Source organism: Massilia sp. LXY-5, from assembly GCF_059801075.1.
The window spans coordinates 57672-248509 of sequence record NZ_JBNNEH010000008.1; the positions used below are offsets into that span (position 1 = coordinate 57672).

Below are 190838 nucleotides of genomic sequence, written 5' to 3' on the forward strand. Positions count from 1 at the left end.
TCGACACCATCATCAATAGCGCGGAAGACCTCGCTGCTGAAGGACACCCGTGGCACCCGAAGATGCTGGCGAAACGCTTGCATGCCTTATCCGCCCGCCATGCGGCCAATAGCAGCTTGCTAGCCTGCTTACTCGAAGACCAGTTGGACTATGTCGTCAGCGAGGGCGCCACGGTGTTCGGCTTCGCCCCCCTCTACGACGCGATTGCCGAGGGCACGGTTCAGCTGAGCAAGCTCGGGTTATTCGAGGACCCGTTGATGGCGTCCTTTAATCAACCAGCGCAGATCCGCAAGCGTCTCGAGGAAAATCGCGACCTGCGCCGTCGCGTCGAGTTCGTGACCGAAAATTACGCGGAACAAGTCGAGGACAGATTCCGCGAAGAGTTTGGTCCGAAATTTATCCGCCAGCACTTCGTCGACAGCCAAGATTGGGCCACCCTCAGCTATGGGGATTTCAAACAAGAAATCGACACCAATCGGACCCAGTCACTGACCTTGGACAGCGTCGACTGCGCCAACGGTAAGCTCATCGATCGCGCCAAGAGCGCGACCAAGGCCGGCCGCAAAGACTTGAGTGTGCTGGTCGAGCTTCCCGCGGAAGCAAATGAAGCGCTGCTCGACATCAAATTTCTCGCCACGGATGTCCGATTGTCGGAGCTCGACATCTCGCAGTGTTCCATCGACAAAAGTAAAGTCAGCATCAGCGTCGGTCACGGCGGTGGTAAGCGCAGTAGAGTCCAGGTGCGTGCGCCGTTTTCCGGTGAACCCCTGTTCTTTACCCTGACACTGCGTCGGGCCATCCGCGCCGAGAACCACCATTTCCGGTGCCTGTTCTTACGCCAAGGCCTGTACTACGTCGACGGTTTCAAAAACCATTTCCGTGTCGAGCCACATGCCAAACGCATCACGCTGCAGATGGAAGCGAACCGTCTTGCGATTGCCGATGGAGAAGGACCGTGCTTTGCATCGGAAGACCCGCAGGACGTGATCGACAAGGCGGCCTATGCGAGCGTCGACTTTTCGCGCCAGGCGAACGCCTCCGAAAAAATCGGTTTCCAGATCGTCAGCGGCGATCAGCGCCTCAGCTTCAACATTGAAGGCGCTCCGGCCGAGGAATCCGTCACGGTCCCCTTGATCCACGACCGTGATCGCTACAACCGCCTGTTTCATGATGACGAGTACCGCGCGGAATTTGGTGTTGATAGCCAGCGCTTGGTCATCGACAATCGTGAATCCGGCCTCGCTGGTGTGCGGCAGCTTCTGTTGACACGCGAAGCCACAATGGTGGCCGAGCAACTACTGCATTGCTCCAGCAAAGGACGGCTTACACTCGACGACGTGCGCGCGATCGACGCGCCTTTGCACGCCGCTTACGCCGCCTGGTACGCGTATCTCAGCGCACGTCGTACCACCCCGAGCCTGGTGTCCTGGGGCCCGCAGTTTCGGGCACTGACCGCGGCGGTCACCCACGCCTACGAGCAGATTCTGTCGGCCATCCCGCGCGACAAAGTATTGACTGAGGCATATAAGCGCTTGCTGCGCATAGGCATGGTCGAGCACGATGGGAAGGAATTCATGACGCCCTTCCACCCGCTCAACCTGTCCTATCATCTGCAATTGGTCGAGACCATTGTGGCCGACCGGGAAGCCGGGCACAACAGTTTCGCAACGCTGCCGGATGTGACGCGCGAACGCCTGACGGCGGCTGGTTTGATTCCTTTCATCTACGACGGCAGCAACACCGTTTCCCATGTGAGCGCCGTGCGCGAGAACGCATTTTGGCTGGAACTGATTCCACAGAAGGAGTCGAGCTTTACCTACGTGCGCAATCTGGTGCGTGACAAGCTCGGTGAATTCACCCAGGCCTACGCCAGGCTGTTCAGCGCAGGCGCGCGCAGTACCTTGATCCTGAATGTCATCAACATGGGAGCGGCGCGTGAACTGTTCCTGGGACTGACCGATTACTTTAAAAAGTATCGCGATGATGCGTGCGCGATTCATGTGAACTGCTATGACGAGCAGATCCTGTTCAACGAATTCGACGCCTTCGCCGAGTGCGTGTCCTCGCAAGCACTGCGCGACGCCTATCAACTCGGCCGCGGCGGTGTGCATGACGACGCCGACTTGTTGATCGACGTGATCCGCAGTCGTCTCACCTACAGCAAATTCATAACCCCGAAGGAAAACGAAGCGCTGGCCTACGCGCACCTGGCATTTTTCCGCAATAACGCGCCGGTGGATGTGCGCCAGGTCCGCGCGGAAGGTGCCTTGAGTGGCGTGTTGTGCGATGGCTTGATCGCCGGAGAGTCGGCGGAGAACATCGAAAACGCTTATTTTTCTTGTTTCGGCTTACGCAACGTCGACTACACCCCGTTCGAACCGCTGCGCCTAGCGCGCTTGGTGGGCGCGTTGATGCAACCGGCGCGCGAGACGAATAGTCCGTATGTCGGCACTAGCGTGGGACTGGCTGCGAGCACCGAGTTCCGGGAGTTGCTGAGCCGTTCCTACGACAGTGCGTTGTGGACCACGATCATCGACCCCAAGGTCACACTGGACTTCTTCACCTCGCAACGCGACGTCGTGCTGATCCACTATTCGGACCAATACACGAGTTCTGCTGGCTATGACGCGATCACCGTGACCAAGCAAGTCGACTTGTTCCGGCGCTTGCTCGGCAAGGAAAGTCTCCTGTCCGAGTTCAACGCGTTCAATGGCGAGTGGTTGCTGAAAATGCTGACCGCGAGCGAGAACACGCGCAAGGAGCGGCGTGGCATTATCGGCGCCTACAAGTTCGTGCGGTCGTTGTTGATGGATTCGGATATCACCTGGGTACCACTGTCGGTGGCCGAGATGATCCGCGTCTCGGGCAATGTTGGTCTAAAAATGAGCGAAAGCGATTTTTCCCGCAACCTGCAAGGCTATACGCGCGGCGCCATCTCGGACGACGTCTTATTTGTCGGCTTCCGTGACGACAAGATGTACCTGCTGCCGCTCGAAGTCAAAACAGGCGCCCGTCCAAATTATGAAAAGGCACTCGAGCAAGCGCGCGAGCTCAAGCGCTATCTGCGCGACGAAATCCTCGGTATCGACTCCATGGTTGGCAAGCTGTACCGTGGCTTGTTCGTGCGCCAAGTGCTCATGCAAGTGGAGAAATACCGGCTGTATGGCGTGCTCAGCGACGCTGACCTGCAGCATCTCGTGTCGCGCCGCGAATGGTGGCTCAAGGGTGACTATAGCGTAGCGGAGCTGACCGATTACCCGGCTGGCGTGGTGTTGTCGCACCTGGATAGCGAGACCTGCTTTGATCCGAACTACCGGATTGATCGCGACGTCATGTTGATCGACCTGCCAATTGCCTTACTTGATTCGCTCATCGACGCAGGCAGCGCCGAGCAAATCCGCGCACTGCGCACCCAGTGTCATGTCCCGTCTGACTATCTGCTGACAGCGGCCGCCTACAGCGCGCCTGCCGCACCGGTGGCATCAGACCCGGTCGAGCAACCAGTGCATGCGGTCGACGCGCTCCAGGCGGTCGCTGCGGTACCGATCCCTGCTGTAAATGCGCCAGGCGAACATTTGCGGGTGCTGGTCGGCCATCACGCGACGACCCAACAAGCTCTGTACTGGGAACCGACAAATACCGCCCGCTTCATGAACAGCAACTCGGGCATCATTGGGACGATGGGGACCGGCAAGACCCAGTTCACAAAATCGGTGATCACCCAGCTGGTGCGCAACCAATCCCACAACGTGCATGGCGCGCCGATCGGCATGCTGGTCTTCGACTATAAGTCGGACTACGTCGATGACGCCTTTATTGACGCGACCAAGGCAAGGAAATATCAGCTCAGTAAGCTGCCCTACAACCCGTTGAGCCTATTCGGCGATACCCCGATGCTACCGCTGCATACGGCCGCGGGCTTCGCCGAGACGATGACACGCGCCTATGGCTTAGGGCCGAAGCAGCAATTAAAACTCGAAAACCTCATCATCCAGTGCTATGCGAGCGCGGGTATCTATCCTGAGGACAGGGCGAGCTGGGCGAACGCGGCACCAACGATCGAGGACGTGTGGCAGCTGTTCCTAAGCCAAGAGAAGGTTGAAGAAGACTCGCTCTATGCTGCGCTTTCAAAACTTGCACGCTTTAAAATCTTTGAGCCCGACGCCTCCAAGACCGGCAGCTTATACGACTTGATTTCCGGGGTGACCGTTGTCGAACTGGCCGGCTACCCCTCGGAGATCCAAAACTTGGTGGTGGCGCTGACGCTCGACCTGTTCTATGCGCAGATGCAAAAGCGCGGTAAGCCCGGCGTCGTCGGCGACTTCCGTCAGATCACGAAGATGATCCTGGTCGACGAAGCCGACAATTTCATGTCGCAGAACTTCCCTGCGTTGCGCCGTGTACTCAAGGAAGGACGCGAATACGGGGTAGGAGTGATCCTCTCGACGCAGGACATCACGCACTTTAAGACGGCCGAAAACGATTACTCGTCTTACATCTTGAGCTGGACTGTGCACCGCGTATCGCAGATCAAGAACGCCGACGTCAAGGCGCTGTTTAACAAGGACGACAAGGCCGATCAAGAGCAACTGATGGAAGCGATTCGGCGCTTGGACAAGCACTTTAGTCTGTATGTCGATGGCGAAAAGCGTATTCAGAAGATGCGCGACACAACGTTCTGGGAACTCACGCAATAAGCGCGATGCCCAGCTGAGACGCGACCGATCGGCGCATTGGTTGTGGTGTGGGCGACCCGGATGCTACTGCGTTTCGATAGTCGTGGAAGCGGGCATGCGCGCACGCAATGGCTAACGCCATGCCAGCTGTAGCATCGGACGATGACTGCACGTAAAGACATCTTCACTGCAAGCCGAGTCGACCTGGTCTTGATTCTGCTACCGATCACTAGCCACTTTGAGGCGGCGTTGGCACTAGCCGCCAGCGGCGTACCTCTCGAGGTCGCCGCGCGCGTGCTGGCAACACCGGCCGGGCGGCGAGCATTGTTGGCGCAGCAATGTGAGTGCATGCGTGATCACGACGAACGTTGATGGTGCCGTCATGACGTGGCCGCATTCTGACCGCTACGTCCCTGTTCGGCGTTGCCTGCTGTCGCTTCTCGACGTGGTTCTGCACTCAAGCAGGCATCGAATAGATACGGTTCAGATGCTCCAGCCGAGCCCTTGTATCTGGAAGATGCAGAACAATAATGTCAGTCCGTTGCTCACGTCGTTATTGACGCAAGAAGGCGGAGGCCGAAAACACCCAGACGCGCTTGAACACAAGATCTTGCACGCCCTCGATCGAAAACAATGGTTCGTCTAAACCTTGCGGATGCAATGGCGTCCATAGGCATGCGAGTGGACGCACTTCGCCAACATGCGTCGTCTTCATTACTTTGAGGACCTTATCTAACGCGCGCTTATAAAAACGCCCCCTTGCCTCATCCCAATACCGGGAGAACTCGTGTTTCTGGAACGCGGCGAGCGTCACCTCATCGCTATCACTCGACAGCGCTTGACCGCCGCCATAGCCATGGAAAGACCACGACTTCACTTCGGTCTGATACAGGATATGTTGGCCAGTCTCAACGGTTTCTATCCAGGCGTCCAGCCAGTTGCCACCCTCCTTGGCAATGCAGCGTTTATCTAGCACCTTGGCTTCTACGTTTTGGATACGGAAATGTTCGAGAAGAAGCGCTAATCCAAGCTCCTCGCCACCCAGTGTCTTGATGGCTTTTTAATGGCGTCGAACACGCTTGTCAGCATCGTAGAACTCGAGGAGGGCAGAAATACAGATCTGGACGTTCAATTGTTTTCTCCAAGTTTGTCTGTGTGCCGAAGCTGAGCACTTCGCCCGGGCTATTTTGCCTCGGGATGATCGCGCTACATTGCATTGGCGGTCTATGTAAGCGGGTAGGTGAGTAGGACTCGATACCAGCGTTACGCCTTTAGGTCGAGCGCGCCGTTCACGCTTGGTGGGTACACAACACCATTGTTGAGCTGACGGGGCGTGGCTCGAGTTGAGTCGATCGGGCGTAGATTCCCGCGGCTTACCGGCTGAGGACTGGTGGCGCGGTGACAAAACGCGTGAAGCAATAATTGACGTCATGCAGTCTTTTCTCCGCGCGTGTGACCAGCACCGGATCGAACGCCGATATCCATTCGCTCTCGACGATCAGCGCCTCAACCGAGAGGTCGAGGCGTCCGCGTTCCCACAGCTTGATGAAACCGTCGGACACACCCTTTGCAGAGAGCAGCTTGATCACGGTGAGATAGCCGCCCTCGGTTTCGAGCATGCCAAGAAAGTGATTGGGACGATAGCGTATCGCCCGCTCGGCTTCGGCCGCCTTAGCGCGGAGAAAATTCGTCAGGCGGTTGTCTTCGTTCTTTTCCATAGGGGTTCCCGACTAGCTAAGTATCGTAGAGGTGGATGACACATGTTGGTCCACAACTGAACCAAAGGCGTCCACCAATGCCTGCAGTGTCGCGCTGGACAACCCGCTCGTGTCAATGCCGGGATAGGTATGACCATTCGCGGCGGTCGATGGCAGATGGCAGACCGTCAAACCGTGTTGGGCGATCAGCGATTCACAGGCATGCTTCATCGCACGAAGCGTGACATACAAGTGGGCACCTTGCAGCTTGCCAAAGCGCTTGGTTCGGAATGCCTTCTCGAACGCTGGACGCGGATCGTCGATGGTGACCCACTTCGTGGTCGAGGTTAAAACAAAATGTTTATTAGTAAGTATTTCTTCGATATTCATAGCGTTCCACAAGAGGGCAAGCGCGTTGCGATACCCGGCAAAGCGACAAGCATTACACCGTAGCGCTGTCGCGCAACAACAACCACACGCTGTGGACCTGTGCCATCGAAGCCTCAGCGGCAATGCGTAAGGCCTCGGGGTTGTTCAGCAGGTCAAGTGTCGTATGTTCAGGCTCATATAAATCAGCTGACAATGCGCACCGGCGCCACATCGGCCACGCTGGGTGAACCTCGCCATGGATACCCGCTGTCTCCAGCGCTGCCACAACCCGTGCACGTTCACGCGTTTTTTCTGAAGGACAATGCACACCGGTGTACAGCCCAGCTTCGATTTCAATCACACTGACTGCGTGACTAAACCCTGGGATCGAAAAATAGAGTCCGAAGTAATTGCGGTTACGCGCATTGGCCTGATAAAAGCGTTCAATACGCTGGCGTCGTGCAGAAGGCTCCGTCGAGAGAGAATATTCTGTCCGCCATTGCGCCATATCCGGATAATCGCGCTGGGCGATGGTCCACAGCTCGGTCCACATACGCTCCTGAAGTGCTACCAATGCTTGTATGTAAGCGAGGCGGATATCACGCGCTTGTCGCAAGTGGCCCCCAGTCAACAGTACATCTACCAGTTTGTCCATGTAATCCTTCGATTCGAGATTCCCACTGAGGCGGTCGACCACGACTGCGTATTGGGCAATCGTCTCGCGTAAGTGCGGCAGGCGTACCGCGCACTCTTCGGCCCGCCGCAACCATTGGCGGATGTGGTAGTTATAACTAATGTTCTGATAACGCTCTTGCAGCACTTCATCGAGGCCATGCAAGCTATTGTCGGAAGGCTGCGTGCCTTGCAGCGTCAAATACAGCACGAATACTTCATCGTAATGACGGCGTGCCCGGTCCCAATACCGGTACAGCTGGCGCTCCTGATCCGGCGCGTAAATCTTGTTTTCAATAATGACAGCGCGTTTGCGCCCGAATTCGACGAGGATATCGACGCGACCTTCTTCGCTGACGACGCGCGCGTGGCGGCATTCTTCTTCGCTGTCTAGCACGATGCCGACGCTTTGCATAAAGGAGCGAAGCAAGGCGGCGCCCTGGGCGTGCGCGCGTGGGTTGATCAAAAATCCGATCAGCCGGCTATGCAACCGAACCTCATCGTGCTCGATCTGTAATGCTGCAAATACATTGAAACCGTGGTGGCTGGGGAAGTTCGCGCGCAGCAATGCGCATAGATCCAATAACTCTCGATGCGCTTGGGTCATCCGAATGATCCGTCCGTTTTAAAGCAGGGTGTTATGAACTGTTCCGCGGCTAGCGTTCAGCGTTCTTGACGGGATTTATAAGTATCCGGCGCCTTATACCGGGGAGACGACAATGCCGTTAGCGCACAGTTGTTGAAAAATCGGAATTCATCCATTCTACTTGAAGGTGACGATTACTATCCCGGCATTTATGCCTGTTTTAATTTGCAACTCGCTGTCATGCGATCTGCATGGTCAGGCGGGTAAGAAATTTCGGTACGGAGATCGTAGGGGCGCAACGCGACAGATTTTGTCGTCACCTGTCGATGGCGGTGCCAGAAAGCTGGGCGATATGGATGCGAACAACTACCGTGTCCGCATGACTACTCGGCGAGTATCCGCGGCAAGCGTGGCGACTCCTGTACGCCACGCCTTTGCTGCTCTGTTCGAACTGTGTCGGCTGTCCGCAGCGCTAAACGACACGAACTGTCGTTCCATCACGCTAAGCTGGTCTAGATTCTGCTGGTCTCAGACCAACGTAACCACGTGCAGGTATTGTGATGCCGGAACAGGCATCGGCCCGATGGCGTATGTGCCAGCTCTACCCAACTGGTAAGCTCCATGATCGCGTGAAAATCCGCGACCGGAATCTGTTAGCGCTGGAATGGAGCCTATTGATCGCAACATAGGTCGGTCGACATGGGCGCGACTACGTGCACTGTAGCTCAATATTTGATTGTCGCTTATAAAGTCAGAAAGTCGAGCGAAAAACCGGATTTGATTATGGCGAACTTTGAGAACGAGCGTCGGTCTTCCCCCGTGAAAGCGGTCCTCTTTGATGCCTATGGCACGCTTGTTGAGATTGGCGATAGGCGTGCTCCATTCCGGCAGTTGTTACGGATAGGAGAGCAACAGGGACGACAGTCCACTGCCGCAGACGCTGCAATACTCATGACTGCCCCGCTTGGTTTGCTTGATGCCGCCGATCTTCTAGGCATTCGGTTGACCGCTGACGCGGCGGCGCAACTCGCAGCAGATCTAGAGGTTGAAATCGCATCCGTGCGTTTATTCCCGGATGCGCTCGCGACACTTGAGGTCCTCAGGAGAAGTGGCTATCGCGTCGGGTTGTGCTCCAATCTTGCGTCCGACTACGCCAGACCGATTAAAGCCCTGTTGGGTTCTCATCTCGATACCTGCGTCTGGAGCTTCGAGGCAGGCGCGATCAAGCCCGACCCGCGAATCTATCTGCGCAGCTGTCAAGCCTTAGCGTGTGCGCCGGCCGAGGTGCTGATGGTGGGCGATACGCTGGTAGCAGACGTCGAAGGACCGCGCGCATGTGGAATGCAGTCCATTCACTTAAATCGCACGCGCTGCGGCGCTGACGGTGCGCTCGGGTCGCTGACAGCGCTCTTAGATCATCTCGCGACGCGAAGCTGAGACGCTCGGCAAGTTGCGCTGCCTCAAGCGCAGACCACACGATACTCAAGTTAGCTTGGAAAAATCGGCCAAAAACTGCTGTGCTCCCGAGAGGGACTCCACGTGCACCTGCCAGCCATAGGGAGTAGGGCTCGCGCTGCGGGATAGAGCTCAACGAGTTGGCAACACAGCGGAACGGGCGGCCCAGCAAAACGCTCAACTGGGGAACACGCGCGCAGCGATTTCATGAATGTCCCGCATTTATTGGCTGAATCTACAAGCCAAAGCGGGGCGCTGTTTTAACGAAATTTCCACTTTACGAAGTACGAAAGAGTAGCCCTTCACCCTGAAGAGCATCGATAGTGAGCGCGGCAAGACATGCGTGTATCGGTGTTGGTCGTGGGTATCGTAAGGTCTTTCCTCAGCGCGTAATCGATTTCGTTTATGACGTGTTTATGCCGCTGGACGACATTAACGCTTTCGCGGATGATGTTCCTACTGACTACAGGGAGCAATAATGGGACGTCCATCCTTCGCAATTAATCGCATCAGGCTCCGCGCTCTACGCGAGGAAAAAGGGCTAACCCAAGCGGCGCTTACCATCAGAGTCGCCCAACAAATGGACAGACCTGAGACCGCGTCCCTCGTCCGCCACTATCAGCGCATTGAGGAAACTGGAAAGACGAGCGTCGGCTATGCAACGGCGCTGGCAACGGTTCTAGGTGTTTCTATTTCGCTTTTGCAAGGACTCGAGAACCCGGATCCGTATGCCTATCTGCGGTACGTGCAAACGCTCTTGGCGCAGCGATTGGATACGGGCGAGAACCAAGCCCTTGGCGATCTTCTGGCACGGCATGCTAAGCACGATGGAGAAAAAGCCTTGGATTACCTTGCTGAGGACATCGCCGAACATATCGAGCACGTACAACTCGTCAGGAACCCGACCATGATTGCGGAGCTCGTCAACTTGACCCAGCTGTCAGAGAGCGATCTCTTGGCGCCAGCAAACGTCAGAGGCTTCTGGTTCCTCTCGGTGAAGTCGCGCATCATGAATTGTTCCGAGGTGGTCGACGGCGTGCCTTCGGTGAATTACCGGATTGGGGAGGTCATACAGTCGTATCTAGGCACCCACGGCAACGACAGCACGATACGCATGTGGCATGACAGCCCATGGGTGCGTATTGAAATTTGCCGTCCGCGGGTCCACGACCGGATGCTGATCGACATCACGCGTTGCCTGCCGGACGCTACCGGCCTGCGTTGGATCGCTCCCTCTTGGCAGGACGAGTTTTTCTTAGAACCTGCCCTGAGTAGCCATGCCTATTCCAATGCAGATGTGGTTACCGATTTTTCAGGCAGGACTGCACCGACGGATTACGGGCGCTTGCGCTTAGTCGTTGATGAGCATGATGGCACCTATGGAAAAGTGCTTCGTAGAATGGTGGTGGACGGCGGTGTTGGCCAGATGCCGGACTATCTGAAAAAGAATTTTGCTCGAGACTGCTCGACACGGGTTGCGTTTACAAATTGGCTGACTAACGGCCTCAGGACGGCACTCCTTCCCCACCTTGCTGCGCCTCCTGCGCCAGGGTGGCACGTGCGGGTCAACGGGGCGGCCATCGACATTAGCCTCAAAGACGCCCGCGACAGGGGCATCATTTTTGCAGAATTGCGCTACCGCATTGTGCTGGCTGAGGAAACTGGCCCTGGTACATTCGGCATTGTGCCAGTACGAGAAAAAGATCTGGACGAACTAAGACAGAATATCGAAGACTGGTTCGCTGCAAGCGAGGTCGCTGTGACTGAACCGGGCGATCGACCGAATTTCGAAACGATCTAGCATGGCATACCCCGGGCCGTGCCTTTTACAATCCGGGGAATTTCTAAGGAGAGAAACATGACAGCACTCGACAACGCACCAAGCAAAACCGGCAAGCCATCTGGCGGTGGGCGAGGCAACAATTCACCAAAAGGCAAATAAGGTCAGGTGCGGGGCCGCATGCCGCATCGCCGCCCCGCCCCGCACCGCCCACGGGTAACCATTGCCAATCAAATCATTTTTCCCTAGACGGAGCAGTACTAGAGATGGGCACAATCCAGAATTCCGCCGAACCACGGGTCGCAGTGCTTGTTGACTGCGACAACACCAGTCCCGCTATACTGGACTACGTGTTAAAAATCGCATCGCAATTTGGCCGGATTGTACTTCGCCGCGGGTACGGTAATCATACGACGCTGGCAAAAACCTGGCAGGAAGCGTTGGTTGAGAAAGCCTTCACGCCCTGCCTGCAATTCCAATACGCTGCGGGTAAAAACACGTCCGACATTGCTCTCGGACTGGATGCGCTTGAGGCGATGTTTGACGGCCGCATAGATCGGTTTTGTCTTGTCACCAGCGATTCGGACTTTGCATATCTATGCAGAAAACTTCGCGAACGTAGCGCGACGGTCTACATTATCGGTGAGGCGAAGACGCCAGCGGCTCTGAGAAACGCCAGCGACCAGTTCTTCGAGTGGGTACCCGAACCAGCCGAACCGGATCAACAGCAAGGCTTTCGGCCATCGTTGACGGTCGTCGGTCCGCTAGAAAAGACCGTCGTTAGGCGTCGACCCAGATTCGTGGTCGACGCCGTCGCCCTTCTCGCAGGGCCCACCTCCGATGGCAGCGTGCATCTATCTGCGCTGGGCCAGTATTTGAAGCGTACCGATCCCGCCTTTTCGCCGGCCGTGTACGGCTATTCAGGTTTGGTGGACATGCTCAAGACCTACGACCTTCTGGTGCTAACAAAAGCAGAAGGCGGCCACTATACAGTCCAGCTTGCTCCCGCTCACCTGCTCGGAACGGCGTCTTCTATTTGAAGCGCACGCGCACTTAATGTAGCTCATTGACGCCAGCGTTTTAATTAATTGTCGAGTCACCCGGGCCGCCGGAGGATACTCGCAATGAAGTGTGTAGGAACGGACGCAAGCAGGTGTTTGTCTGGGCGTCCGCGCGGCCGTGCTGTGCTGGCTCAGCACGGCCGTATCCCTGCAGAGGCGAGCCCGCGTTGACGTTAGTAGCGCGCCAGTACGCTGGCGCCGAGCAAATCGGATGAAACCCCTAGAGATTGCGGCAAGCGCTTATGTGCTTGGGTAATCATATGTTGGGCAAAGATAGGTGCTTTGCGGTCGTGCAGTTATATTGAGCCTGTGTCTAATCGCGACAACCCGTTCAGCACTGACCGGGAGCGTTGGACAGCTAACCGTCGCTTGTGCGAGCTCCGCCCACGCCGACAGAATTCGCAATTGGGGCTGCCGCAGTCGTGTGAGCGATCCATTCGCGCACGATGCACCTGGCATCTGCTGCAAGCGCGTCAATATCGATTTCTCGAGCACGTGTATAGATCATGTTGCCATAGATTTCGGCAAAAACGCAGAGGGCGGGGGAGAGGACGCCATTCACCGGTGGCGCAGCGATACGCACCTTATTGATCGTTGCTTCCAATTGCTGTATCGAAATGACCTGCACCATGCCTCCACTATCTACGAGTGCGTGTGGTGTGATGGTCTGCCATGATTGTCGATTGCCACCACCGATTCTCTAAGCACCATAGTCAATGTGATTACCTTCACTTTGTTCGAGCTCAAATCTTTTATCTGTACAAGTGTTGGCTGCGCGGTTATTCCTCTCTCAAAGAGAGAGCAAATTCCGTGTGAGTAAATCGCGGTATCGATGCAAACTTGGCGCGTCCTAGTGTTCTAACGACGAGTCTACGCCCCAAAGTGCAAGCTCTTCACGGAGGCTGACGAAGGTAGTGCTGTCCCAAAATTTACCGTACTTGTTGGCGCCCCCAGCGTACGTTGTAAGCCTTTGGCTCCGCTGACGTCGGGTCAGCCCGACTCGACTTGACTTGACTTGCCAAGACAGTGCAGACGGCGCAGTAGCGTGTAAACCCAATGCTCCAAAAGCGTCGCGATAATGTCTAGCGCGATGCTCCTAGCATTGCCGCCATGCGTCCGACCATGTTGCGAATATCATCGATGCGAAGATGCGGCTCGTTTTGCAAAAGTTGCTTGTAAAGCAGCGCGACCCATGGAATCGCATCAACGGCGCGTACCGGTACGGCCACCGCGGCACGCCCGCGCTGGAGCATGCGCACGAAGTAATGTGATTCCTGAACTTCGATGTGCAGTGATTTGTCGTGAGCCCTTCCGTGGCCGTCGAATTTTACGCTGGGAATCAAATTTTCGAAAAGAGCTAACGTAAGATAAGCTTCTTGCACCGTTAGCTGGACGACGATCTTAGCGCGCCAGTCGAACTCTCTGCGCTCGCCACCCGCTAGCAACAACGCCCCTTCGATTTGAACGGTGTACTGGTTACCCACGCGTGTCCGTGCTTCACTTATGCATAGTGCGGCTGCACCCCCAAACACCTTAAATGAATAGTAAGGCGGTTCAGTTAGAGCTGTGCTCGATGCCACGGCAGGAGAGGGCGCTAACGCTTTGAGTCCGATCCCTCGCAGGTACCCGATTGTCTGGCCGCGCTCGGTCGCTTTAGTCGCTCCTGCCTTGATTGCCTCGAATAGCTGTTCGCCGTCGCGTTTTGCGGCGGCGATGACAGTCGATAGATCAAATTGCAATCCCATCCGCTCGACTGATCCGCGTACCGACGGCGCAAGCGCATGCACAACCGCCGCCAAGCTATTACGGCGGGCCGACTCGCCAGCGGCATACCATTTCAGGTCTTCAGCGAATGCCTTGCCTTCCGCAGTTCCAACGAGTTGCTGCAGCTGCCCACTCGTCACAGACGGCAATTTCGCCTCAGCAAGGGTAGTGAGAATGATTGATAGTTTCATAGTTCAGGAACGCGATTGGTGCAAGGAGACGTGTATCGATCGCGAAGCGTTCAAGCGCCGGGCTCAGTATACCTTGAGCTAGTCCGGGGCTGCACCGTTGGCCGAATAGCATAATGCGAATGGGTTCGGCCCAATACGGGACGGTAGCATTCAGGGGAAAAGAGGCAGCAATTCAAGCACCCAAACAAAAACGTAACTAACCCACAGAGAATGCCGAGTACATCTAACCACATCACCGTTCCGGACTCCGGCCGCCTTGCCGACAAGTCTTCTGCACTCTCTTTGCTCTTTTAGCTCTTTATGCTCTCTCAGGAGGGGACCAAATTGGTCGCCAGGGACGGAGGCTTGATATTGGCCGCGGTACTCGAAGGACAGCTTACTTATCGGTCCGGTGTTCCGTTAGTTAGTTACCTTTTTACTGGGTCACTCGCATGGTTCACACCAATATGGGAGCCATAAACTAACACAGCAGCTGAGTAGGAACGGGACCGAGGTGATGGCGAGCAGGTTCAGGGCGCGGTCTGCTCGGCTGGCGCTGACGACGGGTTCGTCAGTCAGCGTAAGCGCGGCCGCGACGGCCAGCGTCGCGTCGTTGCAGCGACATCATCTGTCGCAGGTTGGCTTAAGCTGGCGCTTCATTGGATCGACAGGGAGAATGAATGAACGAAGTATTCATGGCAGGTGACGGGTTCATGTTGGTGTCCGGCGGGCAGAGCGGCGCGGACCGCGCTGGGCTCGACTGGGCAATCGGGCGGGGAATCCGTCACGGCGGTTGGTGCCCGCGCGGACGCAAAACCGAGGATGGGGCGCTGCCTCAGCAGTACCTGCTGAAGGCGACCCCGGGCGCTGGCTACCTCCAGCGCACCGAGTGGAACGTACGCGACAGCGACGCGACATTGATTTTCACACTGACCGACCGTCTCGATGGCGGTTCGAAACGCACCGCCACATTCGCCGACAGCCTGAACAAGCCGTGGCTGCACGTGCGCCCAGGGGTACATCCGAAGTACGTTGCACGCTTTCTGGCGCGCCATGGCGTAAAAACGCTGAACGTGGCCGGCAAACGCGAATCGTCCGCGCCAGGCATCAGTGACCTCGTGCGGCAAGTGCTTTCGCAGGCGGTTACGCCAAATGCAGGCACGCCATAGTCTCCGGAGCGGCCATGACGCATTGCCGTAGGTTGCGTCAGTATCTCGTTGGGTACCCGGCGTAGGAGCACGTTGCCGCTCCTCAGCTCTGCCAGCACTTTCCCGTCGAGGATGAACATGCGTCGAAAGACATTGGCTGGGGTGCGATTCACAGCTTTTCCACTAAAGCGCGATCGCGCGTGGTGGCGCTGAAGTACCGGCCATGGCCAGTTATCCCAGATCACCTGCCGCTACCCATTATGCGTGGAATAACCAGGCTTGGCGGCGCCGGCCATCTTTTTCTCGTACGTGCGGAGCTCGCAGGTCCTCGTCTGTCGCTATGCTAGTTGAACTGCGCAACTGTCAGCGGATTGCCGAACACTGCGCCTGTGTCAACGTAATGCACGTTCCCAAGCGAAATCGGTCTTGGCACAGGCGTGTGCCCGACAAATACCGTAGTCACGCCTGTGACACCGGAATCATCCATTGCGATGATACGCTCACGGCTCGACATGCAGATCTCTCCAACTAGCGGCGCGTCGTCACTGCATAATTCGGAAACCAGCTCTTCCCAGGAAGCGAATGGGCAGTCGCCATGGACAATTCCAACCAGACCTCGCGACGTCTCGATCTCCAGCACGATTGGGAGCAGATCGAAATAGGACGCAACCCGTTTCTGGTGCAGCAGGCCCAGTTGCATGAACCAGGCGCCACCATAGAGCCGATAGTCATCGGGATCGATGTCGCCGGCGAGATAGTCCAGCGCCATCTGCTCGTGATTGCCACGTACAGCGTGAAACCAGGGTCGCGTCAGCCAGTCGATGACCGCCGCCGACTCGGAACCACGGTCGACAAGATCACCCACACTGAACAGGCGATCGACGTTGCAATCGAACTTAAGCCGGTCCAGCTCGACCGAGAGTTTGTTGAAACAACCGTGAACGTCGCCGACCACAAAATCACGACCGAGTCGATTCGCATTGAACCGTCGCACAAAAAAAGTCATATAAAAACCAGGTTTTTCAAAACATTTATCAGACGCAAGTTGCGTTCAGCTGGCTGCGTACCGCCAACGCGTGGGGGCTAGATCGGCCTATCTGACATCTCGCTGACGTAGCGCCTGTCTAATTACCGCCATGAGATGTACGACGGCTCCATGAGCATCTTTCTACGAATACCGGTGACGGACAATTAGCGTGGTTAGCAGGTGCCTGAGGACGATTGAGGGACGTCTGTCCCTCATGGAGTTTGTATGCGAACCACCGTTGTGCCGATTTGGTAGCGCGCACCCAGACCGGGCTAGCGAAAGAATCGTTGTGGATATTAGCGTAGCCAATCCATTGTATCGAGGCGCAGTGAGAATCTGCAAAATCATTTCATGGCTTCTTCGGGGCAACGAGCTTTCATTTTGAGCCGCACTGCGACAACCTGCGTCGCATCAAAGTAGAGGCACTATCAAGAGCCGAGTTAGCGCAGTGGGCGCTACCTTACAAGACTTCTGTTTGGTGATCGGTGCTCGGGAACTACAGGTATCGTGCGCTCCGACTACCGGCGCAGCAGTCTCTATCGAGTACCATGATGACCGCACAAACTCGGACGACCAAAAGCATTCTCTGGTTCACAAGCAGGCAATGGTGGTGTCACATGAAGTCCACGTCTGATAGCCAAATTTACGGAGCAGCTAAATGCGCATCGAACGAGGAGTCGTCGTCGTTGACAGCGTTGACGATGTGCTGTCGCCGCGATATCCGGCGACCTTTAAGGTCTTGCACAGGCAATTCATGAGCGCCTGGCACTTGTTTATGAAAGCAACGCGGCTTCCGCTCTATCAAACGCCGAACGCATCCTGGCTACCAAGGTAATGGATGTACTGGACGCGCTGGCGGTACCGACGGAGAAGGTCGATCGGGCGAACAACCGAAGTGCCTGACCCCTGCGCCCAAGGTAGGTAGCTTGCCCCTTATCTGACCCGTTCCGGGGACGCGCAGCCACGGTTAAATGCCGAGCACGGCTGAAAAAGCATTCGCCGGTGCCAGCGTGTGCGAGAAGCACGGATCAAAAAGGAGGCGAGCCAATGCATCCGATTGGGAACCTGTTCTCAGCTATCGGCTTTCCGTCAATGCAGGGGGAAGCTTCCTCGGCGAACGCCACGCTCGTTTCATTCCAGCTAGGATGTTCCATCAACCAACGAACGAACGCATACAAACGGATTTATGAGCACGATCTTTCCAGACCGCCTGCGTATCGGCGACATAATGTATAGCATCGACACCTATCCACTCGAGGCGTTCCTTGACGCCCTGCCAGCGCGGCCTGAGAAGCGTAGTACGATAAACACACTTAATGGATATGTGGCGACCTGGGAGTGTTTTGAGGGCCGCCTGTACTTAGTTGATATCAGCAGTGAGCGGCATTTACAATTGTTCGCCGAGGCCTCTGGCCCAATCGTTGCCTCCTGGTTCAGCGGCATCGTGTGTGCTTGGCGGGGGGAATGTCGGTTCTCTAACTACCCGGCGCAAAGATTCTGGAATGAACAAGTCATATTCGATATCGTGAATGGGAAGGTGGTACGCGAATGGGTACTCGACCTGCGCGACCTTCCGGATCAGAGCGGCGCTCTCTGAGACAATCCTTGCCGGCCGTTTTGATGAAGGCGAGCCGACATCTTTTTCGATCGCGCTCTCTGCAGGAATCGTCCAGGCTGCTGCATAAAGGTAGGGCCACAGCACCGCCGTGGATGCGACCTCCTTATATCGACACGTTTGGCGTATAGCCAGGCGCCCCTGGACCAATGTCGTTTGTGACACCAAACCGTGGCTTTCTGGATTCTGGCGCGTCTAACGACGCCGCCAAGGCCGAGTGCTCAACACCAAGCTCCGACACGTGATCTCTGGCGAGATCTCATAAATAGACGTGGATGACTACCTGATCGGATATTCTGGAGCGACTTGCTCCGCCCTTGAAAAGAATGTATAGCGACGCTATACGTCGCACTGCACGCTATTCTGATCTTGTTGCAGCCGGATAAGGGCAGTCAACCTGGCGCTACTTGCCTTGCCTGCAACGGTATCTGCAGGCGTTGGGCGTCTCAATACGAACGCGAGGTAGTGCAGTCCAGCGACGACCCGTTGAACGCAACTGATGTTGTCGCAGAGAACTAAATTTGCCCTGATATATTGCGGTGGCTATAGGCCTACAGTACCTTATGCTGATGATCTCACAGTTCCAAATTTGCCTCGGTTTGCAGGTCTTGCGCGAACGTCGGCGCTTATCCGCGCTGGATTTAGCAATCAAAGCGGGGCTTTCCCCCGACGAGGTGAGCCGAATCGAGGCTGGTGAATCTGGGCTGGATTACCTGACGGCAGCCCGTCTGACACAAGTACTTGGGGTAGGTCTTGCCGACATCGCGGTCGCTGCGTATGGGTTGGACCATTCAATGGTGAAGAAACGCTACGAGGAAATGGCTGCACGCTTGCGCGTTTTGCAGCATGACGTGGAGGGAGGGCACAAGTAAATGAACCATCAGCCCGCCGTAACGAGAATATGGGAGGAGGCGGCCGCACCAATGGAATATAGGATCGGCGGCGGCGACCGGGAATGGTTTGATGGCAATCACCCGTGCCTCCGCCATGGCTACACTGCCGCTTTTAATGATAGGCCAACGTGAAGAAAATACTCGAAGTACTGAGTGAAGCGCAGGCCTTCGTAGAGGACATCCGAAAACACGCAGAGGGTCTCGATGGGAACCTTCTTTTGGAAGTCATGACGTTGACCGATGCGGATTTCTCCGAACCAATGGACGGCGAAACGCTCATCGCCACGTTGAGGAATGAGGGATTCCTCTGAGGTCCATACGTGAAAAATGATGCGTCACGATCCGCGCACATACGTAACACTTTCAGACAGGGTGGCTACGATCCCGTCCACCCGCGCCAACGACTACATAACCCGTGCCAACAAATTTAACTCTTCTTCGTCAATGGACGATGCTGCGTCTGATCCCCCGAGCACCCGCTAAAATTGCAGTGAAAAACTTACAGCAGCAGTTACGCGATGCCGACTTCAAGGTGACCACGCGCACGGTGCAGCGCGACCTGATCGACTTGTCGACGGTATTTCCGCTGGTATCGGACGACCGCGAAAAGCCGTACGGCTGGAGTTGGCAGCGTTCGGCACCGAGCTTTGATCTGCCAGGCCTTAGCGTACCGGACGCGCTGACACTGACCCTGGTCGAGCAGCATCTGCGCAACCAGTTGCCACCTACTGCGCTGGACGCCCTGGAACCGCAGTTCCGCTCCGCTGCACGCGTCCTCAACGCTCTGGATGAGTCGGTGACGTCAAAGGCCTGGCTAGGTAAAGTGAGGACAATTGCACCGCTGCAGCCCTTGCAAGCGCCGGCGCTCAATCAAGAATGTCAGCGTACGGTCTACCTTGCCCTGATGAAGGATCTACAACTGAGCCTGCGCTACAAAAAACGCGATTCCGCAGTAGCGACCCATTATCCAGTGGTGCACCCCCTGGCGATTGTCCAACGAGGCGGCATCGTTTATCTGGTGTGCACGTTCGCTGATCATGGTGACGTACGCACGCTGGCCTTGCACCGCGTGCACGAGGCAGCGTTGATCTACGAGGAAGTGAGAAAACCAGGCGACTTCGACGTGGACGCGTTTATCGCGTCCGGCGCGTTCGGCTTCCTGACTGGTCCCCCAATCAAGCTGCGCGCGACCTTCCAGCGCCCTGTTGCCGAGCATCTGTTTGAGACGCCGCTGTCCTCCGATCAGGTACTCGTATCGTGTGAAGACGGGTCGGTCCACCTGACTGCCACTGTCGCCTCTACCCGCACGCTGGTCTATTGGCTCACCGGCTTCGGTGCCGCTGTTGAGGTGCACGGCCCAGCTAAATTGCGCGCCGAACTTAAAAAAGTCGCACTCGGCATGGCCGCAATCTATGGCTAGTGCCCTTTTCGTTCCCGCTATCCTGCGCGTGACCCGATAAGCGCTTCAATAACAGAAAGTACGGCCGGTGCAGACTATTTCCTACTTCGCCTATGGTTCAAATATGTCCGCCAGACGGTTCAAAGCCAGAGTGCAGTCAGCCGAAACGGTCGGCGTTGCCGTGCTGGATGGTTATAAACTGGCTTTTCATAAACCGGGCTCCGACGGCTCCGCTAAGTGCGACGTGATCGAAACCGGGGCAACTAAGGATTGCGTGTACGGCGTCGTGTACGAGATTGACGCCGACGAGCTACCGCTGTTGGACATGGCCGAGGGCAATGGCTTCGCTTATCAGCGGAAAACCGTCAGGGTGGCGGTGGAAGGCGGGTCGCCGGTTTTTGCCGAATGCTACTTCGCAACTGACATCGGTGCTGAGACAGCCCCGTACAGCTGGTACCTGCATCACGTTCTTGCGGGCGCCCGGCAGGAGCGGCTACCGCCGTGGTATGTCGCGCAGATTGCAGCGGTCGCATGTAAGCCTGACCCGGATGCACAGCGAAGTCAGCGTGAGCTGGTCGTTTACGCCGACGAGAGCGCGTAAGGCCTTCACAGGGCACCCATTCTTCGAGAAAGCAGGCATCACTACCTCGTCCTCACTCGAGGCGATTTCCAGAATGCGTTCGGTTCACCGGCGACCCTGGCCTGCCGTGCAGCAGCAGACATGTCGCCGACTCACCAGCGTGGTTATCGTGCGCGTGATGCAGGGCGTGTACGGAGGTTATTCGCGACAGTGCCGAAAACGAAGCATGATTCCCTGCGACGCAAAATGTCGCAGAAAGAAATAAGCTGTTGAGGTTGGCGAGCGCAGCAGTGCAGAAAGTGAGTTCAATATTTCACCGAAATGCGTCGCAAGCACAAAAACGATACAACCGGGACCGGTCGTATCGTTGCGAATCGTTTCAGAGTATCAGGCAGGCGATAGGGCGTGGAATGCAGGCAAGGACGCCTCGGCCCCCTGCTCAGCTCATTATTTAGGGAGAATTAAGTGACTCAAACTGGTGTCATTCATTTTATCCACGGTAAAGAAAGTGGATTGAATGGCAGCCTGCTCACAGCGTTGTCGAACGTCGCGCGTGACGCCCGCCGAGAAGTCACGCGTCTGGATTATGCTCGCACGTTCGATCCCGCCGCGTGCCGGTTCGATTAGCCAAGATGGGTGGCGAAGAATTAGCGGCGCGCACCCATGGGCAACGCCGCGCTGTCCGTAGAGCGGTCGAAGCAAAGCGTTTCGCCGTTTCTAACAAAAACAAATGGAGGTTTCTATGCAGTTGTATCGTGCCGTCCCTCGTAGTAGCTTCGATCCACAGCGCCAACACAAGCGTCACCCCGGGGCACGGCTACCCGCCAATGTGCCGTATTTCGTCGATAATTTGTGGGAATTTACGCGTCCAGACGATAAGCCTTCCCGCCGCAATGCCGTGTACGCAAGCCCAACGGCTGCGTTAGCGTTGGACGGCGCCGCCGGCGTCGGGCGGCCCCAGGATGGCTTCATTGCCTGCCGCGTGGAATGCCTTACACCGCCGAAAACGTTCCAGTTATCGGTCGCCGACGCACGTTATCACCCAGATCTCACGAGCTTGCGACACGCCGTTCACGCTCAGTTGGCAGGACCTGCGCCACTTGCGTTCGAGACCAGACTGGCTCTTGCGCCGCTGTTCCTACCTGGTGTTACGCGTCATGAATTGATGGCAGCGATGGAGAAAGATGCGATCTTGCGCGATTTTGTCGAATCGCTCGCGTCAATCGTCACCTTCTGGAGCGATACGCCAAATATCGCCTCTGGTGAATTGTTCTTCGAGGTAGAAGAGGATAACGCGTACACCTTGCATCCGGTGTGACGGCCCACGGTTACCACCGGCTAAAGACCGCGGCGGCTGACGTCAGCCACTCCCGTTCCTGCCATACGACACATACTCAGGCTTGATCTGCCACGCGGCTAACCGATGAGTCTGCCATCGACTTCGGAGTTTTTCAATGCACCATGTTTTCTTGTTGGGCGATTCAATCTTTGACAACGCTCCCTATGTTCCCAAAAACACTGAAGTGCAAGCTCAGCTGCAAGCACTGCTGGGGGACGAACATCGGGTTATCTTGCTGGCGCGCGATGGTGACGTATTGGTAGACGTCCGGGCGCAGGTCGCGCGTCTTCGTAAAATGTCTGCAGGGTCTGGAACACTGGTTGTAAGCTGCGGCGGCAACGACGTATTAGGGCTCGTCAGCTACATGCAGTCGGGCGTGAAATCTGTGCTCGAGGCCGCGGAAATATTAGCGTCGTGGCAAGCCGAATTTCGCTTTGAATACCGCCGTATGCTCGATGAAGTATCAACCATCGGCCTGCCTGTAGCGATTTCAACGATTTATGACTGCGTGCCGGGGCTCTCGCCCGGCCTACGTACTGCGCTGGCCGTGTTTAACGACGTGATTTTGCGCGAAGCGGTGGCACGCAGACTTCCTGTGCTGGATCTTCGCGTAGTCTGTGATGACCCCGCTGACTACTCTGCGGCGTCACCGATCGAGCCTTCGCAGCAAGGTGGGGGAAAGATCGCTGCGGCCATCGCATTATTGCTACGGTCGCAGGACACGGCGGCGCAACGGACGGTCGTGTTTGGCTCTCCTGCTGCCTGATTTTCTCGTACTCAGCTTCAGTCGCCTGCCAGGGGAGCGCCCTGTATCGCGCTTGCTTTTACCGGTAGCGCATCCGCCGGTGGGCATCAGTTTGCACGATTGCACTGAAAGGCCAAGACCGGGGGTGAGCGAACCTCCGTTCTGGCGATCAACGCCGCGGCCGAGCTAGCTCGGGCGGGTGAGCAGCGCAGACCTGTGCGGCAGGGCGTCTGCAGTCGGTACGCTACAGTGCTCGGCCAGCGTCGCGAAAGTGGTCGAGCTGCTTATCAGCAGCGCGGTCAGAAGATCTCCGCTGACAGCAAGCCAGCTGGACGCCGGCGCTGCCACTCACGAGATCGTGGAAATCGTTTAGCACGCTACGAACATTCTGGCCGAGATAGCGTCGACCGTTCGGGAACTGACCATTGGCATCGACCAGATCAATGGGGTGATGGCCCGGATGGATCAGATCACGCAGTACGTCGCAGCCCTGGTCGACGCACGAGTCCGCGACGGCAGGAAACGCTGATCGGGAAGAATTCTGATCCGGAATTACTCTACTTTAGGATGCCCTTCCGGGGTATTTTTCATTTTGCACGTCAATCGTAGGCTGATGGGGTATCGACGTCGGATCTAACCGGGCAGACGCGGTTATTTTGGTTTGCAGATTGTCGTCGCCAGCGCATTGCTGAAGCTTAGTTTCGCCTGCGTTTTCCAGGCATTCGCCGCTTCGTCGCAGGTTTCCCGGCTCGTGAATTCGGCGGTCACCATGGTGGCAGGCATCGACCGATTCAGGACGAGCGTCAGGATGAGGATGTACACGATAGATCTCCACTGAATGTTTAAAAATTTGGTTCACGCGGCGATCACGGCTGTCCTGTAGCCAAACGCGCGGGAACCGGAAAACCTGGCGGCACTTCTGACGTCGTCACTAGCTGGTGTTGCGCGGCGATGTCTCCACCTTTTCCCATTCGCCGAGCCGAATTTCCCCGGTAACGTAAGTACGGGGGTAAGTACTTGGACCACGTAGTCGGAACTGCGCCGCGCCGAAATGAACGATCTCGAGCGTGCCTTCTTCGCCTGTCGACCGATGTCGAACGCGTTCTCCGCGCGCAAATCCAGTTGCTTCTTCAAGCGCGCACGCCTCGGCGTCAACGATCTGACGGCGTATTTCGTGAAGCTCATCCTCGATGCGCTCCACTCGTTGGTGCAACTGCGTCATCCGCGCATACAGGGGTCTGGCACGGCGCTCCGCCATGGCCTGTTGCTCGGAAGTGATCGCACCAGCGCGGCGAAGTGTCGCCTTGTGCGTCCGGACTTGCTCGACTAAGCGGTCGCTGCTGCCCGGAAAGGTCGGCAACGGTTTCGCATCAAAGGGCGCATCACTGAGCCGTCTGCCATCGACCAGCGTTTCCATGCTCTGCAGGTCTCTCATCAGTTCATTTCTTGACGCCAAGTCAATGGGTAGCGCTTGCCAGTTCCCGCGAGCGTCCATCCCTCCTGTCACATAGGCCGTCAGGCACTCATAATTTTCTTCTGCACTTACACCTCCTCTTCGGCAGACAAGATAGCAATCATCGGCCGCGATAACGCTCGCCTCAGGGACGGTTCCGGGATTGAAAAGGGGCCCGTCATACCGAAGAACCAGGATCCGTTCCTCCCCCACATGCTTGAGGCCGACTATCCGACCATCTTCCCAGAACGTGTCAGCGGGATCAGCCGGTCCTGGCTCACACATGTCGTCGAGGAGAGACGCGCGAATCGCCGGGACCCGAAGTAGCCGCGCAGTAGCGTTCGCTAAGCTGAGGATCGCGCCCGGGTGCGGAGCCGCAAGCGTGTTGCGCGCGAGGTGCAGCACATCCTTTACGATCGGCGCCGCGCCAGCAGCCACGCACGCGGCACTGTCCGGCTCGGCGTGGCAGAGTGCCCAGTAATTGTCGATCTCAGCAAGACGGGAACGCTCGAGGGCGGCGAGCATGCGGTCCGCCTCGCGAAGTGAGAGCCGTGAAAACGTAGGCGGAATCGCTATCGTCCGTGCGGGACAATCCGGTGGATTGTTGTCTGACATAGCGCTCCGTTATCAAAAAAATGTAAGGCCCATCGCTCGACTCCTGTCATGCACGACATCGCTGCCTGCGTCCGATCCGCGGGCGAGCACGACTGATAACATTGCGGACAACGTCTCCGACAAGTGGTCAAAACCAAAGTGGGTGTGCGCTTACCCTCAGTGTTCGCGGGCGAGCGAGCGGCAGCGTCATGCTGGCGGCACTGTAAGGTGGCCGCTCGCGGTCGATGATCAATGCACAAAGCCGATGGCCGAAGACACGGGCGCTTTCAGCTTACATTCCTGTGCCAGTGCATGGACGAAGGCCGTTGCCGAAACGATCGGGCGGAAGCGATGCTGACGCGCGACGGCTGCGAAGTCCCCAGGGGTCACATTGCGCAATGCGCGCAGACCATCGAAGTCGGTTGCGCTGGCTGGCGCCAGCCCGAAGCGCGTGATATACCGTTTGAATAGCAGCGCCGCTTGTTCGGGCAGTAGAAAATCGAAGCACACTTTCAAATCGAACCTGCGCAAGGCGGCGGGATCAAGACCGGCCATGAGGTTAGTCGAGGCGATGAACACGCCAGAAAACGTCTCCATCCGGGTCAACATTTCGTTAACCATCGTCACCTCCCAAGACTGACGCGCATGGGTACGGTCCTGCAAAAAGCTATCGACTTCGTCGATCAGCAGCAGGCCGTTCTCGCTTTCAGCGCGGCGAAACGCGGCGGCGATGTTTTTTTCGCTCTCGCCCACCCACTTTGACATCAACTCGGACGCGGTATAAAGCAAGAGCGGCATTCCCAGTCGTTCGGCGAGCCAGCGACCATATGCCGTTTTTCCGGTACCGGGCGGGCCGTACAGGCACAGTCTGGCGGCACGGTTCGCAGCGAGCCCGTCAGCGAGTTGCAACATATCCGTGTCTGCGTTGAGCAAAGCCGCGTCATACTCGGCCGGCAAACTGGCCGCCTCGCCATGCCGCAGCGGCGCGTGTCCCAAGGCCTCGAGCGACTGGTCGATCAAAAACTCGACAGCGCGGCCGGCCCTGGCGGGATCGAGCCGATCCCCAATGGTGCGCACGACATCGGCTGCGCGGCTCACCACGGCCGGTGCCAGCTGCGGTGACGCGGCGATACGGTGGATCGCGGCATCCTCCAACACGCCGCCGCAGGCCCGACGCACAATCAGTTCACGCTGAGCGCGCGGGGGCACCGGCATTTCAATCACCATATCGAAACGGCGCAGGAAAGCCGGGTCGATTCCTTCAATTGAATTCGACAGCCACAGTGCGGGTACCTGGTTTTGCTCGAGCGTACGGTTGAGCCAGGCTTTGCGCTTCTGCGCTGTGCTCATCCGACCGAAGATCCGGTCGCCATCATTGAACACATCCTCTACTTCATCAAAGAGAATCATGGCATTGCGCTGTCCGAAAAAACTTTGCGCGGCGCGGTACGCGCGCAGGCGCCGCTCGCCCAACACGGGATCGCCGTCGGAATCCTCGCTGGCCACCTCGAACAGTTCGCACTCCAGCACGGCAGCCATGACGCGCGCCAGTTCGCTTTTACCAGTGCCCGGTGCGCCATGCAGGAAGATGTTGACGCCCGCCCGGCCACTGTGCAAGGCCTGCTCCAAATACGGCCTCAACAGCGCCAGTGAGTCTTCGATATGGCCGTAGTCGGCCAGGCCAAGCGACGGTGGCGCACCCGGACTGACAGTGTCCTTCAACAAGGTGAGCGGGTCGGCTTCTCCGCCCAGCAGCAGGTCCGCAAAACTGTCCGAGAGCAGGTCCAATTTACCGCGCAGGTAGCCGCTGCTACCCCGGTCGATCGCCAGCAGACCGGAGCGCGCCAACACTCCCTGCGAGCCGAGCGCGCTTTGCACGCAACGCCGGTCAAGGTCGAGCACGACTGCAAGCGCATCGATCACCTTGAGCGAATTGAGCTGGCCAAGCGTATCGGCGCAATCGTCCAACACACGGTCATGGTGCAGCAGCGCGGCGAACTCCAGGATGCGGCAATCCACTTCGGACAATCCCACCAGCTGCGAAAGCCGTGTCATGTTCGCGCGCAATCCAGGTGGCGGGTCCAACTGGGCGGCCCGTGCCTCGGCCGCGACATGGAGCTCCCGCAAGTGCGTGCGGACCGTAGCATTGTCGAAGTCAAGTTCATCGTTATCCAGCCAGTCACCCATGCCGAGGTGACGCGCCACCCGGTCCTCCGAAAAGCCATTGCGCATGACGAATACCTTGTGACCGGACAAGGGCATCAGCATGCGCAACATCCAGAGCTCGGTAATAGATTCGATCTCCTTGAGGGGGGAAGTAGCGGATGCGGTGCGACGGCGAGTTTTCATGAAGCATCTCCTTAAGAGACACTCATCATAAAGAGAGATGCGACAGCTTATGTCGCAGCGCTGTCGCTTCGACAAGTGGGCATTGTCAGGCACGTAGTCGAGGTGCCCCTCGCAACGCTGTGTGCTCATTCCAAGTCTGAAGGACGGCTGAACCCGGCCGTCGTAGCGAGCTGGCGCCCGACGCTTCCCGAGCAATTGTCAGGAATGCACGACCGTCTCGCCGCTACAACGCAGGTAGGCGCATTTCGAGGTAACCGGGAAGTCTGGGCCGTTTGAGAGACAGTTACATGGACAAACCAAAAGGTATGGGCGATACTTTCCCGCCAGCAACCAAAGCAGCCTCGCGAGCCAGTTCTCCCCTTCATGACCAGCCCTATCATTCTTTGTGCAACGACCCGGTTGGCGCAGACCTTGCGCGCAACGCGGGCCGCCGACGGCGCCACCGTCTGGGACACCCCGCAGGCATTCGTGCTCGAGGCCTGGATCGACGGGCTGGGGGAGGAGGCGATGCTGTCGGGAGCGCTACCGGCGCTGGTGCTGCTTGACGCATTGTCCGAAAAGCTGCTTTGGCAGCAGGTCATCGAGGAAAGTATTGCGCTCGATGACGCGCCGCTGTTCGACGTCGCGGCGATGGCTGTGAAAGCGGCCGATGCCTATGCGGTTGCGACGATCTGGGGGCTCGATAGCGAGCAGAACGCGATGTCGCGTGAAGCGGCGCTCTTCACGCATTGGCGCAAGCTGTTTCGAAGCAGGCTCGATGAGAACGGCTGGACGGTCGCCGTCGATCGCCGCGATGCGGTGCTGCGAGCTCTCGAACAAGGAACACTGCGAGTGCGTTCGCGGGTTGCATTTGCCGGGTTCGATACGCTCCATCCATACCAACGGCGCTTAGCCACCAGCCTGGGCGCTGCGCTGTCTTCTTGCGCCGAAGCCAGGGGAGAGGACTGCCCTTGTACGATCACGACGTTCGAGGACGTCGGCGCCGAGTGTCAAGCGGCCGCGCGCTGGGCCGAACTACAACTGGCGACGAATCCAACGTGGCGCATCGGTATCGTTGTTCCCGACCTGAGCAGCGTGCGTGACCGCCTCGAGTATGAGCTGGAACATGTGCTCGACCCGGGGCTTGCCGCTCCAGGCTTCGCGGAGCATCCACGTCGCTATAATTTTTCGCTTGGCCGCTCGCTGGCCGAGGTGCCGGTCGTCGCTTGCGCGCTGCAACTGCTCGGGTTCGCCAGCGACATGGAGCGAGTTGAGCAGCCGGCGCTGACCTCTTTGCTGCTGAACCCATATTGGTCGAATAGCTTGCACGAGAGCGATGCCCGTGCGGCGCTTGACGCTCATATGCGCAAGCGCTTCAAACGACGTGTCAACGTCGCTCAGCTCATCGAGCAGGCGCAACAGCGCGACAATAAACCCGGACTGCGCTGTCCTGCGGCGCTGCGCCATCTATCGCACCTGTCGCACCATGCCGCCGAATGCGCTAGCCAGGCACATCTTCCCTCGACCTGGGCGCTCCACGTACGCGCCATGCTGCGCGACGCCGGCTGGGCCGGCAGTGGGGGGCAGGGGTGCCGCGCCCTGTCGAGTCACGAATATCAGGCGCGCGAGGCCTGGTCCGAGTTGCTCGACCGCTTTGCCAGCGCCGATCGGCTCATTGGCGAACTGGGGTTCGCGCAGGCTGTGACGCGGCTCCGTACCTTATGCGCCGAACGCGTGTTCCAGCCCCAGACCCGCGGCACCCCGTCTGTCCACGTCGTCGGCGTGCTCGAGAGCACCGGGCTACCGTTCGACGCCGTGTGGGTCATGGGGATGCATGATGGCGCATGGCCGCCGGCGCCGTCCCCGAATCCCCTGATTTCCGTCTCGCTGCAACGAACGCACCGGATTCCGAATTCCTGCGCAGCAGTGCAGTTGGACTACGCGCGCACCGTCCTGCGACGGCTGCGGCGCCAGGCGCCACTCGTGCGCTTTTCGTGCGCATTGATGAACGGCTCGCAGGAATTACGCCACAGCCCGCTCTTCGTCGTGGACACTGAGATGACCGTTAGCTTACCGGTGCCAACCGCGCCGGTGCGGCCATGGAGTGAGGTTCTCGAGTGTCTCGATGACGCGGCCGGCCCGGTACTCGGAGACAGCGAACGCGCGCGTGGCGGCGTGTCGCTGTTGCGTGCCCAGGCGCTGTGTCCGGCCTGGGCCTTTTACCGCTACCGCTTGGGGGCGGCGGCACTGGAGCGGCCGCGAGAGGGACTTGGCGCGCAGGAACGAGGCACCCTCGTCCATGACGCCCTCGAGTGGTTCTGGAACGAGGTCGGTAGCCGACAAGCCCTAGCCGACTTGACTGTCTGCCCGGCCGTGCTGGACGAGCGGATCGCGATGGCGGTGAGCGCCAGCCTGGCCGCTTATGAGGCGCACATGGGGCCGATTCCGGCAGCGTCCCGCGAACTGGAGGTGCTGCGTTTGCACCGGCTACTGCGCGAGTGGCTGGACGCGGAAATGCGGCGCAGCGACTTCGTCGTCGTCGAGTGCGAGCGCGAGGTCAAGCATACAATCGGCCGGGTGGCGCTGACGATGCGGATCGACCGCATCGATCGACAAGATGGTAAGTTGGTGGTCATCGATTACAAGACCGGCATCCCAGGGAGCATCCACAACTGGGCGACGGATCGGATCACCGAGCCACAATTGCCGGTCTATGCGCTTGCCCTGTCGAGTGCGGCGTCGTGCGAACCGATCGGGGCGCTGGTGTTCGGCAAGGTGCATTTGGGAGCGGCGCGCTTTGCAGGTTTAAGCGCCACCGACAAATTCGTCGACCGTGTGCGTGGTATGCACAAGGTCTCCGGTAAGCCGTTCGCCGCTTTCTCCGACTGGGACGCGTTACAAGCGCATTGGCGCACGCGCATTGCGGCCGTAGCCGACGAGTTTGCACGCGGCGTGGCCGGTGTCAGCCTCAGTGACCCCGCCGCGCTCGCCTATTGCGACGTATTGCCGTTGCTACGCTTGCCCGAACGCGAGGCGTACCGTGCGGGCCTGTTCATGCCGCCCCCTGGCCAGGGCATCAACCCATCACGACAGGAATCCTGAGGATGCACAATGCACGCTCGACCTCGGTGCTCGAGGAAGACGCACGCGCGCGTCGCCGCGCGCTCGACCCGGAATCGTTCATCGTCCAGGCACCGGCCGGATCGGGGAAAACCGAACTTCTTACTCAGCGCTTCTTAGCCTTGCTGTCCCGCGTGGACCATCCCGAGGAAGTGCTCGCCTTGACGTTTACGAACAAGGCGGCGGGCGAAATGCGCAGCCGGATCCTGTCCAGCCTGAGTATGGCGGCATCTCGTGTGCGCCCGGGAGACGCGCAGCCGCACCGCCAAACGACCTACGACCTCGCTAGCGCGGTACTCGAGTGCGACCGGGTGCGCGGCTGGGACCTTGCCGGGAATCCCGGGCGCCTGAATATCTTGACCATCGACGCCCTCTGCGGCAGCCTGGTGCGTCAAATGCCTTTTCTTAGCCGGTTCGGCCACCAGCCACAAGTTGAAACTGACGCAGGGCGGTATTACCGGATTGCGGCACAAGCAACACTTGCCCTGGTAGAGGGCGTGGACGCCAACGCACAGTGCGTGCGCGGTGCACTACGCTACTTCCATAACGATGCCAGTACCCTTGGTTCGCTACTGGGGAATATGCTGGCCCAGCGCGATCAGTGGCAACGCGACGGCGCGCAAAGGGAGGACGCGCGCATTCCGGCGACCAAGGGTTTGGAGATGCTGGTATCGGGACTCTTACGCGAAGCACCCACCATGCTCGACGCCCAGGTTCAAGAGCGGATCATGCCCGCGGCGCGCTTCGCCGCGACCACGAATGAGGCGCTCGCCGTGCTCCTCGACTGGAGCGATGCCCTGACCGGGCAGGCCGATGAATTGACGGCGTGGCAGGCACTCGCCTCGCTGCTCTTGACTGACGGCGGCAAGCCGCGTCGCACACTGAAGAAGCCCGACGGTTTTCCAGCGGGGAATGTACAGGCTCAGACACTGTCCCAGGACCTACTCCAACTGATCTATGCCTTACCGGCGGAAGCAATTAGCTACCTACACAACTTGCGCAAGCTGCCGCCGGTAGCGGCGATCGACGACGGCTGGGAGATGGTAGATATCATGGGCCGCGTGCTGGCGCTCGCCGAAGCCCAGCTCTGGCTCGTCTTTCGGGACGCTGGCGTGGTCGACTTCGTCGCGATCGCCCAGCACGCACTGGGTGCGCTTGGAACCGAGGGTGAGCCGACAGACTTGGCGCTGGCGCTCGACCATCGGATCGGACACCTGCTCATCGACGAGTTTCAGGATACTAGCCCAGGTCAGGTGGCGTTGGCCGCGGCCCTGACGCGCGGCTGGGAAGCGGACGATGGACGTACCCTGTTCGTCGTCGGCGACCCCATGCAATCAATTTACCGCTTCCGCAAGGCGGAGGTCGGCCTATTCCTCGACGTGGCGCAGCAAGGCATTGGCGGCATTCGCCTCGCGCATTTGCGTCTGCATCGAAACAATCGTTCCGACCCAGTCATCGTCGACTGGGTAAATGCCGTTTTTCCATCGGTCTTTCCGCATCAAGCGGACGCCCGCGCCGGCGCCGTCAGTTATGCAGCCTGTTCGACGGACCGGGTGCCCTGCGGTCATGCGCGCGTTACCGCCCATCCTTTCGTAGCGGGACAGGATGCCGAAGCGCTCGGCGGCGACGAGGCAAACCGCATCATCGCCATTATCGATGCTACCCGTAGCGCCCGCCCGCAAGCCAGTATTGCGGTCCTGGTCCGGATGCGGCGCCACCTTGACGACCTAGTGGCTGTTATCCGGCAACAGCGTCCGGATTTGCTTTATCAAGCGGTCGAGATCGAGGCCTTATCCAAACAGCAGGTCATCCAAGATTTGCTGTCACTGACCCATGCGTTGTCGCACCGCGCCGACCGCGTGCACTGGCTGGCGATCCTGCGCGCGCCATGGTGCGGACTCACGCTCGACGACCTGCACCGCTTGGCCGGCGACGATCACGACAGCACGATTTGGCAGTTGATGCATGAGGAAGGGCGCTGCGCGGGCCTATCGGCCGACGGGCAGGAACGGCTGCGCCATGTTCGTCAAGTGTTAGAGGAGGCGTTCGCCCATCAGGGGCGGCAAGCGCCATGCCGTTGGGTGGAACAGGTATGGCGTCACCTCGGTGGTGCGCTCTGCCTGCACGGCAGCGCCGACTTACAGGATGCGCACGCCTACTTTGCACTGCTGCTGCAGTGCACACGCTGGGGCACCATCGATGCTGAACTGCTCCTCGAACGCGTCGATAAGCTGTATTCGAGTCCGAACCCAGACGCGGCGGCGCGCGCCGTCCAGCTGATGACGATTCACAAGTCGAAGGGGTTGGAGTTCGATTGCGTCATCGTGCCGGGACTTGGACAGATACCACGGAGACTCGACAGGCGCTTGATGTTATGGGAGCGTCTCGATGTTCCAGCGACAGGAACCTGCATCATTCCGGCCGTGGTGCCGGCAAAGGTCAGCGAGGATGCCGAAGACGGTCCGGAGACCGGGAAGGGCCGCGACCTCATCTATGCGCTGCTGCACGGCATGGAAACTAAGCGTGAGCACCATGAGGCTCAGCGCCTGCTCTACGTGGCGGTGACACGGGCGCGCCACACGCTTCACTTGCTTGGCGCGCTCAAGGAGACGGACGGCGTGTGCGCGCCTGCGAAGGGCAGCCTACTGGCGCTGTTGTGGGGTAGTCCGGCCAAGGAGGCTTTTCTGCAAGACGCCGGATCTGTGGAGCCGGACGCAGCGAGAATGACGGCTGCTGACCAAGATAGATTCACTGCGCCCCTGGTGCGTTTGCGCAGTCCCATCGTCGCCCAACTTGCGCCGCAGTACCGTCACAGCGTGCATGGCACGACCACGGTGGCGAATCCTCAACTCGACGCGGACCGATCTGATATCTCGATCGATGCCGCGACGGGCACGCTGGTGCACCGTTACCTCGAAATGATCGCCAACGACGGTTTAACGGCATGGACACATGCGCGCTGCGCCGGACTGGAACCGGCTTGTGTGGCGTGGTTGCGGGGGCAAGGGTTTTCCGATCCGACTGCCATCGAAGGCGCAGCGCGCGCGGTGCGTGCCTTGAAGACCGTACTGCAGTCGGACAATGGCAGGTGGATTCTGGATGCGCATGGGGACGCGTCTGCGGAAAAGCCGCTGACGAGCTGCCTGGATGGGGCCGATAGACAGGCGAACCACATCATCGACAGGACCTTTGTGGCAGGCGGCGAGCGCTGGATCATCGACTACAAAACCGTACGCTGCGAAGAGGCGTACCCGCGCGCCTACCTGGAGGGACATGCCGAGCAACACTATCGGGAGCAGCTGGAACGCTACGCAAGTTTGTACGCCAATGAGGGCGTGAAGGTGCGCACTGCGATCTTTTATGTATTACAGAACGAGCTGGTCGAGCTTACTGGCAAAAACAGCCTGTCTGACCACTCAATCTAGCAGCCCAAACAAGCATGCGGATTACCGCCACATCACCGCGAATGATGTGCAGCTTGAAGCGTTTCCGTTTAAGCGAGAGCTGTCGCTGGAGGCCTATCTCATCGACAACGAGCGAGTGCTCATTCTGGACGACGATGTTTTCAGTAATGCCGAAGTGATTGACGCAGAAGCACCCGATATTACCGCTGGAGTCACCGGTGGCGTGGTGGTTTTTTTGAGTTGCGAGGCGCGTGCTCAGCCTTCCTTGTACACGACTATGAGGATCGTTATGATGATCGATAAAGTCTTTCAAGCAACATAATCTTAATTCTAAAAAGGTAGGTGTATGGCGCGGTTTGAAGGTGCAAACGCAGTGTATGGAGCGGCCGAGCTGTTTCGTGAACGCTGCCTGGAGCATGATGGTTCGCTGCTAGACGATGGCGCCACAGTGTGGAGTAAAGCCAACCTTGAGGAACTCAAGCGGCGCTTCGTGGATGCGCCGGATACGGGCAGCCGCTCGTTCATGGACAAGTTCCGCGATCAACTGCTCTCGGCGAGCGCACCGGTCAAGCGCCTCGCAGGCGAAGCCTTGGCCGTTTATTTCTTATTTCCGACGAAGGTCAGCGGCGCGCGCAAGCTCGCAGTCGTCAACGAAGTGCTTGGGTGGGCAGGGGAAACGGTCGGGGAGAACAGCGCCCTGATCGCTGCATTCCAAGGCGGCATTGGCGGCGCCGGACAGGGCTATAATACGCGCCGCCCTTACGAGCTAGGGTACTTGGTCGAGCTCGTACTCGCGTGGAAGAGCTTGTCCGCCGAGCAGCAAGGCGACCACCTGGCTGACCCGTGGTTGCTGCGGTCGCTGGCCATTGACGTCGAAAATGGCGCTGCCAAGCAACTCCGACATATGTTGCTACACATGCTGTTTCCAGATTCGTTCGAGCGCATCGGCAGCGCGCGTCAGAAGGCTCAGCTGGCCGATGTCTTCAAGTCACTTGCTGGTGCACAGGACGACCACGAAGACCAGCAACTGCTGACGATTCGGCAGGCGCTCGAGGCAACATACGCTCGCCCCCTGGACTATTACCTCCCGCCCCTGGTCGGGCTCTGGTATGACAGTGAAGACGGAGAAGATGATAGTGAGCCTTCGCTCGAGCTGGTCGAATACAAGCGCCAAATCGTGCTGTATGGTCCACCGGGCACCGGCAAGACCTACAGGGCCAAGCAATTAGCGCATAAGCTGATCCACGCGGCAGCGTTGCGCCGCGACGGTATCGGTCTCTATATCAAGGCCATTCGTGACGTCGAGGCGGCCTACGCATCGAACGTCCACAGGCTGCAGTTGCATCCGGCTTATGGCTATGAGGATTTCGTGCGCGGGTTACATATCAGCGCCGACGGTGCGACCGAATACCGGCCCGGCTACCTGCTGCGCCTGATCGCCGAGATGAACAAGATCCCGCGCACGGAGCGCCTGCCGCATGTGCTGATCCTCGACGAGATGAACCGCACCGACCTGAGCCGCATGTTAGGCGAATGCTTTTCATTGCTTGAGAACCGCGATGAAGTAGTTGAGTTGCCGGGACAGGGCGCGGACGGTTCGACCATGACCTTGAGCATTCCTGATGACCTGTACATCATTGGGACAATGAACCTGATCGATCAGTCGGTCGAGCAACTCGACTTTGCCCTGCGACGCCGTTTTCTGTGGTTTCACTGCGGTTTCAACAGCGATGCGCTCTTAGCGGCGGCCGAAGCAATCTGGCGCGCGCGTTCCCCGCGCATAGACTGGAATAACGTTGCCGACGATTTCGCCGAGCTCGCTGCCGCAGCTGCCAACCTCAACGCCCAGATTCATAAAAGTAACGCACTTGGCCCGCAATACGAAATCGGGCACACCTATTTACTTGACGTCGTCGAGTTCCTGCTTCGTTCCCTGTCAGCCCGCACTAAGGTAATGCTCTGGAATAACAGGGGCGAGCCAACCGAGCCAGTGCGCCGAGTCTGGCGTCTATCGCTGCGCCCATTGCTGGAGCAATACTTAGGCGGGCTTGACACTGCCACCCGCGCCAAGGAATTAACGGACTTGGAAGTCGCGTTTTTGCAGCCGAAGGCGCGGCGGTGAGCCCACCGAAGCTGAGCGCGCGTGATTGCTCGCCGATCAAGACCGTATCGCGCGATGATGGGGAGTGGCTCGGGCGGCTCAAGCGTGCGGTGAATGCGGGCGATCTCGTGGTCGCACTATCGGACCGGCGCGATGACGACGACCCAATCATCGAGTGCGATGGCGACGGTAACTGGCGCGCGGGACGCTATATCGGTTCCGTTGCCTTTGAAGGAGGCACGCTAACGATCCTGCCGCGTCTGGGCATTCCAGTCATTCTCGAGTGGCTAGCCAACATCAACTCGCTCGTGATTACGAAGTCCCCTGGCCGGCTCGGCGAACATGAAAATTTCATGGCACGCTTGCTGGCTGTGGTGTGGGGTAGCGCCTTTGTCGAAGCCGCGCGCCACGGGCTGCCGGCCCTACGCGAAGAAACGCGGACCCAGGGCAGTGTCGTCCGCGGGCGCCTCGATGTCCTCAGTAGCGTCGCCCTGCGCGCGGCTGGTAGTAAAGCAGTGGCGTCAGTGCGAAGTGAGCGCTCGCTCGACCATGCGGTGTCGGAGGTGGTTGTTGCCGCCTACTCTGCCTTGCGCAGGGCACTTGATATGCCCGATCACCAGTGGCTGCCGAGCCGCGCGACTGAGTTGCTACCGCATCTCGTCGCGGTCGCAGGTGCCCATCCCCGTGTGCCGAGTCAAGCAGAACTGGCGCGGGTCCGGTTCACGCCGATTACTGCTGGGTTTGGCCCTTTCGCCGAACTATCTCGCCAGATCGCCACGCATCAGGGCTTGGCCGCCAACGCAAGCAACGACGGCGCCTCGCATGGCGTGCTGCTTGATGTGGCCGAACTGTGGGAACTGCACGTGTTGCACACGCTGCGCAAGAGCTGTACACCATTGAGCGTCAAACATGGTACGCGCGAAGCTGACACAACGGGCAAGATGCTACGCAGCCTGGTGGATGGCAGTTCGCTCGGCACGCTGATTCCGGATGCGCTGTTGTTCGACGGTGATCAGGCACGCGCGGTAATCGACGCCAAATACAAGCGCATACACCTGGGTCCACAACGCGAGGATCTGTACCAGCTTGCGGCCTACCTCGGGCGCTTTTGTGCACCGGGCACGCGGGCGGTGGGTGCGCTTATTTATCCGGCCGACCCCGAGCAGCCCCATTTGGCGAAAGTGGAAGAGATGAGCCCTTGGCGCTTCGACGCCGACAAAAGCATGTGGTTTGTAGCGCTACCGCTATCGAACGACGCAGCGTCGGTACGTTGCGAGCAACTAATGGCGGCTATGCTGGACGACCCGGCAGCAGTCGCACAATAAGGTAAACCTTGGTCCACGTGTCTTTGCTGGATTTGTCAGCATGGTTGACGCAGGAACGCCGGCGGATCGTGCTGACCTCGCTCCAGAGCGCTGGTCTTGATCACCTCTCCGCGGTCATTCGGTCCAAATGGCGCCGATGAAACTCAACCTACATACGGTCATAGATCAGGCGTTATCCTTCATAACGACTGGTCTATGAACTATGTCACTGCGCCTCAGCGTCATTGATCGGATTTTATGAGCCGCGCGACCTTAGGAATATCAGCTCACATTCGACGGCATCCCACATCACAATGCAAGTGCTAGAAAATCTTGCACTGTCTATTGTTGACTCGAGAAAAAGCTGTGAATGCCAAGCAATTGAGTGCTTACTTTACGCACTGCGTACAAAAATTTGTGCATTCAGTCGCTCTTGAGCGTCGAGGAAAAACTGTGGTGCTTCGCTAGCCGTATATTTGTACAGAGTAAGGCCTGCCAACCGGACGTTAGGCAGCCAACTTCGGCTTAACGTAACGAAGGTCCCCAATTTCGGCAAGGATCCCGTGGCCTCGGAGTACGTCCTGTTCTGCCGTCGTTAGAAAGCCGGGCACGTTCAGCACCTGGATAGGGTTCGGCAATGCAGAATAGCGCGCCCAGGGATCGTCGACGTTGGGATGGGAAGAAGCCAAACCGGCCGCGGTCAAGCGCTTGTTTTCTTCCCCGGTGATCACGCACACGAAGCTGGTGTTGACGACGAATTCCTGCGCCTGCTGATACGAGTCGATGTGCATCGCGTGTGCGAGCACGCGGGCGCGCGGGACGACGTGCTCGCACTTTAGCCCGAGTCCGCCTGCACTGCCTTTCTCGCAGACCGCTTCCCACGCGGCGGGAGACCAATATTTGCCGCGACGCCATCCGCCATCGTAGGTAACAGCGTCGGAGATGTACCTGTGGAACACGGAAGTGAGCGCCTTCGTTGTGAATTTCCCGCCACGGCGTTCGTGATCGTGCCAGAGCATCTCAAAGATCTGAAGTGCGGTTTCCACATCCTTTTTTTCTTTGGAGACGCTAAATGGAAATTCTCTGTTCATTGTTCTCTTTCGTGATATTTGGAACTTGCCGTTAATTGCCGAGACTACAGTAGCGCATCGGAGGCTGTCCGCTTGAGTTGAATAGCGTTGCTAGCGCCCGCATAGTACGCGCAAATGAAGAGTGCATCCCTTGTTGCAGAGGATGCTCTCGATCTCTCGCATTCTCACGAAAGCCAACAATGAACTGAATGCCGGTCTACAGCGACTGGAACAATACCGCCGCTGGGAGGTTTGATCAGTTCACTGATCGAAAGGCATTCCTGTCGGCCTACTGTTCTGAACGCGCAGGCCTCAGACAGACCCGGTACAGCGTGTTAGAAAGGCGCTAAACAGCTCGCAGAGCAAGGGGATACGGCTGTTGAGCCGGTGGTCGCCGGGTACTAGGTGCAAACTACAGCCGCGCAGCCTCGCGAAACGGATCGCGTTCTCGCAAGGGATGATCTCGTCCTCCCAGCCATGCACAATCTCGGCATGCGTGGCGAGGATCGCAGGAGCTTGGGTCGGATAGTCGGGCATGTACACAGCGGGGGCGAGCAGAAAGACACCGGCAGCATCGACCCATGTCGATGCTTCCGCCGCAACCCAGCCACCCATGCTCGAGCCCACCAGCAGTAGTGGCTGGTCTACACCACGGCAGGCCTCTCTCAACTGAGCTAGCCGGAGCCCTGGATCGGTTGTATGCGTGTAGTCGAGACTGGCGACCTCCCAGCCGTGCTGCCGCGCTACCTGGGCCAAGGCGGAGATTTTGCTGCCGTTGGGGCCGCTTTCCTTCCCGTGCACGAAATGTACCAATCCTTGTGTCATATCGTTCTCCATTTAGCTGCCCGAGATCGGTCGAGGACAGCAGGTTCGCTTGCCGGTGGCGTCAGTAGTGAGTAGCGTAGCCGCCGGCGTGATGGCGGGAATCTCCATGCCCCGCCTACCCGATAGCGGTGTCGATGCAGCCACCGGGCCGTAACTACCAGGAGTTCGTGCCTCGATTTCCATAACGGGATTGCGCCATTGGAAATAGGCGTCCAGTCTAGCGGTCCAAGCGACAAGCGGCGTCGCAAGACAGCGGTAATGGCCATTTTCCGCGACACGCAGGCTAATGGTGGACAATAGGTCAGCGCTGATGTATTTCTCACTGTTAGCAGGAATATTGCGCGTGCTGCGTGGTGACACGAGACTGTCAAACCTAACAGTTTGGCGGCCAATGTTCGCGCAATGCGGCCGCTCATAGCGTGCGCAACCTATCAAGGTGATGGTAACTGCTGCGTTGCTAATGCTGTGCATTACTGCTGTCGGGCATTGCGCGCGAGAGGCCACACAAGGGACAAGATGCAATGCAGTTCCGTGACGGCAGCTTGCGCGCTTATGACGGCGGCATTGTCGCTCGGGCAGGCAGGGCGCCTTGGCGAAGCTAGGTAGAACGGACGAATCCAGGGCGGTAATCGATGCGATCTTCCAGTATTTGGCGACGGGTCAGCACCTTGAAGCAACGATGGCCATCGAAATCGCCATCGGGATAAGGTCTGAGAAAATTATCGCCGATCAGCTAAAACAACGCTGACCAGGTCGCTCGCGCCAACGTGGGTCCGTTAGAGGACACGAAAGCGTACCCGTGCTTCAAAAGCCCAACCATCAGTGGCTGCCGAACTGCGTCAGTGAGCTGCTCTGCATCTGGTCGCAGTAGCGGGCGCCAATCGCCGGATGCCAAGTAAAATAGAACTGGCGCAGATCCTGCGGACGCCGTTCACGGCTGGTTTTGGCCTTTCGCCGAGCTTTCGCGCCAGATCGCCACACGTCAAGGACTGGCAGGCCAACGCAAGAAGCACAGCGCACCCCATGACGTGCTGCTCGACTTGGACGAGCTGTGGGAGTGACACGTGCTGCACGCGCTACCTACAAGCTGCGCACGGCTCAGCGGAGTCCAGCGGCAAACGTGAAAAAGTTGAGTACTGGCGCTTCGACGTCGGCAACAGTATGTGGTGCGTAGCATCGCTGCTCACAAACGGTGCTGCGGCCGAGCGTTGCGCACAGCCGATGCCGGACTTGTTGGACTGACCCAGCGGCACTCCCACACTCACCTGACTCATTCGTGCAAACACAGTCTGTTTTCACCAACAAAGCTTTCAAGCGTGCTTAGTTAAAGCGGTTCAGGAGCACCGCGGCGGGAGCCAGCAGGCGTCTCTCCGTCGTGATCAATGCCCGGGTCGACTCCTCGCTTTATCACCTCTTCGGTGACGAGCGCGCGGAGTTTTATATGACATTCTGTCTCGCTAGGAAAGGCTTCTTCGAAAGCGCGCAATAGCTCTTGGGCGGTCGGCTCGGCAGCAAGGACGGCGATGTACTCGAGTAAGCCGGAACGATCCATTGTTTGCAATTCGGATTGCAACAGTTTAGTGAACATTTAAGTTTTTCAAAGAATTTGTCTCACCCCTTAGGACGAATCGCGCGTTTCGGGCAGGGTGCTGGTAAGTGGCACCAGCATGTTGCGCTACCTGGGATGACGACAGTGGCCACGTGTACATCTTATTGGAGCGTCCTATCCTAGCACGTCTGTCTGCGACAACTAACTCGAGCGCGCCGCCGTTGAGCCGACAGGGCGTCGGCGTACGCGGCCAAGTTCGTAACTGGTAGCGGCGCAGAGCTATTTAAGAAGGGTGCGATTGTCCCTTAAAGACGCTGTACAACAGGACGGTCCAGCTAAATCTTGACCTGTAAACGTACCGCCACGTGTGTGATATCACGAAGTGCGTGTGTAAAAACACCTGTCTGCGTCACTATGGAAATGCACCCGTTAGGACATACCTGGGCGTCTTTTCCAAGTCAGAACAGCAATTTTTACGTCAAAACGCGTATTTTTTTACTGCTTTTTCCGGCACGACGCGGTTAGCCGACCAAAGACCGCTGTCGTACGACGTCCACAACATCCAATGCGTGTGTGAAAACACGTGTCCGCGTGTGTGATATCACGAAGTAAGATGTCCCCCGCATTTTACGTCAACGTCGGGTCGGTCGATCTTTCGTAGCAATGGCAACTCGTCGCAGACGCTGGCGCTGCACCGGTGGCGACCTAAACTCGATCGAGGGGCAGCAAGCAAGAGCAGAACATGGTGTGACACGTCGTTCGGCGTGTCATTCGACCGGCCGTATGCCAGTCTTTTCCAAAAGCTGACTACTTCCTGGCATGCCGACCGCGAAATGGACGCGACTGCAACTCCGCAGTGCTCAGTAGCCTATCGTTGTGTGCTTTGCGGTTCTTCTTCGAGTAGCAAAGGCGTCGGCCTGAGTCACGGGTGTTTTCTGTAGCCGTGGCCTGTATCCGGCGCGCAGGCCTCAGTACGCCGGCTGAACGACAAGCACCGGCCCAGATGCCGGTCCTTGCTTACGGGATTCCGTAAATAATGTCCTCGACGTAATACTGGTAGTTATTCGAGTTTTTCGCGCTGTCATTCGGTCCTTGGCCGCCAGCGCTTTGGCCTTGTCCACGCCGTAGTGTTCAGGGTGAAGCCCGATCCCGACGATATGGGTTAGCTCGTGAATGATGGTGCCCTGCTGGGAGTCGGTCCCTGTCGTTGGCATCTTAAAGAAGTCGGGTGTCAGGAACATCGCCCCGGGCACCGAGGGGTGCACGGCAGCGACGTCGCTGATTTCCCACTTGAACGCCAGGTCGTTCCGTACAGGACACCAGTAGGCACTAAAGATCGCAGCGCTCAGTGCCCGGTCGTACACTTTCTTGATAGTCCGCGCCAGAGCTGTCGAGGGCGCCGAACCATTTGCTCTGCTTGGCCACCGGCTGGTTCGACACGAAACTCTTCGACGCGGCGACCAGGGATTTTTTTGCCTCGGCCAGGGCCGTCTTGATCGTCGCGGCCTGGGTGGCGGTGCAGGGCACCTTGTGTTCGTTCACGTCGGCAAATGCGGGGCCGACGACGCTCCCAAAGACGAGGCCGGCAACAACGCTCGACGTGGCGCTGCCGCGTATGGGTTTGGTTCTGTTCATGGTTCTCTCCTTGTCGTTATTTTAGGGTTGATGGGCTGTCCACTCGAAGGGCTGCGAGATACCCAGTACCTGTCCGGCGCCGTCGTTCGGGAAAGCGGCCGACTCGCTGTCATTGTCGATCTCGTCGAGGAAGAAATCCTTCGGGAATTCCCGCGCCGTCTTTTCAAAGCCATGGGCGTCGCGCGTCTTGCCGCGCAATACCCGTATGATCCGGACCCTCCCGCTTCCTTTGCCGTATGGGTCGGCCTCGAGCGGATGTAGCGGCCACACAGCCTCCGGCAGGGCGGTGTCGCCGCCAGGGTGGAGAACCGGCAGGGGGTGGACGCGCACGGGCCGCTCGCGCATGAGGTCGAATGCATCGTAGACGTAGCGCGTCACCACGGCGTATAGGCGCTCTTCCACTTGCGCCTCCAGGTCCGGCGCGCCTTCGGCCGACAAGGCGATACTGGTGACTTCTTCACCCTGCGCCAGGCCTTGCAAGCCGAGGAACATGCTCGTGCCATCCTCGCTGCCTTTGGCGCTCAGCTGCGTTACCGGCACGGCCTGCGACAGCTCGCGTTCGGCGCCCGCCTTTTTCTTCACGATCGCCGTAACCGTCACGCGTGACATCACGGCGGCGAACTGCGACCACACCCCCGGGGTAAATTCCGATAGGCGGATCGGCCGCACCACCACCTTCATGGCGTCGCTGCCGTACAGGTAAATGAGCGGCTTCTCGCCTTCCTTGCGCGCCGCGCCGGCCGTCAGCGGGACGCAGATGACCGACAGCCAGGCGTGTACGTGGGCACCGTCGGGACGGGCCGTATTGGGGGGCGGCGTGATGCGCACCCTAACCGAGACGTCCCCCATGGGTGGAAGGGCCTTCCGACCCGGCTGCGGGATCGGAACGGCCTGCTCCGAGATCACCAAGCGCAGCTCGACCTGCGAGCCCGACTCGAGGCCAACCGACCATGGGCTTGCGAGGCCGAGCTGGGTGGAGGCGGCCACCACCAGTCGGGGCGCGTCGGGGTCGCGCCTGTCGATGGCGACCACGACCTCGACACGGTGGGCTTCCGGGGCGCCCGGCGCTTCAAAGGAGACGGCGATGCTGCGGCCGGCACTCTTGGCAGTGGCTGGCACGCTTGCCTCATCCAGTACGTGCAGGAGGGGAAAGTCGACTACCAGGCCTTCGTAAGCGGTCGGGAATTCCTTTGGCGGATCCGGTTCTTCGGCAACTGCCGCCGTCACCGGCGCCGGCGCAGTGGGGGAGGCCAGCACATAGCGCAGCGCCTTGGCTGGATCGAGGACGAGCGTATCTATCAAGGTCAGCGGCAGCCCTGACGCGTCCGCTAGCAGCTCGGGTGTTTCCAGGCGTCGGAAGCGCAGTTTTACCATCGACCAGGGCAGCACGCTGTCGGCCACCGGCGACAGCAGCAGTCCGGCATGGTCAAAGCGGCCCGCCTCGGTGCCCAGGTCGAAGGTGTAACCGACCGGTCCGTCGCAGCGCAAGGCAAGCGGCTTGCCGGCGGCGCCGGCCCCGGTGCGCAGCGGGTCGAACGCGTATTCGGGCCAGTATTTGGCCAACGGATTGCCGGTCTTGCTCGCGTCTGCGCTCCAGTCGGTCGGCAGCTTGTCGACGTCGTCGATTTCCTGTTGCAGTGAGCGCAAGCGATATTCAAGGCGCTTGATCTCGTTGGTAAGATAGGTGATCTCGGCGTCCCTCTTGTTCGCCTCCGCCTCCGCCTCCGCCAGCGCGTCGCGGCAAGCGGTCAGGGACGTGTTGACCTGCTTCTGCAGGGCTTTGAGCTGCTCCGTGTAGCCGCTTACGCCGACCGTCTCGAGGTAGTGTGCATAGGCCGTGGCGGCACCTTCGTACGCGGTTCGAGCCTGCGCCAGCTGCTGTTTGGCGGCATCGATCGCGCCAGCGCCAGGCGCGGCGTCGACACGCTGCAGGCGCGCTAGCCGCGCCATCGCCTCCTCTAGCGCAGTGCGCGCCGTGTCCACCGCGGCCCACGCGTCCTGCAAAGCCTGGCGGGCGACGGCGTCATCGGGAATCCGCTCAATCGCAGGAAACGGATGGCGCGCCACCTCGATCACAGCTTCGATCCCGTCACCCGCATGGAACAGCGGGAACATCGGCTCGTTGAACAGGGCCAGCAAAGGCGGCACTGAACCGTCGACATCGAGCGCCTCGGTGAGTGGAATCACGAGCATCAGGGCCGGGCGCCTGGGCTTACGGATGCCCAACTGCGGATGCGGCACCTCCGGCACGACCAGGGGCATCCAGCGTACTTGATCGTTCTCGCGCGAGGTATGCGAGAAGCGCTGCATGAGTTGCGCCCCGGGCCGCATGGCTGCATAGCGGCTCCTCGCGCGGATGGCGAAACGCCACAGGTTGGCGCCGCCGCGGTAATCGAGGTCGAGGTCCAGGACGACCGGGTCCAGCGTGGGGTCTGGCCGCCGGTCCGCAGTGCCGCCGCGCGGGAATTGTAGAAGGCCGGCGTAGACATGGCTGCGTTGGATCCGAATCTCGGTGATTGGTCCGATGTCATCGGTGCGCCGTCCCAGGAAGGCCGCGTCGACGAACGCGACAGCGTGCTCGTCGATCCCGCGCTGGTCGCCGAAGCGTTTTACTGTGCCAGAACCCAGCTCCGGATGCGGACGGCCGCGCCAGCTCCAGCGTTGCTCGAGCACGGCGATTCGGTTAATCATGCGCAGGGCTTGGTAGCGGGCGACATGGCCTCCCCCTTGCGGCCCCGGAATCCGGCCGGGCAGCAGGCGTAGTGCCGCCGTGTCGCGTGCAACCATGGGCGGGCGGCGCAGCGAAACGTAAAAGGGCAGATGTTCTAGGTAGGAAGTCGGCCTCGGATACAGCTCCGGCATCAGTTCACTGGCAACTTCCAGCGTGAGCACCAGCGGCGCGCCGAGGTGATAACGCTTGCCCTCCAACGTGAGGTCGCGCCAGCCAGCCGCAACGGCCGGTGAGAAGCGCTCGATGCTGCCGACATCCTGCGGGGCGAACACCGGCTGGCTCTCCGGCACGGCGCCATACAGGCGCAATTCGTATACGTGCCCGGGCGCCAGGCGCAGGTTGGCGTCTTTGGCGCCTAGGGCATCCGCTACCGCCACCTTCAGCGAGGTATGCCGCGTCTCCTTGCCTCCGCTGCCGCCAGGGGTGCCGAGCAGTTCACCCTCGGTCCGCAGTATTGGACCGGCCAGGCTGAGCGCTTTGACGACCTCGCGCGTCGGGAACAGCTGCACCAGCTCATAGACAAGTGCTGCGACCGCCGGATCGGCCAGCGTGCGGTCCCTGTCGCCGGCGCCGGCGTCGCTCACGACCCGCGCGGCGTGACTGAGCGCCGCGGCAATCGTGACCTGATCGCCAATGCCATAGTCGCCGATCGGGCCGTTGACCCAGCGGTCGTAGGTGGCCAGTGGAGTGGTCGGACGCGCCAGCTCGAAGGTGGCGCTGTCGGGCCAGACCCGGCCCCGCCCCGCGCCGATGCCGTCCAAGATCGTGATGGTGCGGGTGCGGGCGACCAGTTCCGCCGGATACACGCCGCGATCGCCGTACAGGGTAAAGCTGCCGTTTTCGGGCTTGATTCCCCACTGAACGGAGGGCGGCGAGATATCAACATCGGCGAGCTCCGACTCCAGTTCGATGGCGCAGTCGGTCCAGGTGTCAACAGCTTCAGCGGCATCGAACACGCTTGCCAGCTCGACTTCGTTTGGCTGGTCCTCGGCACATGCGTCCAAACGGCTGACGAGGGCGTGCACCCGCACCTCCTTGCCGATGACCTCGACGCGTAGCGCCAGCTCGGCGCTGTCGGTCAGCGGATCGCGTGCCGCCGCAAGCTCGTCGAATGGGACGGACAGGTTGAGTACAGCCAAGTCGGCCTCCGGATTGCGCTTGCGTACCCGCAGCGCGAGGCTGCCACCCGCGGCAGGATTGATGCCGCCGACGATGAGATGGACGCCGGCCTCGGTCGGATTTTTTATCCCGTGCGGGAAGCCGAGTAGACCGCCGGTCTGCTCCTTGTCCAGGAAAAAGGCGGCAGGACGGCCCTGGCGCAGGGTGATCGGGGTCGGCGTCACCGGCAGTTCGGCGGCCAGCGGCGCCACGCCATCGATCAGTCCCGGCAGAGGCGACATTAGTCGTGGGGCACCGACCGGCACGCTGCGCAGATATTGTTTGCTGCGCAGGACGTCCTTCAACTTGTCTTCGTTGATCGAGAAGCCGCCATGTTTGTCGGCACGCTGCGGTTCCGTGAACCAACTGCAGGGATCCTCGACGCGGGAGCGCAATAGTGGCGGCAGCACACCGCCGTGAGCGATCAGATAGGGAAGGATCTCGTAATGGCGGCCGAAGGTCAGCGGCGGCAGCTTGGGGAAGCCCTTTTTCTTGACAGGGAACAGGTAGGCTTCGGGCCGGCGCGCCACCAGCCGCGCCTGTCCTTGCGGGTCCATCTGCGGGCGCATTTCGGTTTCGGCGACGATGGACTGGCTCTCATAGCGGATCACGGCGTTGCGCACCCCTTGAACTTCGGTTACGACTAGGGGTACCGGGTCGACCTGGGCCCGCTTCCACCAGTCGGGCCGGCCGGAGTGGACCGCGACCGCATTAGGCTCGCCGAGGGCAGCACGGGCATTGTTCGGGCTCGGCTGCGATATGTGCAGGGTGGCCACGTTCAGGCTCCACCACGTCGTCTCGGCATTGCCCCGGCTGTCCTTGCCGTGGCGGCCGATCAGCACGCCCAGACCGGCCAGCCGCGACCACAAGTCCACCGAGTCGTCGAAATCCTGCAGCTGGTCGATCGCGAAGCTGAGCGGCAGGGCATCCTGGGTGATCCGCTGGGCGTCACGGTCGGCTGTGTTCGGCACCAGCTGGCGCGCGAGGCGGGCCACGTCATTCCTGGCCGCCGTTTGCAGCTGCGCGATCAAATCCTTCAGTGCGTGCAAGGCGCTTAGCTGCGCCGTGCTCGGTTCGCCCGAATTGATACGCGCATCGATCTCGTCGATGGTTTCCTTGAACGGCAGCGTGAAGTCCTCGGCGTGCTCGACGTAACGGATAAGGGCGGCGGCCAGGCGCTCGCCTGCCGGCGTGGCCGCAGCCACCTTCTCCTGTTCGTTCATGAGCGCGTTCACCAGCGGCGCCCGCCCGTTCATCAGTGCAGCGACGGCGGGACCGCCGTAGGCGAGCGCCAGGGCGCTGCGCATGGCCTGTCCCTGCGCGACCGCCCCGGCAGCGGCGCGCAAGCGTTCGCGCTCGGATTCCTTCAGCGCGACTGCGAGCTGAAGCGGTACACCGCCGCCCAGGACTTGCGCCACTTCGAGGCAGAGGCGGCCGCTGCGTGCGATCTCGGTGATGTCCAGCGTGTCCGTCAAGTCCTGCCGCTCCTGCTGCTTGATGTAGAAAAAGCTGAAACCAAGTGTGTACTTCTTGGCCTGGGTCCTGTCGGCGCTGACCAGGATGCGCATGCTGAGTACGCAATTGGGCAACTCCGGGCCGATCTGCACCTGCGTGCCGTTCAGATCGAGGATCATCGGTTTCACGCGGAGCGTGAAGGTGGGCGCGACCGATCCGATGGCGGCCGGATGCGCCAGCCTAAATTCCAGGCGCTCGGGCAAAACCATGGTCGGTTCCGGCACACTGAGGGAGAAGGGTAGCTCCAGCGCCTTACCCCAGTCGAGCTGCATCAGGTTCAGCACCCCGGTGCGCTCGGTCTGGGCCGCGGTCTTGTCGCCCTGCCTGACCAGCCGGGTGTGGGTGCCAGCAAATAGGCTGGCGTGTACGCCTGGGCTTTTTTCGCTTGACCTGAGTACGCCCGGCATGGCGGTCCAATGGCCCAGCAGCCAATCGCGGAAGGCTTGCTCCCCATCGACGAGCGGGAGCGTCGCAGGATCATCCAGCGCATCCTGGCGCGGCAACTCGACGCCGCCCAGCAGCGCCAGGCGGGCACGGCCAGCGAGTGCATGTTCGGGCGGCGTTGGCAGGACGGCGTCATCCTCGGCATTGGCGTGGGCAAGCATCATGGGCACGGCGGCGGACCACAGAGCGCTGTTGCTGAGCGCCAGTCCTTCGAGGAAAGCCAGGGCGGGCGCCGGACCGGTCGGCGCGCTGCGCGCGCGTGCAGCGGCGACCCGGGTGTGAAGTCTTAGCAGCAGGCGGCGCAGGCGGTCCTTGCCCTGGTCTTTTTTCTCGTCATCGCGCTCTGGCTTTGGCGGGCGCAGGTCTAGTTCGAGCGCGGCACGGGTCGCGTCCGGCCTGTCCTGCGCGGCTGCGCGGATCACATCGTCCAGCACCGCCATGACCCGCGCTGAAGGATCGATGGTTTCCGCGATCCGCGCCGCCAGCGCCGAATTCCAGTCGCTGCCCTCGAAGGGCGAAGCGCCAGGGCGTATCAGCAAGGTCGATAGGTCGATCAGGCGCTCGCTGTCAGCGTCGGCGATCGCCAGCACCGACATGGGCAGGCTGGGGTGGATTTCGGCCTGTGCGTTGCGTAGCGGCGCAGCCGCCAGATAGTCGAGGGCGTAAGCGCCGTCGGGGTCCGGGCCAGCTGGCAGCGCGCTGGCATCAAACCGGTAAGCAGCGCCATTGCTGCCGGCGAAAGCGGGCAGCGCGAGGAAGCGGGTATGCTCATCCACGTCGACCGCCTCGGCCAGGGTCAGCGCCGTCCATACCTGCATGGCCGCCGGTACCGGGTGGGGCAGCGCGCTCAGGCTCTCGACGAGTCCGTATACGGTACGGCCGCTGATGCGGCCGCCCTGCACCGGCGCCTGCAGCGCCGCCACGCCCACTTCGTTCAGGATGGTGGCCACCTCGCGTGCCATGCGTTCGCCGAAAGGGCCGCGAAGGCCAGGACCGGACGGGGGATCGAAATCGACGGGGGGCACGACCGCCATATCGAAGTCAGTCGCTGCTAGCCGGGTCAGGACGCCGGCTGCGTCGCACTTCCAGATAGTCCAGTTGGCCTTGTCGTGGATGTCCCAACTGCCGCTCACGGCAGCGGGATCGACACGCCAGCGCCAGGGCAGGATCAAATCGCTGTCGGTTTCCTGCGTCGGCTGGCCGGGATCGGGCTCGATCACAGCGCTCACGCGTAGGCCGAGCTGGCGGCGCGTCTTCGTGGCCAGTTCGATGTCCGGCAGGCGGTCCACCTGCACCTTGATTGTCAGTGTCATTCTGCGCTCCGGGTTCGGGTGAGTGGGGCCGCGATGTCAGCAGTAAGCCGCCGCATAGTCTTCCTCCTTTTTCTGTTTTTCGCCGGCGAACACGTATTCCACAAACTGGTCCACTTCGAGCGTGTAGAACATGCTGATCTTGGCGCGTACGGTCAGGGTGCCGGCGCCGACGATCCGTGCACCGTCGTAACTCACCTCGAACAGGAGAGTGATCGATGCGGTGATGAGGCCGCACACGTCGACGTTGCCGCGCACCAGCAGGAAGACCCGCATCAAGGTCGTGCTGCCCTGGTTGGCCCAGGTGAAGGCGACCGAGCAGCCGACTTGCACCCAGACACCGCCGGACACCACACCGAAGGAGAAGCCGATACCGAGCCCGACGACGATGCCGATCTCGAGCGTATAAGTCATCAGGGGTTGTGGCTTGGCCGAGGGGAGGTAGGACAGGCGCTGCAGCATGTAGCCGCCGCCATTGAGGATCCAGACGTTGAGCGTGAAGGGGGCGGTGCGCATGCCGATCGCCATCTCGGACACGATCTCGAACGTCGGCAGGGCGGCCAGCCCGAACATCACGTGCAGAGACAGGTCACTGATCCCGAAGGCGCCGGTCTGGATCGGCGGCAGCACCATGTCGAGGGAGGCCGCAACGCCGGACGGGATACCGCCGCGCACGAAGGGCTCGATGCGCAGCCCGCCCTTCTGGCCCGTGGCGCCCATCAGGTCGGTAATAAACTTGAGTGCCTCGGCCAGTTCGATGCGTTCGGGCTGGATTCGGAAATCGATCTTGCCGCTGTCATCGAAATACAAGCCAGTCTGACGGAAGGTCAGGATGGTCTGGCCGCCGCTGACGATGCGCCAGTCACCGAAGATTTTGCCGTTCATAGCGTTCTTGCTGCCATCCAGGCCCGCTTCCATGTGGGCGGCGGCGGTGAAGCGGGCCGTGTCGATCACGATCTCGACAGGACCGAAGCGCATCAGCGGCACTGCCTTGGTGAACGGTACGTCGATCTCTGCGTCCATGTAGACGCGCATACTCGCCTCATCGACGCGGTGGCGCAGCTTGACCGCCTTCATGTCGTCGAGGTCTGGGAAGCCGACGTCCTTGAGCAGGCCCTTCATGTCGATGCCGGCGATATCGGGGAAGAAGCTCGACAGGGACAGGCCTTTGAGGCTGTCGGGAACCAGCGACTCGGCGATGCTGCTACAAGGCATCCGAACCCCGAAACTGCCGAGCAGTTCGCCGACCGCGCGACCGGCATTTTCCACCGCCGCTATCTGGTCGGCGGTGCGGTTGACCAAGGCGAGAGTCGGGGTCATGTCGATGCCAAGCTTTTTGGTTGCCGCCATCACGAAGCGCACGTCGGTCCGGTTGTAATCGATGCCCTCGCTGGTCCTGGGCGGATCGCCCAGTGCCGTCAGCGCGCGTAGGGTCTTGTCGCCCTTCTGGTAAATCCCGTCGGCGCGACGGGCGAGCTCTTCCAGGTCGGCGCCGCCCGCAATGTCGCGCAGCGACTCTTGCAGGGAGCCCGCAAGCTGGCGCGCGCTTGCCTCCGCCGTCTCGGTGACTTCGGCAGCCGCACGGGCCGCCGCGGCCTTGATCTCGTTGATGGTGGCGGCGCCGCCAGCGATCGCGTCGTTGACCGTTTCCTGGAATTTCTTCTGGTATCCGTCCAGGTCGAGACTGTTGTGCAGCCATTCGTTGAGTTTCTCACCGGCTCCTTGACCGGCCTCGATCAGCTTGTTCGCCAAGCCGTCGAGCTCGGCGCAGCTGCGCGACAGGATCTCGAGTACCGCGGCAAGTGGCGTTTCGATCGCCTGCGCTAGGGTGCGAGCAGAGGTGTCGAGCCGGGAAAGGATGAGCGCGGTCTGTTCACGCAAGGTGTCGCGCCCTTCGCCGACTAGTTTGTCGAGCTCGCCAAGGCCCTTGCGCAGCTCCGTGCGGCTGGTGTCCAGCCCGTCTCTCACGGCTTTGGCCGCATCCTTTAGCGTCTCGGATATCGGCTTATCGGGCGCAGCCTTCTTCAGCTCGGCCCGCAGCTTCTTGATAGGGGCATCAAGGGCATCCAGGGTGGCAAGTGCGTGCAGGACGCTGGCCTGTGCCTTGCTCAAGGCCCCGTCCCATTCCTCGACTTTGTTTTTCAGCCGCGCCACGAGGCCGTCCGGCGCGTCGACGGCCGCAAAGGCCTGGTCGAGCAAGTCCTCAAGCTTGTAACCGAGCGCGTCTATCGCTCGCGCGGCGGACGTGAAGCGCTCTGTTATTGTGACGCCCAGTGCACTGAACGCCTGCATGGCCGTATCAAACCCCGCTCTCAGGGCGTCCAGGGGGGTGAGCTCCGCGCCCAGTTCGAGCGCGCGTATGGCGCGCAGCATGGCGGCCGCCGCGTTGTCGGCGGCCTGTAGTAAACGCCTGGCTTCGGCTGGCAGGCGGCCCTTGTCGACCTTGGCCATCTCGGCCTGCAGCTTGGTGCGGAACTCAACCAGATTGGCGGCAAGCGGCGCGGCCTTTTTTTTCACCTCGGCCGTCAGGACAGGGCCAGCGCCGGCCAGGTCAGCCTGAAACGTTTTGAAGGCGGTCTCCGTAACGGTGAACCGCGTTGGTAGATCGACGTCCGCATTGTCCAGGCCGCCACTGGCGAGCTGCTTGACTGTACCCAGGTTGGCTCGCGTATCGGCACGCCAGGCCTGCACTTCGCGCCGCAATGCTGCCGGTAGTGCGCGGATCCGCTTCTTGAGCCCATCGACCTGCGCCGTCACCTCGCCCGCTGCCGCCTGCCGCAGCCGCTCGACCGTGTGCTCGATCTCCTGGGTGGCTGCGGCGGCTGCTTCGATCACCCGCTTGCGGGTCGCGTCGTTCGCCTGCTCGAGCTCGTTGACGCTGTTGGAAGCCAGGGTGAGCATTGCATCAACGTCGCCGACCTGAGAGGCGGCGACGCTGCCTACTTCGACCAGGACCTTGTCGAGTTCCAGCGAGACTGATTTAACCTCGTCGCCCGCGACAATCACGAGGCGGTTCAGCTGGCCCGCGACCTGAGCCCGCACCTTCGCCTTGAGGTTATCGCAGACGGGATTCGGCGCACGCAGGGCGAGCACGAGCTTTCCGGTGTCGTCGATAATTTTCTTGAGTTCGTCCACTCCCAGGCGCTTGCTGGCCTCGCAGATGATCTCGTTTGCGCGCTGCTGGAGATCGGCGCCCTCCAGCTTGTCGAGCTCGGCGAGGACGCGCCCTACGTGGCGGTCCAGCTCAGCCCGCACAGTGGCCGCCTTGGCCGCCAGGTTGCGCCCGAATTGCTGCACCGGCTCGCTCGCCGTACTGGGCATGGCGGCCGCGCGCGCCACCGTCACGTTGCGCAGGCAGGTCAACGGACCGCCGGCGATGCGCCCGTGTGTCAAGGCCACCAGTTCCCTCGACGGTACCAGGGTCAAAGTAAAGCGTTCGTAGCCGGGGACGACGGGCGGCGCGGGCGGCTGCATGGCATCGTGCAGGTCGGCGCTGTCGGTGCGGCCGGGGGCCACCTGCGGCAAGGGCATGTCGCCGAAGTCGACATCGCGCACGGTTTGCCACGCATCCGTGTCTTCGCCCTCGCCATCGACCACCGAGGTGTAGAAATACAGTTTTTCTGGATCAGCCACCTCGTGCGGGAGAGGCTTGCCCTCGGCATCCGCGAGCAGGAGGCAGACCTGCGGCTTCGGGTAGATGAAGGCGGGATCGTCGGGATTGGCGGCATTGCCCTTGATGCCGAGGAAGGCTGTGTTCCAGAGCGGCACCTTCCAGCCCTCGCGGCGAACGTCGCTGCCCCAGGCGCTGTCGACCCGGATCTTGATCGACTTGAATTCCGCGCCCACGATAAACCCAGCTTCGTGGATGGAGCTGCCGTCTTCCGGGTAACGCCGCACCGGCGCCAGGATCTCGACGTATTCCTCGACCTTACGCAGCAAGGCCCGGCCCAGGTGTTCGTCCTGGCGCATGCCGATCGGCGCCCGGTTATAGAACTGCTTCGACGGCACTACTGTGCGCTCGTAGACGATCACGTGCTTGGCGCGGTGCCACAGGCAGGCGATGCGGCCGATGCGCTCCAGGCGGTAGCGCTGCACCCGTCCCAGCGTGGTCTCGCTCTCGACGATGGACTTGCGGTCGTCGAACAGCGCGCGCTGGGTGCCGAAACCGCCTAGCGCGGTCAGGTAGGCGCCGCGCAGGCTACCGCCGCCGGAGTCTGGACGGCCGTAGACGCGCATCAGGACATTCGCGCTGTCGAAGGCCCAGGCCAGGCCGCCGGGGAAGCTGTCGCGATCGTCCTGGCTAGTCGAAAAGCTCGCGCGCAGCACCTCCGGGTCGATCAGACCAGCGCTGTCGTTGGGGATGGCGCCGGCCAGCGGCCAGCGCAGTGGCGTCGCCAGTCCGCTATTCTGGCCCGGCGCCCTAAGGCGCAAGCTGTGGCTCAGGCCATCGGTCAGGCGCAGGTCCTCGTCTGGACGGTCGCGCCACAGCTTGTCGACCGCAAGCCGACGCTGTTCCGCTGCCAGCACGGCCGTCATGCGTTCCAGGTGCCGCCTCAAGGGGCGCGGGCCGGGCTTGTCCGGCAGCGGCGGCGGCGGCGCGCCAATGGCACCGGCGATCTCAGTGATCCAGAGGCCTTCGCTGCGCACCCTGGTCAACAGGCCGTACAGTAGTTCGAGGCGCAGGTCGAGCACGCGCGACCCGGGCGAGCGCTGGGTGGCATAGCCGAGGATGCGTCGCAGGTTCCAGCCCGGCTCACGAAAAGCTGTATCGTTATAGGTCGGATCGAGCTTGAGCATGGTCATCGTGCCGAAGCGTGCCGCCGCGGGCGTGTCCGGCTGAATATCGCGTGCGGCTCCGGGCAGATCGGCGCGGTTCTTTTCCATGGCCTCGCCCAGCACCTGCGGCGGATAGATCAAGTCGACGATCTGTTTGTCGTCGCGCACGCGCCAGGATTCGCCGCCTTCCCCCGACTGATTCCAGACCGCCACCTCGTTGCTTTGGTAGGTACCCAAGGCGTCGATCGGGTCGTACTCGACCGCCGCTATGCGGAAGGGACTGGGCTCGATGATCAGGACGCGTCGGCGTGCGACCGATTGCTCTACGGCCGAAACGACTGGGTCGTCCCCCGTTTTCTCGGTACTGGCGCGCACCGATAGCACGATCGTGTGGGAACGGTCAGGGCCGACCTGCTCGGTGGCGGCCAGGCTCAGGTTGGCCATGGGAGCGGCCTTGGCGGCGCCGCCCGCCACCGTGTCGGCCACGCGCTCGGGCAGCGGCAGGAGTAGGGGCGTATCGGCGTCGGGCAAGCCGCGTCTGGCCCACGACTGATGGCCGCGCTGCTGGCGCCGTGCTACAACCGGCAGGTCGTCTTCGGCGGCCGCTTCGACGCGTTCGACCGGCAAGCGCATGTGCGCTTCGATCGATATGGGCAGCTCCCTTTCTAGCACATTGGCGGAAGGCCAAAACAGGATGTGGCAGTCCGGAACAATGCCGGTATCTCCGCTGGGGCGCGTCGCGAAGCCGAATTGCAAGGCCTGGACTAGCACCGGCTGTGGGTTCTTCTGTGGGCTTTCAAGATTGTTGTCGTCGAGCGCCCCCGGCGGAAGGCTACCCCGCAGTTCCGTCATCCTCAGGCTGATCCGCGTGCCGAAGGGCAGTTCGTCCCCTATCTCGTCTAGGGCGCTCGCGCTCATCGGGTTCTGGTAGGCAGGCCAGGCACTGCACGCCGCCGCCTCGTCCTCTGCGCCATCGGCCACGACCGATGCGCCCAGCGCGAACTCATAGCACAACACCCGGCGTGCCTCGGTGACCATGCGCGGCATGGTCGCGCGTACCGCTCCCTTGAGCATGGTACGATTGCTCGTGTCCCACAGGTCGTACACAGCGCAAGGGGCTAGTGTGCTAAAGCTCAGTTCGAGTGCGTCCTTGCGGACTCCCAGTGTACGCAGGCCGGGACTGCGGTCCAAAAAGGTGCCAACCAGCTGCCAGGGCACCGACTGAGTGATTGAATACAGCTTCGGAAGCAGACTGAGCGGCTCGCCGTCCTTGACCGACTTCAGACCCGTATGGACTTGTTCGACCGCCGCCGCCAAATGGCCCAGCACGGCTTTAGTGATGTTCAAGTCGGGCGCGTCGGCCGTGTTCGTGCCGATGAAGCGCGCCGTGACAAGGGTGCGGACGGTCCGTTGCGCGCCCAGGTGCAGGTCAATTTCGTCGAGCCGCTGTTCCTGTGCGAGCCGCAGTCCCTTGTTCCGCATGATGCCCACGACTTTGGGGGACATGGGATAGATTCGGCGGAGCGACGGATGCTTGAGGAAGCCTTCGACCAGCTCATCGGAGTACAGGTCTAGCTCGAACCGCCAGCCGATCCGGGTGATAACGGAATTCTTGTCGTTCTCCTTGGCCTCGGCGGCGAGCGCGCGCAGGCCGAAGACCCGGGTGATCTCGACGTCGATGTGCTTCGTCGACGGGGTGCCGTGGGCGAGCAGCAAGGGGAGGTACAAAGCGGCGTCCGCCCGGCCGGGATCAGCGTACTTCAATGTCTTGCGCTGGATTGCGAACTCCAGGATATCGGTTTTCTCGACGCGCAGGCGCGGGGACCGCGTGCCCCCGGCAGACTTGTACGCCTCTAGGGTGCAACGCAGGTCCATGCGGTCAAATTGCATCGCGCGCCAGTTGTCGCCCGAGTGATGCCACATGTCCTTGCGTGGCCCGCCGGTCTTGTCGACCGCCTTGGCCGACATCTCGAACAGCAAGCGGGTGTCGTGGCGGTCGAGCGCCGTTTCCCCGTCCTTGAGCCAGTGGGCATTGACGGCGACTTTGAACTGCAACTGCAGCGACAAGGCGCTGATGGCGCCCGGCCGCGCAGGATCGGACAGGTCGGGGAACAGCACCAGCCGCGAGCCAATGAGTGCGGGCCGTGCCGGTGCGTCGGCGCTGAAGGGCAGCGGCATAGGCGGCGCGCCCTCCGCCGTCTCCGCCTCGACCACGCGCGCGGTGTCAAAGGCAGCGAGCGGCCCTTGCAGGTCTTGTCCGCCGTCACGCGAAAAGAAGAAGACGCGCTCGATGTTGCGCGCCACCAGGGCCGTCCGGATCACGGTCACCTCGGGTGGCAGCCCAGGCGGCAGGGGAGCGAGCTTCGCATTCAGAAAGCTCGGGCTGAAGATGTCGGTGTCGAGAGCGCTTCGCTCGGCCTCGGTCAACGTGCCGTTCTTTTGCTTGCTCGTTGTTCCGAGCAATTCCTGGATCGGGCCGGCGTTCTGTTGCGCCCGTTCGTGCAGGTCGATCCCCGACAGACTCTTCAGCTCACTCATGCGGAGAAAGGCGTAGCGCCAGTCCTTGCCTTCAGCCGGAACGAGCGCTTGCCCCCCGCCCGGCGGCGGGCCGTCGGGCTCGGTTGTCCCAACCACGAGCGCGAATGGATCGCGCGTCCGCGGCCCCGGTTCCATGCAGATGGCGATAAACGCGATGCGCGACTTTGCCATGGTGTTCCCCTTCGCTTGTTGGAGGATGCAGCGGCCCGCGCAGAGCGGGCGGCTAATGCGTGCATGGCCGGCGCGGCTCCGTGCATAGGCCGGAGGCACCGGGTTGAGGCGGCTAGCCAGACGGTCCGGCAGGCGAGAGAAGCGATGGAATGGCGTGCGCTGGCCTGGCGGCGGAGGGCATGTTGACGGTCGCTGTATAACAGCGGACCCTGGTCGTCGTCACCTGCATGGGTCATCACCTCGGGTTGGACAGCGGTGTTACAGCGACAAGATTAGCGCCGTAGCGGAGTGCAGTTCGGGACTGGCCGAAACGGACTCCGTGACGCGAAACGCTCGCTCACACTACGACTTGCGCCGACATCGATGCAGCCTCTTGCAGGGCCCACGCAACGCCGCCGTTAGTGAAACTTGATGGCTTTTCTCTCGACAGTCGAGCGCAGTAGCGCGGCTCATGGCTGTTCGTCTTCCCAGCACATGCCTCCCCGGAACACGAAGGGATCTGGCAGTGGGACTGGATCGTTGTGCTTGTTCCCAGACGGTCGCAAGTGCTCCACGTATCCGGACACGAGCCTACAGAAGCTGCTCCATGCCGCGCTGTCGAGCAGGAGCGAGGGGCAGGGCTTGCCTGACCAATGGTGGTGCTGGACCACTGCGTCCGTCTGCATGCCGTGCTCGACGATGAGGTAGGCGGCGAGCTGCGCTGCGCGCTGGTTGGCTGCTTGCTGGTCGATTCCCAGTTGCATGCAGATCTCGATCCCGAGACTGGTTGCGTTACCGGAGCCCGAACCGGCGTGCTTGCCGCGCTCGCGGTCTGGAAGCTGGCGGATTGCCACGCGGTCATCGACGGTGTAGTGCCAGGAGACCGAGCGCTTCTCGCCTTTGTATTCCTGGTAGCCGTTAGTCCGGACAAACAGAGAGTGCCGGTTGGCGTCCGCGCCTCTATCGGCGTTATTGGTGTTGTGGATTGTCACCCGGCTCGGTGCAATGACGGTGCCGGGCCGATTGTGCCTCCCTTGCGCAATTAGCTCTTCTTTGAGGTTGATCCGTTCCAGCCATTCATCCTTGTCCATGCCAGCCTTTCAGCGGTAATAGAGAAAAATGCAGTGAAGCGTACCCAGCCATAACAGGCTACCTTGAAAACGCGTTCTGCACGCATTAAAAATTTTTCCAAATTGTCTTTTTTTTTAAACAACGATGGTTGAATGTCGAGGTATAGTCAGAACGATGTCAGCTTGATCCCGAACTGGTATGCATCCTCCTGAATTTCTACCGTCGATACTAAGTGCTTTGCAACGGGCGATGATTAATAAGATGAGGAATTGCTGGTATGAAATATCTTGCTAAATACGGCTTTACGCTCGTCCTCATCATCTTGGTGTCCGGCTGGGCCGGTTTTTGGCTCAAGCCGGAACTGATCATCAAAACAACGGATCAGGCGGGACTCGAAGCGTTCTGGAATCGGTTCCAGATGTTAGCCATCGTCGCGGCGCTGATCGAGCGCTCAGTCGAAACTTACCTGAACGTGACGCAGCAAAACGGACAGGTGCTGTATAACCCGTCCACCGATACCTACGTCAAAACGAGCGACGCCAGCAAAGAAGCACTCAGCGCCGCCCTCGTACTGAGCCTTCTCGTCGCCATCTGCGGGGTCCGCATCATCGAATCCTTGGTGACCGTCAAAGGTAATGCCCATCTCTCTCTTAATGAGGCCGTCTGGAACGGGGTAGACATCGTCGTCTCCGCTGGGTTGATGGCCGGCGGCTCAGATCTGTTTCATAAGCTCGCTGCTGTGCTCACCACCGGTCTCGGCCGCTTACGTGACAACGTCGGCAGTTCCGAAACCAATAACGTGCGTAGCCGGGCAGCCTATCCGCTTGGGAGCGCGCCTGGCTCTGCCCCGCTCGTCAACATGGCTGAACTAACCGAGCCGCTGCGCACCTACACGATCACGATCCAGCGGCCGCGTGATCCGCAGGCCGAGCAAGGTAGGCTGATTTTCAGCGACGGCGGTCTGAGTATCGACACGGCGTGCTGGTGGGATAAAGGTAATCGCATCGACGCCGGCACCTATACCCGCTGTTCCAAGACCCATATGGCGGAATATGGCTATGAAGCGATTTACTTACCCGACGCGGTGTCCAAAACCTCCGGCCAGAAAACCATTTTTATACATCACGGTTCCAGCCCCTCAAATTCACTGGGCTGCTTTGCGGTGACAACGGCCGACTTTAAGATCCTGTGGACCCATATTAGGCCGCAAAATGCACAAAACATCACGGTCATGATCAGCGATGTTTAAGCTCGATCGTTAATAGGCGATGGAGGCTTGTACCAGGCGTTATAGGGTCGCAGTGGTGTTGGCATTCATTGGCAAAGCTTTGGCGACGCGCATGGAAAGCCTTGTATTGCCTGGATAGAAAGGCGAGTTATTTCCCCTAGCTTAGCTCCTCTTGGAAAATTCCTCCTTAGAGCAACTCTTGCTCGTACACTTACCGCTGAACGAACGTCCGAGACCGGCTGACCAAACGCTGACACAGACGCTGTATCGTCTGGACGATTCTTAGCCGTTCCTGCCAGACTATGCAAACGAAGGGAGCGTCTAGGAGAGATAATCATGAAACATCGTTTGCTGCGTTACTTCGGCTACCCCGGCAATTCCTGGCGTTATGCGCTGGCCCACGATTTCGGCATGCACACCAAGTACCTGCGCGATGTCCACTTCCAGAACAGATGGCTGACCATTCAAGGCGGTGACCTCGTCATTAAGGCCGGGTATGCCTGGGACGGCTGCTCCCCGTGCGTGTCGGTTCTCGGCCTGTTTTACCTTGGCCCCCCTGACGGCGCCGAGTTGCTCGGAAACCCGGCAACCTATCACGCCAGCCTGGTGCACGATGTGCTCTGCCAATTCCGGCACCAGATACCTATTTCGAAGGCCACCAGCGTCGCTATCTTCCGCGAGCAGCTCGACAAGAGCAGATTTCCGCTCGCCCGTCTGTACGCGACCGCGGTGGCGTTGTTTGGGCCTCAGAGCTTTCGACTGGATTCGTCCCTTCCGCAACGCATCCGGGTCAGCAAGAGGAAACGCATCCCGCATGGCTCCGGGACGTGAGCGGCTCACAGATTTTGCTGAGCGCTAAAGCGGCTTTCACTGAACCGTTTTTTAGCCGTGCTAGTCCTATCGGCGGGTATCGTTGAGGTAACCGGTTGCTGAGTGGCGTTGTTTCTTTCGATTTCTCGGGCCGGCACGATCGCCTCCGACGGCGCCGACTGGGACATCGACGCTCCTCTCCTGGTACTATGAGCCGGACGAGATCAATGCGGTTCTGCAACAGCGGAAATTCGGTAGGCCTAATCGTGACGCATCTGGACCCGTCAGTTACGAGGAGGACATTCTTGACGGTAGCACGTCAGATCATTGCTGCAGTGTGAATTGCTTCTTCGAGTTCTCTACCAAAGAGGTCATCAACAAAGACATCGTGTACATCGGCTCGACCGACGCTGTACGCAAGTTGCAGCATGTTGCCGAGCACGTCGACGTCATTTACGTTGAGCCGGACTATGGTGAGGATGAGTTCGATCGTGGTGACGACGATGGCGCGTGAAGCGCTCGTACTACTATGTGAACCCGTGGTTGCGCTAATAATTTACTCGAGAACCCATGCCACAGCACCGCGACCAACGTAAGCGTCGAGATGTCCACGTTCCGGAAAACGGCGCCGATTTTGAAGATATGTGCGTCGCCATCTATCGACACGTCTTTGGTAGTCCCGGCGCACGCAAGAATGGACGGTCCGGCCAGCGACAAAAGGGACGGGATATTCTCATTACCGACTGGGCGACGCGATATCCCGACGTTCAAACGGTCTGGGTTCAGTGCAAGCACACTGGCAGTGGTAAGGCGCCAGCGGCTGAGATTTGTCAAAACGTCCGAGATGCGGCTGCCCTGGCGCGGAGCAGCGAGGCATATCGTGACGTAAATCTCTTCATCGTCGCGACCTCAGCGCCGAATGATGCGGACCTGCATAAGCAGGTGGCAGCTCTGCAGCATGAGCTACCGTTCAAGGTCGAGGTGCACTTCTGGGACACGCTGTGCGATCTCATCTGCGACAGTGATCATCTCTGGGACCGTTACAACAGGTTTCGCAAGGAAGGTATCGCTGCGGAGTTCCGCGCCGATGTAGAACTGCTGACCTCACGTCTGCGCGGCTTTCTTGAAATGGATCAGCTCAAGAAGGCGAACGAGCTCGTCGCCAAGTTGGAAGCGGGCACTTACCGGGTATCGTCCGGGAACGCAAAACCGGTGCCAGCGGACGCCTGCGAGATCGATTACGATTTGCGTCACACGTTACTGGATCTGTACAGCCGCGCACACGACACTCGGCGCGCGCAGCCGCTGCTCAAATTGGAAGTCGGTCTATCGACACTCCACGACTCAGGCATTCTGCTCGATTATCTCTTGGCCGAACGTGTCAATGCAAACCTGCCCGACGTAGCGGCAAATTCTTTCCGCCTCAACTGTAGCTTAAAGTTTGCCGAGATTCTTCAGGGCTACGTGGGTCCTATCGAGAAGTTGCGTGGTCCAACCGACGATATGGCATGCCTGGCTTTGCTGCTACTCCTGCATACTGAGAGTAACGAAGTTCACGAGAAGGCATTACGGATGATGCGCGACCGTGTGCGGACCGCGCGCGGAAAGGACGAGCAACTCGAAGCACGGGTAGCCCACGCAGTCGTTCGAAACTACTTCGTCACGCGCTACGGCTGGACGACGTCGACGCGGTACCATGAACTCGGGGATTCGATCGGTCGGGGGCAGCCACTCGATTTGGGTCATGAGCTTCTCGATCAATCCTTCGGACACGACGAGGCTTCAACCGTGACCATCGGTCGCATCCGATCGAATGACACGCGCCAACGCGTCAGCTTCGGCGCGCACGTCCTGGTCACGCGTCTCGCACGGCGCAACGGCGCCGACCCGGAGGGAGTGCTACCCAAACTTCGACGGATGTGCCGCGTCTACACTGCGTATCCAGACGTGCCAGAAAAGGTCACGCATTGGGACTCGACTATCCACGATGACGCTCGCTCGAATCCAATGTTGAGTTCTCCTGTGCGCGTGGTTGATTCCGAGACGCTATTCCGACTTGCGACGTGCGAACGCCACCAACAGTTCGCGCAGGGCTACCGATTGGTCGTGACCGAACTCACCTTCGAACTTCTGCTCGGCCACCAAGGTTTTCTGCGTGCGTATACCGCCCGCCTCGACAAGAGCGACAAGGATGCACGGACGCTGCGCGCGCTCGACTGGCTGATTGCGAACTGTGTCCACGGACTACATAAGGCCGAGAACGGGCGAATTCGCGTCATGCCGGTATATGACGACCCACCCATGCGCTTGCGTGACTGGGACGGCACCCGCGCAAATTTTTCGATCAGGCCGTTTACACTTGACGATACGAGCGCCGAGCGCATTCGACGCGAGCAGAAAATACATGGGCCAAATTCGGAGCGCCTCCAAAAACTCGAACAACGCTACCGAGAACGTGACGACGAATGGGACTTTGCCTGCCTGCTCTCCCTGTCGATGGATGTGCCGATGTTAACCTTCCACTACCAGGCAAGGCACAAAGCCGCGGCGATGGGCATAGGGGCCGCCCATCCCGACCTACTCGATCCGTCAATCGCTGCCAGGGCGCCGTGGTAGTACCAGCGACACCATTGGAGCCGTTCGGCGATTCTCGCGCCTACTGAGTCAGGCGGGATCGGCTAGCCGACTACGCTAACTAAGGCAGCGTCGACATTGACGGTTTCGAGCGCGGCACCAGCTTCGACGGCAATATTCGGCGACCTCCAAAACGACTCTCCGCAAAACTGGCAACGAGTACGACAAGCGGAATTTTCACGCTACCTACATATGATCCTCAGCGGTCACGAGGGGAAGAGGACTAGGCTCTCAAGCTGAACATCAGTTCCATTCGGAATGGTGAAGCTAGAGCGTTGCGCGACGGGGGAACTTCGCTAGCTCGGAGCCAGTGTAATCACACCGCGTACGTTTTCCCTCAATCGCTATCTCGCCTTCTTAAATCAGGCAAAGTGAGACAACCAATCTCAAGACGGGATAGATCAGCGAAGAAAGGTCGGACATCTCGGTGACTACTTCGTGCCGCGGTGCACTCGCGGCCGTTTGGATGTCTCGCCGCTGCTCAGAAGTAGCGCAAGTCGTAGTGCCACTTACGCATGGCCGTCGCCACGATGCGCGCCGCGTCCGGATGCAGCGGGTTTATCAGCACGTTCGATTCCTCCGGCACGATCACCGAGGGCACCACCAGCAGCGCGGAAGCCTTGCTGAGCAGCCAAGCTTCGCCTGCCTGCACGCTGACCATCCCTGCCGGCGACGCGTCCCAACCGACCGGCGGTGTGAGCACTTGACGTGCGGTCCATACGTCGTCCGGAACGTCGATACGCACCAGGTAGCGGTTCAATGGCAGAGCGCCGCTCCTCAGGTGCACGATCGTCTCGTGCACGGCCAATGCAATACTCTCGGAGCTGTACGTGACGGCCAGCCCGACCGGGTTCCAACGCCCGCCTGTGTTCTTCGCGCCCGTACCGGACATGTCGTCAGCGACATACTTAGGTGTGGTGGCCGCGATTCGCCATACTGCAACCGTCACGCGTAGGCTCCGCTCTGAACCATCTCGAGCAAATTGCCAACGTACTTCTGGCCCTCCACCGTATCCATGAAGCTCGCGGGCGTCGCGCCGCCCAGCGCGGGCAGGGGAGCGGCCAGCCAGCTCGCCAACCACTTGGCGGCATCGAATTCTGGCGTACTGTCCGTGTCGATCATTGCCTGCACCTGGCCGATCAGTGCCTGCAAGCCCATCACACGTTCGGACTCTTCGGGCGACAACCTCTGCTCGCGCTGCACCTTGCGGTTGATCGTGGCGCGCGACAGCCCGAGCGAGTCCATCAACGCCTCTTTCGGCATGTTCATGACCGAGGACAGTTCTCCTACACGCTGCGCCGGCATGCCTGAGCGGATGGCGTCGATTTTGTCGACGAAGTCCATCGTGTACCAGAACGTGAACTGCCCAGTTTTGACGCTCCACTTGAGGCTGAGCATAGTCGCCTTGGGCACGGTTCTTTTGGCCGTAGGCGTTGCCGCAGCTTTCGCTGTCGCCGCCAACGCCGAGCGCTTGGTGGCGGGTTTGCCGGTTTGGGGTCGAGTCGTCATATTAGGCTCCTTTGAGACTTCAAGATAGATCATATGAGCGCACCTCGCAACTGGGGCGCCGATGTGCTTTGCCTTGTACAGGGAGTAAAGCACCGACGATCCGGTCATTATCGCCGCGCAGGCTACCTGACGAGGCACGCCGACGATCGAAGCGACACAGTCTGTCGCCACTCGCGCTTATCTTCCTACTACGAACTCGCAACCGTACACGTGCCTGCAATGGCGCTTCACAGCGTTGTCGATCTCGGGGAACCGGGAATACGTCGGTGTCACCGACGCGTGTCGAGTTGACGCAACCACAATTTTTTTTCTTTACAAATGACAACGGCCGTTGTCTATCGGTTACTATATGTTGAAGCTTATAACTCAACTAAATGCGGTTTTGCCCGCCGAACCGCTTCTAGGTTGGAAAAAGACGGCTGCTGCCGAATGTGGTTGTTATCTCGTCATTCGTTAGGTCAACAGAAGAGTGATCTCGCGAGCGCCGGGCGATCAGGCTGACGACTGCGTGAGTAATCTGTGAACGAAGAGTCAGGAACCAGGCATGCCATGATGGGCGATCTAAAATCATTACCGCTGCGTATCTCTTACCGTACAGGTCGTGACGACTTGGTGCAGGACTTTTATGTCCCTGTGCTAAAGGCTGCGGTGCTGTATCGCCGAGCGGCAGGTTATTTCACGAGTTCGGGCTTGTCCGTGGCAGCGCAGGGCATCGCTGACCTAGCTGCACGCGATGGGCGTATGTTACTCGTCGCGTCGCCGCACCTCGACGACGACGATATCGCCGCCTTGCACACAGCGCGAACCAACCCGCAGGACGTGCTGGCCTCTATCGTGATCAAGGGCTTCCAGCAGATTCGTAACGCATTGGAGTACGACCGTTTGAGCGCTCTTGCTTGGTTGTCGGCTGCAGGACTGCTAGATGTGAAGCTCGCTCTGAAGCTCGACAACGATGGGGAGTACTGCAATGGCATCTATCACGAGAAGATGGGCGTGCTCACGGATAGCGCCCAGAACCACGTCGCTTTTTCGGGTTCATCGAACGAAACCGCCGGCGGACTGATCGGGAATTTCGAGAGTATCAAGGTGTTTCGGTCGTGGCAAGACCCGGAGGGGCGGGTTGCGGAAGAGCTCGAGAATTTCGCGTCGCTCTGGAATAACACCACTCCCGAACTCAAGGTTATCGATTTCAGCGAGGCCACCCAAGACATCCTGCGTCCCTACAAGCAAGGCAAGCGCGTGGGTCCAGCCCGAAAAGACCAGCCGGACGATGGCAAGCCTGTCCATCTATGGGAGCACCAGAAACAAGCCCTGACGCTGTTTGTCTCCGCTAAGGCGGGCGTGATCGAGATGGCGACCGGCACCGGGAAAACGCGCCTGGCCCTAGCGATTTGTCAGCAGTTGACAGGGACGGCGGATGTACGAACGATCATCGTGTCTACCGATGGACTCGACTTGCTGGACCAATGGTATCTGGCCCTGCTTCAAAGCCTGAAGAGCTTCGGCGAACAGTGGGCCGTCTACCGCCACTACGGGCCACATAAAAAACGCGGCGACTTTATGCTCTTACCCGAGCGCAGCGTGCTGCTGGTCTCGCGCGAGTTTCTGCCGGCGGTGCTCAAACGTCTCCGCGATGACGTCGCCGCGAAAACGATTCTTATCCATGACGAGGTTCACGGCCTGGGGAGTCCGAGCAACCGTAAGAATCTGGCGGGCACCGGGGTCAGATTCGGCTATCGGCTAGGACTGAGTGCGACCCCGGAACGGGAGTATGACGCGGAGGGTAACGTCTTCGTGCAGCAAGAGATCGGTCCGATTCTGTTCCAGTTCGGGCTGGATGATGCGATCAGAAAGCGCATCCTGGTGCCGTTCGAATACTGTCCGATTAATTACCTACCCGATGAAGAGGACGCTGCCAAGGTCCAGCGTGTCTACGCCCAGCGGGCGGCACGACAGCGGGAAGGAAAACCGATGAGCCAAGAGGAATTCTGGACCGAACTGGCCAAGGTGTACAAAACGTCGAAAGCGAAACTCGCGCCGTTCCGTCAACTCATCGCCGAGCGACCACAGCTCCTGACGCGTTGCGTCATCTTTGTAGAAACCCGCGAGTATGGCGAAGAGGTTCTAGAAATGATCCATGAGCACCGGTATGACTTCCATACCTACTACGGCGGTGAAGACTCCGAGACACTTCGTCGGTTTGCTCAAGGCGAAATCGAATGTCTGCTGACTTGCCACCGTTTGTCGGAAGGCATCGATATTCAAACACTGTCTAACGTGATCCTGTTCTCGTCAGCCCGTTCGCGTCTGGAGACCATCCAACGCATCGGCCGCTGTTTGCGTACCGATCCCTTGGATCCAGAGAAGGTCGCGACCGTGGTCGATTTTGTCAGACAGGATCGCGAAACTAGTTCCGACCACGAGCGGGCCGAGTGGCTGACCGCTCTTTCCAATGTTCGTTTTGAATCGAAGACTACCCATGCAGAATCATATTGAAAAAGCGATCAAGGCTGCGGTGCGAGAGCACGATCAGCCCCAGGACCTTGCCAAAAAAATCGTGGCGTGGATGCAAGCGCTCGCCGTCGGGAATGAAACTATCGAGAGCGGGCAGAGGGCAACGCAGCGCGTCAGCGTAATTTTCGACGCCACCCAAACGGATACCCAAGGACCATAATGACTGCGGATTTTTTTCTTCTCAGATGGAAATCTGAAGGTATGCGCTGCCCCGACCACGAGATCAAGCTGCAGAACAGCGGCGACGAAGCTGGCGGCATCACCTTGATCCAAATGCCAAACGGCACTGGTAAGACAACGACGCTGTCGCTGTTGCGTGCAACGTTAAGCGGCGAAGCCAGCGAGTGGCCGGACAAACATATCCAAGGTTTTCGCAAGCGGCAGAGTAATTCCGGTAAGGGAAAATTCCTTGTCGAAGGCATTTTCGAGGACAAACGTCTGACGATCGTTCTCGAACTGGACTTCGAGGAAGGAAAGGCGTCGTACAGCACAACGGTTGGCAGTGGAAACAAGATCGGCTTTCACCCACCTAGGGGTCTAAACCGATTCCTCAACCGCGACTTCGTTCGACTTTTCGTGTTCGACGGCGAAGAAGCGGCGCGATTACTCGACCCAAAACATACGAATGCGCATGACGCGATCGACAATCTTTTTCAGTTGAAGTTTTTCGACGGGATCGAGCAACGTATCAGGGAGTACTGGTCGGACCGTACCAAGCAGGTAACCGCCGCAGCCGAGAAAGGGTTGACGCAACGGCGCAACCGCGTCGACGAACTCCAGACCCAGCTGAACAATTGCGAAGCAAGCTATGCGCTAGCATGCAAAGCGCGCGACCACGCACAGGAACAATTCAAGAAGAAAACGCGTAAGTTCGAGCAGCAGCTCAATACACAGAAGAAGTACCAGGAAGCCTTGCGGGTGGCCGACACGAGCTTGAACGACGCAAAAAATCTGGTGCAACAACAAGCGCAGACGCTGTTGTCTCAAGTTCGGGACCCGTTTGCCCTGTCCGCCAAAACCGCGCGCGACCTGTTGGAATTACGCGCGAATCTCGACAAGGTGAAACTACCCGAATCAACTTCCAGGGAATTTTTTGATGAGCTGGCCCGTGAAGCAGAATGCGTGTGCGGCCGCCCGATCGACGAGGATTGCAAAACCCACATATTGTCGAAGGCATCGCGCTACCTTGGTGCCGACGATGTCGCGCTGCTCAACGTGATGAAGAGCGACATCGCGGAGCTGGTAGGGACCGACCCGACATCGCACTCGATCGCGCGCCAAGACGCGGCGCGGCAGCTGTTGGAGAATCTGCGCGCTGAGGATCTGGCACGGACCGAGCGCGACGCGGTTCAAGCGCAAGCAGTGGACAGCGATCCGGCACTGAAAAAAATCGTGGCTGAGATTGCCGAACTGCAGTCGAAAGCCGAAACGGCTGCCGCGGAAGCCGAAAAGTACGAGAGTACCGACGAGACCGACGATAACGTCTGCGGCATTCCTGTTCTCAAAAAGCGCCTGAAAGAAGCAGAGCGCAAGCTCGCGGAGATCACCGAAACGCTCGGCCTCAAGGAGAAGCGCGATACATTGGTGTCAATTGTTCAGTCAGCGCAAAAAGTTGCGCGAGCCTCGATTAGCGCCCAGACCGTCAGCGAGGCAAACGAGCGCATTCAGACCCTGATGCCCATGAACAGGGTGCGAATCCGCGCGATCGATAAATGCCTCATGTTGGAAGGGCAGGAGGGCGGCAGCATGGGCGAGACCTTGTCCGTGGCTTACGCTTTTTTGGCCACGTTCTTCAATGGCGCCGACAATCGCTTCCCGTTCGTGGTCGACAGCCCGGCGGGTGCAATCGATTTGAAAATCCGGGCTCGCATCGCCGATCTGGTGCCACGATTGACGCCCCAGTTTGTCGCCTTCACGATTTCGAGCGAACGGCAAGGGTTCTGCGACCAATTTTTAGCTAAGCGTTCCGGCACCCAGTATCTGACGCTGTTCCGCAAGGGCGATGAAACCCTCGATCAGCAAGCACGAAAGATCAAGGGCAATATTGAGACGGGCGATGGTTTCCTGGTCCCGGGCGCAAAATTCTTCCAAGACTTCCAACTGGAAAGCGAGTGACGTATGGATTTTCGCATTAGGAAAGACGCGCGTGCGTGGTTCAAAGGACTCGATTCAGTCATTGGATCGAGTGCAAAAAACTTCGAATATTACTATTTTTGCCTATGTACTGGACTGATGAGCGGCAAAAAAGATTTAACCGTGCCGGCCTCGGAGTGTGATCCGCTCATCGACCACTACCCAAGGGAGTACAAAGCGAAAGGAAAAATTCTAATCGCATGGATGATCTCGAAGGAGCTGGAGACGTTGGGGATTGATGTCGCGGAACGTCCGCGCGTGCACGAAACAATACGAACGCTGGTCGACCCTAACTCCATGTCGAGCTTGAGTGAGTATGGCATGGAGCAAATGAACGGTTACGCAGCCGGGGGCTTCGACGTCCTCAGCGAGGGGGTCTCTGAACCGCCACGCGTGCTGCCGAGTTTCCTTCTTGAGTACACCCAGCTATTGGAAGATCTCGAACTCGAGGCAAGCTGATGCCTTGAGGGCTGGGTCGACAGCCTCTACTTCGGCGGACCGGACTCGATCATCGTTCGAGACCGATCCAAGGAATAGATCTTGTTCGCGACACATCATAGGATTTCGCACTTGCCTGCGCTGATGCAACTTTGGCGTAAAAGTCTGACAACGTATAACCTGGCCAAAGCTCAATGTTCAAATTTATAAGTACCCTCATCACGGCGCTCACAAAGCTCGACAAATTAATAGACTATGCCTCGGATATATTCACAGCAGCACGTGAATGGTGGCAAGGGCGAACGATTGCTGTAATCGGGCCGACCGCATCCGGGAAGAACAGCTTGTTTGACCGCCTGCAGCGTAAGCCGCCGCCAGAGCAGCACATGCAGACACGTGGCTCGGAAGAGGTCGAGACCTTCAAGCTTACCCATACACTTCCCGACAAGACGCGGATCGAGCTGAAATGTAAAAATTGCATCAACGTAGGCGGGGAAATTGATGAGCGCGAGCGGCATTGGCTTAAGGCCTGCCAAAACGCAGACGTTATTTTCTATCTCATCGATGGCGACCGATTACGTAAAGCACCTGCGCAAACATTAGATCGTATCCACGGCGATCTCGACTGGCTTTTAAAGCACGTCAGTCAGTTCAAGCCGAATTTTTCAATGCACCTACTGCTCAACAAGGTTGATGTGGTGACAACAGGTTTGACGACCAACGCTGCAGTCGACGCCATCACAAAAGAGTTCAAGCAACCGCTTTCCGACCTAGAAAAACTTGCCCGCAATGTGCTTGGGCCCTATTTCGCCAGAGTTAGCGGTCCAGGTCCAATTAGCATGACTGACGATAGACTATTTCACCGCTATTTTGCTACTGCCCTGCAAGAGGTTCATGCACATATGAAAGGCAAAAATGGATAGTTTCTGGCTGGTCCCAGACTATTCACAGTCGGGCACTGTCTTATGTGTCTTGGATGGCATGACCAAGCCATTACATGAGGCCGTGCCGCTCGCACTTCTTCCCCCTGAGCTCGTGTTAGGAATACCAGAAGAGTTACTGACGCGCCACGATGAAGCTGATTTTGTATTCACCCAATTTTGCCGCGGGCGTCACCAAAACAGCTATTTTGCATGTTCGATCCGCGCAGGACTGGATCACTCGGGGCGGACAGTAACCCTGACAAACCTACAGTGCCTAGCACCAGGTGAACCACCGAAGGTGCCTCCCGATATCGACCATGCGCTGGAAGGGGAGGCGCAACCAGCAATGCACCGGCTCGTCGATTTGCTCGGCCACCCGACACCACAGAGGGCAAAACTACTCGACATGCTCGACGCCGTAGCATCGCTGCCGCGTCTTGCTTCTTTCGCCAGTGAGACGATGCGAAAATCGGCCAATCGTCCCCAATGGATGCCGCATACCGGTAAAAAAAAAGTTTCTAAACGAATAATGCCCCTAGTCGTTGCGGGATTGTTGTTCTTAACAGCAATAATTTGGCTTGGCCATCGATGGATGAGGTAGGCGTTTGGACAGCGGGTCGGGACACGTCCGGTTACTGCATGTGCTGAGGTTCCACGCTCGGTCGACATACAGATTCGAGAGAAACGTGCTCCAATCACGCTCAGCCGGATTCGGGCCAACCAGCTGAAACTGAAGCCGTTGGTCCTCAGCTACACCACAGAGCTTGGCTATCCCGTACGCTTATACGTCCAACGGTAAGGTCTCTTGCGGGTCAATTGGTAGGGTCTCTCGCGGGTCAGTTCCCTTCTTCGGCAGCGTTCGGGTTGTCCAGAGGCCCTTGGCTTCGCGTCGCGCCAGCTGCTCGGGCAAGGCCGCCCACCCTTGCACTAGGACAGCGCCGCTTGAATGCGGAACGGATGTGCCTGCTACGAGAGATTTTAACGGAAGGCCTAGACGAGGGAACGATTCGCGTAGTGTCGGCTCCGGGACTGAGTCGTCCAGGCGCGTCCGGCGCCTCGAAGTCGGTGGTTATTGTTAGATTGGTGCGAAAGGGAGCTCTGCCACCAGCGGCCTCACCTGTCCGAATAGAGGAAACGCGTATCGCGCACGCTCGGAATCGGCGTCCGGCGCTTCGCGCGCCCCAGTCGGCTGGAGCAAATCGGGAGGGCGGCGCTGCGCAGCGGAATACCAGAGGGGCGATCGGGTGGCGGCTGTGGCCTGGAAGCGCGCCAGATCTTCCGGCACTGCTTCGGGCTTATCGGGTCGGCCGATGTACCTCAGCCAGGAAGGCCGGGCCGGGCTGGTGCCGTAGAACGCGAAATACGCGCCACGAGCGGCGCGCGCCTGGTCAAAGGCCCTCAGCACCCGGTACAACTCCCGGATGTCCGGCGTTTCCTCCGCTCCCCGGTGAATGGCAGCAACCGTCTCGAGGAGAATCGGGATCCCGAGGCCGAAAATAGGCAGGCCGTGTGACACCGCGAGCCGCACAAATTTCCTGACGGCTTCCTCGTCCGCTTCTTCACGCTGCAGTGCGAGCGCGGCGGCGACGATCGCGACATCCGCGGGGAAGTCAAACTGCTCAACCCGTTCGCCGATCCACCGGCGGAGCAGGGCCGGGCGGCCGCTCTTGAGCAGCAAGTATGCTGCGGCCGCGGCCGACACTGGATCCCGGACACCCTCCCAAGACTCAAGGAAGTCGGCACTATGCCACAGATTGCCCAGGCGCTCGGCCTCGGCCAGGCAGCCGCGGGAAAGATAGGACACGATCAAATCCAGTCCAGCCGACTCGCGTGCGATCGTGACCTCGACTGCATCAGTGCCCGGTGCCTTGCCGGCGCCGCTTGTGATCGCGACCCGGACCTCCGAATGTGGGGGCAAGGAGATCAGACGCCAGGCGAGGGCGTCGCCTCCCACCTGCAGGAGACTCGGCACGTCGGCAGCAACGTCCAGCCTGATCATGCCCAGGTCGACGTCCTGGGCGGTCTCGGAAGGGCGCATCGGCCGCGGCGACCACTGTTCGTCACGAAACTCCCATAGCGTCATCCACACCGCGCCGGGTGGCTCGTTCTTACGCCTGCCTGCGGCGTCCGGGAGTAGATGCGCCAGGGACCGAAACGGCGCCACCCACTCCAGCCACTCGTGCGGACTGAGCGCCACCTCCAGCGTCACCTCACGCACGGCCCCGAGCTCGGCGGCTTGCTGGACGGTTCTGCCGCTGGGTGCATGGCCGATCACGTAAGCCCGCTGGAGGCCGTCGGGCAGGTCGACCGTGGCGGGTTTCATCGGGGTGGCGATGCCTTGCGCGAGCAGCGCGCCGTCGGGAGCTGCGACATCGAACAAGGTCGCCAAGATGCGCTCGTCCTTGTACGGATAGGAGCTTTTTATATGCACGGTCAGTTGCATCGCGCTTCCTCAGGCAAACGCTCCGGTGATCGTAAACGTGTCAGGCAACACCGCCTGGTTCAGGAGTATGGTCCGGTATTGCTCGTCGAAGGCGCCGGCGCTCGACGGCGTCACGCCGTAGGTCCATTCGCCCCACTCAACACTGAAATGCGCTGGGCCGGTGTCGAGCGTCTGGCTTAGGCGCGGTGCTCCGGCACGCTCCATATAGGCCTGGGTCACCGGGCGGAAGCCTGGCGGATCCACATCGAGCTGGACGTAGGAGCAGGGCCGCCCGGTGAGTACATGGAAAGGGATGTCCCAGGCGCCGTCCCCTTGGGGGGTCCCTATCCTTTGGTGCTTCGCATCCCCCGGCGCCTGATAGAAGCTCAGGAAAGCCGAGGCGGCGCTGCGCAGGGTAGCTGGGGTAACGTCGAAAAACTGCTGCTGGATGCGTTGGCTCCCACAGTGTCCGTTCAAGGCTGCGAGCAGGGCTCGGGTGAAGCGGGCAATCCCGTTAGCCGGCGCGTACGCCAGCAAGTTGGCAGTGGTCCCCCGCATGACCAACCAATCCGAGCACAGCGGCGTTCCCAGCCGGGTTCCCGCCACAAGGGGCCTGGGCTCGCTGATCTCGGCGAGGAGGTCGGGGCTGAACTCCATGCACGCATCGATCAGGTACATGAGTTTCGCACTCGTCTTGCGTATCGATGCATGGCAGGTGTTCGAGACGTGGAAGCTCGCCGACCACAAGTCATGCGAGTCCTCACCGAAATCGTCGGCGATCAGAACTTGGTCGACCCCGTCTCCGACCCCGTGACCGCAGAAATAGAAGACGCCCCGGCTGTTCGGATTGTTGGCAAGCCGGCCGAGCCAGCGTCGATAGGCCACCGCAATCCTATCCCGTGTGGGCCGCTCGACCGGCTTCGGCTGACTGTCCGGCGCCACATAGTCTCTCGAGGGCGAGGCCAGCAGCTCGACGCTACCCAGCGGCGCCGCCGGGTTGTAGAAAGCCTGTTGCGGTGACAGGGCAGCGCCCGGAGCGGACGCGTCAGGCCCGCTCAGGAACCAGTCCGCCATGGCTTCGACGGATCGGCGCGGCGACGTCAAGGCCGACAGATTGCCGTACCCGACCTCCGGCAGGCTGGGATATTCTCCGCATCCGACCAGCAGTACATGGGTCGCTGGCTGTGCCGCGGCGAGCCTGTCCGGCTGCGCTTCGAACACAAGGCTCATAGCCGCGACTCCGCGAGCCGGACGCCCAGGCGTTTATAGAAGCTGGGCCGGGCAAAATAGCCGCCGTGAGCCTGTAGCAGGCCAAAGCCGGTGTCGAACCCGTAATCGACAGGGCCTCGGAAGACGCTCGATGCCCGGAATGAGAAGATGTCATTGGTATCGAAGACGTTGAGCCATCTTCCGACGCCCTCGGGCTGGTCGAGCAGATCCTGCGGCGGGTTGGGTGGTTTCGTTTTGCTGCTGGCACGATAAAGACCCATTTCTTCGAACAGCGCCACTTGCGACCCAATTGTCACGAAGGCGTCGAAGCGCAGATCGGGCCGGAAGTAGCTCAGGACGTCATAAAGAATCACGCCACCCAGACTGTGGCCGAGCACGATGAGCTTGTCGTCCCCCTGGCGCCGCGCGTCCGACGCCTGCTCCAGTTCTGCGACGACGTCCCGGACGATGGGCCCGGGCTCCTCCTTGCTTCCGCGCGTGGTAAGGTAAATGCAGATGTCGCCGATGAAACGGGAGGCGTTCGCATGCAGGGTTTGACGGTGGATACCCATGAGCAACGCGGTCGCTGCGTCCGATGGAGCGTGGTCTAGCCGATTCACGGCCTCCCTGAAGGACTGCCACAAGCCGGACAGGCCCAGGGTTTCGTGGCGTTCAGCGCCACTGGTGGGGAGCAGCGGCTCGATCTCCTGGCGCAAGCGCGAAACGAAGTCCGCATTGGACAAAGGAGGGGACTGCAATGCCCACAGCGGCGCCCGCGTTGTGCTGGCGTAGCGCAGTGAGGCTGCATAGGCGGCGAGCACATCTTCGTAGCCTTGTTCCAGTTTCACCGTTGCGGCCGCAGTGTCCCAGACGGCATCGACCGCCGTCTCGAAATTGAACTGGCGGCTTATCGTGCCGAAGTTCACCCGGTCCGGGCCGTACTGGTAACGAGCCTCGCCAATCCACAATTCGTAGTCGGCCGTGTTGGCGCCCGCGCTCTGCAGGCTGAGCGACTCGACGTTCTCGGATGCACTTCGCAGCGAGGCTTGTTGCCAGCGGAAGTCCACACCGTGGTCGCCCCAGTAGGGAAAGAATGTCGAGGCTTTGGCCGGGTCGATGCCGACGGCGGGGGCAAGAATGTCGCGCAGGAATGTACTAGTGCGTTCGACCCCGGCATTATAGTCAGGGTTTGCACGGCGATTGTTAACGCCGTGGACGAAGACGATAGGCATACCTAACTCCAAGATGGTCCGTGCATGATATTGGACCCATCAAGCCAAAAATCCTTGGCCGCCTCGACCACGGTCAGGCGCATTCGTTTGAGCTGCATCATGCCTGGACCCCGATGGAATGATGTTTTTGAAATTTTGGAACTGATATTGAAGCCGGCCGGGCGGCATCGCCCATGCAGGCGTGCGCGGCATTATTGCCAGGAGAAGGCAACGAAGCGCTCGTACCTAAAAGCGGTTACTGATCGGCTCCTCTAACCCCTTGATTTCTCAACCATGCTTTGAACCGTCGCCGGTTTCAGGTTCAAAGTCCTCAGGTTAGAGCGCTCTAGTCGGTATGCTTAGGTCCGCCGAGTATGGAGTTTAGGTACGAGCGCTGCCAGCAAAACCGGACAAATGACTGTCAGGCGGTTTTTCACGCACCTTTCTTGGATGATAATTGCTATTATCATCTAAGCGTTGGGGCCTGAGCAACGCCAAGGATCGGGCGGAGTAGGTGTAGGCGATAAGATGGCTGCACTCACATTCGGCAAGCCTTCTGGCCTCAGTCGGGTGATGCCAAATGCCACGCATGTCACTGCGGCCAAGATCGACCGCTCTGTCGCCTATGCTGCACGGCGCCTTGTCAACCTGGTCGTGGCACGTGGCTGGGCTGAGCGCTGTTTGATTCGACTTGCGTACGCGATCGGCGTCGCACAGCCGGTGAATTTCTCGGCGGAGACCTTTGGCACGGAGACAGTCGCAGTGTCTTTGATCGTAGAACGACTGCACGCCGAATTCGACCTCAGTCCGGCCAGGATCATCCGAGAACTGGATCTGCTCAGGCCAATCTACCTCGCCACAGCAGCGTATGGGCACTTTGGCCGATGCGATGTACAGCTCTCCTGGGAAGTCGCATGAGGTCGGTCGACCTTGCGTGCGTGCCGTGAGCACCCGGAAGCGAACTGTGCGCGTCGGTTGAGATTCGGTGACAGGGTACGTGTCTATCAGGGGAAGTCGGCGGCCGTTTGAATTGGCCATGGGACGGGCCCTACCCCGGTAAGCGGGCTCAAGCGGGGCGATAGAGGACACAACGACTTAGCCTGCGCTTTAGGCGCTGACGCAATCGTCGCGCTGATTGATCAAGCCGTCGGGACGTGTTTGGTCATCTGGAACCCCGTTATTACCCGATGCCGGTCGGCTGCTCGCAGCAATGATACCCAGCCATCCCTTGAACGGGAGAACACGTCAATTGCTGCATTAAACCACCCTTGTCGAGATTGCCCGAATTCATCTCAGCTGTTATAGTCTACACATTGTAAAGGCAGTCAATAGGCAAGCCATGTCTGAGCGAAAAACTGAAGTTGTCAATCTTCGCATGTCACCGCGTGTAAAGGGGCTCTTGCGGGTGGCGGCCGACTACGAATGCAGGACGCTGTCGAACATGCTAGAGGTACTGATCGTGGACTTCTGTCATGCCAAAGGTTTGGATGCGATTTCCCTGGACAGCGAGCAAGCGGCAGCCGAGCCGGCAGAAGCAAGTGCACACTGAGTCTTTCCCTGCAACATACGAATAAGAATCTATGATCGAAGTCCCCCAGCCGTTCGCCGCGAGCGATCGCGCAGCAGTGCAAACCACCTTCCCGTTTCTGACCGCTTCCACCATCAAGGATGTTCCAAAGACCAAGCCCTTCCTGCGCTGGGTGGGCGGCAAGAGCCGGCTGCTGGGGGCAATTCTGCCTTATGTGCCGTCCAGGTTCCGCAACTTCCATGAGCCCTTTCTTGGTTCTGGAGCCATGTTCTTTGCCTTGCGCCAGCGTGCCGAGCATTGCCACCTGTCCGACCTGAATACCGAGCTCGTCAACGTCTGGCGGGTGATCCAGCAAGATCCACACGCGTTCTTCGATCACCTGCAACCGTATCTGCAGCGGCAGGGCGAGGAAGCATACTATGCTGTTCGCAGTGAAGCGCCCGACGGCGCGCTGGCACGGGCTGCGCGCTTCTTTTATCTGAACCAGACTGCCTGGAACGGATTGTGGCGGGAGAACCGGTTTGGGGTCTTCAACGTGCCCTGGGGAGCGCGCGACTTCAAAGGCATTGACCGCAATACGGTGGCAACGGTCAGTCAGGCGCTGCAATCTGTCACGATCCGTGAGATCGATTTCCGCGAATCAGCGAAGAATGCCGAACCCGGTGATTTCATCTATTTCGATCCCCCCTATCTGCCGGTGTCCGACACCAGCAAGTTTGCCGGTTACAACGGAAAGCGCTTCCGCAAGCCAGATCTGGAAGAACTGGCCGAGTTGTGTCAGCACCTGACGCGCAAGGGCGTGCACTGGGTCGTGTCGAACCGCGACAATGAACACATGCGCGAGATCTTCTCGCATGCCAAAGTGATCCGATTCACCACCCGCCGTTCCGTCGCGGCACAGAACAAGCGCAACGTGCAACCGAAGGATTCGCCCGAAGTCATCGTGGTCGGAGGGCCTAGCGTATGACGAAGCAGTTGGTCGAGGCCGTGTTGTTTGCGCGCTATAACTTGTCTAATTACAAAGCGTTGTATGGCCGGCTGGGTGATAAGACTGCTTACACCAAGGATTATCTGCAAATTCCGAAAGCTGTCTCCGCAAAGCTTCAAACGCTGCTGCATGCGACATCCTCCAAAGTTGATATCGAGTACGTGTGGCCTGGGGAGTCCCTGCCCGGGGATTTTGCCTGGTCGGCTGACCGTTACCATTTAACGTGGCCCACCAATAAACCCCCAAAACCCTGGAAGCTAGGCGAGATAGGATCGGATCCGGCGGTAAGCCTGCCGGGAGACACCAATCTGCGCGACGAGGAGGAAGCAAACAATCAACTGGCTTATATCGAAGGCCAGGGGTGGAATCCCTGGTTGTTGGCCATCAAGCTCGCTGGGGAAGGCAACCGCTTTCATTTACGCGTTTACTTCGAAGATCCACCGGCTGGCTTCGCAGAACGTGCTGTGGCCCTGCTGCCACAAAAGCTGCAGCAGGCCATGTTGGATTTGCCTGCAAACAATGGCATCGACATCGTTGACTGGACCGGCGACATCATCACGCCGCTCCCGAACGTCAGGGCGCCCAAGCTGGTCGCCGAAATCCAACAAGCGCTCGCACGCGATCCGAACGTGTTGCTTGTCGGACCGCCCGGAACCGGGAAAAGCGTCGCCCTCGAGGACTTGCGTAGCCTGTATGCCAACCACGCTGTGCATGATGCCGTCGTCTTCGACCCGGACTTGTGGGAAAACAATTGGTCGACATATGACAGCGGGATTGACGCGCGCAGTGAGTCACTGGTGTTCCATCCTTCGTACACCTACGAGAACTTCGTCGCCGGTCTGTTCCCCAAGTCCTCGCCCGGCCACGCTGGCGTCGAGCTCGAGGCCTTGCCTGGGCCATTGCTGGGCCTCAGTCACTGGGTCGGCGATTCGGGTCGACAGGCTTTGCTGATCCTCGATGAATTCAACCGAGGTTCGGCTGCGGCGATCTTCGGTGACACGCTGAGCCTGCTCGACAAGGACAAGCGCTCACGGCAGGACCGCAGGGGCACGCACATCCAGCGTCCCTATCCCGCCCAGGCCATGCCGGTGCCGGCCTCCTATCGCCGTGATCCCGTCAACGGGCACGAGCAAATCGATAAGGAAGTACGCCTGCCGGCCACTGTGCACATTGTCGCCGCAATGAACAGTACAGACCGCTCGGTCGCACCGCTTGACGCTGCCATGCGCCGGCGCTTCACTGTGATCCGCGTACCGCCCGACTACGCAACCCTGGCCGAGCACCTGATGGACAATCCAGCGAGGGCACAGGGCCCGCTGCCGGCCAGTAATGATGTCACGCAATGGGGGCGCGACGACATCGGCGCGCTCGCGGTACAGGTGCTGCAAGCAGTCAATGAGCGCGTGGAGTTCTGCCTTGGCGAGGATTTCGTGCTTGGGCACGCGCTGGTGTGGGGACTCAACGGCGACACGCCGAACGAACGCCTGACCCAGCTGTGCCAGGCAATGGATGCCAAGGTGGTGCCGACACTGCGTACCACCTTCATCGACCAGGACGACGCTCTTGCCGCCGTACTGGGTGTTGACGACGCCGAGCAACTCGAGCGCGGTCAGCCCGTGCCGGCTGGTACGGTCGCGTACTGGCGAACTGCACCGGTCGCACTGGCGGCGATCACTTCGCGCCGCCTGATGGTGCAATCGCTCCATGGAGTCGACCCCGGACAACAACTGGCGGCGTTACGCGCCATCGCAAGGCTCTGAGCCGCGTGGGCTGTATCGACGTTATAGAGGGCAAGGAGTTCACGCTTTCCAGGGCGGATGCCGAACGACTGCGCGCAGCAGCCGACCGTCTGCAAAAAACGCTACGCCCCAGATTCACGCTCCTGAGCGAAAGTGGCGGGCGCTTCAAGTTAAGCAATGTGGTCGGCACTATCGACCTGGGCCCAGGTTCGGTCCTGCAGGTGACGCCGAAAGTCGACGCCGGTGATAACTGGATGACCGCGGTCGTGGCCCTGTTGACCGGAAGCGAGTCGATCGACGTAGGCGGCGACCGCGATGCCGGCATGGGACAGACGCACAAGCAGTTGATCGACGCACTCGCCGCCGCCTACCTGCATCGTCTTCAGAAAGCGTATCGCCAGGACGGTCCGATCCTGTTGATGGAGCGACACCAGGCAACTCTGCCATACCTGCAGGGCAAGCTGGACGTGACAAAATGGACGCGTTCGGTGCTATGGCGACCGCATGTCTTCCCGGTTACCCGCACCGAGCTCGCGCAAGACAATCCTTTTACGCGCGCGTTCTTCCATGTGGCGCAGACGCTGGCGCACGCGTGCACGAATCTGGCGACCCGCAACAGCTTGCGTGCTCTGAGCCGGAACCTGTCGGCCGGGATGCCGGCCATAACCCCGCCGGCGCCCGGCATTGCGACCAGAACCTTGCCCACGCAGTGGAATGCTTACGCACCGGCGTGGGCGGTGGCTGTCGCCATCCTGTCACGCAGTTCGCTGTTCGGCGCCAACGGGCGCCATCATGGCGTCAGCTTGGCCATCGAAGCGTGGCCTTTGCTGGAAGCGCTACTTGAACGTACCCTGCAGTACATGCAACGCGCCGCTCAGGCGAACGGTCGAGTCTTGACGTACCAGATGCAGGGGTGTGTCAACCTACTGCGGCCGGTCGACCCCGCCAATCGCGCATTTTCGCCGAAGCCGGACGGACGGCTGTACGACGACGGTCGAGTGATCGCATCCTTCGAAGCGAAATATTCTCCATTCTGCGGGGGTTCGCTCGACAGCATCCGGGACCATATCTACCAAGCTGTCAGTACGGCTGCCGCTTGCGGCGCACCGTTGTCGATCTTGGTCTACCCTGGCACATTCGAACCGCGAGTGTGGGACGTACCAGGGCTGCACGGAACACCTTGCCGCCTCATCGCGGTCGGGCTTGGGCTGTTCCACTGGCTACCGCCTGCAGCAGCAAATGCCCGCGCCCTTGCACTTCTGGCGCTGATCGATCGCTGGAGTACGCCATCGCCGCACCGCACCACATTGGAAGAAATTGTATGAGCACTGCCTGGGATGACGTTCATACGTGCGCGCAACAGCTGTCGCCGCCTGCCAGTCACCGGATCGCCAATCTGATCATTGCGGCTGCGGCACGGCATGCCAGCCATCGCCAACGCGAACTGCCCTGGAACGGCGCTACCGCACGCGCAATGGTGGATGAACTCGCGCTGTCCCCACTGCCGATTCTGCCGGACGATCCACTGTTGTGGGAGCGCCTGGCTGATCTGGCGTTGCAGGCGGCGCCTCTCGGGTTAAGCCCCGAAGGCATGCACACGTGGACGGCTGCTTACCAGGGCGCCTCGTCGAGCCAGAAGGCCCTCGGCGCCTATGCGACCCATAACGTGTTCGCCTCGGTTCTGGCGCGGATCACCATGGCGCCGCTGCCGCGCGGCCGCACTTATCGCATCGTTGACCCGAGCGTTGGCTCCGGCAACCTGTTATTGGCTGCAATCGAGCAGTATGGCCGCGGCGGGACCGACGAGCAGCTGCGCCAATTCATCCTGGGCTTGCATGGTGTCGAACTTGACCCGCGCGCGCGCGAACTGTGCTGTTTGCTGATCTGGCTGTTCGGCGCCGACAGTGGGGTGACTCTGGCACAGGTGGCGGAAAACATCCGGCTCGCCAATGCCCTGACATTCGACTGGTGGTCAAGTCACGACTTGTTCGACGTTCTGTTGATGAACCCGCCCTGGGAATCCCTGCGTCACAAGGTGACCGATGATCCTGGCGAGGAACGTGCTGCAACCCTGGCACGGGCGTCGCAGACGGGCAGCGGTGCGCCCGGGCTGCCACCGCTGTTTTCGGCCCAGGGTACGGGTGACCGCAACCTGTTCAAACTGTTCGTTGAACTGGCGCCGCATCTGGTTACGGAAGGCGGACGCCTGGGGGCGTTGCTGCCTGCAGCATTCGCATCGGACGCCGGTCTGACCGACCTGCGGGAGCGCTACTTCTCGCAGTTCGAAATCGCCCGCTGGACCGGCTATGAAAACCGGCGCGGCTATTTTCCGATTGATGGCCGCTACAAATTTGGCTTGCTTGCCGCCACCCGCTCAAACACGGGAACGCAGACGCTGGCCGTGCGCAGCTTCGCACTTGATCCGGACGAGGTCGATGCACCGCACATTGCACTCGACCGCGATGACATCCTATTGATCGGTCGCCAGTACCACATCATCCCCGAACTGGCGCGCGCGCAGGAGCTGGAGGTCTTGCGCATCGCACTAGCAACCGGTACGGCGCTGTTTGATCGCGGCGCCCTGGGCAAGGTCGTGTACCGCCGGGAGGTCGACTTGAGTCTTCACAAGGCACAGTTTCACCACGTCGAGGCAATGGCATTACAACCGTGTGGTGACGGTACCTATATAGACCAGGCAATGGCGTCCTATGTACCCTTACTCGAAGGCAGGTCAGTCGGTGCCTACGATTGCTTTCAGAAGTCGTGGGTTTCCGGCAGCGGGCGGACGGCCGTCTGGCAAGACAACCAGGATCGTCCGTTGGGTGAATGCACGTCCCAATATGTCATCGCGCCGGTGCGCGACCTGCCGCCGCGGGTGGCCCTGTGTGATGTGACAGCATCGACCAATACCCGCACAGTGATCGCGACGCGCGTGCCTCGTGGATGGCGCTGCGGGAACACAGCCCCCGTGCTGGAATTTGACAGCGAACGCAAGGCGTTCGCAGCACTGGGCATCATGAACTCGATGGTGTTCGACTGGGTGGCGCGCCGCCTCGTCAGCGGCCTGCACTTGAACAAATTTATTCTTGAGGGCATGGTCTGGCCTGAGTTGAGCGAGCTCGAGCTCGAGCAGGTGGCGTTTGCCGCATGGAGTTTGTGCACGCAACGACCGCGAGCAGGCCTGGCGGCACAGGAATACGGTGCGTGCCCTTGGGCGATGGATGACGGCGTAGGTCGCCCCCCATTAGATGCGCTCACGGCTAACGCCGCGATCGAGGTAGCGGTCGCACGTGGCTTGGGATTGACCCATGCGCAGCTAGCGATCGTGTACGACCCGAACCGGCAGGACCGTCGCGGCTTCTGGCGCTACTTTGACGCCGAACCTACGGCTTCCGAGGTGGTAAAGCTCGCGCTGGCGCAGATGGAATTGGCGCCTCCGAACCCGTTGGCGCAGCGACGCACCGCGCGACGTCAGCCTCACCAGATGAGCCTGGACGGTCTTGCGCCGTGACTCCCACTACCAGCCTCCTGACAAAGACGCTGGGCGTAGATCAACAAATATTTTCCGAGCAGCGGCGACCTCGTTTTCAACGGTCGCGCTAATTTAATGCGACATGGGACTCAACCCCACTGTACAAGGAATCGAGCCAGCAGCCTGCCGTCTGGTGAACGTGCCGCGAAAGCGTACCTCCGTGATGCGTTACGATAAAGTTAGAAGCGAATCTGCACTGGCTCTCAAGAATTAAAGCCGCTCATCGCATAGCGCCGCCTCACAATCGCGTCACGCCTCATCGCTTCACTAGTCGTAGTCGAAACCGTCTAGCAGCGACCGGCACACGCTGAACTAGACCGCGTCCGGCCAGCCCCAATGCCGTAAAAAGTCTCGAATGGATGTTCACGAGCGTCCTATACCGGCGTAAAAGCAAAATGACAGGGCCGACTTCGCAAACGATCGCGTGTCAGTCGGGATCGCACGGTGGAATCCGGTCAACTTTCTTGTAGACCTGCCATGTATCGAGATATAAAATTGCGCTAACGAAATTTACGTCGCTAAGCTCGCCATGCGGGGGAACGAATAATGTCCAATCGTGATACCACATCGGTTCGTGCCCTTTTCCGAAATCATCCGCTTTACTACCGGCCGCATGCAAGCTAGAAAGAGTCGGCAAGGTTTGAAGCACACCAGTCGGAAGCAATCATAATTGGAGAATCGGAATGGCTGCCCAACCAGTCGAATGGGTGCTAGTTATCTATTATGGGCCGTCAGCGCATCGCGCAACCTATGGACGACTGGGTAACACAAAGTACACGAAGGATTACATTCAGCTCTCAAGGAAGACGAAATTCCTTGACACCTTACGTCGTCTCTTTCCTCTTAGTCCGGGCAAAGAGGGAGAAGTGCCACTTACCTATAAGTGGCCAACAGGAACGACGAAGGGCGCGCTTGTCTTCCAATCGGCGGATCGCCCACATCTTAAATGGGAGACTAGCCTCGGCGCCCCGAGAGCATGGAAAATGTCGGAATCGGCAGGTGAGGCTGTAGCAGAGACAATTCCAGGCAATCCTGGTCACTCTGAGCTCAAGAAGGCTGAAAATGAGTTAAAAAATCTTGCAGCTCGTGGTGCTGGGCAGCCGTACTTGATGGCAATCAAGCTCCACAACGAGCCTACGACGTTGCATTTACGCGCCTACTTAGATAGGCCAAACGACGAATATGCTTGGGCCGACCTTAGGAACGTGCCATCGTCTATTCAGGCACTGGCAGCTAAAACATCGCGGCGTTCAGCGCTTGCATGGGAAACCATCGCGAGCGGAGGCGTCGTGCCGCGTGCTGCGATCAAGCGGACCCTTGCAAGGCTAGCGTCTTTGAGCACGCCTGATATTGTGCTGGATACTATGGACGCTGACGTTGGCCGCGAACTCGCGGCTTATTTTCGCGGGCCGGGGTATGGGCTGTTTTTTGATCCTTCGAAGAATCACGATGCGTGGTTAGAGCCCACGCCTCTCTCAAAAAAACTGGCAGCATCTGTCAGCGGTTTGCTTGAAACTTTAGACGCAAAGTACCCTTTGTTTGGGCCAGGAGACGCTGCTGCAGAAGCCGCTGAATCTGACCCTAATGAAGTTGAAGCCTTCCAGAAACAGATCGAGGGTAAAGACTATAGCGTTGCTGACTCGAGCGCTACTGTCAAAACGCGCGGGAGCGCACAGAGAGCATTCGCTAAAGCCGTCAAGTCCAATTACAAAAATCGATGTGCAATCACAGGCATCAAGACCAACGACTTTCTCGTGGCGTCACACATTGTTCCGTGGAGTGAAGACCAGAGTATTCGGCTAGATCCCTCTAATGGGATCTGCCTCTCGCTGCTGATGGATCGCGCATTCGAGAAGGGCCACTTATTGATCGAGGACGACCTTACGATCCGGGTCAGCTGGGACAAAGTTGGAAACGATTCGATGCTTCGACGTGAGTTTGAACGGTACGACGGGCAAAAGTTGACTCCGCCAAGGTCAGGAGAGCCAAAGCCCGAATACCTTCAGCGACGTCGCACGCTCGTTACTTCAGCCACCTGGCTGACAGCCAGAGCGACGCCTATAAAACGTACAGCTGGGCCAAGCGCTTTAGCCCCGTGTGTTCGGGAGCGAAGAAGACGACAGTCCAAGTAATAGTAGGCAGGGCGAAGTTCGAAGCGGCCAGTAGCACGTATAAAAGCGGCCGAAAGGCCTTTTTTACGTGCAGCTCCCCAGATGATAATTGTTATTTTCGTTTAAGCGTTTGTGGAGGAAGTGATGACGTAGGGAGTTGCGGCAGAAATAACAAACCGTCTAGCACTTCCATGGTACAAGTTCTGGTGCTCCGGCCAGAATCGCGAAATCTCCTGAAATCCACATGAGTGCTCGTTTTCTAATTTTTTTGAACTCCGCTAGGGATGCACTTATCGATGCAAAAAGCGGTTCGCTGATTGACTTGGTCAAACTATGCTTGCGAGCGCAGTGTCCCCATGTACTTGGCGTCGTAGTTCTACTTTTCACTGTCGCGCCGCTGCAACAAACTTATTAGGCGACATACTGGGTGTACTGCTTCCCGTTTGGTAAAGTCCTTCTGCCAAGGGAAGCAAACACCTCGTTTGCCACTTCGGTCGCGATGGAACCCCTCTCCACCCGCGCCAGCGAGCACCCCGGAAACTTTTTCGATAACGTTACTCTGACGAGTTCAAGTTGGAATTGCTTCAGCGCCGGTTCGAGGTATGCGAGAGCAGGCTGCGAATTAATTTTTTAACCGACGATTGAGCGAAGGTTGCTCAAGGTTGTAGTAGAATTGACAACCAGTTCTTGAGCACTGGCATACGATCTCGATCGCAGACCTGGGACATATAGTACGACGGCGGAATATATTTATGAAAATTGGGTTCCCAAATGGATATTATTGAATCAATTGATAAACGAGTTGGCGAAGTTCGCACGGATAGCGTGGATATGTCGATCGGCGAGTTAGTCGGATTGCACTCGTCCCGGGAACTAATACTTCAACCCGACTTTCAGCGTCTGTTCCGGTGGTCCGATGAGCAGCGGTCACGATTAGTCGAGTCTGTTCTCATCCAATTGCCGATACCGTCAATCTTCGTCATCGAGAACGACGATGGCCGCCTTGAACTAGTAGATGGGTTGCAGCGAGTAAGCTCGTTGATCCAATTTATCAACAATGATGCCATTGAGCTTCCAGTCCTGTCTTTAGAAGGTTGTGACTTGGTCCCCGAACTTAATGGTGCTACATTCGAAGATTTGCCACTGACGCTTAAGTTGAAGTTAAAGAGATCTGCGATCCGAACGGTAATTATTAAGCGACAAAGCAATCAGTTTTTACGCTACGAGATGTTTAAACGCCTCAATACGGGGGGGTCAAAACTTTCTGATCAGGATATTAGGAATGTTAACGCGCGTATCCTGGGTGGTGCAGATTTCTATGCATTTATCAATCAATGCGCACAACACCCCGCGTTCCGAACTACGATCGAATTGCTTTCCTCAACTGCAATTGAAGCGCGTGGTGATGAGGAGTTAGTATTGCGATTCTTCGCAACCAGAATTTATCGCGACAAGTTCAAAGGAAGTATTAGCGACTGGCTCGATAGTTTCATGGAAGATGTTTTGCTTAAGAAACTCGATTTTAACACGGAAAATGAGCAAGCAATATTTACCGACCTGTTTGATGTGCTTGCCGAGAAATTTGGTCCTTATGCTTTCGTCAAGTACCGTAACGGACAACCCATTGGTAGCGTAGCACCAGCCTACTACGAAGCGGTAACGTGCGGAAGCATTGAATCACTGGAAAACCTAAGGACACTTTCTTCTGATGAAGCGAAGGCTCGTTTGGCCGCCGCAGTTGAGTCCGCAGCCTTTAGAGCTGTCACCGGTCCTGGAGCTAATTCCTTGCCAAAGATGAATGAGCGAATCGCTCTGATTGCTCGTGCATTCGCGGCATAAGCATGAGCGCTTTTGCAGATTTATTCATTAAAGAGATCACCAATGATTTGGTGTGGCGTGAAGCTGAGCTGGCCATTTTACGAAAGCAGCTTCTCCAAACTGCGGTGAACTCTGCGCAGGAACGGACATTATTGCGCGCAAACGTTGCCCTTCTTTACGCGCATTATGAAGGTTTTTGCAAATTTTGCGTCGGCGTGTACATTGATGCTTTAAGAAAACGGAAGCTAAAAATAAAAGACTTTAAGTGGAAAATTGCTGCTCATTCCATGAAGAAGTTTTTTATGGAATTAAGAAATAATGAGCATCAGGGCGAATTCTTTACACAGTTCATGGATGAACTAAATGGAAGGCTAGAAGAGACGGCGGAATTTGATAATATTGCTGAAACGTCGAATTTATGGCCGGACTTGTTGTTATCTTGGCTTTATAGGCTGGATTTAAAGTCGAAGAATGTTGAGGAGCAAAAGCGTTATCTTCATGAGTTGGTGGACGGCCGGAATAAGATAGCTCATGGGCAGCGCTTAACGATTTCAAATAGAGAAGCTTTTGATTCTTATTATAAGGCCGCAACTCTGGCTATGCATGAGGTGGCCCTTGGGGTTGCGGAAGCATTGGAGAGTCGGAGTTATCAGCGCTTTGGCACTGTTAGCACTATTTTGAATCATGCCACGCCAAATTAAGCCGCGCACCCTAATTCTTCGCGAGTTGCAGACCGCCCGAAGACGAGCAGATTTTAAAAGTATAACGATTGATCGTGGAATTTCCGGATTGATGAACGATAAGGGGACGACAAATTTCTTATATTTCTAAGACATCATTATCTTGGATGATTAGTTCTACAAATCGGTCCTCACACAAGTTCACTTAATAGGTCGCGGTCTCTGCATAGCCAAGTTATCACTATCCTTAACATATTCACGGATTTGGTCGAGTGCACTCTGCCGAGTGTACGCCATGGTCGTTGTCACACTGGCGTGGCCCAAAGACTCAGCTACGACACGGATATCGCGACCTCGCATGAGCAGGGCCTTGGCAAATGTATGACGCAGCCAGTGCGGAGAAACGTCGCGAAGCTGCACGGCTTCGGAGTCGCGCCCCTGTCGCTCGAGTTCCGTCGCCACCTCATCGAGCCGATTCTTCACTATTAGATATAGGCTCTTGCGCGAAGTGATGCTGGCCCACGCCCGAAAAAACCGACGCGATCTCGCCTCTGTCACCATGCGGCTGCCGATGGCCACCGGCCTGGTCTGCACCGAGAGCAGCAGCCCGTATTCTTCGCCGGCCTCCGGTACCGGGGGTAAGCCAAAGGCACCGCGGTACGCCATCAGTTCCTCGAACACAGGCCGCGTCATCGGCACGTCACGCCCCTTACTCCCCTTCGCGTGCTCCTCGTCGATTTTTAGGATCCAGTATGTACGGGCGGTCTTCGGGTCGGTTAGCGGATAGACGTCGCGCATACGCACCCCCACCAGTTCCGATGCACGCAGCCCGAGCTCGCGCAGCGCGACGAACGCAAAGCGGTCCCGCGCGCGCAGGCGCGCAGCGTTCTCGTTCGCCACTGGTACCGTATCGAGGTACTCCAGCACGTAGGCATACAGGTCGAGGTCGAGCGAGCGCTCAGCATCGATCCGCCGCGACTTGCGCGTTTTGATTCTCGCCAGCGGATTGCGCCGGATGATGCCGTCCTCGTGCAGGTGGTTGAAGAGGGCGCGTACGCACCGCAGGATATCGTCGCGGCTGCCGGGCGAGGGAGCGGTGCGGAAGGGGGTATAGCCCGGTTCGCCGGCTTTTGCATAGCGCAGTACCGGTTGCTTTGTCCCGTCCGCTCCAACGCATGTTTTCCGCGTCTCGATCTTCCGGCACAGGCAGTCGGCAGGCAGGTCGCGCAGGAACGCCACAAAAGCGTTGGCGTGCGCTTGGGTCCATTCGGTCAGCGGGACACCCGTTCTCTTGCAATACCAGCGTAGCTTCGCCACGTGATAACCGTAGGTACTGGCCGTCTCTTCACTGTAGTCGCCACCATTCAGGCGCACGCCCTCGAGCCAGACATCGACCGCCCGCCAGGCGGTGGCGACGGCCAGGTCCGTTCCGGGTACTGTCACCAGTGCGTCGGACGTATCCCTCATCGCATTCCTCCATGTGCACCGCGCGCCATGCGCAGCTGGTCGATCGTCATCTCGAGCCGATCGATTTTACTTTGCAGCTCCGCCGTGCGGTCTTTACTCATGCGCATCTCAGCGCGCGCCGAATCGATCGATTGCATGGCGAACAGACGCTGACCTTTTAATTCTTCCGTCAGGCTGACGACGGTTTCCCGCTGCTGCGATAACGCCGCCTGACTCGCGTCTAGTTCGCGGGCGAGCAGGTCGGCGCGGGCGACTTGCGCCTGCAGCTCGCCGGCCAGGCGGGCCGCCTGGGCTTTCGCGTCCGACGTCGCACGCTCGGCCTCGCGCAGTCGCGCGTTCAGGTAGTCGACTTGGGTGTCGCGGCCCGCCTGGGCGGCGAGACGCGCGAACTGCGGCATCGACTCCGTAAAAATCGAGCGGATGAGGTCAGCATCGAACGGTGCCGTGCCTGGTGTCGGGGACAAAAAGGGGCCGGCTGGCGACGCCGCAGCTGCCGGAACGGCTGCGGCCAGCTCTCGCTCGAGCGCGTCGCGTTCGCTGGCGATGGTCGGCGTCGATGGGTTGCGGCCCGGGGCGTACGCGCGCAGCAGGCGCCGATAGATGTCCGGTCCGTACAGTTTATTCGTGACGGCGTGCACGGCGTGGATAAAAGCGCGCAGAAACGGGCGGTGGTCGCGCGGGTCGACGGGATACCGATCGAGCAGCGGATTCACGCGCTGCACGAGCTCGCGCGCCTGGTCGTCGGACAGAGAGAACGGCGGCCGGCTCATGATCGGTTCATCCAACGATCGCAGGGCGGGCGCGGCAGGCGCCACGTGGCGCCCGCGCGGGTGGGGCAAGTTTAAAAGGAGCAGGGCGCATGGTCGTGGATGAGTTGATGACAAGTAGCTTAACCGGTATTAAATGCGGTGTCAAAACCTAACTTTCGACTTAGCCGCTATTAAGTCGAATTATTTGAGTGAGCGTCCCGTTTGGAATGGAACGGTGTCCACCCTTGATTTCTGTCTCCTCAAGGGTGCCCAGATCACTGCTCACCTCGACCAGCGCTGCAGCTATAGCATGTCTTGGATATGTCACTCCGCTACGTGAGGTGGCGTACGAGATGCGCGCACACGTATGTCGACGTACCGGCGTTCACAGGTGAAAATGTTCATTTGATGCAAATAGGATCATTTTTGGCGTTCGAGGAACAATGAGGATGACAATCACGATCGACAATGACTTGTATGCCAGAGCACTGGACATGGCGGATCCAGAAATGGCTCCGGCCGATCTGTTTCGGGAGGCACTTAAGACTTTCGTGCGTGTGCAGGCTGCAATACCCCTCGCGGCGCTTGGCGGCGCGGCGCCGGAGATGCTTTACGTGACGCGCCGCGGCACTGAATCGGCATGACCGGCGGTGTCTTGGTTGATACTGCGGTGTGGGTTGACCATGTTCGGCGCCGCAACGAGGGTCCTGTCAATTGGCTTAGGCTCGATCTAGCGTTAACGCATCCAAGGATCGTGACAGAACTAGCGTGTGGTACGCCGCCGGCACCGCGGGCGCGCACGCTCATTGACATCGCAACACTTCCGCAGACGTATTAAGCGAACCTCAACGAAGTGAGAGAACTGATCGAGCGAATAGTTATTTGGGCTCAGGTCTGGCACTGAAGTCGAAAGGTGAAGTTCTACGGGGACCGTGTCGCCCACTGGGAAAATAGCGGTTGCTCGCCAATTGTCTTGGCTCGTCATCGCCTAGCAGCTTCAGTAGTTCTGTCGCGTTAGCAAACCGAGGTTAAGATTTCCTGGCGAGGAGAGGCTTCCCTCAGACTGGACGGACTTGTCGTGCCAGCGCATAAAACTGGTCGGTGAACCACATTGCAGCGGCATCATCGAACGCGAATTGGCCCTTGCGTATCATGTGCATGAGCTCGATACCGGCGAGCACAGGGGCAGAAAGCGGATTGTCCAACGGTTAATCGTGGATTGTCAACCGACACACCACGCTCTTCCATCAGTTCCTCGATGTGACGGTAGCTCAACGGGTAGGCCACATACCACCGAATGTAGGCCAGGATGACGTCGATCGGGAAGCGCATCCCTTTGAAGCTGAGCATGGAAATTAGTCAAGTATTTGGAGGCCACAGTCTACCTGATCCGGGCAGTCGCACCACCAAGGCGACAGAACCCGAGAATTGCTACCCAATTAATCGCTCGGCCGAGCTTACCAGCCTCCTGCCTAAACGATGCCTGGCGGGACGGTACCTGGAAAAATTATCACGCCAATTTGGCGTGCGAGATTGTAGATCTTCGTACTGATGCCCGGCTCGCGCATTATCCCTAGGGATGCGCCATTTTGCACCAGCGAATCTGCGTCAGTCTGGGGTGGCACGCGGTCCTCGAAGAGCACCACCGACAGGGCGCTATCGTCCCGACGCGAAACCCAACAAAGTCCTTGAACTTCCGGGAACTGCGCATGGATTGCTTCGGCCCATTTGCGCGTAATCGGGTACTGATCCGCTTCTGTGTCGATGAGGTTCGCGCGCGGCACGCCGAGTTTCAGCAAGCCAAGGCTGCGAAGATCGGCCAAACGCAGTGGAGCGGTACTACTCAAAATCGAATACACGTAGCCGTCAAGGCTGGCGTGGGGAACCTGTTTGATACCTGTGGTGAACGGTACATCATGGAATGCCGTTTCCATCGCTGCGCACTCGAACGTCGACCCGCCGTAGATGGTCGGGATAATTGTTTGTGCAGCGTTCTTGATTGGACTGAAGCGGGCATTTCCGCCAGAGATCGGGTTGAACTGGGTAGCCTTGTATTTGGCCGAATGTAATCGATGGATAGCGACGTTGGCAGGCCACTCGTAAATGTTGATCTCGAGGGCACCCTCTGGTTCGTAGGCCTTCCCAGCAACCCTCGTAGGGGCAACCGTCGGCATACCGAGGCCGGGCAAGTGCTTAACAATGTCGATTTTCTGACCGTGCGGCTGTTTGCGCTTATCCATGCAGATCCTCGCTCACCTCCTCCTTGGCGCTAGCCAATACTGCCTCGGGATTGGATCGCAGCATGTCCTGTGGGCGCTCACCACCGAGGTAGCTGTTATCCGCTAGGAACCAGAGAGCGGTGGCCCAGCCGTCCTTCTTTTCTTCGAACAGTCGCAGGATCTCCTTCAGCACTGGATATGGGCGAAAGCCATCCGTTTCCTGTAGCGCGTACAAAGGAAAGTAGTCTTCACGCTGGAACGGAATCGAAAAAATTGCCTTGTCGCGCTTCCACTTGCTTGGTTGCGCGCTTGGATTCTTCTTGCTGAACCCGGCAAGGTCAGCAATTTGGGAAGAAGTAACAAACTGACCGCTCTCGAGCACTGCCCGCATACCGTCAGCAAGCATCTTCATCTCTTGCAGGCGGGGCCCGGTCGGCGCCATTTTCGGCAGCATCAAGTTTAGATATGTACCGACGTCGAGTTGTGCTCGGCGGTTGATAACGTCTGGCACCATCTGCACGATCTCTACAATGGCCTTGCGCATCTCCCCGGTGAAGGCGTCGTTGCTGCTGGGGAGAACAACTGCCACCACTGTGGCGTTCTTGCCATGGCGGCTCAGTTCGTCAATCACGTCCTTGCCCGAGCCCGAGAAGGCGCCAGGCTTGGCAATCGTGTCCTCGATCGTATCTTCCATCATGACCTCCGTGTCACAGGTGAGGTGGGTTAGCGTTAAACCATTCTAATCCAACTTACCAACAGAGGCAATCGATACCTAGCAGACGTGCGCGACACATTGACCATTGCTCCCAGGCTTTTTCCGATGTCGTAAAACGTGCACAGCTGTAGGCAGGCGGTAGTCGGTGAGATGCGCGGACGGGGTAACAGGGCAGAAACGCGTCTCACTGTCGTGCGCACGATCGAAGGCAGCGCACTCGCTCTGATCGAAATCGACCTGTTCAATAAGGAGGTCGCTACAGCATGGGGTCTCCTGTATCAGATGGAGACCGGTCATTGAACGCAGGCGCAGACCCGACAGGCGCCGCCCGGACAAACCGTTTGGCGATTGAAACGGAATCCAGGCGGACAGCGCAGGGTTCTGTACGGGCAACGCAGACCGATCGCTGAAGCGAGGAGCATTTGTCGTGTAATGTCAGCAAGCATGTATTCTAGGTTGCGGCCGCGCTAGAGGTGCGCTGTAGGCGCCGGTCGCAGCGCGCTCATTAACCCGTCACGTAATAGCCTCCAAGCGTCGGCGGAGATCTGACGTCGCCGGCTGTGATCCCGACGCTACCACCATGTTCGATTACCCGTTGGCGTGCACCGCCTAGGGAGACAGCTACACGCGGATAGAGGTCTTCAAGTTCAGGATAGGTCTCGGCCATCCAACGAGGAAAACCTGCTGCCTGGGTCAGGGTAATTGTTCTTCCGTTGATTTCGAGTTCCCCCTGCGCGAGGTCCTTTACCATCGGAAGCGCGGCGCCGCCCCCCGTCAAGGCAACGGCGAGCGTCCCGTTCGGCGCGCCCGCGATAAAACTCATGTCGACCGACTCCAAGATCTCTTTCATACAGATGCGAAGCGAATCGGAGAAGCTGGCTACCTGATCGAGCTCCAAGAATTCCTCGCGCTCCACCTCGACGATATCGCCGTTAAACAGCGAGATCGACACAATCCCATCCTTGAACAATGCCTCTTTGTAGTCGCGCAGGTTCAGCTGAAGCGCGCCAAAGATGTTGGTCCAATATTGATGACTAGATTCAATCCCAGCTTTCCTCAGCACGAAGCTCCTCAGTAAGCCGTCAAGGTGGTTGCCAGCCTCGGTCAGACCGCGTGCGGAATCTTTCACTTCGAACGCTGAAGCCTTACCGCTTTCGTCGTTAAATCCAAGGCGAAATAAACTGAAATCGCTCGTTCCAGCGCCGACATCAACGACCATGACCAGGGAATTGGCTCGCGCTTTCCAGCTCAACAACGAGCCAGCCACGCCGAGAGGTTCAGTCACAGCCTTGTCGATGAATCCTCCTGCAGATTCGAGGGCGCCAGCGGCTCGGGCCGCCTCGACAAACTCCGCCAGGTGGACCCCGTGAGCGATCTCCGCCGCGAAAGTATCCGCGAGTATCTGGGCTTCGAATAACATCCGTTTCAAGTCGAGCGCAGTCTTCCTTGATTTGGCGCCCTCAAAGCAGGGCATCGCGAATCGACGAAGAATATTGCGTTCATAACCCATTTCGCCCAAGCACTGATTCATCGCCCAAGAAAGGAATGTTAAATAGGCAAGGATCATGTCGCGGTAGGTAATCGCGACATTCGTGGGATTGAATTGACGGGCCACCTGATCGGCTAACCCTTCCTCGGAAAGATAACGTTTGACGTTGTCAATCCGCTGGCGCGTTCCGTCATGACCTTCGATATGCGAGCGCTGGATGGCATGCGCGCCGAACCATAGCAAGCCTGCGTTATCGATGTAGACCGAGGACACCAACATCTCTTCGCTAATTTCTTCCTGGTCGCCCGGTCTCCCCAGCTTGAGCACCTCTATTTCTTCGTACGACCTATCGGCGGTTTCGTCACTGACGAGTGTTACCTTTGACATCGCAGTACCGAAGTCAATGCAAACGCGCCTATCCGATGGCGGCACCGGTAACGATAGACAATCGACATTTAGCCCCCGGCGCTTCTCCTTTAAAGGTGTGAGGAGATCCACCGCAACGGCGGCAAGCTCTACCGAAGCGGCGGGATGCTCCATGGATATCGCCTCTGTGTTGCCCGGCACATGCTTCGGCGGAGCCTCCGCCACCGGTGCTTGCAGCGGATCACTTGGCCCTCCCAGCGATCGCTGCGCCAGCCTCAGCGCGTCAATTTCGTCCTCGGTAATGGTGCCCGCCAAGAGACCCGATCCATCCTCTTGTGGCCTAATTCGCTTGAGCAGGTTTTTGAGCAGAATGTACGCTTCTAAGGTGTCCATCATTTCTTTCTTATTTATTCGTTGTCGTTCGCTGGCTCGACCCACGGCTTGACCAATGTTTTGATCTTTCCCGCGAACTCCTTTTGAATGCCTTCCCGCACGATCCGCACATGCCGCACCCCGGACCTAGGCCCCCCTAACAACTCGTGTTGCAACGGGTTGTATTCGATCACCGCTTCCAACAAGCTCGTCTTCGAAAGGCGGCGCATGCGGGCCAATTGGGTAGCGATCCGCGCCATGTCCTTGTAAGCCGCGGCTGCTCGCTTCACGGTGGCCGCGAGTGGCGGCTCGAATATCTCAAGCTGGGGCACAACGGCGCGCTCTAACTTGTCCATCGTTTCCTTGCACGCCTCGACTTCGATCAGCAATGCACCAATTTGCTGGTCTTCGCCGTTCCCGAGCTGATGATCAACTGTCCGCTGCACTTGCTGCACGGCGCCGACGTTGACCCACCAGGCGCGCACTTCGGGGTCGAGGTCGCGCGACTCGGCGAAGTAGGCATTTGTCGACCTTGCCGCATGCTCTCGACTCGAAAACACGATTTCCAGCGCGGCAGCAATATCTTTGTCGGTGCGATTCTGACGCGCCAGCACGAGCGCAGATTCTTGAATGCACTGACGAATCTGGGGCAACACCGTGGATTTAGCGAGATACCGCGCCCATTGATCACGGCCGATCAGCGTTTTCGCGCGTTCGAGCGGTTCATAGGTTTCAGCGACGAACGCGTTGGAGAACCTGAGCTCGACGACCCTCAGTAGCATCGCCAATGCGTCGTCCACGATACTGAAAATCAGCTGCTCTTCCGTGGCGTTTCTGGCATGGTTCAATAACGCCGCCAACCACGCCGACAAAGCGGCACCAGGACGTGGTCCAAGCGGTGCGGACCACGCGCGGACGATTTCTAGCCAGGCGGAAGACACGCCGGCGCTGCGCCGTAACTGGACGTCGACTCCAGCCCCCTGTCTCACCATTGCCGGCGTAATAGCGTGCCAAGCCGCCACCATATTGCCCGAGCGGTCAATCGCCGTTTGCAATAGCACCTTGCGCGCGTTTTCCGCAGCATTAATCGCGAACGCCTCGCTGAAGCAGTAATCGGTCACCCAGGGTTGGTCCACATACTGCACGCTTAACGACGCGTAGTACTTCTCCTTGCCTTGGAGCTTGTCGATTGCTCCAGGCCGTTGCTCGAGCACCCTTGGAATCGCGTCGATCACGGCGCGCGATTGCACGCTTCCAAGCACGCTCGCGAGCCGCCCGAGCGCGGCTCCGGCAAGCAGCTGTGAATCCTCTTCGTCTCCGCCAGACAACCGAATAATCGCATCGATTGTCGAGCGCAAATCCTCGTCCTTTTTTAAAAGCGCGTGGATCGCTTGTTGGGCCATGCTGGCCGTCAGTATTTCGTTCAGATCGCGTAGGGTCCGAGCTTCTCTGATATTGCCTAGTTGCTTATCGCAGTCTTGCGGACGGATCGGGTCTGTATTTTCCATAGGGGCGTATAACGTTACGTACTTATATTCAACCTTTCCCATTGGAAAATCAATAAGTATTTTTATCCTGCACCGTGCCCGTCCGTGATGCGCACGCTCTGGATAGCGTCTGCTAACGGTTACGCAAGCTTGCGGTGAGGCCGTTGGCATACGGTACGAAGAATCGATGGCCTGGGAAGGACCTAACAGAAAGAAATTTATTTAGTATAGTAATAATGCTACGTGGTGGGTGCTCCGGTAACCCTCCCATAGGGGATTTTCGCACGCTTGCTGCGCTCAGGGCGCGGTCCACGAGAGCGACTTCTGGCAACAGGCGTCAATTACTGACACTCTTTGGCCAGTACCAGGAAGTAGGAATCAACGGGTATTTGAAAACGCCCTCAAAGACAAGGACGAGTGGCGGAGGTGGTCGTGGCTGCCACCGCTTACGCGGACTAGACGGGCCGGGCCTCGGCCAGCACCTGCTCCCTGATCTTCTCCGGCAAGCCGTTGGGCGTCACGATGTCGACAGGCACTCCCAGTAGTGCCTCTAGCTCCAGCTTGAGGACGGCGAGGTTCATCGGGCTCATGCGCGGCGTTGGGTAGAGTAGAAGATCCAGATCGCTGAGTTCCCAATCCTCGCCTCGGGCCGCTGACCCGAAGACACGCGGGTTTTCCCCGCCATGGCGGGCCACAGCCAGTCTGACAGCTTCCCTGTTACCAGCTAAGGCCACCGACGGCCGCAAGTTGTTCTCACGCAGGTAGCCCACAATGAGCTGCCCCATTTCCCGGGCTGTGATGATGCCGGCACGCTTCAGGGCGATGGCAGACTGCTCGACTTCGTCAGGCGGCTCCAGATCGTCACCAGACAAGCGGATAATCGTCAGGCCCCACCTATCGATAGGAAGCGGAACGGCCGAGACGCCGTGCTCCCTCGCAAGCTCGAGGATAAAGGACCGAAAACCAAATCGTGGAATCACAATCATTGCCTCGCGAGCTCCCACAAGAGGTCCCTGTCCTCTTCCGCAATACGGTCGGCCAAGGCTATGGGATCGACAGCCACGCTGCACGCTAGCCGATCGGCGCCGCCAGCAGCAATACGCTCGAACACATCATCCAGCTCGGAAAACACGTCCCATCGCTTCAAACCCTGCAGGCCAGCCACCGCGTCGATAACACGCAGCTCGAGCTCCGGCTCGCGCTTCCCCTTCCAGAGCTTGTCGGACAGAGCGACGGTCAATTCCTCGAAACTAGTAGCATCGGCATCCCATGCCGCGTGGCTTACGCAACACTGCGCGACCTCGAGCTGGACGCCATGGGCGAGCAGCAGGTCGCGACCGGCCCGCTCGTGCAGCGAGCCCGGCTCCCCCAGTTCAGCAGGATGCAGGATCTTGCCGGCGTCATGGACAGCAACTCCGATCTCAATGAGTTGTCGATCGAAGAGGAGTCCTCGACCGAGATAAGCGCGGATCAATGCAGCTGCAGCCTCTCTGACCAGCTGGACGTGGATTAGCAAACGATCCGGTGCGCCCAGTTTACCGAGCAGGGCATGTGCCTCGGTGCAGCTGTTTAGCATTCTTCCTGCAGCTGGACGACGAAGTTGGGATCGAAGGCATCGTTTTCCGCCTCTCCGCCGCGCATCAAGTAGCCAAGGGGATTCGCAACGACGCGGCACTGGCCGATCCGATAATCAAAGCTCGTGTGGGTGTGACCATGGACCCATAGGTCTGCCTTCTCCACGATGTGATCGAGATTGGAAGCAAAGGCTGCGGAAACCGGATCGGACACGTATTCGGGGGCCACAGAGCGCATCGATGGTGCCATGTGAGTGAGCACGACTGTGCGGCCTGCAAATGGCTCCGAGAGTCTTCTATCGAGCCACGCGCGCTGTCCAGCATGCATCCTCGCTGTGTCCTGCGGATGCAGCTTGCGGTAGCCGGCCGATGCAACGCGAATCCGCTGGTAATCATTCATGACGGCCCGGGCGTCCAGCATGGCACTTCGCGTGCGGGCCGGATTGAACAAGGCGAAGTCGGTCCAGAGCGTCGCGCCAAGAAAGCGCACGCCGTCCTGCACGTACTGACCACAGTCGAGGTAATGGACATTCGGGAAGCGCTCGCATTCCTTGCCGATCGCCTCCCCGGCCTCCTCCAGCGTATCGCCGTAAAACTCGTGGTTGCCTGCGACGTACAGCACTGGCAGGCCCGGGAAGGTCGCGGCGGCCCACGCAGGCGCCCGGCCTTTGGTGTAAATGTCGCCGGCGAGGATCACCACATCCGGCCTGCTAATGGACGTGTCGATCCGGGGCACGTGCTCATGCCATACCTCGAGGTGCAGATCGGATAGGACTAACAGGCGCATACCTTTACCTTTCACACATGACGTCAACACTTTACCAGCGGAGAGCCTGTCAAGGGCGTGATCTGAAGCCGCAGCTCGGAGCGCAGCATAGAGACCGGGTGAGGATCACGGGCGCAGCCTTTATCCTTGACTGGATCGAAGCGTCATAAGCTCATAGCAAGGGTGCAGGTGTTGCTTCTACACCTGCATCCGCGCTCCTCCTGGGGCGGGGGGTAATGCTTTTCAAGGTTTACTTTCGCGCGCAGCGCGCTGCAACTCTCGTACACTGAGCGTTATCGCGTATTGGAAAAACACACGATGCTCATCTTTCTGGATACGGAGTTCACAAGTCTCGAGGAGCCATATCTGGTCTCGGCCGGCTTGGTCGCAGGCGACCGGGAATTCTATATTGAGGTCGCAGGAGTGTCGCCTGCCATCTGCTCGCCCTTCGTCCAGAAGACGGTGCTGCCTCTGCTGAATGGATCGACGCTAAAGCCTATCGAGATCGCCGGCCAGCTAGGGGCATTCTTGGCTCCATATGGATCTGAGGTCACCTTTTTTTGCGACGCGCCTCGTTATGACGTTGCGTTGCTAACGCCATTTTTACCGGCCGGACTGCGATGGAAATACGCGGTGCCATCTTTCCCGAATCCGGCATCCGAGCAGCTTTTCGACAGAGCAAAAGAAAACGCATTTGCAAGCGGACTTAGACGCCATCACGCGCTTGATGATGCGAGAGCCTTAGCGGCGGCATGGGCCGAAACCCGCTAAAGACTAAGCTGCGGACTGGCCTTCGGCCCCTTCGGTGTCGGCGCGTTCGGTCCATCAATCTCAGGGCCTTCCACATGTCCTCCTGGCGCGTTCGCTTGCACAGCAAGGGACTCCAGCATTCCACGCGCTTTCGAGGACAGGCACTTCGAGTACAAGTCTCGCAAGTCGTTGTGGTCTTGAACACTGCTAGCTCCGACGAGCTTTCTGAAATGGCGGCCAGACCAGCTATCAACGTGCGCTTCACCAAATCGACAATATACTTTCTAATGTCGAGTTCTAGCTGTTAGGTTCAAAGTCGGTAATATGACGTAATACGCTGAGAACCTGATGCATTCGATGGCAAATATGACATTACTTCTATAATGTGGGATTAAGGACGGTCAGAGTCTGAACTAGGGTTCTGTCGCATTGTTGAGTGCAGGGCAGATTTTTTCGAGCCCAGCATGAACCCGGCTTACGTTGGAACGATCTGTCCTGCCAGTGCGTAAAATTGATCAGCGAACGACATCGAGGCGGCTCCGTCAATGACGAACTGGCCCTTCCGAATCATATGCATCAGCTCGATGCTAGCGAGCACATTGCCGGCAGAGCGAAAAGACTTGAAGCCCAACATCGCCCTGGTCACGCGCTTGATCGCGCGAGGGTCCTGCTCGACGATGTTGTTGAGGTACTTGACCTGGCGTATCGTGATCGGTACCGCCATGCCGCCATTGATCTCGTCGATAGCGGCCTTGTTGGCGCCGCTTTTGTCCATTGCGACCTTCTCCGGGGTGTCGTTCTCGCGTATGGCCTTCTCGAAAAACCGCCTTGAGGCAGCCATGTCGCGGTGCCGTGAGAAGGAAATCGACGGTCTTACCTTCCTTGTCGACGGCACGGTAGAGATACTTCCAGACGACCATGCCGCCGCGCTGGACCACGGCCAGCGGATGGACCGCGGCGTAGACGGTCGGCTCAACCGCATCGCGCTTTCGATGCGGTTGAGCTCTGGACTGTAGGGCGGCAGATAGTACAAATGCAGTCCTTGTTTTGCCACCGCCGGCGCTTCCCTTCCATGAGGGATCAACCTTCCGCCAGGCAACGGTCCACTGCCCGGATCGCGCCATCGATGCGCTTGACGACGGCCTCACGGTCGGCACGTTGTTCGCGCAGTTTCTTAAGGTCGGCCTTAATGTCGCGGCTCATGTCCGCCACGAAGGTTTGCGCCGACCGGTCCAGGCTGGTCTCGATTTCCTTGATCTTGCTGTCGACCAGCCCTGCGATATCGTCGGTAACGGCCTGGATCGCATTCCGGTGCGCCAGCTTCAGCGCTTCGATGGCGTCTTCCGACACGCGTCCGCTGCCGAACTGCTTCGTGATCTGACTGGTAAAGTCGCGCTTGCCGAGATCGACGCTCGGGATCGAGATCCGGCGCAGGCTTTTGTTTATCCCGCTGAGCATCAGGTCGCCGTCGAACTCGGCGCTGCCGGTGTCGAACAGCGCCATCGCGGCAGCGCTGACCTTGCGGCGCAGCTTGTCGAGGTCCACGCAACCGGCTATGCGGCTTTCGAATTGGTCCAGGCATTCGTGGGCATAGCGGTCGATCTTTTCGACGGCGTCTTGCACGCTCGCATACACCGCTTCCACGTCGCGGTAGCGGGTTTCCCACGTGTGGCCGAAGAATCCCTTGAAGAAGGAGGTATCGACCTGATACGCCTCAGTCTTCGTTTCCCTGACGGATTCAATGCGCGAAAACTCCCGCGACAGCTTGCGCAGTTCCGACTTCAAGCGCGCGAAACTCTCGCTCGCGTCCGCCGCCTGCTCATCGAAGACGTCTTCCAGTTTGGCCTTGCCCCGTTCGAGGCGCGCGGTCGTCTGCTGTTCGAGGCTTTCCAGTTCCGCGATGTTGCCGGTTTCGATCTGGCTGCGCCGCTGTGCCAGGCCCGCCTTCACTTCGCCGATCCGGCGCCGCACCGCGTCATGCAGGCCCGCCTCGAGTTGACGCTCCTTCCCAGCTAGCAGTTCGCCCTTGCGCTCGCGCTGGGCAATGATCTGCTCGAACACGGCGGGAATATTCGACAGCTGGCGCAGGCGGGCATCGTCGAACTGCATGCCAGTCGCCTGGCCCAGCCTGTCGAGGTGAGTCCGTTCATCGGCGGACAAGCTTGCACGGTCCTGCGCGATCATCCATGCCCACGACGAGATGAACTGCGGCTCCCTCGTCTTCAGGTCGGCGAGCAGGCCGGCAGTGCGCGCATCCGTGGCCCCGCGCGCCGCCTGGGCGGCGAATGCACCGTGGGCGAGCGCGGTCATCTTCCGGTCCAGCAGTGCGAGCATCGTGTTCAACTTCACGGAATCGCGCTGCTCCAGAGGGAAGCGCTCGGCTGCGAGGGCCGCCTTGGTCGCCATACCGCCATCCTGGCGCAGCGGCAAGTCGCGCTGGGTGCCGACCAGGAACACGGCCTTGTCGCCCAGCCCTGCCTCGGGGAGCTGTTCGCGGAACACCTTCATGTCCGCGCTGTCCAGGAACTGGCTGAGCCTGGACAGCATGAAGATCACGTCGCAACGCGCGAGGTGCGCGCGCGTAATGGCGCCGCGCGAGACGACGGGATCGTTGAACCCGGGCGTGTCGACCACTTCCAGGCCTTCCAGCCGCGGGTCGTTCAGGTACAGCGTCGTCATCTTGGTGATGGGCGTGAAGCGCCCGCCGCTGCCCACGTACTCCTGCAGCGCAGCGGCAAGCTCGCCCGCATCCGGGATATGGTCGATGATGCGGGTCTGCCCGAAGAACCCGGCCGGATCAAGTCCCCTTTCCAGCGCCAGGCGTACTAGTTCGCCGCAGGCAACAAGCGGCGGCTCGATGTTCTGGTTGATCTGATCGCGCGTGGGGGCGGATAGGGTCCCCGGCACCGCGAACGGTCCTTGCTGGTCCAGGTCGCGCAGGCGCGCCTCCTCGGCAACGTAGCGCTCCTCGTATTCGCGGGCTTTTGCTTCGATGGCGGACCAGTCCTCGCGGCTGTAGAACTCGACTTCGGCGCGCGACTTCGCGTCATGGACAATCCTGGTCAGCGCGGCGGTCATCGGCGTCTCCGCGTGTGGCAGCACGTGCCGACCGAACAGCGCCGCGTTCAGGAACGAGGACTTGCCCGCCTTCATCTGACCAATGACGGCGATCCGCAGGTTGCGGCCCTGTTCTCGCACCGACGCAAGATTCGTGCGGAACTGCGCCTCCATGCCGCGCAGGTCCCCCAGGGGATCGGCGTCGATGACGTCGGCGTACGGATCGAGCAGCTTGAGTATCGACTGGAGTTCTTTCATTCGCTTGCTTCGTAAGTGATGTGTTGGGTGGAATGCAGGTGGACGGCAAAGACCAGGCGGTCGCCCGGCGCGTCGACAAGCCTGGCAGTGAGTTCGCTGTGTCCGCCCAGCGCGAGCGGATCGCACCGCCAGCATTGCCGGATGCGGCTGAACGGCAGGCGCAGTTCGCCGTCGACGTCGAGGAACACGGCCAGCACGTGCTTCAGGTCGGGTTTCGCGCCCACGACCCGGACGCCCCAGCTGGCGCCAACCGCGGGAACGGCGCCGAACCCGGCGCGTGCGCACTCCAGCAGGAGCGGGTCACTGGTGTCGGGAGGATCGTCATCCACGAGTGGGCCGAGCAGGGCGGCGACCTGTCCCAGTAAATCGGCCTTGCAGGCGTCCAGTTCGGCCAGGATGTCGGCGCGGTCCGCCTGCACCTCGCGTAGCCGCCGCAGCTCGGCGTCCAGCTCCGCATGGTGCTGCGCGCCGGCCGTGCCGGCCAGGACGCGCAGTTCGTTGAATGCCGCAAGCCGCGTCTGCTGGCCCGCCAACGCGCGACGGCAATGCAGCAGGAAGCGGTCCATCAGGGCGACGCAGTGACGGCGCAGGCCGGGGTGGCGGCCCTCCCCGTCGATGCGGTCGAGCCAGCGTCGGATGTCGTCCCCGCCGCAATGCTCGCCGCTGATTTGCCCGGGTGGGGCCGCCCACGCCATGACGCCGGCGCAGGCGATGCCCGCACCCTCGGCCGCGGCGCGCACCCCGTCGAGCACTGGGCCGATGGCCTGGCTTCCGGTCAGGTCCGCCTGGGTCAAGACGAAGAATACGGGTTTGCGGTGCCCCGTTTTGCGCAGGAAGGCGATGTCGTCGCGGCGCAAGCCGCCGTTGCGGGCGCTGACCAGCCAGACCAGGTGGTCGGCCACGGACAGGTGCCGCTGCGCCACCCCGGCATCGGCCTGCTCGCCCTCGCGCCCCGGCGGATTATGACCGGGGGTGTCGAGGAACACCAACCGCTTCCACGGCACCGCGCTTTCCGTCACCAGCAACAGCCGGATCAGGTGCGCGAGGCCGGCCGACAAGTCTTCCATGCCATGGGTGCGCGAAAATGCATGGGTGAGCGCGGCCAGGGCATCGGCGTCCAGGCTGACCGTCCGGCCGAACGCATTCAGCGCCACCGCCTGCATGCCGGCCTGGCCGGCACCATGCCCGAAATACGTTGGAATGACGGTGCACGGCCCCAGGTCCTCGGGAAGCAGGTTGACGTTGCCCAGGCTGTTGAGGAAGCGCGACTTGCCTGCGCTGAACGCGCCGCCCACGCCGACCACCGGACGGTCCGCCAGGGCCGGAAACGCCACGAGTTCGCGTATCGCGCCGACGGCGGTGCAGAGCGCGTCCATGACCTCCGGCAGCACGGGCGCGCCGGCACGCTCGGCCAGCAGCGGCAGGCGCGCAGCGACCAGCCGCTCCAACGCGTCCACGCCGGGATGGCGCGGCGGCGCGGCGCCGGCGACGGCCGCCACCAGTTGCAATGCCCGGACGGGATCCGCCAGGTAGGGATTGTGCTCGTCGAGCAGGCGATCGAGTTCTTCGTCCGTCGGCAGCAGAAAATCCATGTTCATGGCGGTAGTCCGATGAAGGCCCTGCGCGCCAGCGGATGGCCCTTTTCGTCCGCATGTTCGAGCCACTGCCTTGCCTGGCTGCGATTCTTGCGCACCCCCCGGCCGTGCAGATAGCACAGGCCCAGCTCGTACAGGCCTTCGGCGCTGCCGAGGCCTGCCGCACGCCGGTAGCACCTGGCGGCAGGTTCCATCTCTCCCGCGGCTTCATGGCATTTCGCGAGTCCGACGACGGCCGGCACGTGGCCCAGCCGCTCGGCTTTCTGAAACCAGCTCGCCGCATGCGCTCGGTTGGCGGGAACGCCTTTGCCTTCCAGGTAGCACTGGCCCAGCGCCGCCTGCGCGTCCGCAAAATCCTGCTGCGCGGCCTGGCGGAGCCAGCGTACGGCTTCGGCGTCGTTGCCCGCACCGTCCGCTTCAGCCAGATACGCCCTGCCGATCTCGAACTGTGCCGGTGCGTACGACTGCACCGCCGCCTTGTGGAACCATTTGAATGCGGTGCTGCGATTCTTTGCCACGCCGTCGCCATGCAGGTAAGCCGTGCCCAGTACGTACTGCGCGGGGGCATGGCCGAGACCAGCGGCCCGCTGCAGCCACTCTGTCGCCACGGGCAGATCGACGCGGTCGTCCAGCAAGCCCCGATAAAAGGTGAACAGTTGCATCTGTGCGGGCGCATGCTCGCGATAGGCGGCAGCCTGGTACCAGTGCACGGCGGTGTCCACATCACGCGCCACGCCGTTGCCCTCCAGGTAGTGGTTGCCGAGCAGGTACTGCGCCTCGACGACGCCTCCCTTGGCCGCTTCTCGGCACCAGTGAAAGGCGCGCTCCGGGTCGCGCACCGTTCCAGGGCCGAACCGGTAGCATTCCGCGACTTCATGCTGCGCCTCCGCGTGGCCCTGGCTGGCCGCGTCCAGCAGGCGCGCGAAGGCTGCGGCCAGCCGGGACGGGGCCCCGCGGCCGCAGAGCACCAGCATGGCTTCCTGGAACTGGCGTTCGACGGCGTCCTGGGGGTCGGCATCCCGCAGCGACAGCCCGTCGAGGGCGGCGCGCAGCGCGTCGTCGAACTCGCGTGCAAACGTCTCGAGACGGTCGATCTGCCCGGCCAGCACGCGCTGGCGCTCGCGCCGCTGTGCGAGCAGTTGACGCATGCCGTCCCCCGTCTGCGCCGGCAGCTGGCCCGCCACCAGCCAGAATGCATTGAGCACTGCCAGCTCGTCGCGCCCGGCGGCCTGCTGGCCCTGCAAGTACGTGCCGAGTTCGCCCAGCAGGGCCGCGGCGCGGCGCCGCTTGTCCGTCCAGCGCGGCTGCAGGTTCAGCCCATCGAGCCACCGGCGCAGGTCGGTCCCGCCTTCGCTGCGCCCTTCCAGCGCGTACGGAGGCGCCGACCAGGCCATCACGCCGGCGCACGCAATGCCCGCCGCACTGGCGGCCTGCTCGACAGCCTGCATGATGCGTGGCACCGCCGATGGCGACGTTGTGTCGGCCTGGGTGACCACGAAAAACACGTCGCCCGCGTAGTCCAGCGAGCGCAGGAAGCGGATGTCATCCTGGCGCAGGGCGCCGTTCGTGGCGTTGACCAGCCAGACGATATGATCGGCCTCGAGCAATTGCCGTCGTGCGATTTCCTCGTCCGTCAAGGCATCGGGCTTGCCGCCCGGGTTGTTGTAACCGGGCGTGTCCAGCAGTGCGAGGTTGGCCCAGCGCATGGCAGGATCCTCGACCACGACCAGCTTGATCAACTCGGCAAGCGGCACCGCTGGCGCGACCGTTTCCGGCGCATCGGGTACAGGCACGGCAGTGGGATTGAACACATGGGCCAGGGCTTCAAGTTCCTTGGCATCGAGCGACACTATGCCGTCCATCAGGTTACGCGCGCGCAGCGAGGCCTTCCCGCTGATCAGGCAAGTCGGGATGGCCGTCGTCGGCTCAAGTCCCTCTGGCAGCAACCGGATGCCGAGCAGCGAATTCAGGAAGCGCGACTTGCCGGCGCTGAAGCCCCCGCCGACACCCACGACCACCTTGTTCGCCAGGTCGGGAAAGCGCGCCAGTTCCTCGATCGATGCGCCGATCGCTGCCAGCTCGCGCGCCACGCGCGCACCGGAAGGTCCGCAGAACGGCACAATGTCGGCGAACGCTTCGTGGACCAGATGCTGGAGGGGGGCCAGTGGCTGAACTGCATCGGAAGCCCCCGCCCACGGTGCGAGCAGGCGCGTGAGCAGGCCCATCCGGCCTTCGGCACTGCCTAGGTGGGGGTTTGCGCTCTCCGCTTCGATCGCATCGATGATGCTGAGCAGCTGATCGTTGTCGAACGGGGGGCTCATGCGGCATCTCCATTGTCCAGCGGATTACGGCAGAGCAGGAGCATGGCATCCCCTTTGTAGCCCCCATTGAACACGGCCAGCTGGCCAAGTTCGAGCGCCCGCCCCTTGTGCTCTCCGGTGAGTGCCCAAACCTTTCGCTCCGATAGGGCCACGAATACGGCGGCGGGAAATCTGCGCAAGGGGTCAAAGGCGGCCCCTAAAAAGTTCATTGCAGCGAAGTTCATTGCAGCGCCAAGCAGCGATCCATCCGTGATCGTCGTCAGCTCGTCGAGCGTCGGCAAGCGCCAGGGCGACATGCCCACCGGCGCCTCGCCGGCGTTCGCGTTCGCGACGGCCAACTCGATGCGCCGCAGGTGCGATTTGAGCGGCTTGCCATCCTCGGGCAAGGTGATGCTCAGGATGTCCGGTCCGGAGGACGTCGACAAGGACATTAGGCCAGCTTCCGGCCGGACGCGCTCGCCGACGCGGACGAGAAATTCCATGACTACGCCGCTGACCTTGGCGCGCACCTCGACAGAGCCGGTTTCGGTTGCGAGGGTGGCCAGCAAGGCGCCGGCGTCGACGGCCTGGCAGAGAGCAACGCTGTAGCCGGTCACGACCGCTTCGCTGGGAAGCCTGCCGTTCGCTCCGGCGCGTTGATAGCGCACGGTCGCGATGCCCGGACGGTCGGGATGTGTGCTCTGCTCAAATTCCGGTCCGCGTCGCCAGCGCATGCCGGTCCTGACATCGGTCGCCGTGCCATCGCCATGGTCGACCCAGCGCTCACCGAACATCCCTGCGAACGGCAGGCAGCGCTGCAATACCAGCGGGAGGTGACGCTGCAGCTCCGGATCGCTCAGCCAGGCAGGCAGTGCGCGCGCCACCGTGCGGGGCCGACGGTCGCGCACGGCTTCGAGCAGGTCGTGCAGCCGCCCGACCCGTTGGGCGTCCACTTCCAGCACGGCCGCCAGTTCGGCTTGCATCTCCGTCTCACCAGCGCCGCCCTTCTCCTCGACCTGATGCAGCCACACCACGTCCACCAGGTACAGCCAGCGCTGGTTATGTTCCCGGATCGCGCCGAACAGGCGCCGGATATCGTCTTCGCCGACGCTGCCGCGCTCGTCGAACTGCTCCGCCGCGTCGGCCGCATCTAGGCCGAGGCTCGCGCCCAGCGCAAGGAAGGCCTTGCGTTCGGCCTCCGTCGCTTTCCGGTCCGGTGCGCAGGCCAGCGCCACGGCGCCCAAGTAGCGCAGCTTCGCGTCAGGCGCCTCGTCGCGCAGCGGATGGCGGACGTACAGTTGGGACGCCTGGCTGGCGTTCATTTGCTTCAATTGTCTCAGGATCGACATGGGTGGTTCAGTTTCGTGGTTCCGAATGGGTGGCCATTGTGCGCACTTGCGCCAACGCTTCCAGTGCGCGCTGGCGCAGTGCGTCCTTCTTTGCCGCATGCTCGTGCAGCTGGGTCTCGATGCGGGTCACCTGTTCGCGCTCAGACTCCAGGCGGGTCTCGATCTGGGCGCGCAGGTCCGCCAGCGCGGTGTGCGCCTGTGCCTGCAGCAAGGGGGACGCCTGGGCTTCCACCTCGCCGCACACGAGTTCGATCGCCTGCAGCGCCTCGCTCTCTGCATTCGAACTCTTGCCTTTGCCGAACAAAAATGCCCCGACCAGACCGCCCAGCACGGCGCCGATTGCCGTGCCCAATCCGGGAACGACCGACCCGATCGTGGCCCCAAGCGCGGCCCCCGAACCGCCGACGCCCACCGCAGGCGCCGCAGCGCCCAGCACGGCTCCGGCTGCTGCGCCGAATCCGGCGCTGCCGTTGCCGGCGCCGGCAGCAGCTGCACGCTCCTCCAGCCCGACCAATTCCAGCGCGGCCATCTTGTCCACGTGCGCCTGCTGTTCCAGCGCACCGGCTGCGCGTTCCAGGCGCGCCGTGAAATGCTTGCGGCTGGCCAGCTCGAACGCGTTCTGCGCATCGGCCAGCACCAGGCTGCGGATTTCCTGCTCCGCCTCGATCCGCTGGGCGTAGGCTAGGCGCCGCGCGCGCATGAAGCTGCCGACATCGGCTACGACCGCGCGCGCCACGCTGCCCGCGCAATCGGCCAGCAAGGCAGCCTCCTCGCGGCCATAGGCAGCGTCAAGCGCCTCCATCGCGCCGCGAATCTGCGCCATGCGTTCGCGCAGCGCAGCGTCGTCGGCAGCCCCAAGCACCCGGCCAAGAAGGTCTTCGGCCCGCCGCACCAGGTCTTCGACCAGCGGACGATGGCGCTGCACGAACAGCGCCGTCTTGCTGCGGTCGACATGTGCGAGCAAGTCTTCGAAGCCACCCAGGTTGCGGTCGTGCGCCGAACAGCCGCGTACCAGTTGACCGTCCACTAGGCCGGCCTGCTGCGCTAGGCTGCGCTGCAGGCTTTCGCGCTCGCTCACGTTGTTCAGGTCTTCCTGGCAGACGAGCAGGGAAAACGCCTGGCCGAGCTGCTTCTGGCGCCGGATGAACGCCAGTTCTTCGACGCCGATCTGGCCGCGGTTCGCGCACAAGATGAACAGCACGCCGTCGCCCAGGTAGTGCGCCAGCGCGGAATCGTGGTCGATGGTCGTCGAGCCGATCCCCGGCGTGTCCACCACCACGAGGTCGGGATAGCGTGCCAGCGCCGGCAGGTTGCAGTGGCGCTCGATATGCAGCGCTTCGCGGCCCTGCGCAAACCTGACGAGCTCCGTCTCGGGCAAGCCCGGATCGGCAAATTCCTGGCTCGTCGGCGACGTTTCCGGGGCCATGGGCTTCCACACCACGACCAGCTTTTCCTTGCCCACGGCAGCGTGGTGAAATTCCACCGGCACGGCGGTGCAGGCACCGAGATCGATCTGCTGGACCGCCTTGTCGAGCCAGCAGTTGATGAGACTCGACTTGCCGACGCTGAACTTGCCGACAAGCGGCACCTTCAGGCGGAAGCCATCGATCGCGCCGCGCACGCGCGCAATCTCGCGGCCGAAAGTGGCCGGCAGCAGGCCCTCGGCGACGAGACCGTCCAGCACCTCGAGCCGTTCTATCCACGTCGCCTTCAGCGCCGTCATCTCGCTACCGTGCCGGATGGGCGCGAGTCCGGCCGCGCGCATGTGATACAGCATCTCGACCAGCAGGTCGGCCGCCGGCAGCTCGGTCCCGGGGTCGTAGCGCCAGCACGCGGCGGAATGCGCGACGTCGGCGTCCAGGCGGCGGTCGCGCAGGTCCAGCAGCCAGCCGGCGGCGCCGGCCGGACGCAGTGGCTGCGGCTGCGTCACCAGGCCGTTCGTCAGCCTCGTGGCGCTGGCGTGGTCACCCAGCAGGTCGCGGAAGAAATCGCCGGCCGTGACCGTCGCGCCGTCGAGTCCGGCGCGATAGCACATCTCTTGGGCGCTCATCAGTTCCTCGACGGTCCAGTCGCCCTCGGTGCGGTGATAGAAGTCGTTGGCCATGGTCGCTAGGCGCAGCGTGACAGGCAGCTCGGCCAAACGGCGGCCGCCATAGCGCCGCGCGTTGGTGTGCAACAGCCAGTGGTGCAGGCGGCTCTCGCGCTCGAGTGCGTCGAGCCGTTCGCGGTCCTGCATCAGGCCGTCGCGCAACAGTCCGTAGACCTTGGCCATCGACCGGTACACGCGCTGCAGGTCATCGTTCTGGCGCTGGCCAAGACGTGTCACTTCCTGCAACACCGCCTGCACGCGGTTTTGCAACACGCAGCTGAATTCCAGGCTCATCGCCCCTTGGCGCTGGACCGCGTTCACGAGGCGCAGCAACGCGTACTGCCCTTCGGCCAGGGCAATCTGGTTGTCGGCCGCAACGCTCTGGCTACGGCCCGTGAGCATGCCGAAGATCCGCGCGACGAGACCTTCGTCGCGCAGCTTGCCAGCGCGCCCGGCCACCGGCGCCAGCGCGGCGATGGCGTCCAGTACAGCGTCCTCCACTGCCCGCCCGTCCTTGGCGTGGGCCGCCAGGAAACGGTCGACGTTCGTATGGATACGTTCGCGATCAAGCTCGGACAGCAGGCTGTCGTTCGCGAGCTGGAAAGCCGAAGGCAGTGCATCGGCGTCCTCCGTGTCCGCAGCGAGTGGCGCATCAAAACGGTCGGTCGCGACGATCCGGTCGAAGTCGGCGATGTTGTCGACGGTAGCGCGGTGGCCGGCGTCGACCGCCGCGAGCCTCACATCGCCGTCCGCTTCCAGCGCGGCGTTGCGCGCAACCTCGTCCCACAGTTGCTGGTAGCGCTGGCCCGTCGCCAGGTACATGTCGAGGTGGCGCAGGATCTCGCGGCCGTCGGCATAGCCCTGCTCGATGCGGCGCGCCGCGCCTTCGTTGGAAAAATCGAGGGTCGCCATGATGCTGCCCAGCGAACGGCGCGGCACGATGGGGATGACGCGCATGCCTGGAAACTGCTGGGGACTGACCGTCAGGTCGTCCTGCGAGAGGCAGACCACGATCACGGTATCGCAGCCGGCCGCTTCCAGCGCCCGCACTGGAACATTGTCGAGCCGGCGGTCGGGAACACCCCAGTAGAAGCCGCCGTCGCTGTATAGTTCGCCGCCGATCTCGACCTCGTCGTAGATCATCGGCAGTGCTGCCGTCGCCAGCAGGCCGTCGGCGACGATCCCCGGATCGTCCAGCGTCCGGTAGACAACGCGGTTGCCGTGGCCATGGTGCCAGGCGACCGTCAGGGGCAGCTTCGACGCGGCCAGCAACCGTGCGTCGACGCCCTCCGCAATCATCGCCTGCAAGCCTTCGCGCTTGAACAGTCCCTTGCTGGCCGCCGACGCCAGCAGTTTCGACACCAGGCGACCGGGCGGCGACTTCTGCGCTACCCATTCCGCCAGCCCCGCCACGCCTTCCAGCGTCAGCACGTTGTGGCGCTCGATGCGCAGCCACATCTTTTCGGCGAGGTCATACCGGCCCTGGGCCATCATTGCGCCGTTCAGTGCGCCAACAGACGTACCTGCGACCGCTGCGATGTGCGGCTCGAGACCGCTCTCCCTCAATGCGTTCCAGACACCGATCTGGTATGCGCCCTTGCCGCCGCCGCCAGAGAGAACTATGCCGAGTTTTTTGAAATTCATGGATGCGGGCGCTTGCCTGTGGGATGGTTGATCGGATCGTGAAGCCGGCCGCGCCGGCATGCGCGGCGCGGCCGTTCAAAGTCCGACAACTGTAGAGCATATTGCCATACAGAATCAAGTCTTGCGCCGAAATTCCAGAATATGTAGCAACAAGCGCAAGGACTCCGGCGGGGTCTGTCGCATTGTTGAGTGCAGGGCAGATTTTTTCGAGCCCAGCATGAACCCGGCTTACGTTGGACGGATCTGTCCTGCCAGTGCGTAAAATTGATCAGCGAACGACATCGAGGCGGCTCCGTTAATGACGAACTGGCTCTTCCGAATCATATGCATCAGCTCGATGCCAGCGAGCACATTGCCAGCATAGCGAAAGGACTTGAAGCCCAACATCGCCATGGTCACGCGCTTGATCGCGCGATGGTCCTGCTCGACGACTTGCCGAGCGCCAGACCCGTTATGTGATGCTGGTGAAGGTGGCCGGCAAAGACACCGAGTCGGTGGTCAATGCGCTCATCATAAATGCGCGAAAGCTACCTCAGTAGCTCTATAAATCGCTGACATGGGACCGAGGCATAGAGATGGCTGACCATAAGCGCTTTACGCTGGATACCCATATCCAAGTTTATTTCTGCGATCCACACCATCCTCGGCAACCTGGATCGAACGAAAATACTAATGGGCTGCAACGGCAATATTTTCCGAAAGGACTGGACCTCTCTACATACTCCCAGGAGAATCTCGACGAGGTAGCGAGGCTGCTGAACGAGGCCCACGGAAAACGCTCAACTACGGAACGCCAGCACAGCTGGTTTTACCAATGTGTTGCATCCGCTTTGGCTTCCTCGTTTAGCGTTTGATCTTCGTATTCGGCAGATGAATAATTCTAAATCCACACGCTAAGTGTGGGCAATTAAGCATCAAGCCGCAGCATCGATAGTAACGTTCGGCCTCATGGAAGCGAACATGCAATCGTACGGGAACGCTCGACTAGCGCCTCGAGACAGTCGAGTAATCCTTCTCTTAAATATTTCCGGTGTATCTTGACCTCCTGAAGGGGGTCCTTCATGAACCCCGCCGCCGCACGCTTGAGGAATCGCGCATCCGCATCGATACTGCTCCCGTAAGGACTAGTCCATAGGTGTAAAAGCCCATACCAGACGAAGACCGCATGGATCAAGGATGCAAGCCGCAACGAAGCGCCGGTCCACATCGACGTAGCACGATGTTCGCAAGGCCGAACGAATGCGCCACCTTCTTCATAGCAATAAAGGGCACTATGTATTGCCTCATGCACCAACGCATTCATCAGGAAGGCCCGTACGTTCCCGGCAAGATGGGGATTCGTCACGGCTGCGAGCCCTGGCTTCCCGCGCCACGATGATGAATAGGGAGATTGCCATTTTTGATCTGCGCGAATGGCCAACACGATCAGGGACATTGTCACTAACGATGCCGCATGCATACGTGCCCTATGCAGTGCTCCGAACGCCTCTCCGATCTCTTGTCGCCAATCTAACATTTCAACAGGTGTGTACAGGCAATATTCTCCATCTTCGTCGCCGGAAAATTTACAAATGGCAGGATCCATCGTCACATGAGGTGAACCTGCGCCTGGCCAGAGCAAACGAGAGCGTTGGTTAAGATCGCCTGTAATGTGCAATGCTTTGCCATTCCGGCGTCCTTCATCGATATACTTCAACAGAGCCACGGCTGGCTGCTCCCAAGCAAAGAGGGAGGCAAAGTCGAGATCAATACTCATGTTGACAATGCCTGCTTTAAGCTACTATGCGCCGATTCGCAGAGGTAGTCGTCAACCGAGCTCGGCCACGTGTGCGGGCGGGCCGTCGTACCAATCCGGGTAAACTGATCAATGAAGTTAGCGGCAACGATATGCGCTTGGTCGGTTAAGTCCTTTGGGGCTAGATCGATCTCTGGTTCAGACCCCACCAAATCAGCGAATAATTTAGTATGCCTCCGAAGTCCGTAAAGGAGGGCTGTACGAATAGCACGTGCCCCGATACAAGTTAGAAGTTGTTCATGAGCCATACGGTCGAGAATTTTACTGAATGGTTCTTCGAACAGAGCGTGTGTCATACCCGCGCATACGACGTAGTCCGGACAGCGCCAAATCTCCAGCAATGACGCCGTTCCCAACAGGTGATCTAGCAAAGTCCCACCAGAGTGAGGGTAATTTGCAACGCCACTAGATACCAAATAACGGATGCATTGCGGAACGTTGGCAGAAGACACAGATTTCCCCATGACTTTTCGACATTCGAGGTCTACCAATATATACTGAACATCAAAGTTCTTCTAGGAGGAGCTATGCCAAGAATCGAGATTCGTTTACCGGATGACAGAAGGCAACTTGGGGATGTAAGGGTGATCGGCGATGACGGAAGCCTCATAGCGGGCCCGTTCCCAGCATATGGAAGGGCTGATCGCGGGACGGCACAACAACATGGGAACGGCACCGGCGACCCGAATCAATCGATTGTCGACCCTACACGCCCTTACGGCGATACACCGACGGGCGATTACACGGTCGACGGATTTCAGGCCCCACAGTCCGCTCAGGATGCCGTCAAACATGGGCCGAATGATCGAATCCGGCTCACACCGACTGCCGGACAAGCGCTGCAAGCCGCACAAAACGGTCGAGTTGGCCTACAGATTCACGGTGGCAACACTAACGCGCAAGGGCAGCTTCGACCGACTCACGGGTGTGTCAGGGTCAGCGATGACCACATGAATCAAATCTTAAACGCAGTTCACTCGGCAGGTTCACCGCCGAACCGCTGCTCAGCGGTGACTGGACGGTCAATGTTTCCATCGGCGGGATGGATGAAGGGGAAGACGCGGGTGACCCACCGCTGACGTTAGGACTGCCGGTAACGACGATGCCGACTAACTATACGCCCATCAATCCACCTTCTCCACCCCCTCCTCCACCTCCACCACCTCCGCCACCTCCGCCACCGATACACGACCGTGCGCAACATGATCGCGAGCCGCATGACCGTGAACCGCCTCCGGTACATGATCGCGAACCGGTACACGATCGCGAACCAGTGCACGATCGCGAGCCTGTACACGATCGCGAGCCTGTGCATGATAGAGAAATTCACAATCGACTAGCGTGAGGTAGCCATGCGCCAAATGTTCTTTTATGACGAGGCGATCGGGCAGGACGTGGTGTTTCGTAGCCAGTGGACATCGCTCGCAACGATGCGCAAGCTACCGGGGCATGGTTGGTTTGCATCCGCCAGCACTGGCGCTTGGGCATTGCTCTCCGATGACGAGGCCTCGCAGTTAAACAGCGTGGCGATACCTGCAGATTTATACGACCGCCTGCAACTGCTTGGGCTCATCCTTACCAAAGAGAATGCCGTCGACGTAACAGAACAGAATTACGCTTGGACGCACGCCCACTACAGACACCCCGTCCACCACATTTTGGTGTCCACTCTAAGGTGCAATCTTTCTTGCAGCTATTGTCACGCGCCGGTGGTACCGGCCAACTCAAGTCGCAACTATGACCTCAAACCTAGCGTTGCAGACCAGATACTTGAGTTCGCGCTAAAGAGCAATGCCCAAGTGCAATCGTTCGAGTTTCAGGGCGGAGAGTCTCTTTTGAACATGAATGTAATGAAGCATCTCGTGCCTAAAATTCGCGCTGAATATGCCAAACGTGGCGTTGAAATTTACATCTCTGTCCAGACCAACGGGACGCTTCTCACTGAAGAGATAATGACATTCTCTCGGAAGTATGACGTGCGAATCGGAACCTCCTACGACGGCGTGCCAAGTCTCCACGATCAACATAGAGTAAGCAATAAGGGTCAACCAACTGCCCAGCGTGTTATTAAAATGATCGAGCGACACCAGTTACCGTTTTTGCCTACCGTCTCGAAGCAAAGCCTGCCTTATTGGCGTGAAATTATCGATGGTCAACTGCGCGGTGGCGCAAGGACAGTATCGTTTCAACCGGTATATCCAATCAATTCTGCACGTCAAAACTGGGAAACTGTTGGAATCGACGACAATACATTCTTGAGTATGTACCGAGAGTGCGCAGATTACATGCGACAGTTGTGGAGGGATGACAACTATCCTATGGAACGGCGGATGGTACTTGCCTTGAAAAAACTTATTGAGGGACGCGACGTTGAATTCGCTGATTTCGGAAGTCCATGCGGTATGGTACATAGTCAGTTGCTTTATGACTATAATGGGGACATATATACCTGCGATGAGGGACGTGACTTTCCCGAATTTAAAATTGGCAACGTCACAACATCTTCCTATGATGACGTCGTATTTGGCCGTAGGACGCGGGAGCTAAAGACGCTTTCTATTCCAAATGATCAAGAATGTCAGAAGTGCGCGTACCGCCCGGTTTGCTCAAGTTGCCCAGTATACGAAAGAGCAGTTGAAGGACAACTTTCATCCCGCCATGCAGATACCCGCAACTGTCTTCACACAAAATTGATCTTCGATCTGCTGCTCGAATGGATCGTCGAAAATCCCAGCGAGCTCTCAAAAGCGGCTAACTACCATGGAATTAAACCAGGCGTTCATTGGGCTCAGGCAGTGGGTTTCCAGTACATCCGCTCTTGAGATTATATCGGTCGCACGCGGCAGTAAACTCTCGGCGCGCGTCTGCGTCGACCGAAATAAACTGAATAGGATCTCGACTGAGCTCAGGCACCTTGGGCTAAGCGTTGTCGCTGGCTTCGAAGAGATCCGCCCATCCACTAGCCGGTCGCTGTCGCGCGAATGGGCTTCTTTCGGACCAGGGCTGTACACAAGCTCTAGGATAATGAAGAGCTATCTTTATGTCGCCGCCTCTAGAGATGTTGCCGAGAGACTGCGCAGTGCTGATGAACGGTGTGACATTACTGAAGCCGGCAGGCTCCTTGGCTATCCACATTGCTGTACAAGGATGTTCCGGGAGGTGGCTCGCCATCCTATGCTTGCCGCAAATCCCGTGTTTTTCATATTCGAGAACGGTTTGGTGGCGAACTGGCTGATGAATGTATGTCTACTGGACGATGACTGCGCCTTGATTACGCACGTCCCTTGTTCCCCAGACTGCTTGGGCTCGATCCAAATAGCCAAGAACGCCTTTTCGGTCCTGTTTGATGCGTGTCCTCAAGATGCACGCTTGTATTGCAATCGGCTGTCGGGATCGATCCTATATGGATCAGATGGCTCATATGTGCAACTTAATACGTCCAAGCCTGAGGCTCACACTCAGCGCGTCGATCAGGTGCGAAAGCAATCTGCCTCTCATGTCCTATCGGCGGATCAGCTCGTCGGCCGCGAGATAAATATAAATAGGGGCAGCATTCGCATCGGATCGCTACACTTGCTGGACGATCAATTCAGGTTTTATCATTTCAGCTAATGATCTCACTTTCATCGATTTCTCGAGAATTGCAATCGATCCTAATGGATGTGCCTCCGGAATTACATGCGGCGTTTTTGGAACTGGTTGTGGTCTACCACGGCATGAAGCCCGTCATGCGAGTTACGGTACGGCCCCATCAGGTCCCAAGTCTCACTAGGTGGTTAGCTGAGCGCAATTTCATATTTTTGCTGCGACGCCAAGACGTCGATTCCGCAACGTTGCGCAAGTAGCGCCTGCCCGTCGTCATGTCACAGACGACTTTCTTTGGCAGCTATTTATCGCTCGATCCGAGAATGCCCTCGAGGCGTTGGCTGCTGCGCTTATATCGCCAACATCGTATGCCGATATTGGACACGCATTAGGTTACCCGATTTGCTGTACAAACTGGGCTGCGCGGACAGATAAAGTAAGGTGTGACGATCATGTGGTGCGGCAGACTAATCTGGTCGCCGTGGCCGTAAAGCGAACGCGGCGTTTTGCAGCGGAGTGCAATATTCTTCTGCGAGACTACCCATTCGCCAGCTTCCCGACATCTGCCATCAGTCACTATCCATGTCGATTTGATTGTTGCGAGTCGATTAAACAGGCTCAAGCGTATCTGTCGTGCTTTGACAGACATTCGCCTGGTGCAGCTGCTTACTTACGTCGCTTGCTCGCAAACGTTCATTTGTGGTGGTCAGACGCGCGATGGCCGATCAACTTTGCCAGTGAGACTCCAGGAATGATGCTTGAGCAACGCAATGCCGAACCAGTTGACGGCCCGTATTTTGTCGCATTGTCGGGCAAGTGCGCCACTCCCGGCGGGGATATCCCTCATGACGGCATCCTGCAGGATTTAAGCACGGACCGCCTATTGCTTCGTTGTGCGGACAAAGTACAAAGTATCGACCTAACACTCTCCGGTGCGCCACGCCTACTGCAGTGGTGTTAATACACGGCCCCACGCATGATGCTCGACATCACAGTCGTACTGTCGATTCGTGAAGAACGGTTCATCATTTCGCTGACCTTATTTCGAGTCTTGAGTCGTTTCGACAGCAGTAGTGTCCTTAAGTAGCGAGAAAAATCGCGTTCTCGTCCAAGAGGCGTCGACGCCGTTAAATGTGTTCGCGTCAAAACCGGCGTATCCTCCCGGCCAGGGGCGATCTCGGTTCTCGGAATTGCTCCTTATCCAACCAATTGATCGAATCCTGGCTAAATTCGCGTGCTGGCGCTGACCATATCGCAACCCAGTGATCAAATATGGCTGGCGAGGTCGCCATGCGTCAGATATGCCATCAGCGCAACGCTTACAGTCGAGCAGCCCGGTCTATCTACGAATACGTCTCGATGCGAGCTGAGGCCGACCGATTCATGGCTAAATACTGAACGCGTATTTAGACCCGCCGGGCGCGGCAGTTACATCTATCACAAGCCGCCTGCGGCGCTCCGTGCAAGCGTCAAAGCGACCTGATGGGCGTGAGCTTCACGCACACGCTTCTGCAGGCGCGCTCGTCCACGATGGCGTCGCTGGAAGTTGTCCCGTGCGCGCAGGAACGGCGCCGCTGCGGGATCGTTTAGATAACGAACCAGCGCCTCGAGCGCCCGTTGGGATGCGACGCCGGGAGCGCTGTTGCGCACAGACCGATGCTGTTCGACCGCCACGCGTAGGTCCCCTTCTCCGACCAGGCGGAGCTCAGCGGTCGACAATACGGTACCTGATGCCGCACGCAAGGACACAATGGCGCTGCGGCCGTTGTAACAGACGCGATCGTAAGAGGCGACACAGTGTCCCATGCGCGCCCCCTCCGCGTGGAGTTGCGCAGCGCTGGTCAATTCGACGGCGGTCACCTCGTTAAATCGCATGGCTTCGGGAAGAATGGCGGGCCAAGCAACAACGTCTGGTTCGGCCGCCGGCGTGCCTGCCGCTGGAAAAGCATCCGCGTGCCATTGGCGTGACAGGTCGAGCAAGCGTCGCAGGCTGATCGCTGCGGCCCAGCGTATGACGAGAGCCAAGGTCGCCTCGTCTTCGGACTCTTTCCCATCCTGTACCGCCTCGACTAGCGTACTCAAGAAGTCGGACGCATCCGCACATTCGGTTGCAAAGCCCTGCGGATCGGAGTGCCTAGCATGCAAGGCCCATCCATGCTGACACTCGGCCACCCAAGACCGCATGCACGGACCATGGAGCACTGACCAGGCGCGCATCCGAAGATCGCCATGGTCGTTGCGGAAGCGGAAAATTCGGGCGAGGACGTCACATAGCTGCATGAGATCGCCGAACTGGGTTGGCGACTGCGGCCGGCGTTGCGGGGGGATCCAAGACAGCGCAACGAGCAATCTACGGAGGCGAACGTCATCCAGCTGCCAGTGTTCCGGCAAGGTCCTGCAGCTCGACCACCGGACCACCTCGCGCGGCACGTCGAAAGCACGCGCGACGGCCTCGTGCAGCGGCTCGGCCTCATCGATTGCAGCGCGTATGGTCACCACTTCAAGAAGTATCCGTCCCCGTTCCGGTGCAGTCATGAGCGGCAATATCCATGGCAGTGCCCGCAAAGCCTGGGCGCGGTAGCGGCTCTTTCCAGCGCGGCCGGCAATGAAGTTGTACACGGCCAGGCGGTCAAGTGGATGTCCATAGACGGTTCGCGCGCTTGCCATGTAGTTCCGCGCGTGGATGTCCAGGACGTTCTCGTAGGCGGCGACGGCTGGGTCGCGCTTGTCATCCGTGCTGCCAGCTCCATGGGAGAAGCCAACCCGCTCGCGCAGCGCATCCGGCAGGCTTGTCAGGGGTGCGCGGCCGCGGCCGCCTCGTTGCCGATTGACGACGGCCAGCAGCAGCCTTTCGACCTGCGGCACCGCCACGACGGGGCGCGGAAGGGTCGCGGCATTGCGCTCCAGTCTCGCCCGAACGGAGTCATATCCTGCTGCCTGAAGTGCGTCGGCAATCTCACGGTCGACGTCGGAAAAGAAACTCTCGTCATAACCGTACTGCGGCAGTACTGCGGCCAGCACGCGGCACGCATCAACCAATGCATCACCTGGTCCTTGCAGGGCGATGCCGTACACCACCCCACTGCGCAACACGCAGCGTGCCGACGCGAGCACGCGGCAGCCAGGCGCCCCCTCGAGGACGCCCTGTGGATCGGCCGTCACGTGCATGAGTAGGAAGCGCAACGGTCCCTGCGCCGAGTCGTACGCCTTCCATTGCACGCACTGGGCGGACGAGGGGGACGAAGCGGAATGAAAAGATGGATCGATGACACGAGCATGCATCAGGTAGGCGCCGCAAAACAATGGAAGCCGAACTCTGACACTGGCCGGCGACACCGGATGTCGCACTGTGTTTAGGCTTGCCCTGAGCGAGGTGAGCGAGTCGAGCGAGCGCGAATAGCTGTTTGGCTCAAGTGTGCTCTGGTCGATCTGACGCTCCTGGCGTCAGCGTGGCTGACTCCTAGCTCACTGAGGACACACGATAAGCGCTTCGGGCAGCTCGCTGAACCATGTGGAATCGTCTTCCTCGCGGCCCGGCATGAACACCCTTGGTTCTGGATGGGCAAGACACGAACCGCAGCGTGACAGGGCGCTGTTCCTCCCTGCCGTCCTGATGTCGTCGTCTGCTTAGCGAGTACAAAGTAGACGACGAGGGAGAAAGCCCAACCGGGCCGTGGCGCGCTCCAAACGTGAATTTTCTAGGCAGGATCGCCCTATCGCATTGTCCAAATGATAAGCGCGCTTTTTATAGGGGCTGGCGGTGAATGCGATGGCTAAACGACGCAGCCCCCTTTACCCACCGAACAAACCACGCATCAAATCAATTGACAAAATCCCGCGTTCGAGGCGAAGACCCGGAAACCGAGGCGCTGGATAAGGCCAGGCGCGTCCTTTTGGAGCCGATCAACCGTCTTGTAAATACGATCGAGTGCAGTGCCTTCGGTACGGATATAGCGGTTCCAGAAGAGCCAGTCAAAGGAAGAGGAATCGATAAAGTCGATACTTTTTTCGTATCCCGCGATCCATTTAATCCTGGTGCTGGCTTCGAGAAGCTCTTTGAGAATATCGTGGTTGCCAAAGAGGCAGCTGCCGAAATATAAAGAATCCAATCGCCCCGCGTTGTCGGCCGCTTCGCTGATCGTATTTTTAATCACAGTTTTAGATATCGCCTCGCTATTCGAACCATAGATAGCGTTTTCGCTACCGTGCCCAGCAACATAGATGTTGTGCACACCATCCGCCGCGCTGAGGCGCAGGAAAATCTCTCTGAAAGCCCGACCATCGTTGAACATTTCGTAGTGATAATGATGCGGCGAGTCGCAGTAGATATCGCTTAGCAAGTCAAACATGCCTCTGACGGACGTGTTTTGGCGCTTGAACCATTTTCCTTCTATGACCGCGAGCTTCATTTTGTATTGATTCTTTCTTTGCGCAACCAACAAACAGCTTTATAAGAGGCTGTTAAACAAACGAGTATAGCAAAGATGTTGCCATATGACAATTATGGCCTGTGGGGCGTCTTAATTAGCCACCATCGCTGATGAACGCCCACTGAGCGGACGTTCGTGCACGTGAGCGATCATCCTCGTCAAGCGGTCCATCAGCTGATGTGTCCACTGTGGGCAATCCGACGACCAACGTACATGACCGTGACCACCGCCTCTTGCGGTGTTTTTACGAGTGCCACCGATTCGAGCCGGTCGATCGCTTCGCGCAACTGCTGCAGACGCTTTCGCGGGATATAACTGAGCGAGCAACCACCCGCCTGAAGATGATCTTCCCCGAACACGCTAATCAGCTGAATCTAGAGAGCACTGATGCCCCTCTGCCGACTACGCTTGCAGGCGTGATGCGTCAGAGCAAGCGGGTTCATGCGGTCACCATGCTGGTCGGGCTGCCGATAATAGCGTCAAGCTCGGCTCGGAAGAAAACGCGCATAACGCAGGCCAGGAAAGCTTGACGGGGCAGCTGGTAAAAGTCGGCCAACGGAAAAGCGGCGTCCAGTGGCAACGCAAAGACCCCTGCTTCAAGCTGGCCCAAGGCTGGAGCGGACACTGCCGGGTGTAGAACCACCAGCTTTGCTTCGGTCCCATTCAAGCCGAGTTGCTTGCGCTGACTCGTCAGAAGAGCAGCAAACTGGGAAGGCGTGGAGACGTTATCGATTGCCAACACGCGCATATCATCCGCAACCTCGGTAGGCTTGAAACCACGGCGCCCGGCGAGCCAGTGCCGTGCTGACATATTGTCGATGTACTGGTAGCCGCCTTCCTTCGTCGCGAACATCTCGCCGCTGCTGACCGCGTTGCGCACAGTACGCACGTCGACCTGTACCAGCGGCGCGACGCGCCCGAGCTCGATCTCTTGCCGTCGTCGAGACCAGAACGGGCATCGGCCATCGCTACCAGGCGTTGCCAGCGCTCTTCAGGACAATGGTTCTCGGTTGTCACAAGCGCCAACACCGCAGCACCATCGATGACGATGTCCTGCGGCTCTTTGGCGCCCAGGCGACCTCGTAGGGCATAGTCAAATAAGCAATACGCAATTCACGAATGCGCCGTCATGGCGTACGCAGCGATGTTGTTCTGACCCGCGTCGATGACGCGACATTCGTACTTGAAAGGTTCTGTTGTGTTGTGTTTCGAACGTACTGAGGCAACATCGTCTGACTCCTTGCTCGATTTGTCCCTCGATGCCGTCATTCAGGGCTGTAACGAGGCCTCTGTGCGTCTCGACAATGGACTTCGTTACGCAGCCAGCGAGGGGGTGCTGCCGTATCCAAGTGTCAGGGCTTACCTGCGTGCCGGGCCGGAACGCATCGATGCGTTAAAGAAGCTGCCATTATTAGGCACAAAGTCGGTCAACGAATTTGACCGGCTTGCTACCGACGCGGCACTCGCCCCAGGCGTCGTGTTCGATCAGCAAGAAGCGCACGGCGCAGGCGAGCGCGATGCGGACAGCGTGCAGCCGGACAACTTCGACATCTGCTTGTTCGATTTCGTCGCGCGGCAGCCGAGAGTGAGCGCTCGCTTATGGCGCGTCCTCCAGAGGGCCGCCGAGGACGGTAGCTGCCCTTACGCGACGGTTGAAGCGTATCTACGTGATGGTCCGAAGCGCGTTGCCGCTTTACGCGCATTGCCTAGTCTTGGTTCCACCAGTGCGCGCGAATTCGAGGAGGCGACGCTTGATAACTGGAAGTCAGGGGACCACCACAACGTACTGCTGGCCTAGGTTGTCGTCAATTGTCTCCCACTGTTCGGGGGTGGTCGCGAACGCCAAGATCTCACAGAAGTACGTGCCCGACGGGAGGTCGCGCAGGTCGATCGCTTGCTGGCTTGCAGGCGTTAGGATGGACCGACTGCCTGCGGCCCGGCCCAGTGCCATCCGCCGCTGCAGTGGGTTAAACCGTACCGCCCCAGTGGTCGGGATATCTGTCGCCCATTCTAGCCGGGTCTCGTTGACGGCAGCGTTGGTGACCACCGGGAACTGGACCGTCCGCGCCAGCTCGATAGCCCGCTGCACCGTCAGCCGCCCGTTCCCCCAGCTATCGTCTGGGGCGGCGGTGGCGGCGCCGTCGCGGCGGGCCGACTGCGCGAGCAACTGTTTTACCTGCGCGCAGGTGAAGCGCGGGTTGACCTCCAGCAGCAGAGCCGCTGCCCCGGTGATGTGCGGGGCAGCCATGCTCGTCCCGGACATCAGCGTGTACCCGACGACGAACGGGTTGTCACTAGATGCCAACGACAGGGTCGACGCGATCTTCTCGCCCGGGGCTGCGATCTCGGGCTTGTGCAGCCCGTACCGCGTCGGCCCGCGGCTGCTGAACCGCGACAGTTCCCCGACGGCGGTACCGTTACCAGGGCGGGTCACGTACGACCCCACCGTGATTACCCGCCGGGCCGTTCCCGGGACGCTGATCGTGCACGCCGGGTCGTTGTCGGCCGCGGTAAACCGCGACTGCTCGGTGACGCCCTGGCCTCGGGCCGCCCGCTCGATCCAGACGTGGAATGTGCCGTCGGTTACGTGGTCACCACGCAAGTGTAACGACCAGCGGCCCGGCTGGATGCGGGGAGCGCTGCCGCGGCCGATGAACACCATTGCCCGGACGTCCCCACTGCCTCCGGCGTCCACGGTCAGGGCGTCGATCCGGATGGTGTTGTTCGCGTCCGTCTGAAAGGTGTTCGTCGCCCCCGGCAGGACGAAGTCGTTGGCCACAGGAAGCGGGCCGCCAGGCGGCTGGACGGCGATGCCGATGCGGTCGGCGGCGTCAAACCAGACCTCGAACACGTCTTGCTGCTCATTATTTCCCTGGGTATTTCCCTGGGAGTCGAACTGTCGGCGAGCGGTGCCCCCCTGCACCACGGTCCCGCTGGCGTGTATGCGCCACGTCTGCTCGTTGCCAGCTGACTTGACGAGGACCACCCCGGGCTCTCGCGCTAGGTTGTCCATCGCCGTCTCCAGCGGCATCTCGCCAGAGTGGCCGCCACCGTTGTTGCCTAAACTCATATTGATTGCGACCGGTCGCTGCAGCTCGCGCGCGCGGTCGACGATGTACCGGCAGGCTGCCACCACGGACGTCGACTCGCCCATCGTCCCGGCGTCACTGCGAACGGCGACGACCACCAGCTCGGCGTCTGGTGCCATACCTACGAACCGCCCGCTCGACTTGCGACCGTTGCCCGCACAGATGCCGGCGACGTGCGTGCCATGGCCGCCAGAGTCCGTGTGGGCGATCGGGACGGGAGCCGGGCTGGTGCGCAGGGCCGCGTCGAGTTGGGCCCTGGTGTACTCCCGTCCAAATGGTACCCGGCCACCCGCAACCGAAGCGGCACGCTGGTCCCACAGGAAGCGGATGCGCGACGTCCCGTCCGTGTTGCGGAAGTCGTCGTGGGTGAAGTCAATACCGCCGTCGACCACGCCGACCAGCACGTTGGTGCCGCGCACCGTTGGCGGAACTGTGTGCACGAGCCTGACGGCAACATCAGCGCCCGACAAGTCCAACTCGGAGAACAGCTGTGTGGAGGCGTCGACCACCTCGACCCAGTTCTCGGCGAGCAGGTCGTCGAGCCGGTCGACTGGCACCAGCCCGCTAACGACGATCTCCGGCCCGTCTACCGTGGCTTGGATCGTCACGCCATAGTTGGCCAATTTCCGCTCGACGCTGCGAACCGTCTTCGTCCCCCGGTCCTTTCGGCAGCGTAGCAATACCTCGACCTCGATCCCGACCGTGCGGCTCACAGCTTTGGCGGTCCGTAGGCGGATGGAATCGGCCAATTCCGTCCGCGTTGCCGCCGACTGCTCTTGCAAGTAGCGCAGCCTGGGGTCGAGTTTGTGTTCATTCATCGGGTATCTCCAGTTCTCGGAATCACGGCCGGTCCGGGTAGTGGGGCCGGGTCAGTTGCACTTCCTGCACGCACTCCAGCTCCGCGATGTTTTTCAAGTCGGTCGAATCAGCCACGTGGCCGGCGAGGATCTCGCCGACTTGGGCGTATAGCTTTAAGCCGGCCTGCTCGGCCTGCCGAGCCATCGCCGTGTCAGAACTAACGAGGCGAACGGTGACGTCGACCCCACCTTCTGGGAGCCCCTCTTCCGCTCGGAGGCGACCAAAGGGGTCTAGCTTCCCTTCCCATGCTCGGGCGTTGCTCATGGTTGGTCTGCGCCTCTACCTTCTTAACTATCAATCCGCGCCTCGGTACCCAAAGGCATTCTCAAGGGTACGGTTATTCGCCGACGAACAACGACCAAACATTCAAGGCGACCTCGAATTACCCTATGTTTGCCTACACGAGCATACGCTAGTGTTTCTAACAAAAAAACAAATAGTAAATATTCTTTTTGCGTAATAATTTCGCAATACCGCTCTTCAGGATCTTGGAATGTTGGGTGCGATTAAGAAGTCATCGCGGCACTCTCGTCGCGGTGCAGGACCTGCTCGTGTTGGACGAGTACGCCGTGGCGGAAGCGTGAAGCAACCGCTGATATCGAGACCGGAAACGGCCGGACTGAGCTTCGGGTTTTGTCTTGTTAGCAAACCGAGGGCAAGATTTTCCTGGTCAGGGCCGTGTCCCTCGACACGGGCCAGTCCTGTCCTCTGCCTTGCTCCTATCCCAGGTCCATCCCCCGCTGATCGCCTAAGACGGAGCTAATGTCTGGCCGATATATCGGCGGACGTTCGGTTATCCGGACGCCAATTCGATGTCCTGGACCTGCCAGGCCCAGGTGTCGCCCATGCTTTGGCAGGTAAAGCGAATATCGCTTCCAACGTAGGAACGGATATCGATTTCTACAGGGATCTCAGCGGCCTGCTCGGGAATGTCCGTCAACATCAGTCCACGATCTGGTTTTTCTGCTGGAAAGAAACGTGCACCCTGAGGTGTCTCCTTGACCGAACCGAGTACGTCCATTGCGCCCTCTCTGCCCAATAAATTCATGTACGTCGAATAACCAAGAGTTAACCTAATTTTTTGCCGTTCGTAAGCATGTTTTCTGCGGTGTGGTTAATCGCTGCCGGTCCGCTGCGCCGCTCCTGCGTTGGCTAATCGCTTGCAGTGGCTCTGCTTTACACGCGAAGCAGGCGAATACGCCAGCGTTCAAGCATACGCCTGCGGCAGATGCCTAAATACAGCAAGTTAATAATATTTTTTTACGTATGATTTTTACAACGTTGCCCGCTGTTTCGCCCTGGCGCCGGATATGATAAGAAAAATCCGGTGACGCAGTTGCTTCAATAATCCTTCAATGACCGATGCCTGGCCGCTTGCCGCCGCAGCGTCCGGCAGTGCATTCCTGCCTTGCCGCCCAGGTAAATCGTCCTGAAGGAGATGAACTCTAGTCGTAACTTTGGTGTCCAACCATACGCGAAGGTAGACACGAGGACACCATGGAAGCGATGGTCAAGAGCGGAGCGGCGGCCCGTCGGTTGGGGGTAACGGTCAAAACGCTCCAGCGATGGGACCGCAGTGGAGTGTTTGCGCCGCTGACGCGCAGCCCGACCGGCCTGCGCCTGTACAGCGAATCCCAGCTTGCGGCGCGGCTCGGGTTGCCGCTGCCCACTGCTTCTCGTCGCGTAGTTGCATACTGCCGGGTCTCCAGCGCTGCCCAGAAACCGGACCTGCGCAACCAACGCCGGGTACTCGAGGAATTTTGCGTGGCGCGCGCCCTGGCAGGCGTCGAGTTTGTGGAAGAAGTTGGCGGTGGTCTGAACTTCCGGCGCCGCCGCCTGCTGGAACTGACCGACGCCATCGGCCGCCGTGAGGTAGGTACGCTGGTGCTGGTGCACCGCGACCGGCTGACCCGCTTTGGTTTCGAGTGGTTCGAGCATTTCGCCCACATGAATGGCTGCGAGCTGCTCGTACTGAATCAGGAGCGGTTGTCGCCAGAACAGGAAATGGTGCAGGACATGATGACGATCGTGCACTGCTTCTCCAGTCGTTTGTACGGCCTGCGCAACTACCGCCGCCAGCTCGACGCTGCACTGAAACAGGACGCTTCGCATGTTGCTGGCCCATCGCATCAGGCTTGAACCGACGCCGCAGCAGTGCGACTATTTTGCCCGCGCAGCCGGCACTGCTCGCCGCGTCTGGAACTGGGCTCTGGCCGAGTGGCAGCGCCAGATCGGCGCCGGCCTGCGGCCCGACGCGATGGCGCTGAAAAAACAGTTCAATGCCATCAAGTACGCCCATCCAGACTGGCTCGACAGCGAGGGTCGGCCCTGGCTGCGCACGATCCACCGCGACGCCCACGCGCAGCCGTTCGCGCACCTGGCCAAGGCATGGACCCGCTATCTCACGGCGCGCAAGGCAGGCCAGCCTGGCCACCGGCCCCGCTTCAAGAAGAAAGGACGTTGCCGCGACAGCTTTTATGTTGCCAACGACAAGTTTCGCGTCGAGGGCAAAAACGCCGTCCTGCCGAAGGTCGGGCGGGTGGCGCTGGCCGAGGCGCTGCGGTTTCCCGGCAAGATCATGGGGGGCAGTGTCTCCCGCGAGGCCGACCATTGGTTCCTCGCGGTCCAGGTCGAGGTGCCCGATGGGGTTGCACAGACGTGTCGCACTGGCGACGGGGTGGTGGGCGCCGACCTGGGCGTGAGCGCCGCAGCCACGCTGAGCACGGGCGAGAAGATCGCAGCGCAGCGCCCCTTACGCTCGGCGCTGCGCCGCTTGCGTATTCGCTCGCGCCGCCACTCGCGGAAAATGAAAGCGGCCAAGGCCGCTGCAGGCATCGCCGGCGCCATTCCGAAGGGAACACGCCTGTCGAGATCCATCAACCAGACCAAAGGCGCGCGTAGTCTCGCACGCCTGCATGCGCGCATCGCCCGGGTGCGCGCGGATTTTATTCACAAGCTCACCACGCGGCTCTGCCGCGAAAACCAGGCGGTGGCGATCGAGGACCTGCACGTCAAGGGGATGCTGGCCAATGCGCGCCTGGCGCGCAGCATTGCCGATGTCGGCTTTCATGAGATCCGGCGCCAGCTGCAGTACAAGGCCCTACGCTACGGCACGGTGATCGTGCTGGCCGACCGCTGGTATCCGTCCAGCAAGCTGTGCTGCGCCTGCGGTCGGAAGAATGGTTCGCTGGCCTTAGTCGAACGCGTGTGGACCTGCCGTTGCGGCGTCCGGCACGACCGTGATGTGAACGCGGCCATCAATCTACAACGGCTCGCAACCGGCGCCCTTGCGGCGCGCACTGCGCTACCCGTGGCGAGTCCGGCGGCAACGCCGGACACTGCTGCCGGAATGATTCCGGCAGCAGGCGGGAAAGTCACGCCTGTCAGGCACGAATACGGTCAGCAGGACGGTTCGGGGCAGGAAGAGAGCGGTGCGTACTTTTGCGCACGTTTTTGATAGCAGCGGTCGGACTACAACAAGAAGTACGATCTCAACATGACGGCGACGCTACCGTGCAGTGCCGCTGTGGACAAGGAGGCGGCGCACGCGGCGGCCGTACGTCAGCGGCGCTAGCTCAGTTGTCTACGTAGCAGGGTGCCGATGTGTCGAGGGTGACGCTGGCGCCCCCGGGCGCGTTGCATAGTGACGGGTCTTCCGCTGAACTGACAAGCTGGTTCCCGAAGCAGTACCAGACGTCGCCGTCGCCGACCTGGATCTCGGCCGGCTCGCCGCGCCTGACCACGGTATTACTGGTCCCACGCGCATCTGGATCCACGTTAACCGGGCCGATGCGCATGTGTAGGTAGGCGTCACCGGACAGCCCATTGATGAAAGTAACGTTTGCCATCGTTCACCTCCGTCGTACCACAACAGGCCGGCAGGCGGTGCCTGCACAAGACCTAGCCTATAGCGCTCGCACCTATGCTGCGGTTGATCCGTAATTCAGCAATATGAACTTCAGCTGTATTTCAGCTATATTAAATTTATCCGATTTTCGGCTAATAGTCTTATCTGAACTAGGGATACTTTAACATGGCGGTCGCGTCGATATCCTATTTTGTCCTCACTGCGCCACAGCTCGGGCAGCTGCTCGTATCAGCCCGCAAGCACCAAAAGCTCACCCAGGCCGCTGTCGCGAGTCGGGTATCCACTGTCTGGGCACCTGTTCGGGTTCATTAACCGCCGAGCGACCCAGATCCGTGTCCTGTACTTCGACCGCAGCGGCCTGTGCGTGTGGTCCAAGCGTCTGGAGCAGGGGCGTTTCGTGAGCAACTGGGCTGATGTTGCAAGCCGGGGAATGCACCGGACGGGCTTGAAGCTGCTGCGCCAGGCGACCACGCCCAAGCAGGTGCGCAAGCGTTACACAAAACCGCATTCCCCCGCGCGGCGTCGGCAAGCGTCCAATTAACGACCCGTTAAGCACTATGATGGCCATCCGCTCCTCGCTGCGAACGCCCCACCCCGGAACCAAGGTGCATCTTTGCCTAGCTACTCAGGTCGAGCAAAGCGTCGCGTTGGCGCGTGAACTTCTGGCGGATCCTTATGTACTGTGAAGATGGGACCAACCAGTGAGGCAGGAAGAGCTGCTTGCCTAGTCTCTAACATTTTACGCAGGCGAGCCACGCCATCTGAGGAAATCGATCCTGGTGTCGGTAGGGCCGCACCCTCGTCGAATTTTTGTAGAGTATTCGCTAGATGCCCGAGTATTTTGCTAATACGAATTCCTTCGTTCAAGCCTAGATATTTAATTTCGCCCGTTCCCTGGTCGGGCGACCAAACGCTACCATTCAGCGCCAATATTTCGTTATTGTCGTTGCGCGCAAACTGGGCAGAATGATGAAGTGCGACGATCTCCCACTGACGGTTGTACACCGGCGAGCCTGAGGAGCCGGTGTTAGTGTCGGCCTCGTAGACCAGATAGGGCGAATTTTCCTCACGTTCAATCAGTTTATTCGAATTCAATACTAATTGCTTCATTTCACCAGAGGGATGCTGGATGATGAAAACCGGCTCGCCTCGCGCAATTTTACCCAGCTCTGCAGTAAGGCGATTATAGCCATAGTCTGCGACGACTTTTCGGCCATCGACACTAACCTGTTGCACTGCCACCAAGACATAGTCTAGTTCGCTCCAAGAACTGAAAAGCAACAGCGTCCGGGGGTCTAAAGCGAATGTAGCACTTTCGGCATATGTTCCATCGAATTGCTCTTCGTAGTCAAAAACAACGGTAGAGCGAGGAGCGATTTCGGCTAACGGATCTTGTTCTAAATCAGACCAATCCAATACATGGAAATTTGTCAGAAGGAGACCTGGGCCGACTAAAAATCCCGTGCCATTCATTTGGGAACCGTTCGAAGATTTCGCCTGCACTTTCCCAACGGTACGTCGTAAATCAGCCCCCCGCTGCAAAAACCAAACCGGGAGAAAGTCTGCTTCTCCTACTACGCGCTCTAACTGAGTCTGGGCTTTTATACTCAAAAGCCGAACATCTCGCTGTGACTTAATTTCGCGCAGAACATCTTTGTCAAATTGCTTCGCTATCAACGGGAACTGAACCAACCGATTCGTCCTTAACGCTGTCGTCTCGGGGTCGAGTAGACGAACAGTTCGGGTCGCTACGTGGTGATACGTTTCCGCGAGCACGTCACCCTTTTTATCTAGGCGATTGCTGGCTTCAGCGTAAACGGGACGTAGACGTTCCACGTTTTTTCTCACAAAGCGACAATGTCACTGACGGAGCCGAGCCTGCGTCGCGCTGGCGCGCCCTCGAGCACAGCTTCAAAACCAGGTTTCTCGGTTACTACCACTTGGGCGTCTTTTAGGTACGTGAAGTTAAGAGACGTTCTTTCCACGATCTCTTCAATTGTCACCTGCCAAGTCGATGGCGCGAACTCTCGCTCCAGACCACCGATCAGCTCTTCCTGTCCAAGGAGATAGGCTGAAACAGTCAGACGATCGTCATCCGACATATACGCTGCGATTTTCCAGAAATGCTTGGGAATACGTACCCCGCGATAGAGTGGGTCTTCATCGGTTAAAACTGGGCCAGTAAACACCGTAAGCCGTTGACTGCGACCCGTCGCCAACCCCAGTAGGTAATTCTCAATACCTTGCCAGGTCTCGTCATTCTGATTAAAGTCAGCATGTTGCGGAGAACAATTCGTGAAATGGAACGTGTCATTATTGGCGCGCAAAGCATCCGGGCCCCACGCCGGATCCAGGCGACGTACCAAGTGACCTCGATCGAGCGCATTCCGAGCGTACAGCTCACCGCCAATTTGTTCAGACTCGGCTATGCGTGGATCGAAGTACCACGTGTCGCGATCACGCTTCGGATTTTTCGACAGCGTGCCATCGATATTGACCGCCGTGTAATACGCGAGTTGCCGCCGACGGTTCATAACAATCGAAAAGTGCAGGTAAGGCAGAACAGTTGGGTCCTGGGTGCCCTGAGCAAGCGCATTTTTTGCCGCGTTGCGCCGCTGCTCTTCGTCCAGTACCGGCAGGGGCACGCGCACTGCCAGAAAATCTTCGTCATATCCAGCACGCCCCGCATAGTTCGGATCAATCTCCACGCGCTCGAGACCTGCCGATAGTCCAGTTAGGGTTGGCGCCAGAGCGGAGGCGGCAGCAACACTCGCGCCGTCGCCAAGCGATACCGTAATGTTCAAGGGAATTTGGATTTGGACGGAACTCATGGATGCTCCGAAGGTAGTTATTAATGAATACTCATTAAATCATATTACCTACTGTAGGTTAGGACCGCATCAATACAAATTTTTCTATCAAGCTCGCGTTATACATTAGGTCCACGCCCGCCGCTTTGAGACCGGAGGTCGTTCACTGTGCGGATCTCGTCACGCTGACGTTCCGCCATCGCTAAAGGTACTCGCTTGGACGGCTTGGCGAAAGTCGAACCACTATTGAAGCGTGGACGATGCTGGGTTTGAGACGTAAGTGCTGTCTGTCTTGCAGCGGACAAAAAAAACGTTCCGCCTCACCACCAACATATCGGCAGGGGAACGTTTAAGCTCCGGTTTTTGGACCCGCCCCTACTTATTTGCTCACAGCCGAATCAAGCGTTCTCCATCTCGCAGCGTATCGCTTGAATGCATTGCGCGGCGCGAAGAAGCCTCTGTGAGAACAACACTGGCCTGCTGATCGCCTGGAGTTGCCTATTGTGTCGGACGCAGCGAGGCGGACGTATATTGGCACTTGAACCATTTTTCTTCTATAACCGCCAGTTTCATTTTCTTCAGATTCCTTATTCGCCGCCTAACACATAGCACTACAGCGGCCATTCGTGCGCTTGATCTTGTCGTCTTAGTCAAGCTGTCAATCCGCTGATGTGTCCGTCGTGGGCAATCCTACCAATATGCATGACCGCGACTACCGCGTTTTCCTGATTGATTAGCAGCATTCAATCCAAGAAGCCATCTAACACTTAACTATCGGCAATTTCTTTGTTACAGTGACAATTCTTGTAGAATGCGGTGCTTGAATGACAGCGTTGTACGGTCTTTATCGCAACGCGCTATCCGGCCTGTTTGAACCCGTGCATTTGGACCCTTCTGTGGCGGTCAATGACAAACTGGAGGTGCAAGCGGGTGGTTTTATTGTGCCTATCTGCTCCGCGCGGACGGGCCGTCGTTGGCATGCATTGAACAATTTGACGGTACTTTAGAACACAGGCGACGCAATTCGTCGCTTTGCAGTCGTCGACTCCTCTGGGCGACGGCGCCTCTCGTACCGGCAATGCGGCGTGGGTGCTCATACAACATGTATTTATAGGGAATAAACGTGGCGTTGTTCAATACCGATTGGGCGGGAGAGCTCAAGCAAGTGCAGAAGATGGTGGGCGAAGTCGTCGACACCCAATTAAATCCCATGGTCCAGGGCGCGATCGCGCAGGCGGGAACCGAGTTAGGCGGCGTGGTCAAGCAAGCGAGCGATCGCCTTCAAGAGAACATCCAGCTGATCTCCAATGAGATCCACGATCAACGCCGGGTCACCAAAGAAGAAATTATCCAGCTGATCGACTACGCTGCCGAGAAGATTGCGAGCACGATCGATGCGCGCATCGCGGTCGCCAAGGCGGAGGTATCGGTGTTGGTGACCGAGAAGATCACGCTGGTACGCACTCAACTCGAGGACGCGGCCGTTCACAGCCGCAAGACGCTCTACCTGAATCTGTCGGTCTCGGTCTTGGCTGCCTTGGCGATGGCGGTGATCGGGATTGTCTACCGCAAGATCACCTTGGATCAACTCGACATATTCGCCCTCTTCCGCGTCTTGATATTGTCGACTGCCACCGGTACTGGCCTGTTTGCAGCCTTGAAACTGCTGACGCATTGGCGCAGTCTAAATCGAAGCAAGAAAAACATGACAACGATCGCCATCGGCTATCTCGGCATCCTCCGTCCGAACGGCGCGTTGCGCTTGTTTGCCTTGTCGTTGGCGCTGGCGGCCTGCTGGGTTGTGATTACTTTTTATCCGCAATTGTGGCGCACATATCTCGGATAGCGACAAAGGGGCTGAGCGCACTCGGAGAAACGGCACTGAATTGGCGATGCTTCCTGGATGGTTACGTTGTATCAACCCGACAACTATCAAGATGCGCAGTTTTCTTTTAATTAAAAGAAGTTTAATTTAGCTCGCAACAATTCATGAATATGGGCAATACGCAATTCATGAATGCGCCGTCATGGCGTACGCAGCGATGTTGTTCCGACCCGCGTCGATGACGCGACATTCGTACTTGAAAGGTTGTGTTGTGTTGTGTTCCGAACGTACCGAGGCAACATCGTCCGACACCTTGCCATCGTCCGACTCCTTGCTCGATTTGTCCCTCGCTGCCTTCATTCAGGGCTGTAACGAAGCAACTGTGCGTCTCGACAATGGACTTCGTTATGCAGCCAGCGAGGGTGTGTTGCCGTATCCAAGTGTCAGGGCTTACCTGCGCGCTGGGCCGGAACGCATCGACCCGTTAAAGAAGCTGCCTGCACTCGGCAGAAAGTCGGTCACCGAATTCGACCGGCTTGCCACCGACGCGGCACTCGCCCCGGGTATTCCCGTTTCCGAATGTAGACGGACAAGTGCAGAACAAATCAACGCTAGCGCGAAGCGTTGATGACCTGAGTGGCGCTAAGTCGCTCGCTTCAGGACAACCGCTGCGCCAGCCGCTTCGCCAGGTTGCGTGATACTTTTCAGATTGTTTTTTTCGTCGAGCGCCCAGCGAAGTCCGAACCACTGCGCATCGAATCGGTCTACGCCGGTTCTCTCGAGAATCATGTAGGAAGGCTTGACGCCGCGCGCGAGAAGCGCTGTGCGAACGGTATCGCGGGCGCCGAGAAAAGCGAGTACCTCGGCATTGTTGCCGCGTTCGATTCGAAATTTTTTATCGCCCAAACGAATAATCCGGGTCGGCTGGTCGAGGCGCATGCCGGAGGCTGCGTTCTCCGTCCAGGTACCGGTTTCCAAATCCAATTGCAGACTCCAGCGCTTCGCCGCATCGCCGCTTGTCCATACACCAAACGGAAAATCCTCAGTGCTATTCACGCTGAGATTCTGTATTAGTGTAATAGGTAAAGATATATTGTCAGGTAACGTTTCACGCGACGGTAATCGTAGGCCAAGTTTGCCTGCTGCTGCCAAGGTGAAGGTAACGCAATCCTGATAGATGAGTTGATACTCGGGTTTCTCCGCCCATGCTTCTTTTACCTTCAACACGGCGTCATATTGACCTGGACTCACGCGACAACTGATCACAAAATCGGAGTTCAGCGTCGCTTCCTTCACCAGTTTTCCTGGGACTCTGCCCAACAACAACGATGCTGCCCCGGCTGGGTCGCTTTGCGGATATAAGCCGAAGCCTTCCTGCCAAGACATCTGTCGTGCTGCGTCTTCACGACCAAATCCGACAAAGGCGTGCCCGGCAAAACTGCCAGCCGCCACATCGGGCTTGCGCGCGAAAAACATTATCCATGACGGCTCGCCCTTCAAATCGCTTCTTAAATCGATGTCTTTGCGCATTGCTACCTCTTTTACTCCAGAAGAGTATATCTAATCGGTGCTTGCTCGGCGGTAAAACCCGTTTGTCTTTCCTGTGGCGCTAAACTCCTTCTATGCGTTTGCCAACGCGATCTCGATACGCGCAAATAGGCATCGTCTTGGGGTGCGGTTATGCCCCTTGATTCGTTTGTCGTCAGATTAGTGTGCAGCCGCAAGTTTTATCGCTAATGCATAATTGGTGTTCTCAGGACGATAGCGGCATTACACGATCAATTTGAATCTGTATTTACGATTGCGGGTTAATAAAGAGGATCAGATAGGCTTTATGTTTTTGCAATCGATGAACTGTTTACCAACAGTGATCGAAGCTGGTAGTTGACAACCGGATAAAAAAATGCGAGATCATCACAGGTAGTAGCGATATCGCTGCAATAACCTAGGATCGTTATCGAAATGCCGAATGCAACTGGCAGATCGCACGGCTTACGCGTCGCTGATCGCGGCCGGACTGGAATGGGGGCTGACTCTGAGTCAGCAGCGAACAGTTGGGCTATGCCGCCGCCGGTTGTGCACGGGGTGGCGACTACTCGTCAGACACGGTACTGACGTTGCCCAGCTTAGCCGGCTGGCGCGGCCTTTATCTTAGCGACCTGGACCGCCTTCCAGCCCCATGTATTGTGTTTTTTGTTCAGGCTCCACAACGCAAAACCTGACACCTGGTCGCCATCGGCGATGTCCTGCGCATCCATCAAGGGCGGAGGAATAAAGATGTCCCCTGGCGTGAATCCCATGCCTTTGTCGGCCCGTACCGGTTCGTTGAAGGTCTTTTTGAGCGCTTTGCTCGGCGTCTGCTCGGTCACTTCGGCGGCCACGATGCGGTAGCGCTCACCATCTTTCGTCGTGTATTTGGCGACTTTCACGGCAATCGGATCGCCCAACGCGACTTGGGCGCGCAACTGGCTCATCGGCAGAACACCCGAGACGCCCTGCTCCACCAGGACGTAGACAACTTGCTTGTCCGCGTTGATTCCTTCGACGACACCGATCCGCGTGGAGAACGCGTCCCAAGCGACGCCGTCGGGACGTGGTTCAACGACAAACAGCTGAAATTTTTTCTGGTGATCGAATTCGCCTTTCACCCGAAGCGGGGCGCCCAGCGCCAGCTGCCGGTAAGGGAACCTGGATTCGGAGAGACTCACCTCGAATGGCATGCCCTCGGTGCGAACGAACAAGCGGCGCTTCTTGCTTTGCCTGCCTTCAGGGCGTGGCACGATAAAACGATCGCCGAGCGATGCCGTCATCCAGGGCAGCGTGGCGAACAACAACGCTTCCGCGGGTGCGGTATTGGCTGCGTAGAAATCGTCATTGGAGGCGACGGGCTCGACGCGTGCGTACCACTCTTGTGCGATCAGTTGCGCCACCTCGTCCGACAGTCGCTGACCTTCCTGGGATTTGAAAGACACGATGCATGCGAGCTCGCATTTGGCCCGTGGTAACTGCGCACTAGCGATTAACAGCTGGGCCAGTCGCAAGCGCAATTTACCGATGAACTTTTCTTCCTTCGAGCACAGCAGGGCTTTACAGTAGCAACTGAGTGCCGCGCCCGGATCAGACGCGGCGCAGATGGTTCCTAGTAGCTCCCACGCCCAAAATTCCCCGATCTTTTCCTTGACCACTTTTATGCCGAAGGACAGGGCGTCGTCGTGTCGGCCCAATCCGATCAAGAGTTTTGCTTTGACATGCTGCAGCCAGGTATTGTCCGGGTAACGTTCGATGCCGGTATCGAGATAGGGCAGAACAAAGAGCGCGTCGGCCTGATTGGAAGCGGCTGCAGCCTTGCCGGCTTGCAGGATAACTTTTTCGGCCAGCGACGAATACGTTTCTCCCTGGGGCGTGACGAAGCGTTCGAAATCCTCCGGGCGCAAGTGTTGTAAATCCCATAGGCGTACGAAGCCGAGGATCTGCAGCTGATTGGTCGCCGCCAACTTCGACGCAAGGCTAAGGAAGCAGCTGTGCAACATCGAGGGCCGTTCGACGGGTAGCCGCAAGTAGTCGTGCAAAGCGCTTTTGATGACCGGAACGTTCGGCGTCGGTTGGTCGATGAGCTGTTTGGCGTATCGGTAGAGCTCCCAGGCCAGTGCAGTGTGCAAGTCAGCGTCGTCAGGTCGCTCCGCGCAGAGTTGGCGATATAAGGTCGCCGCTTCCCGATGGCGCTTCTCTTTGCTGAGCGCAATTGCGTCGCTTCGCAGCCGGCCATCCGGGCGCGTCAAGGTTAAGACCCATGCCCGTTGCTTGGTCAATACTTCGTCCGTCGCTGACACCGTCAAGCCTTCCAGCTGCGTCGCATAATGTGCCAGGTGGTCCGAATTCCCGTCCTTGGTGTCCCTCTTGATCAAGTCGATCAGGCACCACGCCATGGCTTTGTGCGTCCACTCGTCGACCTCGGGGGCCGCCATGAGTCGCAGTCCACGCTGGTATGCCTCGTCGAGTTTGCCTGCCCGCCGCAGATCGAACACCTCCGACGACGCGCTACGCCCTTTGATCATTGGCTTAACCCTTCCGTTAGCAAGCGGCCGACGTCTGCGACCAAAGCGCCGGCTGAACATGCCGTGATGAGCGGTTGACACTTTGTGAAACGGCTCCTGCCATCGTAAAACACATCGTAGACGGCAATTTCTCCACCGCGAACGAAACTGTAGCGCTGACACCAAGATCGTACGGCAACCTCCTGGATGCGAATCCCTTCGCTGTCCGCAAGTGCCTCGACACGTCCATGAAATTCGTTCAGAAACGGCTTATCGAAGTTGAACTGGCTAGGTGACGCGTGTGCCGGCGTGACGATCGGCGCACTCGTTAGCGACGTTAGCAGGTTCAGTACCTCTCTCCCGAAGTCGCTTGGAACAGGCAGCCGCACAGCACTGACCCGCCCTTTGTTGCCATAGCCGATATTGATTCTCACAAGGTCTTGGTCCCTACGGAGGTAGTACGCCTCCTGGTATTGATTGTGATCGATGCGGTCAATGTGAACGTTGGCGCTGGACACCAAGGCCCGCACCTTGGCCAACAGTCCCCGCAAAAACGGCTCGTCGACAGGGATGCCAAAATACGCTTCTTCGGAGGCTGTCACGCTACCCTGCGCGGCTTGACCGTGTTCAGTCGCGCCCGTCGACCGCATCATGGGGCTCCGCTCTGTACCGGGGTTGAGCAAGATGCCTATTCCGGGGCCGATGCTCGTTTTGATACCGCTACCGATCGTGATGTTCGGCGGATCGAGCAGATACAGCGTCGATGCAGTGCGCGTCATGGCCGTGTAAAACCAGCGGAAATAGTCGGCGCTGAGCTGGCTTTGGTGCGTCTTGCATTTCACGAAAACATGGTTCCACTCACTGCCTTGGGCTTTATGGCAGGTGATGGCGTAGCCGAACTTCAGACGCAAGGCGTTGAAATAGGGGTCGGCGAACAAGGCCTCTTTGAACTCGTGACTGCCGCGTGCCAAACCTCTGTGACGAATGCAAAAATCAAGGTAGAGAGCCTTGTTCTCATCGGAGCTCAAGCCAGGATGTTCGCTATACAACAGGTTTTCGACGATCTTGGCCTTGAAGAAATAGGCGCGGTCTTCTAGGTCCTTGAAGCCAACGACGACATTCCGGAAGCACAACGCGATCTCGATCGCTTCAACGACTCCCGTGTTGGCGTTCTTGCGTTTCAACGTGACGTGACGGTGTTCGGGTTCGCCGACCACTTCCTTGACCAAGCCAAAGTCGCCATTCGAGATGAAAAATCCATACGCGTTACTGTTACTCGTCGCCATGACTTTGTCGCCAGCGACGATCTGCGAGCACCCTGGGAAAAAGTGCTCGCGTATGCGCCGGTTATAGGCCGTGACATCGGCATTCGAGTGGGCGATCACGATGGATTCGCCATTGATCTTGCCAGCGCAAGACGCGAGGTAGGTAGCGATCAAGTTTTCGTGTTCGACTCTCTTCACATCCGGACGCTCGAATTCGATCGCCAACTTGTTAAAGACCTGGGTTTTGAGCGCAGTGCGCAGCTGCAGCGCGTTGTGCATGACGCCGCTGTCAGCCTTTTGACGCACCACTTCGGTCAACTCGTGCGCGGCAGCGCGGACATCGTATTCCCGGCGTAGGTAGGCGGCATCGAGCGCGGGAGAGAACGCCATGCCGACCGGAGGCAACTGAGCGTCGTCGCCAATAAAGATGACCTTCTTGCGGTGGTCGTTATGGTCGAGATTGACGAATTTAAAAAAATCTCTGAGCAGATGTCCGGAGCCGGACCGGAAGAACTCCGCTTCCTGGTAGGCGTCGGAAAACATCGACGCTTCATCGACGATGTACACGGTGTCCGCCGACATCTCGTTGACGTTGAGCTGGGCGTAGAATTTATAGGTCTCGGTTCCATCGACGTCGTCGTCGCGATACTCCACCAGGTTCTTGAACGAGTAGATCGTCTTGTGGACCGTGTAGGCGGGCGACTTCGTTTTCTTCGCGATCACTTTCGACGCCTTCCCCGTTGGCGCCGCCAAGACGTAATTGCGACCGATCGCGCGAAAATATTCGGTCAACCCTTTGGTAATAAAGGTCTTGCCCGTACCTGCGTAACCTTTTAATAAGAATACGTTGCTGTCTTGACCGTTCAGAAAACCATCCAGGCATTCGACGAGCTCAGTCTGGCCATTCGTTAGCCGGTCGCCCGCGAATGCGTCTCGCAAGCGGATTAAGTCGCGTGTGGGTCCAAGCTGGTGGTCGATGCCGGCCGCCGCGCTCAGCGCCGCTTCTCTAAAGGCTACTAACTTGGCGTCGTCGACTTCGGAATGTAATTGATGGGTTGCGGCGCGCTCAACTTCTTCCACGCGGGCTAGCTCCGCCTTGACCGCGGATAGGTCCTTGGTCGCGTCAGCCGCCGTGTTTGGCGCCGGCTCCTGCGGCAAACGGAAGGCGGGATAGGCGTCACTGCGTGGCCCGCCATTGCTCTTGTAGAGCCATTCGCCGACAAGATAGGCTTCCCTTAACAGCACCTGGGCCGCATGCGCGTCGAGCTGACTGCCGTGCGCGGCCTTGTTCCCAACCATACGGATTGCATGCAGCTTTCCTACAATCACGGCCGGAACGAGCGTTAAGAAGTCATCGCTCTGTAGACGCTCGAACAGACTGGCATTGGGCTCACTGGGTAAATGCAGTTCCCGGTACAAGGTGCCAACGAGTGTCTCGACGAAGCAGCGCAGTTTGACAATCGCCGTCTGCGGATCGGAGAACACATAGCGCTCGGCGAAGGCTGCGTGCTCATACAGGTGTGGCCACTGCGATTGCAGAGGTTGAAAGTTCTCGGAATGCATCTCTGCCTTTACGTCCAATACCAAAATCCGCGCATGCCATCTTGTCGAACCATTGGCAAACGCGCAAACCCAGGCGCCCCGCAATGCCATGCAGTGAGTCTGTCCAAGGTGAGCTGGCGTGTGGACGCGTGAGTAAACTAACCTTGCTCACCAAGAGTATCGTTGCAAAATATCTTCTGAGCAAGATGCCGGCGCGTCTTTTGCAAGAAAAATTTATTGGAACAACAATAAGCGGGGCCATGGATAAAAACCGTTTTGTCCGGGGTATCAGCGCAGTCGATATACACAGCCCAGATCTCTCGCGGCGACTCAGTGGCTATCCGCCGCACGTACACAATTCCTGATAGACGATTGGCATACCTGGTCACTGGGCCATTCGAGTGGTGATTACGAGAAACGCCTTCCGCATTCCATACGCATCACGGCGGTCGCCAAAGAGCAAGCAGGCTGCACCGAATCAATGTCGAGCGCGCCGATCTGACTATCCTCGTTATCACATCGCCATCGTTGCCGTCACGAGGCGTCCATGAAAACGATCAGCAGGGTATGGCGTGAACGAGCGCACGACAGAAATGCCGCCTACGCAGGGGGCTGTTCTCACTTTGGTTACTCAGCCGGACACGGCCTTTTTTTGGTCCGGGCGCACCGGCAGCGTGGGTGGGCAAGAGCGGGCCGCGCACGTGGCACAGGCAGCCAACGGGACCACGCTCGAAATGCTTTTAGCCGACAAGGGGATTGTCGCGCCCAGTTTCGATGGCACGGACGAATCGACCAAATGGTGGCGCCAGGCCTCGGCACGTTTCGCGGCGGAGGCATCGGGCGTCGTACGCGTTGTGCTGGGCGAGAAGGTACGTGAAGACAGCGTGTGGCTGACCGTCGAATTGCCCAGCTTGATGCACAATGCGCGGGTGACCCGCATCGTTGCCATCGATCCTGCGACATTCAAGGAAACGACCTTGATCGACCGCACTACCGAAGCGCCACGGAGGCCCGCAAGTGCGTACGAACACGATCATGGGCGCGCGACAGATCGCCGCGCCGCCCAGGCGTTCACGAGCGAGGCGCCCGACAGCGCGATAAAACAGTACCCAATGGTCGTCAATGCCTATGCAGCCATGAGTGCGATCGAGAAACAGGCGAGTGCAGCCGGACTCACTGAGGAACAGCGGTCTCGGGTGCTCAGCCTGACTCGTGCAAACATCGCCAACAGTATCGAACAAGGACAGTATCCCGATATCAAAATTCGGCAGAGAAGTGAGAGTACCCAAGAGCGTGTGCAGGAACGTTAAGCACACTGGGCCGACACGGGACTTGTGAGCGCCACAGGCGTTCGTTATTTGATGAGGAGTAGGTGCAATGATTTTAAATATCGATCGGGGCCATCTTCGCGTGAAGCTGGGCGAGAAGATCGCGATGATTCCAGGTGAGATGCTCCTCCCTGCGAATGGCAAGATGGGGTTTGTCGTCTACCTGGACCAGATCGACTACTGGGAGCCGAAAGCGGCCAAGCAGCCGATCTCCGGCACGGACATTACCGCCATCATGGATGACATCAAAGCTGAGTTCGTGGAACACGGATTCACGGTGGAGTTCGAGTCGGCGTGATCGAAACGCTGCGTGCTGGTATTTCGCCCTTGCGTGAATCGGTTCTCGATCAGTGGACGGGTATTGGCGCCTATCCGTGCCCGGTCTCCTACCGGGCGCCGCGCCGCATAGATCGGTTAAACGCAATTGAGTTAGCCGAAGTGCTATCTCTCAAGATTCTTTGTGTCGTCGGGCGGGTTCGGTAGCGAGGACTGTGGCGCACGCGCTCGGTCATTTTCTAGGCCGCGGCTAAATTGACTAATTAGGCGTCGTTTCAACGCATGACGCGCGGTGTCGATGGGCGGCATCGATTGGACAAATTCCCGGATGGCTGCCGCCAGGTTCTTCTTGCCCGGCTCGCCTGGGTTTAGGCGTTCATCGCCTTTTCCATTGCCTTTAACTCCTGCTGCAAATGTAAGAGCGCGAGCTCGCGGCCGTCGCAGGTCATGATCGGTGCTACCGTGTCGTCCCATACGATCAGGTGCATGCGGGTGCAGAAGCACTTGAGCAGGTCGTTGGTGTTGAACCACATCGAGGCGGGACAGGTCTCGCATGCGGGCGATGGCAATGGACGATGCTCGGAAGCCAAGCCGTTCAAGATTGGACTGATATACAGCGGCTGCGCGCTGCCCAGCCTCGACACGTCTGGTGTCGAGTCGGTCGTAGTCGGGTCGTGCATTGGATGCTTCCCTTAACGGAGTTGAGTGTTTTTCTAAGGCCGTGGCTGCCATCAGCCAAGCGCCTCTTATGTACTGCTGACGGTGTTTGATCGCTACTTCCCACGGCTTCTCGAGCGTTGCTCCACCATTGGCTTCGGCTATGAGTTCAGCGACCACTTGCTTGTAAGCCACGGCCTTTACCTGCGGCGTGCGTGGCGGTCTCCCATGGCCGTGTTCGATGTGGCGCACAATGCTACGTTCCGCCTTGCGCACCACCCCACGCGCGGATCTCGGCGTGGCTTCGGCGTCGATACCTTGGTCGCGCATCTCTCGAGCGAAGGCTTCACGCCAAGTTTGTAGGTCGGCTTTGCGGGGATTGAGTCTTTTTCCGTCGAAGCCCAGCATCTTGACCGTGAGATGAACATGCGGATGCGGTTCGTCCGTATGCAAGGCAAAGACGTATTCGTGGTTGGCTTTAAATACCCTTTTCGCATAGGCCCGTGCTGCGCTCGCCACCGCTGTCTCTGGCGTACCCGCGGGCATCGAAAGCACCATGTGCATCGTGTCGCGCTGGTTCTTGTGGCGTCGCATCTGGCCGATCTCATCGGTCCATTGCGCGAATAGATCCTTGATCGCCTCCTTATCCCGGAGCACTTCCTGGCGTTCCGTTTCCAACTCGAGCTTGGCGTTGCGGGTGATGTAGCGTAGATGCGCTTGAACGTGCTGCGCCCCTTTGCCAAAACCGGTGATTTTCACCATGACTTCAGGACTGCGCCGCGTTACCCGCTTGGCCTTGGCACGTAGGTCTTTCGTTGCGTTGGTTTTTCGCCGGACCCTTCCTCCGTTGAGCACAGCATCCAGGGTATGCTCGGCTTCGATCAGCGACATCAGTCAATGCTCCAGGAACGACGACTAGCCCGGACCAGGGCGCCAATAGCGTCTCGGGTCGCCGTGATCTTTCTGGACAACTCGGCTAGCCTGTCCAGGCGCAGGCGTTCGGTCTGAAAATAGGCCTGATCGAGGGAACGGGCAATTTGGTTGAGGTGCCGTCCAATCGCGGCCAGCTCGCGTGTCGTCGCTTCGACTGCTAGCACTTCCGCCTCGCTGAGGACGGGATAGCGCATCAGGTTCGCTTGCATCAGGGAAGCGGCCCAGCGACTAAAGGACATACCCTTCTCGTCGGCCCGTACGCTTGCAGCTTTTAAGAGGAAGGCCGGCATCCACACGGTTTTGCGTGCAAGGGCGCCTTGTTCGTCGCTCGGCGTGATTGAGATCCGCTGGGTCTGTGATGGCGCATGGGCAGCAAGGGTCGCCTTCTCCGACTCGGCGAAAAGCTGATGCAGAGCTAGCCGCAATAGTTCAGATTCGGAAATACCGCGCGCCTCTTGCTCGGCAAGAAAGCGGGCATGTAGCGGGCCCTTCAGGCGGGCCTTAACAATCGGACTTGGAGCAGACATCGTAGCGGGGGTATGGAGAGTGGTGTACGGGCGGTGTTACAGGTTGAGCACTGCCCTCGTCTGCGCCGAACGGCGTCCTGCGTGCCGCGCCAAGGTCTATTAGATGACAGCATCGTCGCCACCCATCTGAGCTAGCTCATCGAGACACGTGTGGGTGCGCGGGCCTGCATCTGAAGATGGGAGAGAAACAAAGGTAAGCGGCTAACTGAACAGCCTGGGCGTGCAGTCAGAAGCTCACCTAGCGTGGTGTATGCCCTGATTGGTCAGTCAGTGCGGTCATTGCATACGCTCGTCGCCTCAGTAACCCTGATGTTGATTGCCGTACCCTAGCTCAACGTTTTATATGGCCGCACCGTCCGTGATCGCCACGCGTAAAACGGCGGGTCAGAATGAATACATAGATGATCCCTGCCACGGTGGCGCCGAATGCCGCGGGTGCTGTCATCACATCGAGATCGGTCACCATTAGCCCTAGCATGATAATCCCTATGCACACGCATTTGGCGAGCGTCCAATGTTCCTGGGGCCACCTCGCTGCCTTGTCCCGGTCGCTGTTCATCACTCCTCCGTTGGGCTGGGTTGGTTGCTGGTCATTGCGCCAATACGCCACTCGATCATGGAAGCGAAAAACGACCAGGTTCACCATGCAGTGGCTGCGTTGTGATCCTGTCGCATTCAAATAGTAGAGTAAGCCCTTGCTCCTGGGTGGCGGTCGTGTAGCGCATATCATCCATCCAAACTGATGTACCGCTGCGCACCGTAGACTGGGCGGTAAGCCAGGGGCAATCGAAGTGCGTGATGAACTCCCAACCGGGCCGGATCGGGTCTGCGGAGGACCCGCGAGATATCGGGCAAATACTGCTAGCGCCTCGCAGGAGAAATGGCGCAGAGGCAAATGGACCAGAAGCGGAAGTAGGTTGGAGCAATGTCTTGCTCATAACGTCCGCAGTTACCAGATCGGCGTTTATAAGCAGCTTATACGCGCTCGAAGACGAGCCTGCCAGGGGCTCCTGAACACCATCCTGTTTAGGTAGCGCATCGAGACAATCGTTCGCGCGCCTCTAGGTCGTTCAGCACTGGCTCACTCAAGTATCCGCGTTGCCCGGGTGCGAGGCCGGCTGCGCGATCCTCGTCCTATTGCCCAGTACATTTATAAGCTGCTTATATGGGAAGTGGCCACGCAGGTAGCGAATGCTTGCACGTTAGGTTCACTGCGCAATCGGCAAAGTACCCGCCGGGTGGGGGCTAAGCGATGTCACGATCCCTGATGCGTAGCGCTCAACTCGGCGTTTATAAGCAGCTTATATCTCGAACACAAGTGCCTTGGCGGCATGGAATGCCTGCTCACAGACCAGATTGATGCATGAAGAGGCTTCGTTCGAGTGGCCATTATGTCGTTCAACCTGTCAGCGAAAGCAACAATGTAATGTTGCCCCAAGCGCAGGCCAGCCTAGGCCCTCCGTCTATTGTCCTGTGTGTTCGTAGGCTGCGTACGCAGAGGACTTTGCGTTCGAGCATCTCGTTCAGCTAAGGGACGGTGAATCGAGACAAGTGAGACCTGAGGCGAAACCAGGCGAAACGAATCGCTCGGGACGGGGTGATGCGGGGCCTGAATCCGGATTTATAAGCAGCTTATATCTTACGAACGCACTCGCAGGCGCGTTGTGTCTCCGGTCATGGTATAGATGACCGCGGAGGCAAGACGATCATTCGAGCTGCTTTAAGGTCGCTCGATATCCCATAATCTACATACTCATCGTGTCGTGTCCCGGCAGCGCCGCTAACGTGGCTCGATTGGCCGTCCTATGCGTTTATAAGCTGCTTATAGGAGGACCAAGGCGCAAACGACCCGTGTGGCCATGGTAGGGTCGGTGCCGAGAGGATTTGGGGTCCCCCACCATCCTGGAGCAGTTATAAGCAGCTTATATTCCGGTGGAGGCATCGGTACCTGTCATCTTTTCAGTTTCCTGTGACTACCTCGTTGCAGCACTACCGCGAGGCCTTGACATAGGTGAGCCGGCATTGCACGCATCTGCAAGCGTACCCAGTAGCTTGTGTCTCCTGAGTCAAGCGCCGTGCGCCGTGCGCCGACTGGGCCGCTGCGCGTTTGCACGCTTGTACATCGCGTCCCAACTCTTAATTGGATTTGGCACGCACGCTTCTCCGTCGGTCCTGAAGCCGTGGTTGGCATTGCCGGGTCGTAATGAAGCCCAGAGGCGAAGGTCGCGACACTTACGTAAGCATTCGTACGTCGCCAGCAGCGTCGCATCCTCTCCCGAAATAGGCTAAGTGAAGGGAAAGCTATGGTTAAAGATTTATAAGCAGCTTATTTTCAGCAAGTGGTTGATTTTTCAGAGATTTTTGAACTGCTCTTAATATAACGCACATCGCGTCCGGATCGATGTACCGAAAAAAGCGCAGATTCCATGCAGGGATCGCACCGACGCATCATGGGCCGCATAGTTGGTTGGTGGGAACAAGCTGAAGTGCATTTCATGCCTGGCCGCAAAGTATAACGTCGTCCCACTCGTACTCCCCGCGGAGCCTCACCTTACGCATGCACATCGATTGCGCCATTCAAGCTCGGCGATACAATTTTTTCGGCCTTGAATACTAGCGGTATGGGCGGACGCCCGCGCTTGCGCGTGCTTGGGCCAAAGATGCGGGACGCGACAGCGGGGGGACTTGTTGTACGGCGGAGTCGCAACCGACCAGCCGCTGATCGGTGTGCTGGGCGCATTCCTAGGGCCGCCAGACGAAAGCTTGCTGTATCGAGCCTCGGGGCAGTTATAGGCAAGGGCAATCTATATGCACTCGATGAAAAGTCGATATAGCGTGGCGCCGCAGTAAAAGATGAAAAGCGATACCAATATGCTGTCGAGTTCGCGCGTCGCCATGGCGGTTGTACCTTCCACCCACCGCGCGACATCTCCCCGTACGTGCTCACCTTGACGTTGTACGGTCCCTGTGCGCGCTCACCTATCGTCGGACCTCGTACGCTGCACCGTGCTGTTGGACCGGACACGTACTCGCTTTTGGTATCTCTTCAGTATCTCTTCAGCGTGCGGACCTAAGGTCGTACAAGACGGTTCTCGCAAGCGTCTGATGACGTCGTTAGAAGGTTCGTCAGGAACCACATCACCTATGCTCAATGGGGACGACACTATAAACAGGGGAGTGCACGACGGCTGTAGGTCCCTTTGGTCGGCACCGTTTTAGCGACGGCACACCGCCAATGAATTTCTGAAGTTCAGTTCGACGTACGTCGGCGCGGTACGTGAGATTTATCGCCGTGCGATTGCTGCTCCACGTGGAAGCTCACCTTTCGTCACTGTTCCGTCGCCTCTGCGCCTGTTTTACACCGATGGAGACCAAATGACAGGGATGACATCGCCTGCGGCGTGCCAGAGGCTCGATAGGGGCGTCTAAACGCCCATTCACGCTCGGATGTGGGACGCTTACTCCCCGTAAAATCTCACCTTAAGCGAACCGTCTGCGCACCTCAACATCTGTACGCTGACGCGCGCTCGAGCGAACAGTGGGACTCGTATCGTCGGCGGTCTTGACCTAAGGGCAGTGGCCGGACCAAGGCTAAGAGCGCCTAACAAAACCTCTCGACATACCGCCAACAGATGAGCGAGCAGGCAAGCGACAGGAAAGCCTGGTGCACATCTGCTCGCCTCTCATATCGGATGCGCAATCTGCGAAAGCGGTGTAGCCAACCCAACGTTCGCTCGACGACCCAACGCCACCGACCAAGCCTTCCGCGCGACTCGACGCCGTAGCGCGCGATACGAGCTGCGATGCCTCGACTGTGCAGCCAAGCCCAATGCGCTCTCGACGCATACGCTCGATCGGCATGCAGCTTACCTGGACGTTTCCGGGCTCGGCCTGCCAGCCCCTTAACTGCTGGGATTGACTCTGCCAGCGGGATGAGGAAGCGCGAGTCGTGCACCTGTGCGCCCGAGATCTGGGCCACTAGGGGAAGCCCACGCTCATCCACCAGCAAATGGTGTTTGCAGCCGAGTTTGCCGCGATCAGTTGGATTTCGGCCCGTGTGTTCGCCTCCAGCCGGTGCCGGTACGCTTGCAGCGTCAACGCAAGCTCGATCCCACATGATCTGGTCGTGCTCTCGGAGCCGCCGAAGAATCGCCTCGTGGATGCGCTGCCAAACGCCCGCTAGCATCCATTCGTGAAGGCGACGCCAGCAAGTCATTCCACTGCCGCAGCCGAGTTCGCGCTGCAGGTACTCCCACGGTATTCCAGTCTTGAGAACAAACAGGATTCCAGTCAAGGCCACACGATCATCGATGCGCGGGCGGCCGCCTTTCGGCGATGGGCGACGGCTTGGAAGATGAGCGGCGATAAGGGACCACAGGTCTTCGGGAAGAAGTGCTCGGGCCATGGTATCAGTCCGTCTACGAACACGGACGCCATGTTAGTGCCCTAACTGGGTCAGCGTACGTCTGCTACCGACCCATAGCAGACATAGCGACCAGTCAGGGTGTGTTTTTGGGGAAGTAGTTGCATGTTCGGCTTTGTCCTCCATGCTGCCAGCATGGCGATCTAACGATGCGACGAAAACCGGGGCTGTCCAGCCATCCCGCTGTAGTACCGCACATGGGCTTCACGGATCATTAGTCTTCGGCGCAAAGCGGGCTGACGGCTAAACGCGACAATTTCCCACTTCCACGCATCAAAAAAAGAAATTTTCTATTTAATGCTGCAAATTCCGAGGATTTTGATATCGGGCGTGACGGTATGATTTTCCCTCTTTCAATGAATTTAAAGCTTGCAGGCCGACAGCAAGTCTGTGTCAGTAAATATAGCAAGCCGCCTTTCGACCCACCGCAATACGGAATAAGCACCATATCTGTGGTCGCAAGTGAAGGGCACTTCGAACCAAGAGGAGACAAAACATGTTGGATGCAATAGCCGGATTTTTCGAATTTCTATGGGGTGGACCGTTATTCGTCTTGATCGCCGGTGTGGGTCTCTATTTTTCCTGGCAAATGCGCTTCTATCAGGTTTTGAGATTCATGGATATTTTTCGCAACACGGTTGGAACGCTATTCGGCAAGCACAAGCAAGATACTGAGGGAGAAGCGAACGACAACGGCAAGGCGCTGAAGTCCGTCGAGGTCGCAGCGACAGTATTGTCTGGGACGCTTGGCGCCGGTTCAATCGCGGGGGTCGCCACGGCAATCGCGATCGGTGGCCCGGGATCCGTTTTCTGGATGTGGGTCATTGCCGTGCTAGGCATGATGACTAAAATCGTCGAGGTCACACTGGCATTGCGGTTCAGGACCCGAGGGGAAAACGGCGAATACTACGGTGGCCCGATGCACTACATCAAGAGAGGACTCGGGCCGAAGTGGGCGCCGCTAGCTGGCGTGTACGCTATCGCGCTCACAATACTCGTGATTACCGATGCCGGATTCGTGCAGACCAATACCATGGCGTCCGTCCTGTCCGACGTGTTCGGTATTCAAGCCGTTTGGACGGGCGTCTTCATCATCGTGGTCGGTATGCTCGTGATCTACAAAGGCGTGCGAGCGCTGGGCGTATTCTGCACGTACGCCCTGCCGCCGATCGCGCTGTGCTACCTGGTCGGCGCGGGATGGGTGACAATCGCGAATATCGCGGAAGTCCCTCGCGTTTTTATGGATATTGTCTATTACGCGTTCCACCCTGCTCCTGCGCTGGGCGGCTTTGCCGGATCGAGCATCGTGCTGGCGATCAGCAAAGGTGCTAGTCGGGGCATTTTCACCAACGAGGCCGGGATGGGAACTTCCGCTACCGTGCATTCGACCGCCAACGTCGACTATCCGTTCCGGCAGGGATTGTGGGGTGCGCTGGAAGTGTTTTTCGTGTCGATGATTACCTGTAATTTCACCGCATTTGCCGTCCTGACGTCCGGCGCGTGGACTCATAACCAATACCAGGGAATCGGTATCGCCCTGGCTGCGCTGCAGACCGCCTGGCATCCGCATGTGGTGCAATTCATCAGCCTAGGCATTGCTCTCATTTTATTTACCTCGTTTCTGGGTACGTATGTGAAGTTCAGGACCTCGATAAACTATCTATTTGGCGGGAAAATGGAACGCATCTTGAAGTGGGCGTTCTTCATACCTCCGCTGATTGCGGTGAACATGCAGATTCCGGTGATTTGGCTAATGGCCGATGCTGCAGTGGGTTTCCTGGTGATTCCGAACGTGATCGCTCTGTTTTTGCTGCGCAAGGAAATGAAGAAAGAGTACGTTCGTTTTATCGACCGGCACAAAACGACCGAACGTGGCAGGCACTTGGCTGAAATCAAATAAACTTATCGCCACCCGCATTCATGCGTTTCAACGCTCCCTTCGAAACGCATGAACCAAATAATCTTCGTGTCAGGCTTTTAGAGCCCGATACCACCTCGCACAGCACTCCCTAATGGGCTTCTTTACTCCACTAAGGGCAGATTCAACGTGACCTTGACTCTGTCCATTGCAACAAAAGTCTGATATCTCCTGATGTTTTCGTTATTGTGGAACAAGGTTTTTGTGAGTCCCTCGTACTCACTCATGCTGGCCACCGTCATGACGATGATGAAATCGGCCGCGCCGGTCACGTAGTAACATTGCTGTATCTGCGGCGCACCCAGAAAACGCTTCTTGATTTCGTCAATGTAATCCGTCCTTTCATTGATCAATTCCACCTCAACAATGATAGTGATCCGATCATCCGTGAAACTGCACGCGGGCTATGCCCGCAACAGGAACAACAACGGTGCCATGGACAGCCGCGACCTGATCGGCGGGATCACCCTCCAGAGTGGCCCGAATCGTGTCGTCGGCTCGATGATCCGGCACCACGACCGTACGATGGCGAACACGGATGTCGATCAGTATGCGGCGGGCGCCTATCACGCTTTGTCGAAGCGAACCGAGATTTACTTCGCCTATTCGAAAATGCGCCGGAAAAACGCGCTCGCAGCGAGGACTTTTTTCGTCGGGACTGCATCCGACAGTGGCTCGGGGGATCGGGGACTCAACCTAGGAATCACACATACCTTTTAAAAGGGGTGCGCGAGTCGGCGGTGAACGCATGCCGGCCGCCGTCGCCGCAGGGACGGTCGCCTGCGCCAGCCTTGATGCCGGCGAGTCGGCTACCTGGCCTCCGTAAAAAGCATCTAGGCCCGCCCGGATCGCGCTTGGGCTGGCGCGGTCCGACGCTAAGCGGCACGGCCAGCCCAGCCGCCAATCACCCTGGCACCTCAATCACACATTATCCATCGACGATCACGCTGTCCCCGGGTTCCACAATACACGATCGATCCGGACCGGCACCTCGCCTATGCCTTCGTTTTACCGTTAATTGCCCGAGTTGTATAAGCGGATATAGCAAATAACACTAGCAAAACCGCCTGCAGCCGCTGACAAACAGGCGCACAGGATATCCAAGCTGTTGGTCTTTTGCAGCCATAGTCTATGTCTGGTTATGGCCGATTGCAGACGTACTGTAGCGTCCGCGTGCTACCCAGAGCAGCCTGTCGCTATCGGCAAGGGTGTAGGATTTGTTATGCCTTAGCGTTTGTTGAAAGCTAGTCGCACCGCGAACAGAATAAAGATCATGCCTGTTGCTTTATCCATCCATTTGATCACGTTTGCACGTTGCAGTACGCCTGCAAATTTCTTGATAGCCCCAATTAAGATCGCAGACCATGTCAATCCGATGGCGACGTGGATACTCACCAAGCCAAAGGTCCAAGTGATCAAAGGTTGCCCTTGTGGAATAAACTGAGGGAGGAAGGAGGCGTAAAAGATGCCAACTTTGGGGTTCAAGATGTTCCCGAGCATCCCCTTTAAGAACCAGTTCGTATCTAGCTTACTTTCGTCGTTGGCGTATGACAGTGAGCTACGTGGACGCAAAAGCATGTTCAACCCTATATAAGCCAGGTAGGCAGCGCCACAGTACTTTAAAACATTGAAAGCAGTTTCCGAAACTGTAACTAAAGCACCTAAACCAAAGGCAACGGCGGCTCCCCATAGAAAACAGCCAGCATTGATGCCCAACGCAGCACGAGTAGCCTGCTGCCTTCCTTCTACAGTTGCAGTTCTCAGAACCAACGCGGTGTCGATACCTGGAGTGAGTGCCAGTAGAGTGGCAGCGAAGGTAAAAGCAACGAGGTTATCAACAATAGTCATAGTTAATGTACCAAAATAGAGATGCGGGCTTGTGCAGGTCAGTTAGAGAGCGGCTTCTGGCCAAGAGTACAGCGATTATAGTGTGCGCTAACGACCCAAATCTGACGTTCTGTGAGTCACTCACCCTCGCTAGGGCTTCCTAACGGCACATGGAAGCTTGCCTTCAGACAGTTCAGAGCAACTGAGGTCTGGAAGCGTCGTACGTTGTCATCCCCGCCGAACAACCGGTCTGCGATTGCTTGGTAATCAAGCATCGACGCTGCAGTGAGCACCAGAAAAAGGTCAGCTTCGCCCGTAATCATGTAGCTCTGCTGCACCGATTGTTCCTCCAGGATGCGCTGACGCAGCGCTGCGGTCGCTTTAGCGTTCTCGTCATGAAGCTGCACTGCAACGAGCAGCGTGAGTGGCCGGCCTAGTTGACTGGCATCGAGCACAGCGCATTCTGCCCGTATGACACCGCTGTCACGCAAGCGCCGGATACGGCGCTGCACGGCCGGTGCCGACAAGTGGACTGCCTTCGCGATTTCCCTTTGGGAGATCGTGTTGTCGCGCTGCAGGATATCGAGAATTGCTAAGTCGAAGTTGTCTAGTGGCGAAGAAGAATACATGGGTTGGCGAGCGAAAGTTGCGCAACTAGGTGAATTTTTCAATCCAAATAACAATTTTAGCGTACTAAAATTTCGGCATGAAGATTCGCAACCTATTTGAATTGATTCCCTTCCTTGCCGTTCTCGGTTCTGTCACGGCACTAGGCTTGGGGACTTCGCTAGCCAAGTACACCCTGTTTCCACTGATCGGCGCTGAAGGCACGACTATGTTACGCGTCGGATTTTCGGCACTAATCATGCTGGCCTTGTGCCGTCCGTGGCGCTGGCGGCTGTCCAGAGCGGATGGCCGCGCAATCGCTTGCTATGGCGCCATGTTGGGGGCGATGAACCTGTGTTTTTACATGTCGCTGCGCACAATTCCATTCGGCGTCGCGGTCGCGATCGAGTTTGCCGGTCCGCTTACCGTAGCGTTGGTGTCCTCTCGCAAGCCGCTGGACTACTTGTGGGTGATGCTCGCTCTTGCAGGGCTAGGGCTCCTGCTACCCCTGGGACACCAACCCGCACCTCTCGATCCAGCGGGCACGGCGTATGCCGGAGCAGCGGCAGTGTGTTGGGCGGGCTATATAGTGTTCGGAAAGCGGGTGGAACATCTACCTACCGGCTATTCGGTATCGCTGGGGCTGGCCGTCGCCACGTTAGTGGTCATACCCATCGGTTTGCCAAGCGCTAGCAGAGTGCTGGGCGACCCCTGGATACTAGCCATTGGCTTATGCGTCGCGGCGATCTCTAGTGCGCTGCCACTCTTCCTAGAAATGGTGGCGCTCAAGCGCCTGTCACCGCAAGCGTTTGGCGTCATGATCAGCATGGAACCGGCAGTGTCGGCCTTACTGGCGCTTGGTCTGCTAAACGAATATCTGACGCTTACCCAGTGGCTCGCAGTTGGACTGATTATGAGCGCATCCATAGGCACTACCCTAACATTACGGCGAGTGTCGAGCACGAGGCCAGCAACGCAATAGTCAAAGCTTATCGCCGCGCACGTCAATAGGATGCATCCATGCCCTTGTCGGTGAAACTAGACTAGCAACAATGACCGCTTCTGGCCGTTTGGAGACCTATTGTAGCGTCCGCTTACGACCCATTGCAGACTAAGCACTGTTCGCTATTCGTAGATCTTCCCACAGTAGAGGAAGGTTGCGAACTTTCGCCAAGGGGATGTTAGTGAAAGTCCTTGCTTGGAGCCGAATGCTGAATCCTCAGCCCATGCACTAGCTGCTTCTAGAAAGTCTTCGATGGATCCGTTTTCCCAGTGCTCAGCATCGCCTCGTCGATCAACGACTAAAGCGTGAACAAAGGCGAGAAACGTCGCCTCATCAGTGACCTTATCAAGCTGTTCGTGTAGCTGCGTCATGTAGCCTGCTTTCGATGTTCGACGTTCAATGGCAATGTTCGCTCTTGGCCGGTTGCGGACCTATTGTAGCGTCCGCTAACGACCCATTGCAGACATTCCTGTTAGGCGGGAGCTTGCTGTATTTCCGCCATCGACCTGATGCGCTCGATAACGCCAAGTAGTTCCGTGTCTAACGGATCGCCTGTGAAAGCCGACACGCAAAGATGCCGCGTGGGCTGCCGTTGCAGTTTCTCGGGACTGTCGTCGATCATGATGATCTCGTCTGCAGCATACCCATGCTTCATTGCTTTGCGTAGGTCCTTGATGTACACATAACCGTTACTTCTCAGGTCAACCTTCTGAACGCACTTCGAAACCGCCCATGAAAATACAACGGGGAATGTCGTGCCGAACAGCTCTGCGGTGACCGTCTCTACGTAGCGTTCGCTCGATGAAGACCAAACTGCGACCTCAAAGTGGGACGCACAGAACTTGATCAGTTCGGACGCAAACGGGCGTTCGTAAACAAGGTATGGCCCAACTTGAAAGGTGTGGGCGTAAGGCAAGGGCACCTCGGTCGCATGTACCAAGGTCTCGTCTAAGTCGAACACAATCAATCGGACTCGCGTCATGTTCCTGTCTTTCCATTGTCCGCTTCTGGCCGATTGCGGACGGTCGGAACGGCTCAGTGTACCCGGCTGTTGCCTAGAGAGCAACTAGCGGGTTTTGTTAGGCGTTCTAAGTCGCTGGGCCGTTAGTGCAAGGGTGGGGAGCCAGGGAGGGAAGGAGATCGCAGCCATGGCGTCCAATCCATCGTAGTGGGGCACCTTGAATTCAGGCAACACTGCCCATCGTGGGGCTGCATCGACTCCACCCACTGCAACCTGGCGAGAGGGGAGCCGCCATAGCGCGCGTGACGTGATCATCTTAGCCCCCACCACGGCCGGCTAGGTGAAATCGGTAGGTTTACGTTGACGGCGTTAGCAGCGACCGTTTTGCGTGCAAATGACTAAGGAGGTCGCTCCGGGTGCTAGAGGCTGTCTCTTCCCTTTGTGAACTCGACATCAAAGTGGGGCGTGGTGCGGCGGCGTCTCCATAAACAGAAAAGGACGCCAAGAGGCGCCCTTATAAGCAGCTTATATCTTCCAAGTGCCGGCGCAAACAACTTGATGCGCGCGCTCGTTGTTGACTATTGGTGAGTCGACTGTTTCTTATTTCTTAGGAAGCTCAAGTGTTACGGCGAGGTCACGTAACGCTGCCATCGCACTCTGCAGGGCTAGTTCGACGTCGACCCCATCCTCCACCTGAATCACGATGTCGCGTGATTTCACCTGTACCCGAAAAGCCGACTCGCCGTTCTTGTCGCTGATCGTTCGTGCTGCGGGAGCCTTGGTGCGTACCCGCTTGGCCTCGAACGGTTTAAGTAACACGGCACGCAGTTCGGACTGATCCATGTGAGGTCTGTCGATCAAGATCTCGACCCCACGCAAAATCGCCGCTTCACCTTCCGGGTGCTTGGCCAAGGCTTCCTTGATGACCCGTGCCTTGCGATAGGTGATCAATTCCGGATACTTCGCCATCAGGTCCAGCAGTGGCTGGGGTAGATCGAATAAACTCAGGCATTGGGATACGCGTGCCTGAGTGCAACCGAACACGGTAGCAACTTCAGACTGGGTTGATGCGTACCCTTCGCTAAGCGCGGTTTTGTAGGCTAATCCGCGTTCGTAGTCGGAGAGCTTGACGTTGCTTTCGTTGTGAACCAAGGTCGCCAGACACGCTTCCCGATCCGACAAGCGTACAACGCGTGCGTTTAGTTCAGACCAACCAATCAGTCGCGCCGCGCGTACACGGCGGTGACCAGCGATCAGCTCGAACTTGCCACTGTCGAGCCTACGGACGGTGATTGGTTCGTCCTGCCCGCGTCCTTTTAAGGTTTCACCGAGCAACTGCAGCTCAGATTCATCGTATTTTTTGCGCGGCTGGTAAGGCGAATCGACGATCAAGTGCAAGGGAACCTGGCGCGTGATTGCTGCCTCACCCTCGCTCTCGCTTGGCAAACTGGATACCGGTTCGCTCACTGGCTGTTGTATCGCTGGCTGATTGTCGTTCAACAGGTCGGTGAGCGATTTCGAAGGCCCGCTCGGCAGGTCGTTCATGTGCATCGGTGCCGCCGTGCGCGGAGGTGTGCGCAGTCGTTCGGCCAGGGAAGCATTGAAGTCTGCTTCTGATTGCTGGTGTTTGGTCACAAATTCTCCATTGTCGTTCGTGGCTTGCTGCTCACGCGGCGCGCACGCCGTCTTTCTGAGCGCTTGAGCTCAACATGCCCATTTTTTCTACCAACTCGCGGGTAGCCGCACGCAGTTCATCGGCGGAACTGCTGGTTGGTCGCGCCAAGGTCAAAGGCAAGCCATCGTCGTCGTCCAGCACTTTCTTAAATTCTTCGCTCGTGCTGATTTGATTGTCCATCCATGCCTCCGGATACTTGCTCGTAAGAGCGATGACCTGGGCAGCCACACGGACGCGTTTGGCATCAAAGAAGTTGCCTAGTACTGACAACTGAGGGAATTTACTGTGCGTGGTTTTCATCTCGCCGATCACGTCGGCCAGATAGGACACCGATTTCGTACTGTAGCGCTCCATCGACACGGGGGCGACAGCGAAGTCGCTTGCCAATAGTGCGCCGCGGGTTGTCTGGTTTTTCGCTGGTGGGGCGTCGAACATCACGATGTCGTACTGCGAGAGATCCAGATTCGGGTTACGGCCCGATAAGCCTTCATCCAACCAGCGTGCGATCGCCAGCTCGGGCTTCTTGCCCATGATGGCGTCGACCGTGAACAGGGCCTCGAGTCGGTCGAGTGTTACTTCCGAGGGAATCAAGTGGGGGCCGTTTTCGCCGAACGGCTTTTTGATGACTTTGGAGAGCGGTTGGACCGTGCCATTTTGCTGCCACTGGGGTAACAGATGACCGAGGTGATACTCAACGCAGGTCGATTGCGCCAGTCCAGCAGCGGCCGCTTCTTCTGGCGTCAGTTCGGGGTCGTAGCCGAATGAGATCGTCAAGTTCGCTTGGAAGTCGAGGTCGATGACAAGTACGCGCAAACCCATCAAGGCCAGGATACAGGCGATGTTCGAGCTGATTGTCGTCTTTCCAACGCCACCTTTGGGCGCGTACACCGTCAGGATCCGCTTGGTCTTCGCGGCCAGACCATATTTGCGCGCACGGTGTGCGGCAAGATCAAAGACGTTTTCGACCGTAAAAATGCGTGTTTTCGGCCCACTCCCACCCTGGCGTTCGATTTGAAGACCGGCTTCATCGGCGTCGCGACGTACTGAATCGACACTAATTCCAAGCAGCTTTGCAACGCCTTGTACCTTGAATGTCTTTCGTCCCAAGTCACTCTCCCCAATTTCAATGTCGCAATTCTCTCGCAAATGTGTGCAGCTATGCAAGGAAAAAATCGTGATCGAAGGAAAAGTCCTTGCATATCCCTAATTCAGCCTGGCCGATGATTTCTCCTGGCATGAGGTACTTGATACCTGGGTTCGTCTGTGCGCTTCGCTTTTGGCGGGTCAGGCTGCGTCGCTTTTTTTGGTGAGTTTCGCCGGGTCGCAGGCGAAATCGTCGTGCCAGCAGTGGACGACCGACTTGCATATGCGGGCTGGTACCAGCACTGGGTGAGAAGTGAGAGGAAAGGTGAGGGTGCACAGGGACGTGTAGCTATGTTGAAGACGATTTTCTGGGGTCGGCGTGCGGGCCATGCCTCTATGGGTGAGGTCAAGCGGGGACTTGAGCGTGACTGGAAGCTGGGGACAAGAAATTTCGACCTGCTCGAATCGGATCTGTCGCCCTTCTTCAAGTGAGAGCCTATAGGGAGCGTTACGCCACTAGTAGCTTGGGATAGCAAGCTAAGGTGAGGCCCTACAGGGACTGTGTCTGCTGTACATAATTCGTGTTCTTACTGGTTATAGGGGACGACACTGCTCTTGGAGACGGCACCAAGTCCTGTGCTGTGAACTGGTCGGTATGTCAAGAAGTCAGTTCCATTCTGGCGTGCGGCTCCGGCTTGCTTTTTGTTACGTATTGAGAGGTTTTTATTTGAAAAAACAAAGTTAACCCCTGTTTACCTGTTTACGCGCGCTGAGAGCTAGCATCCATGCGGCATACGGCCGGTTGAGGTGAGCTTCTCCGGTGAGGTCGGTGAGCTTGCACAGGGACATCGGTGAGACCTTGCAGGGAGATCGTTACTGTTGGGTGAGCAAAGGCAGGGACATAAGGTGAGTGGACTCGGGTACTGAAGACGTCAAAGGTGAGGTCGTACGGGGAGGCGGCTTTGACACAGGTGAGCGTTATCAGGGAGTCTTCATGTGAAGGTGAGATCGAACAGGGAGCTAGGTCGATGCGTCTCGTCTCGACGTTATGCCATACGCTCGAAGGCTGATCGTACTGGCAGCTGTGGCGTTGCATACGTCGGAGCGTGGCGGAGTATAGGACCATGCTGGCCGATGGAGTGACTTCGCTTCGGTCCCCAGGTAGGTCAATAGCGATGCGTGACGAGATATTGGCAAGCGAGCCTAGGCATCTTCGATTTCATGGTTGGCCTGAGCATTACTGTTGTGATCTTTACACAACAACGCGTCGGCAGATTGGTCGACATGTTTTTTCTGGCGCTGTCAGTTGGGTCAGCGCTCGGGGCTGTGTGTTTTTTGAATAGGGCCAACGATGTCGAGTTACCGGGATGCAGCCGCTTGTAGGTTTTTCGTAGATCCGAAGCACTAGGATTGGCTTCATTTTTGCGCATTGCTGCTCGATCGATACGGTGCGCTGATCAGAAGACGCGTGCGCTGTCGTCACGGTTGAGTTTGGCGCGTCGATGTCCCGTATTGAGAGGTTTTTATTTGAAAACCAAAGTTAACCCTTGTTTACCTGTTTACGTCGTCTGAAACCTAGTAGCCATGCGGCTTCCAGCCGTTTTAGGTGAGCTTCGTCAGGTACTTCGGTGAGACCGGCCAGGGACATGCGTGAGTGTGTCCAGGGACCACGTCACTGCTGAGTGAGGGTGAGCAGGGACGGAGGGTGAGTGGATTCAGGCACCTATGCGGTCAAAGGTGAGCTCGATCAGGGACTGGCTTGGTCGTGCAGGTGAGCTTGCACAGGCAGCGTGAGCGTAAGGTGAGTCTCTTCAGGGACCTGTGGTTGTAATGTCCATGGATACTCGCCCTTCTGGAGGACGAAATCCATGCAAGCTTGTTCTCTCGGCTACCGCAGACGTCAAGGTGAGTACCTACAGGGAGGTGTCGCCTTCAATAACATGGAAGGTGAGGTTCTTCAGGGACTCAAGCCCTGACGTCGACCGATCTTGTGGCCCAGTCTAGTAGGGATAGATCCGTAAGGTGAGCTTTTACAGGGAGGTATGCTGTTCCGCTAAGGTGAGGCGCTACGGGGACGGTGGACTGAGGACGCCGCGTTTTTTCGTTGCTCTCTGTATGACTTCGAGTTGGTGGGGGACGATAAGGCACTCCCAGTAGTCGTGGGCTATACGAAGTTTTCGTGGGCCGAGCTTCATTGACGCATCTACTTTCTAGAAAGGTGAGGGTCCACAGGGAGGAAATGCGGATCACGTTCAGTAAGGTGAACTTCTACAGGGACGGTACGATTGGTGAACGGTTGTGCTCACCCTTGCAAAGGTGAATATACTTGACTCACGTATGGTGACGCATGCAATAATGCACGTCGGCAATGATGTAGAACGAGCGGTGAGGACAGGGGGGATGCGGATGGCAGAAGACGCCAAAGAGATGGCTGCCGGCATGGCCGATGTCGTCGAGACCTCTGTCAAATCGGCGGCGCCACGTTCGGAACTGGAGATTCGCAAGTCGAACGAAGCAATCGGACTACGGGTCGTGTCCGGTCGGTTGACGCTGCTGAATCGCAAGGTATTCAACGTCTTGATGTACCACGCTCAGCGGATTCGTAAGCTTGGGCAGGATGCGCCGATCGACACGCCGGCCGCTCAGAAATATTTCTGGGTGCCGCTGTCGGTGTTGGCAAGGAATGCCAGTTACGATAGTCGCGACATGCAGTTCTTGCGTGAGCAGATCGCCGAAATGCAGGACATCAAGCTCTTGCTCGAGACCGACCGCCAGTGGACGAGCGAGCGTCTGATCGCCTCGGTCACCTTCGTCAATCCCAAAGGTTTGCATAGCCGCACCGGGCAGGTGTGGGTTGGCTTCGCGTTTCCGCCGGAAGTGCACGAGAGCGTCATGCAGCCGGAAACCTATACCCGCCTAAGCATTCACTACCAGGGACTCCTGAAGTCCGGTACGGCGCTCGCATTGTACGAACTGTGCCGACGTTACGCCACCAACCCATCCAAGCTGACGTCGACTTATTCGGTCGAGCATTGGTACGGCCTGTTGACCGGTAACCCCATGCCGGAAAAGCCGGAGGATTTGCCTGAGTACAAATATTTCAAGCGGGATGTCCTCAAAAATGCCATCGCCGAGGTCAACCGCGTTACCGACATCGAAGTTGAGCTCATCGAGCACAAGCTGGGGCGCCGTGTCCAGCAGCTGCAGTTTCGCGTCTCATTCAAACCCGATACACAGCAAGAATCGCGTGCTCCGTTCACCATCGACCTGTCGCTCCTCGAGAAGTTAATGGCATTGGGCATGACCCAGCAGGAGGCTAGCAATGTCATTGGTGAGTATGCGGACGAGAAAATCGTACAAGCCTTGGCTGTCGTCGCGGCACGCGTCAGCTCTGCCAATGGGGGGCCCATCCATTCGAAGGTCGCCTATTTGCGTTGGGCTCTGAAAAGCGAAGCCAAGCTGCCGGAGAAGAAAGCGGGTCCGAAGTTGAAAGCTGGGTCCGCAAGTGAAGGCCCTACTTTACTCGAGCGTTTCCTGGCGGCGCGGGCCAAGCTTGCCCTCGATGTGTTTAACGAAATGGATGCCGAACAGCGCAGCGTCACCTACGAACAATACAAAACGCAGGCAACCGGGAAGGTGCCAGCACTGGAGAAGGCGCTCGAAAAAGGGGTGACGCGTACTGCCCTTAGCCTTTGGTATGCGGACGCGCTGTGGGGTGAGCCCACCGTCGAAAAGCTGTCGCATTTCGCGGACGCGAATCAGGTGTTGATCTAACCGACTCGATCGCTCTAACCGTTGAGAGAGGCAGGCCAGCAATAGGAACGCCTGGTGAAGGTTTGTTCGACCCTCATCGCGAAGGCTGGTCTCCGCAATCGACGAAGCCCTCCAGGGCCACTTAGGTCCCATTTTTACTCCGCTCGGCCTTCCATCCCGCGTGGACAGCTACCCTAGCTCTTGCTCTCGACGGCATCTTGAGCGAGACCTTCGACCGTGTCCTTCGTGATCTCGGAGCATGCAAAATTTATTGCTACTCTGCTACTTACTCGATACACTGAACTGGTTGTGAAGTTGCTAAGGATAATGCTGGGACGACAATCGACCCTCGGCCTTATGTCGAATCGCTTCTTTTATCCGCCTATCTTCCTCGGCATCGAGACAATGCACCCAGTTCGCCGCTTTAAATCTCCTACCTTATTGTTATCCGCCTGTGCGTTGGGTGCTTTCGGCACCTGGGCCGCCCTGAATTTTGTCGACAAGCGGTCATCGTCACCGCCGCCTGCGATCACCCTGGAAAACATGGGGCATCTCGTCTCCGTCAAGGTGAACTACGCGAACGTCATCGACTTCGTGCAGCCTCGAAAAGTTGGTGTGCCTCTGATGCCATGGGACCTGTCGCTTGGCGGCACCAAGATTCTCTACGTCGCCAAGGGCGATTGCACTGTCGCGTCCGATTTGCGTCAGGCACGCTACGAAAATATTGATAATGAAAAACGCGTGTTGACGGTGGTGCTGCCGATTCCTGCCCCGCTCCAAGCGCGCGTCAACCACGAAGCGCGTGCGAAGGGCGGGTCCTACTGGTACGCCATCTCCCGAAGCGGTCTCGAGACCATCTTACCCGGCTCGAAAAATATGACGTCGGCGATGGATGGCGCCTTACGTCGTGCCCAGAACGAGGTTGAGCAAGCCTGTCGAGAGCCAGCAGTCCTGGCGACGGCGAAAGCAAATGCCGAAGGGGTGCTTCGTAGCGTGTTTCTTGCGACCGGATGGAAGGTGAATTTTAGTTGGAAACAGTGAGGACGGCGTAAACAAGGACGTGTTCTCGTCGAAGCAATTACTCGTGCGCCGCAATCGTGTAGAGCGACAAGGCGAACCAACATGTTCAGCCACGTACCGGCGTGGACCTCCGACGTCACTCATGCGCGCCGCAGGTGGTTGTAGTTGCATGGCTGTACGCTCACCTGGCTCGCGAGCCCTTGCTGCGACCGGGCAGCTAGGGCCCCGGTTGCGGCGCTACGTATAAAGACCGGCTAAAAGTTGGCGGCCCAGCGCACCCAAAACTCAGGGTCGTCATGCGCGGCATTCGTCAGGGCGAACTCGAGAGTGAGCAGATAAAAACGGACACCTGGTTGGCGCATTCTCCCGTCAGGAAGCTCTAGGTAGTCGCGCAAAAGCCGGTAGGCCGGCGCTGACTCGTCATACGGTACGTCGATATGCACTTGGCCGCGGTAGGGCTGCTGCGTGCGCGGGTCGGCGAACGGTCCGCACTCCTGCCACGGCAGACCCTGTTGGTCGAGCCAGGTCAGCATGGCCATCCGCGCCGGATCTTGGGCAAATTGATAGCGTCGCCGTTCCTGCGCCGCTGTCGGATGAAACTCGAGGTACAACACGTCACGCCCAGCGCGGCGAGAAATCGCGTCGATATGTTGGATCAGTTGGGGCATAGGATTCACTTTCCTGCTGAAGACACGCGCCAGGTGCGTTTGGGTTCGGCTCGTCGCGGCAATGCGATGAGGTTGCTCTAAATGGGGCAGAACCGGAAAAGTCCGGTCTGCGCCTTTCCACCGCCTGGATGACGCTGCCGGCTCAGTACCCGTCCATGAACAGCACCATCTCGACGCCGCGCGTGGTCCACTGGCCGCTTCCGCCCTCCGCTAACGGCATGGCTGGGTAATTGCCGCCATTGAGCAGGTCGCGTATCTCGCGCACGAGCTCGCTGCCTGCGAGTTGGCCTGCCCAGGTCCGGTAGCCGTTCGGCCAGTGCCGAGAAAGGACGCGCGGCCGCGTACCGCCGCGGCCGGGCACGGTGCCGACGCCGGGAAATAGGAACGCCGGGTCTGCGTCCGGTGGCAATAAGCTGTCGAGCCGATGGGTAAGCGCGGCTGCCACGCGGCTATCCCAAATGGCCTGCGGGCGGCCACCATCTTCGAGGTGGGCGGTCGCGAAGGCGGCGACCTTGGTCCAGCCGCTGTTCATGTTGGCGCGCGCGGCGCTGTCGTGATCGAGCGCGGCCTGATATACCTGCTGGACGCTGGCGGGGGTGACCGTCTCCGGATCCTGGGGGACGCCACCCCAGCTGAAGACGACGTTTGCCAGTGCCACTGCTTCCTGCTGTTCAGCGTCGGTCCAGCTCCCATGCATCGTCAAGGCCTGCGCTAGTTTTCCGGAACGCTCGGCGATGACCGACACGTTGCGGCTGCTTGTCGCATAGCCTTGCGCTGGCGCTGGCCAGAAGTATGCATGCAGACGCGCGTCCCACCCATAGACCGGGGCGCCAAACGACCGCTTACGATAGGCCGGCTGGAACGGCTCGTGCTCGATACTGCGCACCAATGCTTCGACATACGATTTTCTGTTTCCCGCGATGGGCTCCTGCGCCGGTAGCAATGCTGGCGGTTGCGCCGGCAGCAGGCGCACAAGCGTGCCGTCGGACTCATGGTCGGCCTCGAGCAAGCGGCGTGCTTCGTCCACTGCGCGGTCACGCGTTTCCTCGGGCATGCCCGTCCACAAGGCGAGCGCTGCCGGGCTCAAGCTAACGCCCCTGACGGTACCCTTACGTCCCGCAACGACAAGGTCGACCGGCACAAACCATTGGCCGTTGTCGGCGCGCTCAAAAAAGGGGCCGGTGGCATGCATGGTATCGAGCTGTCCCGACGCAAGACGGAGGATGACGTCAAAACCGCATGCGCGCTCGCTCTTGCCGTCCGCTCGATCCGAGACCCCCAGCAACGTCGCGAGCGAATCCGTCGCATGGCGCCGCCGTATGGGCGTGGTCATGGGATCGGAGTCCGGATGCCATTCGCTCTTGAGTTCGTGCCACAGGGCGAGGATTAAATGAAGATCGGCGCAGCGTTTTTTGGTCGCAAATTGTACCTGGGGCATCGTGATTCCTTTATCGATTGAGAATTGGACAACGCTTGCTCGACGTATCGCTTGCTTGCCACGATCACATGATCCACCAAGAGGACGACAACTTACGTCGTCATTGATTGTCGACAATGCCCGACATATCCTGTCGTCCAGGTGAGGCAGAATCGGTTTATTTCGTTCGGAGAGCGTTATGTCATCAATTACGTCAGCAACCCAGCGCCAGGCGCTCGCCTATGCAGCCGAACTGGTCGAGAAAGTAGGGGCGATTGTGGTTGCGGCCGGTGCCGGGATCGGGGTCGATTCAGGGTTGCCGGATTTTCGCGGCCCCGAGGGTTTTTGGAAGGCCTACCCGGCATTGCGCCGCGCTGGGATGAAATTCGAGGACGTTGCCACCGCTGGTTGTTTCGATGAAGATCCGTACCGTGCCTGGGGCTTTTATGGACAGCGTTTGGCGCTGTACCGAAAAACTATTCCGCACGCGGGATTCGCACTCCTTAGGCGCTGGGGCAGGCTGGTCAATGGCGGCCACGCGGTCGTGACGACCAATGTCGATGGTCAGTTTCAGCGCGCCGACTTCGACCCAGATCGCTTGCATGAACGCCATGGCTCCATCCATTATTTGCAGTGTACGCTGCCATGCAGGCAGGAGATATGGAGCGCGGACGGCTTGACGGTCGCGGTCGACGAGGGACGCTGTCGTTGGTTGGGAGCGCTGCCGACCTGCCCACACTGCGGCGCGCTGGCGCGGCCGAACATCCTGATGTTTGGTGACAGCCGCTGGGTAGAAGAGCGCAGCGATCAACAGGAAAGCGGGGTGGAGGCGTGGCTCTCCGGGATTCATTCCCCTCTCGTGATCGAGATTGGTGCTGGTAACGGCGCGTCGGCCATTCGGAAGACGGCCGTCGAGATCACGACATCCCGCGGCGGACAGCTTATACGCATCAATCCAGCGAGCGAGCAGGACGAAGATGCCGACGTCGTCATCGCCATGCCGGCCCTACGCGCTCTGAAGGCGATCGACACGCTAATGGCGAGGCGCGCGGCTGCGGGACGGCCTGTTGTGAGCCTGTCGTCGGGGCGATCGCGCACTGCTCCTGTCGCCTCAGCTACGTCGCGCTCGGCCGACGACGTGGCTGATCCTGATGTACGACCTGTGCACAGTGAGGCTAGCACTCCTGGTGTCGGCAAGCGCCGTGCGGAGCAGACGCTACGGCGGCGCCTCAACTTATTGTCGCTGCTTCCCGATCCTGGGCACCCGGGCATGAGCGTACGAAACTTGACCGCCAAGCTTGAACGTGCCGGCTATCCATGCAGCGCCCGTACTGTCGAGCGGGATTTGGCGGAGATGGCGGATCTAAGTGGCGTATGGCTGTCGGCCGGCATAGCGCTCAAGGCACATCCCGACCCCTTTGACGCCCGGACGCAGCTATGGGCGCGTACGAAGTCGACTGAGCCATTAATGCTGCGGCTTGCGTCGGGTGAAGAGGTGTTACCGGAAGGCTTAGTGAAATCGGTCGGAGCCAAACGTCCAGCACTGAAGGAAGTGTGCGTTGCGGGCGCTGCGGAATGCTGTGCGTCAGCGCCGATGACGCTGGTGCTGCACTCACGCGCGGGGCGCGCTGGCGACGACCTCATGATGGATTATGTCCAGACACCATTGAGCGAGGATCAGCAGATTCACCCGCTCGCGACGGGCGCTCAGGAGCTATGCGCGACGGTGAGCTATACGCGCGAACTCGTATGGATGCTGCAATCGCAGGCCCATCTCGTAAAAGTAGTGGCGCCCGTTAGGTTGCGGCAGGAGCTGGAACATTTCGCCAGCTTGGTAGTACAGCAGTATGGTGTTGCGGTGGCGGAGGGGATTACGAATGGTCTACCTGAGTCGACTGACGATCACATCAGCTCTTAATACGATGATACCGTGCACGCGGTATAGATAGGCTACCTTGGTGACACGGTTCGTGGATTCTGCTTCGCTAAAGGGAAGCAGTTATTCCTTAATTAGTACGTCTAACAACATCACCTATTGCGCCGGTACCAACATCCTCGTACACTGAGTTATCTAGCGTCGGCAATTGGCTAAAGGGCCGCGGTCAGGCTCGAATCTTTCGAGGCCCTGGGAGCACAAATGATAATCAACACGTAAACCCCTCAAGAAAAAAGCGTCTTCGCAACGCGAAAGGTCGTCGTAATACGAATGGCGAGAACGGCAAAGGTTCGCGTAAACCTATCCCACTATTTAAGGCACGCGTCAGTAGGGCGGAACGGCATAGACAAGATCGTGTGTTAACGCCTGCGGCTGGCCTAGAAAGCGGTGATGAATTGACTGTTGTTGAAAATCTGGTTCGCGGAATGGAACCGAGAAAATAAGTGGCCAGATACTCCATTAGGCGCAGCCTTGAATTGGAGAGCTGGTAAGTAGGAAAGGTATGCTTTGGGCGAAGCCTGTCCTTCTTGAACGACGAAGATCGGCCAGAAGCGCACGTAAGCAAAAGCTAAAGTGAGGACCGGGTCGGGGATGTCGAACTCCCGATCAGATTCGACTCAGTCGAAAGGCGTCAGCGCTGAGTCGATGGGAATGGCCGATTCCAAATCTAACACGCTGTGACTTTTCGCAGCGATTTTCATTTTTCTGACGTTATTATTCGCGTAGCCTTTCCACAAAAATTCAGTTAAAACTTAATTTCATATGACTCTTTCCCTAGTAAAACAATGCTGCGTTCTGAGCGCCTTTTTTAGGGAACTCGGTGATGGGTAACATTACAAATCTGTCTGGTAAGGCAGGTGAATTCTTATGCGGAACGGAGCTTATGCGCCCAGTAGCTGGACCGCAATTCCTATTTGATGCCTATCTGCTGGGCGGGAATGCCCCCACTTTCGATTACATTGTTTATCTAGTTGATGGAAGCGGTGATAGGACGGGGGCATTTTTCTTTGTGCAAGTGAAAACCACCGCAACCACGCCGAAGAATGGCACCGGGTATTCAGTTGGCTTTAGCTTGACGGACGTTAGGCGAGCGCACGCGACAAAAATACCCTTCTTTGTATGCGCAGTTGATCGATCAATAACCGGAAGCGAAAAATTCTTCATTAAAGGTGTAAGCTCTACCCGTACTAAAGGTATCGCAAGGCTTGCTCCCGTGCATGACCTGACAACGGATTCGGTAAAAATCGCTTTATACAATGAGGTACAGCGACTTTGGACAGGCCAAGCCACTCCGTCATTAATGAAATTCATTTGAGAAATTATGGAACCAAAAAATCATGCTGTTGCGGCACGTTTTGCTGAGAATTTAGTCGGCACAATGTTGCAGAGATCTGGTGCCGAATTTGTTCAAACAACTCTTTCCAAGGACGGCGGTATTGATTTCCTCGTGAGAGGTAATGATGCTCTTTTTGCAATTCAGGTGAAATACACCACTGACTCTAAAAACGTCGATAGAATTTGGAAAGCATGGTCAGCCAATATCGATAACGAAGCGTCTGTGTCCTCTCAAAAGCAAGAATTAAGGAAAAATGGAGACGAACTTCACTCACCACACCTGGTGATTGTTACCGGAACTGGCGAAACTGTATTTACTGATGATGCAACGGCCCAGCTACTGGGAACAGATCAACGAACGGCGCTATCAATATTAGCTCCCGAGGTCTCGCGACCGAAATAAAAGATGACTAACTAACGAATTGCTGATTAGTTTAACTTTCCATAAGGTTTTACATCGTAAGTCATTCATTTTGTTGGGTGCGTGTGATTGAGTCGGAATAAATTAGGGTTTCGTTATAGTAATTTAGACAGCAGTAGTTCGTTTTCTGTAGCGAGAACCGGCGGTTAAAATCGGCGTGTCGTATGGTCTTGTCACGCTAACCGTTCTTTTCTGACATTTTGGACGCTCTGTGTGTGACAATTATCCCTTTACCGCTGAGGGTTGATTGTCTGCCTGCGGGGATTTACTATGTCTGCCCCGTGTCGGGGCGGACGCCTGCAGGAGTGCAGCGCCCGCCAAGACGCGTCAAGGCCCGTAAATCTCAGCCTCGTAGTTGGGCTCATACGGGCGCGGCGCACCATGCTGAGATACGTGCGCAATGTAGCCCTCTGCATAAAGCTGCCGGCCGATACACTTGAAACGAACCTCGGCAATGACCGGCGTAGCCAGAGCATCGTATTCGTTGTATGCCTGGACATCACCGTGTACCAGCATCGCTAGTTCATCGGCTACAGGGTCTTGTCCTGGCAACGGCGCGGCGTCGAGTGCCCAGTGTCCGTCCTTCATGCCGGTTCTGTTGGCGATCTCGTGGAACAGTGGGTGGGAGCTATCCTCGAACACATGGCGCGCGGCACTTTCCATAACCCTCGCTTCGCCAAGATAGCAACCTCTTGTGATGCGACCGGGTACCAACTCGTTGTGCGTCGGCCACCACTGCTCACGCGTAAGCGGTACGCCCATGCCGGCCGCGCGCTGCATCAGTCGTTCGAGATCGAGGACGACGTATTTGGCAGACTCGAGTGCGGCCAAGTCGTGCAGGCGTAGCGATGCATAGGTATTGTGGCCGAGCCCTGCGGCAAGCAGCTCCCGCGCTTGGCCGAGCTTGAAATAGGGGTAAAGGGTCGAGAGGGTCATATGGACAATCCCGCTCCAGCTGGTGAATCTGGTCATGGTGTGTAGTCTCCGGCGGACGTTAAGCGTTTAGCGTCCGTCACGAAAGCACCATGCGATGTTGGATGCGGTGATAAGCAGAAATCCCGTTCAAGCCGCTCAAAACTTAGGCCGGGTGCCTCGGCAATTGCTCGCCTCCCAAGCATTCTGCCACAAATTATGACGACTCAACAAATCCGTTTGCGTAAAAAATCTTTTGTAATCGACAGCTTATGATCATTGTCGCGCTGTAGGTAGTTCGCGCACTGGTGTTCCTGCAAACCAAGTTTCGCATCCACACTAACTTTCGCGCTCCAGTGGCAACGCCCCCGGTATACTGAACCATACTAATGTCTACTCTGGACGATTACCCTTGATTATCAAACGTCCGCAACGAGTCGGAAACAGACTGTCGCGCACCAACGTGTTCTGAAGCCAGTGGCAAACTTTATTATTCCAAGCGACCGACGCAAAACAGCATGCCGGATCCGGTTCGCTTCATAAGAGAGCCTGTAGCAAACTTTATTGTTCGTCCACTAAACATGAGTCGCAGTGCACTAGGCGTACGGTCACGGCTTGCCGATAGCCGGACCGCGACAAGCGCGTGCGTCCTCAGGAAATGGCATGTTGAGAAAATTGATCGATAACTGTGTTGGAACTTCAGGTATCTGCACGCGCGGGCAGTCTTCCCTCGCAAACTTTCTACGTACCGGGTACGACAGCGCGAGCGATTTTATGAGGTCGTCCACATGCTGAGTAAGTTGCGGACTCGTGTTTCACTCTGGCGCGCTGGTCGAAATGCCAAAGCCAAAGCCGCTCTGACTCGGGCTGAACCGCCGGACAAAGGCATTGGCGCTGAGGCGCCTATTCGAAAGGCATCGGATGACCGTCTGCGGCGGGTCGACTTTGCCGATCGCATCGCCACCGTGCTTTCGGAGCTCAGTCCGCGCGAGGGGCGGGTATTCGCGATTCGCGGTGGGTGGGGCTACGGTAAGTCTTCCCTCAAGAATCTGATTGCTGAGCTGCTCGACGGCAGGAAGGCCGGCGTCGCATGGCTCGACTTTAATCCGTGGCAATGGGGCGATGGCGACATGATCGCCCGTGCCCTCTTCACTCAGATGGCAAACCGCTTGGGCAGCGAGCATTCGGAGGACGCCGTCGAGCGCGCTGAAGCTTTACGCCGCTACGGCGAGCTTATAACGAATGCCGGGCCATCGATCAAAGACAATGCGGTTAAGATCCCATCTCCCTCGACACTTCTAACGAACGCCTCGGTTGTTGCCATCGCTGCCGCACTTAGTCTGCAACTCCCGCCAGAGGCGAAGGTCGCACGGGGACTCGCCTTCGTTGCACTTGTTTTGCCTTGGCTAAAATTACTATTCTGGCTGGGACGCCTGCTTTCGAGGCTTGGAGTGGACCGCAGCAAAGATTCACTCGACAAAGTGCGAAAATCCCTCGAAAAGCGTCTTCGCGAACTTGAAGGACCGCTGGTTGTATTCGTCGATGACATTGACCGCCTCGATCCCGAGCAAATCAGAGTGCTGCTGCGGCAGGTGAAGGCGAACGCCAACTTGCCCAATATCGTCTTCGTGCTCTTATTCCAAGCGAATATCGTAGAGCGCGCGCTGAACCGTATTGCCGGTGGGGATGGCCGGGCATTCCTCGAAAAAATCGTTCAGACCAACTTCGATTTACCGGTCGTTCCATTGTCCACGGTACATCAGATACTCGGGGAAGAGCTTGAGAACTTAGTAGGTCAATACGCGACAGCAGAAAGCGAATTTAAGGGCCCTCGTTGGGGTAACGTCCTGATCGGCTCCATCCAACCCATGGTGCGCAACCTACGCGACGTACGCCGACTGGTCTCATCAATTGCAGTTCACCTTCCTCTACACAAAGTGAACGATGTTTTCGAAGTCAACATCATCGATTTTCTTCTCCTGGAAACGTTGCGCGTTTTCGAACCTGGCCTTTACGAAGCGCTAATTCAGGAGCGGGAACTGTTGCTGCAGGAACGGCGCAGCAATGGACACGAGGATGTTGACAGGGAATCAGCCACGAAGCTTCTCGAGCTCGTTTCTCCGAAACGCCGGCAGATAGCGCGCCAAGCGCTTTGGGAGCTTTTCCCACCACTTGCATGGGCTTACGGAGGCAACAAGATAAATTTCCGCCTCGGCTGGCTGAACGAGAAGCGAGTGTGTAGCGAGCGCTATTATCCGCGCTACTTCGAACTCCAGACAGCCCCCGGTGAAATGTCGGAGAGCCGTTTTGCGTCATTCATCAAAGCAACCGCGTCAGAGCATATGTTGGCTGAAGCCATCGTTGGTATTGAGAATGATGGCCTGTTAGCGTCCCTCGTCGCACGATTCGATGAGTCCGTCGATCTCCTACCGATCCAAAATGCAGCTGTACTGCTGCCCGGTATGTTTGTGATCGCCCAAAAGTTCGCCGACCGAGGCGATATTAGCTCATTTGTTTCGCCGTGGATTTCGGCGTGGCGAGCGGCGCACTGGTTCAGCAAGCGGATACCTAGTACGGTAAGAGGCCACATAGTGCTTCAAGCGTTTCGGCAGACGAAGGCGCTTTCGATTGCTGCAATGCTCATTACTCTCAGCGACCCCGACGCCATAAGAAGGCAAGGAAGCGGGGCATGGGATCCGGCGCTAGACATCGAAGGCGTGAACGGTATGAAGGCTGAGTGGCTCCGTCTGATAAACGACCGCGCAGTTGACGCCGACGCATTAATCAACGAGCCGGATTTAGCGTCACAGCTCTCTTGGTGGAAAGAATTTACCGGCTCGCTTGAGGAACCTCGAAACTGGGTAGCACAAGGAATTCAAAGCAACAGCGGATTCGCGGCAATCGCAACGCGTATGATGCGCCGGGTCACGATACACACCGCGGGTAGCTTTGTCTCTGAGTTCCGTAATCACTTCGATAAAGCGGACATCGAGGACTTCATTGGCATTGCGGTTGCAAAGGCAAAATTAGAAACGATTGCGCCCGCTGATTTTCCCGAACACGAGGTGGCCCTGCAGGCTTTGAGAACCGCTGTCGACGAGTGGACTGCGTATGGTCATACGGCGCAGACTGAGCAGCACGCTGGAGGCGCCGGATGAGCTGGCACACCGAACTCGCGCTGCTCTAGCCCATGGTCATGCGCACGCTACCGAAGGTCCTCACTCGGCTATGAGCCGCAGTCAATTGCTGAAAGAATCGCTTTCAACAGCATCAAATAGAAAACTACATGAAAAAGCCGATACTCGTCCTAGTGCCGCCCCCGCCCAAAGGACCTCTGGGCGAGCCGCGATTAATTCCCTTTGCCGGCGACCTGGAGCCAATCGATCTCTCGAAAGGACTGGTCCTAGTCGAGCGCAAGACGCCGTACTTCGGAGTCGTTTGCTCGCCACATTCGTTACCAGTAAGCCCGATCGACTTGTCGGAAAAATAGCCTCGACACGGCCATGGGCAGGCATGCTAATTTAGGCGTTGTCGCCAGCGCTGCCTACTTTCGGCGCCATCCCCCAGCCAATGCATGACAGGAACTGATGACCATAGACTATCCCTCCGCAGCAACCGACCTCTTTTCGAGATGGCTCGCGAGCAGTACGGATTTTCAGGATCACTTCGTCGAAGATGGTGTTATCGATCTAGCCAAGTGGGTCGAGGCCGGCACGCAGATACTTTTCATCCTTCGGGAAACGAACGGCTACCGTAGCAGCATGGCGGCGTTGATTCACAAGGCGTGCACGACACATCCATCCAGCAAGCAATGGGATCGCCCGACTTTTCACAACGTCGGCCGTTGGGCAGATGGAATCCTCCATGCCACGGACGCAATGTTGCCGAGCTTTGATGCCGCGCACCAGAACAGGAAGACGGCGCTACTCGCCTGTGCCTTCATAAACTTGAAGAAGACCACGGGAGGTGCCAGAGCTACTGAAGCTGTTGAGCACGCTACTGCACGCGACGCGACCTTTCTACGCGAACAGATCGAATTGATTAATCCCCAGGTCGTCGTGTGCGGTGGGACCTATAAAGCGGTCAAACAACACCTTTATCCGGCTATGCGACGAGTTGCTCCACGCGTGCACGAAGTAGGCGAACGACTCTTCATCAACGCTAATCATCCATCGTACTTAAAAAAGACTGCAGAAATGTATGATGACGTGGTTGGAAGCTATCATCGATATCAGGCTACATTGAAGCAGGCGACAGTCTAAAGGATGTGTACTTGGGGGCCTCAAGACGGAATACTCTGTGAGTACCTGACGCGTGAAACGAAAGGCTGCGTCGAAGGCGTCGAGTCGTCCAACAAACTCTTGGATGGCTTCGCCTTTTCCGGAGATTGCGCATCGTCATAGGCGACCGCCTGATCCGCACCAGGCGTTCCTGTCGTTGTCTGCTCCGTCATCTCCTGGGAGTACGGCGAAAGGTTTTGTTCGGCGTTTTTAATCTGGACTACCCATATGGACTCTCGTACGACGAACGATGCTCTGGGCTGTTTTGATCGTCAGCTGCGCGAACGCTGGCTGCCTGCCTATTGCAATGACCCTATCCGAAACTATGGCGCAGAAGGTTATCGGCATGACAGCGCTGTTGTCGCCGCTGTAGACGCCTCCAATTTCATGTATGCGCTCGAAGCGGGCGTCGTTGTCGACACGGGCGGCGGACGCTATCGGGCACCGCGTAGCAAAGCAATTGAGGCGATTTTTTGGGAAGGCTTGAAGGCCACCGTGCCGCGGCCGATTACCCTCTCGCGAGAGCCAATTATTACGATCGCGTCCGCCGGCCGTTTGCACCGCGATTATGGGTGGCCTATCGAACTATTGGGCCTTCAGTCCAAGGACGGAGCGTTTGATCTCGTTGTGTACGGCGACGCCGACAGCGATCGTATCGCTATCGCCGGGGAGGTCAAAAAGTCTCTTAGTGAACTGTCAGGTATGATGGATCTACTACGCCAGTTTGCAGCCGACCCAGCCTTCGCCGCGCATGCCCACAAGGGTGCGGTAAGGAATGCGGCACGAAAATGGTGGGCACTTGCTACTGCGCGGCCACCGCTGTTTTGGGCGATCGGGCCGGGCGGCCACAGCGAACTGTTTTCAGTAACCTACGACGCCACGGGACCTCGGGAATTCAGTCCTCGGGCCATCTCCGAACTAGGTTTCGAAGCGCAGCGGTGATCCACTTGTAGACCTAAACCGGTGTCCGCTGGAATTCCACCAGCGGACTTTGGCCGAGTGACGGCGCCGAATCAGGCGTAGGCCGTCATCGACGGCGGCGCCATGTTTGCATGCACCACGTTCTCAACGAGCCGCATTGAGCGTCGATTTTTAGTGTGGAGTGCGGGCGCAATATTAAGCATCGCAAGCCAGCTGTCACGCTTTTACGCTGTCTTGCCAACCCTTCATTAGGGCGAGTAGGTAGGAGGCGTTAAAGCTCAACTCCCGATAGTCGGACCGCTGCCAAGAGCCCCCGGCGTCGAAGGCTTTCAGCACCGCGCTAACGTTCGCTCGCTGTTCGCGCCGAGGATGCCCCGACGCGGGCAGAAACTCGAATCCGTTACCAATCACTTCAACCCTAAAAGGGCGGTTGTGCGTAAGCGTGTGCAGCACGGTGCCCCGTTGGCTACGGGCGAAGTCGAGTAGGTGCTCAATGGTCGGTGTCATAGAAGCCTTCGGTGTGAGTTGGGACGTCGGAATACGTTGTGGTATGGGTTTGTGTACAACCACCGGAGATGGCGGCGTACTTGGCGGTAGCGGCGCTTGGCGCGGCCGGTTCCACGGCGGTGTCAACGCATCGAGCAGGGAGCCTTCGAGCTTGGCCAATACGTCTGCACCACGGCCGACCTGTCGCACTGACTGCGCCTCAAGGAAGGCCCAGATGCGCACCTGGCGGCCAAGACGCAGGGCCTGCACGATCTGTGTGTGGATTTCCTGCTGGGTAGCAGCTTCGCTTTGGGCAGTAGGGGTAGGGCACTGGTAGCTTTGTAGCTGCTGCCGCAGAGGCTGGCTAGTCTTGCCGATGTAAGCGAGCGCACCATCGACTGTGAACGCATACAGGGCAGGGCTGGCGCTGGCGGCTGGCTCCTGTAAACGCAGGCGTAGATCGTTCCCGTTGCCGCCGAGCGCCCACCAGCCGGCGCTAGCGAAGCCGGTTGCGGCGATCCGCTCGGTCGCGGCGAGTAAGGGGGCGCGTGCTCCTGGCGGCAGTGGAGCAAACGGGTCGATGGTGGAAGTCATGTGCTCTCCTTGGCTAAAGCGTCGATGTCGCGTCGTACACGCTGAAGCGCGTCCGCGAATACCACTTCGGTAACGCGCAGCGCAAATAGGTCCGGCGCCAAGCCAATACGTTCGGCGACTGCGTGCACGCAGCCGCGATCGGTCATCCACGCTCGTCCTGCATTGGCCTCGTCGACCGCCAATCCTGTGTGTTGGACGACCAGGTCACGCAACACTTTTAGGGGTGCCTCGCCTTGGCGCCCGGCCAATCGTCCGATGACGAGGGCTTCTAGTTCCTGCAGCGAACTAAACGGGCGGTTGGCCAGCTCCATCTCGGTGCCATCGACCGGCGTGGAGAGTGGGACGTAGCGCTGCCGTGCGATCAGCCAGGCTTTGGCGTCCTCGATGCGCACTACGACACGTCCTTTGCATTGTTCGGTGACGATTGAGTTGGGTCGAGCAGGGTTGGCGAACGTTCGGATGGATTGTTCTTCCAGTCCCGACAGGAGTGCCATTTGCCGGACCGTCAACGCAGTGCCATAACCGCCCTGAGGGAGGTCGCTGGCGCCTCCATTGATCAGTGCATCGAGATCGAGATGCTCGTCCTTGGCGTCGAAATTGAAGAAGCGCGGCAGCCCTTCCAAGGTCAGGCGCGCATTCGCGAGCTCTACCGTGTGCAGGCAGTGCCCAATGCTCTGCTGCCTGGCGACGCCGTTGTGTTGCAGGAAGCGCTGGAAGGCGGAGCGAGATAAATCGCGCACAAGTGCGGCAACAGCAATGTGATACCCGCCGGGACCGAGTTCTTCGATACTGGTGTCGCGTTGTCCTAGAAAGCCGAACCTGTACATAGCGACCAAACTGCGCACGAGTTCCCAATCCGCGACCGTCTGGAACGCCAGCCCCATGTCGTCCGGTTTCTCGATAAGTTTGCGTGACAGAACCTCGACATCTTGCGGGGCAAGCCCGGCTTGCCTGAGTGCTGCAGCCGTGTTCGCGAATGCCATCACTCCCTGCAAGTGAGAAAAGCATAGTGACACGATATCCGCACGAAACTCATCAAGGGTAAAGGGGATCGGGAAACGCGTCGCCGTCCCGGGCTGCTCTGTTTGCATCGTTAGACCTTATCAAAAGCATTCGATGTACGAACTGTAGCCTGTCGCCGCAAAAGAATCAACAGGAATATAGAATTCTATAATTGCAGTAACTCTTCTCTGCTGCCTGTAGCCGTCGCAGGTCCCCGCTCGCGGGAATTAGGCAGTGACTTCGCACACTCGTTAGCACGTCGAGGTCGTCCAGACGCGGTGCGAGGATACTAGGAACCTGTCTCGCTACGGAGAGCGGGGCTTGGGTGCCGTCGCAACTTGGTGTGCCGCCAACAGTCGAGAAGGCAGCATGCTGAGAACCGGTGCCGGACACTAGCCAGTGTTCGCTGTTCGATTCATCCAGGTAGGAGCGAGCTTGGAAGGTGATCTGCGGTTTGGAGTCACACCTGGTCAGCCGGAGGTATTGGGGGAAGTGGCATCAGTGTGGCGGATAACTCAGTAGCCAACTTTATGTGCGTACTGGTATCGCGTACGCTTGCGAGCGGGGCGCAGCATCGATATAAAGGCTGACTGCCAACGCTGAGCTGCGGTCATTCATGCGGGTCGCGGAAGTGAACTGACCAGAGTACAACTGCGAGGTGCCTGACTAGCGTATTGGGCTACTAGGGTGATTTACTCATCCCCCGGCTGCGCCGTTGTGCGTTCGCCGTCAGCGTCATCAACCCGTTTTGAGCGCCACCGGGAGTAGAAATAGGCCCCGCCGGAGACAACCCCGACTGTCGTGGCGGTCGCTGCGATGACAGGGGCCGCGACGACGATCAGCGGCGCGCTCGTTAATCCAAGTGCGACGCCGACCGCAGTGAGTCCCGTCGGTGCGGCGATCGCAGCGCCGGCAGCCGTGATGCCGGTCGCGATGCCGAGCCCCATCGATAACGTTTCGACGCCATCGGCAATCTCTTTGTGGTTAGCATCAACCTTCCGGGTGAGATCCACGAAGCGGCCCGTTACTTTGTGGGTCCCAGCCGCCGCCGTCTGCGCCCATTCTTTGGCAAGAGTAGTAGCCTTCTCGGTGTCTATCTGGTCAAATGCCACTGACACGGTGTGGCGAACAGATCTCCCAGCGTTAAGAGCTGAGGTGCCCGCTTCGCTCACCTGATGGTGCACGAACGAATACCCATTGGACGACGCTGAGGCGACCCACGAGGAAAGCTCGCTAAGGCTCTTGTATGTTGGTTTCATCAAAATGGCCTATTTACATGCATTGAACACGCGCGAACAACTTGAATTTCGCGTTGGCGTTGTCGGAATGAAGTATCTGTCCGTGCAGACACACGCCCTAGAGCGGGTTAGATACGAAAGTCATCCAAGGTTTGGCCCTTTGCCATGCCCTCCGCAAGCCACCTCGGCTGACGGCCGCGGCCTGTCCAGGTCTGGAGAGGATCGGCAGGATTGCGGTACTGAGGTTTCACCTTTTTGCCGCCTTCTTTCTTCGTTTTCTTCGCGTTGGTCGATAGCAAATCTTCGACAGATATGCCGACTCCTTGCGCGATCGCGAGAATTTGCTCCCGTGCCCGCTGAACTTCCTGTTGTCCGCGGTTCTTTATCTCTCTTTCGATGTCGTGCTGAAGGCCTTTCAGCTCGCCTAGGTTATAGCCGGATAGGTCGATGGTTGACATAATTGGTTCCTTCGCGGTTGGAGGTGAATCGACTCGATGATTCTACTATGCACCTAGCGGCATGACGCGATTATTGTGGAGCGCTTTCGATGGACGCCAATGGCTACTCAAGTGAAGCAGCGAAACTGTCACTCCATGACCACGAGGTCCTAACGCCGTGCGGGCCGCGTCGAGGCGGTACTGCTCGCGTCCTATTAAGCCATCTACATATCGCTGCAGAGTACCTCGGGTTACAGTAATTGTTGCTGATCCGATAACTGTGCAGTATGCTGGCGGCGACGCGCCTACCTCGCCATCTATAAGATCGGCCTCGCACCGCGTCTATCCCCGTCCACTATATCCAACCATATCGGGTCGCACGTGCAACTCTACGCTTCAGGTGAATCCACTCCGTTTTCTCTTCGACATGACTCCATTCAGGAACGCCGCATCGGAAAGTTGTACTACCTTTTTAAAGGCCGTAACGCCTGGCACTCGACTTGGATCACACGCTATTCGGATGGCTGCATGCATACAAGTTTAGCGGCTGCAAAACAAAGCGCAGAAAAGCAGCGACAAAGCGGAACGAAGTTTTACATTCTTGAGCTTCCCGTACTGATCCTGGCAGGGGAAGACGAAGCTGTACTGGTAACGCAGATCAACTCGTTGATAACGCTTGCACATTACCATCCGGACGGTGCTTCAAAGTATAGGGAGGACGACGAGCCCAGGACATGCAATATTGATCAGGGCAGTTCCTTATACGATGCATATTGTACTTTTGGCGCTCATAGCGATTATTGGGACGTTCGCCCCCCTTTGTCGAACTCGGTGATTCGGTTCGTGCTGCCAATTGATAAAGCCGAGCTAGAACCATACAGCGCCACCCAGTCCCAGATATATACCTCAACCTCTTTCGGTGCAAGTCACTATCTAGGTTGGCCAGGGCGCAGAGATAGCGAGCGGTCGATTCATATTGATCGCGTGCTTTCCTGGTCATGAACTTGACGGAGCAAGGCCAGGTCTTGAGCAGCAGATCGAGCGGAGCGGTTCGAACTAGCCTTGCCGTCCGTTCTGGGTGGGGATTAGCTGCTACGTGGAAACGTTCTAAGTCCGGCGCGTAAATGAGCAACCAACAACTATATAGTTCTGATGAGGTATCGCGCATACTGCATGCGTACCGGTCCATATTCCCGACGATTACAGCCGAGTTGGCGGAGTACTGGGGTTTAAAGCGTGATCGTCCTTGGTCTTGCGTCACCACCGATTTTCATAGCGCGACGTTTGCAAAGTTTCAGGCTATTCACGAGCGAACGTTAGAGATCGACAAATTGAACTTGGAGAAGCAAGCGCAGGGCATTGCCCTGCGCGACGCGGCAATGTCGACAGGAGCCGGCTACAGCATTGGCATCTCGCCTTGGACAGATAATTTGCTTGCTCGTACCTACTCTGACGGAAACGACAGCGTTGTCATTTTGCTGGGCCATGACTGGTATCCGATCGTGACCGGCGACCGTCCTTCCGGCACTCCTCTGATGTCATGGGACTCGCTACACCAGGTAAAGCGTTACTGGCCGGGTGCGCCTCAAGCCGTTCTGGACGGCACTACTGTCGGACTGTTTGTCAATCTGTACCCCGATTACCGTCCGCCAGGGGACCCAAAGTGCGGGAACCTGTCTAAGTACGGCTACAGCTACGCCCGGTGCCTGCTCGGCGTAGACGCGCTTATCAGCGAAGTGCGTAAGCGTTTCAGGAAGGTACAGTTGATCTCGTGGGGGGCCGACGTGTGGAGCGCGTTGGCGCCGCGGGTGGCGAATCTTGGTCAACCCACGCTGCTATCTACGGCGGTGCGGGAGGCATCAGGGCAGGTACGCAGCATTGAGCTGGGTGGGCAAGCGTTGCCATATCTGCCGGTCATGCATCCAGGTCATTGGGGTAATTTCGGACGTGACTATCACCTGCGTCATGTGAAGGCTGGATATGCGGCACTTGGATTAGGACCTCCGGGGCTGGATAATGCAGGGCTTAGGCGTGTCCGGTCAGCGCGAGAGATCGCGTTAGACTAAGCTGATCCGAAGAAGGCATGTCTGCGAAACGAAAAAGAGTGGGCGTCGCATCCGTTAGCAAAAAGTCGAAGCAAATTTCTCGCCATTTCTGACAAGTTCAAATCCTCATGACAGTTTATGTTATCCAAACAAGCGAAGCAGAGCACAGGAAGCTGCCTGAAGACGTGCAACGCTTGATCAGCGACGGCTCTATTCTCTTGGCGCGTTTAACTCACTTTAAGAATACCGGGGCGCACACACCAAGCATGTCCTACGATGCTCTGTCGGAAGCATGGCGCAGCGTTTTCAGCGAGACGGGGGCCTCCCAGGATCTCATCAATATGCTGGCGGTGACACTCGAACTTTGGCCCCGTCTCGTGACCGGTTATGAAGAAACATTCAATCGGTTCGCTCGGGCGAATCTGCAAGTGGGCGACCGCTTCATCGTTCATGGGGAAGACACCTCCCCTAGTGAAGGCTTTTTGTATCGCCAGGCCCTCGTTTTGGTTGAGGAGGTCGCAAGTATCTTGGAACGGGCTTTTTTCAGTCGTTGCGTCTTAGATAATTGGTCTGCTTACAGTCGGCATACCCGAATCATTGAAGCGTTAGCAGCGTATCGCCCGCAAGTGCATGCCATCATCAGCGAGCCAAGACTGTGGCGTGCTGACGGCAAGATCAACGAAAAGAAGGCTGCCAAGCTTCTTTGCGATAGCGTGTCTGCCAACCTTGATGGGATAACCGGTGCTGAGCTCGAAGCCCTAGCACGCCACTGGAAAGGTAGCGGTGACACCGCTGTTACGGGAGCGCGAGGTGCCGGCCAGAAGGGTAAGGCCTTCGAGGAGGAAGTAGAGCGCCTTTTCGTTGCGTGTGGTTTCGGGGTTGAAACGACCGCGTCCAGCGGCGACTATGGAGTCGACCTGGTCGTGAGCGACGCAGGCATGCGCATTGCGGTTCAGGTAAAAAACTTGGCGACACCAGTCGGCGTCGGCGCCGTGCAAGAGGTGAGCGCGGGCGCACTGCACTATCGCTGTGCACATACGCTCGTAGTAGCAAACAACGGCTTTACCGATGCTGCGCGGGTTCTGGCTAGTTCGACGAGAACAAGGCTTGAGACGCTGCACTCGCTACGGGAACGCCTCAAGCGCCAGATGGTCGAGTTGTTGGTAGGGTAAATCGCGTGCCAACGTGTTTTTGGCACGTTCCGCGCTCGTGCGTAAGGGCTTTGTTCAGATCCGCAGGCATGCCTTGCGCCAGGAAGGGTGGTTCAGCGTGACCCTATCTGACGATCAAACCTAATGAGATAGCGAGACTGGATTCCCTGTCTGTTGAATGTTCAACGAATCTCATCGACCGCAACTGGCAGCGGCTGGCAAACTCGAAAACGTCGGCCACAGCTATCTGGCACCAGCTTTGTGACAATCAGATAGTTTGCGCCTGGCAATCAATTGGTATGATATTGCGCCCGGTCGTCTCGGAAATAGACGTCTTCAACGCTCACTACATATCATGACCAAAAATTTGCTGTTCGTCGCCGCCATGCTCAGTATGTTCCTTCTGGGCTGCAAGCCGGACGAGCCCCCCATGTTGCCTGGCGAGCAGGCGCTTGCGAATTTGCGGGAGCATCTAAAGCATGAGTCCGGTCAGACGCGATTGCAGCCGGTCGTGTGCGACGGCAGTGCGTCTGGTCGTCCGGAACTGCTGTGCCATGCCGATCTGATCCAGAACTACGGCGGCGAAGAAAAGAAGATCGGTTCATCTGCATTTTCCTGCGGCGCGACTCCAGGCAGTAGCTGCCGCTTCGTGTCTTCCGCCGACGGCGATCGGGCTACGGCCGCGGTCACGGCCGCATCATGTACCGATCCGCTCCACACCGGGTCGAAAATTGAGTTGAAGGACGTCGGCACGGCCACTGTTGCCGACATTACCAACAGCGACACCTCGGACCAATCCTGGGTAAGCGTGTCGCTTAACCTGCACGACGCCAACCTGCGCCTGAGCGAAGAACAGGTCAACAGCGCCGTGGATCAATTGTCCGACCGTGTCGGCGCCACCTGCCGGTCTTATCCGCTTAAAAAAACCCGTATCTTCCTATACCCGGCCGGTGTCAAGGCTGGCGAGAGCGGGAACTGGATTGCGCGGTTCACCAAGGCAGAAAAGCGCGAGCTCGACATCAACCGACAGCTGCTAAGAGATGAGCGCTCCGACCGTTTTGCCTGCCTGGATCAAAAAGAGCCTGGCATCGGCGGCAATGACGGAACTAAGCTTCCGCCCGTGCGCCAGCGGGAGATTATCGGTACCTGGGCAGACAGCGGCTTTAATCTCACCATGAGCCTCGAACGGGTCAAGGGTAAGGTGTACAAGGTGTATCGCAGCGCCTATTGCGCCAGCGGTGAGCGCGGGGAATTGCTGCGCACGGCGGCAACAGGGCGCTTTGCCGTCATCGGGAGCAGAAGCGGCGACTATTACGAGCTGACGCCGGACGGCGACTTGGGGGTGTTCGACCGTACCGGGAGCATTGATGTATTGCCGAAACACTTCGCGCTGCATCCGGCTCCTGCGAAAAAATAGGATGGACTATCTTGGTCGACTATACATGCAGCTATAGGGCCTGCCTTCTTTCGCCACCCCTCCAACGCTTGCGATCGGCCGCGTTGGTAGGGTGTACGGGATACCCAGTGCACACTGCGCATAGCGCTTCTATCGCATCGCGCGTGGCTAAGTGAAGGCTGTCTTTCTCGGCGAACGATCTTGACGCAACGCGAACTGGCGAACGAACTTAATAAACAGTATAAATCTTTATGGCTTAAGTTGTGGCGAGACTTCCCCAACATGTCCGCTACTTTGATGGCCTGAACTGCGACAACGAGTCCCGAGCATATGTAAGACAGGAAATGATGCCAATCACTGAACCGGGCTAGTCAACTGGCAGCGAAGACACCCCCCTTGCCGCTATTCGATTGCGAATCGTCGCTGCCCATCAAGTGCTCGACTAAAGGCACTGCAGCGTTCGCTAGGGGTTGAGAGCCGACGGAGATGGCCGCAGTCCGGACGCTAAGATGGCAGCCGTGTTCGGCGACCGACTGCCATGGTCACGCACTTCTTCCGAAGACCTATGGTCACTTCTAGAAGTTCATCTTCAGGTCTACCCTAGATCGCCGAAGGGCAGCAGACTGTATGTTATCGATCATGCGGGCCTTATCCTCAGAGCCGGAACACCTTGCGAGTACGTGCCGCGTTAGCTTAGCAGCGGCAGCGGCATGACCGGCAGGAGTCGCCTTCACAGTTGATGCGAGCAGGTGGTTGCAGACAATTCACCAGGCCGTTCTGCCGCGGCTCCGTCGGCACGAGCAGATCATGAGGGATCAAGCCAGCGTTGACGCAGCCAGCGCGCCAGCACCACCGGTGGCGAGCATACGGGCCGGAAGCCTACTGGTCGCAACAAGCTCGACTGCAAACTCCTGCTGCCCGCGGTTCTTTATCTCTTTTTCGATGTCGTGCTGAAGGCCTTTCAGCTCGCCTAGGTTATAGCCGGACAGGTCGATGGTTGACATAAGAGGCAAACTGCAACCCACTCCTCGAGGAGGCTGTTGGAACACATGCATGCGCAAAAGGCACGCAAATACACATGAATAACGGCAAATGAGCTTACCAAAAAACCCCTACTGCGAATGAAAGAGGTATGGAGTCAGGATACGGCTCCCCTTGACAGAGTACCTGATGGGTCGCGTGCTATTGACCCCTACATTCATGAAGGATGACTACGGGTGTAAAAATAGAGGGGGTGTTGTTCTCATGCAACTTCTTATTTTTGATTCTACACGGTCGCCTTGGCACTAAAGTTTTCTCATGTGATGATGCGAATGACGAATATCGAGGCCCTTCGCTCTCGATGAGACCTTGAAAGGGAAGTATGCCAGCCGCATCATTAACAAGAAGGCTTTTGCGTAGGATGTCGTTTGCGGATGTGAAGTCGGTAAATAACCATTTCGGACTACAGCCTCGGAAAAGCAAAGACGAAATGGTGGGCCAGATCATGTATCAGGTTGGAACCAGCCTAAAAACACTTGTTGTGGCAGATGGTCCGTTTCAGTTGAAAGAGTGGAACACGATTGCCGAGAAATTCGGAGGCGCCCCAAGGAATTCGTTCGAATCTGCCGCGTTGGAAATTGAGTTTGCCTTAGACCCCATTTTTGATGAACTAGATGGGGATACGACCATCGCCGTGATCCGCCAGAACAAGTCGGACATGCGAATTCTGGCGAGAAAACTCGGGTGCGAACTCAATGAACTGAGCCAAGCGCTTAATGAAACCCATGGTTCCACGCTGTTGGCAACTTTCGTGACAAAGTTCCGCGAAGCACAGGCCAGTACATTGCGCGCAGGACAAGGCGATCACAGTTTGCTCAGCGTTGCATCGACACTGGTAACCGCTGCGTCCGTTGATCGCATGTCCCTCGCCTGGATCTGCGACCACATCGGCGCGGCGGATGAGATCTCGATCGCCGCCGGCTTTTATGATGTTAAATTTATCGAGCGTGTCCTACGATTGAGCCAAGCTAAGCAGGTACGCTTGATGTTCAATGGACTGGGTGGGAGGCGACTGATTGACCAGAGCCAAGAGCTTAAGGAGTTAGTACAGAAGTTAAACAAAGGCCAACGAACAATCGACATACGGCTTGCGTTCGCTCCTGGCTTATTCCATTCAAAACTATTTCTTATTTCTCAGAATGGCGTGACACGCGCGTTAGTAGGATCCGCTAATGCGACGTTGGCGGCGTTTTCCCACAACGAAGAGCTCATGATTACGCTACCTCAAGCTGGCGCGCTTGTTGGGTACTTTGACGCAGCTTGGAAGAGCGCAAGCCCGCTGAATTCGCTTCAAAGAGAAGCGAACAGCTTGATCAATTTTTTCAGAACTGGTGTTCTTTATTTTAAGCCTGTTGCTACCTTGGCGACGTCGATTAACCCATTTCGGGATCTGCTCCAGTTGTTGACCAATGATGAGCGGGCGGCCCTTGGAGGTGTTCAATTACCCTACGCGGATCAGGCAACTGGAATTGGTCCATTTAATTTGAAGCACGCCGTGCACAGCATTACGAACGATGACGTTTGGGATGACATGGTGGACGAGGCAGCTACGCCTGACGATGGCAAAGCGCCTAGACTGAGCATTAGACCCTGGTCGATCGAGACATGCTTTGGCTATTGGGTGCCGAGCGCACTCGACCGCGACTGGCGAGCGCGGCTGGAGGACGCCGGCAGTGTGAAGCGGGAACGGCTGGAGCGTTTTCGCGCAGAACTTGTCAAGCTCGACAAGGAGGTGCTTGTCGAGAAATACCGGGAATATTTGGCTGAGGTTCGCGGTTTGTTGGAAACAAGGATTCCACGGTTCGCATCGCTTTTGAACCAGCTTGAACGTGACCCGTTTGAGGTAGCGTTTTTTGGAAAATTCGTCGCACGCGTTACTGGCTACCTGGAAGATAAAACCCGCCTCAAACGGCTTGCAGAGCCTTTCATTTCGGCGGGGATGCCCGAAATATGGGAAGACGTGCAAGCGTACCAAGATTTTCGCGCAAGCTTTTTTGAGTATCTTGATCGAGCAGCGCGCCTGCCCAACAACAAGCCAAAGGTCGCCCGTATCATTCTGGAACAATTGGGCGTCGATGGCCCGCTCGATGATGAGGAAGAATGGACGGACGTGTTTGATGAATTTTTAAAGCGAAATGGGTGGGCTGACGAAGCTTGGAAAGAGCACGCTTGACGGATTTCAGGGTGGCTGACAAAGCCTCACGCTTTACTTGTGAGGCTACACATCCGTATAGCGTGCAACAAATGACCGTGTAGGGACTCCTCCGCGTTTGCAGCAATCCGTGTTCGGGCCGAAAGGTCCGACCGTTTACGTATATCCGGTCTCGAGATGCCGCACCCGTTCCAGGTACTGCATCGCTTAAGACTGATAACAGCAAAAGAGTGGAGGGCCGAGTGTGCAAGCGGTGTGCGCGCAAAGCCAGCAAGAGCCTTGATTGGGGGCGCCGGGTTGCAAGGAAGTCGACGGTCGTGCGATACGTATGTTTGTGGTCGAGCAAATTGCAGGGGCCGGCAATGCCGCAGGATGCTGATGGCAATCTGATATCAGATTGCCGACGTCGTTCGAGTGGCCTTTGCCTTGCTAGGAGCTGAAAGATGAAGCGGTCGTCGTTGGTGCTCGGCACTGCCCTGCTGTTGGCAGCTGGATTTGCTAACGCGGACGATCACGGCTGCACGGTATTGTTGTGTTTAGCAAATCCGGCCGGTCCAATGGCCGTCGCGGAATGCGTGGCGCCGATCAAAAAACTGTATCGCGACCTCGCACGAGGCAAGCCGTTCCCTGCGTGCGCGATGGCCAGTGCTCCCGACGCGCCACCTAGCAAGTCGTGGGCTCAGCACGGGGTGTCGTACTACGATCCATGTCCTAGTGGGACCACCGCGTTGGAGGCGGGCAGCTATGCCGTGCAGAACGCTGACGGTGCCTCCTTCTCGCTCGGCATTGGCGAAGGCGATTACCGCGGCGGTGATGACCCGACGACGTTGCCCAACAAAATATGTGTCGGCAATCGGCTTGGCGACACGCCGATCCAGCTGAGTGGGGGAGACAGTGGGTCCTCGCTGGCCGCGGGCGTTTTCGACCAGGTCGTTGTCATTAGCCCGGTGGCGCAGCCAAATTACATCGATGTCTACGTAGACTCGACGTTCCTGCATCGCGTCCGTTGGTGAGGCGGCGATGTTGGCGTTTCACGTGCTAGCACAGCAGTGTGCCCCGGCCGTTCATCCGGCGACGCTGGCCGCCGTCGTCAGCGTTGAATCGACCTCCAATCCGTTTGCGATTGGCGTTGTCGGTGCGCGGCTGACACGGCAACCGGCGAATCAGGCTGAAGCCGTGGCAACGGCAAAGTCGCTGGCCGCGGTCGGCTACAATTTTTCCCTCGGGCTTGGACAGGTCAACCGCTACAACTTGAAGAAGTATGGTCTCGACTATTCCACCGCGTTCGAACCATGTGCCAACTTGCATGCCGCCTCTCGCATTCTCAAGGAGTGCTACGACCGCGCCAAAGCGAACAGGATAAGCGCCGAGGCTGTCTTACAGGCGGCATTGAGCTGCTACTACAGCGGCAATTTTTCGACCGGTTTTCGACGAGATGTCGAAAACCAGCCGAGCTATGTCCAAAAGGTACTCAACAGTGCAGCTGTGATTGGTAAAAGTGAGCAGGCTGCCCCGATCCGCCTCGCACCGAGCTTGAAGTCGGAGCAGTCTGGCAACGCACCTTTGCGCAGTGTCGCCCAAATCCGGGCCCGGCCACCAAGTGGAACGAGCTTCACCGTCACCCAGGACAGTCCGCCGGATCTCTCAATAATGGTGTATCGCTAGCTGACATAAGGAATGTGCACCCAGACGTAAATCGGGCCGGGCTGGTGCGCCTGGGCGACGGTTTTTTCCGCTGTGAAGCGGACCGAAAAACGCGTCTAGTCGCCGCTGTAGCGGTAATGCCGAGTTTGCTGTAAGCGTCAAATCAGCACCGTCTAGACACTGGACGGCGCCCGTCGCAAAGTAGTCCCCCATTAAATTTTGGTGGACACTATTTTGGAAAGCGAAGTTGAACACAGCAGGCGCCGGCGTAGTGCGAAACACCTGCTGGAATTCAAGCGGCAGCTGGCGTAGGGGGCATGCGATTCGGCGATGAGTGTGTCGCAGCTGGCCCTGCAGCATGTCCTGGACACGAACATGCTGGATCGTCGACCCGACCGGCATGGTTCGGGTTTTCTGAGCACGAGGCGTGGGAGCCCTTCATTGCCTGCCGCTTGTGTCCAGGCCAGCGGCGGCCACTCTAGCACCGCATGCGATCAGCAGCATACGGTACGCGCTTGCGTTTCGGGAACGACTTCATCCCCGACATGAAAATGTATTCGACAAATTGCTTTCTAGCAACATTCACGAGAGCAAAGTACCTATAGTGGAGTGAATTGGCCCGGCAGCGGAGCTGCTCAGCCACCGGCTTCGTCGGCGCAGCGGTCGATACCCACATACACGGAAGGGACAGCAACATGCGTGACATGCCAGTCGACCGCAACGACGACCGCGTGTTTAACGCGACGTGTCGGGAACCATTTATTCATCGGAAGCAGGCCCGAATGCCACGCGGTGTCGTCGCATGTCTCAGCGTCGCAAGCTTTCTTGGGGCTTGTGCCATGTCATACAAAGCGCCTGTGTCAGGATCCACTGCGCGCATCCGGATAGCAGCACCGGAAGCAGCACGGGGTATGGTGGGAGATGAACTCTAGTCGTAACTTTGGTGTCCAACCATACGCGAAGGCAGACACGAGGACACCATGGAAGCGATGGTCAAGAGCGGAGCGGCGGCCCGTCGGTTGGGGGTAACGGTCAAAACGCTCCAGCGATGGGACCGCAGTGGAGTGTTTGCGCCGCTGACGCGCAGCCCGACCGGCCTGCGCCTGTACAGCGAATCCCAGCTTGCGGCGCGGCTCGGGTTGCCGCTGCCCACTGCTTCTCGTCGCGTAGTTGCATACTGCCGGGTCTCCAGCGCTGCCCAGAAACCGGACCTGCGCAACCAACGCCGGGTACTCGAGGAATTTTGCGTGGCGCGCGCCCTGGCAGGCGTCGAGTTTGTGGAAGAAGTTGGCGGCGCTCTGAACTTCCGGCGCCGCCGCCTGCTGGAACTGACCGACGCCATCGGCCGCCGTGAAGTAGGTACCCTGGTGCTGGCGCACCGCGACCGGCTGACCCGCTTTGGTTTCGAGTGGTTCGAGCATTTCGCCCACATGAATGGCTGCGAGCTGCTCGTACTGAATCAGGAGCGGTTGTCGCCAGAACAGGAAATGGTGCAGGACATGATGACGATCGTGCACTGCTTCTCCAGTCGTTTGTACGGCCTGCGCAACTACCGCCGCCAGCTCGACGCTGCACTGAAACAGGACGCTTCGCATGTTGCTGGCCCATCGCATCAGGCTTGAACCGACGCCGCAGCAGTGCGACTATTTTGCCCGCGTAGCCGGCACTGCTCGCCGCGTCTGGAACTGGGCTCTGGCCGAGTGGCAGCGCCAGATCGGCGCCGGCCTGCGGCCCGACGCGATGGCGCTGAAAAAACAGTTCAATGCCATCAAGTACGCCCATCCAGACTGGCTCGACAGCGAGGGCCGGCCCTGGCTGCGCACGATCCACCGCGACGCCCACGCGCAGCCGTTCGCGCACCTGGCCAAGGCATGGACCCGCTATCTCACGGCGCGCAAGGCAGGCCAGCCTGGCCACCGGCCCCGCTTCAAGAAGAAAGGACGTTGCCGCGACAGCTTTTATGTTGCCAACGACAAGTTTCGCGTCGAGGGCAAAAACGCCGTCCTGCCGAAGGTCGGGCGGGTGGCGCTGGCCGAGGCGCTGCGGTTTCCCGGCAAGATCATGGGGGGGAGTGTCTCGCGCGAGGCCGACCGCTGGTTCCTCGCGGTCCAGGTCGAGGTGCCCGACGGGGTTGCACTGAAGTGCCGCACCGGCGACGGGGTGGTGGGCGCCGACCTGGGCGTGAGCGCCGCAGCCACGCTGAGCACGGGCGAGAAGATCGCAGCGCCGCGCCCCTTACGCTCGGCGCTGCGCCGCCTGCGTATCCGCTCGCGCCGCCAGTCGCGGAAAATGAAAGCGGCCAAGGCCGCTGCAGGCATCGCCGGCGCCATTCCGAAGGGAACACGCCTGCCGAGATCCATCAACCAGACCAAAGGCGCGCGTAGTCTCGCACGCCTGCATGCGCGCATCGCCCGGGTGCGCGCGGATTTTATTCACAAGCTCACCACGCGCCTGTGCCGCGAAAACCAGGCGGTGGCGATCGAGGACCTGCACGTCAAGGGGATGCTGGCCAATGCACGCCTGGCGCGCAGCATTGCCGATGTCGGCTTTCATGAGATCCGGCGCCAGTTGCAGTACAAGGCCCTACGCTACGGCACGGTGATCGTGCTGGCCGACCGCTGGTATCCGTCCAGCAAGCTGTGCTGCGCCTGCGGTCGGAAGAATGGTTCGCTGGCCTTAGTCGAACGCGTGTGGACCTGCCGTTGCGGCGTCCGGCACGACCGTGATGTGAACGCGGCCATCAATCTACAACGGCTCGCAACCGGCGCCCTTGCGGCGCGCACTGCGCTACCCGTGGCGAGTCCGGCGGCAACGCCGGGCACTGCTGCCGGAATGATTCCGGCAGCAGGCGGGAAAGTCACGCCTGTCAGGCACGAATACGGTCAGCAGGACGGTTCGGGGCAGGAAGAGAGCGGTGCGTACTTTTGCGCACGTTTTTGATAGCAG

At 58.5% G+C, this 190838-nt stretch carries 139 protein-coding genes and 5 pseudogenes (1 of these 144 only partly in view); 70 read left to right on the forward strand and 74 right to left on the reverse strand.

Annotated elements, in window-relative coordinates; translation table 11 throughout:
• Positions 1-4697 carry the 3' portion of a DNA phosphorothioation-dependent restriction protein DptH gene (gene dptH, locus ACI48I_RS22735; RefSeq protein ID WP_498575503.1) on the forward strand. It extends 340 nt beyond the left edge of the window, so 4697 of the gene's 5037 nt are visible here — the last part of the coding sequence; its start codon lies beyond the left edge, outside the window; the stop codon is at positions 4695-4697.
• 141 nt (positions 4698-4838) lie between these two features.
• Positions 4839-5048 carry a hypothetical protein gene (locus ACI48I_RS22740; protein WP_498575504.1) on the forward strand — a complete coding sequence of 70 codons (210 nt, stop codon included), beginning with the start codon at positions 4839-4841 and terminating at the stop codon, positions 5046-5048.
• Positions 5049-5229: 181 nt separating this feature from the next.
• Here ACI48I_RS22740 and ACI48I_RS22745 read toward each other — a convergent pair whose 3' ends face one another.
• The 4 genes from ACI48I_RS22745 to ACI48I_RS22760 all read right to left on the reverse strand — a co-directional run bounded on the left by ACI48I_RS22745 (position 5230) and on the right by ACI48I_RS22760 (position 8021).
• Positions 5230-5652, reverse strand: coding sequence for a hypothetical protein (locus ACI48I_RS22745; protein ID WP_498575505.1), 423 nt, complete (start codon positions 5650-5652; stop codon positions 5230-5232).
• 397 nt (positions 5653-6049) lie between these two features.
• Positions 6050-6394, reverse strand: coding sequence for a hypothetical protein (locus tag ACI48I_RS22750; protein ID WP_498575506.1), 345 nt, complete (start codon positions 6392-6394; stop codon positions 6050-6052).
• A gap of 12 nt (positions 6395-6406) precedes the next feature.
• On the reverse strand, positions 6407-6763 hold the full coding sequence (locus ACI48I_RS22755) for a hypothetical protein (RefSeq protein WP_498575507.1): 357 nt from the start codon (positions 6761-6763) through the stop codon (positions 6407-6409).
• A gap of 52 nt (positions 6764-6815) precedes the next feature.
• On the reverse strand, positions 6816-8021 hold the full coding sequence (locus tag ACI48I_RS22760; protein ID WP_498575508.1) for a PDDEXK-like family protein: 1206 nt from the start codon (positions 8019-8021) through the stop codon (positions 6816-6818).
• Positions 8022-8699: 678 nt separating this feature from the next.
• Here ACI48I_RS22760 and ACI48I_RS22765 point away from each other — a divergent pair.
• The 3 genes from ACI48I_RS22765 (at position 8700) to ACI48I_RS22775 (ending at position 12275) form a co-directional block, all read left to right on the forward strand.
• The gene (locus ACI48I_RS22765; RefSeq protein WP_498575509.1) at positions 8700-9437 is read left to right on the forward strand and encodes an HAD family hydrolase; all 738 of its coding nucleotides are present in this window, start codon (positions 8700-8702) and stop codon (positions 9435-9437) included.
• 496 nt (positions 9438-9933) lie between these two features.
• Complete coding sequence (locus ACI48I_RS22770) at positions 9934-11256, forward strand: helix-turn-helix domain-containing protein (protein ID WP_498575510.1); 1323 nt, start codon at positions 9934-9936, stop codon at positions 11254-11256.
• Between the two features lie 245 nt (positions 11257-11501).
• Positions 11502-12275: an NYN domain-containing protein gene (locus tag ACI48I_RS22775; RefSeq protein WP_498575511.1), complete on the forward strand. Its 774-nt coding sequence runs from the start codon at positions 11502-11504 to the stop codon at positions 12273-12275.
• 379 nt (positions 12276-12654) lie between these two features.
• Here ACI48I_RS22775 and ACI48I_RS22780 read toward each other — a convergent pair whose 3' ends face one another.
• Entirely contained in the window at positions 12655-12927 is a 273-nt protein-coding gene (locus ACI48I_RS22780; protein WP_498575512.1) for a DUF3717 domain-containing protein, read from the reverse strand.
• Between the two features lie 451 nt (positions 12928-13378).
• Positions 13379-14251: a hypothetical protein gene (locus tag ACI48I_RS22785; protein ID WP_498575513.1), complete on the reverse strand. Its 873-nt coding sequence runs from the start codon at positions 14249-14251 to the stop codon at positions 13379-13381.
• A 659-nt stretch (positions 14252-14910) separates the two neighbouring features.
• On the opposite strand from ACI48I_RS22785, the gene ACI48I_RS22790 reads away from it, so the two are divergent.
• On the forward strand, positions 14911-15399 hold the full coding sequence (locus ACI48I_RS22790) for a putative molybdenum carrier protein (RefSeq protein WP_498575514.1): 489 nt from the start codon (positions 14911-14913) through the stop codon (positions 15397-15399).
• A gap of 322 nt (positions 15400-15721) precedes the next feature.
• Here ACI48I_RS22790 and ACI48I_RS22795 read toward each other — a convergent pair whose 3' ends face one another.
• Positions 15722-16384, reverse strand: coding sequence for a metallophosphoesterase (locus tag ACI48I_RS22795; protein WP_498575515.1), 663 nt, complete (start codon positions 16382-16384; stop codon positions 15722-15724).
• 1207 nt (positions 16385-17591) lie between these two features.
• Between ACI48I_RS22795 and ACI48I_RS22800 the strand changes: the two genes are divergently transcribed.
• The 7 genes from ACI48I_RS22800 to ACI48I_RS22830 all read left to right on the forward strand — a co-directional run bounded on the left by ACI48I_RS22800 (position 17592) and on the right by ACI48I_RS22830 (position 22997).
• The gene (locus tag ACI48I_RS22800) at positions 17592-18002 is read left to right on the forward strand and encodes a hypothetical protein (RefSeq protein ID WP_498575516.1); all 411 of its coding nucleotides are present in this window, start codon (positions 17592-17594) and stop codon (positions 18000-18002) included.
• Between the two features lie 581 nt (positions 18003-18583).
• A complete protein-coding gene (locus ACI48I_RS22805) occupies positions 18584-18892 on the forward strand; it encodes a helix-turn-helix domain-containing protein (protein ID WP_498575517.1) in 309 nt (102 codons plus the stop codon).
• Between the two features lie 149 nt (positions 18893-19041).
• Positions 19042-19224: a hypothetical protein gene (locus ACI48I_RS22810; protein WP_498575518.1), complete on the forward strand. Its 183-nt coding sequence runs from the start codon at positions 19042-19044 to the stop codon at positions 19222-19224.
• A 140-nt stretch (positions 19225-19364) separates the two neighbouring features.
• Positions 19365-20333, forward strand: a complete 969-nt coding sequence (locus tag ACI48I_RS22815; protein WP_498575519.1) for a helix-turn-helix transcriptional regulator — start codon at positions 19365-19367, stop codon at positions 20331-20333.
• 67 nt (positions 20334-20400) lie between these two features.
• Complete coding sequence (locus ACI48I_RS22820; protein ID WP_498575520.1) at positions 20401-20913, forward strand: gamma-glutamylcyclotransferase family protein; 513 nt, start codon at positions 20401-20403, stop codon at positions 20911-20913.
• Positions 20914-21634: 721 nt separating this feature from the next.
• On the forward strand, positions 21635-22210 hold the full coding sequence (locus ACI48I_RS22825; protein WP_498575521.1) for a hypothetical protein: 576 nt from the start codon (positions 21635-21637) through the stop codon (positions 22208-22210).
• Positions 22211-22346: 136 nt separating this feature from the next.
• A complete protein-coding gene (locus tag ACI48I_RS22830; protein WP_498575522.1) occupies positions 22347-22997 on the forward strand; it encodes a GDSL-type esterase/lipase family protein in 651 nt (216 codons plus the stop codon).
• A 630-nt stretch (positions 22998-23627) separates the two neighbouring features.
• Here the strand turns inward: ACI48I_RS22830 and ACI48I_RS22835 are convergent.
• From ACI48I_RS22835 to ACI48I_RS22845, 3 genes are all read right to left on the reverse strand, one after another.
• Positions 23628-23798: a hypothetical protein gene (locus tag ACI48I_RS22835; RefSeq protein ID WP_498575523.1), complete on the reverse strand. Its 171-nt coding sequence runs from the start codon at positions 23796-23798 to the stop codon at positions 23628-23630.
• A gap of 109 nt (positions 23799-23907) precedes the next feature.
• On the reverse strand, positions 23908-24954 hold the full coding sequence (locus ACI48I_RS22840) for a hypothetical protein (protein ID WP_498575524.1): 1047 nt from the start codon (positions 24952-24954) through the stop codon (positions 23908-23910).
• Positions 24955-25272: 318 nt separating this feature from the next.
• Positions 25273-27372 (reverse strand): AAA family ATPase, encoded by a 2100-nt coding sequence (locus ACI48I_RS22845; RefSeq protein WP_498575525.1) that lies wholly within the window; start codon positions 27370-27372, stop codon positions 25273-25275.
• A gap of 363 nt (positions 27373-27735) precedes the next feature.
• Here ACI48I_RS22845 and ACI48I_RS22850 point away from each other — a divergent pair, with 363 nt between their 5' ends.
• The 5 genes from ACI48I_RS22850 to ACI48I_RS22870 are packed head-to-tail and all read left to right on the forward strand — an operon-like array spanning position 27736 to position 37301.
• Positions 27736-30453, forward strand: a complete 2718-nt coding sequence (locus tag ACI48I_RS22850) for a PD-(D/E)XK nuclease family protein (protein ID WP_498575526.1) — start codon at positions 27736-27738, stop codon at positions 30451-30453.
• A 2-nt stretch (positions 30454-30455) separates the two neighbouring features.
• On the forward strand, positions 30456-33896 hold the full coding sequence (locus tag ACI48I_RS22855) for a UvrD-helicase domain-containing protein (protein ID WP_498575527.1): 3441 nt from the start codon (positions 30456-30458) through the stop codon (positions 33894-33896).
• Between the two features lie 46 nt (positions 33897-33942).
• Positions 33943-34197, forward strand: a complete 255-nt coding sequence (locus ACI48I_RS22860; protein ID WP_498575528.1) for a hypothetical protein — start codon at positions 33943-33945, stop codon at positions 34195-34197.
• A gap of 24 nt (positions 34198-34221) precedes the next feature.
• Positions 34222-35997, forward strand: a complete 1776-nt coding sequence (locus ACI48I_RS22865) for an McrB family protein (protein WP_498575529.1) — start codon at positions 34222-34224, stop codon at positions 35995-35997.
• Positions 35994-37301 (forward strand): 5-methylcytosine restriction system specificity protein McrC, encoded by a 1308-nt coding sequence (locus ACI48I_RS22870; RefSeq protein WP_498575530.1) that lies wholly within the window; start codon positions 35994-35996, stop codon positions 37299-37301. The genes ACI48I_RS22865 and ACI48I_RS22870 overlap by 4 nt, the downstream gene beginning before the upstream one ends.
• 485 nt (positions 37302-37786) lie before the next feature.
• On the opposite strand, the gene ACI48I_RS22875 is transcribed toward ACI48I_RS22870, so the two are convergent.
• The 8 genes from ACI48I_RS22875 to ACI48I_RS22910 all read right to left on the reverse strand — a co-directional run bounded on the left by ACI48I_RS22875 (position 37787) and on the right by ACI48I_RS22910 (position 58072).
• Positions 37787-38371 (reverse strand): hypothetical protein, encoded by a 585-nt coding sequence (locus ACI48I_RS22875; protein ID WP_498575531.1) that lies wholly within the window; start codon positions 38369-38371, stop codon positions 37787-37789.
• 291 nt (positions 38372-38662) lie between these two features.
• Complete coding sequence (locus ACI48I_RS22880; protein ID WP_498575532.1) at positions 38663-39175, reverse strand: alpha/beta hydrolase; 513 nt, start codon at positions 39173-39175, stop codon at positions 38663-38665.
• 1324 nt (positions 39176-40499) lie between these two features.
• A complete protein-coding gene (locus tag ACI48I_RS22885; RefSeq protein WP_498575533.1) occupies positions 40500-40763 on the reverse strand; it encodes a hypothetical protein in 264 nt (87 codons plus the stop codon).
• A gap of 929 nt (positions 40764-41692) precedes the next feature.
• Positions 41693-42088 carry a M35 family metallo-endopeptidase gene (locus tag ACI48I_RS22890; RefSeq protein ID WP_498575534.1) on the reverse strand — a complete coding sequence of 132 codons (396 nt, stop codon included), beginning with the start codon at positions 42086-42088 and terminating at the stop codon, positions 41693-41695.
• Positions 42054-42359, reverse strand: coding sequence for a hypothetical protein (locus ACI48I_RS22895; protein ID WP_498575535.1), 306 nt, complete (start codon positions 42357-42359; stop codon positions 42054-42056). The genes ACI48I_RS22890 and ACI48I_RS22895 overlap by 35 nt, the downstream gene beginning before the upstream one ends.
• 21 nt (positions 42360-42380) lie before the next feature.
• Positions 42381-49520 carry a hypothetical protein gene (locus tag ACI48I_RS22900; protein ID WP_498575536.1) on the reverse strand — a complete coding sequence of 2380 codons (7140 nt, stop codon included), beginning with the start codon at positions 49518-49520 and terminating at the stop codon, positions 42381-42383.
• Positions 49521-49556: 36 nt separating this feature from the next.
• Positions 49557-57002, reverse strand: coding sequence for a coiled-coil domain-containing protein (locus ACI48I_RS22905; protein ID WP_498575537.1), 7446 nt, complete (start codon positions 57000-57002; stop codon positions 49557-49559).
• A 449-nt stretch (positions 57003-57451) separates the two neighbouring features.
• The gene (locus ACI48I_RS22910; protein WP_498575538.1) at positions 57452-58072 is read right to left on the reverse strand and encodes a peptidoglycan recognition protein family protein; all 621 of its coding nucleotides are present in this window, start codon (positions 58070-58072) and stop codon (positions 57452-57454) included.
• A 257-nt stretch (positions 58073-58329) separates the two neighbouring features.
• Between ACI48I_RS22910 and ACI48I_RS22915 the strand changes: the two genes are divergently transcribed.
• The 4 genes from ACI48I_RS22915 to ACI48I_RS22930 all read left to right on the forward strand — a co-directional run bounded on the left by ACI48I_RS22915 (position 58330) and on the right by ACI48I_RS22930 (position 62706).
• Entirely contained in the window at positions 58330-59301 is a 972-nt protein-coding gene (locus ACI48I_RS22915; protein ID WP_498575539.1) for a hypothetical protein, read from the forward strand.
• A gap of 315 nt (positions 59302-59616) precedes the next feature.
• Positions 59617-60111 carry a hypothetical protein gene (locus ACI48I_RS22920; protein ID WP_498575540.1) on the forward strand — a complete coding sequence of 165 codons (495 nt, stop codon included), beginning with the start codon at positions 59617-59619 and terminating at the stop codon, positions 60109-60111.
• Between the two features lie 316 nt (positions 60112-60427).
• Positions 60428-60604: a hypothetical protein gene (locus ACI48I_RS22925; protein WP_498575541.1), complete on the forward strand. Its 177-nt coding sequence runs from the start codon at positions 60428-60430 to the stop codon at positions 60602-60604.
• A 56-nt stretch (positions 60605-60660) separates the two neighbouring features.
• Positions 60661-62706 carry a hypothetical protein gene (locus ACI48I_RS22930; RefSeq protein ID WP_498575542.1) on the forward strand — a complete coding sequence of 682 codons (2046 nt, stop codon included), beginning with the start codon at positions 60661-60663 and terminating at the stop codon, positions 62704-62706.
• A gap of 499 nt (positions 62707-63205) precedes the next feature.
• On the opposite strand, the gene ACI48I_RS22935 is transcribed toward ACI48I_RS22930, so the two are convergent.
• The gene (locus ACI48I_RS22935; protein WP_498575543.1) at positions 63206-63673 is read right to left on the reverse strand and encodes an RES family NAD+ phosphorylase; all 468 of its coding nucleotides are present in this window, start codon (positions 63671-63673) and stop codon (positions 63206-63208) included.
• Positions 63670-64233, reverse strand: coding sequence for an Xre family toxin-antitoxin system antitoxin (locus ACI48I_RS22940; protein ID WP_498575544.1), 564 nt, complete (start codon positions 64231-64233; stop codon positions 63670-63672). Before ACI48I_RS22940 ends, ACI48I_RS22935 begins: the two co-directional genes overlap by 4 nt.
• Positions 64234-64782: 549 nt before the next feature.
• Between ACI48I_RS22940 and ACI48I_RS22945 the strand changes: the two genes are divergently transcribed.
• From ACI48I_RS22945 to ACI48I_RS22970, 6 genes are all read left to right on the forward strand, one after another.
• Positions 64783-66729: a DEAD/DEAH box helicase family protein gene (locus ACI48I_RS22945; RefSeq protein WP_498575545.1), complete on the forward strand. Its 1947-nt coding sequence runs from the start codon at positions 64783-64785 to the stop codon at positions 66727-66729.
• Positions 66713-66907, forward strand: a complete 195-nt coding sequence (locus ACI48I_RS22950; protein WP_498575546.1) for a CxC ATPase DNA modification system associated small protein — start codon at positions 66713-66715, stop codon at positions 66905-66907. Before ACI48I_RS22945 ends, ACI48I_RS22950 begins: the two co-directional genes overlap by 17 nt.
• A complete protein-coding gene (locus tag ACI48I_RS22955) occupies positions 66907-68862 on the forward strand; it encodes an AAA family ATPase (protein WP_498575547.1) in 1956 nt (651 codons plus the stop codon). Before ACI48I_RS22950 ends, ACI48I_RS22955 begins: the two co-directional genes overlap by 1 nt.
• A 3-nt stretch (positions 68863-68865) precedes the next feature.
• On the forward strand, positions 68866-69339 hold the full coding sequence (locus tag ACI48I_RS22960) for a hypothetical protein (RefSeq protein ID WP_498575548.1): 474 nt from the start codon (positions 68866-68868) through the stop codon (positions 69337-69339).
• Between the two features lie 173 nt (positions 69340-69512).
• Entirely contained in the window at positions 69513-70241 is a 729-nt protein-coding gene (locus ACI48I_RS22965; protein ID WP_498575549.1) for a GTPase domain-containing protein, read from the forward strand.
• A gap of 58 nt (positions 70242-70299) precedes the next feature.
• Positions 70300-70842, forward strand: coding sequence for a hypothetical protein (locus ACI48I_RS22970; RefSeq protein WP_498575550.1), 543 nt, complete (start codon positions 70300-70302; stop codon positions 70840-70842).
• Between the two features lie 474 nt (positions 70843-71316).
• On the opposite strand, the gene ACI48I_RS22975 is transcribed toward ACI48I_RS22970, so the two are convergent.
• From ACI48I_RS22975 to ACI48I_RS22985, 3 genes are read right to left on the reverse strand one after another with little or no spacing between them, the layout of a single operon-like run.
• A complete protein-coding gene (locus ACI48I_RS22975; protein WP_498575551.1) occupies positions 71317-72684 on the reverse strand; it encodes a hypothetical protein in 1368 nt (455 codons plus the stop codon).
• A gap of 9 nt (positions 72685-72693) precedes the next feature.
• Complete coding sequence (locus ACI48I_RS22980; RefSeq protein WP_498575552.1) at positions 72694-73893, reverse strand: caspase family protein; 1200 nt, start codon at positions 73891-73893, stop codon at positions 72694-72696.
• Positions 73890-75104, reverse strand: coding sequence for a hypothetical protein (locus ACI48I_RS22985; protein ID WP_498575553.1), 1215 nt, complete (start codon positions 75102-75104; stop codon positions 73890-73892). Before ACI48I_RS22985 ends, ACI48I_RS22980 begins: the two co-directional genes overlap by 4 nt.
• Positions 75105-75611: 507 nt before the next feature.
• Here ACI48I_RS22985 and ACI48I_RS22990 point away from each other — a divergent pair.
• The 9 genes from ACI48I_RS22990 (at position 75612) to ACI48I_RS23030 (ending at position 87500) form a co-directional block, all read left to right on the forward strand.
• Positions 75612-76001, forward strand: a complete 390-nt coding sequence (locus ACI48I_RS22990) for a methionine adenosyltransferase domain-containing protein (RefSeq protein WP_498575554.1) — start codon at positions 75612-75614, stop codon at positions 75999-76001.
• Positions 76002-76422: 421 nt separating this feature from the next.
• Positions 76423-76632, forward strand: coding sequence for a hypothetical protein (locus ACI48I_RS22995; RefSeq protein ID WP_498575555.1), 210 nt, complete (start codon positions 76423-76425; stop codon positions 76630-76632).
• 31 nt (positions 76633-76663) lie between these two features.
• On the forward strand, positions 76664-77578 hold the full coding sequence (locus tag ACI48I_RS23000; RefSeq protein WP_498575556.1) for a DNA adenine methylase: 915 nt from the start codon (positions 76664-76666) through the stop codon (positions 77576-77578).
• Positions 77575-79359 carry an AAA family ATPase gene (locus ACI48I_RS23005; RefSeq protein ID WP_498575557.1) on the forward strand — a complete coding sequence of 595 codons (1785 nt, stop codon included), beginning with the start codon at positions 77575-77577 and terminating at the stop codon, positions 79357-79359. Before ACI48I_RS23000 ends, ACI48I_RS23005 begins: the two co-directional genes overlap by 4 nt.
• Before the next feature lie 5 nt (positions 79360-79364).
• Positions 79365-80663: a 5-methylcytosine restriction system specificity protein McrC gene (locus ACI48I_RS23010; RefSeq protein WP_498575558.1), complete on the forward strand. Its 1299-nt coding sequence runs from the start codon at positions 79365-79367 to the stop codon at positions 80661-80663.
• On the forward strand, positions 80660-82849 hold the full coding sequence (locus ACI48I_RS23015) for an N-6 DNA methylase (RefSeq protein WP_498575559.1): 2190 nt from the start codon (positions 80660-80662) through the stop codon (positions 82847-82849). The genes ACI48I_RS23010 and ACI48I_RS23015 overlap by 4 nt, the downstream gene beginning before the upstream one ends.
• A 704-nt stretch (positions 82850-83553) precedes the next feature.
• Positions 83554-85002 carry an HNH endonuclease gene (locus tag ACI48I_RS23020; RefSeq protein WP_498575560.1) on the forward strand — a complete coding sequence of 483 codons (1449 nt, stop codon included), beginning with the start codon at positions 83554-83556 and terminating at the stop codon, positions 85000-85002.
• 750 nt (positions 85003-85752) lie between these two features.
• Positions 85753-86820 (forward strand): DUF262 domain-containing protein, encoded by a 1068-nt coding sequence (locus ACI48I_RS23025; protein ID WP_498575561.1) that lies wholly within the window; start codon positions 85753-85755, stop codon positions 86818-86820.
• Positions 86821-86822: 2 nt separating this feature from the next.
• Positions 86823-87500, forward strand: coding sequence for an MAE_28990/MAE_18760 family HEPN-like nuclease (locus ACI48I_RS23030; RefSeq protein WP_498575562.1), 678 nt, complete (start codon positions 86823-86825; stop codon positions 87498-87500).
• Positions 87501-87680: 180 nt separating this feature from the next.
• Here the strand turns inward: ACI48I_RS23030 and ACI48I_RS23035 are convergent, their stop codons facing one another.
• The gene (locus tag ACI48I_RS23035; protein ID WP_498575563.1) at positions 87681-88946 is read right to left on the reverse strand and encodes a tyrosine-type recombinase/integrase; all 1266 of its coding nucleotides are present in this window, start codon (positions 88944-88946) and stop codon (positions 87681-87683) included.
• Positions 88943-89716, reverse strand: a complete 774-nt coding sequence (locus tag ACI48I_RS23040) for a hypothetical protein (RefSeq protein WP_498575564.1) — start codon at positions 89714-89716, stop codon at positions 88943-88945. Before ACI48I_RS23040 ends, ACI48I_RS23035 begins: the two co-directional genes overlap by 4 nt.
• A gap of 422 nt (positions 89717-90138) precedes the next feature.
• Between ACI48I_RS23040 and ACI48I_RS23045 the strand changes: the two genes are divergently transcribed.
• On the forward strand, positions 90139-90339 hold the full coding sequence (locus ACI48I_RS23045; protein WP_498575565.1) for a type II toxin-antitoxin system VapB family antitoxin: 201 nt from the start codon (positions 90139-90141) through the stop codon (positions 90337-90339).
• A 414-nt stretch (positions 90340-90753) separates the two neighbouring features.
• Here the strand turns inward: ACI48I_RS23045 and ACI48I_RS23050 are convergent.
• The 9 genes and pseudogenes from ACI48I_RS23050 to ACI48I_RS23090 form a co-directional block, all read right to left on the reverse strand.
• Positions 90754-90876: pseudogene (locus ACI48I_RS23050) on the reverse strand (IS6 family transposase); the annotation flags it as partial.
• Positions 90876-91045 (reverse strand): annotated as a pseudogene (locus ACI48I_RS23055) (IS6 family transposase); the annotation flags it as partial. The pseudogenes ACI48I_RS23055 and ACI48I_RS23050, both read right to left, overlap by 1 nt.
• A 122-nt stretch (positions 91046-91167) precedes the next feature.
• Positions 91168-91935 (reverse strand): RES family NAD+ phosphorylase, encoded by a 768-nt coding sequence (locus tag ACI48I_RS23060; protein ID WP_498575566.1) that lies wholly within the window; start codon positions 91933-91935, stop codon positions 91168-91170.
• On the reverse strand, positions 91928-92611 hold the full coding sequence (locus ACI48I_RS23065; protein WP_498575567.1) for a hypothetical protein: 684 nt from the start codon (positions 92609-92611) through the stop codon (positions 91928-91930). The genes ACI48I_RS23060 and ACI48I_RS23065 overlap by 8 nt, the downstream gene beginning before the upstream one ends.
• A gap of 523 nt (positions 92612-93134) precedes the next feature.
• Positions 93135-94880, reverse strand: a complete 1746-nt coding sequence (locus tag ACI48I_RS23070) for a hypothetical protein (RefSeq protein ID WP_498575568.1) — start codon at positions 94878-94880, stop codon at positions 93135-93137.
• Between the two features lie 11 nt (positions 94881-94891).
• The gene (locus tag ACI48I_RS23075; protein ID WP_498575569.1) at positions 94892-96259 is read right to left on the reverse strand and encodes a hypothetical protein; all 1368 of its coding nucleotides are present in this window, start codon (positions 96257-96259) and stop codon (positions 94892-94894) included.
• 539 nt (positions 96260-96798) lie between these two features.
• A complete protein-coding gene (locus tag ACI48I_RS23080) occupies positions 96799-97329 on the reverse strand; it encodes a nucleotidyltransferase family protein (RefSeq protein WP_498575570.1) in 531 nt (176 codons plus the stop codon).
• Entirely contained in the window at positions 97326-97919 is a 594-nt protein-coding gene (locus ACI48I_RS23085; RefSeq protein ID WP_498575571.1) for an HD domain-containing protein, read from the reverse strand. The genes ACI48I_RS23080 and ACI48I_RS23085 overlap by 4 nt, the downstream gene beginning before the upstream one ends.
• Positions 97913-98704 (reverse strand): metallophosphoesterase, encoded by a 792-nt coding sequence (locus ACI48I_RS23090; RefSeq protein ID WP_498575572.1) that lies wholly within the window; start codon positions 98702-98704, stop codon positions 97913-97915. Before ACI48I_RS23090 ends, ACI48I_RS23085 begins: the two co-directional genes overlap by 7 nt.
• Before the next feature lie 297 nt (positions 98705-99001).
• Between ACI48I_RS23090 and ACI48I_RS23095 the strand changes: the two genes are divergently transcribed.
• Positions 99002-99454, forward strand: a complete 453-nt coding sequence (locus ACI48I_RS23095) for a hypothetical protein (RefSeq protein WP_498575573.1) — start codon at positions 99002-99004, stop codon at positions 99452-99454.
• 454 nt (positions 99455-99908) lie between these two features.
• Here ACI48I_RS23095 and ACI48I_RS23100 read toward each other — a convergent pair.
• The 7 genes and pseudogenes from ACI48I_RS23100 to ACI48I_RS23130 form a co-directional block, all read right to left on the reverse strand.
• Positions 99909-100344, reverse strand: a pseudogene (locus tag ACI48I_RS23100) (IS6 family transposase); the annotation flags it as partial.
• 169 nt (positions 100345-100513) lie between these two features.
• Positions 100514-102748, reverse strand: coding sequence for a dynamin family protein (locus ACI48I_RS23105; protein ID WP_498575574.1), 2235 nt, complete (start codon positions 102746-102748; stop codon positions 100514-100516).
• Positions 102745-104346 carry a dynamin family protein gene (locus ACI48I_RS23110; RefSeq protein WP_498575575.1) on the reverse strand — a complete coding sequence of 534 codons (1602 nt, stop codon included), beginning with the start codon at positions 104344-104346 and terminating at the stop codon, positions 102745-102747. The genes ACI48I_RS23105 and ACI48I_RS23110 overlap by 4 nt, the downstream gene beginning before the upstream one ends.
• The gene (locus ACI48I_RS23115) at positions 104343-106664 is read right to left on the reverse strand and encodes a dynamin family protein (protein WP_498575576.1); all 2322 of its coding nucleotides are present in this window, start codon (positions 106662-106664) and stop codon (positions 104343-104345) included. The genes ACI48I_RS23110 and ACI48I_RS23115 overlap by 4 nt, the downstream gene beginning before the upstream one ends.
• Positions 106661-107992 carry a hypothetical protein gene (locus ACI48I_RS23120; RefSeq protein ID WP_498575577.1) on the reverse strand — a complete coding sequence of 444 codons (1332 nt, stop codon included), beginning with the start codon at positions 107990-107992 and terminating at the stop codon, positions 106661-106663. The genes ACI48I_RS23115 and ACI48I_RS23120 overlap by 4 nt, the downstream gene beginning before the upstream one ends.
• A gap of 7 nt (positions 107993-107999) precedes the next feature.
• Complete coding sequence (locus tag ACI48I_RS23125; protein ID WP_498575578.1) at positions 108000-111725, reverse strand: patatin-like phospholipase family protein; 3726 nt, start codon at positions 111723-111725, stop codon at positions 108000-108002.
• A gap of 228 nt (positions 111726-111953) precedes the next feature.
• Positions 111954-112157: pseudogene (locus ACI48I_RS23130) on the reverse strand (DDE-type integrase/transposase/recombinase); the annotation flags it as partial.
• Here ACI48I_RS23130 and ACI48I_RS23135 point away from each other — a divergent pair.
• Positions 112157-112579 (forward strand): annotated as a pseudogene (locus tag ACI48I_RS23135) (IS30 family transposase); the annotation flags it as partial. The pseudogenes ACI48I_RS23130 and ACI48I_RS23135 overlap by 1 nt on opposite strands.
• Positions 112580-112671: 92 nt before the next feature.
• On the opposite strand, the gene ACI48I_RS23140 reads toward ACI48I_RS23135, so the two are convergent.
• Together ACI48I_RS23140 and ACI48I_RS23145 are read right to left on the reverse strand one after the other, a co-directional pair.
• Positions 112672-113481 (reverse strand): hypothetical protein, encoded by an 810-nt coding sequence (locus ACI48I_RS23140; protein WP_498575579.1) that lies wholly within the window; start codon positions 113479-113481, stop codon positions 112672-112674.
• Complete coding sequence (locus ACI48I_RS23145) at positions 113478-113984, reverse strand: DUF6817 domain-containing protein (protein ID WP_498575580.1); 507 nt, start codon at positions 113982-113984, stop codon at positions 113478-113480. Before ACI48I_RS23145 ends, ACI48I_RS23140 begins: the two co-directional genes overlap by 4 nt.
• A 63-nt stretch (positions 113985-114047) precedes the next feature.
• Here ACI48I_RS23145 and ACI48I_RS23150 point away from each other — a divergent pair, with 63 nt between their 5' ends.
• Positions 114048-114599, forward strand: coding sequence for a L,D-transpeptidase (locus ACI48I_RS23150; RefSeq protein ID WP_498575581.1), 552 nt, complete (start codon positions 114048-114050; stop codon positions 114597-114599).
• A 273-nt stretch (positions 114600-114872) separates the two neighbouring features.
• The gene (locus ACI48I_RS23155) at positions 114873-116342 is read left to right on the forward strand and encodes a radical SAM protein (protein ID WP_498575582.1); all 1470 of its coding nucleotides are present in this window, start codon (positions 114873-114875) and stop codon (positions 116340-116342) included.
• Positions 116343-118542: 2200 nt separating this feature from the next.
• Here the strand turns inward: ACI48I_RS23155 and ACI48I_RS23160 are convergent.
• From ACI48I_RS23160 to ACI48I_RS23170, 3 genes are all read right to left on the reverse strand, one after another.
• Positions 118543-120387 carry a PcfJ domain-containing protein gene (locus tag ACI48I_RS23160; RefSeq protein WP_498575583.1) on the reverse strand — a complete coding sequence of 615 codons (1845 nt, stop codon included), beginning with the start codon at positions 120385-120387 and terminating at the stop codon, positions 118543-118545.
• A 533-nt stretch (positions 120388-120920) separates the two neighbouring features.
• Positions 120921-121514, reverse strand: a complete 594-nt coding sequence (locus tag ACI48I_RS23165) for a hypothetical protein (RefSeq protein ID WP_498575584.1) — start codon at positions 121512-121514, stop codon at positions 120921-120923.
• Between the two features lie 460 nt (positions 121515-121974).
• Entirely contained in the window at positions 121975-122388 is a 414-nt protein-coding gene (locus ACI48I_RS23170; protein WP_498575585.1) for a hypothetical protein, read from the reverse strand.
• Between the two features lie 438 nt (positions 122389-122826).
• Here ACI48I_RS23170 and ACI48I_RS23175 point away from each other — a divergent pair, with 438 nt between their 5' ends.
• Positions 122827-123333: a hypothetical protein gene (locus ACI48I_RS23175; protein WP_498575586.1), complete on the forward strand. Its 507-nt coding sequence runs from the start codon at positions 122827-122829 to the stop codon at positions 123331-123333.
• Here ACI48I_RS23175 and ACI48I_RS23180 read toward each other — a convergent pair.
• The 3 genes from ACI48I_RS23180 to ACI48I_RS23190 form a co-directional block, all read right to left on the reverse strand.
• Positions 123301-125442, reverse strand: a complete 2142-nt coding sequence (locus ACI48I_RS23180; protein WP_498575587.1) for a S8 family peptidase — start codon at positions 125440-125442, stop codon at positions 123301-123303. The two genes, ACI48I_RS23175 and ACI48I_RS23180, sit on opposite strands and share 33 nt — an antisense overlap.
• 22 nt (positions 125443-125464) lie before the next feature.
• Positions 125465-125746: a hypothetical protein gene (locus tag ACI48I_RS23185; protein ID WP_498575588.1), complete on the reverse strand. Its 282-nt coding sequence runs from the start codon at positions 125744-125746 to the stop codon at positions 125465-125467.
• 529 nt (positions 125747-126275) lie between these two features.
• Positions 126276-126503 (reverse strand): hypothetical protein, encoded by a 228-nt coding sequence (locus ACI48I_RS23190; protein ID WP_498575589.1) that lies wholly within the window; start codon positions 126501-126503, stop codon positions 126276-126278.
• A 476-nt stretch (positions 126504-126979) separates the two neighbouring features.
• Here ACI48I_RS23190 and ACI48I_RS23195 point away from each other — a divergent pair, with 476 nt between their 5' ends.
• Together ACI48I_RS23195 and ACI48I_RS23200 are read left to right on the forward strand one after the other, a co-directional pair.
• Positions 126980-127621 carry an IS607 family transposase gene (locus ACI48I_RS23195; protein ID WP_498575590.1) on the forward strand — a complete coding sequence of 214 codons (642 nt, stop codon included), beginning with the start codon at positions 126980-126982 and terminating at the stop codon, positions 127619-127621.
• Positions 127593-128939, forward strand: coding sequence for an RNA-guided endonuclease InsQ/TnpB family protein (locus ACI48I_RS23200; RefSeq protein WP_498575591.1), 1347 nt, complete (start codon positions 127593-127595; stop codon positions 128937-128939). The genes ACI48I_RS23195 and ACI48I_RS23200 overlap by 29 nt, the downstream gene beginning before the upstream one ends.
• Before the next feature lie 118 nt (positions 128940-129057).
• Here ACI48I_RS23200 and ACI48I_RS23205 read toward each other — a convergent pair whose 3' ends face one another.
• Positions 129058-129330 (reverse strand): hypothetical protein, encoded by a 273-nt coding sequence (locus tag ACI48I_RS23205; protein WP_498575592.1) that lies wholly within the window; start codon positions 129328-129330, stop codon positions 129058-129060.
• Positions 129331-129540: 210 nt separating this feature from the next.
• On the opposite strand from ACI48I_RS23205, the gene tnpB reads away from it, so the two are divergent.
• On the forward strand, positions 129541-129891 hold the full coding sequence (tnpB, locus tag ACI48I_RS23210) for an IS66 family insertion sequence element accessory protein TnpB (RefSeq protein WP_498575593.1): 351 nt from the start codon (positions 129541-129543) through the stop codon (positions 129889-129891).
• An 80-nt stretch (positions 129892-129971) separates the two neighbouring features.
• Here tnpB and ACI48I_RS23215 read toward each other — a convergent pair whose 3' ends face one another.
• The gene (locus ACI48I_RS23215; protein WP_498575594.1) at positions 129972-131042 is read right to left on the reverse strand and encodes a trypsin-like serine peptidase; all 1071 of its coding nucleotides are present in this window, start codon (positions 131040-131042) and stop codon (positions 129972-129974) included.
• A 152-nt stretch (positions 131043-131194) separates the two neighbouring features.
• Positions 131195-132181 (reverse strand): DNA/RNA non-specific endonuclease, encoded by a 987-nt coding sequence (locus tag ACI48I_RS23220; protein WP_498575595.1) that lies wholly within the window; start codon positions 132179-132181, stop codon positions 131195-131197.
• A 1102-nt stretch (positions 132182-133283) separates the two neighbouring features.
• Here ACI48I_RS23220 and ACI48I_RS23225 point away from each other — a divergent pair.
• Complete coding sequence (locus tag ACI48I_RS23225) at positions 133284-134006, forward strand: hypothetical protein (RefSeq protein ID WP_498575596.1); 723 nt, start codon at positions 133284-133286, stop codon at positions 134004-134006.
• A gap of 196 nt (positions 134007-134202) precedes the next feature.
• Positions 134203-134613: a hypothetical protein gene (locus ACI48I_RS23230; RefSeq protein WP_498575597.1), complete on the forward strand. Its 411-nt coding sequence runs from the start codon at positions 134203-134205 to the stop codon at positions 134611-134613.
• 14 nt (positions 134614-134627) lie between these two features.
• Here ACI48I_RS23230 and ACI48I_RS23235 read toward each other — a convergent pair whose 3' ends face one another.
• The 3 genes from ACI48I_RS23235 to ACI48I_RS23245 all read right to left on the reverse strand — a co-directional run bounded on the left by ACI48I_RS23235 (position 134628) and on the right by ACI48I_RS23245 (position 140847).
• Positions 134628-135515, reverse strand: a complete 888-nt coding sequence (locus ACI48I_RS23235; RefSeq protein WP_498575598.1) for a hypothetical protein — start codon at positions 135513-135515, stop codon at positions 134628-134630.
• A 596-nt stretch (positions 135516-136111) separates the two neighbouring features.
• A complete protein-coding gene (locus ACI48I_RS23240; RefSeq protein ID WP_498575599.1) occupies positions 136112-138040 on the reverse strand; it encodes a tetratricopeptide repeat protein in 1929 nt (642 codons plus the stop codon).
• Entirely contained in the window at positions 138037-140847 is a 2811-nt protein-coding gene (locus ACI48I_RS23245) for an ATP-dependent DNA helicase (RefSeq protein ID WP_498575600.1), read from the reverse strand. The genes ACI48I_RS23240 and ACI48I_RS23245 overlap by 4 nt, the downstream gene beginning before the upstream one ends.
• A 551-nt stretch (positions 140848-141398) precedes the next feature.
• Between ACI48I_RS23245 and ACI48I_RS23250 the strand changes: the two genes are divergently transcribed.
• Positions 141399-142136, forward strand: coding sequence for a hypothetical protein (locus ACI48I_RS23250; RefSeq protein ID WP_498575601.1), 738 nt, complete (start codon positions 141399-141401; stop codon positions 142134-142136).
• 67 nt (positions 142137-142203) lie between these two features.
• A complete protein-coding gene (locus tag ACI48I_RS23255; RefSeq protein WP_498575602.1) occupies positions 142204-142452 on the forward strand; it encodes an Imm74 family immunity protein in 249 nt (82 codons plus the stop codon).
• A 143-nt stretch (positions 142453-142595) separates the two neighbouring features.
• Here ACI48I_RS23255 and ACI48I_RS23260 read toward each other — a convergent pair whose 3' ends face one another.
• From ACI48I_RS23260 to ACI48I_RS23275, 4 genes are all read right to left on the reverse strand, one after another.
• Entirely contained in the window at positions 142596-143978 is a 1383-nt protein-coding gene (locus ACI48I_RS23260) for a relaxase/mobilization nuclease domain-containing protein (RefSeq protein ID WP_498575603.1), read from the reverse strand.
• Positions 143978-144547, reverse strand: coding sequence for a hypothetical protein (locus ACI48I_RS23265; protein ID WP_498575604.1), 570 nt, complete (start codon positions 144545-144547; stop codon positions 143978-143980). The genes ACI48I_RS23260 and ACI48I_RS23265 overlap by 1 nt, the downstream gene beginning before the upstream one ends.
• Positions 144548-144878: 331 nt before the next feature.
• Positions 144879-145193 (reverse strand): hypothetical protein, encoded by a 315-nt coding sequence (locus ACI48I_RS23270; RefSeq protein WP_498575605.1) that lies wholly within the window; start codon positions 145191-145193, stop codon positions 144879-144881.
• A gap of 2955 nt (positions 145194-148148) precedes the next feature.
• A complete protein-coding gene (locus tag ACI48I_RS23275) occupies positions 148149-148952 on the reverse strand; it encodes an IS5 family transposase (RefSeq protein ID WP_498575606.1) in 804 nt (267 codons plus the stop codon).
• Positions 148953-149466: 514 nt separating this feature from the next.
• Here ACI48I_RS23275 and ACI48I_RS23280 point away from each other — a divergent pair.
• Positions 149467-150870: an alanine/glycine:cation symporter family protein gene (locus ACI48I_RS23280; protein ID WP_498575607.1), complete on the forward strand. Its 1404-nt coding sequence runs from the start codon at positions 149467-149469 to the stop codon at positions 150868-150870.
• Positions 150871-150992: 122 nt separating this feature from the next.
• Here the strand turns inward: ACI48I_RS23280 and ACI48I_RS23285 are convergent, their stop codons facing one another.
• Complete coding sequence (locus tag ACI48I_RS23285; protein ID WP_498575642.1) at positions 150993-151265, reverse strand: Lrp/AsnC ligand binding domain-containing protein; 273 nt, start codon at positions 151263-151265, stop codon at positions 150993-150995.
• A 10-nt stretch (positions 151266-151275) separates the two neighbouring features.
• Between ACI48I_RS23285 and ACI48I_RS23290 the strand changes: the two genes are divergently transcribed.
• On the forward strand, positions 151276-151608 hold the full coding sequence (locus ACI48I_RS23290) for a porin (protein WP_498575608.1): 333 nt from the start codon (positions 151276-151278) through the stop codon (positions 151606-151608).
• A gap of 507 nt (positions 151609-152115) precedes the next feature.
• Here ACI48I_RS23290 and ACI48I_RS23295 read toward each other — a convergent pair.
• Positions 152116-152736, reverse strand: coding sequence for a LysE family translocator (locus tag ACI48I_RS23295; protein WP_498575609.1), 621 nt, complete (start codon positions 152734-152736; stop codon positions 152116-152118).
• 116 nt (positions 152737-152852) lie between these two features.
• Positions 152853-153344 (reverse strand): Lrp/AsnC family transcriptional regulator, encoded by a 492-nt coding sequence (locus ACI48I_RS23300; RefSeq protein ID WP_498575610.1) that lies wholly within the window; start codon positions 153342-153344, stop codon positions 152853-152855.
• 77 nt (positions 153345-153421) lie between these two features.
• Between ACI48I_RS23300 and ACI48I_RS23305 the strand changes: the two genes are divergently transcribed.
• On the forward strand, positions 153422-154303 hold the full coding sequence (locus ACI48I_RS23305) for an EamA family transporter (RefSeq protein ID WP_498575611.1): 882 nt from the start codon (positions 153422-153424) through the stop codon (positions 154301-154303).
• Positions 154304-154446: 143 nt separating this feature from the next.
• On the opposite strand, the gene ACI48I_RS23310 is transcribed toward ACI48I_RS23305, so the two are convergent.
• From ACI48I_RS23310 to ACI48I_RS23325, 4 genes are all read right to left on the reverse strand, one after another.
• Entirely contained in the window at positions 154447-154695 is a 249-nt protein-coding gene (locus ACI48I_RS23310; protein ID WP_498575612.1) for a DUF7660 family protein, read from the reverse strand.
• A gap of 101 nt (positions 154696-154796) precedes the next feature.
• Positions 154797-155306 (reverse strand): HAD family hydrolase, encoded by a 510-nt coding sequence (locus ACI48I_RS23315; protein ID WP_498575613.1) that lies wholly within the window; start codon positions 155304-155306, stop codon positions 154797-154799.
• Between the two features lie 579 nt (positions 155307-155885).
• The gene (locus tag ACI48I_RS23320) at positions 155886-156920 is read right to left on the reverse strand and encodes a ParB/RepB/Spo0J family partition protein (RefSeq protein ID WP_498575614.1); all 1035 of its coding nucleotides are present in this window, start codon (positions 156918-156920) and stop codon (positions 155886-155888) included.
• Between the two features lie 31 nt (positions 156921-156951).
• Entirely contained in the window at positions 156952-158067 is a 1116-nt protein-coding gene (locus ACI48I_RS23325) for a ParA family protein (RefSeq protein WP_498575615.1), read from the reverse strand.
• Between the two features lie 2382 nt (positions 158068-160449).
• Between ACI48I_RS23325 and ACI48I_RS23330 the strand changes: the two genes are divergently transcribed.
• Together ACI48I_RS23330 and ACI48I_RS23335 are read left to right on the forward strand one after the other, a co-directional pair.
• Entirely contained in the window at positions 160450-161817 is a 1368-nt protein-coding gene (locus tag ACI48I_RS23330; RefSeq protein WP_498575616.1) for a RepB family plasmid replication initiator protein, read from the forward strand.
• A 216-nt stretch (positions 161818-162033) separates the two neighbouring features.
• Positions 162034-162837, forward strand: a complete 804-nt coding sequence (locus ACI48I_RS23335) for a DUF4230 domain-containing protein (RefSeq protein ID WP_498575617.1) — start codon at positions 162034-162036, stop codon at positions 162835-162837.
• Between the two features lie 233 nt (positions 162838-163070).
• On the opposite strand, the gene ACI48I_RS23340 is transcribed toward ACI48I_RS23335, so the two are convergent.
• On the reverse strand, positions 163071-163484 hold the full coding sequence (locus ACI48I_RS23340; RefSeq protein WP_498575618.1) for a hypothetical protein: 414 nt from the start codon (positions 163482-163484) through the stop codon (positions 163071-163073).
• A 142-nt stretch (positions 163485-163626) separates the two neighbouring features.
• Complete coding sequence (locus tag ACI48I_RS23345; protein WP_498575619.1) at positions 163627-164922, reverse strand: hypothetical protein; 1296 nt, start codon at positions 164920-164922, stop codon at positions 163627-163629.
• Positions 164923-165100: 178 nt separating this feature from the next.
• Between ACI48I_RS23345 and ACI48I_RS23350 the strand changes: the two genes are divergently transcribed.
• The 3 genes from ACI48I_RS23350 to ACI48I_RS23360 all read left to right on the forward strand — a co-directional run bounded on the left by ACI48I_RS23350 (position 165101) and on the right by ACI48I_RS23360 (position 168575).
• Positions 165101-166819, forward strand: a complete 1719-nt coding sequence (locus ACI48I_RS23350) for an SIR2 family NAD-dependent protein deacylase (protein WP_498575620.1) — start codon at positions 165101-165103, stop codon at positions 166817-166819.
• An 841-nt stretch (positions 166820-167660) separates the two neighbouring features.
• Positions 167661-168152, forward strand: coding sequence for a hypothetical protein (locus tag ACI48I_RS23355; protein WP_498575621.1), 492 nt, complete (start codon positions 167661-167663; stop codon positions 168150-168152).
• 6 nt (positions 168153-168158) lie between these two features.
• Entirely contained in the window at positions 168159-168575 is a 417-nt protein-coding gene (locus ACI48I_RS23360; RefSeq protein WP_498575622.1) for a restriction endonuclease, read from the forward strand.
• Positions 168576-168920: 345 nt separating this feature from the next.
• On the opposite strand, the gene ACI48I_RS23365 is transcribed toward ACI48I_RS23360, so the two are convergent.
• Positions 168921-169565 (reverse strand): hypothetical protein, encoded by a 645-nt coding sequence (locus ACI48I_RS23365; RefSeq protein WP_498575623.1) that lies wholly within the window; start codon positions 169563-169565, stop codon positions 168921-168923.
• Positions 169566-170293: 728 nt separating this feature from the next.
• On the opposite strand from ACI48I_RS23365, the gene ACI48I_RS23370 reads away from it, so the two are divergent.
• The 3 genes from ACI48I_RS23370 (at position 170294) to ACI48I_RS23380 (ending at position 174727) form a co-directional block, all read left to right on the forward strand.
• Positions 170294-172663, forward strand: coding sequence for a KAP family P-loop NTPase fold protein (locus ACI48I_RS23370; RefSeq protein WP_498575624.1), 2370 nt, complete (start codon positions 170294-170296; stop codon positions 172661-172663).
• 429 nt (positions 172664-173092) lie between these two features.
• Positions 173093-173767 (forward strand): hypothetical protein, encoded by a 675-nt coding sequence (locus ACI48I_RS23375; RefSeq protein WP_498575625.1) that lies wholly within the window; start codon positions 173093-173095, stop codon positions 173765-173767.
• 246 nt (positions 173768-174013) lie between these two features.
• Positions 174014-174727, forward strand: a complete 714-nt coding sequence (locus ACI48I_RS23380) for a hypothetical protein (RefSeq protein ID WP_498575626.1) — start codon at positions 174014-174016, stop codon at positions 174725-174727.
• A gap of 195 nt (positions 174728-174922) precedes the next feature.
• Here the strand turns inward: ACI48I_RS23380 and ACI48I_RS23385 are convergent, their stop codons facing one another.
• From ACI48I_RS23385 to ACI48I_RS23400, 4 genes are all read right to left on the reverse strand, one after another.
• On the reverse strand, positions 174923-175786 hold the full coding sequence (locus ACI48I_RS23385; protein ID WP_498575627.1) for a GIY-YIG nuclease family protein: 864 nt from the start codon (positions 175784-175786) through the stop codon (positions 174923-174925).
• On the reverse strand, positions 175783-176877 hold the full coding sequence (locus ACI48I_RS23390) for a hypothetical protein (protein ID WP_498575628.1): 1095 nt from the start codon (positions 176875-176877) through the stop codon (positions 175783-175785). The genes ACI48I_RS23385 and ACI48I_RS23390 overlap by 4 nt, the downstream gene beginning before the upstream one ends.
• A 603-nt stretch (positions 176878-177480) precedes the next feature.
• Positions 177481-178047 carry a hypothetical protein gene (locus tag ACI48I_RS23395; protein ID WP_498575629.1) on the reverse strand — a complete coding sequence of 189 codons (567 nt, stop codon included), beginning with the start codon at positions 178045-178047 and terminating at the stop codon, positions 177481-177483.
• Positions 178048-178154: 107 nt separating this feature from the next.
• Complete coding sequence (locus tag ACI48I_RS23400) at positions 178155-178484, reverse strand: H-NS histone family protein (protein WP_498575630.1); 330 nt, start codon at positions 178482-178484, stop codon at positions 178155-178157.
• 360 nt (positions 178485-178844) lie between these two features.
• Here ACI48I_RS23400 and ACI48I_RS23405 point away from each other — a divergent pair, with 360 nt between their 5' ends.
• The 4 genes from ACI48I_RS23405 to ACI48I_RS23420 all read left to right on the forward strand — a co-directional run bounded on the left by ACI48I_RS23405 (position 178845) and on the right by ACI48I_RS23420 (position 183076).
• Entirely contained in the window at positions 178845-179465 is a 621-nt protein-coding gene (locus ACI48I_RS23405) for a hypothetical protein (RefSeq protein WP_498575631.1), read from the forward strand.
• A gap of 122 nt (positions 179466-179587) precedes the next feature.
• On the forward strand, positions 179588-180529 hold the full coding sequence (locus ACI48I_RS23410) for a hypothetical protein (RefSeq protein WP_498575632.1): 942 nt from the start codon (positions 179588-179590) through the stop codon (positions 180527-180529).
• Positions 180530-180636: 107 nt separating this feature from the next.
• A complete protein-coding gene (locus ACI48I_RS23415; RefSeq protein ID WP_498575633.1) occupies positions 180637-181680 on the forward strand; it encodes a restriction endonuclease in 1044 nt (347 codons plus the stop codon).
• Positions 181681-182014: 334 nt separating this feature from the next.
• On the forward strand, positions 182015-183076 hold the full coding sequence (locus tag ACI48I_RS23420) for a hypothetical protein (RefSeq protein WP_498575634.1): 1062 nt from the start codon (positions 182015-182017) through the stop codon (positions 183074-183076).
• Positions 183077-183870: 794 nt separating this feature from the next.
• On the opposite strand, the gene ACI48I_RS23425 is transcribed toward ACI48I_RS23420, so the two are convergent.
• On the reverse strand, positions 183871-184059 hold the full coding sequence (locus tag ACI48I_RS23425; RefSeq protein ID WP_498575635.1) for a hypothetical protein: 189 nt from the start codon (positions 184057-184059) through the stop codon (positions 183871-183873).
• A 467-nt stretch (positions 184060-184526) separates the two neighbouring features.
• On the opposite strand from ACI48I_RS23425, the gene ACI48I_RS23430 reads away from it, so the two are divergent.
• The 5 genes from ACI48I_RS23430 (at position 184527) to ACI48I_RS23450 (ending at position 190832) form a co-directional block, all read left to right on the forward strand.
• Positions 184527-186269 (forward strand): phospholipase D family protein, encoded by a 1743-nt coding sequence (locus tag ACI48I_RS23430; RefSeq protein ID WP_498575636.1) that lies wholly within the window; start codon positions 184527-184529, stop codon positions 186267-186269.
• Positions 186270-186691: 422 nt separating this feature from the next.
• Positions 186692-187261, forward strand: a complete 570-nt coding sequence (locus ACI48I_RS23435; RefSeq protein WP_498575637.1) for a hypothetical protein — start codon at positions 186692-186694, stop codon at positions 187259-187261.
• A 7-nt stretch (positions 187262-187268) separates the two neighbouring features.
• The gene (locus tag ACI48I_RS23440) at positions 187269-187913 is read left to right on the forward strand and encodes a lytic transglycosylase domain-containing protein (RefSeq protein WP_498575638.1); all 645 of its coding nucleotides are present in this window, start codon (positions 187269-187271) and stop codon (positions 187911-187913) included.
• 959 nt (positions 187914-188872) lie between these two features.
• Positions 188873-189514 (forward strand): IS607 family transposase, encoded by a 642-nt coding sequence (locus tag ACI48I_RS23445; RefSeq protein WP_498575639.1) that lies wholly within the window; start codon positions 188873-188875, stop codon positions 189512-189514.
• Positions 189486-190832 (forward strand): RNA-guided endonuclease InsQ/TnpB family protein, encoded by a 1347-nt coding sequence (locus ACI48I_RS23450; RefSeq protein ID WP_498575640.1) that lies wholly within the window; start codon positions 189486-189488, stop codon positions 190830-190832. The genes ACI48I_RS23445 and ACI48I_RS23450 overlap by 29 nt, the downstream gene beginning before the upstream one ends.
• The last annotated feature ends 6 nt before the right edge of the window (positions 190833-190838 follow it).

What these genes read in the sequence shown, in the direction of transcription:
- ACI48I_RS22740 (WP_498575504.1), top strand. Translation starts at nt 4,839, where the DNA reads ATGACTGCACGTAAAGACATCTTCACTGCAAGCCGAGTCGACCTGGTC.
- ACI48I_RS22750 (WP_498575506.1), bottom strand. Translation starts at nt 6,394, where the DNA reads ATGGAAAAGAACGAAGACAACCGCCTGACGAATTTTCTCCGCGCTAAG.
- ACI48I_RS22755 (WP_498575507.1), bottom strand. Translation starts at nt 6,763, where the DNA reads ATGAATATCGAAGAAATACTTACTAATAAACATTTTGTTTTAACCTCG.
- ACI48I_RS22760 (WP_498575508.1), bottom strand. Translation starts at nt 8,021, where the DNA reads ATGACCCAAGCGCATCGAGAGTTATTGGATCTATGCGCATTGCTGCGC.
- ACI48I_RS22765 (WP_498575509.1), top strand. Translation starts at nt 8,700, where the DNA reads ATGGGCGCGACTACGTGCACTGTAGCTCAATATTTGATTGTCGCTTAT.
- ACI48I_RS22770 (WP_498575510.1), top strand. Translation starts at nt 9,934, where the DNA reads ATGGGACGTCCATCCTTCGCAATTAATCGCATCAGGCTCCGCGCTCTA.
- ACI48I_RS22775 (WP_498575511.1), top strand. Translation starts at nt 11,502, where the DNA reads ATGGGCACAATCCAGAATTCCGCCGAACCACGGGTCGCAGTGCTTGTT.
- ACI48I_RS22780 (WP_498575512.1), bottom strand. Translation starts at nt 12,927, where the DNA reads ATGGTGCAGGTCATTTCGATACAGCAATTGGAAGCAACGATCAATAAG.
- ACI48I_RS22785 (WP_498575513.1), bottom strand. Translation starts at nt 14,251, where the DNA reads ATGAAACTATCAATCATTCTCACTACCCTTGCTGAGGCGAAATTGCCG.
- ACI48I_RS22790 (WP_498575514.1), top strand. Translation starts at nt 14,911, where the DNA reads ATGAACGAAGTATTCATGGCAGGTGACGGGTTCATGTTGGTGTCCGGC.
- ACI48I_RS22795 (WP_498575515.1), bottom strand. Translation starts at nt 16,384, where the DNA reads ATGACTTTTTTTGTGCGACGGTTCAATGCGAATCGACTCGGTCGTGAT.
- ACI48I_RS22800 (WP_498575516.1), top strand. Translation starts at nt 17,592, where the DNA reads ATGAGCACGATCTTTCCAGACCGCCTGCGTATCGGCGACATAATGTAT.
- ACI48I_RS22805 (WP_498575517.1), top strand. Translation starts at nt 18,584, where the DNA reads ATGCTGATGATCTCACAGTTCCAAATTTGCCTCGGTTTGCAGGTCTTG.
- ACI48I_RS22815 (WP_498575519.1), top strand. Translation starts at nt 19,365, where the DNA reads ATGCTGCGTCTGATCCCCCGAGCACCCGCTAAAATTGCAGTGAAAAAC.
- ACI48I_RS22825 (WP_498575521.1), top strand. Translation starts at nt 21,635, where the DNA reads ATGCAGTTGTATCGTGCCGTCCCTCGTAGTAGCTTCGATCCACAGCGC.
- ACI48I_RS22830 (WP_498575522.1), top strand. Translation starts at nt 22,347, where the DNA reads ATGCACCATGTTTTCTTGTTGGGCGATTCAATCTTTGACAACGCTCCC.
- ACI48I_RS22840 (WP_498575524.1), bottom strand. Translation starts at nt 24,954, where the DNA reads ATGCTCGCCGCCCTCGAGCGTTCCCGTCTTGCTGAGATCGACAATTAC.
- ACI48I_RS22845 (WP_498575525.1), bottom strand. Translation starts at nt 27,372, where the DNA reads ATGAAAACTCGCCGTCGCACCGCATCCGCTACTTCCCCCCTCAAGGAG.
- ACI48I_RS22850 (WP_498575526.1), top strand. Translation starts at nt 27,736, where the DNA reads ATGACCAGCCCTATCATTCTTTGTGCAACGACCCGGTTGGCGCAGACC.
- ACI48I_RS22855 (WP_498575527.1), top strand. Translation starts at nt 30,456, where the DNA reads ATGCACAATGCACGCTCGACCTCGGTGCTCGAGGAAGACGCACGCGCG.
- ACI48I_RS22865 (WP_498575529.1), top strand. Translation starts at nt 34,222, where the DNA reads ATGGCGCGGTTTGAAGGTGCAAACGCAGTGTATGGAGCGGCCGAGCTG.
- ACI48I_RS22875 (WP_498575531.1), bottom strand. Translation starts at nt 38,371, where the DNA reads ATGAACAGAGAATTTCCATTTAGCGTCTCCAAAGAAAAAAAGGATGTG.
- ACI48I_RS22880 (WP_498575532.1), bottom strand. Translation starts at nt 39,175, where the DNA reads ATGACACAAGGATTGGTACATTTCGTGCACGGGAAGGAAAGCGGCCCC.
- ACI48I_RS22885 (WP_498575533.1), bottom strand. Translation starts at nt 40,763, where the DNA reads ATGTTCACTAAACTGTTGCAATCCGAATTGCAAACAATGGATCGTTCC.
- ACI48I_RS22895 (WP_498575535.1), bottom strand. Translation starts at nt 42,359, where the DNA reads ATGAACAGAACCAAACCCATACGCGGCAGCGCCACGTCGAGCGTTGTT.
- ACI48I_RS22900 (WP_498575536.1), bottom strand. Translation starts at nt 49,520, where the DNA reads ATGACACTGACAATCAAGGTGCAGGTGGACCGCCTGCCGGACATCGAA.
- ACI48I_RS22905 (WP_498575537.1), bottom strand. Translation starts at nt 57,002, where the DNA reads ATGGCAAAGTCGCGCATCGCGTTTATCGCCATCTGCATGGAACCGGGG.
- ACI48I_RS22910 (WP_498575538.1), bottom strand. Translation starts at nt 58,072, where the DNA reads ATGGACAAGGATGAATGGCTGGAACGGATCAACCTCAAAGAAGAGCTA.
- ACI48I_RS22915 (WP_498575539.1), top strand. Translation starts at nt 58,330, where the DNA reads ATGAAATATCTTGCTAAATACGGCTTTACGCTCGTCCTCATCATCTTG.
- ACI48I_RS22920 (WP_498575540.1), top strand. Translation starts at nt 59,617, where the DNA reads ATGAAACATCGTTTGCTGCGTTACTTCGGCTACCCCGGCAATTCCTGG.
- ACI48I_RS22930 (WP_498575542.1), top strand. Translation starts at nt 60,661, where the DNA reads ATGCCACAGCACCGCGACCAACGTAAGCGTCGAGATGTCCACGTTCCG.
- ACI48I_RS22940 (WP_498575544.1), bottom strand. Translation starts at nt 64,233, where the DNA reads ATGACGACTCGACCCCAAACCGGCAAACCCGCCACCAAGCGCTCGGCG.
- ACI48I_RS22945 (WP_498575545.1), top strand. Translation starts at nt 64,783, where the DNA reads ATGATGGGCGATCTAAAATCATTACCGCTGCGTATCTCTTACCGTACA.
- ACI48I_RS22950 (WP_498575546.1), top strand. Translation starts at nt 66,713, where the DNA reads ATGCAGAATCATATTGAAAAAGCGATCAAGGCTGCGGTGCGAGAGCAC.
- ACI48I_RS22955 (WP_498575547.1), top strand. Translation starts at nt 66,907, where the DNA reads ATGACTGCGGATTTTTTTCTTCTCAGATGGAAATCTGAAGGTATGCGC.
- ACI48I_RS22960 (WP_498575548.1), top strand. Translation starts at nt 68,866, where the DNA reads ATGGATTTTCGCATTAGGAAAGACGCGCGTGCGTGGTTCAAAGGACTC.
- ACI48I_RS22965 (WP_498575549.1), top strand. Translation starts at nt 69,513, where the DNA reads ATGTTCAAATTTATAAGTACCCTCATCACGGCGCTCACAAAGCTCGAC.
- ACI48I_RS22970 (WP_498575550.1), top strand. Translation starts at nt 70,300, where the DNA reads ATGACCAAGCCATTACATGAGGCCGTGCCGCTCGCACTTCTTCCCCCT.
- ACI48I_RS22975 (WP_498575551.1), bottom strand. Translation starts at nt 72,684, where the DNA reads ATGCAACTGACCGTGCATATAAAAAGCTCCTATCCGTACAAGGACGAG.
- ACI48I_RS22980 (WP_498575552.1), bottom strand. Translation starts at nt 73,893, where the DNA reads ATGAGCCTTGTGTTCGAAGCGCAGCCGGACAGGCTCGCCGCGGCACAG.
- ACI48I_RS22985 (WP_498575553.1), bottom strand. Translation starts at nt 75,104, where the DNA reads ATGCCTATCGTCTTCGTCCACGGCGTTAACAATCGCCGTGCAAACCCT.
- ACI48I_RS22990 (WP_498575554.1), top strand. Translation starts at nt 75,612, where the DNA reads ATGGCTGCACTCACATTCGGCAAGCCTTCTGGCCTCAGTCGGGTGATG.
- ACI48I_RS22995 (WP_498575555.1), top strand. Translation starts at nt 76,423, where the DNA reads ATGTCTGAGCGAAAAACTGAAGTTGTCAATCTTCGCATGTCACCGCGT.
- ACI48I_RS23000 (WP_498575556.1), top strand. Translation starts at nt 76,664, where the DNA reads ATGATCGAAGTCCCCCAGCCGTTCGCCGCGAGCGATCGCGCAGCAGTG.
- ACI48I_RS23005 (WP_498575557.1), top strand. Translation starts at nt 77,575, where the DNA reads ATGACGAAGCAGTTGGTCGAGGCCGTGTTGTTTGCGCGCTATAACTTG.
- ACI48I_RS23015 (WP_498575559.1), top strand. Translation starts at nt 80,660, where the DNA reads ATGAGCACTGCCTGGGATGACGTTCATACGTGCGCGCAACAGCTGTCG.
- ACI48I_RS23020 (WP_498575560.1), top strand. Translation starts at nt 83,554, where the DNA reads ATGGCTGCCCAACCAGTCGAATGGGTGCTAGTTATCTATTATGGGCCG.
- ACI48I_RS23025 (WP_498575561.1), top strand. Translation starts at nt 85,753, where the DNA reads ATGGATATTATTGAATCAATTGATAAACGAGTTGGCGAAGTTCGCACG.
- ACI48I_RS23030 (WP_498575562.1), top strand. Translation starts at nt 86,823, where the DNA reads ATGAGCGCTTTTGCAGATTTATTCATTAAAGAGATCACCAATGATTTG.
- ACI48I_RS23035 (WP_498575563.1), bottom strand. Translation starts at nt 88,946, where the DNA reads ATGAGGGATACGTCCGACGCACTGGTGACAGTACCCGGAACGGACCTG.
- ACI48I_RS23040 (WP_498575564.1), bottom strand. Translation starts at nt 89,716, where the DNA reads ATGAGCCGGCCGCCGTTCTCTCTGTCCGACGACCAGGCGCGCGAGCTC.
- ACI48I_RS23045 (WP_498575565.1), top strand. Translation starts at nt 90,139, where the DNA reads ATGAGGATGACAATCACGATCGACAATGACTTGTATGCCAGAGCACTG.
- ACI48I_RS23060 (WP_498575566.1), bottom strand. Translation starts at nt 91,935, where the DNA reads ATGGATAAGCGCAAACAGCCGCACGGTCAGAAAATCGACATTGTTAAG.
- ACI48I_RS23065 (WP_498575567.1), bottom strand. Translation starts at nt 92,611, where the DNA reads ATGATGGAAGATACGATCGAGGACACGATTGCCAAGCCTGGCGCCTTC.
- ACI48I_RS23070 (WP_498575568.1), bottom strand. Translation starts at nt 94,880, where the DNA reads ATGATGGACACCTTAGAAGCGTACATTCTGCTCAAAAACCTGCTCAAG.
- ACI48I_RS23075 (WP_498575569.1), bottom strand. Translation starts at nt 96,259, where the DNA reads ATGGCCCAACAAGCGATCCACGCGCTTTTAAAAAAGGACGAGGATTTG.
- ACI48I_RS23080 (WP_498575570.1), bottom strand. Translation starts at nt 97,329, where the DNA reads ATGATTGTGATTCCACGATTTGGTTTTCGGTCCTTTATCCTCGAGCTT.
- ACI48I_RS23085 (WP_498575571.1), bottom strand. Translation starts at nt 97,919, where the DNA reads ATGCTAAACAGCTGCACCGAGGCACATGCCCTGCTCGGTAAACTGGGC.
- ACI48I_RS23090 (WP_498575572.1), bottom strand. Translation starts at nt 98,704, where the DNA reads ATGCGCCTGTTAGTCCTATCCGATCTGCACCTCGAGGTATGGCATGAG.
- ACI48I_RS23095 (WP_498575573.1), top strand. Translation starts at nt 99,002, where the DNA reads ATGCTCATCTTTCTGGATACGGAGTTCACAAGTCTCGAGGAGCCATAT.
- ACI48I_RS23105 (WP_498575574.1), bottom strand. Translation starts at nt 102,748, where the DNA reads ATGAAAGAACTCCAGTCGATACTCAAGCTGCTCGATCCGTACGCCGAC.
- ACI48I_RS23110 (WP_498575575.1), bottom strand. Translation starts at nt 104,346, where the DNA reads ATGAACATGGATTTTCTGCTGCCGACGGACGAAGAACTCGATCGCCTG.
- ACI48I_RS23115 (WP_498575576.1), bottom strand. Translation starts at nt 106,664, where the DNA reads ATGAGCCCCCCGTTCGACAACGATCAGCTGCTCAGCATCATCGATGCG.
- ACI48I_RS23120 (WP_498575577.1), bottom strand. Translation starts at nt 107,992, where the DNA reads ATGTCGATCCTGAGACAATTGAAGCAAATGAACGCCAGCCAGGCGTCC.
- ACI48I_RS23125 (WP_498575578.1), bottom strand. Translation starts at nt 111,725, where the DNA reads ATGAATTTCAAAAAACTCGGCATAGTTCTCTCTGGCGGCGGCGGCAAG.
- ACI48I_RS23140 (WP_498575579.1), bottom strand. Translation starts at nt 113,481, where the DNA reads ATGAGTATTGATCTCGACTTTGCCTCCCTCTTTGCTTGGGAGCAGCCA.
- ACI48I_RS23145 (WP_498575580.1), bottom strand. Translation starts at nt 113,984, where the DNA reads ATGGGGAAATCTGTGTCTTCTGCCAACGTTCCGCAATGCATCCGTTAT.
- ACI48I_RS23150 (WP_498575581.1), top strand. Translation starts at nt 114,048, where the DNA reads ATGCCAAGAATCGAGATTCGTTTACCGGATGACAGAAGGCAACTTGGG.
- ACI48I_RS23155 (WP_498575582.1), top strand. Translation starts at nt 114,873, where the DNA reads ATGCGCCAAATGTTCTTTTATGACGAGGCGATCGGGCAGGACGTGGTG.
- ACI48I_RS23160 (WP_498575583.1), bottom strand. Translation starts at nt 120,387, where the DNA reads ATGCATGCTCGTGTCATCGATCCATCTTTTCATTCCGCTTCGTCCCCC.
- ACI48I_RS23165 (WP_498575584.1), bottom strand. Translation starts at nt 121,514, where the DNA reads ATGAAGCTCGCGGTCATAGAAGGAAAATGGTTCAAGCGCCAAAACACG.
- ACI48I_RS23170 (WP_498575585.1), bottom strand. Translation starts at nt 122,388, where the DNA reads ATGTTCGCGACGAAGGAAGGCGGCTACCAGTACATCGACAATATGTCA.
- ACI48I_RS23180 (WP_498575587.1), bottom strand. Translation starts at nt 125,442, where the DNA reads ATGAATGAACACAAACTCGACCCCAGGCTGCGCTACTTGCAAGAGCAG.
- ACI48I_RS23185 (WP_498575588.1), bottom strand. Translation starts at nt 125,746, where the DNA reads ATGAGCAACGCCCGAGCATGGGAAGGGAAGCTAGACCCCTTTGGTCGC.
- ACI48I_RS23190 (WP_498575589.1), bottom strand. Translation starts at nt 126,503, where the DNA reads ATGGACGTACTCGGTTCGGTCAAGGAGACACCTCAGGGTGCACGTTTC.
- ACI48I_RS23195 (WP_498575590.1), top strand. Translation starts at nt 126,980, where the DNA reads ATGGAAGCGATGGTCAAGAGCGGAGCGGCGGCCCGTCGGTTGGGGGTA.
- ACI48I_RS23200 (WP_498575591.1), top strand. Translation starts at nt 127,593, where the DNA reads ATGTTGCTGGCCCATCGCATCAGGCTTGAACCGACGCCGCAGCAGTGC.
- ACI48I_RS23205 (WP_498575592.1), bottom strand. Translation starts at nt 129,330, where the DNA reads ATGGCAAACGTTACTTTCATCAATGGGCTGTCCGGTGACGCCTACCTA.
- ACI48I_RS23220 (WP_498575595.1), bottom strand. Translation starts at nt 132,181, where the DNA reads ATGAGTTCCGTCCAAATCCAAATTCCCTTGAACATTACGGTATCGCTT.
- ACI48I_RS23230 (WP_498575597.1), top strand. Translation starts at nt 134,203, where the DNA reads ATGTTGTTCCGACCCGCGTCGATGACGCGACATTCGTACTTGAAAGGT.
- ACI48I_RS23235 (WP_498575598.1), bottom strand. Translation starts at nt 135,515, where the DNA reads ATGCGCAAAGACATCGATTTAAGAAGCGATTTGAAGGGCGAGCCGTCA.
- ACI48I_RS23240 (WP_498575599.1), bottom strand. Translation starts at nt 138,040, where the DNA reads ATGATCAAAGGGCGTAGCGCGTCGTCGGAGGTGTTCGATCTGCGGCGG.
- ACI48I_RS23245 (WP_498575600.1), bottom strand. Translation starts at nt 140,847, where the DNA reads ATGCATTCCGAGAACTTTCAACCTCTGCAATCGCAGTGGCCACACCTG.
- ACI48I_RS23255 (WP_498575602.1), top strand. Translation starts at nt 142,204, where the DNA reads ATGATTTTAAATATCGATCGGGGCCATCTTCGCGTGAAGCTGGGCGAG.
- ACI48I_RS23260 (WP_498575603.1), bottom strand. Translation starts at nt 143,978, where the DNA reads ATGTCGCTGATCGAAGCCGAGCATACCCTGGATGCTGTGCTCAACGGA.
- ACI48I_RS23265 (WP_498575604.1), bottom strand. Translation starts at nt 144,547, where the DNA reads ATGTCTGCTCCAAGTCCGATTGTTAAGGCCCGCCTGAAGGGCCCGCTA.
- ACI48I_RS23270 (WP_498575605.1), bottom strand. Translation starts at nt 145,193, where the DNA reads ATGGTGAACCTGGTCGTTTTTCGCTTCCATGATCGAGTGGCGTATTGG.
- ACI48I_RS23275 (WP_498575606.1), bottom strand. Translation starts at nt 148,952, where the DNA reads ATGGCCCGAGCACTTCTTCCCGAAGACCTGTGGTCCCTTATCGCCGCT.
- ACI48I_RS23280 (WP_498575607.1), top strand. Translation starts at nt 149,467, where the DNA reads ATGTTGGATGCAATAGCCGGATTTTTCGAATTTCTATGGGGTGGACCG.
- ACI48I_RS23295 (WP_498575609.1), bottom strand. Translation starts at nt 152,736, where the DNA reads ATGACTATTGTTGATAACCTCGTTGCTTTTACCTTCGCTGCCACTCTA.
- ACI48I_RS23300 (WP_498575610.1), bottom strand. Translation starts at nt 153,344, where the DNA reads ATGTATTCTTCTTCGCCACTAGACAACTTCGACTTAGCAATTCTCGAT.
- ACI48I_RS23305 (WP_498575611.1), top strand. Translation starts at nt 153,422, where the DNA reads ATGAAGATTCGCAACCTATTTGAATTGATTCCCTTCCTTGCCGTTCTC.
- ACI48I_RS23310 (WP_498575612.1), bottom strand. Translation starts at nt 154,695, where the DNA reads ATGACGCAGCTACACGAACAGCTTGATAAGGTCACTGATGAGGCGACG.
- ACI48I_RS23315 (WP_498575613.1), bottom strand. Translation starts at nt 155,306, where the DNA reads ATGACGCGAGTCCGATTGATTGTGTTCGACTTAGACGAGACCTTGGTA.
- ACI48I_RS23330 (WP_498575616.1), top strand. Translation starts at nt 160,450, where the DNA reads ATGGCAGAAGACGCCAAAGAGATGGCTGCCGGCATGGCCGATGTCGTC.
- ACI48I_RS23340 (WP_498575618.1), bottom strand. Translation starts at nt 163,484, where the DNA reads ATGCCCCAACTGATCCAACATATCGACGCGATTTCTCGCCGCGCTGGG.
- ACI48I_RS23345 (WP_498575619.1), bottom strand. Translation starts at nt 164,922, where the DNA reads ATGCCCCAGGTACAATTTGCGACCAAAAAACGCTGCGCCGATCTTCAT.
- ACI48I_RS23350 (WP_498575620.1), top strand. Translation starts at nt 165,101, where the DNA reads ATGTCATCAATTACGTCAGCAACCCAGCGCCAGGCGCTCGCCTATGCA.
- ACI48I_RS23355 (WP_498575621.1), top strand. Translation starts at nt 167,661, where the DNA reads ATGGGTAACATTACAAATCTGTCTGGTAAGGCAGGTGAATTCTTATGC.
- ACI48I_RS23360 (WP_498575622.1), top strand. Translation starts at nt 168,159, where the DNA reads ATGGAACCAAAAAATCATGCTGTTGCGGCACGTTTTGCTGAGAATTTA.
- ACI48I_RS23365 (WP_498575623.1), bottom strand. Translation starts at nt 169,565, where the DNA reads ATGACCAGATTCACCAGCTGGAGCGGGATTGTCCATATGACCCTCTCG.
- ACI48I_RS23370 (WP_498575624.1), top strand. Translation starts at nt 170,294, where the DNA reads ATGCTGAGTAAGTTGCGGACTCGTGTTTCACTCTGGCGCGCTGGTCGA.
- ACI48I_RS23375 (WP_498575625.1), top strand. Translation starts at nt 173,093, where the DNA reads ATGACCATAGACTATCCCTCCGCAGCAACCGACCTCTTTTCGAGATGG.
- ACI48I_RS23380 (WP_498575626.1), top strand. Translation starts at nt 174,014, where the DNA reads ATGGACTCTCGTACGACGAACGATGCTCTGGGCTGTTTTGATCGTCAG.
- ACI48I_RS23385 (WP_498575627.1), bottom strand. Translation starts at nt 175,786, where the DNA reads ATGACTTCCACCATCGACCCGTTTGCTCCACTGCCGCCAGGAGCACGC.
- ACI48I_RS23390 (WP_498575628.1), bottom strand. Translation starts at nt 176,877, where the DNA reads ATGCAAACAGAGCAGCCCGGGACGGCGACGCGTTTCCCGATCCCCTTT.
- ACI48I_RS23395 (WP_498575629.1), bottom strand. Translation starts at nt 178,047, where the DNA reads ATGAAACCAACATACAAGAGCCTTAGCGAGCTTTCCTCGTGGGTCGCC.
- ACI48I_RS23400 (WP_498575630.1), bottom strand. Translation starts at nt 178,484, where the DNA reads ATGTCAACCATCGACCTATCCGGCTATAACCTAGGCGAGCTGAAAGGC.
- ACI48I_RS23410 (WP_498575632.1), top strand. Translation starts at nt 179,588, where the DNA reads ATGAGCAACCAACAACTATATAGTTCTGATGAGGTATCGCGCATACTG.
- ACI48I_RS23415 (WP_498575633.1), top strand. Translation starts at nt 180,637, where the DNA reads ATGACAGTTTATGTTATCCAAACAAGCGAAGCAGAGCACAGGAAGCTG.
- ACI48I_RS23420 (WP_498575634.1), top strand. Translation starts at nt 182,015, where the DNA reads ATGACCAAAAATTTGCTGTTCGTCGCCGCCATGCTCAGTATGTTCCTT.
- ACI48I_RS23425 (WP_498575635.1), bottom strand. Translation starts at nt 184,059, where the DNA reads ATGTCAACCATCGACCTGTCCGGCTATAACCTAGGCGAGCTGAAAGGC.
- ACI48I_RS23430 (WP_498575636.1), top strand. Translation starts at nt 184,527, where the DNA reads ATGGTGGGCCAGATCATGTATCAGGTTGGAACCAGCCTAAAAACACTT.
- ACI48I_RS23435 (WP_498575637.1), top strand. Translation starts at nt 186,692, where the DNA reads ATGAAGCGGTCGTCGTTGGTGCTCGGCACTGCCCTGCTGTTGGCAGCT.
- ACI48I_RS23440 (WP_498575638.1), top strand. Translation starts at nt 187,269, where the DNA reads ATGTTGGCGTTTCACGTGCTAGCACAGCAGTGTGCCCCGGCCGTTCAT.
- ACI48I_RS23445 (WP_498575639.1), top strand. Translation starts at nt 188,873, where the DNA reads ATGGAAGCGATGGTCAAGAGCGGAGCGGCGGCCCGTCGGTTGGGGGTA.
- ACI48I_RS23450 (WP_498575640.1), top strand. Translation starts at nt 189,486, where the DNA reads ATGTTGCTGGCCCATCGCATCAGGCTTGAACCGACGCCGCAGCAGTGC.